Source organism: Fenollaria sporofastidiosus (genome assembly GCF_943169635.2).
In the GTDB taxonomy this organism is placed as follows: Bacteria; Bacillota; Clostridia; order Tissierellales; family Peptoniphilaceae; genus Fenollaria; species Fenollaria sporofastidiosus.
Window position 1 is genome coordinate 230685 of record NZ_OW968186.1, and the last position, 230686, is coordinate 461370.

Sequence of the window (230686 nt, forward strand, 5' to 3'; positions counted from 1 at the left end):
TGTACCTTCTTAGCTCAATCTCAACCCTGTCACCAACATTTATTAGTTTGTCAAATACAGTATCTGATAATAAATAAAAAATAATTGCAAATAAAACAGATAAAAATACCGATACATAGATACTGTAATTATGAAATGTTGGTACAAGGCTGATGGCTAATAAACTAACGCCATAACCTGCTGCTGCTCCTATAAGGAACATGACAGCCTTCATAATTTTCTTAAACATTGTTCCTCCTACTCTACTGCCTCGTAGATAATTTTGTCGATTTCCTCGTATGATTTGCCGGAAGAGAGTATCATCTCACTCATCAAAATGTTTTTTGTGTCGTGAAGTATCTTCTTCTCGCCTGTAGAGAGGTTCCTTTGCTCATCAAGGCTCTTTAGGTTACGATAAACTTTTGCAACTTCGAAGATGTCTCCTTCTTTCAAAATCGCAGTATTGTCCCTAACCCTCTTGTTCCAGTTCGAGCTCATCTCTGTCGGCTCTTGCTTTAATACTTCAAGCACATCTTTTAACTTATCTTTGTCAATGATAGATCTTATCCCTCTTTTTTCAGCATTCTTGACAGGTATCATCACCTTCATAGATCCTATAGGTATCTTAACAATAAAATACTTTTCTTTCTTTCCTAAAATGTCTTTCTCTTCTATGTCTACAATAATGCCTGCTCCATGCATTGGATAACAAACCATATCTCCTACTTCATACATACTTCTCGCCTCCCATATCTATCGATGATAATATCACTCTCATCGTATATTATATCACAAGGGAGGCAAAAAGTAAAGTTTTATAATATCATATTAAATTATATTTGTCAAGCCTTTTATAGATATTTTTCTTAAATTGCCAAAGGCAATTGCAAGGTTCTGGGGTACCCATCCAACACGAAGTGTTGAGATAGGGTCGGGTTCTTCAAATTCTTAGTGCATCTATTAAAGAAGAGCACTTGATAAGCTCTAGCTTGTCAAACTTTGCAGATAGCTTTGCCTCGCTGCTAATGACAGCCTTCTTGTAACCCATCCTCTCTGCTTCCTTAAGTCTTCTCTCAAGCTGCGGCACCTTCTTTAGCTCACCTGTCAAGGATATGTCAGCTATATATACTGTCTCTGAGCTTAAAACTTTGTTCACAAGCTGTGAGTATATCGCTGCAATCAGTGCAAGGTTCGATGCATCCTCTCTTAGCTTAAGTCCACCCATGGACTTGATAACGACGTTCTTGTCAAACATATCGACATTAAGTCTCTTCTCCATGATCGAAAGCAGTGTATTTAATTTCTCTCTCGACATGTTCTCGCTTATACGCGATGGATATGGTGTATATGACTTCGTAACTAGTGCCTCAACTTCAAGTATAACAGGTCTTGTGCCTTCCATGTTTACAGTGATGGCACTGCCTGGAAAATTGTTTTCCTTCCTTGAAGAAACAAAGTACTCACTCGGGTTATCTATAGATACAAGACCCTTCTCTTGCATGTTCATAAAGCCCATCTCGCCTGTTGCTCCGTAACGGTTCTTGCTTGCAACTATGGTTCTTAAACTATCGTTTTGATAAGTGTCCATAACTAGTACCGTATCAACAAGGTGCTCTAAGGTTCTCACGCCTCTTAGCTCATCATCTTTTGTCATCTGTCCAACTATAAAGACTATGCGCGGTCTTTGTATGTTCTTTGCAAGGTTTACTAGCTCATAGGCGCACTCAACTGTCTGAGTTGGTGATGCTGGTCTCGATGGCTTGTACTCATCAAGCTCCACTGTTTGTATCGAGTCAACAACTACCATGTCGGCGTCGACTCTAAGGACTTCTTCCTTGATATTGTCAAGCGATGTATCACTAATGATGTATAGCTCGTCCTCAATCTTGTCAAGTATCCTGTCCGCCCTTTGCTTAATCTGGCTCTCTGACTCTTCACCCGATGCGTATAGTACTTTGAGTCCCTTCTTGCACGCGTCGTTTGCTATTTGCAAAAGTAGTGTACTCTTACCTGCGCCCGGCTTTGCTGTAACTATGGTAACCGAGTCCTTAACTATGCCCTCGCCCATAACTCTGTTAAACTCTTCAAAGCTAGTTTTTAGCCTGTCTGAGTTTGACGAAGTGACAGTCTTTAGCTGCATAGCCAATGCCCGTGCACCTTTTTCCTTCTTTACTTGCTTTTTTGTATCTTCCAAGACTTCCTTAAGGCTGCCCCAAGCACCGCACTCGGGGCACTTGCCTAAATAGCCGCTGGATTCGTAGCCGCATTCGCTACACTTGTACAAGCTCTTCTTCTTTGCCATTTTTAAATTCCAATTCCTTACCATTGTAGTAGATAGTGATGCTCTTGTCCTTAGAAACGTTGTTTTTCAAAATTTCTTCAGACAATCTGTCCTCTATCATCTTCTTAAATGTTCTCTCTAAAGGTCTTGCACCATATTCAAGGTCAAAGCCCTTCTTTGCGATCTCGTCTTCAACTGACTTATCAATCTCAATATCTATGCCCATCTCGTGAAGCTTTGCCTTTAGGTCTTCCGCCATCAAGTGAACAATCCTCTCTATATCCTTTTCTTTTAACTGATTAAATACAACAATGTCGTCGACTCTGTTTAAAAACTCTGGTCTAAATGTCTTCTTTAGCTCTTCGTTTGCAATCTCAGAAATTTTCTTCTTCTCGCTCTTTTCTTCGCTCGATGCATCGCCGAAGCCGTAAGTGTTTTGCTTTTTGAATCTACTTGCGCCAACATTGCTTGTCATGATGATGACAGCGTTCTTGAAGTCAACAGTTCTGCCCTTGGAGTCAGTTAGTCTACCATCGTCTAGAAGCTGTAAAAGTGCGTTGAAAACATCTGGATGTGCCTTCTCTATCTCATCAAATAAAACTACTGAGAATGGCTTCTTTCTAATAGCTTCAGTTAGCTGTCCACCTTCTTCGTATCCAACGTAGCCTGGTGGCGAACCTATAAGCTTAGATACGCTGTACTTCTCCATATACTCACTCATGTCTATACGTATCATAGCACTTTCGTCGTTAAATAAGCTCTCTGCAAGTGCCTTGGCAAGGTAAGTCTTACCTACACCAGTTGGTCCAACGAAGATAAAGCTGCCTATAGGCTTGTTCTTGTCCTTTAAACCAACCCTCGCCCTCTTAATCGAGTGACTAAGTACGTCGATGGCCTCGTCTTGACCTATAACCTTAGATTTCAAACTCATATCAAGCTTAAGAAGCTTTTCCTTTTCCTCTTCGCTAAGCTTTTCAACAGGTATGCCAGTCCACTTCGATACAACTCTAGCTATGTCATCAAAGCCTATCTTCATGCTGTTGAGCTCGGACTTTTGCTTCCACTCAGTCCTATCTAGGTCCATCTTGTCCTTAAGCTCGCGCTCCTTGTCTCTGAGCTGAGCTGCTCTTTCGAAGTCTTGCGCCTGTATCGCCTGAATCTTTTCAGATGAAATCTCCTTAAGTTCGTCCTCTATCTCCTTAAGTGACAGTGGCCTTACATAGTTTTTCATCCTCACAAGCGATTGTGCCTCATCTATTAGGTCTATGGCCTTGTCAGGTAAGAACCTATCTGATATAAATCTTTTTGATAATGTAACAGCTGCCTCTATGGCTTCGCGTGATATCAAGACTCTGTGATGCGCTTCGTACTTATCCTTAAGTCCTTCTATAATCTTAATTGCGTCTTCCTCGCTAGGCTCTTCAACTAAGATAGTTTGTAGTCTTCTCTCAAGAGCTGCGTCCTTCTCAACATATTTTCTGTACTCATCAACAGTAGTTGCACCAATAATTTGTATCTCGCCTCTTGTAAGGTATGGCTTTAAGATGTTTGATGCGTCAAGCGAGCCTTCAGATGAACCCGCGCCTACTATAGTATGAATTTCATCTATGAATAAGATTACATCGTTTCTTTGTCTAAGCTCCTCGAGCAAGTTCTTAATTCTGCTTTCAAACTCGCCCCTGTACTTTGAGCCAGCTATAAGGCTAGTTAAGTCAAGGGAGAATATCTTTTTATCCCTGATGATCTCAGGAACATTGCCTGAAACTATCCTTTGTGCTAAACCTTCGGCGATGGCTGTCTTGCCGACTCCAGGCTCACCTATAAGCACAGGATTATTCTTAGTCCTTCTCATAAGTATTTGAATAAGCCTTTCAATCTCAGATGCTCTGCCGACAACAGGGTCTATCTTGTCCTTCTTCGCAAGCTCATTTAAGTCCAAAGTAAACCTTTGTAGAGCCTCTCCATCGTCCGCACCTTCGTCATCGTAGTCGTCACGCTCTTGGTAGCCGCCTTGGTTAAGCTCTCTTAAACTGTTTAGATATGCATTTAGAGCAGAAAGTATCCTCTCTTTATCTACGCCGAACCTCTCCAAGAGGATGGAAACCGGCGCTTCGTTCATCTTCACTATAGAATATAAGATGTGCTCAGTAGTTACAACAGGCGCGCCAGCTTGGTTCGCCATCTTGATCGACTCCTCGATCACATATTTTAAACTTGCAGAGTAATAAATTTCCTCCGACTTTTTAACATCAAGCACCGATAGTTTTTCAACCATCTCCCTAAGAGCTTCCATCTCAAGACCATTCTGGCTTAAAATTTCAGACGCCTTAGTAGTGTTTGCGCTTAAAATTCCGATTAGAACGTGAGAAGGGTCAACTTCGCTTTTGAACATCCTTCTGGCTTCTTCCTCGGCTATTTGAAATGAGAATCTTGCATTTCTAGTAAATCTTCCAAAAACTGCCATATTTATCTCCTTTCTTTATCTATAAATCATTACTTTCTTCATTATTTTCTTCTTCGTTAATATCCTCGTTAATGTCTTTGTCTACGAATTTCACCTTGCCCAGCTTCTCCTTAAGAATGCTCGCTCTCTTTTGGTCAATTTCCGACTTGTCGCTAAGAGAGTATGTGTACTCAATCGCTTCAGGGCTTATCATTAGGTAGATATTAGAGCCAAGAGATATATCAGCTGGCTCAAGTAGTCCCATGCTCCTTGCAAACATTAGGTTCGATAAGTAAATAAGAGCTTCCTCGTAAGTAATAAGGCTCGCAACCTTAATCATCTCCAAGGCCTTCATTATCCTGTCCTTCATCAAGATGAAGTTTTGATGAAGGTATCTACGCCTGTTTTCATTCTCATAAACAATGATATTTTGGTCAGTTAGCATGGAAAGCTTCTTAAAGGACTCAATGCTCGTAAACTTGTTGATGTTTGCGTCCAAGATGTAGATATCCTCTACCTTAATGCCTCCTAAAGACTTAAGAGGTGTAAGCCTAATCTTCGAAAAATCGCCAGTTTTTATCTCGTCCTTTTTGAACTCATCCCTTCTGTATAGGTGGATAATCTTGGCAATGCTGATGCCGTTACCTATATTGACAGGGTCACTTGTAAGGTAGCCGTAGTTTTCGTCGAATTGGAAGTCTATAGTCTTATCAAGTTCGCGTTCAATCTCTATGGCTATGTCGATGAGCTCGTCAGCACTTTCACTTCCAAGCACTCTAATCTCTATGTGATCGTTATTATTTATCACTATGGCGATGGACTTGTCCTCGTCAAGCAAAAGCTTAGTCCTCGTGATGTTCTCTCTTACCGACTCATCCATAAAACCCTTGGCTAAAAAGTATTCGAACTTATCCTTATCCATATTCGAAACTTCGTAGAGCATAAAGCTGTAGCTCGTGTTCTTTAAAGCTTCCAAAACCATGTTTAAAATCTCGTTAAGCTTAGACCACATCAGCATGTCAGGGTACTTGTAACCCTCGACGTTCCTCTTTAGAGAAACTATGGTCTCAAGTATATATTTATTGTAAATGTTCACTTCTCTGTCCATCTTCCACCTTCTCCTTCGTGGACTTTGCCTTGATTTCATCCCTAAGCTCAGCCGCTCTTTCATAATTTTCATCTCCAATGGCAGCCTCTAGCTCCTTTTTAAGCTCCAAAATCTCAGAGTGCATAGGATTAGCATCCATATACCTCTTTGGCACCAGACCCTCGTAAGTGTTCTCGCCCCTTAGAGAGTTTAGTATTGGCCTAATTTCGTAGGCAAAAGTCTTGTAGCACTCCTCACAACCAAGCTTTCTGGACTTGTTAAAGTCAGTAAACTTCATATGGCAGTTTGGACACTCCTTCTCCTCTATCTCCCCAGCTTCAAAAGAGCCGAAGAGCTGTTGCAAGCCCTCGAAAAGATTCCTTATATCACTTTCATTTATATTCAAATTCATATATTCACCATTGGCCCCTTGATTCATTTCGTTAAAATCCCTAAGTGCACACTCAGTGCATAGGTGCTTTTCAATAACTTCTCCGTCAAGAATTAGCTTTAGATTGATCATCGCTTCATTCTTGTGGCATTCATCGCATAACATTTTACTACCCCCTTTTTAGTAGAACAAGTAAGATGTTCTTAAGTATGTCGCTTCTAAGTGCGTTTCTTTTGTCTATATCAACAGTTAAGGCTCTGTCATCAATAGAAGCAAGTATTATCTCCTTCTCCTCTTTTGTAATGATCTCGTCATCACAAAGCTTTTTGATAATGTCATGTGCCTCTTTGATGGTAATCTTGTCTCCGATTGCATCCATGAGTATCTCTTTGTACTCGTCCTCGTCCTCTAAAAGATCGAGTTTCTCAATCTTGATATAGCCTCCCTCGCCCCTTCTCGATTGAATGTAGTAACCGAAGTGAGGCGCAAACCTCGTCGTTAAGACATAGTTGATTTGACTAGGCGAGCAATTGAACCTTATAGCGATGTCGTTTCGCTTGATAAGGATGCTGCCGCCCTCTTCATCAAGTAAATTGTTTAAAAAATATTGTATTTCATCACTTAACATATTCTCACCTTTGACCTTCTTTGACTATTATAACATAAGTACCCTTATGTTGCAATGGATAAACATTAAGTGTTAATTATTTGTATAAATTTATCAGAATTGAGTATAGGGCTTGTTCGAGTGAGGTAAAAGAAAAACACATGAGTATTAACCCATGTGTCTCTCTAAGAGAAAAAGAACCACACCCACCAACGAAGCTAAAGCATACACTAAATAAGAAAGACGTACCCTAATCAGTACGTCCTCCTTAAGAGAATAAGAACCTGACCCTTGCACAACGCTTCGCGTTGGCAGGGAACCCCAGAACCTTGCAATTGCCTTCGGCAATTTAAAATAGAAAAAATATTGCAAAGAAAAACACACAAGTAAAACTTGTGTGTTTCTCTAAGAGAATAAATATGAAAAAATATATTATTTGTGTATGCTTTTTTAGCTTCGGGTGGGTCCCGTGAACCTTGCCATCGCTTACAGCGATGTAAAACATGAAAAATATATTAAATATTATTTGTGTATATTCAATTTATTATAAAGTTTTTCTTCTTATTCATCATCGCCTCCGGCGATGTAAGAGAATAAGAACCCGACCCTATCTCAACGCTTCGCGTTGGATGGGTGCCCCGGAACCTTGCCATCGCTTTCAGCGATGTAAAATAGAAGAACCCCGTCCTTGCGGACGTGAACCTTGACACTCCGTTCTTGAAAAAATATATTATTTGTGTATATTCAATTTATTATAAAGTTTTTCTTCTTATTCGTACCACTGCCTCTGGCAGTGGAAGAGAATAAGAACCCCGTCCTTACGGACGTGAACCTTGCCATCGCTTGCAGCGATGTAAAATAGAAGAACCCCGTCCTTGCGGACGTGAACCTTGACACTCCGTTCTTGAAAAAATATAAGAACCTCACCCACTTACGAAGCAGAGCTTCGAGTGGGTCCCGAGAACCTTGCAATTGCCTTCGGCAGTATAAGAACCACACCCAATGACGACGCTAAAGCGTCTATTGGGTCCCGTGAACCTTGCAATTGCCTTCGGCAATTTAATTATTTGTGTATATTCTTGTTTATTATTTATTTTTTTCTGCGTTTGCTGCTTCTATTATCTTATTGGCTTGGTCTTGTGGCACTTCTTCGTATCTAATGAAGTCCATTTGGAAGGATCCTCTCGCTTGTGTCATCGCTCTTAGGTCGATTGCGTATCTAAACATTTCTGAATGTGGCACTTCTGCTGTGATTACTTGTGTGCCGTCATCTTGTGAATCTATACCTAAGATTCTGCCTCTACGCTTGTTCATGTCGCCCATAACGTCGCCTAGGTAGCTTTCTGGCACTTTAATTTCTGCCTTAACTATAGGCTCAAGAAGGATTGGTTTTGCTTCTTGCATACCTTTCTTAAATGCTAATTGTGCAGCGATCTTAAACGCCATTTCGTTTGAGTCAACGTCGTGGTATGAACCATCATATAGTGTCGCTTTCACATGTACTACTGGGTAGCCTGCTAATACACCGTGTTCAAGTGACTCTCTAAGTCCCTTTTCAACTGCTGGGAAGAAGTTCTTTGGTACTGCGCCGCCGAATACTTCTTCTTGGAAGACGAAGTCGTCGCCATCGTTTGGCTCAAATCTTACCCAAACGTCGCCGTATTGACCAGCACCACCTGATTGTTTCTTGTGCTTACCTTGAACTTCAGCCTTTTGCCTGATAGTTTCTCTGTAAGCAATCTTAGGGTCGTCAAGCTCAATCTCAACGCCGAATGTGTTTTTCAATTTATCTTTAATAACTGTTAATTGCATGTTACCTTGACCGCCGATTAAAAGCTCTTTAGTCTCATGATTTCTTAAAACTTCAAATGTTGGGTCTTCTGCAGTCATCTTGTTAAGTGAAACGCCTATCTTTTCGTCTTCGCCTTGTTTTACAGGTCTTACTGACATATATAGAGTTGGCTTTGGATACCTAATTCTCTCGAATATAACAGGATTAGCTTTGTCACATAGCGTATCGCCAGTACGAGCGTGTTCAAGTTTACTTGTAGCACCGATATCTCCTGCGGTGATGGTTTCAGTATCGATTTGAGTCTTACCTCTTAAGTAGAATAAGCCTCCAAGCTTTTCTTCTACTTCTTGACTTGCATTGTATAATTGTGTTGATTTTGTAAGCTTACCAGATATAACTTTGAATAGCGATAACTTTCCTACGAATGGGTCAACTATAGTCTTGAAAACAACTGCTGAGAATGGTTCATTTGCATCAACCTTTCTCACTTCTTCTTTATCTTTCCATGTGCCAGTGTATGCGCCTACTTCGTTTGGAGCAGGGAAATACCTTTGTATCTTATGAAGAAGTAGCTCCATGCCTATGCCTTTTTCAACGCTACCTACCATAAGTATAGTTAATTCGCCGTTTCTAACTGCTTGCTTTATACCTTCTTTAAATTCAGCATCAGTAAATTTTTCGCCTGCAAAGAATTTTTCCATAAGCTCTTCGGATGTTTCAGCAACTACTTCGTTTAACTCACCTCTAAGCTTTTCGATATAGCCATCCCACTCAGCTGGAACAGGAATTTCAGTTCTCTTTCTGTTTTCATAGCTATATGCCTTGTCTTGAATTAAGTCAACCATACCCTTAAAGCCTTCAGCTTCGCCTATAGGCATAACTAGTGGAACTATGTGGCCACCAAGTTTTGTTTTGATCTCTTCTAAAACTTCGTCAAACTTAACATTTTCCTTGTCCATCTTATTTAAGAAAATGAATCTTGGAGTGTGATATTTGTTTAAGTTCTTCCAAGCTTTTTCAGTTCCTACTTCTACGCCTGCTTGTGCGTCAATTACAAGTATAGAACCTTCTGACGCTCTCTTTGCACCATACATCTCGCCAATGAAGTCGAAGTAACCTGGTGTATCAAGGAAATTGTATTTAACATCATTATATTCTACAGGAATAACCTTAGTGTTAATAGAAACTTTTCTTTGTTTCTCTTCTATAGAGAAGTCTCCAACAGTGTTTCCGTCTTCAACCTTGCCCATCCTTGAGATGGCGCCTGTTGCGTATAAAAGTGACTCTACTAACATAGTTTTACCACTACTACTGTGTCCCAAAAGGGATACGTTTCTGATTTTGCTTGCATCGTAAGCTTTCATATTATTTCCTCCTCATGTATAATATAGTTGTTTTATCAATTTACTTTATAAAAGCGTCTTGCATAAAAAAATTTAGTGTGATGGAAAAGTCCCCTCACAAAAATATTATAACATATATAGATATTTTTTGCAATAATTTTATCACGATGATATGTTAGAAAATTCACAGCAAAAAAGAAGAGCCTAAAACTCTTCTTTCATCTCATTATATACTAAGCTGATAGCTTTGTAGAAAAAGTCCAAATCCTCTTCATCAAAGTCAAATTCTGAGCTGTGATGCGGCCCCTTAAGGTTTGTTCCAAGCATTAGGTGCAAAGCAGGAAGTCCCTTCTTCTTAAAAACTTTTAGGTAGCGAGTAACATCTTCGCTCGCTCCAAAACTAGGCATTCTGTGCGTCTTAATACCAGATTCGTTAAGCTTTTTAATAGCTGCGTCAACAAGTTTTGTGTTCTCTTCCTTGTAAGCATTCGCCCTTGCTATTATATCTATCTCATAAGTCTCGCCCTTGGCTTCGCAGATGCACTTTGCAGTCTTCTCCAAGGCTTCAAGCATCTCATACATCGCCTCATCACTATCACTTCTAAGGTCCATACCTAAGGTGATTTTATCCATGACAGCGTTTCTCTGACCACCACCATTGATAATACCAATGTTTATGAACTTTTTGTGATGCGCATCTATAGCAAGGTCCTTTGTCATATCTATGAAGGCAATAGCCATACTTAAGGCGCTTATACCTTCTTCAGGAGAGTTTGCTGCGTGTGCTGCCTTGCCATGAAAAGTAAGATCAAGCTTTGTTGTCGCTAAGAAATTGCTGGTACCTACGCCTATATAACCCTTCTGTTCGCCTAAGCCTATATGAAATGATAGAAAACCCTTCACATCCTCCATAATGAAGTCTGCCATGCGTATTGAGCCTCCAACACCTTCCTCAGCCGGTTGAAATAAAACGCGCACAGACTCGCCTGTTTCGCTAAAGTGCTCGCATAAGGCTAGTGCCAAGGCTATGTGTCCATCGTGGCCGCAAGCGTGCATATTGTCATTAGTCGAGGCAAAGCCAAACTTGTTTGGAAGATGGCATGCATCTTTTGTCTCCTCAATCTTGAGTCCATCTATATCTGCTCTAAATAAGAAATAAGGCGCCTTGCCAAACTCCGCCATCACACCAGTGAAGCCCTTCTCTATATCACTCATATCGCTCATAGCGCCATGTTCATATATGGCTCTGCCATAATATAGCTTGCAGTTTAAATTCTCTAGTATCTTTATTATCTCTTTAGTCGTTTTCACCTCATGAAAGCCAAGCTCGGGTATCTTGTGAAACTTCCTTCTATATGAAATTATATCCATCATTATCACCTACTAGCTTAAATCTTACAACAAGAAGCATCTTTTGTCAAGCTTGACAAAGACCCCCCGCTTGTAGTAATATATTCATATTGAGGTGTAGATATGAAAAAGAAATTTATTTTATTTATAGCAGCTGCTATGCTGCTTAGCTCATTATTTGTGAGCGCATGTAAGGAGAAAAAGGCATCTTTTACTAAGGATATGATAAAGGATTGGAACGTCTCTGAAGGCAAGGAGCCTAAGGCTGATGACATAGACAACGACTTTATCAACGCTTTAAAAGTTTTTATCAAAGAAAACATCGAAAACAAGAACTACGAAGCATTCTCAGAGATGGTTAGTGATGAATACTTAAGAGCTGTAGATGTACTAAGGAAGGACTACAGAAGTCACAATAAAGATTTGCATGAAGCACTTAAGGATGTAAAGCTTGAAGTCTCTGATGTTGAAGCAAAACAAGTTGACGAAGACGCGATAGAGTTTAGATACGCAATTAGCTTTAATGGCACATCAAAGCCTCAAAGCATATACATTTATAAGGACAAAGATGATGTCTTTAAGTTCGCTCCATCTATATACGAACCTGTTATAAAGGAGAGAGCAGACTTTGATAAGGACGCACTTAATATAAACTTCATCTCTGTTGGCAAGGTTACTGACGGCATGGAAGTCAGAGCAAAGATAATGAGCACTGAAAAGTGGGACAGAGAAGTTCTAGGCGCAACTCTATACACAGACAGAGGTAAGTACGAGGCTGCAAAGTTCAAGCTAAACATCAAAAGTGGCAAGACTGAGCACTCACTGTTCTACTTTAAGCATGCAAAAGGAAAGCTTGACCGCTTTGAACTTGTATACAAGGCAGACCACGGTGAGAATAAAACACTTACATTCGATTTGAAGTAATAAAAAATACATGCATAATAGAAAGGGTAGTAAGCAAAACTTACTACCCTTTCTTGTGCGATGAATCTATAAATATAAAACTAAAGTGCTTAGCACATGTGAAACTATACTTATATAAGTAAATCACTTAGAGCATAAAAAAAGAGAGCCTCACAGCTCTCTTTAAATTATATCTTAATTGTACTAATCGATATTATTCGATGATTTCAGATACAACTCCGGCACCTACTGTTCTACCGCCTTCTCTGATAGCGAACTTAAGTCCTTTTTCAATAGCGATAGGTGTGATAAGTTCGATGTTAAATCTAGCGTTATCACCAGGCATTACCATTTCTACTCCGTCTTCTAGAGTGATGTTACCTGTTACGTCAGTAGTTCTGAAGTAGAATTGTGGTCTATAACCATTGAAGAATGGAGTATGACGTCCACCTTCTTCTTTAGTTAAAACGTAAACTTCAGCTTTAAACTTAGTGTGTGGTTTGATTGTCTTAGGTGCAGCAAGTACTTGACCTCTTTCGATTTCGTCTCTTTGAACACCTCTTAGTAATAGACCAACGTTGTCTCCAGCTTCAGCAAGGTCTAGTAGTTTGTGGAACATTTCAACGCCTGTTACAACTACGTCTCTGATTTCAGTAGTTAAACCAACTAGTTCAACTGTATCTCCAACCTTAACTGTACCTCTTTCTACTCTACCTGTAGCAACTGTACCTCTACCAGTGATTGAGAAGATATCTTCTACTGGCATTAGGAATGGTTGATCTGTAGCTCTTTCTGGTTGAGGAATGTATTCGTCAACTTCTTCCATAAGTTTAACAATCTTATCTCCCCAAGTTCCGTCTGGATCTTCTAGAGCTTTAAGAGCTGAACCTACAACGATAGGAGTGTTGTCTCCGTCGAAGTCGTATTCGTTAAGAAGTTCTCTAACTTCCATTTCAACTAATTCGATAAGTTCTGGGTCGTCTACTTGGTCTTCCTTGTTTAGGAATACAACGATCTTTGGAACGCCAACTTGTCTAGCAAGTAGGATGTGCTCTCTTGTTTGAGGCATTGGACCGTCTGCAGCAGATACTACTAGGATAGCACCGTCCATTTGAGCAGCACCAGTGATCATGTTCTTTACATAGTCAGCGTGGCCTGGGCAGTCAACGTGAGCGTAGTGTCTCTTAGCTGTTTCATATTCAACGTGAGAAGTATTGATTGTTATACCTCTTGCTCTTTCTTCTGGAGCCTTGTCGATATTCGCATAATCAACGAATTCTCCTGTACCGTTTCTCTTGTTTAATACTAATGTTATAGCTGCTGTTAATGTTGTTTTACCGTGGTCAACGTGACCAATTGTACCAATGTTAACATGTGGTTTTGTTCTTTCAAATTTTTGTTTAGCCATTTTTTACCTCCTATAAAAATTATTTATTTCCAATGACTTTGTCTAATATGCTGCTTGGAACTGGATCGTAGTGATCGAATTGCATAGAGTAGTTAGCTCTACCTTGAGTGTTACTTCTAAGGCTTGTTGCATATCCAAACATTTCTGAAAGTGGAACGAAAGCTCTAACGTGTTGTGCACCGTTATCAAGTTCCATACCTTCAATTCTACCTCTTCTTGAGTTCAAGTCTCCGATTACATCTCCCATGTATTCTTCAGGAGTTGTAACTTCAACCTTCATCATAGGTTCAAGAAGTGTAGGTGATGCCTTCTTAAGTGCATCCTTTATAGCCATAGATCCGGCAATCTTAAATGCCATTTCTGATGAGTCGACTTCGTGGTATGAACCATCGTATAGAGTAACCTTTACGTCAAGTACTGGATATCCCGCAATTGTACCTGATTGTAGGGCTTCTTGTATACCTTGGTCAACTGGTCCAATGTATTCTTTTGGAATAGCTCCACCAACGATAGCGTTAACAAATTCGTAACCCTTACCTGCTGGTTGAGGTTCGATTTTGATTCTAGCGTGACCGTATTGTCCACGACCACCTGATTGCTTAACATATTTACCTTCACCTTCAGCAGAAGACTTGATAGATTCTTTGTAAGCAACTTGTGGATTACCAACGTTTGCTTCAACTTTGAACTCTCTTAAAAGTCTGTCTACGATGATTTCAAGGTGAAGTTCACCCATACCTGCGATGATAGTTTGACCTGTTTCTTCATCAGTATATGTCTTAAATGTTGGGTCTTCTTCAGCAAGCTTTAGTAAAGCTTGAGTCATCTTGTCTTGAGAAGCCTTTGTCTTTGGTTCTATCGCTACAGAGATAACTGGTTCTGGGAATTCCATGTTTTCTAGAACTATAGGCTTGTCTTCAGCACATAGTGTATCACCTGTACCTGTAAGCTTCAAACCTACTATAGCAACGATTGATCCTGCGTAAGCTTCTTCTATTTCTTCTCTCTTGTCAGCGTGCATTAATACGATACGTCCGATTCTTTCTCTCTTACCCTTAGTAGAGTTGAATACATAAGAACCGCTCTTTAGAACTCCAGAGTAGATTCTTGCGTAAGCAAGCTTACCTACGAATGGGTCTGTAACAATCTTGAATGCTAGTGCTGCTAGTGGAGCATCATCTGCTGATACTCTTTCAACTAATTCTCCGTCTCTATCTGTACCAGTAACTGGTGGTATATCGATAGGTGATGGTAGATAGTCTACTATAGCATCAAGAAGGAATTGAACGCCCTTGTTCTTGTATGCACTACCGCATAGAACAGGTGTTACTTGGTTAGCAACGCATTCTCTTCTTAATACTTGTTTAATCATATCGTTAGGAACTTCTTCACCGCCAAGGTATAGTTCCATAACTTCTTCGTCGAAATCAGCGATTTCTTCGATCATTTCTTCTCTATATTTTTTAGCTGTATCAAGTAAATCATCTGGAATATCTGATTCTTGAATGATAGTTCCTAGATCATCTTCATATAATTCAGCCTTCATTGCGATTAAGTCTATGATACCTTTAAATGTATCTTCTTTACCTATTGGCAATTGAACAGCTATAGGATGAGCGTTTAATCTTTCTCTCATCATCTTTAGTGTTCTGTCAAAGTTTGCACCTACAACGTCCATTTTATTTACAAATGCAAGTCTAGGTACACCGTATTTATCCGCTTGACGCCATACAGTCTCGCTTTGAGGTTCAACTCCCCCCTTAGCGTCATATAAAGCAACCGCACCGTCTAGAACTCTTAGGGAACGTTCAACTTCTACTGTGAAGTCAACGTGGCCCGGTGTATCTATTATATTGATTCTATGATTCTTCCAATAGCAAGTTGTTGCTGCTGAACCGATAGTGATACCTCTTTCTTGCTCTTGTACCATGAAGTCCATGGTAGCAGCGCCTTCATGAGTTTCACCTATCTTGTGAATCTTTCCTGTATAATAAAGAATTCTCTCTGTAGTGGTTGTTTTACCTGCGTCAATATGCGCCATAATACCGATGTTTCTGACATCTTTTAGTGCAATTTCTCTTGGCACAAGTTTTCCCCCTTATTATTAATATCTATAATGTGCAAATGCTTTATTTGCTTCAGCCATTCTATGAACTTCTTCTCTCTTCTTAACAGAAGCTCCTTGACCGTTGGCTGCGTCCATCAACTCTTTTGCTAATCTTTCAGTCATTGTCTTTTCTCCTCTTGCTCTGGAGTATTGTACAAGCCATCTTATTGCTAGAGTTTGTCTTCTTTCAGGTCTTACTTCCAATGGAACTTGGTAGTTGGCACCACCAATACGTCTTGCCTTAACTTCTAGTACTGGCATGATGTTATTCATAGCCTTGTAGAAGTGTTCAAGAGCGTCTTCACCTGTCTTTTCTGCAACTATATCAAATGCCCCGTAAACTATGCTTTGAGCTAAGCCTTTTTTGCCGTCAAGCATGATTGAGTTTATTAATTTTGTAACTACTACATCATTGTATCTTGCGTCAGGCATTACTTCACGTTTAGGCACGTGTCCTCTTCTTGGCACTTTTTCTTCCCTCCTTAACTATATTAGTAGATTCATTGGTACTCGGCAAATCTCTAAAAGCCGTCTAGCGCCAAAATGCTCTTCATCTATTTAATGCTTTGCATTTCAACGACTAAAATTTCTTTACTTCTTTTCTTCTTTAGGTTTCTTAGAACCGTATTTAGACCTACTTTGTTTTCTGTTTTCAACTCCGGCAGTATCAAGTGTACCTCTAATTATGTGGTAACGAACGCCGGGAAGGTCTTTTACTCTTCCACCTCTTATAAGAACAACACTGTGCTCTTGTAAGTTGTGACCAATTCCTGGAATGTAAGCTGAAACTTCATATCCGTTAACTAGTCTAACTTTAGCAACTTTTCTTAGGGCAGAGTTTGGCTTCTTAGGTGTAACTGTCTTTACAGCAACACATACTCCTCTTTTTTGTGGAGCATTTACTAAAGATTGTCTCTTCTTAAGTGAGTTATAAGTTGTATCTAAAGCTGGTGATTTAGATTTGTAAACTACTTTTGATCTTCCTTTTCTGATCAATTGATTAATCGTTGGCATCAAAGCACCTCCTTACATAAAAATTTATTTTAATAAAGCAGCGGCAGCTGCGTTTATTTCAATACCACAGAGCTTTCCTAACTCTTCTTTTGTGTTTATATAAACAACATCAACAGAGTTTTTACTTGCTTCCTTTTCGATAAGTGACTTAATGTCCTTATCTGCATCAAGAGCGATAAAAACCTGTTTGAATAGATCGGATTTTAGCCCTCTTATTACCTGTTTAAACCCAACAACACTGCTAGGCCCCAAGGTGTCGGTATCCATTAAGCATCCTCCTTTAGCTCTATTAATAGCGTGAACTTTCACACATAAAGAATTGTACCACGCATTACGGAAAAAGTCAAGATAATTTTAGTTAAATTTAAGTAAAATATCTTGACAGTCTCCGCTTATATTTAATTGTTAAATATACTATTTGTCCTTAGAAGACTTCTTTTCTTTCTCTTCGCTTAGTAGGTCTTTAATGATCTTATCTAGCTCTGCTCTATCTGAAACGTCGTTTCTTTCTTCACTAGTTTCTTCGTCTTCTTTAGTCTTCTTAGGTTCCTTTTCATCTTCATCAAAGTCTTTGAACAAGTCAGTGTCATCTATCTCTCTTCTCTTTCTCTTAAGTTCCTCTTCCATTTGCTTCTTTAAAACTGTTTCGTCTTCTTTAACTTTGATGTTTCTATATTTAAGCATACCTGTACCTGCTGGTATGATCTTACCTATGATAACGTTTTCCTTAAGTCCTACTAGCTCGTCCTTCTTACCTCTGATAGCTGCTTCTGTTAATACTCTTGTTGTCTCTTGGAATGAAGCTGCTGATAAGAATGAATCTGTTGCAAGTGATGACTTAGATATACCAAGTAGTATTCTTTTACCTTCTGCAGGAATCTTGCCTTCTTCTTTAAGCTTTTTGTTTTCGTGTATAAAGTCGTATATATTAACTAGTGCTCCTGGTAGGAAGGACGAATCGTTTTGTGCTTCTATCCTTACCTTCTTAAGCATTTGCTTACAGATGATTTCAATGTGCTTGTCATTGATATCGATACCTGTCATTCTATATACTCTTTGTACTTCTTTTATAATATAGTCTTCAACGCCTTCTACACCAAGAACCTTCATAATTTCTTGAGGTGATGCGTTACCTTCTGTGATTTCTTTACCTTTTTCGATGTAGTCGCCTTCGTGAACTTTAAGTCTTGCAGCATAGTTTACAGGGTGATCAACCGCGATGCCTTCTTTGTCGTCTGTTATAACAACAACTCTTTGTTGTGGATCGTCTTCATTGATTGAAACTATACCTGAAATTTGTGCAATTTGTGCTTGTCCTTTTGGCTTTCTTGCTTCGAAAAGTTCTTCAACTCTTGGAAGACCTTGTGTGATATCGTCTGCATTGGCAACCCCACCAGAGTGGAAGTTTCTCATTGTAAGCTGTGTACCTGGCTCGCCTATAGATTGAGCTGCAATGATACCTACTGACTCACCAATGTTAACGTTAGTTCCTGTTGCAAGGTTTCTTCCGTAGCATTTAGCGCAAACGCCATGCTTTGTTTGACAAGTAAGAACGCTTCTTACTTTAACTTCTTCTATGCCGATTTCTTGAATGAAATGAGCTGTCTTTTCGTCTATTAGTTCGTCTTTCTTAACTATAACAGAGCCATCTTTTGGATTAATTACATCTTCAAAAGCGTATCTGCCAATTAATCTTTCTTCTAGTTCTTCAAGAACTTCCTTGCCATCTCTAATAGTTCTAACTGTATGTCCTTCATCAGTATGGCAGTCGTCTTCTGTTACTATAACGTCTTGAGAAACGTCTACTAGTCTTCTAGTTAGGTAACCAGAGTCTGCTGTCTTTAAGGCGATGTCTGATAGACCCTTTCTGGAACCGTGTGATGATAGGAAGAACTCTAGTACTGATAGTCCCTCTCTAAAGTTTGACTTGATAGGGATTTCTACTGTCTTACCAGTTGATGATGCCATCAGACCACGCATACCGCCTAATTGACGAATTTGGTTCTTACTACCTCTGGCTCCTGAGTCCGCCATGATGAAGATATTGTTAAGTGGGTCTAGTGACTTCATTAAAGCTTCTGTAACTTCATCTGTGATGCCGTTCCAAATATTGATAACGCCTTCATATCTTTCTTCTTCAGTCATGAAACCTTCTCTGTATACTTTTTCATACTTTTCAACTTCTTTTTGCGCCTTTTCTATAAGCTCAGTCTTTTCCTTAGGAACAACAACGTCCGCCATAGAGATGGAAACTGCAGAAAGCGTTGAGTGTTTGTAACCAGTTGATTTTATGTGGTCTAAAAGCTTGCTTGTAACAATGTTACCGTGCTTTTGATAGCACTTGTCAAGTATAGTTCCAAGTGTCTTCTTTGAAACAACTCTATCGATTTCAAGTGAGTATGGATCAGTCTCTCTATCTACAAAGCCAAGGTCTTGAGGTATCTTCTTGTTAAGTATGAATCTACCAACAGTTGATTCTACAAGTTTACCTCTGTCTTCCTCGTCAAGTTTTACTCTAACTTTAACTTTTGCATGTAAGTCGATTAATCCAAGCTCATAAGCTTTTATCATTTCATCATAATCTTGGAAGATGTGGCCTGAGCCCTTGCTTCCTTCGATGTCAAGTGTCATATAGTAACAGCCTAGTACCATGTCTTGTGATGGTATTGAAATTGGTTTACCATCCTTTGGTGCTAAGATGTTGTTTATTGAAAGCATTAGTAGTCTTGCTTCAGCTTGTGCTTCTATGGATAGTGGCAAATGGACAGCCATTTGGTCACCGTCGAAGTCCGCGTTATATGCTGAACATACTAGTGGATGAAGCTTGATAGCCTTACCTTCTACTAAGACTGGTTCAAAAGCTTGGATACCAAGTCTGTGTAGAGTCGGTGCTCTGTTTAGTAGTACTGGATGATCCTTGATTACATATTCAAGTACGTCCCAGATATCTGATTTCGCTCTCTCAACCATCCTCTTAGCGCTCTTAATGTTGTGAGCCTTGCCTGTTTCAACAAGTCTTCTCATAACAAATGGCTTGAATAGTTCTAGCGCCATCATCTTAGGAAGACCGCATTGGTAGAACTTAAGCTTTGGTCCTACAACAATTACAGATCTACCTGAGTAGTCAACTCTCTTACCTAGTAAGTTTTGTCTAAATCTACCTTGCTTACCCTTTATCATGTCGGATAGAGACTTAAGTGGTCTGTTGCCAGGACCTGTTACTGCTCTTCCGCGTCTGCCGTTATCAATTAGCGCGTCAACAGCTTCTTGAAGCATTCTCTTTTCGTTTCTTGTAATGATTTCTGGTGCTGATAGTTCAAGAAGTCTTCTAAGTCTGTTGTTTCTGTTGATAACTCTTCTATATAAATCGTTTAAGTCGCTTGTCGCAAATCTACCGCCATCTAGTTGAACCATAGGTCTTAAGTCTGGTGGTATAACTGGAAGTGCTTCGATAACCATCCACTCAGGTCTGTTGCCTGATTGTCTGAATGATTCGATAGTTTCAAGCTTTCTTAAAACTTTTATCTTCTTTTGTGTGGATGCGCCTTCTAGTTCTTCGTTTAATTCTTGTGCTTCTTTATCTAGGTCTATCGCTTTCAAAAGCTCAAGTATAGCTTCTGCACCCATCCTTGCATCGAATGAGCCGTAGCCAAATTCTTTTACAGCTTCTGAATATTCTTGTTCATTTAAGATTTGTTTGTATCTTAGGCCAGTATTGCCTGGGTCCATAACTATATATGATGCAAAATATACAACGTGCTCTAGCTCTTTTGGTGAAACATCAAGTACTATGGCTATCCTTGAAGGTGTTCCTTTAAGGTACCATATATGTGTACATGGACTTGCAAGCTCGATGTGTCCCATCCTCTCGCGTCTTACCTTTGCTCTTGTAATCTCTACTCCGCACTTATCGCATATCATGCCTTTGTATCTAATCTTGTTGTATTTACCGCAGTGACAAGTCCAGTCTTTTACAGGTCCAAATATCTTTTCACAGAACAAGCCTTCTGCTTCTGGCTTTAATGTTCTGTAATTTATTGTTTCTGGTTTTTTAACTTCTCCCTTAGACCATGCTCTAATGTCTTGGCTTGATGCAAGGCCTATTTGAATACTGTTAAACTTATTTAATTCGAACAAATTACCTTCCTCCTTGTCTCTCTACAAAGAACTTTCGTCATCTAAGTCTAGGTCTTCATCAATCTCGTCGATGTCGCTACCTATGTCTAGATCGTCGTCCATGTCCAAATCTTCCTCTTCTATATCGTCTAAGTTTTCATCTATATCTTCGTCAATGTCATCATCAAAGTCTTCATCGCCTTCTACATCTTCGTTAGCATCTTCTTCGTCGTTTATGCCCTTAGATGATTCTTCATCAAAGAAGTTAACAAAGTCTTCGTCATCTTTGTAATCAGTGTCCATGCTCTTGAAGTCGCCGGCAATGATTTCTCTTTCGTTCATGAAATCATCTTCGTCATCAAGTTCCATCTCATTGTCATCTTGGTCAAGAACCTTAACGTCAAGAAGTAAACTTTGAAGTTCCTTTACTAATACCTTGAATGATTCAGGTATACCTGGTTCAGGAATGTTCTTTCCTTTAACGATTGCTTCGTATGTCTTAACACGGCCATTGATATCGTCGGACTTAACAGTTAAAATCTCTTGAAGTACGTGGCTTGCACCATAACCTTCAAGTGCCCAAACTTCCATCTCTCCGAATCTTTGTCCACCGAATTGTGCCTTACCACCAAGTGGTTGTTGTGTAACTAGTGAGTAAGGACCGATGCTTCTTGCGTGAATCTTTTCGTCTACTAAGTGGTGAAGCTTAAGCATATACATGTATCCAACTGTAACTGGATTGTCGAATAACTTACCTGTTCTACCGTCTCTTAAGTAAATCTTGCCGCTCTTAGGGTAGCCTGCCTTATCAAGTGCTTCAAGTATATCGTTTTCGTTTGCACCGTCAAATACTGGTGTTGAAACATACATACCAAGCTTCTTAGCTGCCATACCTAAGTGCACTTCTAGTACTTGTCCAAGATTCATACGAGAAGGTACACCCATTGGGTTTAGTAGGATTTGTAGTGGAGTACCATCTGGTAAGTATGGCATGTCTTCTTCAGGAAGTATCCTTGAAATAACGCCCTTGTTACCGTGACGACCGCACATCTTGTCCCCTACAGATATCTTTCTCTTTGTAGCAATGTAGACTCTGACCATCCTGTTTACGCCAGGTGATAGCTCGTCTGCATTCTCTCTTGTAAACTCTTTAACATCTACAACGATACCAGCCTCGCCATGAGGTACCTTAAGAGATGTATCTCTTACTTCTCTTGACTTTTCTCCGAATATAGCTCTTAATAGTCTCTCTTCAGCAGGTAGGTCCTTTTCTCCCTTAGGAGTTACCTTGCCAACTAAGATGTCGCCTGCCTTAACCTCAGCACCGATTCTTATGATGCCGTCCTTGTCAAGGTTCTTTAGTAGCTCTTCACTAGTGTTTGGTATGTCTCTAGTGATTTCTTCAGGTCCAAGCTTAGTATCTCTTGACTCTGATTCGTATTCTTCTATGTGTATAGATGTTAGTACATCTTCATAAACAAGTCTTTCGTTGATTAGTATCGCGTCTTCGTAGTTGTAGCCTTCCCAAGTCATAAACGCTACTAAGATGTTCTTGCCTAGTGACATTTCACCAAGGTTAGTGCTTGGTCCGTCTGCAATAACATCGCCCTTCTTAACCTTTTCGCCTGCCTTTACTATAGGTCTTTGGTTAATAGTAGTGCCTTGGTTAGAGCTTGTAAATTTGATTAATTTATATGAATCAATGTTCTTGTCTTTATTTTCAATAACGATGCTCTTTGCATCAACCTTCTTAACAACGCCGTCGTTCTTTGCAACAACACATACGCCAGAATCCTTAGCAGCCTTGTACTCAATACCAGTTGCAACGATAGGTGCCTCTGTCATAAGTAGTGGAACTGCTTGTCTTTGCATGTTTGAACCCATTAGTGCACGGTTCGCGTCGTCGTTTTCCAAGAATGGTATCATCGCTGTACCAACTGAAACTATCTGTCTAGGTGAAACGTCCATGTAATCAATTTCTTCTTTTTTGAACATGTCCATCAAAGTATCGTTTACAGCCTTACTTCTTGCAACTATGATGTCGTTTTTGAAGTAGCCTTTCTCGTCTATCGGCTCATTTGCTTGTGCTATGATGCACTCGTCTTCAACATCTGCGCTGATGTATTCAATCTCATCAGTAACTCTGCCTGTACCCTTTTCTACCTTTCTATAAGGAGCCTCAATGAAACCATATTCATTGATTCTTGCAAATGATGCTAAGGATGTGATAAGACCGATGTTTGGTCCTTCTGGTGTCTCAATTGGGCACATTCTAGCGTATTGCGAATTGTGAATGTCTCTTACTTCAAAGCCTGCTCTATCTCTTGAAAGACCGCCAGGTCCTAAAGCAGACATTCTTCTCTTGTGAGTAAGCTCGCTTAGTGGGTTAGTTTGGTCCATGAATTGTGAAAGCTGTGATGAACCGAAGAATTCCTTCAAAGATGCAACAACTGGTCTTATGTTGATAAGACTTTGTGGAGTTGCAGCTTCTGGATCTTGAGTAGTCATTCTTTCACGAATAACTCTCTCCATCCTTGAAAGACCGATTCTGAATTGGTTTTGTAAAAGTTCACCAACGCTTCTTACACGTCTGTTACCTAGGTGGTCGATGTTGTCAAATTGACCAACGCCACGCATCAAGTTGAATTGATAGTTAATAGCACTTATTATGTCGTCAATTTCAATTCTCTTTGGATATATTTCCTTTATATTTTCTATGATTAAATTTGTAAGTTCTTCGTCGTCCTTAGCTTCTTCCATAAGCTCGTGCATTAGTGGTGCATAGATCTTATCCTTAAGTCCAAGCTCTTCAAAGTTTACCTTAGTATCAAAAGCTTCAGGCTTAACAAAGTTGTTACCAACAACTCTGATTTCTTCACCGTTGTCAAGTACTATATCTATGGTATTGACAAAGTTGTCTTCAATCTTTTGCGCCATCTTTCTATCAAGAAGAGTTCCCTTTTCATAAATTATTTCACCTGTGATAGGGTTAACTGCGTCCATGGCAAGAGTGTGATGTTCTATCCTTCTTGCTATAGACAACTTCTTGTTGAACTTATATCTTCCGACTTTAGCTAGGTCGTATCTCTTAGGGTCGAAGAATAGATTATTAAGTAGTGATTTTGCACTGTCAACAGCCTCTGGCTCGCCTGGTCTAAGTCTCTTGTAGATCTCAATCAAAGCCTCGTCTTGAGTCTTTGCAGTATCCTTTTCAAGAGTAGTTAATAAGTCATTAGTCTCTCCAAATGTTTCAACTATGTCAAGATCAGAAACTATGCCTAAAGCTCTAAGAAGTGATGTAATGATAACTTTTCTGTTCTTATCAATCTTTACATACAATGCACCAGTAGCGTCTGTTTCAAATTCAAGCCAAGCACCACGGTTTGGTATGATAGTTGCGCTGTAATCAAGCTCACCGTTCTTATTGATTTCCTTCTTGTAGTAGCAGCCTGGCGAACGAACGACTTGTGAAACAACAACTCTCTCTCCACCATTGATTATGAAAGTACCCTTATCAGTCATGATAGGTATATCTCCCATAAATACTTCTTGCTCTTTAACCTCTCCAGTGTCTTTGTTTATAAGTCTTACCCTTGCTCTAAGAGGAGCACTGTAGTTTGTGTCCTTTATTCTGGACTCTTCTTCAGTATACTTTAGTTCCTTTCCTATAGTATAGTTTACAAACTCCAATACTAAGCTACCACCATTGTCATCAATAGGTGATATGTCATCAAAAGCTTCCTTTAAACCATCTTTTAAGAACCAGTCAAACGATGCAGTTTGTACCTCAATAAAATTTGGCATCTCGCAAGCTTCTTTTATTCTAGAATAACTCATTCTAGTTCTTTTTCCGTTTTCAACAGGATGTAGCATCCAAATATTCACCCCTTATAAAAATAACCTACTATATGTCGTACCCTAAATTAAGATTTTGAGAATAAAAACCCATTTTAAATCCTAATTATGCAATTTATAATTATATAATATGTCAAGTCTAATGTCAAGCATTTTTTTCGATTTTTAAAAATATTTTTTAATTCGCGCTGCGAAATATTTACTATTGACATATAGATATGCTATAATAAGCAAAAGGTGGTGAACTAATGAACACATTACAAATTTTAACAAGACTTCTTCTTGCAGCTCTATTGGGTTCATTAATTGGAGTAGAACGTGAGAAGAAACATAGAGCGGCAGGTCTTAGGACGCACATCATAGTCTCTGTTGCTTCTTGCCTTATCATGCTTATATCTATCGATGGCTACAAAGCTTTCTACGGAAATAATTCTTGGGATGCTACAAGATTTGCTGGTCAAGTCATAAGTGGCATAGGTTTTTTAGGCGCAGGCACTATACTTCAAAAGAAGGATGTTGTTAAGGGCCTAACTACTGCTGCAACACTATGGCTTTGCGCTGCTAATGGTCTTGCTGTTGGTATAGGCTACTACAAGGGTGCCATCTTCGCAACTATCATCTGTCTAATTACTCTTATCAGTCTAAAGGGTATGGATGAGTTCCTGAATAAAAGATACTTAGCTAGCTACTACATGAGCTTTGCTGGCAAGAACTTTCAAAAGAGTGACTTTGAAAAAATTTGCGAGGAAGAAGGCATAGAGATTTCTTCTCTAAACATTTTAGATGATGCGATAGATGAGATCTCCGAGATAGAGTGCACACTTTCAATCGCGGACAACTACAAGATTGACAGCCTTATAAGTAAACTTGAAGATAGATTAAAGTTAATAAAGTTTCACGAGACACACTAAGCACGGCAGCCCTAAAGGCTGCTTTTTTATTTGCCATAAAGTGCTTAGCGCCTTTAAATTTTTTGCTAAGTATGGTTTGCGAGCTATATAGTAGGAGGCTACTTATATAATTAGAGGCGAGCTATATAGTAGGAGGCTCCCTATATAGTAGCAGCTAAGCTATATAGTAGGAGCCTCCTTATATAGTGAGACGCTTACTATATATTAGCTCTTTACTTGCATAAAAAAAAGAACTATGGGCGCAGTGCTCATAGTTCTATCTTTTTATACTATCTTTTTTATTTGTATTCTTTTAAAAGTGCCTTAATCTCATCAACTTTTTCAAGTCTTTCCCAAGGAAGCTCTATATCATCACGGCCGAAGTGTCCGTAGTTACTAATCTTGTGGAAGATTGGTCTTCTTAAATCGTAGTAGTCGATGATGAAGGCTGGACGTAGGTCGAAGACTTTTTCAACAATCTCTAGTATCTTTGCCTCATCAAGCTTCGCTGTACCGAATGTATCAACGTTAACTGATATTGGCTTTGCAACACCTATCGCGTAGCTTACTTGTATTTCGCATCTATCGCATAGTCCTGCTGCAACTAGGTTCTTAGCAACGTGTCTTACTGCGTATGATGCAGATCTATCTACCTTTGTTGCGTCCTTACCTGAGAAGGCTCCTCCGCCGTGTCTGCAGTAGCCGCCATATGTGTCAACGATAATCTTTCTACCTGTAAGTCCTGTGTCGCCCTTTGGTCCACCTATAACGAAGCGGCCTGTTGGGTTCACGTAGATGATAGTCTCGTCGTCCATTAGCTTTGGATCAACAACTGGCTTTATAACATTCTCTATGATGTCCTTTTTAATCTTCTCAAGACTAACGCCTTCCTTGTGTTGTGTTGAAACAACTATAGTGTGAACTCTCTTTGGCTTACCATTGTCGTACTCAACAGTTACTTGTGTCTTGCCGTCTGGTCTTAGATAGCTTAGTGTACCGTCCTTACGAACTTCTGCTAGTCTTCTTGATAATTTATGTGCTAGGTAGATGGCAAGTGGCATATACTCCTTAGTTTCGTTGCATGCATAACCAAACATCATACCTTGGTCGCCTGCACCTATTAGGTCGTACTTATCCTTTGAATGCTCCTTAGTCTCAAGCGCCTTGTCAACGCCTAGAGCTATGTCCTTAGATTGCTCTTCGATTGATACAAGGACTGCACAGTTCTCTGCATCGAAGCCAAACTTTCCTCTTGTATAACCTATGTCAGCTATAACTCTTCTAACAACAGCTTGCATGTCAACATAGCAGTTTGTTGTTATCTGTCCTGATACTAAAACGTAGCCAGTTGATGCAGTAGTTTCGATTGCGCATCTTGCTTCTGGGTCTTTCTCTAGTATCGCATCTAGTAATGCATCTGATATTTGGTCGCAGACCTTGTCAGGATGACCTTCTGTAACAGACTCAGATGTAAATAGTTTTTTATACATAATCTTCCTCCTATAAAACAATAAAAAAACCTTCATAGCTGAAGGTTCGTTCTTCTCATCTTTCAGCTTTGCTGTAGGATTTGGCACCTTGCTCGCAGGTTGCCGGACTTCACAGGGCCTAGTCCCTCCGTCACTCTTTATGAGACTTATTAAGTTCACTTCATATTATATATAGTAATCAAATCTTTGTCAAGGACTTTTTAAATATTTTCTAATTCTTTCAATTCTTCGATTGCAAATCGTTCTGCAACCTTTTTTCTCACTACCATATATGTGAAGATGTAGACTATAGTTGTCAATAACCAGGACAATGGATACGAAATGTATAAAACCCATTGCTCATGATACTTTTGGAATATACTTAGTATCCAAAATACTCTGAAGCCGCATATGCAAACGATGGCTATGATCATAGGTGTTAGTGAGTAGCCCATAGCACGAATGACCCCTGAGTAGACGTCCATGATGCCGCAGATAAGGTAGGTTGTCGATATAACTCCCAGCCTTAGCATGGCAATCTTAACAACTTCTGGGTTCTGTGTATATAGTCCAAGAAGAAAATTTCCTGCAAGGAAGGAGCCAACACCTAAGACAAGTCCAACGGCTGACACCATGACTATGGTCTTCTTAAGTATCTCATCAACTCTGTCAAGCTTTCTGGCTCCCATATTTTGCGAAGCGAAGGCAAGAGCAGCTTGGTATATGGCATCCATCGCCATAAAGACGAAGCCTTCGATGTTACCTGCTGCAGTGTTCGCTGCAACTACAAGCTTACCAAAGGAGTTGATTGAGGACTGTATAAGCACGTTTGATATACTAAACATCGCTCCTGTAAAGCCTGATGGCAGACCTATCCTAAGCATATCTGCAAACTTTGTCCAGTTTATCTTTAATTTGTTTAGCTTTAGATTTAGGTAGCCGTCGCTCTTCATTAAACACAAAACTATAAGCATGGCTGAGAAAGCCTCGGATATGATAGTTGCAAGAGCAACACCATCTACCGTCATCTTTAATACTAAAACGAAGTATAGGTTCAGTGCTATGTTCATCACGCCTGAGATGGCTAAGTAGTATAGCGGCCTTTTAGTGTCACCTGCCGCTCTTAGTATGGATGCGCCGAAGTTGTATAGCATAAAGCCTGGCATACCCATGAAGTAGATGCGCATATATAATGTCGCAAGATCTATAACCTCATCTGGTGTCTGTATAAGTTCGAGCATAGGTCTTGCCGAGAAGTAGCCTACCAATATCATGATAAAGCCACCGAGTAACCCAGAGAGCATCGCCGTATGTAGTGTTTCTTGTCCATCGTCATAAGATCCTCTGCCTATAGCCTGACCCATCAATACGCTTGCTCCTATCGATATACCGATGAAGAGATTGATTATAAGGTTAATAAGTGGGCCAGTCGCTCCTACCGCAGCAAGTGCTTCGTCCCCTGCATAGCGTCCAACAACTATAACGTCAGCTGCGTTAAAGAAGAGCTGCAAAGTAGACGATAGCATAAGTGGTATAGCAAATTTTATTAACTTCGGAAGCAGTTTACCCTCCGTCATATTTATCTCATAAGACTTCAAAAACGTGACCTCTTTTCTTTATGTATATCATTAAATTTTACTACAAGCGAAATGATTTTTCAAGTATTTTTTAATTAATTCATCAAATCCTTTATTTTTTCTTTTAAATGTGTTATAGTATATGAATATAAATATGGAAGGTGATTTAATGAATAAAAAAGTATATGTATCAGGTCACAAGGTGCCCGACACGGACTCCATTGCGAGTGCGATATCATACGCCTACCTTGTCAATAGTCTTGACAAGTATGATGCAAGGCCTGTTAGACTAGGCGAGCTTAGTAAAGAGACAAAATTCGTTTTAAAATATTTTGGTGTAGAAGAGCCAAAGCTACTAACAACTATGAAGCTTAAGCTAAAGGATGTTGATCTTGATAAGGCTGTGCTTATAGATGAAGATGCCTCACTATATGAAGCGATTGGTCTTTTGCGTGAGAAAAACGCCTACGTGCTTGTAGTCGTTGGCAAGAAGAAAAAGATGAAGGGCATCATAGGCCTTAAAGACATCACAGAGGTATACACAGACATCTTTGACGATAGAGTGCTTAGTAAGGCCGATACTCCATTTAAAAATGTTGTAGACGTGCTTAAAGCTACTGTCATAAACGACGGATATAGAAAGCCACTTGGCCGCATGGCGATCTACGCTATGGACCCAAAGATGATTGAAAACAGAATCGAAGAAGACGATGTCGTGATACTTGGTGACAGAGAGGACGCACAAGAGGACGCAATCAAAAGAAACGTCTCTTGCCTAATAGTCGCTGGTGGCTTCGATGTAAGTGAGAAAATTTTGTGTCTTGCAAAGGAAAAAGGCATAAGCATCGTCTCTACTGAGTACGACTCCTTTATGGCATCAAGAGTTCTACCTCTAAGCGTGCCTGTTTCCTACGCGATGACAAAGGAAGGCATCAAGACCTTCCACATACAAGACTTCGTTTCAGATGTTAAGGCTGAGATGAACAAGAACAGATTCCGCTGCTTCCCTGTCCTTGATAATGAAGGCAATGTCATAAACACAGTTAGCCGCTACCACTTACTAAGCGACAAGAAAAAGAACATCATCTTAGTCGATCACAACGAAAGAACACAGTCAGTCGACGACATAGAAGAAGCAGAGATACTTGAAATCATTGACCACCATAGAGTCGCAAATGTTGAGACAAAACTTCCACTATACTTTAGGAACGAACCACTAGGCTCGACGGCTACCATCATTACAAAGATGTTTATTGAAAATGGCGTTGCCATCCCTAAGGACATAGCTGGGCTTTTGATCTCAGCCATCATCTCAGATACGCTTCTACTTAAGTCACCAACAAGCACTAAGACAGACGCGAAGATGATAGAGCTGCTTGCACCTATAGCCGGAGTAGACCCTGATCGCTACGCCATAGAGATGTTTACAGAAGCGGCAAGTATCAAGGATGTTGCAAGTGAAGACCTCTTAAAGATGGACGTGAAGACATTTAAGATTGCAAAGCAAAAGATACGCGTTGCTCAAGTCATGACCATGGATATGGATGAAGTGAAAAAGAGAAAGGACGACTTACTTACTCTAATGAGAGAGACCATAGACAAGAATCAAGAAGACAGCTTCGTACTGATGATAACTGACATACTTAAGGAGTACTCACTAGTTTTAGTGCAAGGCTCGTACAAAGAAAATATCGCACAAGCCTTCGATAAAGAGCTTGTGGATAATGAGTTTACAGTCGATGGACTGCTTTCAAGAAAGAAACAAATGATTCCTAGCATATCAAAAAAGATAGAGACTTTATAGTCCCTATCTTCTTTTTTTGCTCATAATAGATATTTTACTTATATATAGAAGCCGCCATTGACACGAAGGACTTCGCCTGTGATGAACTTTGCGTCATCCGATGCCAAGAAGACTGCCGCTTTCGCTGCGTCCTCTGCTGAGCCTATGGCCTCAAGAGGCGTTTCATCACGAAGCATATCTAGTTCAGCCTCTGAATACGCCTTCATCATATCCGTTGCTATGCAGCCTAAACTTATGGCGTTGACTCTCACACCCGATGGTGCCACCTCTTTTGCAACTGCCTTAGTAAAGGCTATGACAGCTCCTTTAGATGCGCTATATACAGTCTCCATCGCAGCACCTGTCTCGCCCCACATGCTAGTAACGTTAATGATACTGCCACTGCCCTCGTGAATCATGTGTTTAACGAAGGCCTTAGTCATGTTGAAGCAGCCCTTCATGTTAGTATCAAAAACCTTATCGTACTCCTCTTCGCTCGTATCTTGCACAAGCTTTGTTAGTGCTACCCCTGCATTATTCACAAGGACGTCCACCTTTTTATATCTTTTAAAAATTTCTTCTTTCATTTGGCAAACATCTTCATAATTAGAAACATCTGCACCATAGATAAAACCCTTTGAGTACTTATTCACCTCGTCTAATGTGATCGCCGCTTCATCTATATGCTCGTTAAAATTAATAAGAACGTCGTAGCCTTTCTTCGCAAATTCAATGGCCATGGCCCTGCCTATGCCACGCGAAGCACCACTTATAAGAGCTAACATATGACTACCTCCTTTATGAGATAATTATATCACAAACTTGCAATTTTGACCATCATATGCTAAACTTGTCTTGGTGATAAAATGAGAATGAGAAAGAAGTGGTGGGCGCTTCCTGAACTTAAAGAGAGCCCCATCTTTAGATATAGACCTATGGAGAATAAGGGCAAGTGGAACGAAGACTTTAACAATGCGGGTCCCATCTACCTAGAGCTTGGCTCAGGTATGGGTAGCTTCATAAACTACCTTAAGAATACATTCAAACGCAAGAACTTCGTCGGCATCGACATGGAGGAAGGCTGCCTTGTATATGCAAAGCGCATGCTCGAAGAAGAAGATGCTTCTAACGTAAGGCTAGTGCTTGCAGACATTAGAAACATAGACGAGTACTTTGCCGAGAGCGAGGTAGAAGAAATTTACATCAACTTCCCTAACCCATGGCCTAAGAACAGACAGCACAAAAGAAGGCTCACATACCCTGATCAGTTAAAGATGTATAAGAAGATACTTAAAAGTGGCGGCACTATAAGACTCAAGACCGACGATATGGGTCTATACGAAGCATCACTTAAGTACTTCGAGAGCGAAGGCTTCGAGATAATATTTAAGACAGATGACTTGAATGTAGATGAGTTCAAAGACGACTTCATCAGTGAGTACGAGACAAAGTGGCGCTCACAAGGCGTGAATATCAAGGCGATACTAGTAAGGAATGTAAAATGAAAAAGAAAATTTTAATATTTATGACCTTTATTATGGCTGTGGCTGTCCTTATGGCATGCAAGATGAAAGATGCTGCAAACGTTGATAAGGAAGCAAAGACCATAGACAAGGCGAAAGTGAATGAAGAGGCAAAACCTGTAGAAGTGAAAAAACTCTCAGAGAAGACAAAAGAGCAATTACTACTTGAAAAGATGAGTCTCGATGAAAAGATTGGTCAGCTCTTTATCGCGCGCTGCCCCGAAAAGGACGCCGCGACACTTGCAAAAAAATATAATTTAGGCGGCTATATCTTATTCGGAAGAGACTTTAAAGGCAAAACCAAAGACAGCGTAGTAAAAAATATACAAGAGTGCCAAAACGCTTCGAAAATCGCTATGTTTATAGCTGTTGACGAAGAAGGCGGCACAGTTAATCGCGTGAGCACGAACAAAAATTTTAGAAAGGCTCCATTTGCCTCACCGCAGTATCTATATAAGCATGGCGGTATGGGGAGGATCAAAAAAGATGCGAAAGAAAAGTCAGAGCTACTAAAAAGCGTTGGCATCAATCTAAATTTTGCGCCAGTCGCAGATATTAGTATGAATAAAAATGACTTTATATACAAGAGAAGCTTTGCCAAGAGCCCAGCTGAAACCGCAGACTATGTAAAGAGCGTTGTAGAGGTGATGAACGAAGCACGCGTAGGCAGCGTTTTGAAGCACTTCCCAGGCTATGGCAACAACAAAGATACGCACACAGAGCTTGTTCATGACAAGAGACCACTCGAAAAATTCGAAAAAGAAGACCTTGTGCCATTCAAGGCAGGCATAGAAGCCAAAGCTAGCATGGTGCTCGTCTCACACAACATAGTAGAAGCCATGGATAAGAGTGCGCCCGCATCCATATCCCCAGCTGTTCATAAGATACTAAGAGATCAGCTCGGCTTTAAAGGCGTCATCATCACAGATGACCTAGCAATGCAAGGCATTAAAAAATTCGTAGGCAAGAAGAACGCTGCAGTGCTTGCACTTAAAGCAGGCGCCGATATACTTTGCTCCACAGACTTTCTTAATGACATCAAAGCCATAAAAATGGCTGTGGCAAGTGGCGAGATCAAAGGAAAAGACATAGACGAACACGTTTTGCGCGTCTTAAAGGCAAAAATCGATCTAGAAATAATTAAATAAGCATACGAAAAGCGGACTAAGTTCATCTCAGTCCGCTTTTTATTGTCTTATGCTAAGTATTTTTTCACATCAGGACCAACAGCTACAAAAGAACCATCGTCCTTAAGAAGCATAGGTCTCTTCACAAGCATGCCATTAGAAGATAAAAGCTTGTATTTTTCGTCATCACTCATATCAGACAGCTTGTCCTTAAGGTTCATGTCCCTATAAACAAGACCCGAAGTGTTGAAGAAACGCTTAATGTCAAGACCCGACGCCTTGTGCCACGCCTTAAGCTCCTTCACAGTAGGAACATCCTTGTCAATCTCCCTGTAAGAGTACTTGATGCCCTTCTCATCAAGCATCTTCTCAATACCCTTGCAAGTAGTGCATTTTTTGTATCCAATAAGAATCATATTGCCCTCCCATTACATAAGTTTACTGCCAACATCATAAGCCTTCGCAAGCTTAGCACCAAGCAAATTGTAAGAATTTTCACATGCATTGTAGAAGATAAGCTTCATCTTCTCAGTGTCGATACTGCCATCCGCATTGATATACTCCTCACCTACAGAGATGTTCTTGATCTCACCGATAAGGTTCTCGCTTCTCTCATCATACTTAATAAGCTCGCACTCAATAGTCATAGGTAGATTAGTGATGACAGGCGCGTTCACAAACTCAGACTTAGTAGTTTCAAAAGAAGTCTTCGCTAGCTTGTCTTGCACCTTGTTGCCACTTACCATGCCGATATAGTCCGCATCAACCATGTGAGCCTCATCAGCAAACGACACAGTAAACGCCTTCTCACGCACAGCGTTGATTATAGTTCTCTTGCCCTTGCCAATATATAAAGAGACCTTAGTAAAGTCACCCAAAGTGCCATACGCCGCGTTCATAGCATTCGCAGAGCCGTCCTCATTGTATGTTCCTACAACCATGACAGGAAGTGGCACGAAAAACGATTTAACACCCATGTTTTTTCTCATATGAATCAACTCCTTATTTGATATATACCCAAAATGACTTATATAAAGTATTGAAGATTTATTAATATATCGCACCTTCTTTTATTTCTGGCAGATAAGGTGTGTTGCTTTCAATCGCTTCTTGTGCTAATTCTATAATCTCTTCAGCACTCAAGTCTCTAACAATGAATACAGGAAAGTTATCATTAAACTTTTCGCTATATTCTAATAAAACTTTGTCTAAATTATTTTCATCACTTACTACTTCAAATAATTCAGGAGGATATAAATAATCTTCCCCTTCTTCATCAATGATTCGATACCAGCCATTCTCAATACTAATTACATCATATATTTTGCCATTAATCATATAAACTGGATCACTTATACCTATAAACTTAATTTTCACAAATAAATCACACACCTTTAGCTTTATTCATCATTCCACGCGCTAATGAGGGGCACGACTCTCGCGATTATTCACATCATCCTTATCTTTTCTATACTCATCTATAACTTTCTTAAAATCCTCATCATCTAACTCTAATATGTTTGAATTAGGGTCTTCAAGAATTTTTGCCGCCTTCTCAATCTCCACTTCAGGGATATTTCTATCAATTTCCTTTCCTCTCGTGAAAGTATAATCTGTATAAGATATGGTCGCCTTTCTTATCCTTCTATCTTTCTCATCGATAGCATCTATATTGACAAACGCAAATCTTCCATCCTCTAATTCGCATAATATTCCACCAGCTTCAAAACTTCCTATTGTTTTTTTTATTTTCAATCATATCGTCCTTTCTATAAATTGCACTCGTAGGTAGCAAATCTCCCCTATAACATCTCTTCCCTATTTAATTGCCCTCATATTTCAATCCACGCACCCATGTAGGGTGCGACGCTAAAGCAGCTTTGTCTGATACTAACTTATCTATTTCAATCCACGCACCCATGTAGGGTGCGACTGACACAGAGTTAGATAGACCTCGTGTATGGTTTATTTCAATCCACGCACCCATGTAGGGTGCGACGCCATCGTCCTCAACATCATAGTAACCATCTTTGTATTTCAATCCACGCACCCATGAAGGGTGCGACCAAGAATAGCGTTTGCCATCTCCCTCTTTGCAGAATTTCAATCCACGCACCCATGTAGGGTGCGACCTAGGCTCAACATTAGGTGAAGAGTTTATAGCACTTATTTCAATCCACGCACCCATGTAGGGTGCGACGCTTATGGAAAAATTGTCAGAGAAGTTACTGATGAATTTCAATCCACGCACCCATGTAGGGTGCGACTTTTCTCATCATTTAGTGATATATATTCACAGTCTAAATTTCAATCCACGCACCCATGTAGGGTGCGACAGAAAAATTTAGGAGGTATTAAAAATGACAAGACAAATTTCAATCCACGCACCCATGTAGGGTGCGACACAAGCGGCTGAAGAAGAACTACAAGCTTTAAGAATTTCAATCCACGCACCCATGTAGGGTGCGACTCAGGACTCGCGCAACATCATTAACATCAAAGGGGCTATTTCAATCCACGCACCCATGAAGGGTGCGACGTGAAATCAACCAACAGGACGGTCACTCCAGAAAATTTCAATCCACGCACCCATGAAGGGTGCGACAAAATTTAATTGATCTCACTCCTTTTTTATGTAAAAATTTCAATCCACGCACCCATGAAGGGTGCGACATAATGGTGTCTTATATGCGTTAGCTGTAGATGGCTTTATTTCAATCCACGCACCCATGAAGGGTGCGACAGACACATCGGAGATATATTTAAAAACATATATATTTCAATCCACGCACCCATGTAGGGTGCGACTTAAAAGAGATTGACCTACTAAAAGCACTATGTAAAATTTCAATCCACGCACCCATGTAGGGTGCGACCGGCGCACCAGTCATGAGAGACGGCGACAAGTACAAATTTCAATCCACGCACCCATGTAGGGTGCGACTGGACTAAGGCTGTAAAAGGACAGAAAAAGTTTGCTATTTCAATCCACGCACCCATGTAGGGTGCGACTTTTTTAAAGATGACGAGCACAAGAAAGCGTTTGAATTTCAATCCACGCACCCATGTAGGGTGCGACAAAAGCCGCAGGATATAACTACAACCAAGTACAAGCAATTTCAATCCACGCACCCATGTAGGGTGCGACAGCCTAGCACTTTTGATGAGTCCAAACCTGCTTGTTATTTCAATCCACGCACCCATGTAGGGTGCGACGACTTCAATCACTTGATGGACGCGATGAGATATGCACTAATTTCAATCCACGCACCCATGTAGGGTGCGACAATAAAAGATTTGGCACGATAATACAAACGCTTAATTTCAATCCACGCACCCATGTAGGGTGCGACCAGTTGATATTGGTATTGTCAACAATGACGAGTTTATTTCAATCCACGCACCCATGTAGGGTGCGACATTATGATAGGGATAATGGATTCGTTCAAGGTGATTTCAATCCACGCACCCATGTAGGGTGCGACTAAGAGGGCTGGATATTTAAGAGTTAAAATATTAGGAATTTCAATCCACGCACCCATGTAGGGTGCGACGAATTAATAACATTGATGAGGGCTAAGAGACTTAATTTCAATCCACGCACCCATGTAGGGTGCGACCACAGGCTGATGTGGAAAAACAGTTTGCCAATGGAATTTCAATCCACGCACCCATGTAGGGTGCGACCACGCGTTAGTCGTGCTTTTTTAATGCAAAAATATAATTTCAATCCACGCACCCATGTAGGGTGCGACACACTGAACGACTAATATGCAGAATAGCCCAGTTAGATTTCAATCCACGCACCCATGTAGGGTGCGACGACACTGAACGACTAATATGCAGAATAGCCCAGTTAGATTTCAATCCACGCACCCATGTAGGGTGCGACAGCTGTAGTTGATATAGTTCCTGTTCCATCAGTATCATTTCAATCCACGCACCCATGTAGGGTGCGACCCTTTAGCCGATGGCGAAGAGCTTGACGATCATGGAATTTCAATCCACGCACCCATGTAGGGTGCGACAGTCTTAGAGATTAGAGTCACTATCGGCAATGCAACATTTCAATCCACGCACCCATGTAGGGTGCGACGGCGCAACTTAATCTAGATGCGGCGGAGTGTTTTATTTCAATCCACGCACCCATGTAGGGTGCGACAAGCAGAAGTGGTTGCTATTCCTCCAATATGATTTATTTCAATCCACGCACCCATGTAGGGTGCGACAGTAACTTATCCATTGGTCTTCGTTGTAGCTTGATTATTTCAATCCACGCACCCATGTAGGGTGCGACAGTTTATGATTGGCGCAAACTCTGACTCAACAGTATTTCAATCCACGCACCCATGTAGGGTGCGACAAAAGAGACTTCGCAGGCTTTGGGCTGTGGACTGATATTTCAATCCACGCACCCATGTAGGGTGCGACATTAAAGCTGCGTAAAACTTCTGATCTGGCATAAGTTTATTTCAATCCACGCACCCATGTAGGGTGCGACATCTCTTCAAGCCATGTTAGAGGACATATAACTACAATTTCAATCCACGCACCCATGTAGGGTGCGACACCGCAAGTGAAACAAAGTTGATGTATGCACCAGATTTCAATCCACGCACCCATGTAGGGTGCGACCTTTTGTATACATTAATTAAGGAGTGTTTTAAAAATATTTCAATCCACGCACCCATGTAGGGTGCGACCGACCTTACGGCGACGTAAACGCTTGGCTAGAAACAAATTTCAATCCACGCACCCATGTAGGGTGCGACTGTTACAACTGAAATAAGGGTAGGTAGGATTGATTATTTCAATCCACGCACCCATGTAGGGTGCGACGACCGACGGCTTTTTCTGCTTACTGCACACACTGGCAATTTCAATCCACGCACCCATGTAGGGTGCGACTTAAACGTGCTAGATCAAAAGGAAGTGTAAGATGATAATTTCAATCCACGCACCCATGTAGGGTGCGACTGTCTAATTTGCTCATTTTATCGGTAGTTTATCGTGATTTCAATCCACGCACCCATGAAGGGTGCGACGCTTCTCTATCTAGTGCCTTAAATTTATCTATAATTTCAATCCACGCACCCATGAAGGGTGCGACTCGTTATCGTAATTGTTAAGTTTGTCCGCCTGCTCTAATTTCAATCCACGCACCCATGAAGGGTGCGACAGCTTAACATATTAGTAAATGTTGACTTATTCGGAATTTCAATCCACGCACCCATGAAGGGTGCGACTATATCTAAGATTTGAAATAACATTTAATAGCGCCATTATTTCAATCCACGCACCCATGAAGGGTGCGACGCTCTACTTCTGTATGCTTGACGACGACTGCCTCCAATTTCAATCCACGCCCCATGAAGGGTGCGACTAATTGGATACTTGAGGGCTCTAAGCTCTACAAGGCTATTTCAATCCACGCACCCATGAAGGGTGCGACTGGGATGCGGCGCTTAGAGAGATAAAGATAAAATATTTCAATCCACGCACCCATGAAGGGTGCGACGATAATTCACTATTCCTACCTATAATCCAGGTTACAAAATTTCAATCCACGCACCCATGAAGGGTGCGACTTATATTATGACAAAACAAGAACAAATCAAAAACATATTTCAATCCACGCACCCATGTAGGGTGCGACATAAAGAGTCAATGCTAAGAGTGCTTATAAACGCAAATTTCAATCCACGCACCCATGTAGGGTGCGACCATCTCAAACTTTGGCTTGCTCGTCATCTTGTCAGATTTCAATCCACGCACCCATGAAGGGTGCGACGCGAGAAACGACATAATTTTTATCCCTCATTTCGTAATTTCAATCCACGCACCCATGAAGGGTGCGACGAAGGCTTTCGTTATGGTCAAGTAGCAAGTATTATTTCAATCCACGCACCCATGAAGGGTGCGACAATCCATCGTTTGGCGTTAGTGGGTCGTGGGGAAATATTTCAATCCACGCACCCATGAAGGGTGCGACCTCCTATAGGTCATACAGTAACAGTAGCAGGGGCAGCTATTTCAATCCACGCACCCATGAAGGGTGCGACATTGATGTAAAGGTTGTATCAATAGAGCATGGCAAATTTCAATCCACGCACCCATGAAGGGTGCGACTAATCTTTATCTTATTTTATAGGGCAAAGACAAAATTTCAATCCACGCACCCATGAAGGGTGCGACGAAAAGAGACTCCACACGAGAGTCTCTTATGCTATATTTCAATCCACGCACCCATGAAGGGTGCGACAAACAATATACTTTACTTTATGAAAAAATAACAAGTATTTCAATCCACGCACCCATGAAGGGTGCGACCAAATTGAAGGAGACGAGTCACCAACAGTTTACCGTATTTCAATCCACGCACCCATGAAGGGTGCGACCACTTTTTATTAGGTAAAATGTAGGAGGTAAAAAAATATTTCAATCCACGCACCCATGAAGGGTGCGACAACAGATGATAATTGGGTCAATGGAGATGTTAAAATTTCAATCCACGCACCCATGAAGGGTGCGACATTAAAAAAGGGGGTGGATATATGAATTACAAGCTTTTATTTCAATCCACGCACCCATGAAGGGTGCGACGTAAGGGTATTGATGAAAGACGGAAGGCTTCCGGAAATTTCAATCCACGCACCCATGAAGGGTGCGACTGCAAGAGAGAGACTGAGGACTACAAGCTTGAGATATTTCAATCCACGCACCCATGAAGGGTGCGACATCATAACATTACAGTTTACGTGGCCTGTTTGTTATTTCAATCCACGCACCCATGAAGGGTGCGACGAAGATGAAGGCGTGTTTTATCTTGTAGGAGATGAGGATTTCAATCCACGCACCCATGAAGGGTGCGACTAAACACCCCAACGCTTTAGAGATTTTAATTCGCTTGATTTCAATCCACGCACCCATGAAGGGTGCGACTTAAAACCTATGCTATTTACGCCTTGTTTTATTGATTTCAATCCACGCACCCATGAAGGGTGCGACTGGTAAACTGTTGGTGACTCGTCTCCTTCAATTTGATTTCAATCCACGCACCCATGAAGGGTGCGACACAAAGTTGGAGACGGCTTTAAAGCAGCAGGCGAAAAATTTCAATCCACGCACCCATGAAGGGTGCGACTTATTCTTAAATGAATTAGATCACATCATAAAAATTTCAATCCACGCACCCATGAAGGGTGCGACATTTAATTCTCACGATTATTCACGATTAAATCTAATATTTCAATCCACGCACCCATGAAGGGTGCGACTGTTAATAGGAGAAAGGGAGAGGGAAAAGAGAATGATTTCAATCCACGCACCCATGAAGGGTGCGACATCCTGACCAAGCAGAAATAACTACTGACACTAAAATTTCAATCCACGCACCCATGAAGGGTGCGACACTATAACCGCAGGCTTTAGAGCCTACGACAGTTGGATTTCAATCCACGCACCCATGAAGGGTGCGACCGTTACGGCAGGTAGCGGAATTGCTTTTATTGTAGATTTCAATCCACGCACCCATGAAGGGTGCGACACGAATTGAATTTAAGACGGACGAAGCAAGACAAGGATTTCAATCCACGCACCCATGAAGGGTGCGACAGCTAGATGTGCTAAAGATCTATGTTCTTGTTGCACATCTAGTGTTTATGCACACATAATTTTCATTATATACACATTTTTTGCTTAATTTTAAGCATTTTTTTCTGCGAATCCTCTTGAATTTTCATGTTCATATGAGGTTCGCACTAATTTATTATAAATGGAGGATATGCCTCAAGGTCTCCTCTAATCGTCCTTGCTAGAAGCATAGCTTGTACATATGGCAATAATCCAATCTCGATTTTTTCTTCTAGAAATGGGTGTGTAATCTCATCTTGCAAACGTTTATTCCATATGTCTAAATATTTTTTCTTTCCATTTTCTGTAAATTCATATGAACCATTATCTTTTGCAATAAAATCTCTCTCTTCAATTTGGAATTTATTTATTAAGCTTAGTACAAATCTATCTGCCATATATGCTCTCATCTCTTCTGATAGATCAAGTGCTAATGATTGCCTTCCAGGTCTATCTTTATGGTAAAAACCAACATATGGATCAAGGCCTACTGTTTCTAATGCGTTTTGTACTAACACTCTAAGCATTCCATATGAAAACGACAGCATTGCATTTACGGGATCTTTTGGTGGCCTTCTGTTTCTATCTGTAAACTTAAAGTACTCTTTGCTGTTTAATATAAGGTAATCAAAATTTTTAAAGTATTCCCGTGCTGCATCTCCTTCTATACCCAAGAGTTCTGTATAGTCTTTTGCATTAAATGCATTTATTTTGCTTTCCTTTAACTTGCTTATGGATTCCTCTACTTCTTCTTTATATATTGTATCTTTATAATCTCTAAGGTATCTATCTAGTACTTTTATTGAATTATACAGTTTTCCTACCACGAATGACTTTGCGTATGAAAGCGACCTCTCGTCATTTTCCGAAATTCTAAACTGTTCTTTTCTTAGTAATACATTTCCATTGATCTTTCCTGAGACTCTTGCACAAAAATATCCTCCTGGTGTTAAAAAACTAATACCGACGTTATTTTTCATACACATTTCTAACAGTTTAGGGCTTGCTCCGACGTAATTGAAGCAAACTATGTTTTCAAAGTTTTGTATTGGTGATTGGAAGACTTTGCCATTGGCTTCATCTTTAACTACTATATTGCTTCCATCTTTCGCTAAATAGATATTTTCATTTGTAATATATAATGTATTTAACAGCTTTCTCATTCTTCCATCACTATCCTATCGATATAATTTATAACGCTTTTTTTCTTTTTTGTAAGTTTTGGCATGCAGTAGTCAACTAAGGAACAATTTTTACAGTTGATGTTTTTACTTGCTCTAGGAATCTTGTTTTGAGTAAATATCTCATACATTTGTGATACTATATCTCTTACTTCTTGCCTTAATTCATCTGTAATTTCTATTTCTAACCTTTTATTTGGGCTTTTATAGTAAAGTGCTGACTTTTTTAGTTTAATATTATGCATTTCTTCTAAACACATTATTTCCGCAACTAGTTGATAGATATCTGCCTTTGTCTTTTTTGCTCTACCTTTTTTATATTCAACTACATAAGGTAGCCACAATCCATTGTAGTTTTCTATTTCTACTCCGTTCTCATTTTTCTCATATATAACCAGGTCACAGACACCAACTATCTTTAGTTCGTCTGACTTAACACGTAAGGATCTTTCATATATTCTGTCTTTTCTTTTTTCAAAAAAATATGGATCATCCACGTTTTCATGTATAAGTTTGCCAAGTGTTGTATCTTTATTTTCAAACCAAATTTGTTCTAGCTCTAGAAGAGCCCACTGCCTCTTGCAAAATGTGAAGTGCTGTATTCTACTTAAGCTTAAATAGTCTTCTTCATCCATATATCTAATTTATATACCTGTTAAATATTCTACTTTTAGGCCTTTTCCCTCATATTCTTTTAATTTTTCTTCATTTAGTCTAATATTGTAGGATTTATAATCTTGACTATCTATCTCTGGTTTGTCAAATTCAAGTAGTTCTTTTATTTTACCGCTTGATACATTTCCTATTTCACAATCGTGAACAAACCAGAATATATCTCTAACCATCATTGATCCATCTGGTCTAGCTGATGATGAATCATTTATAAAAAGTTCTTGTAAACATTCTTTTAGTACAGCTAAATCGTCATCTGTAAATTTGTTCTTCTTTGCAAAATTTACATTTACCGCTCCATTAACAACATATATAGCATGATTAACATAATGTTTTGAGCCCATTGTATCGGAGGATTTGCCGCCACCTTCTTTTTCCATGCTGTTAACGCTCTTTGTAATCTGCATAGTTGTAATATCTATAGGCTCAAGCGATTTAGCGATGGATATACTAACTGGTCCTCTTATGCCGACAGCTTTCTTGTCATATGTTATTACTTGTCCAAAGCTTCTAACATCAAGCCAAGTTCCACAGCATAAATTATATGCTTCTTCATCTGTTGCTTTTTTATCTACAACGCTGCTATATCTTTTTTCAAGTGATGTAAATCCGTCATCTGACTTTTCATTGCTCTTTACAAAGATGTTGTATCCTTTATCTTGCATTCTATTTCTAATCTTTCTTTTTATACAAACATCTGAAATTTCTCCATATCCATAAGAATCACTTCTTGGCATGTTGCCTGCAAGCGGATCTCCATTTGGATTTGCATTATTTACTTCAATTGTCATTATGAAGTCGACCTTTTTTTCAATTACCTTACTCATTATTTTTCCTCCTTATTTATATCATTATTTTTTAAACCAAAACGTTTTTCTGCATAATAGCCATATAAAAACCTACTACTTAAAGCTTTATTGTCTTCTTTTTCTGATATACCAAGTTCGCCTAATTTTATAAATATATCTTCTTTCTCTCTGTCTAGCAGTACTGCAAAGCCAGGATTTGTGGCCTTTAATTTGTTAATATATGTTTTAGTTTTATCATCTAAAACTCTTGATATTTGGGCAGGATGCTTTGTAAATGATGTCCAATACCTATCTGCATTAGTAAGTCTTATTGCTTCACTCTTTTTTGTTTTTTCTCCGTCACCATACTTAGCTGCGTCAAAAGTCAGTCTTTCTATCATTTCATATACAGCTAATAATCTACCATAAAGGTATGACCTATCTAAATTATCTCTGTCAAGCATATCTTCATTTTCCTCCTTTGATGAATCTCTTAAAACCGCAAGGGCTATTGACTGTAAAATATTCCATGTATTTTTATAGTTTAGCTTTTTTCTAATATTCATATCGATTGCTTTAACAATGTTCTTAGGCATCTCTTTGCCCTCTATGATTGAAATTATCATTTTTTGCAGCTGATCTTTTTTAAAGCTATCGTTATCATTAACTAGTTTCTTTTCTCTTTCTGTTCCATAAGCAGCATCTAGTATTGAAAATATACTAGGTGTCTTCTTTACCAAATTATTCTTAGCAAGTGTATAATAATAGTAAGTATTTGACCACGTTTCAAGGTTTTTATAAAGCTGTGATGTTTGAAGCTCTTTAAAGTATCTAATCGATGATCTTCCATCGTTAACTTTTTCTAAAATTAGCGCACTATATCTTGAATCTTTAGGTACTTTATCTACACCTGTGATAAAAGAATTAGCTACTTTCTCATTTTCGCTATAAACCGCTTTAAATGTGTCCATCGTAGCATCTTCAGCTTCAATCTTGTCGATATCGAACTCATCAGACTCGTCTACGCCTGCTATGTTTGGATTTGCAGATGTGATAAAAAGCTTCTTATCATTTCTAATGTCATCAGAAAACCAGTTAACTATATACTGCTGACCGCCGAGCCATTTAGACGAATTTTTATTGTCCATTAAATATTTTAACATTAAATGAGCTTTTTCCGATGTTTCATAGCCTATACTAATTACATCGCTACCTTCTTTAAATCTTCCGATATATGATTGTTTAACTGCAGAAATAAGTTTAGAATTACCTAAAATACCACGATGCTTGTCTACAATATAATCTTCTTTTCCTGTTATATTACATATTCCGTTCTTTGTTATAGAGTTTCTAACGTTATTAATATGAACTTGATGGAGTTTTTTGTATTTTGTTACTGAATAATCTTCAAGATTTTTAAAGTCTACTACTTCAAACTCTAAATATATCTTGTCTAATTCAAGTTTCTTTGTTGTTTCTTTATTTTTATCATTAATAAATGTATATTCTAGTATAGAGGCTTTATCGGTCAACTTTAAAACATCAACACCTAATGCATATCTTAAAGCTTCATATATAAAATTTTCTTTTTTAATATAATTGTAAATAATTCTTATAAAATCTTTAATTTCTGTGTCTTTTTCTTCGGCTATCCAATTTTCTAGCGCATCCATATAATCCTTGTGTCTTTCTTCATTGTAAGAAGCAATATATGAGCAATTATCTACAAGCATATGCGGCATAGAGTTGCTTGTTCTATTAACTGAGTCCAAGCTTACTGGAAAGATTATTTTCTCATCTTTAACCAAAAATGAACTCTTAACAAAATTAGAATCTCTATCAATGCTTATCTTCAATATATTTTCACCTGTAGATACTATAGAATTATGGTATAAAGGAAGTATTACTGAGTCATTACCATTGTAATTATCAACTAAACCTGCCTCGAGGGATTTATCATATGTTTTTACAAGCGAATTAATCAATGTCATTTAATCATCTCCCTTCTAATTTTGCATATTCTTCATCAACCGAAAGTTCTTGCTCTGGATATTTAAAATCATATGTTGAAAGTTCGTTTTTAACTTCACAGTCTTCTTGATCTTTAAAATTAATTACGCCGTCCTTCATTACCACACTTCCAAAGTAAGAATAAAGTTTTTCTCCTGGCTTATTTGGATACTTAAAACTGTTAAACATTAGGCCAAAGGATAAAGTTTGTCCTTCGTAATAACTTGGCTTTTTTTTGTACTCTTCTACTGTAATTGCGTTAACATATCCTTGACACTCGCTAGCTCCAATAAAGATTGAACGCCTTCCACCTCTTTCGATAGAGCGCTGCATAATTGCTTCATGCTTTTTCATGTTTCTATCCTTTTTCAAGTCATCTCTAAATAAGTTCCACTCAAAATGGTATTTAATTAAATACTCTGGATTGACTAAGTATGTTATGTTGCTTCTGTCTTGTTTGTAATTATCTTTCGGAACTCTAACTCCCATAGTATGTGTTCTTATTGGACTAATTACCTTGACTTCATCCACAACATTTTTAAGCACAGGTTTAAAGTAACACGCATCAAGTATACCTAAGACAGCTTGCTTTGTTATAACTGGATATGTTGCTTTTTCTCCACCGCCCTTTGTCTCTGGTGATGTTATTAAACCATAATCTCCTGTCAATCTAATGTAAAAATATTTAGATTTTTCGTTTGGACCATCCATAGTATTACCTCCTTCTTTCTATATTCACTTATTATTATATTATTCTTAATTTTGTTTGTCAAGTGTTTTTTTAATTTTAAGAATATATTTTAGTTTCTTTGTGGTATAATAAGTTTATCGTAGTATTGACTACGCGGATTGAAAAACTTACTATTACATTATAATAAAGGGCATTAGCTCTTTATTTTTTTCTTGATCTATGTTAAAGCCATTATCATTATAGTATTGCTTTTTAAGTAAAAGAATATCACCATCCATATACGAATCAACAAAGTCATTAAGCTTATTGTTTTCATATATATTTATAGTGTAGCTTTGCATCTCTTTTAAAAGTCTCTTTATTTTTGATATATTATAGATTATAGTATCTTCATTTTCTAAAAGCATTTTTAACTCATCATATTTTCCCTCATTTGATTTTCCTGTTATTGAATTTCTATAACAAACTATCATTGCCTTTGTATCATTTTTGATTAGGTTAATATTATCAGCAGCTGTTTTGAAACTTTGTCTTAAGATAGGAAAATCTTTTGTTTTTGTTCCAATATTATTAATGTTATCACTTAATAAGTCAAAAGCACTTGGCTTATCCTTTTCAAGCGGATATGCCATTAAGCTTTCATACTTTGTGTAATAACGCGCAAAAAATTCATCATTTAGTTTATCAATATCTATTTCTCCAGTCTTTTTATTTAGTATAATCTCAGTTATGTCTTTTTTATATTGTATCGATTCTAAATAATTTAGGTTTTCTTCAAAGCCCATGTTAACTAATTTAACTATACCTTCTTTTAATAACCCGTATCTGTTGCATCTTCCTATAGCTTGTATAAGAGAGTCAATGCCTGCATATGACCTTATAAGCCTCTTAAAATCAACGTTGACCCCAGCCTCAATAAGCTGTGTCGAAACAAGCTTTACAGCTACGCCTTCTGAAAGTTTTGCTTTTATTTCATTAAGTATATCCTTTCTATGTTCTGGGCAAAAATCTGTATTTAATAAATATATATTATTGTTATTTCCAAAATCTTCAAGTAGCATTTTGTATAAATTTCTAGCAGCTCTCTTCGTATTTAATATAATTAGGTTTGAATCCTCTGCATGTGATAATACTTCTGTCTTAATATCTACTAAACTGCTTTTCTTACCATCATTAAAATTATATACCTTTGTCCTTTTAAATACCTTGAGCTGATTTTGACTAAGTCTTACAAGATTAGCATTTTTTGCATAATTAAGCCTATATTTAATGTTGTCCTCGTCATACTTAGGCTGAGTTGCTGTTGACAAAACTATGTTAGTCTTCATTACTGAGGATATAAAATTCATTGCAAGATTAAATAAATATGTCATCTCTATAGGAAGCGACTGCACCTCGTCAAGTATGATTACAGAGTTTATTAACGAGGAGAATCTCCTTATGTTTGTTGACTTTCCTTTAAATAAAGTATTTATGAATTGTACTAAAGTTGTCAAAACTACTGGTGCATCAAAGCTTTCAAATAAATATTCTTTACACATATTTTCTTTACTCTCGTCAGCACTTTCATTCTTAGTGTTGTCAAATGATGATTTATTAACTATATTTGAGTGGTATTCAAGTATACTCTTGTCTTTTAACACGTCTTTGACTTCACTAGCATTTTGCTCTAAAACAGATAAGAACGCAGTTATATAAAAAAATCTTTTTTTATCTTTAAACTTCATTTGATTTGTAGCATATAGCATGCTCAAAAGCGTTTTCCCAGCTCCAGTTGCAAGATCAAGCTTGTATATTCCATTATTATCAGTGCGGCTCCTACTGTCTACAATAGATTTTAAGTCATTTTTCACTTTATCCAGATTATTTTTAGGTTCAGGAAAACTAGCATATTTCTCATCTAATCTTGCCTTATACACTTCAGCTTTTTCTTGTGCATTATACATAACTCTATCGTCAATGACTAAATCGTAAGCATTTATAGTATCAACAATGTCTGCATTTTTTAATATTGATAAAAAGAGCCTCATGTATAAAGATAAATAATAATAATTAGCTTTATCATCAATATATTTTATCTTATCTTTAGAATTTTTATATTCAAAATATCCTCTCTTAAATATTTCTAATAAATCTACATTTAATTTTTGTTCAATCTCTTCAATATATGGTAGTACTTCATTTTTGAAGCAAATTTCATCTTCATCAAATCTAAGTCTATCTTTTAATCTGTTAGATAAATTATTGTCAATGTCATAATAAGGAATGTCATAAATACCATGATGTGCGCTTATAACATAGGCCATGATATAGAAGTACTCCTGTATTATGTTTAGCTCAAACGAACTTTGCTTGGCGCACTTACTATATAATGACAATAAATACAACGCTCCTGCCGATGAATGATTTACCCTCTCATCAGTATTATTTATTATTTTATGTTGAAAAGCTTCACTAGCTTTTCCAATATCGTGAAGTATTCCTACAAGGTACAATGTATTTTCAAAATCTATCTCACTCGCTAAAGATTTAGCTTTATCAGCTGTATTTTTCAAATGAGTTATAAGCTCTTGCTTTTTAATTTTGCCTTCAGCATTGTCAATGTGTGCGTATTTCATAATTGCCTCCTAAAATATAAAAGTATCTTCCTCTGGATTGAAGCTTGTAGTCCTGCCTATCATTTCTACTTTAGGCTTCCAATTACTTCCAAGATGATAAAATCTTATGCTATCCTTCTCTAAATCTATCTCTTTTCTTATTTTATATTTAAGCTCTTCAAACTCGGCAGGTGTTACTATGCATTCAAAAACTGAATTTTGTACCCTTTGTCCGTAGTCCTTACATACATTAGCAACTCTTCTTAATCTCGTTCTTCCGTCACTATCCATAGTTTCAACATCATATGTCGCGAGTATCAACATAAAATCACCCCTATATACTAATTCGCATCTTTATATCCTTAATAATATTATACCACATTAAAAGAGTCGTTGTTTATAGAAACTATCTAAGCAGATATAATTCCTTTAAATTTACCCAATCATAACCACCGGCGTAGCCGGTGGTTTGCTCTGCCCCTGCAAGGGGCTTTTACCTGCTGTGCACCTTGTGCACGTTGAAAGTCTACCACTTGCACTACTTTCTCAACTGACGCTAAAGCGCCTCTTTACTTCTTTTTACTTATTTGTCTTTTCTCCAGTGAATGGATCTATATATTCTTTAAGACTTATTTGATCTTTTGTAAAATCTTCTTTAAGTTGATTGCGTATATACTCTTGTATCTTTTTAGCATTTTTTCCTGCTGTATCTACGTAGTAGCCTCTGCACCAGAAATTTCTGTTTCCATATTTATATTTCAAACTGGCATGTCTATCGAATATCATTAGACTACTTTTTCCTTTTAAATATCCCATAATTTCTGAAACACTATATTTTGGTGGTATTTTTACTAACATATGAATGTGGTCTGGACATAGTTCTGCCTCTATTATCTCTATTCCTTTTCTTGACAAAAGGTCTCTTAATATTTTTCCTATATCTTCTTTTATTCTTCCATAAATTATTTGTCTTCTATATTTTGGCGCAAATACAATATGGTATTTACAATCCCAAGTTGTATGTGATAAAATATTCTTATCCAATTGGATTAACTCCTTTCTGATATTTATTGTAGTTTGGTAGACTATTTTTATTATATCATGAAAGGAGTTTTAACTTGAAGCTAAAGCTACTGATTCCCCCAGCATAGCTGGGGGTTTTATTGTGGTCAACCCACAATAAAAAATGGGCTCTGCATCGCGCAAAGCCCATAGTCATTTTTCTAATAATTTATTTAAATTTATCTAATCTCTTGAATATCTTTTCTTTACCTAATAAGTAAAGTATCCTATCCATTTCTGGTCCGTGTACTGAGAAGGAAATCATCGCTCTGACTGGCATATAAAGGTTTTTGCCTTTGATGCCTGTCTTCTTTTGTATATTCTTCATGAATGTCTTGGCGTAATCAAGTGTGATTTCGTCTACTGATGAAAGCTCTTCTTCGATTGTGTTTGCAAGCACTTTTGCGTTCTCTGCGTTTTCGCCTTCTAAGAATTCTTTTGTTTCATCTGCAAGTGGAAGCTCTTCAAAGATGAATTTTGCCTTCTCTGGCAATTCTGTCATTAGTGAGATGGAGTCTTTAAGTGTATCGATTAAAACTTCCATATACTCTTTATGCTCTTTGGCAAAGTCTTCTGTGATTAGTCCTGCTTTAACTAATTCTTTGCTTGCTTCTTCTCTCAATACATTGATGTCTTGATTTCTTAAGAATTGTGCGTTTACCCAATCAAGCTTGTCTTTATCAAAGATGCCGCCTGTCTTGGAAACTCTTTCGAATGAGAACTCTTTGATTAGCTCATCCATAGTAAATATTTCTTTATTATCTTCTGGTGACCAGCCAACTAGTGCTAAGTAGTTATTTAAAGCTTCTGGCAAATAGCCTTTGTCTTTGAAGTCTTCTACTGATACGTCGCCTTGTCTCTTTGATAATTTCTTTCTGTCTTTGTTAAGTACTGTTGGTAAGTGAACGTACTCTGGCTTTTCCCAGCCAAGTGCCTCGTATAAAAATACGTGCTTTGGTGTAGATGGTAGCCACTCTTCCCCTCTAACGATGTGTGTGATGCCCATTAGGTGATCGTCGACTACGACTGCCATGTGATATGTTGGGAAGCCGTCTGATTTTAGTAATACTTGATCATCTATATCTTCTGTGTTTATGGTGATGTCGCCTCTAACTACGTCGTGGAATGTTATGTCTGTATCCTTTGGTAATTTTAGTCTAACTACGTATGGCTCGCCATTTGCAACCCTTTTCTTTGCTTCGTCAAGAGGAATATTTCTACAGAAGCCATCATACTTTGGTATAAGGCCCTTTATCTGTCTTTCTTCTCTGATTCTATCAAGTCTTTCCTTATCGCAGAAGCAGTAGTATGCCTTGCCCTCTTCGATTAGCTGATCAACATATTTCTTATATATATCAAGTCTTTCTGATTGTATATATGGACCGTAGTCACCTTTTTGAACTACTTTTCCATCTTCAATAAAAACGCCTTCGCTGTAGTGTATACCAGCCCAGTGAAGTGAGTTTATCAAGTTTTCTATAGCACCTTCGACATAACGTGTTCTGTCTGTGTCTTCGATTCTTAAGATGAAGTCGCCGCCCATCTTTTCAGCGAATAAGTAGTTATATAGCGCTGTTCTTAATGAGCCTATGTGCACAAAACCTGTTGGCGATGGTGCAAATCTTACTCTAACTTTTTTATCCACGATTATTCTTCCTTTCCTTTATATATGCAATGATCTTGTTAATAGCTTCGCTAGCATCTATCTCTTCATTTTCCATCTCACGACGAGTTGAGTACTCAACCTTGCCTTCGCTAGCAAGCTTACCTACTGTAATTCTAAGAGGTATACCGATCAGGTCTCTATCGTTAAATTTAACGCCGGCTCTTTCTGCTCTGTCATCAAGAAGCACTTCGACTTTCTCTGCCAATAGTTTTTCGTAAATCTCTTCAGCAAGTTTATTTTGCTCTTCATCTTTTACATTGACAATTGTAACGATGGCTTCGTATGGACATGATGATATCGGCCAAATGATACCCTTTTCATCGTTGTTTTGCTCAACTATGGCAGATACTGTTCTTGATATACCTACGCCGTAGCAGCCCATCCAGAAGTATTCGTCCTTGCCATTCTCATCTAAGAATGTTGCCTTCATTGATTTTGAGTACTTTTGACCAAGTTGGAAGATGTTTCCGACCTCGATGCCTCTCTTGAACTCAAGTTTACCGCCGCACTTAGGACAAACATCGCCCTCAGCTATCATTAGTAAATCGTCTACGAATTCAAATTTTTCATCGTCGCTAATATTGTAGTTCATATAGTGATAATCTTCTTCGTTCGCGCCTATGACAGCATTTTTGATATTCTTAACTCTTTCATCTGCGATAAGTCTGTCAGCCTTTAAGCCGATAGGACCAGTGTAGCCTGGGAAGGAGCCCATAGCCTTGATGTCTTCTTCGCCCATCATCTCTATCTCATGCTCTGCGCAGCCAAGATGCTTTATTAATTTTGTTAGGTTAAGCTCTCTTGATCCTGGTATGAAGACTACGATTTTTTCTCCTCTAACCACTAGGTCAACTGCCTTAAGGCATCTATCTTTTTCAACTTTTAAAAGTTTTGCTAGGTCGTCAATAGTTTTACAGCCCTTTGTCTCAACTTTTTCAAGCTCTTTTATATCTTCACTACTATTGTCATAATTATAAGCTACTTCTGCTTTTTCATCAGTTGCAGAGAAGTCGCAGCTGTCGCAATATGTGATCACGCCTTCACCAACATCAGAAAGTGCAGTGAACTCGTGTGACTCGTTACCACCGATGGCACCTGAGTCTCCTCTAACTATCCTGTAATCAAGTTCAAGTCTGTCGTAGATGTTTTCGTACGCTTCCCACATGTTTTTGTAACTAGCTATCATGTCCTCTTGAGTCTTGTCAAAGGAGTAAGCATCCTTCATCAAAAACTCTCTCGCTCTATTGATACCAAATCTCGGTCTCTTCTCGTCTCTATACTTAGTTTTGATTTGGTAGATATTTATTGGCAGCTTCTTATATGAGTTCACATCGCTTCTTATAAGGTCTGTGAAAAACTCCTCAGCTGTTGGTGCAAGACAGAACTCTCTGTCGTTTCTGTCCTTTAGCTTGAACATCTCTGGTCCGAAGGTATCCCATCTACCTGACTCTTCCCAAAGCTCTCTTGGCTGAACAGCACTCATGTTGATCTCTTGAGCGTCGTGTGAGTCCATCTCTTCTCTAACTATCTCTTCAATCTTTCTAATTACTCTGTAGCCAAGGTTCATGTATGAATAAATTCCTGAGGCGCTCTTCTTGATAAAGCCGCCTCTTAATAGTAGTTTATGTGATGCAATCTCTGCTTCGCTAGGATCCTCTCTCAATGTTTTAAAAAACATTTTACTCATTCTCATAGCTTTTTTCCTCCTCTTGGTACTCGTAGTTTTCTTTTTGCGCATTGAACATCTTGTAGTAAAGGCTGTCTGTCTTTTGCATTAGATTGTGATGCGTGTCAAAATCTTCTACAGTACCGTTATTTATTAACAAAATTCTATCGCAGAATATCGACGAACTCATTCTGTGTGAGATGTATATCGATGTCTTCTCCTTAACAAGGTAGTTGAAGTTCTCGTAAATCTCCGCCTCGCTCTTCGGATCAAGTGCCGATGTTGGTTCGTCAAGTATAACAAGCTCGCTGTCCTTGTATAAGCTTCTTGCAATTGCTAGCTTTTGGAACTGTCCTTGCGATAGTTTTTCTCCCGTTTCAGAGTAGCCCATGGAGACCTTAGTGTCCATACCGCTACTTAACGAATTTATTTTATCATATATGTCAATATCTTTCAATACTTTAGTAACTTTTTCTCTGTCGTAATCAGTCTTTGATGCAACCGTCTCTGCCACAGGGAAATTGTATATATTATAGTCTTGGAAAACAACGGAAATAAGCTTTTGGTACTCGTCCATCTTTATCTTAGATATGTCAAGGCCATTAAGCAGTATCTCACCCTTTGTTGGCTCATATAGCCTAGTCATTAACTTGATGATGGTAGTCTTACCAGCGCCATTGAGACCTACTATAGAAATCTTTTCGCCCTTGTTAATATTGAAGGATAAATTCTTTAGTACGTAGTCTTCAGAGCTTGGGTACTTGAACCAAACGTCTTTAAACTCAATCGTGTCAATGGACTTAGGCATTTCATATTCATATGCTTTTGCCTTTGCTTCTGGCAAATTCATAAATCTGTAGTAAGGCTCTGTCATGTTTCTCATCATAATCATGTCAACATAGTTTTGCGAAATGATTCTAACTCTTTGGTTGAAATTAACAAAGGCCGATGTGTATAGAGCGAAGGAACCAAGTGAGATTTGCGGTCCAAAAACATTCGATACAGCTCTTACTGATATATAGATGTAGCTTAAAGCTCTTGATACACCGTCTAAGATACCGCTGAAGAAAGCAGCAAGCGAGGAAGTTACATATACTACTCCCGCCTTCTCGCTAATTCTATTCATTAATTTATATATTGAACCATTAACCAAGTTATGCATGGAGAATAGTTTTACGTCCATCATCTCGCTATGTCCATAAATAATATTCATGTAAGCAGAAAACTCTCTATTAACATCTTCAATTGAACCCATAAAGCTTCCCATCTTCATATTGCACCAAGCACCTATAGCGAAGTTTAGGCTCGCTACCAGAAGAAGAACAAGGCCTAAAACCCAGGAGAAGCTAAAAGCGATTACCGCTAAAAATATTACTACAACGAAGGAAACAAAAACTTCCGCCAATATCTGTACGAAGTTTGATAGAGGCGAATTAGTACTCATGATAAAGTCCGCTTGATCCTTAAGATTCATGTAGTCTTTGTTCTCAAGCATAGAATAATCAAGCTTCATAGTCTTCTCGCATATATTGTAACGCACTTGTTGATATATACCTGAAATATCGACGTTGTTAATGTAGTTGTTGACGTAGCCAGGAATTTTGGCTAAGATAACGTTTGCAAGTACCATAAGCACCACGTAAGTCACTATCTCAAAACCTGCTCCGCTCATTATTGAGTCAATAACTAGTTTTGGTAAAAATACATTTATTAGTAAAAGTCCTGCTGATGATAAAGAGGCTAGTAAGATTAAAAATACTGTTTTCTTGGAGTATTCCCAAATTGATTTGATCATGAAGCCGTATATCTTCATATGTTCTTTAAAGTTTTTCATATTTAGGCCTCCTCTGTATAGTACTTACCTTGTATAGTGAACATTTCGTAATATTCACCCTTCTTTTTCATAAGCTCATCGTGAGTGCCCTCTTCGAAGATCTTTCCGCCCTTTAATAAGATAATTCTATCGCAGAACTTTGTCGAAGACAGTCTGTGCGAGATGTATATTGACGTTCTGTCCTCTCTTAAGTCATTTAGCCTGGAATAAATTTCGTGCTCAGCAAGCGCATCGAGGTTTGCTGTTGGCTCATCTAGTATAAGTATAGGTGAGTCCTTGTACACAGCTCTCGAGATGGCAAGCTTTTGCTCTTGTCCGCCCGATAGCTCAAGAGCGTCCTTAGCTATCTCATGAGACATATTTCTTTCGTAAGCGTTTTTCTCTTCTTCAATACGCTCCTTAAGTCCCACGTCCTCTATGGCTCTCTTGGCTCTTTCTAAATCATAAGTTTCACGCATAGAAATATTATTACCAAGTGTATATGGATAGATATTTACCTGTTGGAATATGCAGGCAAACATCTTATATAGCTCTTCTTCCTTGAACTCATTGATGTTTACGCCATTAAGAAGTATCTCGCCTTCGTCTGGTCTAAATAATCTTACTAATAAATTGATTATGGTTGACTTGCCCTCGCCATTGTTACCAACTAGAGCGATGGTTTCATTCTTAGCTATCTTAAAGCTTAAGTTATCAAGCACTTTCTTGTCTGTATTTGGATAAGCAAAGCTAACATTTCTAAACTCAATATCAACTGCGCCACTAAGTTTATCTCTAGTGCCATGGTCTGAATTTAGCTTATCTGTATCAATCAAATCGTAAAGATTCTCTACGTACAATGATTGGTTTACTACATAATATTCATAGTCTTCTATAGCTCTATCTGCTGTAAATACAAATTGCAGCATAAGTGTTAGATACATTAAAAAGCTACCAGTATCGACTGAACCGTTTTTAAAATTAAGTATAAGTGTATAAGCAAAAATGTCCTGTGCAATGATTAAAATAAGAACCGATAAAAGGCTCTTTCTAAAAGTTTTAGCTACAGCTCTTAGGTCATAGCTTTTTCTTTTATCAATAAGGCTCTTGTAAGTGTTAAGTATCATGTCTTTTAAATTAAATAGTCTTATCTCTTTACCAGATTTAAAATCGCCAGCTGTTCTAGTAAAGTATCTAATGCCGTCGCCTATCTTGCTAAGTTCTTCCATGTTGTCAGTAACTTCAGTATTTGCCTTTCTTTGTGCATAAGCGTAGCTAATTACATATAAAAGTAAGAGGGCTCCAGTTATTGGTGATAGTACTGTAATGATTGCACCTATAAATATCATTGAAAGTAGTATAGGTGCCGTTTGAGCAAAGTGTTGTAGCATTCCAACAACGCCTTGCATATCGCCAGCTGTTGCTTCAAAGGCCATGCCATATATCTTGAAGAGAGATCTATCACTTATGTATTTAAAGTCGGCAGCTGCCATCTTTTTATTTTGCTCATGCATTAGCTCAAATCTAGTTTTATTAGCAACTAGTCTTGCTTGTGATGCGCAGTAAAGGCTTACGCCCTCAACTAAGAACTCCAAGGCAAAAAAGCCAAGCGAGATTAGTAAAATCCTTCTAATCGCGTCTGTGCCAGGATTTTCTACGACTCCAACTATTAGCTTAGGCATTAGTGATAAAACTAGTGGAGCGAAGGCCCCTAAGAGACAGGCAAATAAGATGTATAAAATCATCTTCTTGTCTATTCTGATCGCGTCCCCAAGCAGGCGCTTCAGTGTTTTTGTGTACTTCATTTCTCTCCTCCTACGAGTTAAGCTCTTTATTGACGTTAACTAAGGCAAGTTCTGCCTCGTCAAGTGCGTCCTTAAGCTTTTTACTCTTCTTTAAGTGTTCCTTCGTATATAATTTATTTGAGCTCATAACTATGTTTGAGAAAGCGGCTAGAAGATTGTCAAAGCTCTTCTTAAGCTCTTCTTCGCCAGCGAGCTTGTTCTTATGAACTTCTATCCTTGCACTTTCACCAGTAGCTAGGTCAATAGTTTCGCCAAGCTTTGGTACGTAGACATCAAGGCCTTCGTCTCTAATTAACTTTTGCTTCAAAATTTCTTGTGCATCGCTCTCACCATGAACCAAGAATACTTTTTTAGGCTTAGTCTCAAAGGCATCTAGCCACTTTAGTAGCATATTTTGATCGGCATGTGCAGAAAAGCCTTGTAAGTCATAAACTTCTAGACCCGCATCCACCATTTGACCAAAGAGCTTAACTCTTCTTACGCCGCTAAGAATGATGCGGCCTAAAGAGCCTTCTGCTTGGTAACCAACTATGACAAGTGAGTTTCTCTTGTCCCACAAACAGTTCTTTAAGTGATGCCTTATTCTGCCTGCTGTCATCATGCCTGATGATGCGATGATGACCTTTGGTGCCTCGTCTGCATTAAGTGCCTTTGACTCCTCTGTCTCGCGGATGTACTTTAGGTGCTTAAACATAAGCGGATCATCGCCCGACTTAAGCAGCTTTTGTGTATCCTCATCCAAAATATCGTAGTTACGCATAAAAACTTCTGTCGCGTCGACCGCCATTGGCGAATCAAGAAAAACTCTGATATTATTATTTTTTCTCTTCTCGAACTCTTTGTTTAATAAGTATATAAGCTCTTGGCTTCTACCAACTGCAAAGCTTGGTATTAGAACGGTTCCGCCTCTAGCAACAGTTTTATCTATGATCTCAATCAGATTTTGGGTGCTGTCTGTAAGTTTTTCGTGATTGCGATTACCATAAGTTGACTCCATTATGACGTAGTCCGCGTCCTTGATGAATGTCGGATCCTTTAGTAGAGGCCTATCTGGCATACCAAGGTCACCAGAAAAAACAAGTTTCGTCTCTTTGCCATCTTCATTTATATAAATTTCTATAATGGCTGAGCCAAGTATATGACCTGCATCTCTGAAAACGATTTTGATGCCATCAAAAAGCTCTATCTCTTCACCATAAGCGTAGCCCCTAAGTAGTTTAAGGGTCTCATCAACGTCTACGTCTGTATAGAGAGGCTCAACTGGATCAAGGCCTTGACGAAGATTCTTCTTAGCCTCAGTCTCGGCGTCTTGCATACCAATCTTGGCTGAGTCGTAAAGCATAACTGGAGCTAGGTCCATAGTCGCCTTAGTCATGATGACTTCGCCGTCGTAGCCGTCCTTAACCATCTTAGGAAGCCTTCCTATGTGATCGATGTGTGCGTGAGTTATGAGCACTTTGTCAATGTCCCCTACATTGTAATCAAAGGGCCTCCTGTTCAGCTCTTCAAGGTCCTTACTGCCTTGAAACATGCCACAGTCTATGACAATCTTCTTGCCACAGGCTTCAAGTAAATAGTTGGAGCCAGTTACTTCTTGTGCTGCGCCTAAAAAACTTAGTTTCATATTAACTCTCCTTTTTCATAAATATCCTCTACTATTGCGTCTATGTCAATTTTTTCTTCTTCGCGTTTAACATCAGCTATTAGTGGTCTCGTTTGTGGATGGTCTGGCGAAAATACTGAACAGCAGTCGTCAAATGGTTCTATGGACTTATCATAAGTGCCTATCTTTTTCGCTATGTCAATGATGTCAAGCTTATCAAAGGCTATGAGCGGTCTAAAGATGACCATGTCTGTCGCGTCCTCTATCGCTTTAATGCCATACATTGTCTGAGATGCGACTTGGCCGATATTCTCCCCTGTGATGATGGCGTCGTAACCCTTGTCATGAGCGAGCTTCTTCGCAACGCGCATCATTATCCTTCTTGAAACGACTGTTGTGTACGAAACGTTCATATTTTGATTGATGGCTGTGTAAGCGTCAAGCATATTATATGAATATAGCTTGATGTCACCTGTATAGCTAGCGACTATATCTCTAAGGCCTTTAACCTTCTCAAGTGCTTGCAGCGAGGTAAATGGGTATGAGTGAAAATGTATTGCGTCGACCTTAACGCCGCGCTTCGCCATCATATATAGAGCGACTGGACTGTCTATACCGCCTGATAATAGGCAAAGCGCCTTGCCGTTAGTCGCCTTTGGCATGCCGCCTAGCGCCTTGTGCTTTTCTACTGAAACGTAGGCAAATTTCCTTATATCGACATAAACTTCGTGCTCAGGACTGTGGACATCAACCTTAAGTCCGTCCGTATTTATAAGTATAGCTGCACCTATGTCTCTTGCAAGCTCCATCGAATTAAGCGGGAACTTCTTGTCCGCTCTTGTTGACGATGCCTTGAAAGTGCCTTTTAAATTTTTTTCCTTCACTAAGTCAATAGCGAGGCTTCTGATCACTTCGATGTCCTTCTCGCATCTATAAGCCTTTCTGATCCAAACTATGCCGAAGACCTTCTTCAAGGCCTCAATCGCTTTTTCAGATTTTGCATCGTCCACTTCTATAATAATCTTGCCTATATCATTATAAAGGATGTCGTAGCCAATATCTTTTAAGTTCTTGTCAATGTTTGAAATAAGTTTTTGCTCGAAGTACCTTCTGTTGCCGCCCTTAAGGTGCATCTCGCCCTCACTGATTATCAAATACACTTTATCCATCATCATTTTTTAACACTCCTAATAAATTTAACCGCTTTTTTAATAAGCTCCGCAGCCTTCAAGACCTCTTCTTCAGTGTTCATCTCAGAAAATGACACTCTAACCGTCTCTTCAGCTTCTTTTTCACCATAGCCATAGCCTTCAAGTACTCTCATGTGCTTTTTTTGCTTCGATGAGCAAGCAGAAGACGTTGATATATAGACCTCATCTTGCTCCAAGATGTGCACCAAGACCTCTGCCTTGATATTATCAAAGGCTACAGACATAACGTACGGCGAATAGCCCTCGCCCTCTGAGTGAACCTTAACGCCGTCAAGCTCTTTTAAGCTAGCTATCATTTTAATCTTTAAATTTTGTACATAAGCAAAATTCGCTTCCAAGTTTTTGTCAAGCACCTTAACCGCTTCAGCTAGAGCAAGTACACCTGGAACATTCTCAGTTCCTGCTCTTAGAGAAAATTCTTGCTCGCCGCCATAGATAAGCGGCTTAACTAAATTCACATCGCGTGCATAAAGGCAGCCAATGCCCTTAGGTGCGTGAACCTTGTGCCCCGACATCGACAGAAAATCAATGTTTCCTTCGCTTAAATCAATACGAAGCTTGCCAAAGGCTTGCACCGCATCAGTCGCAAAAATTATATCGGGATAAAGCTTCTTTACTTCACAAGCAATGCTTTGCACATCGAAGATGCTGCCCACTTCGTTGTTGACATGCATTATGGAGACGAAGCCAAAACTATCATCAAGCTTAGTTAAAATGTCTTCTAAAGTAATTTGTCCGTCCTTTGGATGAAGCTTTACTACTTCAAAACCATTTGCAATTAAATTGTCAATAGGCTTGTTCATCGCTTGATGCTCGACCGCCGTTGTCAGAATTTTCTTCTTCTTTATATCCTTGATCGAATTAAGGATGATGTTGTTCGCTTCGCTAGCACAAGACGTAAAAATAATCTCTCCAGTCTTGACATTGAGAAAGTTCTTTATAGCCCTCCTCGCTTCTTCAAAGTCATTCCTTAATAAGAAGCCTGCCTTATGTATGCTCGAAGGATTAGCGTAAGTCACTTCAAACGCATGAAGCGCCGCCTCCATCGCCTCTTTATATACTTTTGTTGTTGCACAATTATCTAAATAAATCATAATCCTCACCACTTCTATTATATTATAAAGCTGTGTAAATAGCAATAAAAAACGCATATACATAAGAAAATAAAGTAAAAGAAGCATCTTCATAGATATATAAAAATTTGTTTGAATCTTCGATATATTTTAATAATTGTCTTGAAAATAATCAATACTTGTGATAGAATATCCTTATATATAGGAGGAAATTTTATGGACATAAGACAAATAGAAACTTTTGTAGAGGTCGTGAGACTAGAAAGTTTCTCGAAAGCTGCAGAAAAACTATTTATAACGCAACCGACTGTGTCTAATCACATAACAGCTCTTGAAAAGGAAGTAGGTAGCGACCTTATCGACAGAAGCGGTAGACTTTTTAGAGTTACACCATCGGGTAAGATACTATACGAGCATGCAGAGAAAATTCTTGATCAAATCAACAACGCGAAGTACGAGATTGATGCATATGACCAAGGACTACAAGGCAAGATTAGTATACTTTCAAGTTCCATCCCGAGAGAGTACATACTACCTGATCTAATCAAATCTTTCTTGGCAGAGCATCCAAAGATAAGTTTCTCTTTGCAAGGAAGTGACTCGAAGGAAGCTATCAAACGAATACTATCATACGAGAACGACTTTGCAATCGTTGGTAAGATGACTGGCAATCCAAAGCTTGACTTCGTAAAGCTTGTGAAGGATACGAGCGTACTTATAGTGCCTAACGATAAGTTTGAAAATCTTAAGAATGGTGACCAAGTTAGCTTTGAAGAGCTACTTGACGAAGACTTTATACTTAGGGAGTATGGTTCTGCCTCGCTTGAGACAATCATCAACGCTATATACCAAAGCTCGAAGGACGCAAGGAAGCTAAGGATAGTTGGCACTTGTGATGACAATGAAGCGATCAAGTCACTTGTAAGCAAGGGCGTTGGTCTTAGCTTTATGAACAAGATTGCAATTGAGCGCGACATTAATCAGAAGAGGTTCAAGTACCTTTACATCAAGGGTGTTGACTTCTCAAGAGATTTCTACTTCTTGTATCATAGAGAGAAGCCACTTAGTCCACTAGGCAGAAGGTTTAAGGACTTTGTATTAGAGTACGTTAAAAACATTTAATAGATAACTTAGGAGCTAGATACTTAGCTCCTTTTTTGTATGTAAATGTGTGCATAAAATTTCCAATGTATTGTACATCGAAAAGTGTTTTACTCGCTTGCGATGCTTAATGTAAACGGGCATAAGAAAAGCAGATGCGTGTGCATCTGCTTTATATCTTTATTCACTAATTTCGAAGAGAAAAGAAGAACCTCGTACTAAAGTCCGAGAACCTTTACGCTAGGATGGATAAGACGAAGTGGAGCTTTGAGGCAAGCGGAGTGTATAGGGCATACTCGAGCATTGCCGAAAAGTGAACAAGCCTAAGCCGCCATTTTAATTCGAAATTTTTTATTTTACTAAGTGACAAGCAACAAAATGTCCGTTCTCAACTTCCTTTAGTGTAGGATGTGGACCTGCGCAAACATTCTCGTCTCTCATTGGGCATCTGCCGTAGAATACGCATCTGTCTGGTGGGTCGATAGGGCTTGGTACGTCGCCTTTAAGTATAATTCTTTCTTGTTTGTAGTCATATTCAGGTACAGGTATTGCTGAAAGAAGTGCCTTTGTGTATGGGTGAAGTGTGTTTTCAAATATTTGCTTGTAGTCTGCAAGCTCTACCATACGTCCAAGGTACATTACTGCAACTCTGTCTGAAAGGTGACGAACAACTGAAAGGTCGTGTGATATAAATAAATATGTTAGTCCTTTTTCCTTTTGTATGTCTTGCAATAGGTTTAGTACTTGTGCTTGTATTGATACGTCAAGTGCTGATACTGGTTCGTCAAGTACTATGAACTCAGGTCTCATTACTAGGGCTCTTGCGATACCAATTCTTTGTCTTCTACCACCGTCTAGTTCGTGTGGGTAGGAGTTCATAAGTCTCTTTTCAAGACCTACTGTCTCCATCATTTCAAGAACAACTTTTTCTATCTCTTTCTTACTATCGTAAATCTTGTTTACATAAAGTGCGTCTGCAATCAAGTCGAAAGTGTTAAGTCTTGGGTTTAGTGATGAGTATGGGTCTTGGAAAACGATTTGCATTTCGCGTCTAAGTTGGTGCATTTCCTTCTTAGTGTGACGATTAATGATGTTTTCGCCGTTAAACCATATCTCTCCACTTGTTGGTTCGTGTAGTCTAATGATGGCACGACCAGCTGTTGACTTACCGCAACCTGACTCGCCTACAAGACCAAGAGTTTCGCCCTTCTTTATCTCAAAGTTAAGGTCTTCAACTGCGTGTAGGACGCCTTTTTTAGTCGGAAAGTACTTACATAAATGTTTTACTTCTATAAAATTTTCGCTCATGACTTTCCTCCTCTACTTATCTTCTGACTCATTCTCTGTATGAGCTTCGGCTTCTACACCCATGGCTGCGTCTTTATATAAGAAGCATTTAACATAGTGACCTGGGCTTACTTCGTATACTGGTGGATTTTCAGTTTTGCACATCTCCATGCACTTAGTGCATCTAGGGTGGAACTTACAGCCAGTCGGTAAGTTTGTTGGGTCTGGTGTCATACCAGGTATAACTTGAAGTCTTTCAACATCGCCAGTTAGAGTTGGTATTGATGAGAAAAGTCCTACAGTGTATGGGTGCTTCTTGTCAGTGTAGATGTCTTTTGTAGTACCGCTTTCAACAACTTCACCAGCGTAAACAACCGCTACCTTGTCAGCAATTTCAGCTATAACACCAAGGTCGTGAGTAATCATGATGATGGATGTATCAAACTTGCTCTTAAGTTCCTTCATAAGCTCCATAACTTGAGCTTGTATAGTAACGTCTAGAGCAGTAGTTGGTTCGTCCGCAATGATTATCTCAGGGTTACATGCTAGTGCCATGGCGATAACGATTCTTTGCTTCATACCACCAGAAAGTTGATGAGGATAGTCATTAACTCTCTCACGTCTAATTCCTACTAGGTCAAGCATTTCAAGAGTCTTTTCTCTTCTACCGTTCTTATCAAGTTTAGTATGTAGAGCAAGTACTTCTTCGATTTGCTTACCAATAGTCATAACAGGGTTCAAGCTTGTCATAGGATCTTGGAAGATCATAGAAATCTTTTCCCCTCTTATCTTTCTCATATCTTTTTCTTTAGTTTTTAATATATCCTTGCCTTCAAAGTCAATCTCACCTGAGCTAATAATTCCAGGTGGATCAGGAACAAGGTTTAGTATTGCAAGAGCAGTAGTTGTCTTGCCGGCACCTGTTTCACCAACAAGGCCAAGTGTCTCCTTCTTATTAAGAGACAAGTTCATGCCATTAACGGCTTTAACGACACCTGAATCTGTGTTGAACTCAACAGATAGGTCTCTGATGTTAAGTAAATTTCCTTTTTCCATAGTAACCTCCTACCTCTTAAGCTTAGGGTCAAGCGCATCTCTTAGACCATCGCCCATAACGTTAAGAGCAAAGATGGTAATAACGATTGCTAAACCTGGGAACAATGTGATGTGTGGGAAGTCCATGATGTATGAACGACCATCTGATAGCATAGCGCCCCACTCTGGTGTAGGTGGTTCAAGTCCTAGTCCTATGAAGGATAGACCTGCCGCGTTAATGATTGCGTATGCAACACCTAGAGTTGCTTGAACTATGATAGGTGCCATACAGTTTGGAATGATGTGCTTGAAGATGATTCTAAGGTCGCTTGAACCATTAGCCTTTGCAGCTTCAACAAACTCATTATCCTTTATAGTTAAAACAGAGCTTCTAACGATTCTGGCATATGCTGGAACCGAGGCTATACCAACGGCGATCATAAGGTTTGCAAGGCCTGTGCCTAGTGCGCTCATGATGGCGATAGCTAAAAGTATATCTGGTATAGCTTGAAGCACGTCTATAAATCTCATAACTAGTGTGTCGACTTTACCGCCGTAGTAACCAGTAACAGCGCCTAGTGTTACACCAAGTGCTAAGGCGATGGATACTGATATGAATCCAACCTTTAAACTGATTCTAGAACCGTAAACAACACGAGAGAATATATCACGGCCCAAGTGGTCTGTACCGAAAATGAATTGTGAGTTAGGTGTTTGGTATGTTGGACCAACCATGTCATTGAATGTATATGGTGCAACTACGTCTGCGAATATCGCAACCAAAACAAGTATGATAAGTATAAGTAGACCTACCATAGCAAGTTTGTTTCTCTTCATTCTCTTTAAAACTTCACTAAGACCTGTTTGTCTTTTTGATTTTTTAACTGATTGTTCTTTATTCATATTTTTTTCTGCCATATCATCACCTACATATATTGACTCTTAACTCTTGGATCTATGAATGTGTATAGTATGTCGACAATTAGATTTACAAGGGCAAATGTAACTGCAACGAACAATACGCATCCCATAACAAGAGGTATGTCTCTCATCTTGATTGAATCTACCATAAGTCTGCCTATGCCAGGAATACTAAATATAACTTCAGTCATTAGTGCTCCACCCATAAGTTGTCCAAATTGTGTACCGATAACTGTTGTGATAGGGATAAGAGCGTTTGCAAGAGCATGCTTTCTGATGATAACTTTTTGATCTTGACCTTTTGCCTTAGCAGTTCTGATGTAGTCTTGTCTAATTACTTCAAGCATGGAGCTTCTTGTTTGTCTTGTGATAACAGAAACTGATTGAGCTCCTAATGCTATCGCTGGTAGAACCCATTGATTAGGCATGTCAAAGCCTGATGCAGGTAGCCAGCCTAACTGAACACTAAATAGCATGATTAGTAGTAAACCTAACCAGAATACTGGCATTGATATACCTATTAGGGCGAATATCATTGTCAAGTTATCGAATATACTATATTGTTTTACAGCTGAGATGATACCTATAGGTATACCTAAGATAACAGCAAATGTTATAGCTAAAAACGCAAGTCTGATTGTTGCGCCTGCTCTGTTGCCAATTTCTTGCACAACAGGCATTCTTGTTCTGTAACTACGACCTAAGTCACCTTTAAGCACTAGGTTAGATATGTATCTACCAAATTGCGTAAAGAATGGATCATTTAGGCCAAGTTCTTCTCTAAGTTCTGTTACTTGCTCTTCTGTGGCTGATGGGCCTAAGATGTTACGAGCAGGGTCTCCAGGTGTTATGTATAATAACCAGAAAACGAAGAGACTTACAAGCAAGATAACAGGTATTAAATAGAGGATTCTCTTAATAATATATTTTATCATAATGCCTCCGATATAATTGAACTATGTGAGGGGGAAGATGTCCACCTCCCCCCTTCACCATTTTGTATTATTCTACTATTTTACAACTACTTTGTTTAATTTGTAGTAACCAAAGCTGTTCATTTCAAAACCTTCAACATTCTTAGATGTTGCTACAGTTAATTCTGACCAGTATTCAGGAATCCAAATTTGATTGTCAAGAATGTACTCTTGAGCTTTTCTGTAGATTTCGCCTCTCTTTGTTTCGTCAAGTTCTTGTCTAGCGTCATCTAACATCTTGTCCATTTCTGGGTCTTCTAACCAGCAGTAGTTACCGCCTTCACCCTTTGCACTTGAGTGGAAGCAAGGGAATAAGAATGCGTCTGGGTCTGGTGTATCAGAAGTCCAAGCGATTTCAAACATATCTTGTTTAGCATTCTTTAATACGTCGTTAAATGCAGACCATTCCATAACATTGATAGTTACGTTGATACCAACTTCTTTAAGTTGTTCTTTGATGATAGTTGCCATGTCAACACGTTGTTTTCTTTCGTTAGTAGAGATAGATGTATCAAAGCCGTTAGGATATCCTGCTTCAGCAAGAAGTGCCTTAGCCTTTTCAATGTCTCTAGTTCTAGCCTTAGTTTCTCCACCGATAGAGTATTTTAATGTTGGTGGCATTGAGTTAGATGCAGTTTTTCCTAGACCTAACCAAACCTTTGGAATTAAGTCGTCCATATCGATAGCGTATGCTATAGCTTGACGAACCTTTGGATTGTCGAAAGGTGCCTTTTGAGTGTTGAATCCTAGGTAAGTTGTACCATAGTCAGCTGATTTTAACATAACAAGATTTTCATCTTTTTCAACTTTTTCAACATCAAGTGGTTGTAGTTCATAAATGATATCTGCTCCACCAGTTTGAAGTTCAACTAGTCTGTTAGTTGGTTCAGGGATGATCTTGTATTCAACCTTAGCCATCTTAGCCTTTTCTCCATAGTAGTCTTCGTTTCTGCTTAGCTTGATAGCGTTAGCTTTAGACCACTCGTCAAGCTTAAATGGACCTGTACCGCAAACCTTATCAGTAGAAGTACCGTAGCTGTCTCCAGCTGCTTCAACTTCTTTTTGGCAAAGGATTGCTCCACCTGGATGCATTAATGATGAAATGATACCAGGATAAGGGAACTTAAGATTGAATCTTACAGTGTAATCGTCGTCAGCCTTGATAGAATCTTCATCGATAGTATTGAACAAGTGCTTAACGTTAGGTGCTTCACAAGCACGTTTTAATGAGAATACAACGTCTGATGCCTTCATTTCGTCACCATTGTGGAACTTAACGCCCTTTCTTAGGTGGAAAACGTATTCAGTATCAGATACCTTATCATAGCTTTCAGCTAGTAGAGGAACTTCTTCTGCTTTGTCGTTTAGTTCGAATAGACCTTCATAAATTTGAACTAAAACTTTAGAAGATGCGTTATCGTTAGTTCCCATTGGGTCTAGTGATATAGCATCTGAGTCGTTAGCGATTACAAGTGTGTCCTTGTCGCCCTTCTTTTCTCCAGTTGACTTGTTGCTGCCACCTTTACAAGCAGTAAGTACTGTCATAACAAGCGCTAGCGCTAAAACAAGTGAAATAAACTTCTTCATAAAAACCTCCTTGCATTTCTGCGTTTGCTTAAGACCTAAGTGGTCCTAGCTAAGATTAGAGCCTATAATATGTATCGTTTAGGTGTTAAGTCATACAAGAGAGTCGGCCTATAAACTCTATTGATGCCTAACTATGCTACACTCTACTTAATCGAGACTCCTTCTTATATTATAACACCACTTACATATAATTACAAGATTTTTTTGAGAACTCATACTTAAGTAATAGACTTCAACACTTGTAGGTGCAATCAGTCTAAAGTATATAAGTTCGTTTATATGTATCAGGCTACGTGTATATGGCACATGGTATAGATGATGCCACACCTATATATAGACCCTTTGCTATGTATATAGAGCCTTCTTATATATAGACTCGCTTACTATGTATATAGAGCAAAATAAAAGACAGCTAAGATAGTCTTAGCTGCCTTGATGGATTTAAAATGACTTTGCGAGGCGTCTTTGCTCACAAATTTATCAGATCAATCTTTATTTATTCGTAATGTTTTAGATCAATCCTAGTTTATTCACTAGTTTTGCAGAGCAAGCGTGATGATTGCGCGACGTGGACCGACGAGGCAAGCGGAATGTACAAATGTACCTGAGCATTGCCGAGGAAGGAACGAGCACAAGGGCTCGCTTGAATGCGAAACTAATTCAAGAATTTTATTGCTTGAGAGCGCGATTTGACGCCTAATTTTCTATATATGTTTCTCGCATGTGTTTTTGTGGTTGAGACTGTTATATAAAACCTTTCGGCTATCTCTTTATTGCTGAGTCCGTCTTTGATGCATAGTAGGATTTGCTTTTCGCGTGGGCTGAGTGTGTCGTATAAGTCTTTGTGGTCCAAAAAGTCCCCTAATTTTTGTTCCGTTTTGATGCTGAAGTTCTTTTCCTTTGACACGAGGACGTCTCCTTTTCTCATAGCAAGGAGGGCGTCGTGAAGTGCATCGCGTGTAAGCTCTTTATCCATGATGCCGTCTAAGTGGAAATCTTTTGGAGATATGATCATCTCTAGGCTTGGCTTGTTTGTCATAAGAAGTATTCTGTAGCGTCTGTTTTTAACGGCAATCTCTTGTAGATCTGTAATCCTTTTGCTCTCGTCTAGCTCATCATCGACGTAGATAACAAAGTCTACGCTTTTCTTTGTTAGATAGTCTTGCGCTAGGGATGCTTCTCTAAAGCTCTCTACGACGTGCATGTCACTAAAGAGTGAGAGTGAAGCTCTAAGACCTAGTGCATATATATGTGAGCCTCCAACTATTAATACTCTATATGATTTAAGCGCCATAAACGACCTTTCCTCTCTTAATTACTTTGTATGTGTGGTTTATACCGAAGTGATATACGAAATAATCAATGTTTTCGCAGTTGAAGATGGCGATGTCTGCCTTCTTACCTACTTCAAGCGAACCTATGGATTCCGATCTAAGTACGCTTGCTGCTGCGTTGATAGTTGCTGCATTGAATACTTCTTCTGGTGTCATTCTCATCTTGATTGAAGCGATTTGCATAGCTAGTTGTATGTTCTCTGATGGGCATGATCCAGGGTTGTAGTCTGTTGAGATACTTACTGGGCAGCCTTCCTCTATCATCTTTCTAGCTCTTGCGTACTTGCCTGTGTTTAGGTTGAAGGCTGTTGAAGGTAGGACGTTTGCTATAACCCCATTAGTCGCCATCGCCTTTATGCCTTCGTCTGAAGCTCCTATCAAGTGATCTGCTGAGACGCACTTTAGCTCGGCGCTTAATTCCGCCCCGCCAAAGCTAATAAGCTCGTCTGCGTGTATCTTAAGTTTAAAACCAGCATCTCTTGATGCCTTTAGAACTCTTCTTGACTCTTCGATAGTATAAACACCGTCTTCACAGAAGATGTCTGCAAACTCCGCAAGACCCTTGTTCATAACTGTAGGATTGTACTCGTTAATGACCTTATTTATAAAGGCTTCTCTGTCATTTTTGTACTCATCAGGCATAGCGTGGCATGGCATAAATGTCGATACTAAGTCGATAGGGTGGTCTTCGTTTAATTTCTTTGCAACTTCTAGCTGCTTTAGTTCTGTCTCGAAGTCTTCTATGCCGTAGCCTGACTTTGCTTCAACTGTTGTTACGCCGTAGCTAAGCATGATATCTAATGAGTGTTTTGCCTTTTCATATAACTCTTCAAAGCTTGCTTCTTTAGTATGCTTTTGTGTTGCGTGTATGCCGCCTCCTGCATTCATGATGTCCATGTATGTCTTGCCGTGCAGCTTCATGGCAAGCTCGTTTTCTCTCGAGCCGCCATGAACAAGGTGTGTGTGCGAGTCTACAAGGCCTGGTGTAACTAATTTACCAGTAGCATCGATGACAGTAGCCTTACTTTCATCGACTCCCATAGTCTTGTACTCGTCCATAGTACCAAGTGCTTTTATCTTGTCGTCTTCTGTTATTATATATGCGTTCTTGATTACTTCTACTTCGCCTTGTGCCTTGCCAGCTTTCACTGTGCCATGTGCCTTTGTTGCAAGAAGCGAAGATATATTTTTAATTATGACGCTTTGCTTCATATTCATCCACCTTTGCCATTTCTTTTTCTATAATCTTGTCGTCAACTAGATAAGGAATAGTAATGTGGTCAGTGTCCTTGTGATCTTTGTTGTATTGTATTGCTGTTTCGATTGAGTGGTCGTTTCTAGCCCAGCTTCTTCTTGCTACACCGCTCATAACGTCCCAAGGCATTGCTGCCTTTAAGATAGTGTCTACTCTGTCTGATCCGTCTAGAACCATACCGAAGCCGCCGTTGATGGACTTACCTATACCAACGCCGCCGCCGTTGTGTAGTGCAACCATGGACATACCTCTTGCGCAGTTACCTGCAAAGCATTGTGTAGCCATGTCTGCCATGATGTTTGATCCGTCTTTGATGTTTGATGTCTCTCTAAATGGTGAGTCAGTTCCTGATACGTCGTGGTGGTCACGGCCTAGCATGATAGGGCCAACTTCGCCTTTTCTTACCATGTCGTTGAACTTAAGAGCGATTTTTAGTCTACCAATTTCGTCTTGGTATAGAATTCTTGCTTGAGAACCAACAACTAGTTTGTTCTTTTCAGCGTCTCTTATCCAGATGTAGTTATCAAGGTCTTGTCCTCTTCTGTCCTTGTCAATGCATTCCATAGCTGCGTGGTCAGTCTTGATTAGGTCTTCTTCCTTATTTGATAAGCAAACCCATCTGAATGGTCCGTAGCCGTAGTCGAATAACATTGGTCCCATGATATCTTCAACATAGCTTGGGAAGATGAAGCCTTCAGACTCATCAACACCGTTCTTAGCTATCTCTTTAACGCCTGCATCGAAAACTGATTTCATGAAGGAGTTACCATAGTCAAAGAAGTATGTTCCTCTATCTACTAGTGTCTTAATTAATTCAAAGTGATGCTTTAATGTCTTGTCAACAAGTTTGCAGAAGCCTTCCTTGTCTTCAGCAAGCATCTTTGTTCTTTCTTCGAATGTTAAGCCTTGTGGGCAGTAACCTCCGTCGTATTGAGCGTGGCATGATGTTTGGTCAGAAAGAAGTTCTACGTGAATGTTTTTGTTTACGCAGTATTCAAGTAGGTCTACGATGTTACCATGATAAGCGATAGCTCTAGGTATCTTCTTTTCCTTTGCATCGTTTGCCCACTTAAATACTTGGTCAAGGTTGTCAGATGATTCATCGATCCAGCCTTGTTCAAGTCTTGTGTTGATTCTTGATATATCAACTTCGGCGATGATACCAACGCCATTTGCAATCTTAGCTGCCTTACCTTGAGCGCCACTCATTCCGCCTAAACCTGATGAAATGAAGATGTGGCCTCTTAAGTCGCCATCGTGTGGTACGCCTAATTTTAGACGTGCAGCGTTAAGAACTGTGTTGTATGTTCCGTGAACTATACCTTGTGGTCCAATATACATCCAGCCGCCTGCAGTCATTTGTCCGTAGTTAGCAACACCCATTGCAACTGCTTTGTGCCAATGCTTTTGATTGTCGAACTCACCTATCATTAAAGAGTTTGTAATTATAACTCTTGGTGATGTCTTGTGGCTTCTGAATAAGCCTAGTGGATGTCCTGATTCCATAACTAGTGTTTGTTCGTCAGTAAGATTTTCTAGGTACTTTTTAACTAGTCTGTATTGCATCCAGTTTTGCATAACTTGTCCTGTTTCGCCGTAAGTAACAAGCTCATATGGATATAGTGCTACGTCGAAGTCAAGGTTGTTATCTATCATTAGTTGTATTGCCTTACCTTCGATGCATTTACCCTTGTACTCGTCGATAGGTTTAGCCTTGATATTGCCTTCAGGTCTAAATCTGTAGCCGTAGATTCTACCTCTAGTCATAAGTTCTTCCATAAACTCAGGAGCAAGTTCAGCGTGAAGCTCTTCTGGAATGTATCTAAGAGCGTTTCTTAGTGCAAGCTCGATTTCGTGCTTTGAAAGAGTTAGATCTCTAACAGGTGCTCTTCTAACCTTTGGATCAATCTTGTGCATCGGTGGCAATACCGGATCAAGTTTGATTGTCATCGCATCTTTAATATCAAATTTCATAAGTGACCTCCTTACTTAATATCTATCTAAGTTCTCCTACAGCCTTTTCAACAGCGTTAAGAACCTTGTCATCAGCTAATAATTCTTCAGCTTTGTTGATTTCAAAGTACATAACCTTGTCTTTGTCGATGTAGTCAATTACTTTTCTTACTTCGTCATAAGCAGCCTTAGTTCCTCTGCCAAGACCCTTGTCTCCTCTTATGTCAATAGCTTGGCATGCAGCAAACATTTCCATAGCTATAACCTTTCTTGCGTTAAGGTAGATTTCCTTAGCCTTTCTTGCAGCTATAGTACCCATAGATACTAAGTCCTCTTGGTTAGCTGAAGATGGTATTGAGTCAACACTTGCTGGATGAGCAAGTACTTTGTTCTCGCTTACAAGAGCTGCTGCTGCGTATTGAACTATCATGTAGCCAGAGTTTACTCCGCCTTCCTTAACTAAGAAAGCAGGTAGTCCTTCTGATAAAGCAGGGTTAACAAGTCTTTCAAGTCTTCTTTCAGATACGTTAGCAAGCTCAGATATGCCTATACCTAAAAAGTCGAATGGTAGAGCCATAGGTTCGCCGTGGAAGTTACCAGCACTGATAACTGCTTCGTCATCTGGGAAGATGATTGGATTGTCAGTAACAGAATTGATTTCGATGTCAACTTTGTTCTTTACATAGTTAAATGTATCCTTTGGTGCGCAGTGAATTTGTGGAACGCATCTTAGTGAGTAAGCATCTTGAACCCTCTTTTCGCCTTGGCGAGTGATGTTCTTTGATCCATCAAGAATTGCTCTTACGTTGTATGCAGTGTCATACATACCTTGATGACGTCTAACGTCAGCGATTCTTTCATCGAATGCATCAATGATACCACCCATAGCTTCCATTGTAAGCGATGTAGCAACGTCAGCAAGCTTAGAAAGCTTCATAGCATCGTATAGAGTAAGTGTACCAACAGCAGTTAATACTTGAGTACCATTGATAAGTGCTAGACCTTCCTTACTAGTTAATTCAATAGTTTCGATGCCAGCCTTGTCCATAGCTTCCTTACCAGTCATCTTCTTGCCTTCATAGAAAGCTTCACCTAGACCAAGCATAGGTAGAACCATGTGAGCAAGTGGAGCTAAGTCACCTGATGCACCAAGTGAGCCCTTCTCAGGTATACATGGAGTAACACCCTTATTAAGCATAGCTACAAGAGTTTCGATAGTTTCAAGTCTTGCTCCAGAGTAGCCCTTAGATAAAGAGTTAGCTCTTAGTAGGATGATGGCTCTAACGATGTCTTCGTCAAATAAATCGCCAACACCACAAGAGTGTGACATGATTAAATTCTTTTGTAGATTCTTAGTCATATCCTTAGAGATATGTACTTCAGAGAACTTTCCAAAGCCAGTTGTGATTCCGTAGATAACTCTTTCTTCTTCAACAAACTTGTCAACAAGCTTTCTTGACGCAATGATTCTCTCCTTTGCGTCCTTTGAGATTTCAACCTCAGCATGACATCTTGCAACCTTGACAACGTCTTCGATTGTAAGATCTTTTCCATTAATAACGATCTTTCCCATAATATCCTCCTTTTATTATGTTAGTACTCTGATAAAGTAAAAAGGAACGCACACAGCGTTCCTTCTATCTATAAATATTAAAATTGTGAGCAAATAAATAATTGTGTATGTAAGTCATACCTCTCACCTCATCAATAAGTATTATACCATAGATAAAATTTATAGTCAAGGACAAAATATATCGATAAGGCATGGGTATATATAAAAGAGGTGATATACATGGAATACGTAAATCTATATACAAGGCAGCACGAGAACAGCTTGTACGAGCTTAAAAACAAAGGCGTCATACAGAACAAAAGACTCTATGTAAGCCTACATATGAGAGACATCTCAGACTACTTCTTAGAAAAGTACGACCACTTTGTGAAGATGGCAGCAAAGAGAGTAGCTAAGAATGATGATGTAGCCTACCCTATATGGTGCAGCGTCTCAAAGGCTAACTGCCTAAAGCCTATAGATAAGGAAGTCGTGTATGCAATCACAGTACCAAAAGACGAAGTCATCTACTTTGACGGCGCTAAGTGGGACCTTGTGCTTAACAATCAGTACGTGCCACTTGACAAAGAAGATGCAAAGCGCTTCGAGGACGTGCTTAAAAAGTGTGGTGCAGACAAGGTATACAACATCTTCGAGCGTAAATACAACGGGATATTTGACGACATAAGAGAAGAAATCGTATCTAGCTGGGAGAGGATATTCGATATCACAGACAGAAGCGAGTTTGTCGTGCAGGCAAACCTTTGGCAAATAAAGAAGGATTGGGTTAAGCATATAGTTTATCCAGGAGATGACTTCTTTGAAATAGTGAGTGATATGGAGGAGACGTGGGTTAAGTAATAAGCATTAAAAAAGGGAGCTTTCGCTCCCAATTTTTTGATTTAATTATGTGGTACTAGTACTATACTTGCAAATCCTTTCATTATAGGTGGATATACATCAAATCTAAATACCGTACCATTTTTGTATATAAATATAAACATAATATATTTTCCACTGTCAAATTCTGTAGCAACATAATTTACTTCGTAGTCCCTAGAGAAGATTTCTCCGCCAAATCTTTTAGCATCAGCGATTTTTCTTTCTGCTATTTCTTTTACCATTTCTTCGCTAGCATCATAATTCAATTCTCTTAAGATTTCACTAGCCTTCTTATAATCTTTGTCTGCAAGAGCATCATGAACCATAGTAAATTTTTCTTGTAGTTCTTCTTTAGACATTTTTCTAATATCTTTTTCATCATCTATAAAGCGAATAACTGGTCCAACTTGTGCACTACTCGAGAATTGAAACTTTCCTTCTTTTTCAGCGGGAACAGTTTTCATTATACTAACTCCACCACCTGGGTAAGTAAATTTAATTACATGAGTTCTAAATCCATCGACATCTTCAATGCTTTTTTCAATCTTTGCACCTTCAGTATATATTCTAGCGCCATATAGTGTAGACATGTTTACAATAGTTGCCATCGGATTGTCATCAGTTAGTGGTACTTGATCATAATATTTATACTTATTAACAACAGTGTTGTTTTGAGCTATCATACGGTCAAAAATAGCATTATCTTCTTTAGAGAATTTTTCTTCAGTTTTTTCTTCTTTCTTATCTTCTTTTACTTCTTTAAAGATATAGCACTTATCATCAATCTCAACAGTTATGCTTCCATCAGTTCCAATTTGGTACTCATATCCAGTTCCAAAGTTTGATTCATTGTCCTTCTTAGGCATTTCTTTTGCATCAACGCTTGTTAATATCTTGCCATCCATAGTTCCACATTTCATGTTCTTATTAATTTCTTCTGTGTCCTTATAAAGCTTAGACTTAATCATAACATAGCGAGGAGCCTTAGCTGCTTTTACTTCGCTAGATAATAAAACTGTTTTAGTCTTCTCATCATAGCCTACATCAAAGCCTACAAGCGCACCAAGATCTCTTAGTTGCATATAATTATTGCCTTTTATAAGAGCTGTCTTTATGTCTTTTGCTTCGCCGTTAACCATAATTTTCTTAACTTCTAACATAGCTTTTGCTTTAGCATCTTTGATAGCTGCAAGGTCACCAGCTTCTTTAGTATAAGGCTTATCTGTTTCAACTATGACTAAATTCTTTTCAGCATCATATCCAACGTTGAATTGTGACTTTTTAGCTGTCATGATGGCTGCAACGTCACGAAGTTTTACATAGTTATGCCCTTCAATGTTGTAAGCGCCAATGTCAACAGCTTGTCCGTCAAGCGTAATTTTTTGGCTAGTCTTTCTAGCATTGGCTGTCTTGCTTTCAGCAAACGCTGTTGGCAGTAGTGTTACTAGCATTAATATTGCAAGTAACAGTGAAATTTTCTTCTTCATAATATTCCTCCTTAAATAGATTTGTTAACTTTATTATACTACTTAAGAAATATAAAATCAAGCCAAAAGAAGGGAGCAAAAGCTCCCTTCTTTATCTGTATAAACTATTTATTTTCTTTTTCTACCTTAGTATCTTTTTCTTCTTTTACTTCTTTTGTGTCTTCTTTCTTATCTTCTTTCTTATCTTCTTTCACTTCTTCCTTCTTTTCCTCTTTCACTTCTTCCTTCTTATCTTCTTTTACTTCTTCCTTCTTATCTTCTTTCACTTCTTCCTTCTTTTCTTCTTTTGTTCTACATTGAATATCTAAACTTACATAAGTAGGTGAGTAATTGTATTGCATTTCAAGTTGATCTTTAGTTCCATAGTCAAATGTATATAATAAAATTGTATTTGCAAAGAATCTAATTGTTCTGCTTGTATAAGTGTACTTATCCTTCAATACATCAAAGCCCTTTGTCTTTTCTTCAATGTACTTCATCATCTTGTCCTTGTCGCCATCTAGTCCTAGGCTCTTGAAGTTTTCGTAGGCAGCATCATAATCCTTTTTAGCATAATTATAATGAAGAGTCCAAACTGGTGCAGTGTTTAGGCTAAAGTTCAAATCCTTATACTTATAGTGATCATCAGCATATCCTTCTTTATAATGATCCCCTTCGTAATTATTTATGCCCATCAGGTAGTTGACTCCACTGTCTGGTTTAAAAAAGTCTAAAGTTATTGTAGACTCAGGGCTGTTGAAAAATACCATATAACCCTTACCGTCAGCATAATTTTCAATTCTCTTTTCCGCCTTATAGTCCTTATTGTACTTTGTAATATTTACAAGTTTAACTAAGTTTTTCATTTGTGAAACATAGCCATTGCATTCTTCATCAGATAAGTTATTAAAAGTTAGTGCTCTTGTATACTTGTATTGATCTTCTGTGTTATCATCTGCCATAGCATTGTATAAGCCTTCAATGTTATTAAAAATTTTCTCATCATCTTCAGTGAATTCATTTGTTATAAAGCCATCATAGCTTGGATCGTCTCCATACTTAGACTCTAGTTCTATAGTGCTAGTCTTCTTGTCATAGTTAATGCTAAAGCCTACAAGCTTAGCTAAGTCTCTAAGTTTTAAGTAGTTGTTGCCATTGATAAAAGCAGTTTGAGCACTCTTTTCTTGATAAATTTCAGAACCTTCTGGGTTGTGGTTTATCAAAACATTTTTAACTGACATCTTAGCCTTTGCCTTTTCATCCTTTAGCTCTTCAAGGTCGCCTTTAATCTTCTTGTAATCTCTGCCCTTTAGAATGATAAAAGAATTATTTTCCTTGTCATAAGCAACGTCGAACTTCATTTCTGTGCCATTGAACATAGCAGCAAGGTCACGTAGCTTGATGTAGTTGGAGTTATTGATGTTGTAGAAGCCAACCTTAACTTCTTTGCCATCAAGAGTTAATTTTTGACTAGTCTTTCTAGCCTCTACTGTTTTGCTTTCAGCAAATGCTGTTGGTAGTAGTGTTACTAGCATTACTATTGCAAGTAACAGTGAAAGTTTTTTCTTCATAAAAAATCCTCCTTAAATGAATTTATTAACTTCATTATACTACTAAAGAGATAAAAAAGCAATCCACTTTATATAATTATCCTCTATACTTTCTCTCTATTTATTAAAAATATTTAATAATTACTTTACACACAAGCTTATCCACATCAGAGATCGCTATTTCACAATTATAAACATACTTATCCACTTTATCCACAGGTCATTTTCATAAAAATAGTGCTTGACAAAGCTATTTTCTTGTGATTTTTAATTTATCCACAGACTTATCCACAGGCGTGCCCTATAATATTGTCCCCAGCAATAAAAAAGCTCTGCTCGTAAACGAACAAAGCTTAAACTCATATTATTAATCGTCACCATCAACTAGGTCTGATGAAACGTCTGGAAGGCTCCACCTGTACTTCATTGACAAAAGCCTTAAGACTACTGTAGTCACAACTCCCATAAAGAAGGCAAAGTTTGCTCCATATGGCCTTAGAATGATGAAGGCTACAGCTCCAAGTAATGAGGCAACTGCGTATATGGTGTTTTTTGTGAATATAATCGGTATGGTGTCTGACAAAAGGTCTCTCATAACTCCTCCACCGCAACCTGTAATCACGCCGACGAAGATTAGTAGGAAGGGGTTGTTCATATAGCCGCGCGCTATGCCGACTGTTACGGCACTGGCTGTGAATATACCAAGGCCTATGGCGTCAAGCACTGAGGCTATTTGAGTGTATTTAATCATAAAGTCTCTGTTAACACCTTTTAGGCTTAGGATCTTTATCTTCTTCGATAAGAATATGATAAGGATCAAGGCTGTCACTATCGAAACGCTTGTGTATGTAGTGTCTCTAAATGCCATGGGCGGAGTGATGCCTAGTGTGATATCTCTTATGATGCCGCCTCCCACCGCTGTGATTATGGCTAGGACCACTATGCCGAAGATGTCCATGCCCTTTCTAATCGCAACAAGGGTTCCCGACGATGCGAAGGCAACTGTGCCGACTATTTCTGCTATATAGTAAAATTTCTCGTAATCCATAGTATCTCCTCTCTGGGATAATTATACCACAAAATTGATTTTTCTGTGATAATATTTGGACGCACACAAAAAAAAGTGCACATCAATCGATATGCACCTTCTATACTATTATATATTACGATCTCTTCTTAATCCATGTTATGATCTCGTCAAGTCTTCTTTGTCTATGCTTTGGCTTACCCGAACGGCTTAGCTCGTGGTTCTCGCCGTGGAAGATAACTATCTTCGAGTCGACTCCGAAGTACTTAAGCGCTGTAAACATTTGCACGCCTTGTTCAAGTGGGCATCTGTAGTCCTCGTCCGAGTGTATGAAAAGCGTTGGAGTCTTGACCTCGCTCGCATATTTTAATGGAGAGCGCTCCCATAAAGCTTCAGGCGATAGGAACGGATCTGCAAGGTTTTGATCAGTCGCAAAGTAGTAGCCGATGTCCGATACACCGAAGAAGCTTAGCCAGTTCGATATAGAGCGTTGCGACGCAGCCGACTTGAACCTGTTAGTATGACCGATGATCCAGTTAGTCATGAAGCCGCCGTAGCTGCCACCAGTGACGTGAAGGTTGTCCCTATCTATGTCCTCATACCTTTCCAAAGCCGCATCCGTGAACTTCATCAAATCGTCGAAGTCGATAGTGCCGTACTTGCCTCTGATATTCATAAAGTCGTTGCCTCTACCATCAGCACCTCTCGGGTTAGTGAATAAAACAAAGTAGCCTTGCTTTGCAAAGTATAGGTACTCGTGATATAAAAGCTCCCCAGTAACAGTCTTAGGTCCTCCGTGCACCTCAAGTATCGCAGGGTACTTCTTGCCCTTCTTGTATCCATCAGGCTTAATCACAAAGCCCTCAAAATCAATATCGTCATTCTTAAAAGTAATCTTCTCATATGGCTTAGCCTTCCAAGCCTTCACCAAAGCCTCGTTTATGGCTGTCACTTTCTTAAACTTGCCCTCTTCAAACTTGTAGACCTCTTGCAAGTTGTAGTCAAGCATGCCGATGGCGTAGATGCCACTCTCACAGGCGTCAAACTCGTCAACAGAGCCTACTACCTTAGAAAGCCTTTCCACTTTACCAGCCTTGTCAATAGCGAATAGATCTGCACTATTCGCAAGTGTAGCTATAAAGTAAAGCTTGTCCTTCACTGCCCTAAACGAGTAGCCGCCGCCATAACGAAGGTCGCTTCCAACAGATGAGCCAATGGACATATCAAAGTCCTCGTTAATGCACCTCATGCCTTCCTTAGACTTGTCGATTAGGTAGACCTTCATATTTTGGTTTATGCCGTGTGCCTCTTGGTCAGTCGCAAATATAAAGACATCCTCCCCTGCGTAACTTGGTCCGTAGTAAGTTAAGTCCTCATCGTACTCAAGCTTCACAGATTTATCGCTCTCAAAGCTATATACATAAAGCTGACTCTTTAAAGGCGCCTTGTCAGTGTATGACTCCGAAGTGTAGATAATCTCCGACTTGTTAGGAGCTATGTCGTAGCTCGATACATTAGTAAAGTCATCAGTAAGAATCTTAAGAGCGCCACTCTTTATATTGTAGATGGCAAGCGAAGTACGGATCTTGTTGATGTAGCCAGCGCCATTTAAGTAGAAAGGAATCTCGTCATATATAGTGTAGTCGTCCTCTTGTTTAATTTCAGCCGACTTCTTCTCGTAAGTCTCCTGATCCATGTCCTTAAAGTGCCTAATCTTCTCAGAGTTTGAGATCATAAGCACAAGATTGTCCTCATCCAAAACGCGCACACTGTTTATAGGGTACATAAGCCTAAACAGCTCCTGTCTCTCCCCACCCGTAAAGCTTAAGCGGTAAACAATAGACGCATACTTTCTTTTCTCATCTGACTTTGCAAAAATGATTCCACTATTGTCAATAGCATAAGTAGAAGAGACGTCATTAGTAGACAGTCTCTTCAAAGAATCATTCTCATCAAGCATGTAGAACGAGTTTTTGTACCCGTTCGAAGCCATATCCACGTCAGTTACAGTGAAGACCTTGCTGCGTCCGTCAGGCGAAATCTTAAGCGCAGATACAGGTTTGTTTAATTTAAAATCATCTATCTTAATATTCATTTTATTCCACTTCAATTAGGCCGTAGTTGCCATCCTTTCTCTTGTATACTACATTAATCGATTCATCCTTAGCATTTTGGAACACGAAGAAATTGTGTCTTAGTAGTTCCATTTGAAGGATAGCCTCATCAGAAGACATTGGCACAACCTTGAACCTCTTGTTCTTAACAAGCTTAGCCTCATCCACTTCTTCCATAGGTTTAATATTTTCAAACCTTATCGAGTCGTTCTTTTGGTATCTGTTTTGAAGCTTAGTTTTGTACTTTCTAACCTGTCTTTCCAAAACATCAACCGCCTTGTCGATAGATGTGTACATATCGTCAGTCTCTTCCTCCGCCCTAAGGATAGTTCTGTCTAAGAATATAGTTACCTCAACAGCCTTAGAATTTCTAAGAGCCGAGAAAACAACCTTCGCGTCCACATCCTTGCCAATAAACTTGTCAAGCTTTTGGAACTTCTTTTCAGCAACGTCCTTTAGACTTTGAGTTAGTTCAATGTTCTTTCCTACAAATTCGATTCTCATAAGCTTACCTCCTTAATAGATTTTCTAATATATATATACCCGAGATAGAAGAAAAATAAAACAGCTTTATAAATTTATTAAGAGAAAGCGTGAAATAATTTATGTTTGAGTTTATGGTATAGTTTTGATCATATATATGCAATAAAAAAGGACCGCATAAGCAGTCCCAATAAAAATTCTTAGTTAGCACTTTCAAGAAAGCAAAAATTTTCAAGTTTTGAAAGTGGGAATGGCTTTAAATTGAATTACTAAATATTTCTTTTGCCTTACTTAAACTATGGTATTTATTATTAAGTACATATCTACCCATTTCAAAAATTACACCTGAATAAAACATTAAATCATCACTAAATTTTAATTTGCTTAAATCAATAATTTTTTTGTCTATTTTTTTTATGTAGTTTTCACCATCAAATTCTACTAAATCATAAAGTTTTGAATAATTATGCCACTCTTTAATTATTGTGTGATCATGATTTTTAATTATAGCTAAAAATTGCGTGTGATTAGCTCCATTACAAACTAAAATATTCATAGGATACAAATAATGATTATTAATATTTCTACTATAATTGATACAATCAAATTTATTTTTTTCGTTTATGTTATCTAAATTTATTATCAAAGAACGCTTCTTCCATAAATTTAATAAAATTGGTAATTCACTTAGTTTTATTTTTATTGGATATTCTTCTACTAACTCAATTTCATCCGTATGATAATATTTTTTGTCATCTTCATTTATATAATCAGTTACAAATACTTTATGATTTTGAAAAACAGCGTCTTCTATTTCTTTGTAAATATTTTCTATATTTGAATTATACTCAAGTTTTTCTATACTCTCTACTGCTTGAAGTGCCTCTGAGAAATTCAAATAATTGACAATAAGAAAAGTTAAATAATTTGCTACTATTACTTCATTTATGTTAATTACATTTTTTATTTTTTCATCTTCAATTAATTTTATATAACTTAAAAATTTTTCCTTTTTTCTGCTCTTTTCATCTTCTTCATCAGTTGGAAGATTTTTGACGCTTTTGTTTTTTGCAAAACACATGTTTCACTCCTCCTTTACCTAATAACAAAGGCATGTGAGATATCTCCCGCATGCCTTGTCATTTTTGCAATTATTTAATTATAATTGTTTCTCTTATATTTGTTCAAATTTGCTGTGAAATTTTTTACTTAACTTCTACCCAGTCCTCTTGAACATTACCCTTCACTCTTCTCTTAAATGAGTGAGTGTTAGTAGCTTCAACCATGTCATAATATCCCCAGAAGCTTCCATCCAAGTCGATGAAGAACTTGATATTGCCCTTAGTAGGACAGTTCATCGCCGACATAGCGTCGTAGCTTCTTTCGAAAATCTTGTTAAGAATTACAACCGCTTCACATCTAGTGATAAATGCGTTTGGTCTGAAAGTTCCATCAGGATAACCCATGATTCTGCCAGCTTGATATTCGCTGCCTATAGCTCTTTCAGCCCAGTGACCCTTAACATCTGCGAATGGTGCAACACCATAAGGCTTGTTGTCAATAGTTGATATCATTTGAGTAAATTCTGCTCTAGTGATAGGTGCGTTTGGTCTAAATGATCCGTCAGGGTAACCCTTCATGATACCTCTTTCAACAGCCGCGTTGATGGCTTTGTTGTACCACGCACTTGGAGTGTCAGAGAATACTGGTTTCATAGCCGATGCGAAAGTATCTAGACCAAGAAGTCTTGTTACTAATGCAGCAGCTTCAGCTCTCTTGATATAACCGTTAGGTCTTACAGTTCCGTCAGGATAACCCTTCATATAAGCAGTGTGTTCATGAACCTCTCTAGTATCTACCACTTTTTCATCTTCATGTCCTGTTCTACGATCATCATCTCTACCACGTCTTCCGTCTCTATCGTGACCGCCTGGTCTATATCCTGGTCTATATCCTGGATAGTATGGATCATATCCATTATCATCTCTACCTACACTATGTCCTCTAACAGGTATAGAGTATTGAACAAAGCCGTAAGTCAAATCATTATCACTAATAATTAGACTTATTGGACCGTCAACATCATAACCTGGAGTTACATATACCTTTCCATCTGCAGCTACAAATACAGGTATAGATACGCCATCTTCATCTCTAGCTGTAACAGTAGTACCACTATCCTTATTGACAATGTTGATACCACTGTATTGCATATCATTTGTTGGCTCAACTACATTTGGTGTTCCTGTAACATAAGTTTTTGTACTTGGATTTGGATCTGTTTCGAATTTTGCATTTACATCTATGTTTTTATCTATAGCTGTAGCTGATGTTAATTCTGGATCCCATCCTTTGAATATATAGCCTACTTTTGCTGTAACTTTTGGTGCATCTGCTGCTAAGTCTGCTAATGTTTTGTTAGCTGCTTTTGGAACATAGAATGTGTTTTCTTTTGCTACTGTTCCTTTTGTTGCATCTGCTTTAAATGTTACTACCCAATTTCCTGAAGGATTTGGATTTGGTGTTACACCTGGATCTACTGGTCCTACTATTGGATTTGGATCTGTTTCGAATTTTGCATTTACATCTATGTTTTTATCTATAGCTGTAGCTGATGTTAATTCTGGATCCCATCCTTTGAATATATAGCCTACTTTTGCTGTAACTTTTGGTGCATCTGCTGCTAAGTCTGCTAATGTTTTGTTAGCTGCTTTTGGAACATAGAATGTGTTTTCTTTTGCTACTGTTCCTTTGTTGCATCTGCTTTAAATGTTACTACCCAATTTCCTGAAGGATTTGGATTTGGTGTTACACCTGATCTACTGGTCCTACTATTGGATTTGGATCTGTTTCGAATTTTGCATTTACATCTATGTTTTTATCTATAGCTGTAGCTGATGTTAATTCTGGATCCCATCCTTTGAATATATAGCCTACTTTTGCTGTAACTTTTGGTGCATCTGCTGCTAAGTCTGCTAATGTTTTGTTAGCTGCTTTTGGAACATAGAATGTGTTTTCTTTTGCTACTGTTCCTTTTGTTGCATCTGCTTTAAATGTTACTACCCAATTTCCTGAAGGATTTGGATTTGGTGTTACACCTGGATCTACTGGTCCTACTATTGGATTTGGATCTGTTTCGAATTTTGCATTTACATCTATGTTTTATCTATAGCTGTAGCTGATGTTAATTCTGGATCCCATCCTTTGAATATAGCCTACTTTTGCTGTAACTTTTGGTGCATCTGCTGCTAAGTCTGCTAATGTTTTGTTAGCTGCTTTTGGAACATAGAATGTGTTTTCTTTTGCTACTGTTCCTTTTGTTGCATCTGCTTTAAATGTTACTACCCAATTTCCTGAAGGATTTGGATTTGGTGTTACACCTGGATCTACTGGTCCTACTATTGGATTTGGATCTGTTTCGAATTTTGCATTTACATCTATGTTTTTATCTATAGCTGTAGCTGATGTTAATTCTGGATCCCATCCTTTGAATATATAGCCTACTTTTGCTGTAACTTTTGGTGCATCTGCTGCTAAGTCTGCTAATGTTTTGTTAGCTGCTTTTGGAACATAGAATGTGTTTTCTTTTGCTACTGTTCCTTTTGTTGCATCTGCTTTAAATGTTACTACCCAATTTCCTGAAGGATTTGGATTTGGTGTTACACCTGGATCTACTGGTCCTACTATTGGATTTGGATCTGTTTCGAATTTTGCATTTACATCTATGTTTTATCTATAGCTGTAGCTGATGTTAATTCTGGATCCCATCCTTTGAATATATAGCCTACTTTTGCTGTAACTTTTGGTGCATCTGCTGCTAAGTCTGCTAATGTTTTGTTAGCTGCTTTTGGAACATAGAATGTGTTTTCTTTTGCTACTGTTCCTTTTGTTGCATCTGCTTTAAATGTTACTACCCAATTTCCTGAAGGATTTGGATTTGGTGTTACACTGGATCTACTGGTCCTACTATTGGATTTGGATCTGTTTCGAATTTTGCATTTACATCTATGTTTTTATCTATAGCTGTAGCTGATGTTAATTCTGGATCCCATCCTTTGAATATAGCCTACTTTTGCTGTAACTTTTGGTGCATCTGCTGCTAAGTCTGCTAATGTTTTGTTAGCTGCTTTTGGAACATAGAATGTGTTTTCTTTTGCTACTGTTCCTTTTGTTGCATCTGCTTTAAATGTTACTACCCAATTTCCTGAAGGATTTGGATTTGGTGTTACACCTGATCTACTGGTCCTACTATTGGATTTGGATCTGTTTCGAATTTTGCATTTACATCTATGTTTTTATCTATAGCTGTAGCTGATGTTAATTCTGGATCCCATCCTTTGAATATATAGCCTACTTTTGCTGTAACTTTTGGTGCATCTGCTGCTAAGTCTGCTAATGTTTTGTTAGCTGCTTTTGGAACATAGAATGTGTTTTCTTTTGCTACTGTTCCTTTTGTTGCATCTGCTTTAAATGTTACTACCCAATTTCCTGAAGGATTTGGATTTGGTGTTACACCTGGATCTACTGGTCCTACTATTGGATTTGGATCTGTTTCGAATTTTGCATTTACATCTATGTTTTATCTATAGCTGTAGCTGATGTTAATTCTGGATCCCATCCTTTGAATATATAGCCTACTTTTGCTGTAACTTTTGGTGCATCTGCTGCTAAGTCTGCTAATGTTTTGTTAGCTGCTTTTGGAACATAGAATGTGTTTTCTTTTGCTACTGTTCCTTTTGTTGCATCTGCTTTAAATGTTACTACCCAATTTCCTGAAGGATTTGGATTTGGTGTTACACCTGGATCTACTGGTCCTACTATTGGATTTGGATCTGTTTCGAATTTTGCATTTACATCTATGTTTTTATCTATAGCTGTAGCTGATGTTAATTCTGGATCCCATCCTTTGAATATAGCCTACTTTTGCTGTAACTTTTGGTGCATCTGCTGCTAAGTCTGCTAATGTTTTGTTAGCTGCTTTTGGAACATAGAATGTGTTTTCTTTTGCTACTGTTCCTTTTGTTGCATCTGCTTTAAATGTTACTACCCAATTTCCTGAAGGATTTGGATTTGGTGTTACACCTGGATCTACTGGTCCTACTATTGGATTTGGATCTGTTTCGAATTTTGCATTTACATCTATGTTTTTATCTATAGCTGTAGCTGATGTTAATTCTGGATCCCATCCTTTGAATATATAGCCTACTTTTGCTGTAACTTTTGGTGCATCTGCTGCTAAGTCTGCTAATGTTTTGTTAGCTGCTTTTGGAACATAGAATGTGTTTTCTTTTGCTACTGTTCCTTTTGTTGCATCTGCTTTAAATGTTACTACCCAATTTCCTGAAGGATTTGGATTTGGTGTTACACCTGGATCTACTGGTCCTACTATTGGATTTGGATCTGTTTCGAATTTTGCATTTACATCTATGTTTTTATCTATAGCTGTAGCTGATGTTAATTCTGGATCCCATCCTTTGAATATATAGCCTACTTTTGCTGTAACTTTTGGTGCATCTGCTGCTAAGTCTGCTAATGTTTTGTTAGCTGCTTTTGGAACATAGAATGTGTTTTCTTTTGCTACTGTTCCTTTTGTTGCATCTGCTTTAAATGTTACTACCCAATTTCCTGAAGGATTTGGATTTGGTGTTACCTGGATCTACTGGTCCTACTATTGGATTTGGATCTGTTTCGAATTTTGCATTTACATCTATGTTTTATCTATAGCTGTAGCTGATGTTAATTCTGGATCCCATCCTTTGAATATATAGCCTACTTTTGTAACTTTTGGTGCATCTGCTGCTAAGTCTGCTAATGTTTTGTTAGCTGCTTTTGAAACATAGAATGTGTTTTCTTTTGCTACTGTTCCTTTTGTTGCATCTGCTTTAAATGTTACTACCCAATTTCCTGAAGGATTTGGATTTGGTGTTACACCTGGATCTACTGGTCCTACTATTGGATTTGGATCTGTTTCGAATTTTGCATTTACATCTATGTTTTTATCTATAGCTGTAGCTGATGTTAATTCTGGATCCCATCCTTTGAATATATAGCCTACTTTTGCTGTAACTTTTGGTGCATCTGCTGCTAAGTCTGCTAATGTTTTGTTAGCTGCTTTTGGAACATAGAATGTGTTTTCTTTTGCTACTGTTCCTTTTGTTGCATCTGCTTTAAATGTTACTACCCAATTTCCTGAAGGATTTGGATTTGGTGTTACACCTGGATCTACTGGTCCTACTATTGGATTTGGATCTGTTTCGAATTTTGCATTTACATCTATGTTTTTATCTATAGCTGTAGCTGATGTTAATTCTGGATCCCATCCTTTGAATATATAGCCTACTTTTGCTGTAACTTTTGGTGCATCTGCTGCTAAGTCTGCTAATGTTTTGTTAGCTGCTTTGGAACATAGAATGTGTTTTCTTTTGCTACTGTTCCTTTTGTTGCATCTGCTTTAAATGTTACTACCCAATTTCCTGAAGGATTTGGATTTGGTGTTACCTGGATCTACTGGTCCTACTATTGGATTTGGATCTGTTTCGAATTTTGCATTTACATCTATGTTTTTATCTATAGCTGTAGCTGATGTTAATTCTGGATCCCATCCTTTGAATATATAGCCTACTTTTGTGTAACTTTTGGTGCATCTGCTGCTAAGTCTGCTAATGTTTTGTTAGCTGCTTTTGGAACATAGAATGTGTTTTCTTTTGCTACTGTTCCTTTTGTTGCATCTGCTTTAAATGTTACTACCCAATTTCCTGAAGGATTTGGATTTGGTGTTACCTGGATCTACTGGTCCTACTATTGGATTTGGATCTGTTTTCGAATTTTGCATTTACATCTATGTTTTATCTATAGCTGTAGCTGATGTTAATTCTGGATCCCATCCTTTGAATATATAGCCTACTTTTGCTGTAACTTTTGGTGCATCTGCTGCTAAGTCTGCTAATGTTTTGTTAGCTGCTTTGGAACATAGAATGTGTTTTCTTTTGCTACTGTTCCTTTTGTTGCATCTGCTTTAAATGTTACTACCCAATTTCCTGAAGGATTTGGATTTGGTGTTTACACCTGGATCTACTGGTCCTACTATTGGATTTGGATCTGTTTCGAATTTTGCATTTACATCTATGTTTTATCTATAGCTGTAGCTGATGTTAATTCTGGATCCCATCCTTTGAATATATAGCCTACTTTTGCTGTAACTTTTGGTGCATCTGCTGCTAAGTCTGCTAATGTTTTGTTAGCTGCTTTTGGAACATAGAATGTGTTTTCTTTTGCTACTGTTCCTTTTGTTGCATCTGCTTTAAATGTTACTACCCAATTTCCTGAAGGATTTGGATTTGGTGTTACACTGGATCTACTGGTCCTACTATTGGATTTGGATCTGTTTCGAATTTTGCATTTACATCTATGTTTTTATCTATAGCTGTAGCTGATGTTAATTCTGGATCCCATCCTTTGAATATATAGCCTACTTTTGCTGTAACTTTTGGTGCATCTGCTGCTAAGTCTGCTAATGTTTTGTTAGCTGCTTTTGGAACATAGAATGTGTTTTCTTTTGCTACTGTTCCTTTTGTTGCATCTGCTTTAAATGTTACTACCCAATTTCCTGAAGGATTTGGATTTGGTGTTACACCTGGATCTACTGGTCCTACTATTGGATTTGGATCTGTTTCGAATTTTGCATTTACATCTATGTTTTATCTATAGCTGTAGCTGATGTTAATTCTGGATCCCATCCTTTGAATATATAGCCTACTTTTGCTGTAACTTTTGGTGCATCTGCTGCTAAGTCTGCTAATGTTTTGTTAGCTGCTTTTGAACATAGAATGTGTTTTCTTTTGCTACTGTTCCTTTTGTTGCATCTGCTTTAAATGTTACTACCCAATTTCCTGAAGGATTTGGATTTGGTGTTACACCTGGATCTACTGGTCCTACTATTGGATTTGGATCTGTTTCGAATTTTGCATTTACATCTATGTTTTTATCTATAGCTGTAGCTGATGTTAATTCTGGATCCCATCCTTTGAATATATAGCCTACTTTTGCTGTAACTTTTGGTGCATCTGCTGCTAAGTCTGCTAATGTTTTGTTAGCTGCTTTTGGAACATAGAATGTGTTTTTTTGCTACTGTTCCTTTTGTTGCATCTGCTTTAAATGTTACTACCCAATTTCCTGAAGGATTTGGATTTGGTGTTACCTGGATCTACTGGTCCTACTATTGGATTTGGATCTGTTTCGAATTTTGCATTTACATCTATGTTTTTATCTATAGCTGTAGCTGATGTTAATTCTGGATCCCATCCTTTGAATATATAGCCTACTTTTGCTGTAACTTTTGGTGCATCTGCTGCTAAGTCTGCTAATGTTTTGTTAGCTGCTTTTGGAACATAGAATGTGTTTTCTTTTGCTACTGTTCCTTTTGTTGCATCTGCTTTAAATGTTACTACCCAATTTCCTGAAGGATTTGGATTTGGTGTTACACCTGGATCTACTGGTCCTACTAGTTTTTGAACAGCTTTTGCTGTGAATATTGTGTCAGCTGTGATTTCTACTGTGCTTGGATCTGCTGTTGCTGTTTTTTCAGCATCTTTGTACCAGCCTGGTTTTTCATGGTTTGCAGCTTCTTTATTTGTTAAGTCTGGGAATGCATTAGCTGTAGTTAATTTACTATTTGGTGCTACAGCATAATATTTAGTATCTACTGTTCCTACTTGGATTGTGTCATCTTGTTTTACTGTTACTTTATACCAACCTTCTGGAACTGGATCATTTTCTCCAATATCTTGTCCATCTTTAACAAATTTAGCTACATATGGATTTACCGATTGAGCTATTCCAAGTGAAGGATCCCATTTTGTAAAGCCATAATTAGTATTTGGAGTAACTTTAATTTCTGGTGCTGTTGCTGTTGTTTGAGTTTTTGTTTTAAAGTGTTTGGATAGGTCTGTATTTGGTTTTACCTTTGCTACTACTGCTTTTCCAGTCTTTGTTCCAACAGTTACTGTTCCTAAAGCTGTTTCACCGTCTTTTTCTGCTTGGAATGTTGCAGTAATATAGTTTGATGGAATTTCTTTGCCATCACTACCTGTTTTTGGCTCAGTCTCATCTGGTAAAAATGGAATTATTTCATCAGAAGTATACCTACCTGTATATACTGCGTTAAATACATAATTATCAGTTTCTGCAGCTGTTCCTGTTAGTGTAGATGTTAATTGATTCCACTTTTCAAAAACTTTATTTAGTTTAGTATCGATTGCTTGTGGTTTATTAAGTCCAGCTATAGCATCTTTTACATCTTTATCATCATAGCTTGTGCCAATTTTTACATCGACAACTCTTTCTTTGTCCTTTTGATTGTTTTCATCAAAGGTACCTTTTACGCCATCTGTTGCTGCTTCATCTGCTTTAAAAGTTAGTCTCGCATAGCCCTCTGGTTTTGTTGGTAATGTAACTGTACCGTCACTATTAATTTTAGGTGTTGGAACTAATACTTTTGGTTGTGATTGAATAACTATGTCTCCACCTTTAGATGTAGTATAGTCTTTCTTTACAACTTTGAATTCATCTTCGCCAATTGTTAGTTTCCTATCAACTCCTTCATCATCAATAGTTATTTTTGGATCATTGCCAATGCTATTGATTTGTGATCTTGTGTTATCATATGATGTTAAATTTTGAATTATTGTATAAAAGTCTTTTCTAGTTTTGTTATTGCTAGTTGTGCCTAAATCAAAACTATAATCTTTGGCAAGATGTAGATTTGCTCTTGGTGATGTGCTTGGAAGACCTTTTGTTAATTCATTTCCATAAGGGTCTTGGTATTTAACACTCATCTTTGTTTCAGGAAGTTCAATTAAATCAAGGTTTATTGTAATTGCTTTATTTTCTTTTCCTGCTGATGGTGTTCCTTGACTATAGTCAGCTCTAATTGCATAATCTGTTCCATCTACATCTTCTGCTTTTGGAACCATTAAATAAAAGTCATCTAGGCCTTGATATCCAGAGCTAGGTATTTGAATGGTTATTTCCTTCGTTGTATCTGCTCTATCAAAATTTACTGTGTCCTTAACATTCTCATCTTGAAAATAAACGTCGATTGCTAATGGATAGTTAACTGCAGTATCGTCAAATGGCTTATCATTTGTTGTATCATAATCTAATCCATTTAAGCCAATTTTTTTAAGGTTAACAATAACCTTTTGATCCATTAGGGTTCCTGTTCCTCTTACTGGAGCATTAACTATTTCGTCTCCAAATTCTAATCCATCCGAATTAGAATTATTAAATAACTCTTCCTTAATTTCTCTTGGTCTTGTTCCAAGAATAATTTTCCCGTCGTTTGTTTCTCCCAGTTCAATCAATTCTCCTGACACAGGTGTGCTTGGAGCAGTGGGTTCAACCACTGCTAAAGCATCAATTCCTGTACCAAAAATCATTATAAAGGCTAGGATGAAAGATATAATTCTTTTATTCATACTTCCTCCGATCTTTGTAAATAAAACTATCTTCTAACTGTGAAAGTCATAGGATTTGTCTTAGCGACTACTACGCCACCTTCACTTCGTTCACCATAAATAGAAAACCTGTCTCCTTTTTTTATAGGTTCGTATAATTCTATTGTGAATAAACCGTCAAGATATAATATATGATTATGATATATTTCATTTGGGCCTGGATTACGTGTTACGTGTATTTCTGTTCCTGCTTGTGCAATTACCTTAATATACTTATCTCCTGCTCTTGGCATGATGAACTTAACTTCAATTTGTTTAGGTTCTTTGTATTCAACTTCATTTGTACTCTTATTTCCGAACTTATCTTCACCAGCTACTGTTATTTTTGATATATTGTCATCACGATAAAGTTCCCTTAGTATTTCTTGAACTTTTTCCATTGATGTGATGTTGTTGATTGTTCTAGCTGCAGATCCATCCTTGAATTCTATTGTTATATTGAATTTGCCCACTACAGGATACTTATCATCTTTCATGTCAACTGTTACATCTAACCATCTACGATAGTAATCATCTTGATAGTTAATCTTACTGATTGGTCCTTCGATAATTAGCTCAGCAAAAGCTGTAGATGTAGCTGGTGTAAATGTTCTTCCGTCTTTATCAGGCAATGTTGTCTTTATAAATACTTTACTCTTGTGACCTAATCCATTTTGTGCTGGATCAAATTGAGGGAAAGTGATTTTGGTGCCTGTTTGTTGATCTGCTGTTTTTGCGCATGTTATTGGTTTATTGTTTTTGTCAACAATTTCAGTTCCATCTTCTTTGACAAGTGTATAAATAGTTCCTGCTTCTGGTTCATAAAGTACACCGCCTGTTCCTGCTGGTATTTCTGAAGAAATAACTACTTGAGGATGTTCATGTTTTGGATCAGTCGCGTCATATTTATTTTTCTCTTGTACTACTTTTTGAACAGGTATATTTGTTGGAAGTTTTAATACAGTAATGCTTCCTTCTGGACCATAGGTATTATTAAGACCAGTTGCAACACCAAATTCAGCCTTTATTTGCTCATCGGCTTTAAAAGGTTTTTGTTTAAAGTTTTCCATACGTGTAATTTTAATTTTATCTTTACCATCAACTTTAGCAGGTTCTACAACTACTGAATAGCCTACTACTGTTGTTTCAGCTGGAATAAGTTTCCACTTACCTTCATCTCTATCATACAGATACTCACGCTTTTTATTTTCTCCTGGTAGTGTAAGAGATAATCCTGCATAAGTTCTTGTTGCGTCAATATCTTCTATATCTATATACGCTGCTTTGTCTCCATCATATACTTTATCGAATTGTGGTTTTGGTATTTCTCTTGGAACGTTATACATCTTTATTGAATAACCTTGTATATCAAGAGCTCCTTTTCCTGTATTCTTAATTGATTTTCTTATAGTAGCTGATGTGAAAGCATCGAAAGTATCAGGGTTTCCGTCATCTTCTTCAAAATATTGAATCTTAGCTTCACGTCTTTTACCAGCTGTATCCGGAGCTATAGGACCTTCATTAACTAATGGTTGCCCTGGTCCTGGTTGACGTGTATATATCACAATACCTAAGTCTGCCCAGTCATTTTTAAATTTGTAGTACTTATCTTCCTCTCCTACTTTTGTTTCAACTGCTGAATAAGAAAGTCTTTGACCAAGCTCGTCAAATCCTGGAACTACAAAGTTTGCTTTTGTATTGGTAGGTGTATCATATACCTCTTGTAAATCATATCCATTGTAAGTATCATACTCGTATTTGTTTCTATCTATAATGAAGTATTTTGCAGCTGCGTGTACTGTTGGGTCAGTGTAGTCTGTTACAGCTGTTCTATATATTAAACCAATTGAAACATTTCTCCTATCAGCATTGCTAATTGTATGAACTTTACCTTTAGTATCTGTGTATTCGTCAACATATTTAGCATCTTTAGTGTTTTCTTTTTCTATATATTTGTAGTCTTTATTTACTTGGATTCCAAAGAATGGTCTGTACTGAGCATATAAGTGAATGTAATCTTTCTTCATCCAATCATCATATTTTCCATCTAGTCTTAATTTGTAGCCATTAGGTAACATAAGTTGCGTAGTTTTATTTGTTGTTGTATCTGTATACTTAGCAAGTGTATCTAATTTAAAGCTTTTCGCATTAGCCTCAGCTTCACTTAATTTGTTCTTTCTGTCATCAGCTAGCTTTGAATTATCTTTTGCAAGTTCTGAGTAGTTATAACCTACTAGTAAGTCTGTGTCGTCTCTATCTGTAGACCAACCTATAAAGGTATGTCTTATATCTTTTTCTGTAGACCTTGGTAAAGTAAACTCTGTCTCATTAATAAATTTCTTCATATCATTATCAGTAACAGAGTTGTCGCCGTTCCAATATGGCGCCTTAGGTATATCTATATTAGCAATGCCATTTTTGAAATCTGATGCAAGAACTACTACCTCTTTAACTGTTTCGTTTGCTTCGTCTGCTTTGTTGTTTGAGTGTAGATAAATCTTAATTCCTTCGCCCCAAACGCCATAAACTATTTGATGAGAATCGATTGGTGAGTCTTCTGTAACCTTGTATGCTTTTGCTGTATCATTCCATTGATCAAGTTGTGTTAATTTGTCTGCTTTTGCAAATTCTTCTGGAGTAACTTGTTTAGTTGACCAACCTAAGAATTTATATGTTTTACCATCTTTTGTAAATGGCTTAGGATTTTCAGGCCATTTTCTTAACTCAAGGTCTTTTCCTTGTAATTTCTCTCCATCTGCATCTTTCAAATATGCTCCCTTTGCTTCACTAAATCCGTTAGCTGTATATCCGTCCTCATCAAGGAATTTTTCGTTATCTGGTACTATCTTAACTGTACTATCGATACTAGTTGCTTCAATGTTCCAGTTAAAGTCCTTGTTTGCATCGAATAAAACTCTAGTTCTAACTCTTGTTTCATACCAATTTGAAGGTATGGAAGATCCGTCTGAGTTGTTGACTAAAATTCTCATATCTTTCTTCAATGTTTGATCTGCAGCAGGTATTTTTGTTGTATTATCAGCTGTGTCTACCATATCGGCAATATTTACAGTGTATTCATATTTGTCGTAATCTTTACCGTCAACTGTAACTTTTGTAGTCTTTGGATCAGTTATAAATCCGTCTTTATCTCTAACGCTTTCTGCTGCGTTTGCTTTTCCAAGATATGTTTTATTATTATTAGGTAAGAATCTAAGTCTTACTGGTCCGCCATCGTATGAAGCGTAACCCACAAGTTGAGTTGTCTTTGTGTTGAACGCATTTTTACTAGTTGGTTTTGCATCAACAGTTTTGTAGAAGTCGTCTTGTCCTTGTGCGTAATCGTTTGTGTAAACTTGTTGATATGGAAGTAGTACGGACTTATTTATTGCAAGTGAGCTTAGTACATCAGAGTTATCAGTTATTACTAAACCATCGTATCTTTCGTTAGATTTTGTAAATGCATCATACTTTATAGAAGATTCACTTACTCCTCCGGTCCAAGAGTAAGCTTTTGCAATAACTTCTGTGCCTGGTTTAAGCATTGATTTGTATAATATATAATCTCCGCCAGTACGTAATATGGAAGCATTGATTGTTTTTAATTCATTGCCACCATTATGTTGCCATGCAATAGCTCTAGTAAATTTAGTTGTTGTAGGTGTGTTTTGTCCTTTTAGGGTATAAATTAATTCTACTTGTTTAGGTACTTGTCCTATATGAACCTTTATATCTCCATTGTATGCTTGATTATCAAAACTTAAATCTACTCCACCTTCGTTCCACCCTGTTGCATTGTTTAAGTAGAATAGACGAACATCTTCATTGTCAGCTGTATCTGGCATGTAAACTCTTAATTTTTGTCCAGCTTTAATTGTTATACCAGTTCTGTATGGAACCTTATAAATTCCTTTTGCAAGTAATTCCATACCATCAAAGCCGCCAAAATTAGATACATTCTTTAGTGCATTGTAGTATGGTTGGTACCTCTTTATAAAGTTGTCTCCATCGCCTACTTGAACCATGATTTGGCCACCCTGTGGTGCTCCGTTGGTATCAATGTTTAGGCTTCCTCCTGCTGGTATAACAACATCATGATCAAATGACTTTTCAAATATTGTCATACCTTTTGGATTTGATTCAACCCAGCCAGCTACAACCCCAAATCTAATTTGTTCTTGATCAGGCGTAGATGTAAATGTTTTGATGAACGCACTTTTATCTACCACAAAGTCAATGTTAGTAAAGTTGTCTGTACCTTCGTATATACAGCCATCCATTTGATCGATTGTTACTATATTGACCTTTGCCTTTTTAAAATTGTTTTGAGCTAAAACAAAGTAAGCGATTGTTTTATCAGGTGTATAGTTTATTTGGTTTAATTTTAATGCAGTTTTTATATATGGATAGCCTGGTTTACTTGTATTTTCTACCTTGTTAGCATTTTCAAGCGTAGTATATCCAACATTGCCAGCCACATCTGCTTTTAAATAAGGCACAAGACTTGCATCAAAGGCTATCATGTAACCAAAGGGTTTGCCATCGATTGTATTAGCTCCAGCCATAGTTGCATGTTCCCATTGGTACTGAGTCTTTAATACCGCTAAATCCTTATTTGTATTAGTTTTTCCATTTATAGTTTGAGGTTCATTGTCATACTCTGTCATGAAAGACCTTTGAGCAACTATAAGGGCTGATTGTGGTTTTGGTCCTCTCATAAAAGCTGTATCAACGTTACTCTTTGCTGCTACTACAGTTGCTTTCGTGTAACTAGAGTAGTCCATAGGTGATTTACCTGGGGCAAATGTGTAAATCTTATCAAGCTTTGGAGTGGCAAAACGCATTTGTATCAAGTAGTTATCATCTAAATCTGAATACTTGACGCCAGCGTTAAGAACTAAATCTATAGGCACGTTGTGCTTCGTGCCTCCTCTGTCTAAGCCAATAAGGTCACGGATTAACAAAGCTTTTTCGTTAGCACCTTGAGTATCATAAAATCCAAGTTTTTTACCGTTAGAATTTTCAATGAATGATTTATTAAAATCAATTTTTTTGTATAATTCTTTGTCAAACTTAAACAATAAGTTATGCCACCATGTTGAAGATAATGTTGCACTTTCATGGTATACAAGTCTTAATACTGTTCTACCTTCTGCGTTTACAAAGTATCCTTCATAACTTAAGCCGTAATTATCAATTACGTCTGCTGCTGATACTTTTGTTAATTGTTGAGTTGGGTTAAGACCGTAGTCTTGATTAAGCTTCCATATGTTGGAAGTTTTATCATATTTTTTTGCCCAATTCACTTTTTGAACTCTATTGCTAGGAAGATTACTTCCTTGGCTAGGGCTCGTTGGTCCTGCAAATACATTCACTGGCATCATAGTCACTATCATTAAAAATGCCATGACTAATGCGAGTGTTTTTCGCAAATAATTTTTCTTTTGCATTTCATTTCTCCTTTCATCTCTTGCATGTGCAAGTTATCTTAACCTTCTGTGCCGCGCTCTATCTACAACGCAAAAAAGAAGGGTCGTGCCACCGACTCGTCTAATAATATACATGATTGCTTTCTTTTTATTAAGTATGTGTAATATACCTAGCAAGTTTTTCCTAAGTTATGCATGCGTATTAGTAAAAAACTTTGCTAAGTTCAGTTTTGTTTCTTTAACTACGTTTTCTGGTGGCACAAAAAATCGTATTTACTTTGGTTTAATTGTAGCACATACTTGTCCAAGAGTCAACCGCTTTTTACATATTTTTACAATTTTTTATAATTTTTTAAAGCCTGCACCCCCCCCCCATCTCATTTTTTGCACTTCGATGTATAAACTCTTGAGTGTCTAATTAGTGTCTAATTGCGAGTGGCATATCTTGTCTTCTTATATATATGTGAACTCTCTTATATGTAGTAGGCTTCGTAGGTATAGCCCCAGTGTGACTATGTAGGCCGCTTACTACTATATAGGAAGCTTCTATATATATGGCAGGCGTGTGACTATATAGGACGCTTCTTTTATATATGTAGCCTACTCATATATAATTTTTGGGCATAAGTAAAGACCTCTCTACTCGAAAGGTCTTTAATCTCTTCTTATTATATTATATATTTATATGCTTTGTGACATGACCCAATTGATGATCTTGTATAGTGCTACTGCTAGTTCTTCTCTTGTGAACTCGCCTCTTGCTTCGTAGTTTTCGCTTGTCTTACCATTAATGATGCCAAGTTTTGCAAGTTTTGTAACTGCTTCTTTGGACCAAGCTGGGATGTCTTTGCCTTCGTACTTGAAGTCTTGAATTTCTGGCATATCTATGCCGCGTTCTTTAAGGAAACTATATAAAACGCTTGCAACTTCCACTCGTGTAAGCTTTTGCTCTGCTTTGAAGCTGCCGTCTGGGTAGCCTTTGAAGACGCCGTGTGTTACCGCCCAAGTGATTGCGTCTGCGTACCACTCGTCGCCCTTTAGGTCTTTAAGCTCGATCATGCCTACTGTTTTATCTGTTGAGATGTTCATTAGGACTTGTGCAAGCATGGCGCGTGACACTGTTAGCTTTGGAGCGAATTCTGCACTTGATACTCCGTTTAAAACTCCTCTTCTAAGCATCTCTGTGATTGCTTCGCCGCTTTGACCTTGTGGGATGTCTTGTTGTGTTACTAGCTTAAGTGCTGTAGCGTTTACTATGCCGTAGTCTTTTTTTGCTTTCATCTCTTTCTTTGCAACAGTTTTCTCTTCTAATTTTGCTTCTTTGTCTTCTTTTTCTTGTCTTTTTAATCTTTCTTGTCTTGTTCTTCTCTTTCTATCGTTTTCTCTTTCTTCTTCTTGTCTTCTTTGTTCTGCTTGTCTTCTATCTAACTCGTCATCTAGGTGGTCACGCTTAACTATAAGGTTTTGATTAATAGTAAGCTCTGTATAGTCTGTAAATACTAGTTTGACGTTGCCGTTTTTCACACCTGCTGTCTTTGTGTCTCTGCCACTGATATCTTCAACTTTAGCATTGTCTATATGTTTTTGGTAGCCTACTTTATCTACTACTGAGTCTTTTACTTTTACGCCGTCTCTCCAATTAACATCGGCATTTTTATTAACTGTGATGTCTTTTCCTTCGATCTTATCTTTGATTTCGTTAACTATGGCATTTCTAAATGGTATTCTTAACCAAAGAAAGGCTTCTTTGTCACCACAAGCTTTTTTACTAAGTCTTACTCCGCCATCTCTATCTTTTACATATTGTAGTTTTGTACCTCTGCCAATATTCATTGTTTTTTCTAAACTCTCTATGATTAAAGAGTTTATTTTAGCTTTTCTATCTTCATCATTATCTATGTTAGCAAGTTCGTCTTCTAAGTTTTTTCCTTCATCCTTACCTAGTGTGAACTTTATTCTATCTATCTTACCTTCTTTATATAAATCATTTATAAGCCCTGCTAGCTTTGTCAATTTTAAGTCGGAAAATGATTTTTCTTTGTTTATTATTGTAAATGACAATTGATAGTGACTTTTATGTTTCTGAGGGTCGCCGGTTTGATCTTGATAATCTTTTGGCTCTTCAACTTTATTAATTCTAAGTGTGTAGTCGTCATTTTTTTCGTCTAGGTCTTTCATCTTTTTATCCATGGCGTCTGTAAGCTCTTTAACTGCTTCTTCATGTGTTTTGCAACCTGCCACTTGTGGTTCTTGTACATCTTGCGCGCCCGCTAGAACTGCTCCAGCATTCTCTCTATCTGCAAGCTCTGTGTCTGCTTGCGCATCTAGTTCTTCTTCTTTGTCCGCTAGGACTGTCTCTGCATTTTTCGCATCTGTCATATCTGCTTCAACGCTCTCTGCGTGTATTGACTCGAACTGAGAAAGTGCAAACGCAAATATGAATGCCATAATTAAAATTCTTTTTAGTTTTTTCATCTGATACTCCTCTCTTGCCTATCTGGCTTTTAATATATTGCTAGAATAGTATAACAGTTTCGAAGCACGAAATTATTTACAAAATATTTACAAAAAAAAAAAAATACTATGTACCTCTCGATACATAGCACTAGTAAATTATAATATTTAAAAATATTTTGCAAAGCAAATTTATGCATGGGACTCGCAAACCTAATTTTGCAATTATTTTGTAGATAAAATCAATGAATTTTCTTTACGAAGAACTTTTATGAGCGAAATAGTACATAGGAGTACATTGGAGCGATTAAAAGTTCGTAGTGAAGAAAAGGCGCGATTTTTGCACAAAAGAATGCAAAATTATTACACTTGCCACAAAATCTCGTCTCCCTCCGCATTTAAGCACATTTGCAGATACTCAAGTCCAAACCTTACTGCTGCTTCCATCTTATAACCTTTAGCAAGGTAGGTGGCGATGGCGGTAGAGACTGTTGCGCCGAGTCCGAAGGCTTGTCTATCGACTCTGGTTCTATCTATGACTCTGTCTTGTCCATCAACAATGAGTACGTCCTTTGGGTCTCCTTCAAGTGCGCCGCCTGTAATCAAAACGTTTGTGCCGTATTCTCCGTAGAGTTTTTGCGCCGCCATGAGCATGTCATCTACGCTAGTGACTTCTAAGCCGCTTAGCACTGCTGCCTCTTTCATGTTCGGTGTGATGAGGCTCACTCTGTTAAAGATCTGCTCTTTGATGTAGGCAAGTGTTTCTGCGTCTGTATAGATGTGGCCAAACTTGGATGCGATGACTGGATCTAGGACTATGTGCACGCCTTCAAAGAACTTATCGATTGCGTCTCTTACTGCCTTTGCCTGATTAATGTTTGAGATGAGGCCGACTTTAACGCAGCCGATGTGGAAGTCTTCGCTCGCTGCCTTAATCTGATCGTAGACCATGGACGAGGAGAGTGCAAGTCTTGAGATGCACCTTTGTGTGTTCTGGCTCGTTACTGTTGTCGTTGCGACTGTGCAGTAGGTATTTAGTTTTATCGCTGTCTTGACGTCGGCTTCCACGCCTCTAAGTGCGCTTGAGTCTGAAGCTGATATGGACAAGATGACTGGCTTTTCTTTTAGCATAAGTACTCTCCTTTATTAAGACGATTTTATTATATGTGTGGCATTTTGTCAAGCTCCACATATTTTGCGATGTAGTAGTACTTTTCAAGTATTTCGTAGTCTTTTACTCTATATGAAATGTTTGCCAAATCTAGCTCTACTTCTACAATGTCCCCCACATTATAATTTTTATTCACCTTGTTTATGGTCTTAATGTCTTTGTACTTATCAAGGTTTTTATACTTTATGTGAAGTGTGTAAACGTCCATCAGTCTTTGATTTTGTGTCTTTTTTATCTTAAACTCATCTACATCGTCCCAGCTAATGCTGATGGGTTTATATTTGGAGAATTTGTCTACAAAGACGTTCTCTTTTAAAACCAGAGCCTCCTCTCTAAATATAAGTAGGATGACGTTTTTGAGTGCATTCAAAACCATAAACACGAAGAAAAAGAAGAAGAGGACTATAATCCATTGAAATACGCTGCCTTTTTCGACTAGGCTTCCTAGGATCGCAAAGCCGATGGTAAAGGCTGGAAAGACTACAAATACAAAGAGCAGCAGCCTTTTAAAATAATGCAGAACAGAAAAGTTTATACTAAGTTCTTCCATAATATCACCCAAGATATAATATCACCTGATTGTTAAGAAATCGTAAAAAGCTCTCTAAGTTTATCTCAAAGAGCTATCATCTTAATGTTCTTTATTAAGCATGTCGTTTTTGATGTTCCAAAGTTTTTTGCTTAGGTCGACGTAGTACTCGTGTGGGTTTTCAAGTCTTTTGACTTCGTCCCAAAGCTTATCTACTTCCTCTAGTGAGTACTTTTGAATCTCGTCTATGGACTTGGTATTATACACTAGTCTTCCTTTGTCAAAGATTTTCTTTAGTAGCGGCTTAGCTGTATAGTTTGTAAGTTTTTTCTTCTTCCATGTGTACAATGGGTGGAAGATCTCGATCTCTTTTGTGAAGTCGATGTCCTCGTCGTGTGTTGTAACAAGGTCTGCAATCGCCTTGCCTGTCTCGTTGTCGTAGAGTCTGTATAGCTTTTTAAAGCCTGGTGTTGTAATCTTCTCTACATCGCCACTGATTTTGATCTTGTAGACTTCTTCACCACCTTTGAATGTAGAGACTAGTTTATACACTCCGCCAAAGACTGGCTCGCTTCTGGATGTGATGAGTCTTTCTCCAACTCCAAAGCCATCGATCTTTGCGCCTTGACCAAGTAGGTCCTTGATTACGTACTCATCTAGTGAGTTTGATACCATAATCTTGACATTAGGGTAGCCAGCCTCGTCAAGCATGACTCTCGCCTTCTTCGATAGGTAGGCAAGGTCTCCTGAGTCTATCCTGATTCCGACTCCCTCATGACCCTTTGCGCTTAGTTCGTCAAAGACTTTGATCGCGTTTGGTATGCCTTCTTCTAGTGTGTTGTATGTGTCAACTAATAAGACGCAGGAGTCTGGGTAAACTTTTGCGTAGGCTCTGAAGGCTTCAAGCTCTGTATCAAACATCTGTACCCACGAGTGTGCCATGGTGCCTGTCGCAGGTACACCGAAGAATTTATCTGTAAGTGTGTTTGCTGTTGCCTTGGCTCCACCTATGTAGGCGGCTCTTGCACCAAGTATCGCAGCCTCACTACCTTGTGCGCGGCGCGAACCAAATTCTGAGATGGCTCTACCTTTTGCGACTCTCACTATCCTACTTGCCTTAGTAGCAATAAGTGATTGGTAGTTTATAGTAAGAAGTATCATTGTCTCCATGATCTGTGCTTCCTTTATAGGTCCCTTCACTATGATGATGGGCTCCTTAGGAAAGACTGGTGTGCCTTCTTCAACTGCCCACACGTCGCATGTGAACTTAAAGTTCTTTAGGAAGTTTAAGAAGTCTTCTGAGAATATCTTCTTGCTTTTAAAGTATTGGATGTCTTCATCTGTGAATTTAAGTTTTTGGATGTAGTCGATGACCTGTTCAAGTCCCGCTGCGATGGCAAAGCCGCCATTGTCCGGTACTTTTCTAAAGAACATATCAAAGACTGCCTCGGTATCTTCTACGCCATTTTGAATGTAGCCGTTTGCCATGGTGAACTCGTAGTAGTCCGCAAGCATCGACAAGTTAATGCTTTTATTTATATCTTCCATCTAATTATTCCTCCCAAAGCTCCTTCAATCTACCTTCGAGCTTGTACTTAACATGCTTTAGCTCGCCTGTGTTGCGTGATGACGTGATGAGCATAAGCTTTCTAAGTTTCTCTGAGAAGCTGTTTAGGTACTCTGAGCTCGCCTCGTATGATCCGTGGTAGACATACTTTAATAGCTCGCCACCAAGTGCAACGACGTCGGCACCTATAACGTAGGCTTTGAATGCATCCATCGCCGTTCTAATGCCGCCTGAGGCAATGAGTGTGAACTTGTACTTCTTCTTTAGCTCTCTTGCATATAGTATAGAGAGTGCTGTTGGTGTACCAAAGTCGAAGATGTCTGAGAAGTCTTCTCTAGCATTGGCCATGGACTCGATCCTGGCAAAGTTTGTGCCGCCTGCTCCTGAGATATCGATGTACTTGACACCGAGACTTAAAAGCGCCTCGATGTTCCTTTGATTCATGCCAACACCGCATTCTTTAACAATAACTGGCAGCTTAAAGTACTTAAGTGCTGCCTCGATGTTCTTCATATAATTAGTAAAGTCTCTGTCTCCTTCTTCGTTTACGAGCTCTTGAAAAGCGTTTAGATGTAGGCAGATGGCGTTAGCTCCTATAAGTTCAACAGCCTTTTTCATTACATCTAAATCGTTATTGGCTCCAACGTTTGCTATGAGGTAGCCGTCTTTGTTTACCTCGCGTGCAATGGTGAAGGTGTCGGGAAACTTTTTATCCACAACAGCTATCTTCTCGCTTCCAAGCATCATAGGTATATTGAAGTCTTTTGCGAGTCTGGCAAGAATCTCGTTTATCCTAAGTGCCTTTTCGGTGCCGCCAGTCATCGCATTTATGTAAAAAGGACGAGAAAAGTTTCTGTTGAAGAACTTCTTTTCAAGTCGTACCTCGTCTATGGAAAGCTCAGGAAGTGCGTTGTTGTCTATGAAGACATCTGAAAGAAGCGTAGTAGTCTTGCCATCTTCAACTCTAAGAAAGTTGGTGATGTGAAGCTCTTTTGCTTTCTCCTTGTAATCAATCTTTTTCATAGTTCCTCCTAGATTTCTATATAGTCTTGTATATTAAGTTTTTTGTCTATATTAAGTGTCCTTAAGCTCCTAAGGTAAGTGTCCTTGCCCTTTGTTGTGTAGATCTTAAAGTCGCCTTTACTAAGACCGCTCATGTCGAAGCTCTTTGCAAGTAGCTCTGCAGGCTTTATAAAGCTAAGCTCTGGCATAAGGTCTTTGAATACACTGTCAATGAACTCGTAGTGCGTGCATCCCAAGATAAGTGTTTTGTAGTCCCCACTATCAATACACTTCTTGTACTCAGTAAGCTCGTCTTCGATGATGTCCCTGTTATCATCAAAGTTTTCAATAAGAGCTGCAAGTGATGCGCTCGCCATCTCTAAAAGATCAGTGGCACCAATCTCCTTAAGTCTTTTGTCATACTCTTTAGAAGCGATGGTAAACTTTGTAGCAAGTATCGCCATCTTCCTAAGTCCTAAGTTCTTTACCTCGTCTATGGCAGGCGTAACTATGTTGTAGAGCTTGATCTTGTGTGTGTAGTTTGTATTAAGTATAGCACTACTCATAGTGTTGCAAGCGACAAGGCAGTCTGTAACGCCCTTTTCGTATAAGAAGTCTAAAATATTTTCCATGCAGGAAAGAATTTCATCACGGCTCATATTGCCATAAGGCACTCTTAGGTTGTCCCCAAAGTAATTTATTTCGATCTCTTTATTAAGTTTAAGGAGCTCACGAACAACTGATAAGCCCCCTATACCTGAATCAATAACTGCTAATTTCTTCATATCACATGTCCACACGATTGTCTATCGCCTTTCTGATGGTTTCTGCGTCGTAGTAGCTAAGGTCTGCGCCCATAGGAACGCCGGTACCTATCCTAGTTACCTTGACAGTCTTGTCAGGGATGTTCTCCTTGATGTAGTTTGCTGTCGCCGTGCCTGCAACGTCTGGATCAGTTGCAATGATGAGTTCCTTTACACTGCCGTCTAGCCTTTGGAATAGCTCAGGAATGTTTATCTCCTCAGGTCCTACGCCCTCAAGCATGTTGATGGTGCCGCCTAAGACGTGATAAAGGCCGTTGTAGCCGCCTTCTCTGTCAAGGCGCATAACGTTCTCTTCCTTTTCTACTACTAATATGGTAGAGTGGTCTCTCTCATCATCGGAGCAAATTTCGCATATGTCCGCCTCGCTATAGTTACAGCAGATTTTGCATCTATGAGTAGAGTTAAGGGTCTCTTCTATGTCCCTTGCAAGACTCATAGCCTTGTCTTTGTTATTCAAAAGGTAGTAGGCGAACTTTATAGACGACTTCGAACCAAATTGCGGAAACGACTCTAAGTTTTTTACTAGCTTATCTAGCTTATCCATTATAGTCCTGGAATACCTAGGCCGCCAGTTAGCTTACCCATCTCAGTGTTCATAAGGTCATCAGCCTTGGCGATGGCTTCGTTCACTGCAACCATGATTAAGTCTTCTAGCATTTCAACGTCGTCTTTGTCAACTACTTCTGGATCTATGGTGATCGCTGTGATCTCTTTTTTGCCTGTGATCTCGACCTTAACCATGCCCTTATCTACTTCTAGGGTAGTAGCCTCGATCTCCTCTTGCTTCTTTTGCATGTTTTCTTGCGCCTTTTTTAGCTGCTTCATCATGTTATTCATGTTGCCGCCCATTTGTGGGAATCCTTTTCTCATAATTACCTCCTACTTAATTATAAGCTTGCCGCCCAAGAACTCTTTTAGATCCTCTCTGAGTTTGAGAGTCTTCTTCTCTTGGTCGGAGCTTTCAACTTTTATATCAATAATATCACTAAAGTATTTGTTGAGTGTTTCAAGTATCATGTCCTTGTTCATCTTGATAAGCGAAACGTTTGTGTCAACTGCTACGTCTCTTGTCTTTTTTAGCACAAGGACGCCGGATAGAACTTTTACGTACTCAAAGTCTGTGAATATGGCCTTAAGTACGCGCATAGCCTCGTCTTTTAAGAAGGCTTCGTAGAGTGAGTTCATCTTTTCGTAGTCCTCTTCTACTTCTTCTGCTACTTCAGAGCTCTCATCTGGGGCTATGGCCTCATCCTCTTTCGCTTCGTCAAAATTTTCTTCTGTGTTTTGTTTTTCTTCTGTCTCTTGTTTTTCTGCTGTATTTTGTTTTTCTTCTATGTTTTGTTTTTCTTCTATGCTTTGTTTTTTATCTATATCTTGATTTTCTGCCGCCTTTTCTTCGCGTGCTATGTCTTGATTTTTTGCTATGTCTTGATTTTTTTCTTCTGGCTTAGCTTCTTCCTCTGGAGCTGCAAAGTAGAAACCTTCATCTTCGTAGTCAACCATGCCCATCTCTAAGCTAGCTAAGTCATCAAAAGAGTCGTCTTGATTAGCCCTATCTGTTTTTGCCGAAGTGGCTGCGCCATTGCAATTAACACCGGCTTCACTCGCAGGATGCGCTAAGTTAGTAACTGTGACGCTCCTATCAAAGTTCATCTTCATAACGTCGCTATCAAGGCTCATAACCTTAAGGCCTGCCATCTCGACGAAGATCCTCTTTTCCTTAACGAACTTCATCCTTTCAAGGTAGTCCATGTATATGTCGATGGCGTTTATGATGTCCATAAGCTTGATGTCGAAAGTGAAATTGTACTTAGAAAGTTTATTTACTTTGTCGTATAAAATCTCTCTAAGCGCTTTAATTATGCCGTCTACTATCATCGCTTCGTCCTTACCATCAATAAAGAGCTTGTCTAAGTTGGCATAATACTTTTCAAGATTGCGCGTGAACAAGGCCTCAGCTATGCCTATGGAGTAGGACTCATCAAGTAGTCCCAAGGCTTTAAGTACGCTCTCCTTCGTAAGTGTGTCTGAGTAGCTGATTGTGCTCTCAAGCATGGAAAGCGCGTCTCTCATCGAGCCTGCACCTGCTCTAGCAACTGCTTCTACGGCTTCGTCTTCGTATTTTTTGCCAATAATCTCTAGCACTCGCTTAAGGTTCTTCGCGATGAGCTCCTCGTCTATCCTCTTAAAGTCGAAGCGCTGAACACGGGAGATGATGGTTTTAGGTATCCTCTCGGGCTCTGTTGTCGCAAGTATGAAGATTAAGTGCTTCGGTGGCTCCTCAAGTATCTTCAAAAGTGCGTTGAAGGCGCCCTTTGATAGCATGTGCACCTCGTCTATGATGTAGACTTTGTACTTTAGCTTATTCGGTAGGTAGATGGCTTTATCGCGCAGCTCGCGTATATTGTCAACGGAGTTGTTTGATGCAGCGTCTAGCTCTATGATGTCGACTGCCTTGCCGCTCATTGCCTCAAGACAGTTCTCGCACTCGTTGCACGGCTCGGCATCATGCGTGTTAAGGCAGTTAATTGCTCTTGCAAAAACTTTCGCAAGCGATGTCTTACCTGTTCCACGCGTGCCGGTAAATAGGTAGGCGTGAGATAGTCTACTTAGCATTATTTGATTTTTAAGTATGGTTGTGATGTGGTCTTGACCGATGATTTCGTTAAAAGTCTTGGGTCTAAACCTACGATACAAAGCTTCGCTCATCCCTTGCCTCCTATAAATACAGTTATAAGTATTATATCACAAAAATAAAAAAAAATAAAGACGTGAGTAGTCTTTACGAAGTGGCTAAAGCATAAATATGCTGATAAGAAAAAGGCTCTCATATGAAAGCCCTATCTATTATTCAATAAACTTATCTATAGCTCTTTTGTATCTTTCGTAGTTGCCATATGCTGAAGCACCAATTAAAGTATCAACAACATTGCCCTCGCTATCTATGATGAAGCTAGTAGGTAGACCTGTGATTAGTGTGTCTAGGAAGGCTTTAGCTTCTTGTGTAGAAACATAGTTTTTAAACTTAGCGTTTGCTTTGCCAAGTATGTTTTTTGCATCACTTATAGTTAAGTCTCTAATGTTCTTATCTGTGCTAGATGATGAGTCCATAAGCGGCTTTATATCTCTAACTATGCCGATGAAGCCTACCTTATCCTTGTAGTCTTCGCCAAGCTTAGCAAGCTCTGGCATCTCGTTTCTGCATGGACCGCAGAAAGTTCCCCAAACATTAACAAAGGTATAGTCGTGCTCAGAGAGTATATCTGCAATCTTCGTCTTATTGCCATCGAAGTCTTCAAGGTCGAACTTAAGCTTGCACTCCTTCTTAAGCTTATCAGACTTTATAATAACTGTTCTACTTTCTTCGTCATAGTCAAGTTTAAAGCCCACTAAGTCTGAGAAACTTCTTAGCTCGATGTAGTTACTGCCAGAGATAAGAGCTGATCTAAGCTTTCTTTCCTTGCCATCTACAACTAGGTTCATATCTTGCATAGTAGCAGTAGCTTCTTTACTTGCTATAGGCTTTAAGTCACTTGCTAATTTTTTGTATGGTTTAGCTAGCTCAAGCTTAACAAGCCCTCTTTCTGAGTCGTAGCCAACATTGAACTGCGCCTTCTTGCCATTAAGTAAGGCTGCCATGTCACGAAGCTTTAGGTAATTTTTACCGCCAATGATGTAGGCAGCAGCGTTTATGCTCTTGCCGTTAAGTGTAAACTTTTGTGTGCTCATCACAGCCTTCTCTTTACTCGCCGCCATGGACATAGGCATAAGTGTTACTAGCATAAGTATTGCTAGTAGTAGTGAAATTTTCTTTTTCATTTTCTCCCTCCTGTATTATAAGTTTACTTAATTAAATTTTAGCATATATATAAAATATTTGCAACGAAAAAGGGCTCTCATGTGAAAGCCCTTAATAGTTATTTAATATATTTCTTCAATGCTCTTTCATATTTTTCATAGAAGCCATAAGCGCCAACGCCAACAAATGTTTCAAGTATATTGCCTTCGCTATCAAAGATGAAAACTGTTGGAAAGGCTTTGATCTTAAAATTAAAATACTTCTCAGCCGCTTGACTAGGACATAGATTGGAATATTTGGCATTAGCTTGGTTTAATAAGTCCTTTGCCGTAGTTATATTTTCTTCTCTAGTCTTCTTGTCATAATCACTTGATGTGCTAGTAAGAGGCTCAATGTTATGAATAACGCCAAGGAAGCCAGCTTTGCCATTATAATCGTTTGCAAGCTTTGTTAAGTCAGGCAGTTCTTTTTTGCATTGTGCGTACTCAGTCGACCAAACGTTGACTAAAGTGTATTCGTGCTCGGCTAATATGTCAGCTATATTATATTTTTTGCCGTCGAAGTCTTCTAAATCAAAATCAAGCTTGCAAGGCATTTTAACTTTTTCTGACTTAAGTATTACAGTTCTTGTCTTTGCGTCATAGCCAACGCTAAAACCAAGTAATTTAGCTAAGTCCCTTAGTTCGATGTAATTTGTTTCGATAATAAAGGCAGATTTAAGTTTTTTCTCTTTGCCATCGATAAGGACATCCATGTTTCTCATAGTCGCCCAAAGCTCTTTTTGAGATGAATAAGTCTTGATATCTGATAGGTCTTCATATGGCTTATTCGTTTCGATACTAACAAGATGCTTGTCGTTGTCGTAGTCAACGTAGAATTGCGCCTTTGTTCCTCTAAGTGCAGCGGCTGCATCACGAAGTTTTAAATAATTTTTCCCCTTTATAATATAAGCTCTAATCTCATGCGCCTCGCCGTTAACTGTAAACTTTTGAGTGCTCTCCATAGCCTTTTTTTCGCTCACAGCCATTGACATAGGCATAAGTGTCACTAGCATAAGAACTACTAATAATAACGAAATTTTCTTTTTCATTTTTTCCTCCTTGATTTACCCTGCTAACAAAGTATATTGCTTGTAAATATATTATACCACTGAAAATAAATTTTGGCAAGAAAAAAGGGCTCTCATATGAAAGCCGTTAATAGTCATTTAAATTGTATTCATAATTATACGGTCCAAACCTTTGGTGAATTTCAATCTTAAACACAGCTCCGTTCCACTCTGTTTCACAGGCATCACTGCCCAAGACATAACCTTGGTCGTTTGTGTAGAAATCGTCCTTAATCTTACGGATGAAAAATATGTTTTCTCTTTTATACATATCAAGTGTCGTACTAAATAAAAAGTTATATTCGCTTATAACGGCTGTGTTTTTACCATCGTCTGAAGTAAATTCGTAGTATTCATTGGAGCCAAAACCGATAAAAAGGCCTACACACGCTGTGAATAAAACTACTACCGCAATTATTAACGCAATTATCACTTTGACAAATAGTTTTTTATTTGTATTCAAAATGAACGATAGAGCATAAATTATCCACGCTGCAGCTAGCAAGGTAAGCCCAAAGCAAAGCCCCGGAAATGTTATGTGTATGAAGACTAAGTTTACTGAAAAAATTAGTCCAGTGAGCTTAGTTACGAGATAGATGAGTCCGGTGACTGCTAAGTATATCAGGCTTAGAAGTAGATTTCTTCGTATGACCTTGTCACCCAATCGCTCCTTGAAAATGTTTTTTATACTTTCCATCTTAGTTTAAAATCTCTACTTCATCTATACTCACATAAATCACTTTGAAAGCTCCCTAAATGCTTCATCGTATTCATTCATAATGTCTTCACTTATCTTTTCTGTATTATTTAGCTTTAAATTTAGTGGCAAAGCATTCTCTCTAATTGATTGCTTTACAAACAGGTTGATAGCTGTCGATACGTTTAGTCCAAGTTCATCAACTAAGTTTATAAATTTTTCCTTATCATTCTTATCCATCGATATTGTTAAATTACTTTTTGACATATTCTCACTTCCTCATGTATATTATACATCTATTACACATGTAAATCAAGTGTAAGTCTCAGTGCTTAGTCTAGAACTTCTACTTCATAAGCTGAATCGATGGTAATTAATGCGCTTGATGTCAGCTCTGTGTTGTGAGCTGTGCCGTCGAAGTAGACTGTGACTTTTTTGCCTTCAATATCTTTAGGATCAACCGGCTCTCTGTCCTTTTGAACGACTACAAAATCAAGTTTTACTAAGAATGGATTTGGATACTCGGTATTTTTACCAAAAACATATTTAAACTCTTCTGGAACGACTATATCTTTTATTCTAAGCATAGTAGCGTCCTTTGTAGTCTCGTCACAAACAACTTCCTCTACAGTTCCTGTAAAATTTGCAACATATTTTTTAGTTTCGCTCCAATTGTCTCCAGTCGAGAACAAAAGATATTTGTCATCGTAGTGAACAGTTAAAAAGCCCTCTCCAGCGTATTGGTACTCGCATTTATCAAAGTTTGACTCACCGTCGTTCTTTGGAAACTCATTAGTAGGAACGACTTTGTCGATCTTGCCGTCCATGGTGCCGCAAGTAACTAGATTATTTAAACAGCCAGTATCCTTGTATAATTTGCCGTCAAGCATAACAGCTGGGATTAGAGCTCCCTCATCAGTTCTATCTGGCTCGTCTATTTCATTTGCTTCATTTGTTTCATTTGTTTCGTTTGCTTCGCTTTTTTCCTTTGGCATCTCATTTGGCTTTTGACACGCAAAGGCACTTGTTAGCATTGCTAAAATCATTAATATAAGTAAAAACTTTTTCATATCATCACTTCCTTGTCTGTATTATATCACAATAAAGCATACCTTAAATGGATTTTCATTAATTGTTACTATTTTGTAAGAAATAAAAGGGCCCATAGCACTGCCATGGACCAAAAAACTATTCTTCTAAAATCAAAACGCCTGAGCAAAAACTTATTTTTTCGAAAATTGCTTTTGGAAAATCTTTCTTGATGCTCTCATAAACAAGGTAGTACTCGTCATCATCCCAATAATCTATTGACTCTTCTCTGCAAGCTTCTAATGATGCAAGATCCACAAAACTAACGTCGCCTATAAAAATTTTGCCTCCATCATTAAGAAGGCTAAGTAAAGTCATTAAAAAATCTTTTTTCTCAGCATCAATTATGTGATGAAGTGAATATGTTGCGAGTATCGCGTCGTATTTTTCATTTAAAATGCTCTTGTCTAAGGCTTTTGCGAAATCGCCTTCATATAATTTTGCCTTTGGCATCTTTTTTTGTGCTATCTCAAGCATATTCTTTGAAAAGTCTTGACCGTGTATCTCAAGACCGTCATCATAAAGCTTTTGCGTTAAAACCGCCGTACCAAAGCCTATGTCAAGAACTTTTTTTGCCTTCATAGTTCTTACTGCGTTATAGATGTATGCAAGAACATCTTTATATCCAGCGAATGGATATTCGTCCCCACTCTCAGAGATTTCAACAGTTTTGTCGTAATCCTGAGCCCATAAATCAAAACCAAATTTGTCTAGCATAAGTCCTCCTTATGTTTATTTTTTATAATTATATCATAATTTTAATCATAACTCGAAGAATTTCGGTGGGTTTCCACCTTTTTTCTTCGAGTCCATATAAGAGGCATAAAAAAAGTATGCACAACGTGGTACATACTTTAATAAATATCTTAGCCTTCTAATGCTGCGTCGATCTTTGCTTTGTCGTAGCCAAGGATCTTTTCATCACCTATAATTACAACTGGAACACCTGTGAAGCCCATCTTCATCATTTCCATCCTAGCTTCTTTGTCTTCTGCGATGTTCTTTTCTGTGTATTTTAATCCTTTGCTGTCTAGGTAATCCTTCACCATGTGGCAGAATGAACAAGTTGTGCTTGTATAAACTGTAATGTCTTTCATAATAATATCCCTCCTTAAATTCTTTCACCCCATATATACCCACGGCTAATTCATTCTAAACAAAAAAGGAGTGACGGCTAATTCATTCTAAACAAAAAAGGAGTGAATTAACACTCCTTCTGAATATTTATTAATCGATGATTTTTCTTAGGTAGTCTCTGTTTAGTATCCTTATGTCCATACCATCTACGCTGATGGCTTTGTCTTCTGAGAACTTTTTCAGCTCTTGGTTAAGGCTCGGTCTGTTGACGCGTAGTATGTCTGAGAGCATAATTTGTGAGGATGGCATCTTGAGGTAGTCGACCTCTTCAAGGTGCAGTATCCAGTAGGCAAGTCTTTGCGAAACTTTTGAGTACTGTGTCGCTCTTATGACTAGCTTGTTAAAACAAGTGTACTCTGCGACGAACTTAAGTATGTTCTTAGTTAGGACTATGTCTGTGTCCATGATCTTCTCAAAGTCTTGAAGCGGTAGGAAGTAGACTGTTGTCTTTCGTGTTGCATAGACGTCATAAGGCAGCTCGTGTGTGTTACCAAAGTATAGGTAGAATGGAAACGCATCCCCTGCAACGTAGTAGGATGAGACGATCTCTTTACCGTTTATGTTGTACTCGCACGCTTTTAAGCAGCCACTTTCTATGAACATGGCGTATTTTAAATCTGAGTCTTTGCTAAAGACTTTTTCTCCTGACTCAAAGGTCTTTACCAATATGTCTAAGCTTTCTATCTCGGCCTTCGATTTTTTGGATATGCCTTCAAATAGTTTAAAATTCAAAATTCTCATTTATAAGTACTCCTCTTAATATATTTTATCAAAAAAAAGCACAAAAGTAAACAAAAATATTTTCTTAGCTAATGTGCAAAATAAAAATACCAGACTCAGCCATAAGCCAAGTCTGGTACTAATACTATCTAAATATATTAAAATTTTATATCTTTAGAATATTCCAAGTCCTCTTACGAAGATTACTATCAATACGAATGGTAGTACGTATGAAACGTATTTCAATACCTTTGGTACCTTTAATGAGTTTGCTCCTGTGTTAACATCTTCTCTGAATACATCGAATTTCCACTTAAATAATGTGTATAGTATTAATGCTATCGCACCTAGTGGCATTAGGATGTTGCCTGATAAGAAGTCTGCGAAGTCAAACATATTTCTTCCTAGTATTGTTACGTCTTTTAGTATATTTTGTCCAAATATTGTTAGTAAACCTACTATAAAGATTGAAGCTAGTGCGTAAACAACGCCTTTCTTTCTGCTTATCTTTAATAACTCTGAGAATGATGAACTTACTGGCTCTAGGTAACCTAGTGCTGATGATAATGCTGCAAAGAACATTAGTAGGAAGAATAATACTCCGAAGAATCTTCCGAATGGTAAGTGCATAAATACGTTACTCATTGTTATGAATAAAAGGTTTGAACCTGAGTCTGCTGGTAGGTTAAGTGCGAATACTGCAGGGAATATAGCAAAGCCTGCTATAAGTGCTGCTAATGTATCGAAGCCTATAACCATAAGACCGTCTGTTGGTATATCAGAATCTTTGTTTAGGTATGAACCATAGACGAAAGCTCCTCCACTTGCTATACCTACTGAGAAGAAGCATTGTCCTAAGGCTGCAAGTATTGATTCTGAGTTAATCTTTGAGAAGTCTACGTTCATATACCACTTAACGCCTTCCATAGCGTTAGGTAATGTTACTGATCTAACTACAACTAGTACTAGCATTATAAATAGTGCTGGCATCATAAACTTACAAGCTTTTTCCAAGCCGTCGTTTAAGTTTTGTGCTGAGATTATACCTATAATTACTGTACATACTAGTGTGAATATTACGAGTGTTGCTGGGCTATCTATCATTTTTGCGAAAGTTTCAGCATATTGTTCTGTTGCAAAGCCTGCCATCTCGCCTGTTGCCATCTTTATAAGATAGTTTAGTATCCAACCCATTATTTGTATATAATAAGTTAGTATAAAGAATGCGCTTAGTACGCCTAGCCAACCAAAGCTTGTCCAAGGACTGCCTTTTTTAGTTAGCTTTCTCATACCTAGGATAGGGCTCGCTTGTGCTTTTCTTCCAAGTGCTACTTCCATGTAGAATAGAGGTATTCCGATGAACACGCATATTAGTAAGTAAACTAATACGAACGCTCCACCTCCATTTGTTCCTACTAAATAAGGGAACCTCCATACGTTTCCTAAGCCGATGGAAAATCCGGCTGCCGCCATGATATATCCAAATCTACTATTCCAAGTACCTCTACTTTTGTCGCTCATAACTACACCTCCACGCTATGCTTTAAATATAGTTGGTTTGTCTACCTTTGTTTGTAATGCTTTGATTGCTCTTTCTACTAATTCCTCTCTTAGGCCTTCTTCACGAGCACCTAATTCTGGATTTCCAACTGGATATGGAATTGCTACAGTTGGAACAATTCTGTTTGCACCTACTGATTGTGAAATTGTAGTTATAGTAGCCATGTGTACTATAGGGATACCATATCTTTCTATTTCTTTTACTATTGTTGCACCGCAACGTGTACAAGTACCTCACGTACTAGTCAATATTACGCCGTCAACATGTGCATCTTTTAATTCTTGTCCGATTTCTTTACCGAATCTTCTAGCGTTGGCAACTGATGTACCAGTACCTGTTGTTGTATAGAAGTATTTGTAAACTCCGCCAATAACGCCTTCTTTTTTAAGTCTTGTTAATTGATCTAGTGGAGCAACTCTGTCGGCCTTTGCGTTACAATATACTGGGTCGAAACCACCGTGGATTGTAATGAACTTGCCTTTTAGCTCGTCTAAATCGCTTACATCATACTTAGCCCACTTTTGAGCTGAAGCTGATTGAACTTTGTCTGGGTTGCCTAGAGGAACAACACCACCTGTTGTAACAAGTGCGATAACTGCCTTCTTCATATCAGCAATAGGGGAAGCTGGTTCTACTTCGTCAAATTCTGGCATTGGAAGTTCTGTTTCGAACTCTTCGCCTTTGAATCTCTTAAGAAGCATTTCAACTGCTCTTCTAGCACCAATCTTGTCAGAGAATTCAGTTAAACGTCTACCTTGTGGCATATAACCGTCTTCCTTTGGAGTAAGGCTCTTGCCTTCGATAATCTTATTAACTAAAGCTGCCATATCATGGATAGCTTCCTTCATCTTAGCAGCTGAGTCAGCTGTTTCAATGATGTAGCTGTTTAGTCTGCACATATCAACTGCAGGGTTTTCAATATACATACCAGTAACTACAGGTACGTTCTTGTCTTTTAGTAGGTTAATAACACCAGAGCAAGCCATACCATATCTACCAGCATTGAATGCAGGTCCTGCTACAACTACGTCAGGTTGAACCTTTTCAAAAACATCTAATATAAATTTGTCTGATACTTCTTTATTTTCATTGTAGTAGTTGTCACCGCAGATGATAGTACCAACAACGTGACCATCAACTAAAGCCTTATCAAAAGCTTGTGCGCAACCTACTGCTTTTTCTTCGAAATGTGGTTCGTAATCAGCTTTGTCTTCCCCACCTATTTGTCCGAAGAATTGATTTACATAGTATAATATTTTTTTCATAAATACCTCCTAGTAAAGCTTAACTGTTAGGTTATGGAAGCCTATCTCAGAAGTTGAACCGATAACTGCGTTAAGTTCGCATACTATAGTTCCTTTTTCTGCATCATAGCATCCGTCCCATCCACCTGCTAAGTTCTTAATAGCTTCAACGTTACCAATAATCTTATCTGCTTTTTCTAGGTGAACTAAGTGAGATACGTTACCTGTAGAAACTACAGCGCAAGCTTCCTTCTTAGCGTCAGCTAGTGGTTGAGAGTCTCCAGCCCAACCTGAGCACTCGTCAGTGATTAGAACTGATTTGATACCAGCCTTTTCAAGACCAGCAGAAATCATAACTAAGTCTGAGTCTGGGTTACCGTAACCTTCTTCAGAGATTACAACGCCGTCAGCTGCAAGCATCTTGCAAAGCTTAACAGTATAGTCGCAAGTTCTAAACTTACCATCAAGAGTAGTTAACTCTGGAACCATAATCTCTCCAATGAAGTTTATAGTCTTGCCGTGTTCTTTGTATAATTCCTTAATAACAGAGTTGTTTTGATGTTGGAAAGTAGTTATCTTGTCACATGCAGCAACACAGTTACCACTTACAACAGCTCCGTCAAGCTCTTCATTTGGATGAAGAAGAGTTGGAAGAATCTTCTTAACGTCAACGCCGTAGATATATACGTCGTGAAGTAAACCTTGAGCTATCATCATTTGAGCATAGACAACTCTTGGTAGATCTTTTAATCTTTCAGATTCAGTCTTGATGTCCTTAAGCTCAAATACTTCAGTATTGTCAGCTTCAACATGTTCAAGAGCGTTTCCTAAGTATTCTGCTGCCTTAAGACCTACAAGTCTTGCGCAAGTTTCGTGCTCATGTGGTTCGATATCCTTTCTAGCCTTGATGTCAACAACAACATTCAATGTTTTAGAGAATGGAGTGTAGTCAGCACCTTCGCCCCACATATCGATGATACCTTCTTGGAAACCAACAACATCACCAACAGTAACAACAGCAACATTCTTCATAATCTTAGTTGTTCCGTCACCAAGTTGTTCTAATTCACCAGTAACTCCTGGGAACTTGTTAGTTCTACCTACCCTAAATCTAGGTTCAATACAGTCCTTAACAGGAATGATTCTAGTCTTTTCGCCAGGTTTTGCTAAGTCAATACCAATTTCAGTTACAAAATCAACTTCCTCTAGGCACTTAATCATTTCTTCCTTGTTGATATAAAGAGTTTTGTTCTCAACCTTAGTAACATCAGAGAATTTAACATCTTCAATCAAGCAATTTTGATACTCTAATCTCATAATCTACCCCTTCCTTATTTTTCTAATCCTTCCTTAAGAAGAACTACATCTAAGAGTTTATAGTCATCACCGTTTTCGTAATCTGGCCTTCTTACGCCCATAGTGTTATTGTAAGTATCAATAGAATTCTCGATGACCTCAATCGATTTTTCACTGAAACCCTTCCTTAACGCTACGCTTCTAAACGGCGAGTAAAACATCCTGATTGATGCAGCAAGTGGATGAGTCACCAAAGAATACCCTAAATGTGTAAGATCTCTTACCTTGTGTAGCACATCCAAGTAATCTCCATCGACCTTTATAGTGTTTTCGTACTCGCTAAGCACTCGATCATTATTCGTAACAATTACGATATCCTTGTTCATAATCATCCTCCTTATACATAAATTAAACCATATAGAGCAAAAAAAGAAAAGTTAGAGCTCTAACAGTTTTTTTCAATTTTGTTAGTGCACTAACAGTTTTGGTATTAAATTTATTAATCCTTGCTATTGATAATATGCTGAAGTGTATATAGGGTTAATGTGAAAATAGAGATAAAAAGTGTTTTTCAAAAACAAAACTCAAAATTTAAAACTAAGAAACTAGGCATATAGTAGGAGCATCTCTATACATATGAAGCCACACATATAGTAGGAGCCACGCATATAGTTGGAGCCTTGCTATATAGTCAGAGGCTTCATATACAATTAGAGGCTCGCTATATAATTAGAGGCGTATAAAACATAAAAAAAAGAAGTGCCCTGTGGCACCCATAAAAAAAAGAGCAGACATAAATCTGCTCTTTCATATATTTCTATTACTTAGAAATTATTGTTCCAGTCTTTCCTTCGATACCTTCGCCTGCTTTTTCAAGTGATGTGATTAAACTTACTCTGCCTGGTTTCGACTCTGCAAACATGATTGCTGCTTCAACTTTTGGAAGCATTGATCCTTTTGCGAAGTGTCCTTCTTCTGAGTACTTTTTCATCTCATCTACTGTTACTTTGCTAAGCTCTTCTTGGTTTTCTTTACCGAAGTTTATGGCAACTTTTTCAACCGCTGTTAGTATGATTAGTTGATCTGCATCAACTATCTCAGCAAGTTTTTCTGAAGCGAAGTCTTTGTCGATAACTGCTGCTACGCCTTGGTAGCCTTCGCCATCTTTAATAACTGGGATTCCGCCGCCGCCAACTGTGATTACAACGTCTCCTGCTTCGATTAGGTGACTAACAACATCTTTTTCAACAACGTCGATTGGCTTTGGTGAAGCTACAACTCTTCTGTAACCTCTACCTGCGTCTTCTACGTATGTGTCGCCTGTTGCCGCACTAAGTTTTTCAGCTTCTTCTTTTGAGTAGAATAGACCGATAGGCTTAGTTGGGTTTTGGAATGCTTTGTCATCTTTATCTACTAGTACTTGTGTTATAACTGTTGCTACGTTCTTTTTGATACCTCTTTTGTTTAATTCTGCCTTGATGGCATTTTGTAAGTGGTATCCGATGTAGCCTTGGCTCATTGCACCGCATTCTGCAAATGGCATCTCGCCTTTGAATGCGTTGTTGATAAGGCCTACTTGAGGGCCATTACCGTGAGCGATGGTAACTTTGTTACCTTGTTCGATTAAGTCGACAATTGGTTTTGCTGTCTTCTTAACTAGTTCTTTTTGTTCTGCACAAGTTTTGCCTAGAGCGTTGCCGCCTAATGCAACTACTACCTTCATTCTATAGTTTTCCTATAGTTGCTACCATAACGGCTTTGATAGTGTGCATTCTGTTTTCAGCTTCGTCAAATACTCTTGAGTACTTGCTTCTGAATACTTCATCTGTAACTTCCATTTCTTTTAAGCCGTATTTTTCACCAATTTCTGCACCGATCTTAGTGTTAAGGTCGTGGAAACTTGGCAAGCAGTGTAAGAAGATAACGTGTTCATTGCCTGTAGCTTTGATCATCTTCATATCTACTTGATATGGTTTTAGAAGTTTGATTCTTTCTTCGAATTTGTCTTCTTCGCCCATTGATACCCAAACGTCTGTATAGATAACGTCTGCGCCTTTTACTGCTTTCTTAACGTCTTCTTCGAATTCGATAGTTGCGCCTGTTACTTTAGAAACTTCTTCCATTTCTTTAACAAGTTCTTTTGATGGCCATAATTCCTTTGGAGCAAGTGCTACAAAGTGCATACCCATCTTAGCAGCGCCTATCATTAGGGAGTTACCCATATTGTTTCTAGCGTCGCCTACGTAAACGAATTTAACTTCGTTGAATGGCTTTGGCACATATTCTTTAACTGTCATGAAGTCAGCTAAGATTTGTGTTGGATGGTAAAGGTCTGTTAAACCGTTCCAAACTGGTACTCCTGCATGTTTTGCAAGTGTATCAACTGTTTCTTGTTTGAAACCTCTAAATTCGATACCATCGTAGAATCTACCTAATACTTTTGCTGTATCTTCGATTGATTCTTTCTTGCCCATTTGTGAGTCTTGTGAACCTAAGAATGTAACTTGGCCACCTTCGTCCATACAAGCAACTTCGAATGAACATCTTGTTCTTGTACTAGTTTTTTCAAATAATAGTACGATGTTCTTTCTATCTAGTAAATCACCTTTAATACCTGCTCTCTTCTTAGCTTTTAAGTCGCTAGCAAGGTTTAATAGGTAGTGTATTTCATCTGGTGTAAAATCTTTTAGTGTGATGAAATTTCTGCCGTGTAAATTAACTGCCATGTTTTAATAACCTCCGTGTTTTTTAGTTTAGTTAATATAATTATTTAACGTCCTCTCTGTAAAGTGGCATAGACATACATCTTGGGCCCCCTCTACCTCTTGAAAGTTCATATGATGGCATTCTGTGTAATTTGATTCCTTCTTTTTCAAGTAGGTCATTTGTTACAACGTTTCTGTCATATACTACAACTTCGCCTGGAGCGATAGCTAATGTGTTTGAACCGTCGTTCCATTGTTCTCTTTGAGCGTCAATTCCTAATCCGCCGCCGCATCTGATTAGTTGAACTTTATCTAAGCCTAGATAGTGTGCTAGAACTTTGTCTAGTGAGTTCTTTTCTTCAGTTATAACGATCTTGTCGCCGTCTTTAACCATTGAATAAACTACTAGTGGTCCTTCAACTTCTGGATGGATAGTGAATTTATCTTTGTCAATCATTGTAAATACTGTGTCAAGGTGCATGAAAGCGTGTGATTGAGGGATGTTGATTGCAAGAACTGTCTTAAATTCGCCAGCGTTCAAAACGTTTTCAGCTAGTTTTTGAAGTGCTGCTGCTTCAGTTCTTTGAGAGATACCTACAGCTAATACATCTTTAGTAAGAATAAGTTGGTCTCCGCCTTCTGTGTGGAAAGTATCTGTTCTGTCATACCATCTAGGTACGTCTACTCCCTTGAACATTTCGTGATGGTCGTAGATATATTTACCAAATAATGTTTCTCTTCTTCTAACATTTGACCACATCTTGTTGATGGCAACACCGTGACCGATGTTTGCGAATGGGTCTCTTGTGAAGTAAGCGTTTGGCATTGGTACTGTTAAGAAATATCTGTCTGCGTCAGAGAAGTCAGCAAGTGTTTCTTTGCTTCTCTTAGTAAGCTCAGTCATTCTTGTACCAGCTATCATCTTCATAACCATATCCTTTTCAGACTTTTGTTGTAACAAAATGTCCTTCATGATATATCTTTCGTTTGGTGTGTGAAGATCAGCTTCGTCTAAGAATTCTTCGATTAAGCTTTCTTTAAGGTTTTTGTCCTTAATTACATCAGCAACTAGGTCTTCAAGATAATAAACTTCGCATCCACTTTCTTTTAAAATGTTTGCAAAGTAATCATGTTCTCTAAGTGCTTGATCTAGGTAAGGTACTTCGTCGAATAGTAGTTCTTGCATAGTATCTGGTGAAACGTTATTGATTTCTTCGCCAGGTCTGTGAAGGATTACTTTTCTAAGTTTACCAATTTCTGAATAAACTCTAACTCCTTTTTCCATAAAATCACTCCTTTATATTTTATTTGCAATTACATTTTAACATATGACAATTTAAAAAGCAAGTAATAAAATTACAATTTATTTTTAAATTGTACTAAATCGATATAGAAGTTTTATACTATAAGCAAGTTATTATTTATATATATATAATAGAAGGAAATCTTCTTTGAGATAGACATATATGAAAAATATTTTTTAATGCTTTTTCGTTGTTACTATTTTGTATAGAATATTTGCCTCATTAGCCTTGTAAATGATTTTTTTATATTGTATAATCATTTTGTAATTCGAAAGAAAAATTTTTATGGAGGTAAAAAAATGAAGAATTTAAAAAGAAATTTAATCTTACTACTTATGGCAAGCTTATTCTTATTTAGCTGCAACAAACCAAGTAGTAATGAGCATGTAGTAGATCAAAAGGAAATTGTTACTACTGAAGCTGATATGGACAAAGGTACTATAGGTATACCAACAAGTGGTGTTAGATACACTCTAAACCCTGAAGTTTGGGGCAAGCCTTTCGCTAACCCTCACGTTTTTAGTGAGCTTCTTGAAAAGAGAGACCACTCTAGTGACATCTACGGTGGTGTAAGAACAAGCTTCGCTACTATGGAAGACTTTGAAAACTACAGCAAGGTTATGACTGACAAGTCTTTAAGTGAAGAGCAAAAGAGAAAGTCTTTTGATAAGATCATCGAAGGCTACAAGAAGATGTGGGCTATCAATGTTATAGCTGATGAGAAGATGCCAAAGGACGACGAAGGCTTAAAAGCACTAACTGGCTTTGACAACAACGAAAAGCTTGCAAGTGTTGATGGATATAACTTTGTTTGGTCATATATGAACAAGGCTGAAGGCTATGGTGAAGAAGATCAAAAAGCTTACGACAAACTATATGCAGACCTTGACAATGTTAAGAACTCAATCAAGGTAGCTAAGCCAAGTAATCCAAACGCGGCTCAAGAAGCAAACAGCTCTACTAAGTTTGACTTCGACAGTGAAGACATAGAAGGCAATAAATTCGTTGCAAAGGACTTCCTAGCTAAGCACGACTATACTATAGTAAATGTTTGGGGAACTTTCTGCGGACCATGTAAAAGAGAGATGCCAGACCTTGCAAAAGTTTACGAAGAATACAAGGACAAAATAGGCTTTTTAGGTGTTGTAGCTGACATACCGGTTTCAAAGGACGATATGAGTAGTGCCTACAAGCAAAATCGTGACGAGCTACTTGCACTTGCAAACAGAATCGTTACTGACAAGGGCTGCACTTATCCAAACCTTGTTCCATCACAAGATATGAACGATAAGTTCCTTGTAAACATCACTGGCTACCCAACAACATTCGTACTTGATAAAGAAGGTAATATCGTTGGCTCACCTATCATCGGAGCTCAAGGATACGATCAATTCAAGGCACTTTGTGAAAAATATATTTCAAAATAAGATGAAAAAGAAAAGAGTAACACAGTACGTCTTTCTAGCCATGGCAATAGCTTTTCTATTCATAGGCTACAAAAGACTTGATTTTCTGACAGTTTTGAAGAAAGCTGCCAACATCTGTTTTGAATGCATAGGATTAGGTTAGAATTATGAAGATAGTTAAAAAATCAAAAAGATGGATCTCGCAAGTATTATTTTTCTTCGCGTCCAACCCCATCTTACCAAATTATTTAAAAGGAAAAATATATCAAGGCGATTTAAAACAATTTTGCGTGCCAACGCTTAACTGTTACTCTTGCCCTGCTGCGCTTGGAGCCTGCCCTATAGGCTCCTTGCAAGCATGCATAGGCTCGCCTGCACACGCGATAGCTTTCTACGTACTAGGCTTTTTGTTCCTATTTGGCATACTATTAGGTAGGTTCATCTGCGGCTTCTTGTGCCCATTCGGACTATTGCAAGACTTACTATACAAGATCAAGACAAAGAAGCTTGTGATAAAACCAAGTATCGCAAAGTACCTAAGCTACATAAAATACGTAGTGCTAGCAGTCTTTGTAGTGGGTATGCCACTACTACTAAAGGACGACTACGGTATGAGTAATCCATACTTCTGCAAGCTTATCTGCCCACAAGGCATACTAGAAGGAGGTCTTCCACTAATCGCTAAGAATGCAGACCTAAGAGCAATGCTAGGAACACTTTTCTTCTCAAAGCTTACTATCTTAATAGTAGTTGTACTGGTGAGCATATTCTCATACAGAGTATTCTGCCGTTTCATCTGCCCACTTGGAGCTATCTACGGCCTATTCAACAAGATAAGCTTCTACAACTTCTCCATCGACTCATCATGCATACACTGCAAGAAGTGCGAGAAAGTTTGTAAATTTGGCATCAAGACATACGAAAACCCTAACTCACCAGAGTGCATCAGATGTAACGACTGCGTAAGACATTGTCCAGTTAATGCCATCAAAGTGCATCACCTATTTAATCAAGGTGGATGCAGCACTTGCCCTAAGAAAGAAAATTTGACAAATTAGTCTTTGCTGTTATATAATCATAATATAAACAAGGAGGATATTATGAAGGATATAACGCGTGATATAGAGCTCTTTTTGAGAAGAGCAGACTTCGCAGTAAGAGTCGAGGGTAGAAAGGTTTTGTCGGACTTAGCAGTAACGCCACCACAGTTTACAGCCTTACAATTCATAGTTAAAGAAAAGAATAATCCCATAAGCATAGGTGATTTAAGCAGGTCCATGTGCCTTGCATTCTCAACTGTTACAGACCTTATCGATAGGATGGAAAAGCTTGGCTACGTTGAAAGACAAAAAGACGAAAAAGACAAAAGAGTCATACGCATAGTTCCGCTTGAAAAAGGCGAGGCTGTCCTAGACCAAGTTGTCGATCACAGAGTCGACTTCGTAGAGAGCGTAATCGAAGGCCACTACACAAAGGAAGAAAAGGAAACCTTGCGTGAAGAGCTTAAAAAGCTATCTGAGCTGCTTAAAGAAAGCAAAGAGAAAAAAGAGAATAAGTAGATATGTATACGTAGAGCTACACATTAATGTGTAGCTCTTTTTTTGCGCTAGGATTATGGTATAGGAACGGCCTTTATATATGCCAGACAAGATATATATAAGAAGGTTCCATATATATAAGAAGCTCATCATATATTAGTGTGTTTTTATACATAGCTAGGCCTATATACATAGCAAAATTTCTAAACAGCGCACAAAAAAAGATCCCGATACTACTCGGAATCCTATATAGCAATATTAAATTAGATTGAGCAAGGACTATAACCACAGTCTTGGCACTCTCTACAACCGCCTGAGTGATTCATCTTGCCGCCGCACATTGGACACACGTCAGGATTTTCTGCAAGTGCGTTCTTTGCAAGTGCATCGATTTCGCCTTGAAGCTCGTCTATCTTTTCTTTAGTAGACTTTTTATTGTTTGAGATCAATATGCCGGCTCTTTGGCAGCCATCTCTATAGACAGTTACGCCCTTAAGGCCTTTTTCCCATGCGAACATGTATAGCTCTTCGACTTGCTCTACTGTAAACTCGTTTGGAACGTTGCATGTTGATGATATTGATGCGTCGATAAACTCTTGCCAAGCGGATTGAACAAGTATTCTGTCCTTGTAATCAAGGTCTTTACTTGTAACTATAAAGTCAGGAAGGTCATCTTCGTCTACGATGCCGTGCGCATCCATGTATTCACGAACTATCTCAGTGTAGACTTTGTAGTAAGTGTCTTCGTTGTTTAAGCTTTCTGTCTTTCTTGTGTATGAGATTTGGAATATCGGTTCAACACCATTGGAGCAGCCAAGTAGTGTTGAGATTGAGCCTGTTGGCGCCATTGTTAATAGCTGTGAGTTTCTTACTCCATATTCCTTAATTAAGTCGATTACGTCTGGATCGGCGTTCTTTTGAAGGAACTTTGATGCTAATAACTCTTTTTCTCTATACATTGGGAATGGTCCGTCTTTCTTAGCAAGCATAGCTGACTCTCTAAGTGCTTCATTTATCATGACTCTACCAATCTTTTTGATTAGGTCGATGGATTCGTCTGAGCCGTATCTTATGCCCATCTTGATGAACATATCTGCAACACCCATAAGTCCCAAACCGATTTGTCTTAGATTTTTAGCTACTTCTCTTTGTTCCTTAAGTGGATGAAGCTCTGCGTTCTCGTCAAGAACTCCGTTTAAGAATCTTACGCCATGTTTAACGGCTACTTTGAAGTCTTCGAAGTCGAAGTAAGCATCTTCCTTGAAAGGATATTTAACGAAGTTTGAGATGTTGATTGAAGATAGGTTACAGCTACCAAAGGCTGGTAGTGGCTCTTCTGCGCATGGATTTACTCCTGCAAATTCAAAGTCATCGAACTCACTCATTAGATGCCAAGAGTCAATTCTATCTTTGAACAAGATGCCTGGCTCTGCGTCGTTCCAGTTATTGTAAGCTAGCTTTTCAAATAATTCTTTGGCTCTAACCTTTTTGTGTATCTCTTGACCGTTGGCTTCAACAGTGAAGTGTAGGTCGTATTCTGTATCGTTTTTAACAGCCTTCATAAACTCGTCATCAACATTGACAGAGATGTTTGCAAAGGTAACCTTGTCAAGGTCATTCTTAACATTGATGAATTCTTCGATATCTGGGTGAGATGAGTCCATGTTTAGCATAAGGGCTCCACGTCTTCCGCGCATACCTATAAGTCCAGTAACTAAGCTGAATAAGTCCATAAATGAAACGGATCCTGTTGTAGTAAGTGCTGCGTTATTAACTCTTGCTCCCTTTGGACGAAGCTTGGAGATGTTTACACCGCATCCGCCGCCATAACTATAAGTTCTAGCTAGGTACTTTGCAGTATCAAAGATAGATTCGATGCTGTCTTCAACCTTCGGCATTACATAGCAGTTCGATAATGTAATCTTTCTTCCAAGCTTGTCAAGGCCGCGTCCTGCAAGAATTCTTCCTGCCGGCATAAACTTCTTGTCCTTGATAGCCTTTTTAATGTATTCACTTCCGCCACTTACTCTTGTAAGGAAATCATTGAAAGTCTCGCTGTCGTAGCGATACTTCTTTTCATAGATGTCCCTTTGTAGAGCAGTCATGTCCCAGCCCTTTTCTCTAAGCTTAGTTCTCTCTTGTCTGTAGAGGATGTACTTCTTTGCAACCTCTGGTCTATACTTCATTAGAGCAAATTCAACTAAGTCTTGTATGTCCTCTATATCGACTTGTTCCTTAGCTTTAAGCTCTTCAAAAACTTCACTCGCAATCTTCGATGAGATCTCTTCATCTACACCTTTTTCAGTCTCCTTCATCGCCTTTTCGATGGCAATCTTGATCTTGTCTTGCTCAAATTCAACAACATTGCCATTGCGCTTTTCTACCTTTAACATAAGTCCTCCTATCTATATATTGTGTTTAAAATTTACTTACATACATATTATAGTATAAGCAAGATGATATTTCAAGACAATTATTATGACATTATCTTCATATAATATCATAGAGTAAATTGTTTTAATACTAAAAGGCTAAGCTAAAAAGCATCAGTTCCCAAAGTCAAATATTTTTAGAGTTTGGGAAATAGGAATGATGAAGTGCTCTTGATTACTTGATTATGCAATAAAAAAGAACCTAGTATTAACTAAGTTCTTTGTAGATAAGCTAATTGTTTTTCTCATCTAACAGCCATCTCGCTAAATCAAATACCTTAACCCCCTCCATAAGCGTCATTGGGTGCTTTGTATTTGAGATAATGAGTTTTGGATAAGCATCTCTTATTGAAAGAAGCGGTTCTAACTCTCTCTTCATAGTTTTTTCGCTATTAATATCGTCCGATACTTGTATATATATTTTCTCATTTGCCTTCATCACAACAAAGTCTACTTCCTTTTCATAAAGTTTTCCGACGTAAACTTCGTAACCCCTTCTATATAACTCAAGAGCAACCATGTTCTCGTATATCCTGCCATAGTCCATGTTTTTTGTTCCAAGTATAGCGGATCTAAAGCCATGGTCAACCAAATAATATTTTTCTATAGTCGCTAGATAGGACTTGCCTTGTATATCGTACCTGTTCATCTTGTAAAACAAGAATGACTCACACATGTATGAGACGTAATCAGCTATAGTCTTGTGATTAACAGGCTCTTTGTCGCTCTTCAAAGTGTCCGCAATCTTTCTTAAAGAAGTAAGGTTCGATATATTCGAAAGCATAAAATCACCTAGTTTTTTTAGTAGCACCTTGTCTCTGATATCATGCCTTTGAACAAGATCTCTCATGATGCTTGTCTCATAAACGCTCTTTAAATAGGCCTTTCTGTCCTCATCCTTAGTATAGACGTAGGAGCCTGCCATGCCTCCCATATCAATATATGAGCTAAATGCCTTGTCGATGTCATCATATTCAAAATATTCCACAAACTCTTTAAATGAGAATGGAAATACCTCTACGCCAATGAATCTACCTGTGAATAATGTAGCTAGGTCACTACTTAGTAAAAATGCATTTGATCCCGTTAAGTAGATGTCAAAGCGTTTTTGAGAATGAAGACTATTTATAGTTTTTTCAAAATGTTTGCATAGCTGTACTTCATCTATAAAGAGGTAGTTATTTTTTGCATCTTGATAATGACCTATGATGTAACGATTAAGCTCTTTATAGTCTAACAGTTCTTCATTTTCTAATAATTGAAGATCAATATAGATAATGTTTGCCTTTGTATCGTTTTCTTCAAGATACTTTATATAGTTTTTAAGAAGCTCAGACTTGCCAGAACGCCTCATACCTGTAATAATTTTTATATCGGGCGTATTTCTAAGACCTATGAGCCTGTCTAAGTACTTTTCTCTTTTAATGATTTTCATAATATCACCTACTAAGTACATCATAGCACTTCTACTTCCCAAAGTCAAATATTTTTAGAGTTTGGGAAATAGGATTGAGCTAAGCTAGTTAAATACTTGATTGTTTATGTAACAAAAAGTGTTTTCCTTCGCTTGCTAGTCTACGAAAACTGATAATTTCTAAGCTTGTTCACCTGCGTTCCCATATTCGTTCGCTGCGCTCAACTAGATGGGCCCGCGGGCGGTTCGCTGCGCCAAGAAATTAAACAGTTTTCTCCGAATGCTACGCTCGTGAAAATCACTTTTCTCACTATTAAGGTATTATAGATGGAACGAGTTCAAGGGATCGTTTTAGTGCGAAATTCAAAAAAAATAGCTTGTAACAGTCCGTTACAAGCTATAATACATATAATTAATTATTTATTAATATTGGTAGCACTATCGACAAGATCATTATAATACTAAGTGCTAGTGCGAATGTTCTTGCTAGTGATTTACTCTTTCTCCATTTGCGTTTTAATTTACTCATAGTCTCCTCTTTCTATATATCAAGTGTTATTTCTATATGCCACAGAGAATATTATACTATGTTTTTATAAAATGTCAAGGCTTTTTATAAATTTTTGTCTGTTTCGCACAAATTTTATAAGTAAACAAGCTTTATGAGCTTCATATAGTTATAGTCGACGATGACGTTGTAGTAGCCAGCTAGGTACTCATTTGTTGCATCGTCTCCTGTGTCTGCTAGTAAATTGCCGCCTACTATGTTGTTAAGTTTGGACTGTGTTGCGATAACGATGATGTTTTCCTTACCAACTTCTCTTATTACTCTCGAGGAAAATTGCTGATTGCCACGGCCGAATATATATCCTTGTCCTCCTATGATGGTTACGATAATCTTTCTCTTCGGATACTTCATAAGTGCTTCGTAGATCTCTTTTTCGCTTGCGTCTTTCTTGATGAGCTTCTTATTATATACAAGGTCGACTCCAAGTAGTGAGTTCTCAAGGCCAAGTAGATTCATCACGGGTCTGATGCTTGAGCCGCTACCAACTATATACAAGGTGTCATCTTGCATCTCGTCTACAACAAATTGGGCGATGGACTCAAGGTCTGCATTCTCTGATGCGCTCTGTGGACTCTTGCCTACTTGCATCATCCTTCCTTTATTAACCACATTAAGTGCGCCATATAGCTTCACGTTCAAAATTTCCTTCCTGAACGCTTCTTCGTCTATGTCCATAACTTCTGACTCGATTATCTCGTAGGACTCATCTAGTATGAAGGCTCTGATGACTTCTGAGGCGGACTTTGGTGAAACGCCAAAGACTGAGCTGTGCATCTTTGTGCCAGCAGGTATACCGATTACGGGCTTTGTAAGGCCCACTGCGTCGTAGACGTCACGCGCTGTGCCGTCTCCCCCTGCAAATACAATCAAGTCCACATCCTTCTTAAGTATCTCTTTCAAAGCATTTTTCGTATCTTCCGCCGTAGTATCAGCATCTGTCTCGTAAACGACTTCGTAGTTTAGACTTAAATTCTTCATCTCGTCCTCGCCGAGTCTGTGATTTGCTGTGTAGACCATAAACTTATCCTTTATATCAACTAAGTGACTAAAAGCTTCCTCGCATCTTAGGTGCGCCTTCTCGCTCGCGCCACGCTTTATCGCTTCTTCGTATATGGCCTCGCCGTCTGATCCCTTTAGTGCAACTGAGCCGCCGACTCCTGCCTTTGGATTAACAATTAAAGCTACTTTCTTCACTATATACCACCTTTCCGTTCTTTATCGTATACATAACTTTTCCTTTTAATTTTTCCCCTATGAATGGCGAATTTTGAGACTTTGATGAGCTATGTTCATATATAAATTCCTTGTTTATATCGAAAATTACTAAATCTGCCTTCGATCCTACCTTGATTATGCCCTCTTCAAGTCCATAAAGCCTTGCAGGGTTCACTGTTAGCATCTTAATAATCCTTAGTAGATCAATACCATGCTTATGGTGAAGTTCACTTATAGCAAGCGGAAGTGCTGTTTCAAGGCCTATGATGCCGCTCGGTGCGCTGAAGAAGTCCTTTGCCTTCTCTTCTTTCGCATGAGGCGCATGATCTGTTGCAATCATGTCTATGGTACCGTCCTTGATAGCGCGGATAATGGCCTCTCTGTCGGCAGCTGTCCTTAGTGGAGGGTTCATCTTCGCAAGTGTGCCGTGCTTTTCTACAGCATCCTCAGTTAGTGTGAAGTGGTGCGGAGTGACCTCGGCAAATATTTTATCTGTGTACTTTTTATACTGCCTAATAATTTCTAATGAATCAGCCGAAGATATGTGCTGGAAGTTTAATTTTGAGTCAGCTTTTACTGCAAGGTAGGCATCACGCGCAACCATGACCGCCTCGGCAATGCCTGGAGCTGTTTCATTCTTACCTGCCTTCTTAATGAAGAATGGATCTTCTTCGTGTAAGCTGATTGGTGCGTCGTACTTTTTCGCTTCGATAAGTGCGTCGTACAATAATTTCGCCTTCATTATGGGCTTTCCATCATCGGTAAAGCCGACCGCTCCCGCTTTGTGAAGCGAGTCCATATCAACAAGCTCCTCACCTAGCATGCCCTTTGTTACTGTTGCGTTTTGGTATATGGATATGCCTAAATTTTTTGATCTATTTAAAATATCTTCAAGTGTATCAGTATTATCGACAACGGGCTTTGTGTTCGCCATAAGCACGACTGCAGTGTAGCCGCCTCTCTTTGCAGCAGCTGCGCCCGTAATCAAATCTTCCTTGTATGTTTGACCGGGGTCTCTAAAGTGCACGTGGGTATCAATAAGTCCGTGCGATATATATAGACCCTCTCCATCTATCACGCACTCATCTTCTTTATCGATGTTCTCATCTATCTCTGCGACTATGCCGTCTTCGATAAGCATATCAACAGAGTGAATGCTGTCATTGACTGTATCAATAAAATTAATCTTCTTTATTAACATCACACACCTCCATAACGATTTTTATAATTATACCCAAAAGATGATGAATTTTGCAAGCCGTTATGTTATAATATAAAAAAGGAGGAATTACTATGTCAGAAAAAATTTCATGGCTAACAGTTTCTAACGAGGTTCTTGAAGACATCACTGAGTACAACGAAGAATACAAGGACTTTCTTTCAAAGGCAAAAACTGAAAGACTAGCTGTTAAGGAAATCATCCGCATGGCTGAAGCTGAAGGCTTTAAGGATGTAGAAGGACTTATAGAAAAAGGTAAAAAAATTAAGAAGGGCGACAAGCTATACTTCAACAACAAAGAAAAATCAGTTCTATTATTCGTTATTGGTTCGAAGAAATTAGAAGATGGTTTAAGAGTTGTTGGTGCGCACATTGACAGTCCAAGACTTGACCTTAAGCAAAACCCACTATACGAAGCAAGTGATCTTGCCTTTTTAAAGACTCACTACTACGGCGGTGTTAAGAAGTACCAATGGACAACTATACCTCTAGCACTTCACGGTGTTGTTTACACTAAGGACTTAAAGAAGGTTGAGATCTCCATAGGCGAAGACGATGAAGATCCAGTATTTACTATTACAGACCTACTTATCCACCTATCACGCGAGCAAATGCAAAAGAAGCTTGCTGAAGGCATACTAGGTGAACAACTAAACGTACTTATGGGAACTATACCACTAGAGTGCGAAGACGGTGATGACAAGTCTAATCGCGTTAAAGCCAACGTTATGAGAATCATCAAGGAAAAGTACGGCATCGAAGAAGAAGACTTCAAGGTTGCCGAAATCGAAGTAGTTCCAGCAGGTAAGGCTCGTGACCTTGGTATCGATAGATCCATGATCTTTGGATATGGTCAAGACGACAGAGTTTGTGCATTTGCAGCGCTAAAGGGTATACTTGAGATGAAAGGTAACAAGCACACAGCTCTTGCTATGTTTATGGATAAAGAAGAAGTTGGCTCTATAGGTAACACTGGTATGGCAAGCTATGTTTTGGAAAATGCACTACACGAGCTTGCAGCACTTGAAGGCGAATACTCAGCACTTACTGTTAGAAGATCACTAAAGAACTCATGGGTACTTTCTGCAGACGTAACAGCAGGCCTAGACCCTAACTTCGACTCAGTTTATGAAAAGAACAACGCAGCAGTTTTAGGCGGCGGTATCGCAATCGCTAAGTACACAGGCTCAGGCGGAAAAGGCGGCTGCAACGATGCAAACGCAGAATTCTTAAGAGATGTAAGAGATATATTTGACAAGGCAGGAGTTGCTTGGCAAACAGGCGAACTTGGTAGAGTTGATGCAGGTGGCGGCGGAACCATAGCCTACCTACTAAGCAAGTACGGCGCAGAAGTAGTTGACTGCGGAACAGCAGTTCTAAACATGCACGCACCTAACGAAATCACATCAAAGTTCGACACATACATGTCATACAGAGCATACAAAGCATTCTTTGAATAAAATAGATAAGGAGCACCTTAGGGTGCTCCTTATGCATAAGAGGTGTTATATGAAAGATTATAAGATAATAGATGGGAAATACTTGATAAGTGACTACTTAGATGGGCTTGGCATCACAAATTTGATGAGCCTTAAGCCCATTAACATAAAAGCAAACGAAGACTACTTTACTGATGAGCTTCCAAAACTTCTTGAAGATATCGGCCTTAATTATAGCTCAATAAACGTAACACGCCAAGTGCACTCAAATAACATTGCCCTTGTTCATGATAATGGCACAAATTTCTACGACGAGACAGATGGCCTTATAGGTAAAAGTGGCAATGTGCTCGTGATTAAGAGCGCAGACTGCCTACCCGTCATAGTGTATGACAAAGTGCATAAGCGCATCGCTGCCGTGCACTCAGGCTGGAAAGGCACAGCAAACTCCATAGTCAAAGAAGCGATTAGTAAGATGATAAAGCTCGGTTCAAACGCGAAAGAGATGCACATATATGTAGGGCCACATATACAGAAGTCCTCCTTCGAAGTGAAAAGCGATGTAAAAGACATATTTGAGAAAAACTTTTCTTATGACGGCATCATAGAAAAGAAAGATGAAGAGCATTACTTGATTGATCTAGGAAAAGTCCTTAGCTTAGATGCGATGAGCCTGGGCGTTAAAGAGAAAAACATATACATCTCTAAGCTAGATACAGTCACAGATGAGCGCTTCCACTCATATAGACGCGACAGAGAAAAGTATGGACTTATGTATACACTGGTATGTATATAAACTTTAAGAAGAATTTGATATTTTGTCGCGAATATGATACAATATTCGCGACAAAGGAGAAGATAAAATGAAGCAATGCTAGCTAAGTAAATTTAGCTGGCATTTTATTTATCTCGTCTCATTCAAATGTGTATATCAAGCCATCTTATAATTTTCATCCAAGTAAATGGCGCGATTTTATCCAAGTAAATGGCGCTTTTTCATCCATGTAAATGGCAAACAATCTATGGCCTTAATGATGTTATTGGCACGACATATACTCCGTCATTTCTTTTATATGCAAAAGGTGCTTGTGCACACAAAACCATCATAAATGAAGGTGCTTTCATGCTATTAGTATCGATAAGCTCAGACAAAGACTTAAGTGTCTCAGCCCCCTCTTCAATAAGTTTGTCTCCACCCAGTTTTATCTCAACAAGACCATAAGAACCATTTCTTAAATGAATGACAGCATCACACTCAAGTCCGCTCTTGTCTCTGTAGTGATAAACATTACCATCTAAAAGCTCTGAATATACCCTTAAATCACGAACAGCTAAGTTTTCAAACAAAAATCCCATAGTGTTTAAATCATTAATTAAATCTTTAGGGCCAATACCCAAAGCTGCTGTAGCAATGGATGGATCTATAAAATATCTTGTATCCGTCGAACGGATAGCCGTTTTTGAACGAATATTCGGGTTCCAAGCAGGAGCATCCTCAATCACAAATATCTTCTTTAGTGCATCAATATAAGAATAAAGTGTTGTCTGATCAAAAGTATCAGCCTGATTAGCCAGAATATCCGCCCTTATAGTCTCCAAAGGAGCCTGCGATCCCACATGCCTTGCGTATGACCTAAGTAGCCTTTTAGCCTTTTCTACATCTCTCTTTACAGAATCAACCCTGCTTATATCGTTTTGAACAATAGAGTCGTAATAATCAATTGCTTGAAATAAAGCAGTTTTCTCTCCTAGCCCTATCGCCCTAGGCCAACCACCTCTACATATCAAGAAAGCGATATCATCCAAACTTGTGTTGTTCGTAGAAGATATCTCTTTGCCATCAAAAAGATCTCTTAGAGAAACTGATCCATCTGAGTCCTTGGACTCATATAAACTCATAGTCCTCATATAAAGTCTCGATATCCTTCCAGTCCCTGTGTGCATAGACTCATCAAAGTGTGCTGGTACTGCAGAGCCACTTAATATAAACTGGCCAAACTCGTCTCTTTCATCAACCTCATAGCGAACTGCGTTCCATATCTTTGGTGCAAGCTGCCACTCATCAATAAGTCTAGGAGTCTCTCCTTCGAGCAGGGCAGCAGGATTAAGCTCAGCCATCTGTTGATACTGTTTAGTCATATCTGGTTTGTCTATAGCTATAAAGCTCTTTGCAATTTGTTTTGCAGTTGTAGTTTTGCCGCACCACTTTGGTCCTTCTAGTAGTATAGCTCCCTTTGACTCTAGTCTTTCACTGAGTAAGTAATCAGCAATTCTTTCTAAATAATCTCTCATACCAGCCTCACCTCTTAGACTCATAATAGCACATATATACACATTTGTCAATATTTATCCAAGTAATTGGCGCATTTTTATCCAAGTATTTGGCGCGATTTTATCCAAGTAAATGGCGCTTTTTCATCCAAGTATTTGGCATACAAAAAAGAGCAGCCTAAGCTGCTCTTAGTATATTCATCTCTTAGTTTGTTACGTTTTTTATCCATTTCTTTGATATTACTCTTGGTAGCCCTATGCAAGCCTTGGCTACTTCTTCGCAGCATGCCATCAAATACACAAAATGTAGAGGTAATTTAAATACTACTGAGCCTAAAAATGACATTGGCACTCCAATTAGCCAAACGCAGCTCATCTCTAAAAGCATTGAGTATCTTGTGTCTCCACCGCCTCTAAATATGCCGACTACAAGGGTCGAGTTATGTGTTTTAACAAAAAGTATTAGTCCCATAGCTATAAATAAGCTTGATGCGATTGCTTTTGACTCTGCTGTGATATTTGGAAACATCACAAAGAAAGCATCTCTAAATATTATCATCAAGCCGCCAAGTATAACGCCTGTTAGTGCTGATAACTGCAAAAGCCATGTGCCGTATTTGTATGCTTTTTCTTCATCTCCTGCGCCAATGTAGTTACCGACTATAACTGTGCATGCGCCTGCTAAGCCTCTAGCTAGAACGAAGAATATATTTTGTACTGTCATACCTATCTGCAAGGCTGTAACGCTTCTTGTACCAAGCTTTGCGTATGCAATTTGGTATACGATTTGGCCTAGTGACCAGAATGTTTCGTTTATAATAACTGGTCCGGCTGTCATTATATACATTTTTTTGAAATGGCTGTCGAATGTCACGAAGTCTTTTAATTTGCCTGTTAGTGGTCCTCTATGTTTTTTAAGTGCTATATATAAAACTGAAAACTCTAGTATACGTGCTAAGATGGTACCTAGCGCTCCCCCTGCTACGCCCATGGCTGGAAAGCCAAATTTACCGAAGATGAAGACGTAGTTGAAGAAGGCGTTTCCGAAGAAGGCAACTGTCGAAGCTACTAGTGGTGTCTTGGCATTGCCTATGCTTCTCATTGATACTGAGTAAATAAAGTTCACCGCTGTAAGTATGTATGAGAAAGATACTACTCTAAGGTAGGTTACTCCATATGGTATAACTTTTGGGTCTTGTGTAAAGACTCTCATAAGCTCTTCTGGTATCGCTAGTGCAAGTATCGTAAAGACTAGTGACACTACTACGGATAAGATAAGAGCCATACCGTGTGACTTTCTAACTCCTTGGTAGTCTTCTTTGCCGTAGAACTGAGCGATCATAGCTGAAGTTCCTGTCGCTATACCAAAGCAGATCAAGGTCATAAAGAAGAAGATCTGGTTGGCAAGTCCTACTGCTGATATTGCGTAGTCACCTAGTGATGATATCATGGTAGTGTCTAGTGTATTAAGTACGCTCGCAAGCAAATTTTGCAGCGCAACTGGCACCGCAAGACTATATACTAGTTTAAGAAAGTGCTTATCTTGAAACATAGCTTTTAAATTTTTCATCTAACTCATCCTTTCAATCGTCTAATTTTACCACTAAAATGAATATCTTGTCAAGTTCCTATCAAACAAAAAAGAAGCCTCGCTTAAGGCTCCTTTAAACTTACTGATTCAAATGACTACTTTTCTTCCATTACTAGTATTTCTTCGTCAGCTTCGTTCTTAGCATCTTCAAGTGCTGCTTCATAAGCTTTGTAAACTTTTTCTTCTAGGTCAGCTCTTGTTTCTGTGTTGATTGGGTGAGCTATATCCTTGTATGGTCCGTTAGGTACCTTTCTTGAAGGCATTGCTACGAACAAACCTTCCTTGCCTTCGATAACCTTGATGTCGTGAACAACAAAAGCGTTGTCGAATGTAACTGAAGCTGTAGCTTTAAGGTTCAATCCTTCCTTAGTAACAAGTCTTACTCTTACGTCTGTGATTGTCATTTTCCATCCTCCTCGTTTAGCTAAAATATTTGCTTGCTTTTTGTCATAATATATATTATGATAATCATATAAGCATAAACATACACTAGCTTATATATATATTATACTAAAGAGTTGAAGATAATACAAGTACTTTTTGAAATTTTGGGAGGAAAAATGGGCTTTTTTTTGAAAAAACACAATATTGACAATATATTTTTCATAGGCATAGGCGGTATTGGTATGAGTGGTCTTGCAGAATTACTTATAGCGGAGGGCTGCAAGGTCAAGGGTACTGATACTGGTGAGAGCCAAATCATAGAAAGACTTAAGAAGATGGGTGCCGTTGTATACAACAAGCACGAGGCAAAGAACGTTGAGTCATCTAAGGTCGTTGTCTACACTGACGCAATACGTCCTGACAACCCTGAACTAATTAGAGCAAAGGAGCTTGGTCTTGAGATCTACGATAGAGCTTCCTTCCTTGGCGAAGTGATGAAGCTATATCCAAACTCAGTTTGCGTATCAGGAACCCACGGCAAGACTACAACTACGTCGATGATTGCCTCGATCACAACACATACACAGATGGACCCTACCATACTCCTAGGTGGTGAGCTTGACGAGATAGGTGGCAACATCAGAATCGGTAAAGGAAACATCATCATCAGTGAGGCGTGCGAGTACAAGGCAAACATACTTAAGTACAATCCAACTATGGCGATGATACTAAACATTGACGAAGACCACCTTGACTTCTACAAGAACATCGAAGACATCATCGCAACTTTCAAAAAGTATGCAGACGACGTACCATCAACAGGCTACGTTCTATATAACAAAGACGACGAGCATGTCCTTGAGGCGATAAAGGATGTCAAGGCAAAGACTATCAGCTTCGCGGTTGATGCAGACGCAGACTACAAGGCGGAGAACATCACCTATGATGAGAATGGCTGTGCGAACTTCGACCTTGTTCACAACAACCAAAAGACTGAGATCAAGCTAAGCATTCTAGGTAAGCATAACGTGTATAATGCACTTGCTGCCATTGCCATGGCAAACACTTACGGCGCATCACTTGAAGATATCAAAAAGTACATCTTATTATATACAGGAGTTCACAGACGTATAGAGACAAAGGGCTACATAGGCTCTGTGCGCATCATAGACGACTACGCCCACCACCCTACTGAGATCATGGCGACACTTGAAGCTGTGAAGAAGATGTCTAAAGGTAGAATCATAACTATATTCCAACCTCACACATACACAAGAACGCAAAAGCTATTGCAAGGCTTTGCAGAAGCGTTTAAGAGAAGCGATATAACCATCATCACGGACATCTACGCTGCCAGAGAGAAGGACACTAAGCTTGTGCACTCGAAGGACTTAATCAAGTCTATGAAGGAGCACGGCTACGACGCTATGTACATCTCGAAGTTTGAAGACATCGAAAACTACTTACTTGACAACCTTAGAGATAACGACATCATACTTACAGTTGGTGCAGGTAACATATACAAGCTTGGCGAGGATCTACTAAAAATTAAAGAAGGAAAGTAATATATAAGACAAGGCTCTCAGAGATGAGAGCTTTTTTTCTTTCTCTTGCTATGTAAATGATTCTAGAGGCTACATAGCAAGGCTTCTACTACAGGCCTCGCTATCAAATATTGAATTTTTTATATCACAAACGCTCTTAGTATAAAATTATCTTATGCTATGAATAAGAATTTTTCATTATAGGATTCTTATATTTCATTTACACTTTACTCTGTTTATGTTACAATTGAACAGGTGACAAATTTTAAAGGAGGTATGTAAATGCTTAATACATATTTAGCATTCAAACTAGAGCCTATCATCAAGGCTATCAATAGTGTATTATGGTCAAAGTTTTTGATGTATGCACTACTAGCTCTAGGTATATTCTACACTATATACTTAGGCTTCCCGCAGATCACTAAGATTGGTCTAGCGTTCAAGTACGCTTTTGGAGGACTTTTTAAGAAGAAAGACAAAACAGAAGTTAAAGACGGCGAAATAAAGGTAAACTCATTCCAAGCACTTGCTACAGCGATCGCTGCACAAGTTGGTACAGGTAACATAGGCGGTGTTGCTACTGCTGTTGCATCTGGTGGACCAGGCGCGATATTCTGGATGTGGGTTTCAGGTATACTTGGTATGTCAACTATATTTGCAGAGGCAGTTCTTGCTCAGCTTTACAGAGAAGAAAGAGACGGAGAGCCTGTCGGTGGACCTTCATACTACATTTCTAAAGGTTTAAAGTCTAAACCACTTGCAATTATATTCTCTATTACAATAATTCTTGCACTTGGCTTTGTAGGTAACATGGTTCAATCAAACTCAATCTCACTAGCTTTGTCAAAGGCGATAAATGTTAATGCACTATACATCGGTATTGCTCTTGCGGTTCTTGTTGGCTTCGTTATTATTGGTGGTCTTAAGAGAATCACGACTATGGCTGAGCTTATAGTTCCATTCATGGCAGTAATCTACATCATCGGCAGCGGCTTTATACTATATGTATACAGACATCACTTGCATCTAGTATTTAGGATGGTCTTCACTGAAGCTTTCTCTACTCAAGCAGTTGTCGGCGGTATGGCTGGTACTGTTATGAAGGAAGCTATCAAAAACGGTGTTGCAAGAGGCCTTTTCTCAAACGAAGCTGGTATGGGTTCAACTCCACACGCTCACGCAACTGCAAATGTTAAGGACCCTTGCATACAAGGTTTCGTTGCGATGGCAGGAGTTGTTGTAGACACTATCATCATCTGCTCAATCACTGCACTTGTAGTTATCGCCACAGAAGCACACTTCTCAGGCGAGCAATCAGTTGCCATCACGCAATATGCATTCAAAGCAGCCTTTGGTGAGCCAGGATCTATCTTCCTTGCAATCTCACTTATGTTCTTCGCCTTCACAACTATAGTTGGTTGGTACATGTTTGGCGAGATGAACATCCGCTACCTATTCAAAGGTAAGACAGCAATCAATGTATATAGAGTGCTTGTACTTATATGCATAGTTGTTGGCTCGGTATTCGGCGCATCAATCATTTGGGACCTTGCAGATACATTCAACGGTTTCATGGTTATTCCGAACCTTATCGCCCTATTCTTACTTGCACCACAAGTTAAGAAGGCATACAAAGGATATGTAGCTAAGAAAAAAGCTGGCGAATTAGATTAATTTTGTATATTGAAAGGCTCTCACCATAAGGTGAGAGCTTTTTTACGTGCAAAGAGCTAATATATAATTATAAAACTATTTGTCAAAATTTGCTTTTAATAGAGCTTCGAGGCTATCGTAGCCTTTGCAGTCAAGCTCAGTCATGTTAGCAGTGTAGTCGCCTTTTGAATCGATGACAAGGACTTTATTTTCCTTATCAAGCTTGTATTTAAAAGCAAAGATGCTGCTTAAGTAGTCTATGTCAAAGTAAAGAGTCTCACCCATGACCTTCGCTTCTTCAGGCGCGTGCTTTTTATAAGAAAAACTATCAATGCCGTCGTCATCGCCATCAAAAGCGTAGCTGATATTGTAGCTTTCGTTGTAAGTCAAAGCAAACTCCATACTTCCAGGGTAGACACCGTAGAAAATTTCGTTGTCATTAACGAGTTTTGAGTAATCAGTAACTTCGTCTAAAGCCTTGTCGTCAGCATATTCGCCACTCTTCCAAGTGCGAGCCATGACCTTGTTAATGCCAGAGACGCTAAATAGCCTTGCGTTAATATTCTCTACGTAGCCGTAGTCTTCGCCGTCAACACTTACAGCGTAGTCAATACAGTCAAATACATCTACTTTTTCTTTACTTGTTTTTTCTTCCTCTTTTTCTTCGCCTATAGGCTCCTTGCCCTCTTTAGTCTCAGGCACCGCATCTTGATTTGCGTCCGCTTCCTTGATTCCCTTATCTATGGCCTCCTCCTTGTTATTTCCTCCGCACGAGACCATAAACATGGATAGAGCGAGTAAAATTAATAATATTTTTTTCATATAAACCTCCTAAACTAGTTTATTGAAAGCCTTCTTTTGAAGATCATCAAGCCTTTCCTTGTTGCCCTTCGCCATAGCACCAGTAAAAGGCACCTCATAAAGCACCTTTGCTCCTAGATGAACTAAAGTGATGTTCGCCTTGCTGCTTTTATAATCCACAGTAAAATTTTCAATCTCCTCCCAAGGCATCAAAACAAAATTTCCCTTCACAGTGTTTGAAATTTCCTTCTCATATATGCCCTTCTCATTAAAGTACAACACAAAAGATCTAGCACCGTCCATAATGTAATACAATCTACTCAAAAATAATTTTAATAAACCCCTTTTAAAATCATTACGTTTTAGGGCAAATAAATAATTTTTATCGTCATTAAAATCTTCCTTGACCTTATCTGCGATTTCACTCGCAGTATTCATTAAAAGACCCACTTCTATACCTCCTACTTAAAAATAAATACTTCCTTGATGTCTTTGCCTAAGACCTTGCAAATCTTGTAGGCAGTCTCAAGACTTGGACTGATAGTTCCCGCTTCATATGCCATAATGGACCTTCTCTTTAAGTCCACCGCCTTGGCAAGCCTGTGCTGCGAAAGGCCCTGCTCCTTTCTAAATTCAGCGATTCTGTTTTCGATTATAACGTCCAAACTATCACCCCCCTTATAATTATGGTTACATTTATAGTACTAAATATGTTACATTTATAGTACCATAGTCATAGATCTTTGTCAATAGTTTTTTATAAAAATAAAAAGTGACCTAGATAAACTAAGTCACTGTGCTTATGGTTTTGAATGTTCGATTTTTATTTTTTATTTAAAGCTAATTAATTCTTCTTCTTTTAATTCATAAACAACTGTAGATTGCAACTCTCCAAGCTGATTTGTCCACGAGTCATAATCTACACGAATTTTCTTAAAGCCAAGCTTTTCATAAACGTGTTGAGCTCTTTTATTATTTAGATTTGTCGTTAGGAATATGGTCTTCGCACCCATTTTGAAAAGCTCTTCTATAAACAAAGTAAGTATTACTCGTCCAAGCCCCTTCTCTTGATAAGTGCTATCACATATCTTTATACCTATCTCGCATCTAGCATCATCAGAAAACTCATAATTCATCTCGCCAATGGCCTTGCCTTTGTACTCAATCATCAAAACTCTGTGAAGATCAGTGTAATTTTTGATCTGCCCTTTGATTCTCTCTTCATTAGTGTTCACACCATTGGGGAAGCCTGCGTGAGCCATGACAGAGCCGTCATTCCACCAAGATGCGAGCTGAGCAGCGTCAGCCTCTACAGCGTTTCTAATTAAAATGTCTTTATAAATTATCTTCATAAGTAAGCTTACTCCTTGATTTATAGATTCTTCTTGTAATATATAAATAATACCACGAAAATGGCTAAAAGTAAAGAAAAAGTGACTTAGAACTAACTAAGTCACCTGTGATTATGGCTTTGAATGTCCGATTTTTGTTTTCAATGTCCGATTTTGATTTTCTATTTCAGAATATTTCCATTATGGAACTTTTTCTAAATATATCCTAAATAATTGTATCCAAACTGTCTTTATTCAATAAAAAATCAAATAAATTTATAGTTACTATACCATTGTCGTCTAAAAACGCTTTTACTCTGTCTTTAATTATAATTATCTTTTTGAATGAATCATCTATATTTAATAAAGATTTCTTCTCCTGCTCTGCTTTGTCTAACGATTGAAGTGAATACGCTGACTGAATGTAGTACCTCTTAGTACCAAGATTGGCAATAAAGTCGACCTCTCTTTGCTTCTTTATGTCCTTATCGTTTTTGTCCTTCTCTCTAGTCATGACCATGCCGACATCGACCATGTAGCCGCGATGCCTAAGCTCGTTATATATAATGTTCTCCATCAGATGCGTTGGCTCAATCTGCCTAAAGTTTAGCCTTGCATTTCTAAGCCCAAGGTCTTCAAAATAGATTTTATAAGGCGTTCCTATATATTTTCTGCCCTTCACATCATATCTATAAACTTTTTTTAAAATGAATGAGTCTTCAAAGTATTCAATAAACTTGTCAATGGTATTCGCGCTAATTTTTGATTTTAGTGATGATGAAAATGTAGCCTCTATCTTCGATGGATTTGTTAAACTTGACATACCTGATGCCAATACATTTAAAAGATCTGCTAATTCACTATCTAAGCGAATGTCGTACCTATTAACGATGTCTCTTAAATATACATTGTCTAGCTGAGTCTTTAAATAATTCATCTTGTCTTCGTCACTATTCATAGAGCAAAGTGCTGGCAAGCCGCCAAAAACTTGATACTCAGCGAAAGCATCTTCCTTGTCTAGGCTAGTCGTTTGCATATACTCCGAAAAGCTTAGCGGCATAACATGTATCTCGTCTCCACGGCCCGCAAACTCAGTTATTATGTCCTTCGATAAAAACTTTGAGTTGCTTCCAGTAACATACACATCAAAGTTATCTTGATGCAAAAAGCCATTCAAAACTTGCTCAAACGATGCGAGTAGCTGCACTTCATCTAAAAGTATATAGTACTTGTCCTTAGTTTTGCTCTTGTCCTTGATGTACTCTAAAAACTTCTTCGGATCAACAAGCCTCTCCCCACTCAAAATATCTAAGTCCATAAGATCTTCACCAATCTTAAGTAGGTCATCACCCGAATCAAAGGCGAATTTAATTATATGTTCTTCATCTATACCGCTTTCAATTAAATAATTGTAGAAGATGGTATTTAGTAAATATGACTTACCGCATCTTCTTATACCAGTAATAACCTTAATAAAGCCGTTATTCATTTTGCGAATTAATTTATCTAGATAAAAATCACGTTTAATTTCCATTCTTTCACCGCCATTCTATTTCAGAAAAATTCCATTATGGAACTTTTTCTAAATAGATTATATCATATTTTATGAAAATAAGCAATTTCTATTTCAGAATATTTCCATTATGGAACTTTTTCTAAATAGGATTTATTTACTTATTTAATTTTTCTTCAATGAAAGCCCTCAATTGTAAAGAAAAAGTGACCTAGCTTACTAAGTCACTTCTTATCCGTTATTTACTTTACTTTCTTGCGCAGTTTTGATGCGATGAAGAAGACAAACATTCCTAGTACTGCTGCGAGTATGATTGCTCCACCCGGTTTCACGTCGTAGTAGAAACTTGCTGTGATACCACTTAGCATATACACAAGGCCTAAGAGTATGGTAATTATCAGCGTCTTCTTGTATGAGCGTGCTAGTATCAGTGTTGTTGCAACTGGAAGTACTACTAGCGATGTCAGCATTAGTGCGCCTACTAATTTCACCGCCATAGCTATGGTGATGGCGCTTAGTAGTGTGAAAGCTGCGTTTACTAATTTTACTTTTACTCCCGATAGTCTCGCTGTGTTTGGATCTATGGCGATGGCAAGTAGTCCTGCATACTCTTTGATACTTGCAAATACTACAAAGACAAAGACTACAAGTGAATTAATCACGTCCTGCATAGATACTGAAGCGATACTACCAAATAGGTAGGAGTCAAATGAAGTTCCGCCTGGTGCGAAGTCCGAAAGTATCGAAGCTACGCCAAGGCCTATACTCATGATGATGGCTGTTGCCATGTCGCCATATTGAGGAAATTTATGACGAATGATCTCGATTAGAAAGGCTGCAACTATGCAGATCCCTAGCATACCGATTAGTGGGTCAAATCCTAGTATAAGTCCCATACCAACTCCTGCTAGTGCTGAGTGCGATAGTGCGTCACCTATCATCGAAGTTTTTCTGTTTACCATAACCACGCCGATGGCTGGTACCATGATTGAAAGGAAGAAGGCTACTACGAGTGCCTTTCTCATAAATGCGTACTCTAGCATGTCTTCGCCTCCTTGTTCATTTCTAATTTATAAAGACCAGTGTCCTTTATCTCGTAAGTTGCGTCTAGTTTTGCATACTTCATAAGCTCGTCAAGGTCGTGCGTAACTAAAACTATGCTTGTGCCTTTGTCGTCATTTAAAGTCTGTATTGTTTTTAAGAAGGAAATTCGACTTTCTTCGTCGACGCCAGCTGTTGGCTCATCAAGTATTAGAAGTTTTGGATTGTTAAGCATGGCTCTGGCTATCATAGTTCTTTGCTGAAGTCCTCCAGATAGCTCGTTAACCGGTTTGTTCTTGTACTCTATAAGTCCCAAGTACTCCAAAATCTCATCCACCTTTTGGTAGTGCTTCTTGCGTGGGAACTTAAAGAATCCAAAGTCCTCGTACAGATTCAAAACCACCATCTCTCTAACGGTGATAGGGAAGCTAACCTTGCTAACAACACTCATTTGTGGCACGTAGCCAATGTCCTTGTAGCTTTTGTAAGACGCTATATTTTTATCTAAGACTTCTACCGTGCCCTTTTGTGGTTTTAGTTCGCCCAGTAAGTTCTTGATGAAGGTTGATTTGCCGCTGCCGTTCGCTCCAACGATGGCGATGAATTCACCCATCTCAAGCTCCAAATTTATACCAGATAGAACTTTGTGATCAAGGTATGAAAAGTCCAAATTTTTTATACTAATTGCTTTCATTTTGTTTCTTCATCTCCTCATATAGATTCGTAAGGTTCATCTTCATCAAGTCGATGTAGCTCATCTCGTCAATAGTTTGACCAGGTATTATAAACTCCATACTTGCTAGTGGGCTTATATCCGAGCCAGCTATCTCCTCAGATATAACCTTGGCGATGGCTGTTGGCGCACCGTACTCGTAGAATATCGTCTTGATATGTCCTTTCTTTGCATAGTCTATGGCCCTGACCATGCTTCTAATGCTCGGTTCACTCATAGATGTTAGGCCTTGAAGTGGGTACTGCGTAAGCTTAAAGTCCCTCGCAATGTAGGCAAAGGCGTAGTGCATAACGATGAACTCCCTCTTATCAAGCTCTTGGAACTTGTCGCGAAACTCAGTTTGCATAAGAGTAAGAGTGTCAACAGCGTTAAACCTTCTCATATCTATCATCGCGGCCTTATTAGGAACGAGCTTCGTTATCTCACGCGCGATGGTATTTAGATAAGTCTTCGCATTGTTGATAGATAGCCACGAGTGCGGGTCGTAAGTTACCTTGTCAACCTTTTGCGAGCTGCCCCTTAAGAGCTCCTCACCCTTCATAGGATTGTCATGCATATCGACAAACTCGAAAGAAAGTATATCCTCAGGAAGCCTGTCAGTGTAGACTATCCACTTACCGACTTCAGGCAGTACATAGTTTAGCTCGCCAGACTCGTGACGCATCTTTATCCTATAAACCTTGCCGTCCTCAACATCAAGCTGCGTCTCTTGGCGAACGATGTCACCTTCCACGTTCATGATCTTGCGGCCCTCCTTGATGAGCTCATCCTCGCTCATAGTGCCGTCATCCCTCTTAAACGCTATACGCAAGAAGTCTTCGTGAGTGTGGCCAAAGAGCATATTGTTCCTTTTTTCCTTGTAATCAAATCTTGTCATCAGCTGAAAATCGCCGATGGCTGCAGCGCCCGTGTATGAGATTAGGTCAACATTGTCAGATAAAGTTAAAACCTTTAATTTTGGAAGATTCTCCTTAATCTTGTCAACCCACCTCTCCATATTCGCGCCGTTAACAATCAAAAGATCAGCCTTAGCTAGCCTTTTTATATCCTTAGCCGATGGTTCCCACTCGTGCACAGTAGCAGAAGTAGGCATAAAGCTCTTCACAACTACATCGTCTGCGGCAACCATCTTCGTAAGCTTGTATATAGGGAAAAAAGAGGTATAAACAACAGGTTTACCCCCAGTCATACCTCTTTCTTCTATAGCATTATCACATGAAAAAAATGTTATTGATACAAGGAGTAAACATAGGAATATTAATTTTCTCCTCATATTAACTAAATTACTCAGTTAATTCTTCAGCAATGTCTTGGCTGTCTACAGATGTTCTGATGTATGTTGGGAACCACTTGCTGTCTTGGTCCTTAATATCATCTAAGTTATCAGTATATCTTGTGTGATAGTGAGCTAAGTGCTCTTCGCCATGGATTTGCATTAAAGCCATGTACTTCTTAACATCTTTAGAATCAGTTTCAAATACGAACCAGTTAAGAGTCTTGTTTCCGTGAGGAACTTGGATAGTGTCAACTAATTTGTACTCAGCCTTAGCAATCTCCTTGCCTTCACCAATCTTGCCATCATAGAAAGTGATAGTGTTACCTTCAATGTGTAGACCCTTGTAGTCAGTTGCTCTTCTTTCTTCGATACCCTTGATGTAGTCATCAGCTGACATGTTTTCTTCCTTAGCCTTCTTTTCGATAGCTTCCTTTACAACAGGATCATCATAGAAAGCGTTGATAGAGTTCCAGTCACCAGCCCACATCTCTAAAGTAACTTCTTCAGAAGGAGCCTCAGTCTTTTCCTCAGACTTATCTTCAGCCTTTTCTTCAGTCTTGTCGTTAGTTTCAGCAGCTGCTTCAGTCTTAGGTTCTTCCTTAGCAGGCTCTTCGTTCTTCTTGCAAGCAAACATCATAGATGAAACTAGAGTAAGAGCTAGAGCTAGCGTTAAAAATCTTTTTGCGTTTTTCATTAAAAAAACCTCCTAATAAATTTCTTTTAGTGATTCGCACCCTTCTCTTAGAGGCGCCAACCATTAGCTATGTTAGCACAGCCTTATACATATGTCAATAGCCTCTAGAGCACTAAATGCATACCTTTGAAGCGATTTTGATATAAGAGAGCATTTATATTAACCCAAGTTAATATTTTCTAATTGAGTGATGCTCAGAAGGGTTAGCACCCACTAATACATCTACATACTTGCATATATAGAGCAAATTTCATCATTTATCACGAATAGACATATTGGAAAACTTTTGAAAATTTTGCTTAGTATAAAAAAGTTTATATTAGTACTTGCACAAAAAAGAAGAAGGCATCGCTACCTTCTTCTTAAGTGATTTATTTTGTTTTGCCAAAAAATCCATACAAAGCGATTGAATCATCGCTATTTTAATTTCGCTGGAAAAATGAAGAACCTCGTCTTTAGGCGAGAACCTTTGCACTACGATTGATTGCGCGAAGTGGACCGACGAAGCAAGCGGAATGTACTAAACGTACATGAGCATTGCTAAGGAAGGAACAAGCGCAAGGGCGAATTTTAGCGCGAAATTTTTATTATGACAAGTTCTGGTCGATTGAATATTCGTGGTACACGTGTTGACTCACGTGCCAAACCCCTACTCACTATCATCTCAGTACCATGGTCAAAGCTATATAAACCGCCAGCATATTTCGGGAAGAAGCCCTCGTCCGGCGCGAAAGTGCCATTTAAAATGCCGGGTATGCGCCACTGACCACCATGTGCATGGCCAGTAAGTATGAGGTCAAAGCCATAATCAAGGTAGATGTTCACAAAGGAAGGACGATGCGCAAGAAGTATGCTAAACTCATCAGCGTGCCTTGCATCACGAGTCTTATCAAGCTCCGCACGCATGCCGATGCCACGTCCAGTGTAGCGCGCCTGGTCAGGATCGTTCACGCCGCTAAGAGTGATCTCGTTAGAATTTTGACTCACGCGCACGCACTTGCCGCCGATGTCCTTAATGCCATGCTCATCAAGCCAAGCAAGCATCTCATCTGAACGCATGCTCCAGTACTCGTGGTTGCCAGTAACGTAGTAGCACGGGTAGTCCTTTGCAATGGCTGTAAGGAAGACTTTCGTGTTCTCATCAGGTATCTCGTCGTCAAAGATGTCACCGCCCAGTAGAACGATGTCAGGCTTTTCTCTGTTCACCGCATCAATCAACGTTTTTTGCCCTGCGCCGTACCTACATGAGTGAAGATCCGTGATGAGCGCTATACGCATGGGCTTATTTATTTTATCCGAAGTAATAGTGTAGTGAACAGTTTTTAGACGCACATCAAAAGCTAGTAGCGCAAGGACTATTAGCAAGACGAGGATGATGTACTTAATGTGTTTTTTCTGTATTTTCATTTATTGCTCCTTAAATCTACTTAAAAACGGAGAGTATCAGCCCTCCGTTATGATTATTATATTAAATCTTGCAAAGCTTGTCAAGATATATAGTTCATTAAAACAATGTCAAGAGATAGCCATCCACTGCTGCGACGACTATATACATAGGAATCGCTCTTAGAAATGCTTGGATGTGCTTTTTGGGACTTAGGTACAAGGCTTTCTCTGGGACTTTCGTTAGTCTTATACGACTTGCATTTCTCCACCAAAGTAGGTCTATGACTAATAGGTCGAAGACATTTAGCGCTTGGCCTAGTATGAGTAAGTTTATAAAGTTTTGCATAAAATCTTTTGTGTGCATAAAGAATCCGAAAATTATGAATAATACTAAAAACACCACAAGGTTTGCAAGCCATGTGCGCACCATATTAGCTTCGTGGAACTTACCCTTATACTCTTCTACTTCTCTTATGCGTCTTTGTACTTCGTCTGGGTAGGAGGCGTAGCTCCTTAGGTTCTTCTCATCTGTGCCTGTTCCGAGGTAGCATAGGGCGAAGAAAAGCGCACATAAAATGATTATCTCTATAATTAACATGGTATCACTCCTTTTACTTTATTATATCACATTAGCTATGGCTAATAAATATTTTTAATAATTTCAAAGACATTTGCAAAATAAAAGCACCTATGATTATAGATGCTTTGTGTAAATATTACTTCTTCTTTAGCTCTTCGATGTTTTTATTAAGCCTGTTAAGCTCTTTAATAATAATCCAGTTTTGATCAACTAGTCCTTGTATGCCACTAAATCTAGTTACCTTATATGTCTTATACATATCCTCTATCTCTTCTTCGTCAAAGTCTTCAAGCTTATATCGCTCGATAAACTTTTGCTTATCCTCTCTTTGCCTTTCTTCTTTTGCTCTTTTATCTGAAAATAGTCCCATAATATCACTCCTATTAATTATATTATACCACAAAACAATTTACATATAGAAAAGATAGGCCCATAACACCTATCTTTTTATTCTAATTTATTAGCTTCCACGACTCTGCCTTAGCTTTTGCATTGATCAGATCTGAGTAAAGTCCATCATTCTTAATCAGTTCTTCATGATTTCCACGTTCTACTATTTCTCCATCTTTTAAGACTAAAATCTGGTCAGCATTTCTAATTGTCTTTAGTCTATGGGCAATCATTATTACCGTCTTATTTTTTGTTAATGATTCTATTGCTTCTTTAAGTTTATCTTCATTTTCTGGATCTATATTTGCTGTTGCTTCATCAAAGATAATTATATCTGCATCTTTTAGCATGGCTCTTGCTATGGAGATTCTTTGTTTTTCTCCGCCTGATAGACTTGCTCCACCTTCTCCGATAATAGTGTTATATCCTTCTGGTAAAGCTTCTATAAATTCATGACATCTTGCTTTTTTTGCAGCCTCAACCACCTCATCGTGACTTGCATCTTGTTTTCCAAATTTTATATTGTTTTCAATTGTATCTTCAAATAGATATACATCTTGAAATACCATGGAAATAGAATTCATAAGATTTTCTATCTTATAATCCTTAATATTTTTTCCACCTATTAAAATTTCGCCAGATTTTACATCCCAAAATCTCGCAATAAGATTACAAAATGTTGTCTTACCAGATCCAGATGGTCCAACAATAGCAGTCATAGTATTTTCTTTTATCTCTGCTGATACATTTTTTAAAATTGGTCTATCATCATAGGAAAATGATACATTTTTAAAGACTATGTTGTGATTTTTTATTGGCTCTGTAATACTTCCTTCTTTCATATCTTCCATATCATTTACATAGGAATAAGAATCTATTGCATTCTCAACCATTCTTAGCATTGCCATAGCAGAGCCAGACGTTATAAGCCCATCAAATATTACAAAACTTGCTATAAGTATCATAATAGTATTGACTATTTGACTGTTTTCAACAAAATACAATTTTATTGATATAAATAACATCAAACAAATTGTTATAGCTATTATGATTTTAGCTAATAAACTATATGGCATTATAGTTTTTTCTAAATCAAAAGAATATTTACTTGCACCATCAAAGCTTTTGTCAAGTTTTTTATTGTTACTTCCCCTTAGATTGTATGATTTTATAATTTGCATTCCTTGCAATGTTGATAAGACTTCTTTGGTAAGTGATACCTGAATCTCATGAATCTTATCTGCATTTTTACTGGACTTTTTTTGCATAAGAGCAACAATCAATAAAAATACAATAGACCCAACTATTGCTGCAATACCAACCTTATAAGAAAACAAAAATAAGGATAAGATAAAAACAATAGCATTAAGCATACCACCGAAAACCATAATATACAAAGTTGGAACCCAAGTCTCTATATTATCTAAGTTAGTAGTTGCAATAGTTGTTAAATTTCCAAGGCTTAAACTTGAGAAAAATCCCATGGGAACTTTTTTTATTTTTTCACCTAATTCAATTCTCTTGTGTCCAGCCATAAAATATCCAGCATGTGTTTGTTTGAGCATAGAGAAATTTTTTGAAATAATTACTCCAGCTATACTAACTAATAAAAATAAACATGATATTCCTATTGTTTTGAAACTTATATCCTTGTTTACTATCCCAAAAATCGCATAATAAATGGCTGCAAATTGTAGAGCATTAAAAATAGAACCAAAAAAATTAGCAAATATTGATTTTTTTATATACACTTGTTCTTCATTAGAAAAATTCCATATTTTTTTAAAAACACTAAGCATCTTTTTCTCCTTTCAATGCAGTTATCCATAGATTATTATAATCTTTTGATTCCTTCAAAAGCTCTTCATGACTTCCTTTACATGCAAGTTCTCCATTTTTAATTACAAATATATTATCTACATCTGTTATTGTCTTTAAACGATGGGCAATTATAATTAGAGTTTTCCCTTTGACAAGCTCTGATATCGCATCTTGAATCAAGGCTTCATTTTCAGGATCGATATAAGAGGTAGCCTCATCTAAAATAACTATTGGAGCATTCTTTATCATGGCTCTTGCAATTGATATTCTTTGCCTTTCTCCTCCAGATAAATGTTTACCAGCTTCTCCTACTCTTGTATCATATCCATCGGACAACTTCATTATAAAATCATGGCAAGCTGATTTCTTACATACTTCAATTATTTCCTCATCACTAGCATTTTTATTTCCTATTCTGATGTTATCTTTAATTGACATATCAAAAAGAAAATTATCTTGTGCTACATAGGAAATAATACTAGATAACTTTTCAAGGGACATATCTTTAATATTTACATTTCCTATACTTATAGAACCACTAGCTACGTCCCAAAATCCTGAAATTAGTTTTGCAATAGTCGACTTTCCCGAACCCGATTCGCCTACTAAAGCATTTACACTTCCTTCTCCTATCTTTATATTTATATTGTTTAGGACTTGCTTATCTTTTTCATAAGAAAAATCTACGTTTTTAATCTCTATATTATAATTTTTTATATCTAGATTTGCGTTTTTATGAGATAATTCTCTCGCAGAAAGTATATTTTTAATCTCTTCGAAAATAGTTGACATTCTTCCAATATCATCTTCAAAAGTCATTACTCTCATGATGTTTTGAATAGTGCCAAAAGAAAGAATTATCAATGTTAAAAATACACCACCATTTAGTGAACCATTCATGAAGAAATATAAACCAAAAGGTATAATTGTCAAAATACCAACTGGGGCAATAGACATACTTATCGCATAGTCTCTTGTATTTTCTCCCATCCAATCGTAATAATAATTTGCTTTTTTATACACATTATCCCTGTATTTTTTATAAGATTTTTCGCCTTGATTAAATGTTTTAATAACTTCTATTCCATTTATATATTCAACCACGGAATTATTCATATCTTGGCCAATTTTAACTGCTTGTGGAAACTTTACCTTCATTCTTTTCATCGGCCCTGCCATAAAAAATCCACCAATAACTAATGGAATTAAAGATATTAAACTTAGTCTATAATCTAAAATTAACATGTAAACAAATAATATTATAGGTCCGACTAAATTAGCTGTCATCTCAGGTATCATATGAGCCAATGTTGTTTCAGTATTATCGACTTGATTTACAATTATGTCTTTTAACTTACCAGTAGATTCATTCAATATATCTCCTAATGGCATATTAAATAATTTTTCCATAAGGCTTTTTCTTATATCTCGTATTATTTGATAGGCTGTTTTATGGGAAATCATTGTAGACAAAAATACGAACACTTCTTTGATTATAAGACATGAAAGTATCAAGAAAATTTTATTTATATAGTAATAAAAATCTTGACTACCATCAATCAATGATATAATCACCTTACTTAGAATAATATATACAAAAAGATTTGAAATTACTCCAAGTATTGCAAATAACACAGAAATAAAATATGGTGTTTTATTTCTCTTAATGTATTTTTTTAATAGATCCATAAATTTAACTCCTTTCATCATCTTTTTTCATAACATTTGTAAAATAAGTCTCTATCATTTCAGTTAGATATTTCTTATTTTTTATAAAATTCTCACGCGCATTCAAAATTTCGCAAGCCATCAATCCGGAATTCATGATATTAATCATAAACTCAAATGTCTCATCAGACGGCAACTCTTTAAACAAACTATAAAATAATTCTTTAAATACTTGTATGGACTCTTTTTTTATTTTCACATATAGTTCTTTCAGATCATCATTTTCTTTTAACTCACATAAAAACATAACATAAAGCTTTACATAATCATTATCTGCAAGTATCTTGTCTATAATCATTCTTGAAAACAACTGTGGACTTAATATTAAACCTTCATCATAAATTGATTTTTGAATAATATCCTTTCTATTTAAATTACCATCCAACATAATATCAAATAAAATTTCATAGGTAGAACCATAATGATGATACAAACCACCTCTAGAAAGCCCAGTAGCTTCCATAATGTCGTTCATAACTGTATTTCTAAACCCTTTGTCCAAAAAGACTTTCATAGCTGCTTGTCTAATCTGCTTTTTTCTTTCATCAGCTTCCATTTTCATTTCATAATCACCTCCATACCGACACTACTGTCGGTATTATTGTATCAACATTGATAATTATTGTCAATAGCAGTTTTTAGAAAAACAAACAAAAGTCTAATCGTGACAAATTAATAATTTTTATATTGAAATGTATATATTTAATTAAAAAAATACCCTCTTTACCGAACAAATAGTAAAGAGAGTATTTATCATACTAAAAATTAAATTATTAATTTTATTTCTTTTTAATGCTCATACCGACACTCATGCCAAGCATCATGCCGACCGACAAGCCGATGGCGATATTGTCAGCATCCATTGCTATGGATACAGCAATTCCTAAGCACATACCTATAGCCATGCCCTCAGACATGTAGGTTTCTTCTGTTTTTTCGCCCTTGTCAGTGCCTTGCCTTTTCTTAGCTGTGTAAATCATGTAAACAACTACTACGCAGACTATGAGCAAGGGAAGAATAATTCTTAAAATTGCCATGTTTTCTCCTTTGTTTATATAAGTGCTTTAAATCAATCTGCATTGATTATATCAAGCATTTCTTCTCCGATTTCTTTGATTAAATCAACTACAAGCGCATTGCCCATAGTAAAATATCTGTGTGAATTTGATACTCCATCGAGTTTAGTCCAATCATCTGGAAATGTATTTATTCTCTCTGTTTCTACAGGTGAAAGCACTCTTAAACGATTGTTGCCCGGATCTCTAACTACATGACTCATCCTAGATACAGTAGACTCAGATGTAACTATAGTTCTTGCTGGTCTATCTATTGGATCTGGAAATTGCATGCTACCCATACCATATTTATATTCATATCCCTTAGGTGATTTTTTTATCTCACGGAACCCTTTTTTCTGTATCTTAAATCTTTCAATTTTGTCAGAGTCCAAATAAAATTTCTCATCTTCTATATTTTCTAATAGCAAATCTTTAAGAGCGGCCTCTTTTCTGCATTTTGGCACATAGTCTGCCATATAGACTTTGCCTTCAAACATAACTCCAGTTTTTTTAAATCCTTTTTTAACGAAAAAATCATTTGAAAATTCTGTTAAATTATTAAATGTGTTTAGGTCAATTTTTGTCAGATTAGATACAGACTCATTATTCATAGTACTTGATAGTGGAGCCATATCTTTTATAAATTCGATTATTGTATCGTCATCTTTTTTTACAATATTAGATACAGTTTCATAAAAATTACTTCCATTTCTATATGCAAATATAAAAGTTCTTCTTCTACGCTGAGGATATCCATAATCTGCAGCATTTATCATTTTCCAAGAAACTCCATATCCAAGATCTGATAATGTTCTTAGTATAATTCCAAAATCGCGTCCAGTCTTTTTTGTTTTTACTCCTGGTGAAGCTAAGAGCCTATCTACATTTTCAAATAATAAATATTTCGGCTCCTTGTGCTTTATTACCTTGCGAAGCTCCCACCAAAGCACGCCTTTTTTCCCGACAATACCTTTTGCGCCAGATGTTGCAACTGAGTAGTCTTGACAAGGGAAGCCTGCCACTAATAAGTCCATGTCTGGTATTTCGTCTTTATTTACTTTTGTAATATCTTCATTGCTTATTTGCGTTTTAGGAAAGTTCTTTATATATATATTATAAGCAAACTGATTTTTCCTAGATGGCTCGTATTGATTAGCCCAAACCACTTCATATTGCTCGCTTGCTCTTGATAATCCAAGGTGAAATCCTCCTACACCTGCAAATAGATCAACAACTTTTATTTTTGAATTACTCATGGTTTTTATTTATTCTTTGCCTTTCTTCATCAATAATTTTAATTGCTTCAAGTATTTCTTTTTCGCTATATTCTATCGATAAATTCTTGTCATCGATTGCTTCATACATCATTCTTTCTTTTTCTTTTAATCGTCTATATATTTTCTCATCTATATATCCAGGGCGATAACTCTCCAATGGCTCTGCTGCTGTTTGTAGATAGTAATATCTTGTATATTGATTTTGATCAAGACCTAAACGATGAATTCTATCTCTTGATTGCAACATAAATGTCAAATTGAAATTATATTCAAAATAAACTGCATCATGAACTGTTTGATGTAATGAGATTGACTCACCTAAAGTTTGTGGATTTGATACCAATACTTGGACATCTCCATCTCTAAACTCATCTATTAGTAAGCTTCTTTCAAGTTTATTAGTTCCACCATAGACTAAATTAACCTTAATCCCTTTATCTTTTAAAGCATCTCTAATTTTATACAGCGTATCAATAAATATTCCCCAAACTAAAACTTTTTTACCTTCACTAACAAGTTGTTGGACTAGATTAATCCCTTCAGTAAATTTTGGAGAAATCATATTGTCAACATCTATATCTAGATAAGAGTTATCTATACTAGCATTGCCATTCTCATTTAATAGAGAGTTAAACTCTGACTCTGAGATAGCGTATATATCACCATCATCGTCATATGACATTAGTTCCTTATAATCGATTGCCTTATTTACAAGAGATGGATTAGTTGAAGCTTGAATCAATCTAATTAATTGTGCCAAGCTTGAGTCTTCTTTTGAATATATATATTCAGCTAAAGCCAATTGTTCTGGGCTTGGATTCACTCTTATAATATTGTCATCTTCAGCTTTTGGAACATTTAAATCATTTTTATTAGTTCTCCAGAAGAATGGATATAGTTTTTTATTAATTTCTTCAATTTGTCTCATTTTTGGATTATATAGAAAAGTAGAATCCCATCCAAAATATGAATTATACTCATTACCATATAATATGTGAAGAAAATTATAAATATCTTGATAAGTATTAGGAATAGGTGTACCTGTTAATACATACTTAAACTTAGGCTTTTTAGATAGCTCTAAAGCTTTTTCTGCTCTTTTGCCATTAGGATTTTTTATTCTGTGAACTTCGTCAAATACAAGCATTGTGTTCATGTCAATGTTTTGCTCTAATTTTGTTAAATATTTAGGTAGAGACTCATAGTTAACTAATACTAAGTTACTAACTCCCCAATTAATTGATAAATCATAACTAAAATCTGCTGATGTTTGTGAGTCTATTGACCTAAGAAATTTTTTATTGCCAAAAACAGCTTCAAACTCTCTCTTCCAGCTATCAAATGCATTAAGAGGGGAAACAACAAGTATTCTATCTATCCTTTCATTAGCTGGAGCATCATCTCTATTTAAATAAGCAAAAACCCCCAAAAGCATAGCTGTTTTACCTGCCCCAGGAACAGAGAAGTTTGCTGCTCTAGCCATTTCATACATAAAATAAGCTGATCTTAAATGTAGTTCATAAAGCGGCCTAGTTACTTCTGATTGAACAATTTCAGAAAACTCTTGATAAGATATTTTCTTATCGTTAGGGAACTCATCTAATTCACCTTTATATACATCACCTAATATCTTGTATTTTTCTATTGAATATTTGTATTGTTGTAAGTACTCTGATACTGCTTTACTTACAATGACTTCTAAACCTTTTCTTTCAGCTCTTTCTTTAGTAACTGTAATAATCCTTTCTATATCTCTATAAGTTGTATCTTTACTTATAGTCGAATTATCTTCCTCGAAAAATATAGATATGTCGCTGCCTGGTTTTAATTTTCTATCACTTGCTGTTAACTGTATATCAGTTCTATCATCTCTAATTACAACTCCATCTATTAACTTAAAGATAATTGAATTTGGATGCTGATCATATTCTGTCTCATTGTCATTAAGTCTGTCTATATTAACTATTGTTGATTGTGATTGATATTTAGCAATTTCTTCATAAGCTATATCAGAAACTTCTACTACCGTTACTCCTTCTTCTTGATCGTTCCATAATCTTTCAAATCGTTCCTGATTAGACTTTATTCTAGACTGAACACTGTCACTAATATCCCAAGACGTATCAACGCTGATACTTTCATAATTTATGTTCATACCGCTTTTTGTTTCATTGACAGATCCATTGAAAAATACTTTTTCATTTCCAGATGAAATAATGCCAAATTTATCATGAAAAATTCCTCTATTAGTAAGAGCAATTTTTATCCTTGCTCTTCCCATGGCAATCATAAAAGCTAAGTTTCCAAGCTGCTCTTGAGTTTTTAGTGTAAGCCTTTCATTTCTTTCTGCTAGCTTTAATGGTTTTACCTCTTCTAGTAAATCATATCCCACTTTAATCCTGTCATAGTCTTCCTTACTTATTTCTTTTGAAATAATAAATTCTAAATTACCGCCATTTTTTGCTAGCTCTTCTAAGCTGTCTGAATACAAATCCAAACCAGACGTGCTAAAATAGCCAGAAACACGTTGATATAGCTCAGCTTCTCTAAGCAGTGGTCTGTAAAATCCCTCGACTAGATTACTAGTATACTCTGGTTTAATTTTTTTCTTTAATTCATTGGAAAATGCCATAATTATATATCCTTATTTAAGCGATATAAAATATCATTAATATCTTTAATATACTCTCTTGCTTGTATATGTTCATCTGCAGTTAGTTCTGCAAAATCTTCTGCATCAATCTCTGATAAAGAATCTCTAACATTTTCTAGCTCTACCAATGCTTTAGTTCTTTCATTTATAATTTTACCTTTATTTATAATTATATTTGTAGATCTTACTAGTGAGTCTACACTCTTTTGTGCTCCAATATCTTGACTAAGTACAGTTTTTAACTCGTTAGCAGATTTTAGTGGACTCTGTTCAAATGCATCCATAATAACATCAACTTTTTCATCAGCAGCATCTAAAAAGTGTTGCAATCTATCATGGTCTTGAAGCACATTCTGTTTTAAATCTCTCATAACACGGGTTGTATCTTTTTGATCTTCGCCAACCTTAGATGATATCATATATACCAAAGCAGCCTCTTTTATAGCTTCTTTATTCTTTGATTTTAATTTAGTGATAGTGTTTTCTATCTCTTCTATAGGTCCATCAAGCTTTAAATCTCTTGCTAAATAAAATTTATCAATAGGATTGCCTCCCGGAGATACAATTTCAATAAATTTTATGATTAATTCCGCTAATCTTATATCTCTATTAATACCTTTAGTGCTCTTAGCGCCAGATGCTTTTTTATACTCATCAATAGTCATTAGCTTTTCAACTTCTATAGTGTTGTAAACATCAAAGATACGATCAATCGGGTCATAATTAACTCTTTCCTCGCGACCCAACTGCAAATCTAACTCTAGCTCTTTAATGCTTTTTTCATCAGATTTTAAATTTGCATTCAGTGGTAATATTACAGCATTGAAATATTGTGCTATATTTTTATCTCTTTCAATCATTCTTAGAGCTGTTAACCTTCTATTACCATCAATAACCCTGCCATCTGGAAGAACTACACCTGGCTCTTGCTGAGATTTTTCTTCGATAGAAAGTTTAGTATCTTTCATTGCTTGCACATTTGATTCGTATATAAATTGCTCAAAAACCTTATTGTAATCTGATTTCCCAGGTTTTGGACTTAGCAAACCATTAGTTGAGCTATATTTTTTATACATAGTATTAATACGACCATTTTGATTATTATAATATAAGTATTCTAACGGTATCGCATAAACATCATATTTATCATCAACTTGATTACGTATTGATAATTTTTTCTTTTCACCAGTTTTCTTTAACTGATTTCCAGCTGCCATCTCTAGCAAGTTCATATACTAAACACCTATCCTTCCCTATAGATTCTAACACATTTTATTCCTAAAAAATTAAAAAATGGACTCATTTTATAAGTCCATTATACTATATTTATAAACAAAATTCCAATGTGATTTGTTAAGCTTATTACCTTGTATTAATATCATTCTTATTTTATCAAAACAACACCCCACCTACTCACTCTCTCGTCGAATAATACTCATCACAAAACTTATCCCACTTATCTACATATTCCTCATGATCAAGCAAGATCAAATCTTTTGCTGTGTATATATTTCTTTTTCTTGCTTCTTCAAAGAAGTAGTCGAAGCTATCGAAGTCTTGGCTAAAATAAGCGTAGACGTGCTTAAAGCCGAGGATATATGCAAGGTAGAGGCGTGTATGGCCGTCTAGGGATGTGTATGTGCCATCGTGCATAGCAACTGGTATAATCACGTCTTCTTCTCTCGTAACAAAGTTCTTTACTGCTTCTAATTTATCTCTATCGACGAAGAACTGTATTGGCTGGATTTTGTCTATATCAAGCTTAAATAGCTCTAGGTCTTTGAATTTCTTCACGATTTTGCCGCTCTCGTCGTAAAACTTTGTGATATGCTCTGCGTTGAAGCGAAACTCGTCTATGACCTCGTCGAAGTAGGCTTCATCTCCTATTATAATAGCCTCGCTCTGTGATATGATTTTGATCTCTATGGGTACATCGCCATTTACAATGTAGCAGCCGTGCTGATTAAGCGCTTCTTGACTGAAGCGATGGTCGTTGTAGGTATTGATTCTAGTTATGTTCATTAACTCACCACCTAAATTACTTGTTAAGTCTATTTTCTAAGTATATAATTTATTTTATCATTTTATCGGAACAATAGCAAGGCTGCCGGAATGATGTATCTCATTTTGCGGAACAATTGACATGAACATGGTAAAGTAGTATAATAATGCAAAGAAGATTCATATGTTTTATAGGAGGTGTTTTATGTATAAATCTAAACGAATTATTGCTCTTCTTCTTTCTTTGATGCTTATAGTTTTAACATCTGCTGCTTGTGCAAATAAGGATGAACACGCTTACACAAAGGCTGAGCTTAAAGGGATGAATGCGCATGATTTGTATGAATTATTAAAAAAGAATGGTTTAGAAGCTGGCGCTGACATTAAGGAAATTCTTTCTGATAAGAAATTGGAAGAGTACATCAAAGAGGATTTTGACTTGCTTATAGAGGGTGCTTGCTCAAGAAGTGATAAGGCGTACAAAAATCTGGCTGATGAAGTGGAAAAAGTTTACAAAAAATTGATTAAGGAGTAGTTTTACTTAAAAAGCGATACAAAAATGGCGATAGATTTTAATTTCTATCGCCTCTTCGTTTTATTCTAATTAAATAATCTAAGTATAAAAATCGTAATTCCTACAATCAATAGAGCTATTGCTGCCCATAAAAATCCGTCTATAATTTTTTGATATGGTCTTTTTGCTCTTTCTTCAATTTTTTGTATCTCGTCTAATCTTTTGCCTTCGGTGAAAGCTACAATCTCCTTGTATGTTTGAATATCATTATCTTTCTTGATTTTCTCAACTTTGATTGCAAAAAACATAGCACAAGCCACTAATACAAAATATGGAATAAAGCCATACAAGCCAATAAATTTAAGTAGTGGCATAAGAGAAATAAATGCTGCTAGCATAAGAATTCCCATCATTGTTGCATAGAAGTTCAATTTTTTAACTTCTTCTGAGTTAATTTCATTTTTCATTTGTTCTAGATCTCCTTTAATTAAATTATCAATTGATATTTCAAAAACTTCGCTTAGTAATACAATGCTATTTATATCAGGATAATTTTTATTGTTTTCCCAATTCGAAATAGTTTGTCTCGTAACATATACTCTTTCTGCAAGTTCTTCCTGAGATAAACCTTTTTCATTTCTGTAGTGTTTAATATGATTGCCAAGCTCCATAAAATCCATACCTCCTTTCATGATAATTATATTAGAGATCTTGTATTATTTCTATCAAAGCTTCTTTACATTTGTATATTTTTTCTGTGTCAAAAGCTTTTTACATTAGCTATATTGCTGATTTTGCTGTGTTTTCTATACTAAATTCAAATTCATCAAGACTCTACTTCTTGATATATTCTTCATACTCTTTTCACTCACCCAAATACTTTACATATATTTGACAAGGGTTGTTCTCGTCCCATAAATCCGGGAAGACTTCTAATTCTTTATATCCGAGCGCTTTGTAAAATTTATTCGTTATGTCGTAATCATCGTAATGGCCGGACTGAACGGTTTTTACCTGTGTGTAAGTGTAGCCTAAGCTCTTTGCTAAGTCTTCATAGGCCTTATTTAGCTCTCTTCCAGCTCCATGATGATGAAACTTTTTCTTCACGCCCATGACAAAGATCTCTGCACAGTCGTGGCTACTTGCGCCAAGAACGACAAAGCCTACTAGCTCGTCCTTATAAAAGCTTGCTAAGAACGGCTTTTCTTGTGACTCTTTAATGTAGTTTTCTGTGCTCTCGGGCAAGCCGAACCATTCTGGCAAATCATTAAGCACTTCTCTTGCGATATTTTCTTTTTCTTTTTTATCTATAATTTCTTTTACAATAAATTTCATGCTATAATTAATCCATTATCCTTTCATCTGTAATTATATGCTCTACGCCATTTTATAAGCTTGCCTATCTATAGAATATCACCACTTATGAATTTCTCCACTCATCTTAGATGCAAATAGAATATCGTAGATATAAAGCTGGATAGTCAGCATAATCAATATAGTAATAGTCCACAGAATTACTGTCTCATATAGGCTATATTTGCCTTTTGTCTGAAATTTTCCAAGCAATGAATCGGAAAATGATCTACTAAGTAATTCATATATTCCATAACCTAGTACTGCTCCAAAAGTATTCGTAATCAAGTCGTTTATATCTGTAGTCCCAAATCCAAACATTTGAATGATTTCTATAGACAATGAAAATAGAAATCCAAGCAAAAAAACTTTGGATAAGCTATTATATTGCTCATAGAGTAATGGCAGAAAAATTCCTAATGGAAGAAAAAAAATTACGTTTAAAATTGTATCTTTTGGTCCTCTAATCATATCTATAAAAGGTAGCATTGAAAATCTCGGTGAAAAATTTGCTTTTAAACAAACACCTGTTGCAGACAAGACTCCAACAAGATAAAAAGAAAATATAAAAGTCAAAATTATATGTCCTTTGCTTGGCGTATTGCCAAATGATTTTAATATTATAAAATATAATATTAGTAATGCCATAATAGGCAGATATCCACTTATTACGTGATTGAAAATAAATTCTAAATCCATAAAAATTCCTCCCTGTTTATTGTAAACACATTGTATCATGTTTACTTTAACTATATTTTCCTTATATTTCTTTTAATAATTTCAATGCCAAATACAATTTCCCAAGATCGTGGTTGGCGCTATTAAGTCCCTCTACCTCATAAGAGCTCTCATCTAAAACATCTCCTGCTTCAAGAAAATTATAAAGCTCAAAGCCATAAAAATCACAAGCTGCTTGTACGCCTGCAAGCTCCATCTCTACTGCTATGCAGCCTTCTGACTTTCTCTTTGCGACAAGAGCGCGCGTCTCACGAAGCATAACGTCTGTAGTCCAGACCTTTCCATTAATATAGGGAGCTTTTTCCTTGATAAAAAATTCTTCAAGCTCATCATGGTTTTTAATAGCAATGTAATCTGAAGGAGCGGCATAATAATAAGATGCTCCTTCACCCCTGTAAGCCTCTGTTGGTACAATGTACTTGCCAAGAGTCTTTTCCTTGTCAAGGCTGCCGCAAGATCCAAACATAATAAATTTATTCGCACCTGTAAGCCAGTTGACTTCAGCGCAGCTTGATGAAGCAAGTGCCGAGCCCATCATGCTAAGGTAGAAGGCAAATTCTTGACCTTCAAAATGGCTTTTATATATTGGCATTGAGCCATTCGCTGAGTCTACTCTAGCAATTTCTTGGCACTCAAAATTATCGAGTAAATATTCTACTATGCTTTTTGAAAATATTACCAAGCATTTATCTATTAAATTTTTCTTCTCGCCATAAAAATGTTCTAGACTTATAAGTGGCTCTGTGTCTATATCGTAACTGTCTATAATCATAATTTTTCCTCTTTCGTTTACACTATACCATTTGTGAGTAAATTAATAATTATATTAAATGGTGTTATTATAATATTTATTAAATTATTGATATCAAATCCTGTAATTATGAAAAGGATCAAAACAGGATATAAGGAGTAGAATAAATCTACAGCTTTCAATTGTTTTTTTAAAGCTATTTTCAATAAAGCTACAAGATTGATTACAATTAATATAAAGTGAGCTAAAAGCAGTAAGGCAAATATTAAATCTATAAGTCTACTTTGAGTATTTTTCAAAAGATGTATATCATAGATATAATTAAATCTTCCTTCAAATTTAATAAATAATGCTATGAAAGATATTATAAGTAAGTGTGAAATTAAAGTAATTATTCTAATCTTTTTATAGTTTTTCATTTTAATACCTCAAATTTTTAATTATTATTCATATTGTACAACTGAGCAAATCCAACCATTAAACCCTTTCATCTGTAATTATATGCTCTACGCATTTATGCTCCGAGCTAAGATATTTTTTCATAAATGTTGGGTACGCCTCGCACTTATCGAGCTCATCTATCGGCACCCAATGCATTGTCTCTTTAGCACCTGACTCTGTAGTGCTTTGGCTCGTAAAGTTTCTTTTGCCCATGGGCTTCATCATATAGTAGAATGTAAGCTCATGGAAGTCCACTCCTTTTAAGCCAGAGCTTCCGATGAAGAAGTTCTCATGTATTACAGCAAGGTGATCTACCTCGTAATTAAGGCCTGTCTCTTCAAATACTTCTCTCTTCACGGCTTCTTCTGATGTCTCGCCCATGTGAACCGCTCCGCCAACTGAGTAGTAATAGTCGTCCTCATCATTTCTTGCAAGTAGCACAGAGCCCTCTTCGACTATGATGGCTGCCGCTCTATATCTAAATGCTTTTTTATCGTTAATAATAGCGCAATTATTTTCCATAGTTTTCTCCTTTATATACTTTCTCATCTAAGATGCGTAACTTATGGTTCAAATGCAAACAAGTTTCCAAGCTGAATTGAAAATCCAAGTGATTTATACATTTGTATATCGCATTGTGCACAAGCAACAGTCATTGAACTTATAGCACTTGACCTATATGCAAATTGGACTAGCTGGCGTGCTATTCCTTTATGACGAAAGTCAGGACATATGAAAAAATCTTCAAATATTCCACTTGGCATATAGTCAAAAGTTGAAAAACCAACTGTTATTGAACAGCAGCCTACCAATGCATCGCCTTCCCATGCTCCGAAAAATAATATTTCCCCTTTGCTGATTGCATCTTTCAGACGTTTCTTGGATATATCATTCGGTATATCCTCTCCTATTTCTGCTTTATATTGCTTTTGAAGTTCCCACAAAAGATCAATTTGTGAAGCATCTATTTCCTTGTAATCCATTCATGACCTCCATATAAACTCCTATTTGTTTAATAATTAAAGGAGATTGTTTGTTTACTTACATCTACTTTTGCTTCTACCCCAAAAGGAATTATACATCTTGGAGTTGAGTGTCCAATATTTATATTATAGACAATAGGTAAGTCTTTATTAGTAATTTCTTCTAATAAAATAGATTTATACTCATCATAATAGACTTCATTTTGAGGTTTCCCTACTAGTATTCCCGACAATACATCAAACAAGCCGTAGTCTTTTAGAGCAAGTATCATTTTCCTATATAAATCTGGTTTTGTTTTTTCTTGGCTTGTTTCTATAAGTAAAATCTTATTCTCCCATGCCTCAAGACTTGGAAATAAATCATATTTACTACAAATTTCTACTGTATCTTCAAATAAAGAATTATCGAACATATCATATATTGATTCTATGCATCCGCCTAAAATTTTCCCACTAAATATAGGATTTCCTCTTAAAAGCTCAAACCCAATATTAATATGACTTTTCATTTCTACGCCAATAGCTTTCTCGCTAAAATCTTCCCTTTCCTCATACCAAACTTCACTAGGGTGTATCTCTTTTATTTTCCCTGTTTTTATAAGTTCTAAAAAGTATTTTTCTGTATAAGCTAACATGTTATCAGATAGTTCGCATACATCTGTCAAGAAAGCCTGACCATAAAATGTTTTTATGCCAAGTTTATTTAGCATAAAGTGATTTATTGTTGAGTCAGAAAAGCCTAAAAAAAGTTTTTGTTTGACAATATTTTTTAATCTATCGCCTTCGAACAAATAAGGTGCTAATCTATAAGTATCTTCTCCACCAATAGCACATAAAATCATATCAATAGTGTCATCTTCAAAAGCAAGTATCAAATCGTCTGCCCTAGCTTCTGGATGATTCTTTAAAAAATCTATGCCTTTCAGAGAATTGGGTAAAAACTCTACCTCTACACCTAGCTTATTTAATCTGTCTAATCCTATTTTTACTTCATGCTCAACAAAACTTTCCCCCAAAACACCACTAGATAAGCTAACAATTCCTATTTTCTTTATCATAATTTCCTCCTTATATTTTTTCAAGTCGCACAATTGATTCGATATGAAACGAGTAAACACTAAGTATGTCAAGTAGCTACGTTCGTATGTGGGAATATATCCATAAACCTTTTAACGATAGCTTAAGATTATCGTTAAAAGGTATTGCCTCGACAAACTGGGAGTTGTCAGCTTATAAGCTTACTCGCTAACTTGTACACTTGATTTATTTCTTTACTTTCTAACTCCCAGTTATAAAGTTCCTCTTTGATTAGCTCTGGAAATTTTTTACTAATATCTCTCAAAGCATTTCCTACTGACTTTCTAACATATTCACTCGTATCTTCTTTCAATGCAGCAATTCGTCTGATAGCTTCATTTGGATTATCTTTGAAATATGGTCTGCTCGTCCATATTCTTAATCCCTCTGTTACTGCTCTCCTTGTATTAGGATTATTATTTTTTAACCATTCATCAATTACTGGAAGTGCTTTTTCATATCCTATTTTCTTACAAAATTCATCAAATGCCTTTGCCAAGACTTCCTGAACTCTCCAATTATCGTCTTTGGAAACTTCATCTCGCATAAATGCTAAAATATCATCTTGTTCTGACAAGTATCCAAAAAGAAATACACCATACAATCTAACTTGATATACATTGGATTTATAGGCTAAAAACGCCATTTTTTTACTATGCTCATTATCATTAGATTTATAATCAGCAAAGGCTCTTTTTTCTTCCTCTTTGAAGCCATTTTCTATCAACGAAAATTCTTTTTCTAAACTCACGATATATTCTTTCATGCAGCTTCATCTCCTCCTAACTTCCAATTTCTTACTTTGCCACCTTTTCAAATCTTATTAATCAGCTTTCTTTTGAATACACTGCAGCCATCACTTTCTCCAATAAATTCAAAATCATTTTTCACCGCAATTCGTTTGGTCTTTTCTTGATTCGGGTCACACTCAATAATCAAGTTTTTCCCTATCTCTGAACTACGCTTTATAAAAGCTTTTGTTAATTCATTGGCATATCCTTTCCCCCAGTATCTCTTATTCATTATCCAACCAAGTTCGAAGGAGTCTTTGTCATACTCATGAAATATTACATATCCGATAAAGTTCTGATTAAAATCCTCTACCGCATAGATCAAAGGAGAATCAATCAGTGCAACACTATTTAGAAAATTCGCTGTTTTTTCCCATGAAAAAGGCGGTTCTATAAATTCCATGACATCTTCATCTGAAAGTAGATTATAGAGTTCCATTAGATCATTATTAGTAAATTTTCTTATCTTTAATCGCTCAGTAATCATGCAAACCCTTCTTTCTTTTTTCCGTTGTTTTCTTACATTAATATGAGACATCAATGCTACCGTCTTAACATGGCCTGAGGCAATAACATTGATATCATGTGTCATTTGTAAGTTATTCAATGTTTGCATCTTTGCAAACTTGAATTTGCTGTACTCTATAGCATAATTACTCCACACCCATAACCAAGAAGTTCTTTATGTCCTTTTGCAATCCTTTGTAGAACTGTTGGTTTGCAATGTAAATTATGCTTGCCGTAATCAAATAAATTCTCTTTAGCCTGTTCCGAATCGTTGCACGCACCAATGATAGAAAAGTGTTTTGCAAACTGCTTGATATTCGAATCCGTTGGAAGTATGTTTAGCATCGGAGGATAGAGTAACCAAGAATAACAAAGAAAAGCTTTATACTCTGTAGATGAAAAGCAATCCTTGAAAAACGCCTTTGCTTGGTCAAGAGATTTCTCGACTAAGCTATCGCTAATATTCGCACCTTTTTGAATATGGCAATTTATCACAGGCGCTCCATTGGGCAATGTCCGTTTCTGTTCTTGTGAAAACACCATATAAGGCTCTCCAATGGTTTCCTCGTCCAAATAAATCATATTGAATGTTTGGTATTGCAATACTCCAACTTTGAAAATGTGCACATTCATAATGTGGCGGAACCAAATAACATCATCTTTAGAAATGCCAATTTTGCCATGCTGTTTATAGTACAAGTTTGCCCGCAGTGAGACATCTCTAAAAGTATCCAAAACAATTTCATCTGTTACACCAATGGCTTTATACTCGGCATACTTTTGCGTCAATAAATATATAACTACCACCAAGCGAGTTAGTGGCATTCGTCTGCATAGCGGAAAATCAAAATCGTTGCTACTGTAGGCGGTTGCTGCGATTTCTTCAACTTGCCGTCTACTTTTAATCATTTTTTGCTTTACTGCATCCTCAATGTTAGGTTGAAATTCTAATTGAGGAAGTAATGTTTCTAATATCATCCTGTGTCCTCCATAATTAGTTCTGTAGGATTATTTACCGTGCGTCCTCCACACACCAAAATTATTATTCTTCATAATGAACCACCCTTTCATAGGTGTATTTATTACAGCGCCATAGGCGATGAATATCAAAAATTCAGGTTGATTATCAGTTCGTCAACTTCCGATTTGTAACTCCGCTAAAAACATAATAACACACGCAGTCTTCAATGCCCTATAAGAAATACGGACTTTCCTGAGCCTTTACCTAGTCTCAAAAACGCTCATAAATACACTACTCTTGATATTTATTCGTTTTCAGTCTCCACTTTTTTCATTAATGCTACCGTTTCAACTTGTTCATCATTGTCCAAACTTATATTCAAGTCATCATCTATAATTGGGAGCTTGAAAGTAATTGATTTTAGCCATTGTCCGTTAGGTTGTTTTTCTTCGTAAATTTGAATTTCAGAAATCAAAGCTGTAATTAACTGTCTACGCTCTACATCATTCATGACTTTATAGAGTTTATCAAAATAGATCAGAACCTTATATATGTTATCTCCTGTGAGTTTTTCAGCTTCAATGGTTTGTTTCTTTGCTTTCGCATCAATTAGTGATGATTCTAATTCATCTATTTTGTCATACATACGATATAGTCTATCGTCTAAATCCTGTTTCCTTCTCTTATAATGCTTATCTTCAACATCTAAATTATCTATTTCCTCAATTAGCTTAAACTTTGTAGAATGACTCTTCCTCAATTCCTTTTGGTAATTATCTATTTCTTTTTCTATTTCAGAGGTGTCCACCTTCATGTTGATTTTTTCTTGCATCATAGAAACAAATTTCGGATTACTTACAATCTTGACAATTACCTCTGCAACAGCATCATCTAACAATTCTTCTCTAATTTGCTTACTGAATGTACGCTTATGACCTCTTATCATCTGCCTATGTTTACAACCATAGTAATAAAAAGTCTTTATACTTTGTGCCATCTTTCTTTTTCTTGATACACTTGTTCCCAAACATTCCCACTCCACATATCGGGCATTTTACAATTCCAGAAAGCATGTGTGTGCGTGTATCTTTTCCTTTATTCACATGCTCATATTTCTTTGCTTGAGATTTTAGCATAACCTGAGCAGCTTGCCAAACTTCATCGGAAACTATAGCTTCATGTATCCCTTCAGATATTAGATATTCATCTTGTTCAACCTGCTTATATTCATTTCTTGTACCATGAACTTTTTCTAAAGTTCTTCTTCCAAATGCTATTTTTCCATTATATACAGGATTCTTTAATATCTTTCTTATAAGACCTGCATCAAACAAAGGATTCTTACCATTCTGTCTTGGAATTTTTCTAATTCCATGATTTTCTAAGTATTTAGATAGCCCATTGGCTCCTATCGTAGTATTTACATACTGGTCGAAAATCGTTCTTATGGCAACTGCCTCTTCCTCATTTATAAACAGCTTGCCATCTTCAAGTTTATATCCATACGGAGCAAAGCCACCATTCCATTTTCCTTCCCTTGCTTTTTGAATGCGACCTTACATTGTTTGAATACGTATGTTTTCTCTTTCTATTTCAGCCACAGCTGATAAAACAGAAATCATTAGTTTCCCAGCATCTTTAGATGAATCAATGCCATCTTCAACGCAGATAAGATTAACTCCATAATCCTGCATTATCTGAAGTGTAGAAAGAACATCAGCGGCATTTCTTGCAAATCTTGATAACTTAAACACAAGAACAAAAGACACTCCATCTTTTCCAGATTTTATATCTTCCATCATGCGAGTAAACTGTATTCTTCCCTCAATATAACTTTTCTATATCATATATAAACTTTGATTTTTGAATTTAAGTTTGGACTATCATTTCAAGTATATTATAACACTTTTATTAGTCCATCTCAATTTGTGTTTTTGCCATGTCAAGACTATTTTTCATCTCTTGATTTTTTACTGGCGTTGGATCGGGCAGATTATCTAAATCTAAAACACCAGCATATTTTGTAATCAGATTTGCAATTAAATCAGCCAGTCCATTCCAGTCACTATCCACAGACACCACTCCTTCCTTTACAAACTTTCTATAATCAAAATATGTTTTCTTCTATATTTTAAGTTTAACGACTTTGGTAGGTGCTTGGCAGCAACATAGGAATCTCACCTCCGCCTCTTATTCCAGACGAGCCGGCTTAAACTATTGAAGTATCATTATCACTACTTGTTTCATCGAACAGGTTGCCACATCTGTTTTTATGTATTCTTATTTATCGCTCGCTTTCTTGTTTCCTTGATTTCTCAGTATTCATAAAACCAAAATTTCTTTCAGCAGAAAGGTCATGGCGTAAGTCATAATCCTCCACAAGTAGATAAAGTCCTACCTTTGGTCTACTCAGTTGTCAAGGAACAATTATTTGAAAGAGACTTTTCTTTGTATTCTTTTCATTTGAAATAGGCAATCTTCACTATCATAAAAAAATACAGGAAGTCAAACTTCCCTTCACTTTACATAAGGACAGATTGACCCCCCTTGCTTACCAAATTTTTTAATTTATTTGATAAAATTTTTCGGTTTTCCATTAATTTTGTTTTTTATAATTTAAAAATCACGATATAAAAGCGACTAAGTTATTTTATTCTTAATCGCTTCAAAAATTATCTATATGTGCTTTACAAAGCTTTTTAATTCTTAAATGTCGGTTGCTTTTAATCGTTTACTTTTTTTACAATCTCCAGCTTGCAGCTCGTTCTCTTGCCTTGATAAATGCTGAATAAATTCCTTCTCTATTTATCAAATCGTTATGTTTGCCTTCTTGAACCAATTTACCGTCATCAATCACTAGTATCTGATCGGCTTTTTTCACAGTTGAAAGTCTATGAGCTATCGAAACTACAGTGTGTCCTTTGGACAATTCCTCAACCGCGGCCAAAATCTCATATTCATTTTCAGGATCAACGGAGCTGGTCGCTTCATCTAAAAGAATAATAGGTGCATTTTTAAGTAATGCTCTAGCAATAGAAATTCGTTGTTTTTCACCACCGGAAAGAGAACTGCCACCCTCACCTACCATGGTGTTATAGCCATCAGGAAGTTCCATAATAAAATTATGGCAACGAGCCTTTTTAGCAGCTTCCACTACTTCTTCATGACTTGCCTTAGGATTTGCAAAGCGAATATTATTCTCTATAGTATCTTGAAAAAGATAAACATTTTGGAAAACAAGTGAAAGATTTTTCAGTAAACTTTCTACTTTATAATCTCGTATATCCCTATTTCCTAATCTTATTTCACCACTGTCAACATCATAAAAACGAGAGATCAAATTGATTATTGTCGTTTTTCCGGATCCTGACGGTCCTACGATAGCTGTCTTTGACCCTTGTGGAATAGTAAATGAAAGGTCTTTTAAAACAGGCTTCCCTTTGTCGTAACTAAAGCTCACCTTATCAAAGACGATATCCTGATTTTCCATAACTTCCAAAGTCCCGTCACTTATTTCAGGAATATCTAAAACCTCATCCAAATATTGCATATTGGCAGGATTCTTAACCATGAGGATGGCTGCATTTTCAAGTTGTTTTAAACCGCCGAAAATCATAAAGCCAGCAGCTGAAACAGTAAGCGCTTGTGGTAATAAAACTTCCCCTTTCGTATAAAGATAACAAGAAAATAATGTAACAAGTAGACTCGAAAGATTAATAACAGTAGAAAAAATTCTTGCATAAATAACAAAGACGATTTCAAAATGTACTTGAGAGAGTCTAAGTTCTTCAGAAGCATTTTTCAATTTAGAATGTATTTCTTCAACAACACCTTCATCTGCAAACGGAAAACTGCGAAGCACAGGAATCCCGCTAATGCTATCGACTAACGCATCACCCACCTTTGTAATAGCTGCATGCTCACGTGCAACCTCTTTTTTTGCTTGATTAATCATAAGAGACATGCATAACCAAATAAGAATTAAACAAATTAAAGTTAAAAATCCAATTTTAGTATTTACACCGAACATCCCAACCAACAGAAAAAAGGATATTGAAATGCCTGAAACAGCAAAGTCGATACTCATTGCAGAGTAATTTTCAAGACTCTTCATAACATTGGTAAATGCCGCCATAATTCTTGATAGGCTTTGTTCTGCAAAATATCCCATAGGCGCCTTTTTAAGTTTTTCGCCAACTGCAAGTCTGTAGTCTTTGAAAATGCCAAAGAAAACACCGTCACTAAGACCACTTTTCGCCCAGCCTGTCAAAAAATTAAAAAGAAAGGAAGCAAAAAGCACTCCGAAAATTGTCCAAATATGCTCCCATGTAGTTTCATTCATCCAACCGAATGCAAGAAAGAGAGCGAAAAATCCAAACAGCATTGAAGCATTTTGCAGAAAAATAAGAAAAATTCCTGCCTTAAGACGATTTTTATACTGTCCAGCCAGTTTGAATGATAATCTTATAAACTCCATGTCTTATTCCTCCCCTAAATATTGTTTCCACAGGCTTGCATAAAGTGGCTCTTCCATCAGTTCTTCATGTTTACCCTTGGCTATAATTTGACCTTTATCGATTAGAATTATTTGGTGTGCCTGCTTGATTGTATTTAACCTATGAGCAACCATCACAAGATTTTTCCCCTTTACGAGATTCGATATTGCTTCTTGGATGAGAGCTTCGTTTTCCGGATCGGCATAAGCTGTTGCCTCATCCAAAATAATGGTTGATGCAGGTTTCAAAATTGCTCTTGCAAGAGTTATTCTCTGTCTTTCACCGCCCGACATTGCTCCTCCTGCTTCTCCTGCTTTTGTATCATACCCTTTAGGAAGTGCCATAATAAAGTCATGGCAATGAGCAGCTTTTGCTGCCGCAATAATTTCATCTTCGGATGCATTAGGCTTTCCAAGACGAATATTATCTCTAATACTTACATCGAAAAGAAAATTATCTTGTGAAACGTAAGAAATCTCTTCAGCAAGCTGTTTAAATGAAATATTCTTTGTATCAACATTACCAATGGAAATTTTACCCGATGACTGATCCCAAAAGCCTGCTAAAAGCTTTGCAATTGTAGATTTTCCGCCACCTGAAGGTCCGACAAGTGCAGTCACTTCTCCGGGGCTTGTTTCAAAAGAAATATTATGCAATACCTCAGTTCCGTCATGATAAGAAAAACTTACATTATCAAATTTTATTCCCTTTCCCCTATCTATAGTAACTTTATTTTCTGCATCAGGACGTTTTTGATCAGGCATATCAAGTAATTCTTGTATGGATACCCAAGTATTGGAAGCCATCTGAAAAAGTTCAAAGCTCATCATGATTGCAAAAGCTTGTGGAAGGATAGCAATTGGCAGAATAAGTGATAAAAGCAATGTTTCAATGCCTATTTGCCCGTTCCCATATAAATAGAAAGCTAAAGGTAAACTCACTATCTGTGGTGTCATCATTGCAGCCGTCATAAGTGCTTTGCCAAACCAACTTTGCTTCCACCATTTCATCGTTGAAAAATGATAGAATTTTACCGCATCTGCAAACTTTCCATACGAAACTTTGTCTTGTGCAAATGCTTTGATTACAGGAATTCCACGAACATACTCCGCACTTCTGTCAGCAACATTAGCATAACTTGATAGCCACACCGCCATTCTACTACGGTATTTATACATCATTGTAATCATCGCTAAAAAAACAATTGGTAGCGGCACAAATATTGATAATCCTATACGCCAATCTAAATAAAACAAAATAACTGTGCAGAGTATCGGATGCAAAAGCCTACTAGGTAGTTCAGGCATCAAATGGGCTACCCAGTCTTCCATATCTGCTACTCGATCCATGATTATTACCTTAATTTTACCTACAGGATTATCCACCAAGTACCCCATTGGAATTACCTTTAATTTTTCAAACAAAGTCTGTCTAAGTTTTGCAAGTATGGAAAAAGAGGTTTTATGTGAAATAGTTGTGCTAAATCCTGTAAATATAAAGTAAAGGAGCAGTGATCCTATTGCAAAAAAAGCATATTTCAATAGTGCATGAAAGCCGACCGGATTACTCCCGGCATTTTTTATAAGCCATCCTGCTGCATAAGCACTAAAAAAATAGGTAGAAAAACTAAAAAGCTCTCCAATGCAGGCAAAAATAACAGAAATTCGCATCCTACCCTTATACTCAGGTGCTACACTCATAAGTGCTTTATTTAAACCACCCATACTGATTTTAGGTTTTTTTTCGCTTTGCTCTACATCACTTTCGATTCGCTGCATAATCTCATCAGGAACATCCAAGTTTAAACTCTCTACCTCTTTTATTAAATTTTTATTTTGCTTGAGTTTCTTGCTGTCCGAAGCAGAGCAAATCAACTCATCATTTTTTTTCTTCATTAACTCATCTCCTTTTCAGTTAGCTTATACTAACTATTAGTTTAAAAAAAATTACCTTATTTTACCTTTTTCATAACTATCAATAAACAGCTTTATTATTTCTATAAAAAACTCTCTATTATTTATAAAGCTATCCCTTGCCCCATCTAAGATTTCACAACCTAGTATAACTGTATTCATAAAAAATATTAAAAAGTCATTTGTGAGATATTCGCACCCATCTTTCTTTGCAACTTTAACTCCTATATATGTAGCCTTTAAGGATTCTTCGACCAAAATTGGGAACAAATTCTTTAGGTCATCATTGTTTTTCGTAGCCTGAAGATATATGGCATATACGCTCATGAGTTCACTTTCATCAAGTACTTTATCGACAATCATATGTGCTACAGCGTTAGCATCTAGCTCTCCCGAATACTCTGCCAGAACTTCATTAATCTTGTCGACTCGATAAGCCATACCTTCTCGCATTAAATCATGTAATATCTCAACTTTATTTTTGTAATGGTAATACACACCTCCTCGAGAAAGCGAGGTTTCAACAATAATATCTTCCATTACCGTGTCAGCAAAACCCTTCCTTAAAAAAACCTTTTTAGCTGCATTTAATATTTCTTTTTTTCTGATTTGACTGGCTTTCTGTTTTTTCCCTTCCAAAATATATACCTCTCTTTGTAAACAAAACTGACAAAACTGTCAGTTTTATTGTAGCATAATTTTAAGTTAGTGTCAACTAATTTTTTCGGAATACACTTTATAGTGATTTGTAATATGAAATGCAACAAATAAATAAAATAATCCATGGCTAATCTGATAAAGTGTTACTACCCACAAAAACACAAAGTAGAAGCCATGGATTAAGTATGATGAAAATCCCACGGTCCATTCAGATCGTGGATGTCACTACCGTTGGCCGGGTTGGATTCAGCGTATGGATGAGGCGGGCCTTACTCGCTCTATGTCTAAAAAAGGCTGTACTGGCGACAATGCTGCTTGTGAAGGCTTTTTTGGAAGACTAAAAAAAAAGAGATGTTTTACAATAAGGATTCGCCAGGAGTCAACATATTTGAATTCATGCAGGAGCTTAATGATTATATTTCTTGGTATAATGAAGAGCGTATTAAAACGTCATTGGGAAATCTTAGTCCTGTAGAGTATAGGAGAAAACTTGGATTTGCTGCATAAAAACTGTCCAACTTTTTGTCCGCACCCCCGTACCTTTTTTAAATTTTATTCGTTTATTTCACCAGCAATATCTATATATTCTTTTAATTTTCGTTGTAATAAATTCTTGTCTATCAATTTTAGACAATTCATCTTCACCTATTTATATATCCAAATGGTGCTCTGTATTAAGTTTGGATAATAGAGTTACCGTCTCAACATGTGCTGTAATCGTTGCAAGGGCAGCACCTTCAATGGCGTATTCACCCATAACTGTCATTAAAATCGGATCAAGAATGATATTCAGTAAAGCTCCAAGTCCCATTATCATCATGGCTTTTTTCATTAGACCTTCGCCACGCATAACCATGTTTGCGGACTGTGTAAAATTTACAAAGAGGGAACCGATAAAGATTACTCTTAGGTATCTGATACCATAAGCTTTGATCTCGGTCAGGTGCAGGAAATAGTCGCTGTCCATCGTGAGAAAGCCACCGTCCCGCAGGGTTGCTACTACATGGCACACACTGGGCTTTGACACCTCCATGTGCCGAGCCACATCTACGGAGCGTACCATGCCGAGTTTCTTTTGAAGAACAAGAATGGTTTCCAGATAGTACTCCCCGGACGCATGAAGTTTCATTAAGACCTCCCTTATGCAGATAATTTCTGTTCGGCGTTCCACATGGCCGCATACTTTCCGCCTTTAGCCAGCAATTCATCGTGAGTACCGGCTTCAGCAATCTTTCCGCCAGATACCACAAGGATTTGATCTGCATTTTTGACGATGGAAAGGGTATGAGCAATCATTACCACAGTCTTTTTCTCTTTCAGCAGATTGGCGATGGCCTGCTTTACTGCCAGTTCGTTCTCGATGTCAAGGGACGCCGTTGCTTCATCCAAAAGCAGGATCGGGCTGTTTTTCAGGATAGCGCGGGCGATTGAAATTCGCTGACGCTCACCACCCGAGAGAAGGTTTCCGTTTTCGCCGGTCGGCGTATCGTATCCCTTTTCCATCTTGCGGATGAAGCCGTCACAATTAGCCTCCCGGCAGGCAGCCTCGATTTCCTCGTCCGTGGCATTGGGGCGGGCGTGCCGGATATTCTCACGAATGGTATCATCAAAGAGAAATACATCCTGATCTACCATCGAAATTTGTTCCAACACACGCTCAGCGGATATATGACTGATTGGCTTACCGCCGATACGGATTTCGCCGCCAGTCGGCTCATAGTATTTGGCGATCAGGTTCAAGATGGTGGATTTACCGGAACCGGAATCACCAACAATTGCAGTCAATTTCTGATTTGGAACTATAAAGGAAGTTTCCTTCAAAACTGCTTCGCCAGGAATATAGGAGAAGTCCACATTATCAAAAACAATCTCATAATTCTTAACTGTGAACGGTTCTGTACTGCCGTTTTCTTCTGGCTCATGGATTACTTTTAAAATATTGTTTTTTGAAATCACAAGATTTTTGTAGCTAAACAAATCTACTGAAATTGCCCCGATTAGCTTTGCCAGCAACATAGGGAGCATACATAAAAGCAGAAAATCAATCGTCTGAATTTCTCCTGCCATCCACGGAGAAATCCCAATAAACATAATAAAAGGAACCATAAGCCAGTTAATAATGTTAAAAGCAAAGTTTATGGGAATACCATGCGCTTCATATTCAAAGCTGACCTGACTGAACAATTGCATTGCTTCTGTGGTTGCCTTATTTTTTGTGCCAGCCACGCCGTATGCACGAAACGTCTGAATACCTTCTATATATTCCACAATGCTGCTTACTGTTTCAGATGAAACCTTATTTTTTCTGGTTCCATACTTTTTTACCGTTCGGAAAGAAAGCCACATTTCAGGAATCAGCATGGAAGTAGAAAGCAAAAGGATCCCTCCTGCGGGCAGATACAAATAACAGATAAATACAATAACCATAACGGCCAGGGCAATATTTTTGGTCAAGTTACTTACCTTGTGTGTCAATATTTGTTCATAACTATTTACATCGCATGTCATTGTATTTACATATTGCCCCACCTGCCCATGTGTGAAGCGAAAGAGAGGAATCCTCTTAAATTTATCTCCAAGGAAAAGGCGAAGATTTTTTGAAACGGCAGCCCCGCCGATCTGGTTCTGTGTATAACCTATACTGTAAATAAGCACTCGCAAAGCATAGACTACGCACAGAATTCCTGTGATTGTTAAGATGTCTGTTGTAGTTGTTTTCTTGCCGAGCAGAATCTGAATGACTAGGTAAATCGTCATATAACTGCATCCAGAAAGAAAACCTTCAATAACCGTGAATATCACGCCTATATTAAAGTGGATATTTTTATGCAATGGCCCTGTTTCTTTCATTATGCTTCATCTCCTTTCCCGCCATAGACGATTTTTCTTGAAGCATTGTAATCGCTCCATGCCTTTCTATAATAATTATTTCTGGAAAGGACTTCTTCATGGGTGCCTGCATCGGTTATCGTGTGATTTTCGACAATTGCCACTTTATCACACATTTTAACTGCACCCAAACGATGTGCGACAATCAAAACGGTTTTCCCTTTGCAAAGATTCTCAATTGCCCGATCTATTTCCAACTGATTTTCGGGATCGGCTGCACTTGTGGCTTCATCTAATATCAGAATAGGAGCATTTTTTAAAATAGCTCTTGCAATCGCTATCCTTTGTTTTTCTCCGCCAGAGAAACGGGAGCCAAAACTGCCTACTTTCGTATCATATCCATCTGGCAAAGACATGATGAAATCGTCAATCTGTGCCTCTTTTGCGGCTGCCCTCACTTCTTCCAGAGTGGCGTTACTGCCCATACGGATATTCTCCAAAACACTGTCGCGGGTCAAAAACGTCTTTTGAAATACAATGGATATGTTTTGAAGCAATTTTTCATAGTTTATGTTTTTTACATTTATACCGCCGATTAATACCTGACCTTCCTGCACATCGTAAAATCGGGAGATCAGCTCAATGACTGTGCTTTTACCAGCACCGGAAACACCAATCAGAGCTATTTTCTCTCCTTCAGCTACATACAAACTGCAATTCTCCAGAACATTCTTTTTCCCATCATATGAAAAGGAAATGTTTTTAACGGCAATATCACAATGTGTAGGAAAATCCCCATCGCTTTCATAAACAGGCAACTCCAGTATTTCCTTTGTCTTAGTAACTCCATTCAATGCCTGTGCAAAGGTTGTTCCTAACTGCTGAAGTGGAAGTAGCTCAGTTAAATATAGAGAACCAACATAAGCGAAAAGCAAAAACACACTGGAAGTGATAGAATTTCTTAAAAACAGCATTCCACCAATAGGAACCAAAAGAACCATTCCACATTCCAGAATAATAATAAAAATTGCAAAGGGAGGTCCCATTTTACGCGAGATCAAATTCCATACTCTGTTTTCCTCTTTAATGGCATCCGAGAATTTTTTGAACGATTTACTTCCCATATTATAGGCTTTAATTAACCGCATTCCGCGAATGTACTCAATCATAATCGAATTAAATGCAATAAGAGATTGGTTTGAATCATGCATGATACTTGACATACCCTTAAAAAGATGTATCATAACAATTCCTGCAATCGGAAGGGGAATCAAAGAAATTATCGCTAATGGAATGTTTACTGTCATTAAATAAATAAAAATGACTATCGGACCAGTGAGATAACTTACCAACTCTGGAATATTATGAGCAAGGCATAGTTCCAGTTTTTCAATATCCTCATTTAAAACAGTTTTGATTTCTCCCGTGCTATGATCATCCAGTACGCCTAACGGAACTTTTGCCAAATGTTCCACTATCATACAACGTACACGATATAATGCACCATAAGCTCCTTTATGAGAAAGAACGCCTGAACAAGCCAAAGTAATCATACGCAGGATAGTTGTTGCAGAAATCAGTACGATATTATTCACCAATAACCGTTGTGTTATATTTTCGGATAAAATCGCATCCATAAGGTTATAAATGCCAATATACGGCCCTATTACAAATAAGCCGCTTGCAAAAGCACAGGCGACGGACGCAAAAAGATACCGTTTACTTTTCCCCGACCATGACAAAAGAAGTCTTATTGGGTTTTCTTGTTTCTGCTCCATATCACTTTTTCTCCCCCTGTTCCATAAGTGCATAAATTCTTTCCTTGTTTTCTATACAAACGGGAATATCATCTGCCAAAACGTGACAATCAAAGCGAATCAGACGCGAGCATGTTTGGCAGACAAATTCATAATCGTGAGTGACAACAAATATGACTTTATTTTTTGCAAGGTCCTGAATCAATTTGCTAACTTGCTCCATGCTGTCATAATCAAGACCCGAAGTTGGTTCATCAAAAACCACCACTTCCTTACCGCATATCATACTAACGGCTACAGCAACCCGCTGCTTTTGTCCTCCGGAAAGTGTGTTCGGATGCCGTTTACGGACAGAAAGAAGGTCCAAATCATCTAATGCTCTTTTCACCAGCGCAGGATCAGTGTATCTGATTCCAAACGTACATTCAGCTTCTACACTATCTGCAAACAATTCGTAGTTAACATCCTGCATAACCATAAAAGATCGCTTCATGCGTTCCTTTTCATTTTGTGCATTGCCTTGCCACAAGAATTTCCCTGTGGATCCTTTATGCAACCCACATAAAGCACGAAGGAATGTCGTTTTCCCAGCTCCATTGCATCCGACAACGCCAATGATTTCACCTTTAGAAGCCTGCATTGAGATGTGACTGATAATCATCTGCTTTTTGTAAAATAGTGATACATCTTGTATTTCCAGTACAGGTTTTTGAATTGGAACATTGGCAACAACGGGATACACAGTTTCTAATGCCACAGCGCGCAGCCCCATATTCTTTCTTTCAACATCCGAGAGCTTTCTGAGTTCTGCTGACGTCCAAATTGCCTGGATTTCCCCTTCTGACAAATATACAATGCGATCTGCTATATCAAGAAGATAATAAAGGCGGTGTTCAGCAATTAAAATTGTTTTTCCCGCTTTTTTCAGAAGCTGCAAATATTTTTTTAAGTCCGCTATTGAGGCCATATCCAAGTTAGAAGACGGCTCATCCAACAAGTAAATATCCGGGTCCATTGCATACACAGACGCAAAGGCAACTTTTTGTTTTTCGCCCCCGGATAATTCAAATATATTTCGTCCCTGCAAATGACGGATATGTAAGACATCAAGAGTATTTCCAAGTCTACGATGCAATTCCTCCGGTGGGACAGCCGCGTTTTCTATTCCAAATGCGATTTCACTGTCCACATCTACATTAAAGAACTGGGTCCTCGGATTTTGAAATACAGATCCGATTTTTTCAGCAAGTTGATATGTAGGTGTTTCAAAAACCTTCAGGTCATCCACTTGTACATCGCCATTTAACTCGCCAGGGAAATAATTAGGGATAAGTCCATTAATCAATTTTGTAATTGTTGTCTTACCACACCCAGAACGACCGCAAAGCAAAACGCATTCTCCTGTTTCTACAAATAGGTCAATATGTTTTACTCCGATTTCGGAAGCGGTTGTCCCTGCATAGGCAAAGCCAACATTTTTGAATTGGATCATACCGCACCTCCAATCTCACCTGCGTTCAACGCCAAAAGAAACAAGAAACAAATGATTACCAAAATATCCTGTATTCTAAATTTGATTTGTATCAGACAGGTCCGTGAATGAGGATTTTCAATGCCTCTTGTTACAGATGCAATTGCAAGTTCATCAGCTGCCTTGGACGCAGTCATTAAAAGCGGGACATACAAACACTCAATTGTCATCCCAGGGTGATGAATAAAACCCTTAAAAGAAAGTGATACATCTCTTAAACGCATACCGTCTTTGATATAGTGCCAATCTTCTTGAATTGTCGGAATATATCGCAACATAACTGCCAACGGAATGTATATTCCTTTAGAAACATGTGCTTTATTCATTGCTGTCAGAAATTCATTTACACTCGTTGTGGACAGTATGATTCCAGCGAGCATTGCACAAGGATACACTTTGTAGAAAAGCCCCATCCATGCGACAAACATCGTATGTACAACACCCGTTTCAAGAGAGAGAACGTAAAGGGTCAGTAAATAAAATAAAGCAAAAAAGATCAGATGGCATAAAGAGCGTTTGGCTTTTCCGCATGTGCATCCAAAAAGTGTGATGAATAACACTAATAGCCATACATGCCGCAACGATGGAGCCATCGTTGCGGCAAATACAGTGATTGCAAGTAACAAGATTTTTGTACGTGGATCAAACGTACACAATCCACTATGAATTTTTGTGTACTGTATATTCACGCTGTGATACCCGCTTTTTCAAACTGTTTCTTTAATAGCTTGCTTCCAACAAAACCGCTGAGCAAAGCAATCACTATTGTTCCGATCAACATTGTTACAAGTACGATCCAACTGGTAGATGCAAGCATACTATCAAGATATTCCTGTGTCGTTCCTTTTTCCAGCATAGTATTTACCCATGTTTGCGGGTTAATAAAATATGCAATATATGTGCCAGTTCCACCCAAGCAAAAGAATACATACGAAAGAATATTCATTTTTTTGCTTTTATAATTTGCAGTGTGTGCGACAATTTCTGCAAGTACTCCACCAATTAAATAGCCGATTGTCATTCCAATGTGCATACCTGTTACAAAGCAAAAGATTGCCATAAGCGCACTTGCAATAAAAATGGGGCCTTTCTTTGGTACTTTCGCAACCATAAGCAAATACACTGGACCAGCAAGAAGAGCAGCACCGACAGGATAGTAGAAAGTGAGTGCTGGCATCATCGCAAACACACCACCGCTAAGGCTGATACAGATAAAGATAATTGCGGAAAAGACACCTGTTACGATAAGTTCTTTGACAGAAAGACCGGATTTCGTGTTAGACATTTTTTGTTCCTCCATTTTGATATATTCCACATTTGACTTTTTAAAATCAATGTGGTAAGCTTTGATTAGTTCCAGCTAACCGCTGTATAAAATTATACATGAACTGATTTGCTTTCGCAACACATTCAGCCCATTGTCGTCCGATGTGTCTGAAAGTATGTCTAATGTGTCTGAGGAGGATGATTATGTCCGATATTGCTGCTCAATTCAATACTATGTTGATAAAAAGTGGTTTTCAGAAAATGCCACCAAATGGAAAATTTAGCTCTATTGGAAACTTTTATTGTTTGCCTGAATCATTTGGAGAGGGAATTTATTGGATATACGGTGAAAAAAACCTATTTAATATCAAAATACATGATTTCTATTTTTACGAGGATGAATTTTTCGATCAGGAAAGCCTAAACTGGCCGGAGAGCCTAAGCATCACCTATTACGAATCTGTATCTGGTGAAGAAATCATGCCTTACCGGCGCCTTACCGCGGGATGTATAAAAACATTCTTTGGAGGCCAGCACCCATACAAGGCAATTTTTCATAAAAACATACCAATTCGGACGATTGGTATAGAGATTATGCCTGCTTACTATGAAAAGTATCTAAAAGAAGCATTTCCAGATGAATATATAAATCCAGATGAAGCATTTCGCGAGATTGATCAAGCAAATGATTTCCCTGAAATGGTTTCTCTGTTACGCAAAATCTGGAATTATAATGGAGATGGAATGGCCGCAAAACTATTCTTCCAAAGTAAAGTTTTCGAGGCAGTAGCTTTGATTGTCGAACATAACAAAAAGAGTCCAGAAAGAGGGAAAGTCCGTATTTCATCACAGGATATAAAATCTCTTGAAAATGTCGCTGCGTATATCAACGATCATTACAACAGAAAAATTCTTTTAGATAAACTAGCGCGCATTGCCTGCATGGGAACAACAAAGTTGAAAATTACATTTAAGCAGGTCTATTGCTGCACCATTACGGAATATATTCAACAGCGGCGTTTATCTCAGGGAGAAAATCTCCTTTGCTCCACCGATTTTTCAATTGAGCAAATTGCTCTGGCTGTTGGATATAGTAATGCTGGTCGTTTTTCAAGAGACTTCAAAAAAAGTACTGGTCTATATCCTTCTGAATATCGGAAGTGGGCACAGCAAAAAAAAATCAATAAAAACGATGTAACAAATCATTCTGTTTAGAGAAGTTCCTCTATAAACTATTGAAATATCATCTTCTTTCTCTTGTGCTTAGCAGAGCAGAAGGAAAATATTTCGACATATTCGAAAATCCCCTTGCTTTTTTCTACATAATAGCAATCATGTTTAGTTGGGCAAGAAGCGAGCGTCAGGGAATTTTTCTCTGGCGCTCATTTTATGGCACCGAATAGGAATGATAAAATCCCCCAGTTCAACTGGGGGGGGCAATAATGCCCTCTTTAGAGAGCCACCACCGGAGATAGGCCCTTATAGTGCCTATCTCCGGTGGTGGCTCTCCAAAATGTTTTTTAAAAGCTGAAGAAAACTTGCCTTGATTTAAGTATCCTGCTAAATCCGCTATTTCTCCGATAGACATACTTGACTTATGAATTAGTAACTCTGCTGCCGCTTCAAGACAAGTTTTTTTAATGAAACTGCCTATTGAATTTCCGGTTATATAAGCAAAACATCTTTTAAGACTTGATTCAGAAATTGCATATTTTTTTGCCAGTTCAGAAATAGAATATCTGTCAAAAGGATTTTCCATAAGAGCTTTGAAGCATTCTTGAGTTGCTTCGTACACAGGCTCAGAAAAGGATGGAAGTTTATGTGTGTCTTTACTTTCAACTAAACTCAGAAATAGTAATAGTTCTATTGTTTTAATTATTGAATATGGAAGCTGTATCCTCTCATCAACCCTATATAATTCACCAATAATATGATTGATTTCATGACGAGAGCGGATAATTAACGCCGCCCCATTTTTGCACACCTTATCCCGCATTTCAAACAAATCTATATTTCCATATGGAAAATATTTTGAAATGGACTTTTGTGCTATACTCATATCAATAAAAAGAGAAAGCCCTACATATTTTTTCATGGGATAATTTATAATACTATCTTTTTCCATTTTCTAATTTTAGTTCTGAAAGTTCCAAAAGGTGCAACCGTATTTACATGAATAAACTTATACACTTCCCAAGTCGCTGTTTTAGTCGCTTCATCAGCCCACTTTCTCATATGCGGTTCAAATAATTCTTCCTCACTCAACGAATCAATCATTGCATAAATAAAATTAATATTTTCATTTAATTTTGCTTTCAACTCTTGCAGAGATAAATGAGCGTAGGTATCCGTGAACCACTGATATAATTCACCAAGTTGATTCCATTTAAATTTATCCGATGGTGTTTTTACTTGAAGCCCCTTTCTTTCGGTTTATTCTAGTATAGAGAAACAGCTCTTTCCCCTACCCTACAATATCTGTACAAGTTTTATAGGTTTTATCTCGTAGAAACTTATAACTTGCAATGCTCGATAAACTGATATTTGTTGATTCAAATTTTCATACCTACTAATACTTTAAATTCCTCTAAAACTACTAAATCATCATCTTTTAATGATTCATCTATTTCTTTTAGTTCATTGTTAAAAAAATCTATATGCACTTTTTTCCAATATTCTAATGTTCTGTTTCCTTCACCTTCTTTATATGCATGTTCAGACGATACCTCTTTAAACTGAACAATTTCAACTCTAATAGTTTCTATAAGAACTTGATATTCACCTTTACTATTTGTAATGATACTTAAATTACCAACTTTTGGTAAATCCTCATTTTCCATTTCATAAAATTTATACAGTGAAGATGTGGCGGTTTTTATTCCATGAGATATTAAATATAACAGTTCCTCTTCAATACTCTCATCAAAACTCCAAATAGACTCATCACTAACATTTAATTGATTTTCTTTAATGTATTTTTCAATTTGCTCTCTCATATTCATTATTATCTTCCTTACAAATTCTAATTTACCTTATTCTTTTCCATCCATGCCGTTGACACAACCTGCCAAAATATCTAAAGTGTTAAGCAATTTTCTTAATTTCCGCAAGCGAAGCTAAGAGGAAATTATTGAAAATGCTTACCTACTTGGTGCTACAACCTTTTCATAATATTTATAGTGTTGCTGCAAGCAAGTATTTAGAAAACATTCCTGATAAATAATTTCAAAATTTCCAGACTCTTATTGTTGAATCTAAAAATCATACACCTATTAATTTTAAGCCTTTCAAAGTCTAGTTACTCATTTTCTCTTGTCATCAATACAACGCTTTCCAAGTGTCCACTTCTTGCGAACATATCAACTGCGGCTACTCTATCCACCTTATACACCTCACTCATCAAGGCGATGTCTCTCGCCAAACTTGCGTGGTTACAGCTGATGTATACAATCTTTTCTACACCGCTCTTATTTAGCATCTCTACCACTTTTTTGTCTAGGCCCTTTCTCGGCGGGTCGACTATGACTGCGTCGTAAGTTTTTTCTTTCAAGACTCTATTTATCGCGTCTTCGGCCTTGGCGTGTATGAATTTTGCGTTTTTTATGCCATTGACTCTAGCGTTTTCATCTGCGCTTTTAACTGAGGCTTCGACTACTTCGACTGCTGTTACTGATTTTGCTTCTTTGGCGGCGCATAGGCTTATGGTGCCTATGCCTGAGTATAGCTCAAGTACGTCCATGCGCGATGCATCCCCTAAATACTCAAGTGCTTTTTTATATAAAACGTCCATCATTTCTAAATTTACTTGCAAAAATGTTTGCAGATATATTTTAAAATCAAGTCCCAAAATATTTACGCTTAAAAAGTCATCGCCATATAGCTTAGTAAATTTTCTTCCGTACAAAACTTTGTCTGACTTATCGTTTATGTTTAGGTAGATGGATTTCACCTTACTCATGTCGATGCATGACTTTAATTTTTCTACATCAATCACAATTTCATCGTGCGATACGAAGGTGATCATCAGCTCATCTTTTTCGTTGTTTCTAAAGACTATGTCCTTGATATCGCCTTTCTTGGCCTTCCAATCGTATCCCTTATAATTTTCTTTTACGAAGCGTCTGATGCCCTGATAAACTTTTAGCGCTTCCTTATTCATGTAGAGCATCTCTTCTGAGTCGACTACTGTGTTTGTGCCTTCTTCAAAATAACCGATAGCTACTTCACCATTATATCCACGAGCGACTTTGACCTGTGTGTTGTCCCTATAATGTGTTAAAGTCTTCGCCATATATTCTTCTACGTCTGCGTCAACGCCTGCCATCTTCTTAAGGTTCATCTTAAGGCCATTAACTTTCCACTCGAATTCCTTCTCATATGAAAGGCCGGAGAGTATCGCCTCATCACTTGCTACCTCAACACGAAACTCCGATGGCGAGACTATATCCAAGACATCTGCCTCGATAAAGCTCTTCTTTTTCACTTCGTTTGTGATTGTGACTGTATCGCCAAGCACGGCTCCTTTAATAAAATAGACCAGTCCCTCGGACTTTGCAACGCCCCTTAGCTGACTGGTCATATCTTCAATGTAAAACTCTTTCATTAGATTGAACTTCTTAAATTGATTGTGTTGTCTATGATGGAAAGGTCTATGACTTTGCAGTCGTCGATGACGCGCTCGTTGTAATCGGGTGTCTTTTCAATGTTTAAAAACTTGTTGATGGTTCCGATCGCTTCTTCAATTATGATAAGTCCGTCTTGGTCAAGTCCTGTGCCTTTTTCCAAAATAATTGTCTTAAATGGTGTTTCGTTTGGCTTAACTGATCCTGATAATGGATGTGTTAAGAGTTTATATCCTTCATGAATTAGGTCTCTCGCCTTAAGTAAAACGCCTGTATAGTTGTCGACTTTGTCTATGTAGATCATGTCGAAGTCGTCTTTGTATTTGTCTCTAACGTAGTCGTTGTTTGTAACTATGGTTCTCTTCATTTTAATTCTCCTCATTTATTCGTAAATTTTCTGCCATTTCAGCAAGTTTTTTAAGTCTATGGTTCACGCCCGACTTGCCAAGCTCCGGGCTCATAAGCCTTCCAAGCTCTGCAAGCGACGCGTCTCTATTGTCCAGTCTAAGCAAGGCAAGCTCTCGTAAATCGCCTTGCAGATTCTCAAGTCCAAGTCTCTCGTCGATGTACTCGATATCTGCTACCTGCCTTGTCGATGCATCGACCGTCTTCTGTATATTCGCTGTTTCGCAATTGGTGCGTCTGTTGGCATTGTTCCTTACATCCTTAACTACTCTGATGTTCTCAAAGCTAAGTACTGCACGCATCGCGCCTATAACTGTGAGAAAGTCCGAGATCGCCTCGGCGCCCTTTAGGTAAGTGATGTAGTTCTCCTTGCGCCTTACGTACTTCGCTCCAAGGCCGTAGACGTTCATTAGCTCCTTGACCTCGTTTGCCTCAAACTCGCTTTCGAAGAGCATTTCGAGGTGGTAGCCGCGCTCTGGATTAGCGATGGATCCTACTGCTAAGAAGGCTGCTCTTAGGTAGCTACGCCTCATCTCATCGTTGTCTCTAACCATGGACGGCACCTTGTTCACATCTAGGAAGCCCTCCAGCCTCGTATCTTTAAACATCTGCATAACTATGTCGGTATCGCTTAGAACGATTGTGTAGATGTTCATCTTCTTAAGCTGAGTCATCTTCGAGATGTCGACATCTAGGTCGGTGTTGTATATCATTCTGATGATGGTGAAGATGCGCCTTGCAAGCGCCGCCTTCTGCACTCTGAATGAGACTGCGACCTTGCCTGATATGAAGCTGATGGATGAGACGTATCTTACGTAGGCCATGAGCTCAGCAAGGGAGCTATTGTCATTGAATATCGCAAGCTTTGCTGCCTCGTCCTTAGCTTTTTGTGAAAAACTCATTTCTACTCCTCATTCTTCTCTCTGTCGTACTCCTCGATGGCTTTTCTAATTATGCTTCTTTCTTGGCTGTACTTCATCAGCCTTATAGCCTCGTTCCTGTCGTAGAACTTTGCGGTCTTGAAGCCTTCCATGCTTTGTGGTATAGTGTGCGTGTCCTTTGTCGACATCAAGAAGAAGTGCACAGTCTTGTCTACCTTCACATTCTTCATCTTGTTAATGAAGGAGTACTCGATCTTGCCAAGGTATTTTTTGATCTCTCCAGTGATGCCGCTTTCTTCCTTGACCTCGCGTAGTGCCGCCTCCTCGATGCTCTCGCCGCGCTCTATCCTGCCCTTTGGCAGTACATAATCGCCGTTGTACTTCTTCAAAAGTAGTATTAAATTGTTATTAATTATTACGCCTCCTGAGCTAAGTACCTTCACATCTATCACCTGAACAATCTTAAAAATTTCTCTTCATCGGAGTTTGTACTTTCCTTGTTAAGAAGGTATTCCTTCTTGATAAGTATCTCTTCTAATTTTAGTCTGCCCTTCTTAGTAAGAGCCACGCTGTAGTCAGAGTCTTCCTTCTCTATATATCCCTTCTTGAGTAGCACTTCATACGAATTACTAAGCTTCTCTTCGACAAGTTTATCAGTCTCATCTACTCCCAAGTAGCTTGCGAGTCTGTCCTCTTTTATGTCGTAGAACTGGTAAACTAGGTAGATGTACTCATCTATGTCCTTAATGTCGAAGGTTTTGCCGCTTCTTTCCTCTTCTTCATATTTTTTCTTAATCCTAAATTTATTTCTGAACCTTTGATTCTTAGTCATCAAAAAGCCAACAAGTAAAAATGCAAGTAACGCTACGGCAACTAAGCCCTTAAGCACAAGCTCTGAAACACTCGGCTTGTCTATGCGTCTGATTTGCATCCTAGTAAGCTCGTCGTTACGGTAGTCCTCGTAGTCCATATCCTCATATGGCGCGTTCACAAACTCATTCTTTGGATACTTAACGCTCAAAGCCAAATCAATAGGTGCAGTGATTTTATCTAAACCCATAGGTCCATATTCAGACTCAAACTTAGTGCTAAAGCTTGAAAGTGAATCGTATAACCTTAGGTCCGGCTCATCATAGTAAACGCTGTCAAAATATATGTCAATGGAGTGAATGTGTGTATTAAATGCTCTATACAAACCAAAGACAAAACCATCTGCCCTTTTAAAGGCTTTCGGAAGACCCTTGATCTTGTACGAAACTTCTTTGTCGCCGCCTTTGAAGTCGAAGATGTACTTAGTTCCAGATAGAAAACTATCTCTAAGACTCTTGCCTTCTACATCATAGACCTCTGCGCCCTTTGGCACGTCGATAGCGAACTTAAAGCCTGTGTGCTCAGTCTCGATTTTGACGTCCACATACATCGCGTCCTCCATAAGATTCATCTTGTAAGTCATCTTGTTCTCGCTCTGTGCATGTGATGTGCTTGTTATGAGCAGCAATGCGCATACAAGAACTGTTAAGATATTAAACTTTTTCACTTGACTCGCCTCCTAATACTCTAAATATATTAATACCCATTTACTCCATAAAAGCTAACAGCTTCACATCCTTTTTTATATTTAATTTCTTAATGTCATCAGGCTTCATAGTGACTAGGCACATGGATGATGGACCTGCTGATCTATGATAGTCGAAGCCCTCACTTACGATGCGCGCATTTAATCCTGCATGCGCCTCAATCTCTTTTAGCTCATGCATAGAGCCCTTTGAGCCAACAGGAACTATGTCATGAATGTAAGTCTGCTCCTTTAAATATAAATAATCACTCATGCTCATAGCCTTGTCTCTATGCTTAATAAGCTCCTCACCAAGAAGTGCTTTGCCTATAGCGTAGAGTGCATCTCCCTTTTGTGCCTTGCGTATATCAAGGCCGCGTCCCAAGACTGTGACTCCTAAGCCTGTCATCTTAGTTACAAAGTTCTCCTCGCTTGAGCCAGTGAAACCATTCACCTCGTCAAGCCTCGCGTCCTTCATCGCCTTTTTGATGCCGCGAATGATTTTCTCGCCATAAGGCTCCATCTCGTTACATAGAGTGTCCACCAAGACCATTGGCGTGCTTCTTGCGCATAAAAGTTCGACTATGGGCACGAAGGCTGCGTAGTAGGAAACCATCTCTACATCTGCAAAGACCTCGTCACAAGGCTTCTCACCTATGCCAGAAGCGCTATCACATGCAAGCACCAGAGCTATATCATCTAAAATTATTAAATCTCTAAACTTTTTCATACGGCCTCCATTACATATTCTTAATAAATATGATATAATATATATTATATCATAAGTAGGGACACAAAGGAGGACAAAATGAATTTTGAAGATAAGTTAAAAAATTATGCTAAGGTTGTTATCGAAAGAGGCATAAACGTACAAAAGGGTATGCCGCTTGTAATCAATACATCGACTGAGGCGATGGACTTCGTTAGACTTTTGACTGAACTTGCCTACGAAAGAGGAGCAAGTGAAGTAATTGTAAGGATAAAAGACGACGAGTGCGAGAAGCTAAGTGCGATGATGATGAGTGAAGAGGCAATCAAGCACGCACCCGAGTGGAAGCTTGATATGATGCTTGACTACGCAGAGAGAAAGGCGGGCTTCTTATCAGTTGCGGCTCCTAATCCATCACTAATGAAGGATGTTGACCCTGAAAGAATAAAACTAATGCGCAGCGTGAACGCAAATCTTATGAAGCCATTCCAAAAGTACACTATGAACGACATAAACCCATGGTGCATAATCTGTATACCATCGAAGGCTTGGGCGGATAAAGTACTTCCTGACGTGCCTGAAGAAAAACGTATGGAAGAGCTATGGGAGCTAATATTTAAGATAGTTAGAGTGGACGGAGCTGACCCAGACAAGGCTTGGGACGAATTTGAAAACACTATACAAGAAAAGGCTAAGTACTTAAATGAGATGCAATTCGAAAAGCTTCACTACAGATCAAAATTAGGTACTGATTTGACTATAGAGATGCCAAAGAATCACCTATGGATAGGCGGCTCATCCATGAGCGAGACAGGGGTTCGCTTCACAGCCAACATCCCTACAGAAGAAATCTTCTCCGCGCCTAAGAGAGATGGGGTGAATGGTATAGTCTACGCGACAAAGCCACTCTCATTATCAGGAAAACTTGTTGAGAACTTCTCACTAAGATTTGAGCGTGGTAAATGCGTTGAAGTAAAGGCTGAGAAAAATCAAAAATTATTAGAAGATTTAATCGCGACAGATGAAAACGCATGCATGCTTGGCGAAGTAGCTCTTGTACAAAACGACTCACCTATTAGTAATAGCAAGAGACTCTTCTACTCAACATTATTTGACGAGAACGCATCTTGTCACCTTGCCTTTGGAGCTGCTTACCCAACTTGCATCCAAGGCGGCGCTGCCATGAGCGAAGAAGAACTTCTAAAAAATGGTATTAACGACAGCAAAATTCATGTCGATTTTATGATTGGTGATGAAACAACAGAGATAATTGGGTATAAAGATGATAAGGAATACAAAATATTTGAGGAAGGCAACTGGGCCTTCTAAGGAGGGGTATTATGAACGAAAATTTTGTATACGACGAATTTAATCCGAAGACAAAGGGCGGCAGAGCAAGCGGCATAACAGAGATTTTTCAAGCAACAAATGCCTACATCAAAGGTAACATCAAAGCAATACTTTGCTTTGCACTAGTTTACATCGTGCTTATAGGAGGCTTCCTAGCCTTAAACGTTGGATCCATAATGCAAATTTCATCAGACACATTAAATCTACAAATGAGAAATAATGATCAAGTTGAAATGAATATCAATGGAATTAATGATTTAACAAACGAGCTAGACGACGCAGAAAGCTTTGATGACGTTATGAACAGCGTAAAGAATTTTAGAGATAACGGCGGCCTAAATGATAGAGATCTAAATGCTTTCATGAATATCACAAGAACATCAGTACTTATGATACTAAGCTTCTTAATCATGGGCATAGCAATTCAATTAATCGCCATCGCCTTCGTTACACACGTTAACAAATGGATATTCAAGATGGAAAGAGGCGCAAAAGAAGTAACAGAGTCCTTATTCATAAAGCTTATCAAGTCCATCGCCATTATGATAATCTTTGGACTAATAAGTGGCGCAACAGCCATAATCTTTGGTATAATCGGCGCTATAATAGGCTCTTATGAAGCGATAGTTATACTAATGACACTAGTTTTAGCACTAGTAAACTTCTACATCGGCCTTGCAGGCTCCATAGCCTACTACCTTGTTACAACAAATAAGTACATCGGCATAGGTACATGCATCAGCGCAGCCTTTGGCATAGTCAATAGATTTATATTAAACTGGATAGGTAAAATGATTTTAATATATATAGCTACCTTTGTAGTTGGAGGCTTCGCAACATTGATTATAGCCTTTATCGCAACAGGACTAAGAGCTCCTTGGGTCTTCGCACTAGCAGCAGTGCCTTGGATATTCGCAACACTTTACTCAACAGTCTACTCACAAATGGCACTTTGCGACTACACAAGCCAATACGAGTTTAGAACAGGCCGCGTCGTAAGAGACTACGACTACTACGACATCTACGATGACGACGGCTACGACTACACAGACAGACCAAAACGCTACCAAAATGACGAAGCAAGAAGCGTGGATGACTTTTATAATAGCTTAGATAATTAATAGAATACGTAAATGGATTAAGCGCATCATATGGTGCGCTTTTTTTGTTGAGTGTATACAATAGCATAAAGATGAACTATATGATATAATGTAAATATGATATTTTAGGAGGAATGTTTAATGCAAAATCAAAATCAAAACACGCTAGCTGAGACTTTAAAGGCGGACATATTTAGAGGCACTAGAGGGGATTATAGAAAGTATTTAGACTTAAGAAAGAAAAATATCTTATTCTACGCTCTTCTTCTAGTCTCACCACTTTTATATCTCTTGCTGTCATTTATTTTTAAGAATAACTGGGTAATACCATTTTTACCGTTTGGCATAGGTGCAGGCTATGTATTTTTCGGAAGATTATTTGTAGATGGTAGGCACGGCATTCGCCAAATTACAGACTGGAACAACTTTAACAAGCTAAAAACACTAAGAGGCGAAGCAGCCATAGAGCTCGCAGACAAAGTTTTCCCTAAGCTAATTGTGGCACTGGACAAAGCTTATAAGAAGGGATATAATAAGTCATTCTTCGATGTTTATGTGATAAACACTAATCCACAAAGCCTCGCTGACACTATGGGCAACAGTTTCTGGGTTTCTCTAGCCATCGGAAAGAGGATGTTTACTCGTTCATATCAGGTACTTGCGCAAACAAACCTTAAAGTTATAAGGGCTTTTACCTATGTGGCACAAAAGAACCCAACACTGAGAGATTATTATGGATTTTAATAGATTAATAGCTTTATATGAAGCGCAGCTTAGGCTGCGCTTTTTTTATGGGAAAATGTCTATATATATGTTATAATAAATGTAATAATATTCAAAGGAGGATACTCATGGATAAAAAATTTTCTCTCATGGACTACATCGCTCTATTGCGTCTGAGCTGTAGACACTACTACTGGAACATAAGCTACGCGGGAAAGGGCTCTATCACTTTAAAGAGGCTAGGTCAACTATTTACAAGTATGGCTAATGGAGACTATGGAACAGCTTTCGTTCTATTTGTCGCTTACTCTTTAGTAGTTGACACTATAGGTGTGAATTTTTTCAAAATTTTGAGCTGGTTACCTGCTATACCAGCTTATATTGCAAAAGGCAGAATTGTAGCCATTTTAGGTGTAATTATAGTCAGACTAGCTGCAATGGCATTTGGATTTTTTGTACTACTTAATCCGAAGAGATTAAAGAGGTCTCTTAGATACAAGGAGTCTGCATTTTTCAAAAATACTGGCATAAGGCCTAAAGAAGTCGTTAAAGACAAGGGCCTGTGCGGCGAGTACCTTGCAACTTGTGTTGAAGAGGAAGCTTTTAAAGCGAATAATATCGAAGGACAGATATTTAACAGTGTCATCATACCTCAGCACGGCGGCAACTTCTCTGAAGCTGACGTTGTCTCTGTAAGCAGCATGGGTATCAATGTCATCGAGGTTAAGGCTCTTGGTGGCGAGATAGAAGGTGGTGAGACTTGGGAACTTTGGCAGCAAACTTTGGGCAAGGAAACTTATGAGTTCAGAAACCCTATCTTGCAAAACAACACTCACGTAAACTACCTACTTGCCTACCTTGAAGATAGCATGAAAGCTAGCGGCTACAAGCCCGGCGTGGCATTGTCGCACTCAACTATCAACTCAGTATTGTTCCTAGACAATAAAGTTAGCTTAGATATCAACAGCTTTAACGGGCTTAACCTTTTGTACCTTTACGGCACTACACATGGTTACGCCGACATTTACAAAGACTTCAAACGTAAGAACGTTATAAACTTGTATAAAAACGACATTGATTATATAGCTAAAGAGATCAAAAAACTTTCATCTCACAGTCCAAGTGAAATTGACGCCATGATGTCTAATAGACAAGCAGCCATAGACAGAGGCGAGTACAAGTACCCTTCAGTCTACCACATTGCCTACTGCGAGTTCGACATTGTAAGACGCGAAGGCGGCATCTGCTTAATCAAGGAACAAAACGGCTACCAATTCTACTTTGACCCGAAAGACAACTGGTTTAAGTATGTAAGCACAATGCGCATCACTAGAATCGAAGCAAGCTACCGCTCATACGATGAGGCAATGCGTGCATTTAACAATCCTAGCATAGCTAGCCAAAGGTACCTTGTCAAGTATTTATATTAATATTAATCATAAGAAGCGCAGTCTAGGCTGCGTTTTTTTTGTTGAGTGTTGTGGAGCTCACTGAAAATTAAGGGGAAAATTCCCCCTAATTTTCATTTTACATATCCATTGGACGTCGAAAAGTGTTTTCATCGCTTGCTCGTCTACGAAAACTGATAATTTCTAAGCTTACTCACCTGCGGTCTCATATCCGTTCGCTTCGCTCAACTAGATGAGCCCACGGTCGGTTCGTTTCGCAAAGAAATTAAAACAGTTTTCTCCGAATGCTGCGCTCGTGAAAATCACTTTTCTCACTATTTAACTATGTTATATTAAACATGTTCTATAAACAATTTGAATTAGAAGTGTTTGACAAGACCATAAACATGGCTTTACCATTCTCACAATATATGTTATAATGACTACAAGAAAAAATATATTTAAGGAGGAAGAGATGAGTAAATTTATAGCGGACAAAAGCTTTTTTGAATTATTCCCTGAGGCAAAGCTTGGTGTTATACTTGTGAAGAACATGGAAAACTCGGACGACAGCCCAAGAGAAGTTAGAAAGATGCTAGTTGAGGCGAACGAAGAGGCTGAGAAGTACCTTGTTGCTGGACAGCTTAGCGAGAACAAAGAGGTAGCTGTTTGGAGAGAGGCATACAAGAAATTTAAGACTAAAAAGGGTGCAAGATGCTCCATCGAGGCACTACTAAAGAGACTTTCTAAGGGTAACCTTGTGGGCTCTATCAACACTTTGGTTGACATATACAACGCTGCATCGCTTAGGTTTGCACTTCCATGTGGCGCTGAAGACTCTGATAAGTTCGTAGGCGACCTTAGACTAACTATCACAGAAGGTGGCGACGAGTTCCAAGCCATAGGAGAAGATCCATCCGAAACATACGAGGGTGAACTTTGCTACAAAGACGACAAAGGCGCTATCTGCAGATGTTTTAACTGGCGCGATGGCATCAGAACCATGATCACAGAGGATACTAAGAACGCCTTCATGATTATGGAGCTAGTTGACCCTGATAGATACGACGCACTTGAAGGAGCACTTGAGTTCTTAAAAGAAAACCTTACAAAGTACTTGAACGCAGAAGTGACTGTGCATATACTAGATAAGGACAATCCTTCAGTTGATTTATAAAAATTAATATTTGCATAAGAAGGGGCATATGGTCTAGACCATATGCCCTCTTTGTTTATCATTGTGAATTAACTAATCAGTGTAAACCTTAAAGCCCTTCGACAAAGGATTCTTCGAGTAGTCTATAGTAAAGCACTCGATGTTGTCTAAGTTCTTGTTCACACAAATTTTAAAACCTTGAGCATCCATAATGATGTCGTTTTCATTTGACTTATCCAAAGTCACGCCGTAAACGGCACCACATCAGGAGTAGTTCAAAACCCTTATGCGTAGAGCCTTGTCCTTATCATCCTTTACATTTAATTCATTTAAGCGTTCGATCGCTTTATCTTTTAAAATAATTTTCAATATCATCACCCACTCATATATACCCAATCTCATTAATAATACTTATACTTTAGACTATTTGCATAAATTTTATGAATATAGTCCTCGCCACATACTACTTAAGTATGATGTTTCAAAAAACTATTGACATAATCGATTTACCGTGATACAATATAACCAAGATAGATGGATCACATCTATTGAAAAGAAAATTAGCTCCATCCCTTGACTTAATATAGATACGAAGCTAAATATTTTAGCAAGGAATGAAAGGCTTAACTTTTACTATTTGAGAGCCATAGGTGGATCAAAGGTAAATAAAGTCTAATTAGATGAACCTTTGGTGGCAATAGCTGCTGAAGTGCTTGTTTAATCATATTCTCTTAATTCTTATATAAGAAGAATAAGATATTTATTAGTGGAGGTAATTTAGAAATAAAATTTAATATTTATGACGATGGTAGATGACATGTGTAAAAAAGTCACGACTATGAAAAGACATTCATTTATCTCTGTAAAAGGAGAATTATTTATCTTTTCAAGGTGAAAATTAAACAATGAAGGGCATATGGATGAATCTACAAAGTAAGATCGCTAAGAAAGGATGTATAAGATGTCCTTTTGAAGCACACGGACGAAAGGAAGTTGTTAGAGTGATTGAACCTAAATCAAATCGTCAAGGGATGGGAAGCTAATATTTTTTTAAATATTAGCTTTTTTTTGCGTTCAAATGCGCCCTTGAGCTCGTTCCCTCCTCGGCAATGCTCAGGTATAACTATACATTCCGCTTGCCTCGTCAGTCCACTTCGCTCAATCATCGCATTTGCTCCGCAAAATAGTTTGATCAGGTTCATTGACATTATAATTTATTAACTTTTTATACGTTCAAACGCCAATCTCAGCATAGCGCAAAGGTTCTCGTCCAAAAGGACGAGGTTCTTCTTTTTCCTAAGAAATTATAGTTAGTAAGAGGCTATCTTTTAAAATTTTAGCTTTTTTGCTTGACAAAATTTACAAAATTAATTACAATAAATATATACTAAATACATGGGAATGAAGTTCTCCCACGAAATGAAACCGCTATTAAGCTGATGACTTCTGTTTTTACAGGGGTATCAGCTTTTTTTGTTGATTTAGAAGATTATAATATAAAAACAAAACATAAATATAAATATAATTTTGCGGAGCAAATGCGATGATTGGACGATGTGGACTGACGAAGCAAACGCAACGTACTAAGGTGAGTATTGCACATCGAAAAGTGTATTCTCTCGCTTGCTCGTCTACGAAAACTGATAATTTCTAAGCTCGTTCACCTGCAAGCCCATATTCGTTCGCTTTGCTCAACTAGATGGTCTTGCGGGCGGCTCACTTCGCAAAGAAATTAAGACAGTTTTCTCCGAATGCTGCGCTCGTGAAGAACACTTTTCTCACTATTGTGATCTTATAGATGGAACGAGCTCAAGGGCGCATTTGAACGCAAAAAATTTCGCAGAGCGATGAAGAACCTTGTTCTAACGTACAAGAACCTTTACGCTATGCTGGATAAGGCGCAGCATAACGAGCGACAGACTGAGGTGTACGAATGAGTACTCCGCAGGGAGGAAGCGAAGCGCGCGAGCCTTAGGCGCAAATCGAATGCGAAAGAAAAAGGAGGAATTTATGATACAATCATTAGCACTCATCTTCCTACTCGGCCTCATCATGGCTGAAGTATCAAAACGTTTGAAATTGCCACGCATTGTTGGCATGCTATTTACAGGGGTGCTCTTAGGACCCTTCGTTCTAAACCTGCTCGACGACAAAATCCTCGGCATCTCGGCGGAGCTAAGGCAAATTGCCCTACTCATCATACTGATCAAGGCAGGTCTATCTCTTGACCTAAGTGACCTTAAAAAAGCAAGCAGACCCGCGCTTCTACTAAGTTTTCTGCCTGCAAGCTTTGAAATTCTGGGCTATGCAGTCTTTGCACCCATACTTTTAAAAATCCGGGCCATTGACGCTTTGCTAATGGGTGCGGTTCTAGGTGCAGTCTCTCCTGCTGTTGTTGTGCCGCGCATGTCCTCTCTTATGGATGAAGGCTACGGTACGAAGAAGGCCATACCTCAAATGATCATGGCTGGCGCATCCATGGACGACATCTACGTCATCGTTCTATTCACAAGCTTTTTAGGCATGGCAATGGGTAAGGGTGTCGATATGAGTAAGTTCGCCTCCATCCCCATTAGCATAGTTCTAGGCATAGCCTTGGGTGCGGTCTTTGGCATCATTGCAAGCTTTGTCTTCGAAAGGTCCTTTGCGAAAAAGCATCTGATTCGTAACAGCATGAAGGCTCTGATCATCATGGCGCTAAGCTTCCTACTCGTTGCGATTGAGGGCGCGCTTAAGGGAAGGCTCGCAATCTCTTCTCTGATTGCTGTCGTGACTATGGCGATGACTATCAAGATAAAAAGTGTCAGCAGTGTCTCGCAAAGGCTCTCAGCTAAGTTTGCGAAGTTTTGGATTGCGGCAGAGCTCATGCTCTTCGTCCTTGTAGGCGCTGAGGTCGACATACGCTACACGCTTGACGCTGGGCTCATGGCTGTCGTGATGATATTCGTAGCACTTGCCTTTAGAACGGTCGGCGTCATGATAGCGCTCCTAGGCACAGGGCTTAACAAGAAGGAAAAGCTGTTCACAGTCTTTAGCTACTTACCGAAGGCGACAGTGCAAGCGGCAATAGGCTCCGTGCCACTAGCTATGGGACTTGAAAGTGGAAAGATAATACTCTCCGTTGCTGCACTTGCGATACTGATCACTGCGCCACTGGGAGCGGCGTGTATGGATGTGACGTATAAAAAATTCCTTGAGAAATAATTTCACTCCTGTGTGAAGCACTAAGGTTCTCGTATCTTTAGTACGAGGTTCTTCAAATTTCGCCTAAGGCTCGCGCGCTTCGCTTCCTCCCTCAACGTACCCCTTAGTACGATGTCGGTCGGTCGCTTGTTATGCTGCGCCTTATGCATAAATTTTCATAGTGAAATTTGTGATTTTTTGTTCAATTGGCGCCTGAAACTCGTTCGCTTCTCGGCAATGCTCGAGTATGGACTATACACTCCGCTTGCCTCAAAGCTCCACTTCGTCTCATCCATCCAATTGCTCCAAAAAATCTAGTATTGTGGCAGTTCATTGACAAGATAAGAAATTTGTAAAAATTATATATTTTGCAAAAAACAAAGGATAGAGAAAATTAAAATCTCTATCCTTTGTTTTTTATCTGTGTTAATGTTTTATTTATTAATATGATTTGTTCTTTGTATTAACAATCATCCAATTTAATTGAAGAACTTAGGACTATACGTCCTAAAACCTTTGCGTTATGCTGGAAAAAGAAGAACCTCTCACTAAAGTGTGAGAACCTTGGTGCTTCGTACTAACGCGAAATTTTGTCTAATATGCCATTAAGATATGCAATAGTAATCCCATAGTTCGTCATCGCGACTCCCATCTCCCTCGCCTTTGCGACTCTACTCATCACGTGGGCTCTATTAAACATGCAAGCGCCGCAATGTATAATCATGTCGTAGCCTTCGATACCTTCGAAGTCGTCGGCTCTAGTAAAAGTAAATTTCAAGCCATCTCCGAAGCGCTTCTTCAGCATGGCTGGGATCTTGACTGTGCCTATGTCTTCATTAATGGGTGGGTGTGTGCAAGCCTCGGCTATAAGTATTTTTTCGTCGCCTTTGAAGCTATCAAATTTCTTCGCGGACTCTATGAAGTAGGCTATGTCGCCTTTCATTTTGGAGAACAATACTGAGAACGATGTCACTTTTGCTCTCTCATGAAAGACGTCGTAGACTCTCTTAAAGACTCTCGAGTCGCAGATTACAAGGTCAATCTCTGTAAATCTATCTCTCACTCCTTCAAGGTCTTCATCTCCCACGACTATGCTTGTCATACCCTTGTCGAGTGCCTCTCTAAGCGTTTCGACTTGTGCCTTGATGAGCCTTCCCTTTGGCGCTGCTGCGTCTTGCGGCATAACCATGATGATGGTCGCTTTGCCATCTACAAGGCCATCTAATAATGACTCTTCTTTTGTATCTAAAACTTTTTTAAGTGCTGAAAAAATTTCTTCGCGTGAGCTATCATCTCTATAAATGATAGCATCGCCATGCGCATGGGCGTCTCTATCTATCGCCATGATGACTTTGATGATCGGCTTCTTATGCTTTTGAAGCTCTTTAAGCACGCTCTCATCATCACCATTAAGAATGTATATGAAGGCGTCTGCCTTGTCAAACTCGGCGCGTGTCTTCTTTAATCTCTCGTCTGATAGGGCGGTCTCGTCGCCAAAGCCTGCTGTGTCTATGAAGACTACTGGGCCAAGGCCTGGCACCTCGATGGACTTACGAACTGCATCTGTCGTTGTGCCTTTCACTTCTGAGACTATGGCTGCCTTAGAACCCATGATGGAGTTGAAGAGTGTGGACTTACCTGCATTAACTGCGCCTACTATGACGACATGCTTTTGTAGTGAACGCGCCATCATAGTCTGAAGTCTCTCTCGCCTACTTCGATCTTCTTAAGGTTCTCTCTAACTATGTTCTTAACTTTTTCCTTGCCGATGTTTTCTATCTCTCTTTCGATAAGCGCTTCGCCCTTTTTTCTTGTCTCTGGCGATGCGTAATCCATTAAGTACTCCTTAAGTGTCATAAGTGCGTTTGGTTGACAGATGTTACCGATTTGTCCTGCCTTAACTAGACTCATGAACCTGTCGCCTGTTCTGCCTGCTCTGTAGCATGCTGTGCAGAATGATGGTATATGATTTGTGTCCATCAGCCATGAAACTACCTCGTCAAGTGTTCTTTGATCTGATGTGAAGAACTGCTCTGTATCTGCTGAGGACTCTTCTTCTTCGTGTGCGTAGCCGCCAACTGATGTCTTTGATCCGCCGCTTATTTGGCTAATGCCGAAGTCTATGATATTGGCTCTAGTCGCTACTGACTCTCTTGTCGATATGATCATACCTGTGTATGGCACTGAAACTCTGATGCAGGCAACAATCTTCTTAAATATATCGTCACTGATCGCATTCTCAAAGTTTTCTGGATCTATGTCATCTGCCGGTCTGATTCTTGGCACGCTTATGGTATGAGGTCCAACTCCAAAGCGCGCTTCAAGGTGTTCTGCGTGCATAAGTAGACCTATGAAGTCGTACTCGTAGTTGTTAAGTCCAAAGAGTACTCCGCATCCGACGTCGTCTATGCCGCCGAGTTGCGCTCTGTCCATGGCCTCTGTGTGATATGCGTAGTCATGTTTTGGTCCTGTTGGGTGCAGTGCCTCGTAGTTCTTTCTATGGTATGTCTCTTGGAATAGTATGTAGGTTCCTATGCCGACATCTTTTAATTTCTTGTAGTTTTCAACAGTTGTCGCAGCGATATTGACATTGACCCTTCTTATATCGCCTGCCTTGTGATGAACTGAGTAGATGGTCTTGATAGACTCTAGTATGTACTCGATTGGGTTATGAACTGGGTCTTCGCCTGTTTCAAGCGCAAGTCTTTTGTGACCCATGTCTTGAAGTGCGATAACTTCGTTTCTGATCTCCTCTTGTGTAAGCTTTCTTCTGCGTATAGTTTTGTTCTTTAAGTGATATGGACAGTAGACGCAGCCATTGACACAGTAGTTGGATAAGTAAAGTGGCGCAAAAAGAACTATTCTGTTGCCATAAAACTTACGCTTGATATCGTTTGCAAGCTTGTACACTTCTTCATTCAAATCTTCTTCTTCGGATGATAAAAGAAGGAAGGCTTCTCTGTGAGAAAGGCCCTTTACTTCCTTCGCCTTCTCTATCGCAGCCTTGATTAGCTCTCTGTTGTGCTTGTTTTTCCTTCCATACTCAAGCGAGGCGAGTATCTCCTCATGATTGATAAATTCATCCGCTTTTTCTGAATTAACATCATATTTAAACATTGTAATCTCCTCTCGAAAATTCTATCTCGTAGCCAAATTCTTTTAAATAATCATTTAGCGCGCGCACTCCTTCTATGGCTTCAAGGCCTGATGCCTTCTTGCCGTCATAAAGATTATAGCTCTCGCGTGCAAATTTTGGTGATACGTTGGGCATGATTACATTCGCCCCTGATAATATACCCAATTTTCTACCATTATCATCAATAGTATTTAAGGCAGTCGTCGATGGTATTAGTGCCTTGGGGTGCTCAAGCCTTAGAACTGCGAGTAATTTGCGTGTCATCTCGACCGTGCCGTGTGGATAAGATTCAAAGCGTGTGCCCTTCGATGGTATGAAAGGACCCATGCCTATCATCGCTGGATCGATGTCTCTGATTAATTTTACGTCCTTGATATAAGAGTCAACACTTGTATATGGCGCTCCGACCATGAAGCCGGTGCCGACTTGGTAGCCAAGCTCCTTTAAGTCGTAGATGGCCCTTAGTCTCCTCTCAAGGCTTTGCTCAGCTGGGTGCAGCTTTTTAAATATCTCAGCGTCCGCCGTCTCGTGTCTTAGTAAAAATCTGTCTGCCCCTGCGTCCTTGAACATCTTGTAGGCTTCTTTACTCCTCACACCTAAGGATAAGGTGATGGCTGCATCATAAGTCTCATGCAAATGGCTTATGATACGCGCAAAGGCCTCGTCAGTAAAGTGCATGTCCTCGCCGCCTTGCAAGACGAAGGTTCTAAAGCCTGCCTCATATGCAGACTCTACCGCTGAGTAGATCTCTTCCTCTTTTAAGCGAAACCTCTTAACACTCGTCTTCGTCCTGTTGATGCCGCAGTAGTAGCAGCCTTCTTTGCAATAGTTAGAAAACTCTATCAAGGCTCTTATGTAGATCTTGTTCGAAAAAGTAGCCTTGGCCGCCTCGCGTGCCCTACTGTATAGCTCTTCTAAAAAAACATTATCCTCAGTAAGAAGTATCTCTCTTAGCTCCATATCCGTAAATATCATTATACGCCCTCCAAATCAAAGTTTGGCGTGTAGTTCTTGCCGTCTTGCTTGTCTTGAACAAAGGCCTTCGATATGCCAAGGTTCACTGCATAGTCGACGAAGCTGTCGTACTCAAGATCGCTTACTGTCCTGTTAATCTTCTTATACTCCTTTGCCTTGAACATAGGTTGGTACTGATTCATTAGTGAGAATATCACGCTGTCGCCATACTTACCATATAGAAGGCGAAGCACTTTCTTTGCATCGAAGTATAGATTAGGAAGCAAAAGTAGACGTATGATGACGCCCTTCTTCATTAAGCCGTCTCGGACTACTACCTCAGGGACTTGCCTGTGCATCTCGTCTATGGCATCAAGCGCGTACTGTCTATAGTGCGGCGCGTGTGAGAACTCATTGGCGTAGCTGTCAGAGAAGTATTTGAAGTCGGCTAGGTAGACATCTATGAGCCCTTCGAGACTGGCTATGGCCTCTTTGAGCTCGTAGCTGTTTGTGTTGTAAACGAAGGGTAGGTCGAAGCCTTTCTCCTTCGCCATAACGATGGCGTCTTTGATAAGATGAGAAAAGTGCATAGGAGAGACTAGGTTTATGTTGTGAACGCCCCTTGCTTTAAGCTCGAAGAAGATCTCTACGAGCCTTTCTTTGCTTATGTACTTAAATGGAGCGTCTTTGTTTTGCGAGATCTCGTAGTTTTGGCAGAAGACACATGAGAGGTTGCATCCTGCGAAGAAGATGGTACCCGAACCACGTGTGCCTGATATAACAGGCTCTTCAAATATATGCACGCTCGCCTTTGAAACGGCAAGCTCGTTTTTCATTCTGCACACACCAAGTTTTTCGTCTCTATCTATGCCGCACTTACGCGGACACAAATTACATATATACATCATATCACCAAGTTTATTATATAACTAATAAAGGATTATTGTCAATAATATGTATTGACATAGCTCTTATTGAAAGATATAATATAATTAGAAAGTAAGAAATTCTAACTAAGGAGGTAAGGCTATGTTAGTTGAATTAAAAGCTAAGTCGCAAGTGACTATACCTAAGGAAATAGTGAGCTTGATGAATTTGAATCAAGGAGATAAGTTTGAAATTGTTGAGGAAGATGGTAGGATAGTTTTGATCCCACTAGAAGTCTACCCAAAGAATGTGATAGATGAACTAAAGGCCTCAGTTGAAGATATAAAGACATCGATAGACAAAGGCGAAAGGCCAGTCTTTGATTCGATAGATGCCTTGTTCGAAGAGCTTGAGAAGTAATGTATTAAAAAATGCTAGAGACATCTCTAGCATTCTTTTATTTCATCAAGCTCCTTATCAAGCTTCATTATTAAATTTTCTATACTTGTTCTAAAGCTCCTCACCTCGTCAAGCTTCTCTCTAATCTCTTTTGCAACTCTCACATCGGTAAAGATATTATCAAAGTATATGTCTGCAATATTATCTCCCAAAGTGTCGCTTATCTCTTCAGGTAGCCTCATGCCAATGTCGCCGAGCTCCTTATTAAGACTCTTTAGGTATATCGCGGCTTCCTTTATACTAAGGTTCGCTTCTTGTATATGCTTTCTCTTAATTACACTGAAGAAGGCTCCACCAAACATGTCCACCATGCTCATCTTTGACGCACCATCAAGAGACTTCACCGCCTCGTCAAGCCTTAGCAAGACCTCTACAGCAGCGGCCTTTGCTTCTTTAATTTCCATTAACTTATCCATAGCACACCTCTTATATGGTTTTATCTGATAATTTTTTAATATCTTCTATAATAATCTTGTTTCTTTCGACTGTTATGATGCCTTCGTCTTGGAACTGACTAAGCTTTCTGGATATGGTCTCGCGCGTAAGACCTGTGAAGGAACCCATCTCCTCGCGGTTGATCTTAAGGTCGACTGCGACCTTGCCGTCTGTGATTGAGCCTGAGATCTTGATAAGATTGATGAGAGCCTTGGCAAGCTTCATGTCCGCGTTTATCACTGAGAGCCTGTCGATAAGCTCCTCAGACTTTCTGATTCTAAAGTAGGCTTCCTCCAAAACTTTTAGGACGAAGTCTTTGTTCTTTAGCATGATGTTTTCGAAGTCATACTTACTTATGACAATGATCTTCGCATTTGTTGTTGCAGATGCGTTGTAAACATACTTGTCTTGATAGAGTATGTTAAAGCCGCCAACGAAGTCGTGTTTCTTGTAGATGTAGAGGATCTGCTCTCTGCCATCTGAAAGGTACATCGATATCTTCATAAAGCCTTCGTAGACTATAAACATCCTGTCTGCGCTGTCGCCTGATGAGAATATGGCGTCGCCGCGCTTGAATGTTTCGAGCTTAAGACCACGTCTGATCTCGCGAAGCTCCTCATCCGTAAAAGATGCAAAAAGCGGTATCTTCTTTAAATCAATGCTATCTGGTAATCTTTCTTCCATCTTATTCTTTGTTTACAAGCACAACAAGGCTTTCAGAGTCTTCCAAAGCCAGTGCGCTGATGGTATTGACCCCATCAAAGTTTAATACTTCCCCCGCCACAACTTTGTGCTTTTCGCTCTCAGCTATAGTAATCTCGAAGGCGCCCTTCATAACTGCAAAGACTATCTCCTTACCAGGATGATTGTGCTTATCGATTACTTCGCCCTTCTTCAATACCTTATGAACGAAATTAACACCGTTTATGCTCTTTAATAAGCCTTCCTCTTTTAAAATTTTTGCTAACATAGTATCACTCTCCTAATATAGTTCTGATTTTTTCTTTGTAAACTTCGACCCCCGGTTGACCATAAGGCTCCACATCATCCATGCAGGCGTTGTATACGCAAGAAGCCATGTAGAATATCGCAAGCTCTGATAAAGTTTCTTCGTCTATAGTACTAAGCCTAATTACAGAGCTTGGCACGCCTCCCATGTGATGCGCCTTAACAGTTGCCTTGAAGGCGATCTCGTTAATCCTCTCTAAGTTCTGTAGCCCTTCGTTAGATTCCCTGCAAGCCTTTGCAAATATATGCGTCTCTATGATGTTTCTTCTGCCCTCTTGCAAGAGCTGTCCCATAGAGTGCAGGTCCTGAGTATACTTAAGGTTCGAAACTATGAGTCCCTTCTCATCCTTAGCAAGCGACTCACACAGTAGCTGCTTTATCCACTCAGTAAATGAAGCAAGTCTTTCCTCGTAGATGCTTATAAACTCAAGTGCATAAGCTTTAGCTGCCTTATGTCTATAGTAGGCGTAGTCAAGTGCAAGATTAGCTTCACTTCTTTCGTAGTAAGCACATTTCGCCTTGCGTATGGATTTTATGGCTGAGTCTATGTCAAGACCTGCCACCGCCATTGGCAAAAGACCAACTGCAGTAAAGACACTGTAGCGTCCGCCAATATCCTCAGGTATATCAAAGAATTGTGTCTTGTTTTCAACTGCGAACTTATGTAATTCACTCGATTCAGAGCTAGTGACAACTACGCTATGCATAAGGTCAAAGCCCTTCTTCTTCATATCATCAAGTAAAATTTCGAAGACAAGCTTGGTCTCCATAGTCGTGCCAGACTTACTAATCACGTTTACTGCGTAGCGCTTTCCTTCAAGCTCATCAAAGAGCTTATTAATGCATGCGCTGTCAAGGTTGTTACCTACAAAGTATACAGGAAACTCACTTGATAAAGCGTCGATAAAGGCCTTAGCACCTATGAAGGAGCCGCCTATACCGGCAATGACTAAGGCATCGAAGTTCTCTTTGAGCCTTTCTGCGCATTCTTTAATTTTATGTATAAAGTCATCACTTAGGTAGTCAAGAGCTATCCAATCAGACGCATACTTAGTATGAAATTTTTCAAAAGCCGCCTTTTTTATATCATCCGCACTCGCATCGAAAACGATTGGCTCATTATATATATCAAGCTGCATAAACTCACCTCGCTTATAAGTACCTATATTATAACACGAAAGAGCATAAATTGCCACAAATTAATATCCCTTTGTGATATAATGTTAGTGGTGATGTATATGGAGCTAGATAATGTATTAGAAGATTTAAAAGACTTAGAGCTTGCTAAGAGAAGACTCGCCTTGATGAGAAAGAATAAAGAGAGACTCATTAGCATGGAAGAGTTTGAAAAAGAATTCAATATTGACTTTGATAAGATTGAAGCACTTGATGATGAAGAGCTTGAGTAGCTTTGTCAAGTACTTATAAGTTATCACGCATAAAATAGCTGGGCACATATTCGTGTCCAGCTATATTTATATCAATATTCTATTTACTTGTCAAACTTATTAAGATAGTTTACAGCGCATATAGCAAAGATTGCTGTTCCATACTTAAGTGCGTCTTCGTTGAAGATTACCTTTGGATTGTGGTGAGCAGCATCGCAGCCCTTTGTCTTCATGTTAAGCATTAAGTATGTTGTCTTAACTTTTTCTGCAACGCAAGCCATGTCTTCTGATGCCATGATCTTGCTGTCCTTAATCGCCTTAAGGTCCATGTTCTCCTTGATTGTATCTGCGAAGAACTCTGTAAGAGATGGGTCGGAGTATAGACTTGGCACGCCGCTGAAGTAGTCTACGTCGATCTTAGTTTGTGTAAGAACTTCTACAGCCTTAACTGCGTCTGCCATCCTAGCTTTAGTGTACTCTCTGACTTCTGGCTGATAAGTTCTTAGTGTTCCTTGCATTACGCACTCGTTCGGTATGATGTTTGAGTTGCTGCCTGCTGTGAATTGACCAAATGTTAGTGTTGCAACCTTGTTTGGATCTTTCTCTCTTGCGATAAGCTCCATAAAGTGTGTATATAAAAGCACTCCTGCGTATATAGGGTCGTGCGCTGTATGTGGATAAGCGCCGTGTGAGCCCTTGCCTACTATGGTAATCTTGAAGTTGTCGCATGATGTAGTCATGTATCCAAGATTGTAGCCGAAGGAGCCCGGTTCTTCGTCAAGTGAAGTGTGCATAGCAAGTGCAGCATCAACCTTTGGGTTCTCAAGTATGCCATGCTCGATCATAAAGCGTGAGCCCTTGAAGATCTCCTCAGCAGATTGGAACATAAGCTTAACCTTGCCCTTGAATTGATCCTTGTTGTCATTTAGTATCTTTGCAGCGCTCATAAGCATGGCTGCGTGAGTGTCGTGGCCGCAAGTGTGTGCACAGCCGTTAGTAGCCTTAAATGGCAAGTCGTTGTCTTCGCTCATTGGCAAAGCGTCCATGTCTGCTCTTAGTAGTAAACACTTTCCATCTTTACCCGAGTCGATGATTGCGGATATACCACTGTTACCATATCTAACTGGCTCAAGGCCTATCTCTTTAAGCTTTCCTTCAATGTAGTCGCAAGTCTTCTCTACTTCAAGACCTATCTCAGGGATTTGATGTAGATCCCTTCTCATCTTGATGGTTTCGTCTTGCATTTTTTCAGCTAATTCATAAAATTTATTCATAATCCCTCTCCTTATTGATTAATTTGTAAACCCTTTTTCTTTGCAAGCATCTTTACAAGCATAGGTGTGATTACAGAAGTAAGTACAACGCCTAAGGCTATCTGCGATGCGGCTGTACCTGCAATCGATGCAAGGTAGTCAGAGTTTTGCGAAAGTATTAGTGGCACAGATACAGTAAGACCTGCCATAGATGACATACCTAGCGCGCTTACGCCATTACCTTTAAGAACCTTAACTTCAAATAAATAGATAGGTAGAGCTATAAGCACGTAGAAGATCACTACTAAAACTAGGCCTTGTAAACCTGATTTGAATGACTCGATAAGGTTGATACCTGTACCGAAGCTCCATCCCATAAATGGAGTAAGCATAGTTGTCGAACCTTTGAATATACTTGCGAAGTCCTTGTCAAAGTTAGCAATCAAGATACCTAAGATTAAAGGTATTAGTGTAGAAATTATCGGCGAAAAGTCGATAGCTTGCGATTGCGCAACAGAGTATATTATGATAGGAAATACAGGTAAGCATAGAAGTCCAAGTAGACCAAAGGCGCTCTCATCAGTCTTTGTTGCATAGTCCTTAGTCAAAGCTATATATAGCGATGGGTTTAGAGATGCCAAAACGCATACAAAGCTTAGTAAGCTGATACCCCATACACCTGTTTCACCGAAAAATTTGAAAAATAAAAGTGAAAATGCCATACATAAAATGATTTTAACTAAAAGCATTAGTCCTTGCTTCTTCAAAACCTTGGCAAGTGATTTGAAGTCAAGAGATGTTGCCGAGCAAAATGTTATAAGTGCTACAATGTAGTTGATACCCTTCTTAGTAAATAAGGCTTCAGTAAGTCCTCCAATGTAAAAAAGATTAGGGCAAAATGTTGCAAACACAGCACTAATCAGCATTGGAATCAGAAGCAAGCCTCCTGGAATTTTCTTCATAAATTTGTACATAATTCATCCTCCCCTATGCTAATATTTTACCCCGAAACAACTTTTTGCAAACAAAAAAAACGTCCGGCCAATGAACGTTTTTTGGGTGGTGTAAATTATGTGTCTAAAAAATTATTCTTACAATTTATATATAATATAGTCCATAATACTAGATATGTCAATCGTTTTTAGGAAATTACTCGCCTATATAAGAACTTACAATATAAGGCCCTCTTAGTATAGATAAAATTTATATGTATGATTGAAAAATATACTTTGCACAGCGCGCAATAGATGATATACTAGTAAAAGTATAAGGAGTGATACGTTTGAACACAATTTTCGGAATTATAATTGTATTAATAGTCACATGCGTGAGCGAATTTTTGTCAAAGCACATACCCATAACGATGCCTGCAAGCATATACGGCATCATCATACTGTTTTTGCTCTTAGAGCTAAGAATCGTGAAGAAGGAGAAGGTCGAAGGCGTGTGCAAGGCGCTGATTAAGATTATGCCTCTAACATTCATCCCGAGCGCCGTCTCACTAATCGACAGCTTCCTAGACCTTAAGGCGATGCTAGTGCCAGTCATCGCAGCCATAGTTGTCTCGACAGTCTTCGTTATGGCAACGACAGGCAAGTTCTGCGAGAGCCTACTAAAGCTAAGGAGGGATAAGTAATGAAAGCCATAATTATGCTAATCTTAACAGTAGCACCCTACTTTTTCTTTGTATACATAAAAAAGAAACTTAAGTGGTCCTTCGTCAATCCCTTGCTCTTTGCAATCGCAGTCGACATGGCCATCTTGTTGAGCTTTAATATAGACACCAAAACTTATCAGTCAGGCGCAAAGTATGTGAGCGTGCTACTAACACCAGCAACCATAGCCCTAGCCTTTCCATTATACGAAGAGCTTAAGACCATAGAAAAGGACATAGTACCCATAGCCCTAAGCATAGTCTTCGGAGTCTTCTCGTCCCTACTGACAGTCTTTGTAATCTACAAGATCTTCCTACTTGAGAAGGTGCACTTCATAACACTTATGCCAAAGTCCATCACCACAGCGATAGGTATAGACGTCTCGAGGTCCATGGGCGGCATAGTCTCGATAACAGTCTTTACGATTATATTCACAGGCATATTCGGCGCCATGGTCAGTGATGCAGTCTTTAAACTTATGAAGATAAAGTCAGACATAGCAAAGGGAGTCGCACTCGGAAGCGCATCCCACGCGATAGGCACAGCCAAGGCAAATAATATGAATGAGCTGTGTGGAGCGGCAAGTTCGATGAGTTTGGTGATTAGTGGCATATTAAGTGTAATAATCCTTCCTTTCTTTGTATAATTTTTTGTTCAAGCGCGCCCTTGAATTCGTTCCATCTATAATATCTTAATAGTGAGAAAATTGTTATTCACGAGCGCAGCATTCGGAGAAAACTGTTTTAATTTCTTGGCGCAACGAGCCGGCCGTGGGCTCATCTAGCTGAGCGAAGCGAACGGATATGAGACCACAGGTGAGTAAGCTTAGAAATTATCAGTTTTCGTAGACCAGCAAGCGAAGGAAAGCCGTAAGTTTAATCAAATCGACGTTCACTTCGTTCCGTCTCTTTGTAAACTCTGGCATAAGGCATGCATAGCCAATCGAACATCGCTAACACTCGTTCTCTTGGTGCATGGACTTAACGCTTTTTGATGTGCAATGCTCGAGTACGTTTAGTACACTGCGCTTGCCTCGTCGATCCACATCGCCCAATCATCACGCTTGCTCATCATAGCGCAAAGGTTCTCGAATGCTTTAGCATGCGAGGTTCTTCAAAATTTGTTTCATCAGGTTCATTGGCAAGGGTAAAATTGCATCGCCTTATCCATCCGCTTTCTCTGCAAAATCAATCATACTGAGTTAATTTATTGCGCCAAAAAATTAAAATGTACAAAAAGGGACAGATTCGCTCTGTCCCTTCTAATATCTTATACAAGTATTTAGCTAGTTAAATTTTTTCACTGCGCATATATGAACTGTGCCTGGACCTGTATGAGCGCCTATGCATACCGCAAATGGATTTAGTTCTATAAGCTTATCGGGATACTTTTCTACAAGCGCATCCCTTACCTTAGTCGCAAGCTCAATGCAATCTGCGTGGCAAACCATGATCCTGTCATCATAAAGCTCGTGTCCGACCTCTTCCTCAAATATGTCTACTGTTTTTTCTATAGCTCTCTTAGTGCCTCTACCCTTGTCTTTTGTATAAATTACGCCGTCCGCATGCACATCAAGAATTACCTTCATATTGATTAAATTGCCGATAGTCGCCTTAAGCTTCGAGACTCTGCCGCCTCTTTGCAAGTACTCAAGCGAATCGACGAAGAAAACATATCTCGTGTTCTTCACAAAATTATCCGCATAAATCTTAAGCTCATCAAAGCTCATGCCCCCCTTCGCAAGCTTCGCAAGATTTATAGCCATCATACCTTGGCCCATGGATGCGCCGCGCGAGTCAACTAGTAAAAGCCTGTCATCACCTATGCCCAAAGAGTTCTTCGCAAGAACTGCGTTGTTAAAAGTTGACGACATACCAGTAGAAAGCGATACGTATATCGCCTTATCATATTTATTTAAAACTTCCTCAAATTTCACTTCGTATTCGTGCGGAGCGATTGCTCCAGTCTTGTAAACAGCGCCATTTCTCATATCATCGTAGATCTCTTTGCCGCTGATGTCGACGCCATCTAGGTAAGTTTTGTCATCTTTCATAATGGCGATTGGCATAATGTCTATAGAAAAGTCCTTAGCTAAGTCTTTACCTATATCTGAAGCCGAATCTGTTATAATCTTAATACTCATGATTTCCTCCTCATATATACTTATTATATAATAAATTTACTATTTTTTAAAGTCCAGAATTATTTTTTTCACTATGCTCATGGCAGAGCGGATCTCGTCCTCAGCCATAGCCCCGTAACCAAGTAGTAGTGCGTCCTTCGCAATAGGCTCTTCACTTAGGTAATAGTCTTTAAGTTTTGACGCTTTTACGCTTTTCTTTTTAAGCGCCTTGACAATGGCCTCATAATCGTCAATACCATCGACATAAACTTTTAGATGCATGCCGGCCATGGAGTCGATGGCGTGAACACCCGGGATGTCCTCGAGCTCATCAAGTAACACGAGGCGCTTCTTATTGTAAATGCCCTTCATTCTGTTGAGCTGCCTTTCAAAGTGACCGCCCTTCATAAAGTCTTTGACAAGTATCTGAACTATGTTTGACACGGTCGAGTTAATCTGCGGCTTGACCTCGTAGTACCTCTTAAGTAGCTCGTTCGGCAGAACCATGTAGCTCAGTCTTAATAAGGGGCTAATGGATTTTGAAAAATTCGCAATGTAGATGACTTTATCCATCTCGTCGAGGCTCTTTAAGGGTGAGAGTGCTCTCGATGAGTACCTAAACTCGCTGTCGTAGTCATCTTCTATGATGTAGCGGCCGCTTGCACCATAAGCCCAGTTCAAAAACTCGAAACGCCTCTTAATCGGCATGACGGTCGCCGTTGGAAATTGATTTGACGGGGTAAGTAGCGCAGCTGTAAGGTTTGCACGCTTAAAGCGCTCGAAGTTCATCCCGCTATGATCCAGGCTGATGGGCTCGTAGTCAATATTATTGAGCTTCAAAAGCGTTTTGAGCTCCTTGTAGCCTGGGTTTTCAAGGCCAAGGCGAAGCTTTTTATCCAAAATGATGAAGACTATAGTCAAAAGCTGCTCAAGACCCGAACTGATGATGATATTATCCTCGCTAGTCTTGATGCCGCGCGCCTTGAAGAGGTAATTCTTGATCTCGTGGCGCAGGCCATAAAGGCCTTGATAGTCCCTCTCATAAAATTCCTCGTCGTAAATTACCTCTTGCGTGAAAATCTTTTTAAATTTGTCTATTGGGTAACTTTCTTTATCCCCTTCGCTGATGGCAAAGGAGTATTTGTAGCTCTCCTTCTCTGGTCTAGCCGCGTTTATGGGCTCCGCCTTAAAATTATACAAGGAGCCGATCTCGCTAACGAAGTAGCCGCGCTTCTCGACGCTCTCTATGTAGCCTTCGCAGCTAAGGGCGTCGTATGCCGCTCTAACAGTATTCGTAGCGACAGACATCTCCTTAGCAAGAGTCCTCTTAGATGGCAGCCTCTCGCCTTTTTTGAAGCGTCCTTCAAGTATTGCATCCTTAAAATATTCATATATCTCTTCATAAATAGGCCTATCGCCTTTCAAATCTATTTGCATAGCTCCTCCTATCTGGTACCATCAAAATAATCATAATTGGTACTTTTAATTATACCATAATCCAAGTATAATAGCTATAAAAGAGGAGGAATATTATGAATAAAAAATTTTTAGACTTTACAAATACACTTAAGGGCGGCGTCATCATGGACGTTACTAATCCTGAGGAAGCGAAGATTGCCGAAAGTGCTGGAGCATGCGCTGTCATGGCGCTTGAGAGGGTACCTGCGGACATCAGACGCGAAGGCGGCGTTGCTAGAATGAGCGATCCACAAATGATTCTTGAGATAAAAAAAGCTGTTAAAATCCCTGTTATGGCGAAGTGCAGAATCGGTCACTTTGTTGAAGCAGGGGTTTTGGAAGCCTTAGGCATTGACTACGTCGATGAATCAGAAGTTTTGTCAAAGGCTGATAACGACAATCACATAGACAAATACCAATTCGACGTGCCATTTGTTTGCGGTGCAAGAGATCTTGGCGAAGCACTTAGAAGGATCGAAGAAGGTGCATCGATGATTAGAAGCAAGGGTGAAGCAGGTACAGGCGACGTTGTACAAGCTGTAAGCCACTTAAGACAAATACTTGGCGGTATCTCTCTACTTGTTTCAAAAAGAGAAGACGAGCTCTATACTTTTGCAAAAGAATATAGAGTTAGCTACGATATAGTAAAATACGTTCACGACAACAAAAGACTACCTGTACTAAACTTCTCAGCTGGCGGTGTCGCAACACCTCAAGACGCAGCACTAATGAGAAGACTTGGTGCTGAAGGTGTCTTCGTTGGAAGCGGTATATTTAAGAGCGAAGACCCAGAAAGAAGAGCTAAGGCAATAGTTAAGGCAGTGAAAAATTATGAAGATAACAAGATTATAGCTGAGGTGGCGACTGGACTGGGTAAGGCTATGTTTGGGATAAACGAGGATGAACTTCAAATAAAAATGGCTGATAGATAGGGATTTTTTGTTCAATTGGCGCCTGAAACTCGTTCGTTTGTCAGCAATGCTCGACTTATTTCGCATTAAGTTGAGCCCTTTTGCTAGTTTCGAATTTTTTGTCACTGCGACGTATTAATCATACGACTCGCTCCAAAAAATTCTGTACAACGCAAAATCATCTCAACTTCTCCGCGAACTAAGTGGTTGAGCGACTTGGTACAATCATCTTCGTCTCATCCAGCCTAGCGTAAAGGTTCCTGTCCGTCTATGGACGGGGTTCTTCATTGCTCCAAAAAATCTTGTATAGTGACGGTTCATTGACAAGGGTAAGAAGTTTGATCAGAATTATTTTATTTACCTTAGCTAAATAATAAGAAAATTGATTTTCGCGAGCGCAGCATTCGGAATAAATTGGATTAATTTCTTAATGAAGATGTCTGCCCGCGAATTCATCTAGCTGAGCGCAGCGAACGAATATGAATTCGCAAGACATCGAGTTTAGAAATTAACAATTTATGTAGACCAGCAAGCGAAAGAAAATAATTTTCGATGTGCAATGACTTACTTTGTTCAGTTTATTGCGCAAATAATACTTTTTAAAAATTATATATTTAGTCAAAAACAAAGGACAGAGAAAAATAAAATCTCTATCCTTTCTTAATTTATAAACTTATTTGTGATATGCCTCACCATTTATAATTTTGAAGCAGCGGAAAATTTGCTCCATCAAAACCACTCTCATCAGCTTATGATTCATGGTCATTCTGCCGAAGCTTAGCTTTAAATCTGCTTTATCTGAGACTTTCTTATTAAAGCCGTTTGAGCCTCCTATAATCAAGGTGATTTTGGAGTAGCCACTGACTGCTACCTCTTTAACTTTTTCTGCGAATTCTTCGCTTGTTAGCAGCTTTCCCGCTATCTCGAGTGTGATGATGTAGCTTGTCTCATCCACTCTTGCAAGTATCTCTTCTGACTCTTCATCTATAATCTTTTCTAGCTCGGCGTCTGAGAGTTTATCGGGTTTGTCTCTGTCTTTGAGCTCTATAATATTGAGTGTTGTGAAGCGTGAGAGTCTCTTCTTATACTCGTCTATGGCCTCGTTTAAATATTTTTCCTTGATCCTACCTAGGACTATCATATCGATTTTCAGCATTTAATCCACCTCGTATAGCAGTGTTCTTTTTAATCTATGTGTGACTCTTAGTCTAAAGTCTTCTGCTTTTCTGCCCGAGCTAAGTAGCTCTCTATAGACTGTGACGTAGGCTAGCTTTTCTGTGTTGTTCTCGTGTGAGAGATGCGCTAGGAAGACTAGCTCGTTTTTGTCTTTGAGTGAATCTTTAATCAGATCTGCTGCCTGCATGTTGGAGAGGTGTCCTTCGTTTGAACGCACTCTATTCTTTAGGTAGTAGCTGTATGGACCTCTCTCGAGCATCTCTGTGTCGTGATTGCTTTCGATGTAGTAGATGTCTGAGTCTTTTATGGCGTCTTTTATCTCATCATCGACAAGGCCTGTGTCTGTAAGTATGCTGACTTTTTTACTGCCTGTGTATATGGCGAGGCCAACTGGGTCGTAGGCGTCGTGATATATCTTAAATGGCTTTATGCCTATGTCTTTAATTTCGAAGTCTCCATCAAAAACATGAACCATGCTCTCTTTAACTGAGCCTATGCGCGGTAGTGATGCGAGGTAGGTCTTCTCGTTTGCGTATATCTTTAGGCCGTACTTTCTCGATAGTATGCCTGCGCCTTGCACGTGGTCTCTGTGCTCGTGTGTTAGTACGACTCCATCTATGTCCTTGATGTCGACACCAATCTCTTTTAGTGCATTCTCTGTTGTAACTCCGTTGAGTCCTGCATCGACTAGTAGCTTGGTATCTTTGTACTCGATGTAGCTTACGTTGCCGCAGCTGCCGGAGCTCAATGAGCAAAATTTTACTGTATCTTTCATATCTGTCCCTTCGTTAAAGTATCATCTTGTAGCCGTCTTTGAAGGTTATCCTCCAGTGCGGTACTGCTCTAAGCCTTGTGATCTTAAGCTCGCTTGCTTGGTCTAGTGTCACTTGGTCGATAAAGTAGCACATGTCTACTCTGTCTATGCTCTTGCCTTTGACTTCGGGCTTATCGATGATGGAAAGTATCTTGTCTTTCACCGCGTCAAGTGTAAAGTCTTCGTCCTCTGTGTTGATGTACTCTAGGCACATCGCGTCGACTCTTCTGACTCCTCTTTTGTCTATGGTGAAGTTGATAAAGGAGTTCTCTAGGTACTTACCCTCATACTTTATTGCAAAGTGCACTTGGTAGCTGTCCTCGTCCTTGTAGGCGCCATCAAAGGTAGTGCCGCGCACAAGTAGCTCCTTCTCTTTCATAAAGTCGTTTGCAAGTTTTACTGCCTTCTCTAGGTTCATATCCGGATACTTCTCTATCTCGGATGCGTCCATGTAGCTAAAAAGTGTTCCTTGCGATAGCGAGACGCTTTTCTCGTCCTTTATGAGTAGTTTAAGATCGTATCTGTCGTCAAGCTCTGCCTCGCCATTAAAAAAGTTCTTGTTTATCTTATCAAGGTCGAAGTCGTAGTACTTAAGTATGTAGCCTTTGTACTCGCCGCCTTCCTTGAGTTCTTTCTCGTCCACTTTGATGCCTTGTCCCTCTAGTATCTCTACCACATCTGCTTTGTCCATGGATAGATCCTTCGTGCTCTCCTTTGTCTTTTTCACATACATAGTAAGAAGCACCAAGTCTATGAGCATAAAGCATATTAGGAGTATGGATTTAGCTTTGTTCCAGTTCATAATCTCTCTCCTTTATCAGCTCAAATGTCTTCGCATCGAAGATGTAGTACGCCTTATTTGTGTCTATCCTAATCATAGGTACTAGTACGCTCTCTTCTCTTCTTACCAGGTAGACTATGCTTATCTTGTTTATGGCCTTGAGTGGGTTCTCATCAGGCGCAAGATGGAAAACGCTTGCCTTCTTTTCTATAAGATCAAGTATGTTCTTTGTATAGAAGGCCTCGGCGGAGTACTTGTTGAAGCTTGCCTTATTAACTGTAGCAAAGCGCACTTCGTCCATGAAGACATCTACTGATGCGTAGTAATCGGAGTCCTTCTCGTAGCAGACCTTCATACCATCTAGGTAGTAGTCGAAGCTGATTCTGTAGCCAAGTTTGTCCTCGCTTGTAATCTCTTCTATCTTGGATAGCTTAAGTGCGTGCTCTTCCATGATGTCGTTTTGCAAGAAGGCTATCGCGGTCTCTATCGACTTAAGAAGGTTTCTCTCCTTGTGCATCTTCTTAAGCGGGTCGAAGTACTCTATGGAGCCGTCGTACTTAAGCTTGACTACCTCTGAGCCGTAGCTGTATATCTTGGAGAAATCCTTCTCCTCAATCTCCTTTAGATACTTAAACTCCTTGTCAAAAAATCTTTGCGCAAAGCTCCTAGCATTGTCACGCTCGAGTATATCGAAGTCGTGTGCCTCTGTGTACTCGTCGAAGATGTAGCTTGCGAACTCATCTTGATACGGAATGTATAAGGGGCTCTTCTCGCCAAGTAGGGTCGATGCGTTGTAGTAGTAGGCAAGGTTTGGCTTAAGTTCAAGATTTGATACTATGGAGTTTGCAAGTGAAAGAGACGTGTTAAGACCTGTAAGCTTGTATATGGATGTGTCGGTCTTGAATATGGCTGTGCCGCTGTATAAAAGCACTGCGACCTCTTTTATGTTTTTATCGTTATCTATAAAGTTGTTCTTTTCAATGATGTTGAAGGTTCTGGCAATAAGCCTTAGCGGGAAATTATCGATAAAGGTGAAGACAACACATCTTGAGCTAGTGATCAAGCTTTCGTACTCATTTTGGCTGATAAGTGAGACCTTGTAGTCGTTCTTCGTAAAGACATCAGAAAAAAGCCCTTTGAAACTATGGAAGAGTCCTTGCTCCCCAGGGTTGTCTAAAACGGTTTTTTTGTCTTTTGCAAAGCTGACTATAGCAGTCTCAGCACTGATGTAGTCCTTTAGCTCTACCTTCTCTTTCTCCTTTGCCTCAATGGAGTCTTTCCTCTCACTTGAAAAGTCGAGCCATAGCTTCGAACTTAAGAATATGGCAAAAATAATCAAGAAAAAAAGAAGGGCTGTCTTGATTCTTTCTCTCAATCTAGCTCCTCCTATCTCAAATTTTTTATTAGATCGATGGTCTTCATAAAAGTTATACTCTCACTTAGCTTATCCGCGTCAGTTAAGTATATGTAGAAAACCTTTTGCATCTTGTCCTTGTCACTTACTACGATCTTGTTAAGACCCTTCATAAGAGTAAGCTTCTTGGAGAATATGCCTAGTGATCCAACACTTATACTTGTTTTTGATAGCTCTTCATATCCATCGTCTTTGATCTTTTCTTCCTCGAAGTGCTTAGTAAAGTCGTCAAGCTTAGGATACTTGTCCTTGTAGCTTTCGAATTCCTTGTAGCTTAAGTCCTTTAGCGAGTGCTTAATCTCGACCTCTGTGTTTCTCGGTGCACTGCCGTTGATAAGTAATACTTCGTCAATAGTCGAATATATATCATGATCGGGCGCTTTTACCCTAAATACATATGCATCTTTTGCAAAAGAAATTGATCCACTTGTGAATATGAAAAGGCATAAAATAAAGATTAAGACTCTTTTCATACCTTCCCTCCTTATCTATATCAATTATAACATAGAAAGGTTGGAAGTAATATTACAGTTGTATTAAATAAATGTTACACTTTTGTTTCTTTGTATTCGCTGATTAAAAATGTGAATGTCGAGCCGATACCAAACTTCGATGTGAAGACTATGTCTGCCTTGTATGCGTTCGCCATCTCCTTAGCGATGGATAGACCAAGACCTGTTCCACCCATCTTCCTCGAGCGTCCCTTCTCAACTCTGTAGAAGCGTTCGAAGATTCTCTTTTGATCCTTCTCAGGTATACCTATGCCGTTATCAATGACATCAAGGTGTGCCTTGCCAAGTACTGAATATAGTTTTACTTCTATAGTGCCACCTTCGTTGGTATACTTGATCGCGTTTGATATAAGGTTAGTGATGATCTGTTCAAGCGCGTCTAGATCGATTAAAGCCATGATAGGCTCAGAGGCGATTGTGTAGATAAGCTTTTGCTTCTTCTCGTCAGCTAGTATCTTAAGCTTATCTATGGCGTCCTTCACCTTCTCATTCATGCACACAGCCTTTACGTCCTCGCCCTTCTTGTAGTCGATATTCGATAGCAAGAGTAGGTCAAGAACTAATCTGTTCATCCTGTCTGCTTCCTTCTCGATAACGCCTAAGAACTTACTTTGCAACTCCTCAGGCACTCCGCCTTCAAGCAGCGTCTCTGAGTAGGACCTTATCGCCGTGATAGGTGTCTTTAGTTCGTGCGAAACATTGGCAACGAACTCCTTACGCATATTGTCAAGTCTGTGCTCCTTAGTTATATCTTGGAACATAATGATGATGCCGCCAAGACTATAGTCCTCGTTTTCGAATGGAGCGTAGGTCATCTTGTAGACACCGCCCTTAAGCTCTATCTCTTCCTCGCCTTCAAGAGTGTATGGATTGTCGAAGTTGATCGACGATAGACCCACCTTGTCGAGGTTGAAGTACCTTTGCGCGTCCCTCTTGATATCTATGTCAATAAGTTTTTGTGCAACAGAGTTCGCATGTATAAGCTCGCCTTGACTGTTTAGCGCGATGATGGCCTCAGTCATGTTTGTAAATATGGTTTCGAGCTTCTTTTGCTCCAAGTCCTTCTCGCTAATGGTCTTGTTCAGTTCTCCAGTTAGAGTGTTAAACATGGACGCAAGCTTACCTATCTCGTCATTGCTCCTTACCTCAACCCTTTGTGTAAAGTCGCCCTCTGCAAGTCTCTTTGCCTTCTGAGTTAAGCTACTGATAGGCGAAACTATGGACGCGGCAAGTAGATATGCGATAAGTATAGTCACAAAGATGGCTGCGATACTGATTACAGTAAGTAGCTGCCTTGCCTTCTTTACTGTCGCCTCGACCATCTTGGTAGAGCTGATTACGTAGACAACGCCCTTGACCTGACCTCTGTCTGTTACAACGGGGTAGCTTAGGTGGACGTCTAGGTCTATGCCATCGCCTATGGTGTTCTCTGCAAGGTTACCCTTTAGTGCCTCAAGTAGCATTGCTTGGTTTATCGAGTCCACGTCGTAGGCGTTCTTTCCGACTATGAACCTCGTCTTCTCATCATTACCTGCAATTACAGCAGGGTAGCTGTCGTTACTTATAACGTAGACTAGCTCATCGGCATTGAATCTGTTCTCATTAATAACGGTTTGTATGTGCTCTATGGTGTCCTCGTCGGACCAGTTCTCCTTCGTGAAGTATCTCGAGGTTGATGTCATCGTCTCAACCTGCTTTTTGATGTCGTCCTTTAGGCCCTTCATCAGTTCGTTCTCAAGTCCTGTAACTATGAACGCAGCAACGCTCACTAGCACGAAGAGTACTAGTGATGCGTAAATGATGACAAACCTGAACTTTATCGAATTAAACTTCATTTGAGATGTAGTAACCCATAGTTCTTCTTGTCTTGATGTACTTGTAGTCGTCGTCTACCTTTTCGTCGATCTTCTCACGCACACGTCTGATAGTTACGTCGACAGTTCTTACATCGCCAACATAGTCGTAGCCCCAAACATCTTTAAGCAGCTGTGCTCTCGAGAATACTTCGTTTGGATGCTGCATTAAATACTTTAAGACTTCGAACTCGCGTAGAGTTAATTCAACTGGCTTATCGTACTTGTATGCTTGTAATATGGTAAGGTCGAGCCTGATGTCACCAAGCTCAATGGATGTCACAGCAGGCTTTGACTTTGGTACGCGTCTAAGGTTCGCCTCGACTCTCGCTATAAGCTCACGAATGCCAAATGGCTTTGTGATGTAGTCGTCCGCACCTAGCTCAAGACCCCTTACCTTGTCAGACTCCTCTTCCTTCGCAGTCAGCATAAGGATCGGGAACTTGTACTTTTGCCTTAAGAGTTCAAGCGTCTTAAAACCGTCCATCTCAGGCATCATCACGTCTAAAAGCATAAGGTCGGGTTCCTTCTCACTAACAGAAAGCAGCGCTTCCTTGCCGTCGTGAACCGACTTTACTTCAAAACCTTCCTTTTGTAAATTAAACTCGATAATGTCAGTTATCGTTGTTTCGTCGTCAACTATTAGTATATAGCTCATAATCTACCTCACTATCTACTCCTTATATTCTTCATTAGTATCGTCAATATTTTCTGTCTTGCTAGCCTCGTCATCTTTTGTTTTTTCTTCTGTGTTAATAGGCTCGTCACTATTAGTATCTTCTTCTGTGTTAATAGGCTCATCGCTATTAGTATTTTCTTCTGTGCTAATAGGCTCCTCGCTATCAGAATTTTCTTCAGCTTCTTTAGCATCACTCTCGTTAAAGATCTTCATAAACTCTTCTCCACTGATGGTTTCCTTCTCGATAAGGAATTTTGAAATGCTATCAAGCTTAGTTCTGTTCTCACGAAGTATCTCCTTCGCCTTTTCGTAAGCGTCCGCAATGAGTTTTTTAACTATGCTATCAACCTTAGCAAAAGTCTCCTCACTCGCAGTAAGCTCGCCCCTTCCTCCAAGGTAGCGGCTGCCCTCGCTCATAAGGCTCATCATAGGGAAATCGTCGCTCATACCGTAGCGCATAACCATGTTCCTTGCGATGTTTGTGATCTGCTCTATGTCGTTACTTGCACCTGTAGTGATCTCGCCAAAGACTATCTCTTCAGCGGCTCTACCACCTGATGCTGTAACCATCATATTGAATAGCTCTTCCTTGTCCATAAGGAACTTCTCTTCTGTATCGGATTGCAGTGTGTAGCCAAGTGCGCCTGAAGTCCTCGGTATGATTGTGATCTTCTCAACTGGGGCGCTCTTCTTTTGCACCGCAGCAACTATCGCGTGACCAACTTCGTGGTAGCTGATCATCTCGCGCTCCTTCTTCGATATAATCATAGTCTTTCTTTGGTAGCCGACTATGACTACTTCTACAGACTCTTGGAGGTCTTCTTGTATTACATAATCTCTTTTGTTTCTAACCGCTCTAAGTGCCGCCTCGTTCACAATATTAGCAAGGTCGGCTCCTGATGCGCCAGCAGTAAGTAGACCTATCTTCTTAAAATCTACATCGTCGGCCATCTTAATGTTCTTAGAGTGCACCTTCAAAACGGCGATTCTGCCGTTAAGGTCCGGTAGCTCTACTGGTATACGCCTGTCAAATCGGCCTGGACGAAGTAGTGCAGGATCTAGTACTTCTGGTCTGTTTGTCGCTGCTAAGATTACTATACCCTTCTTAGAGTCGAAGCCGTCCATCTCAGTAAGTAGTTGGTTAAGTGCTTGCTCTCTCTCGTCATTTGAAGAGAAACTTGCTTCACGCGACTTACCTATGGCGTCGATCTCGTCTATGAATATGATGCAAGGCGCCTTCTCTTGTGCTTCCTTGAATAAGTCTCTGACCCTCTTGGCTGCAAGTCCTACGAACATCTCTACGAAGGACGAACCTGATATAGAGATGAAAGGCACATCAGCCTCGCCCGCAACTGCTTGTGCAAGTAGCGTCTTACCTGTTCCTGGAGGTCCTACAAGTAGCGCGCCTTTAGGAAGGTTCGCGCCTATCTTGGCGTACCTTTCAGGGTAGTGCAGGAAGTCGACTATCTCAAGGAGCATCTCCTTCGCTTCCTCTTGACCTGCGACATCTTCGAAGGTCTTCTTTTGCTTGCCTTTAACATATACCTTGGCACCCGATTTGCCGAAGCCGAACTTATCTAGTCCGCCTCCCATATCCTTGAAAAGTATCTTGGATAATATCAGAGCCATGATGATGAAGGTTACTATAGGTAATAAGAAGCCAAGTATGCTCATAAATATCGATGGCTTCTCGATGATTTCACTACCGAAGTGGACTCCCTTCGCCTCAAGCTTCTCAGTAAGACCTGCATAGTCCCACTCGCCAGTGATGAATACCCTTACAGGCTCCTCTTGCGGCCTAAGTGCATTTTCAAGCTTGTCCTTATTAGTCTCGTTTGTTTTATCCTTAGCTTTGTTTTTAGTTTCAAGTTTTTCAAACTTATACTTGCCGCTCTTCTCATCGTGCACGGCGATGTAATCCGGCTTAAGCTGAAAGACGATGTTGCCTCCCATCTTTTGCACCTTGTCAACAACGCCTACGTCAATCGCTTTAAGGAAGGCATCGTATGTAACCTTCTTAACAGGTGGTTTCGCCACCATGTCCCTTATAAAGAATGTGTTGATTAAGTATGCGATGATGAGTATGGCTATATAGTAAAAGATCAAGGACTTCTTCGGTCCCTTACCCTTGTTATTCTTTCTATTGTTATTCAATGTATTCACTCCTTTATAAGTATATACCCAATAAAGATATATACTTAGCTAGTTTAATTTTAACACAAAAAAGCAATTTTTACAATGAAAGACGCACAAAAAAAGAACTGCTCTCACACAGTTCTTTTTTTTATATATTACTTTGTATATGCTCTAAGCCATATTAATAATTTGCAAGCATGTAGCTACTACTATCAGGGTTGAAAGTAAATTGCACGTAGCCTCTCTTCACAAGGTCTGCCTTCGACTTGATAGACTTGTTGAAGACCTTGATGTACCTTACGCCGTCAAGTATCTTAAGTGATGCTTCGTTAGAGCCAGATACAACGTAGACGTTCTTACCCATCTCGGAGAGCTCTTTGAACTTTTGGTGCAATAGCCTTGCTTCTTTCTTGTCAGTAAAGCCACCCTTGCCGAAGATTGGACTAGTCGTAGTCACTACAACGTTGTTTTGCGTGATATTGGCAAGGCTCTCTTTGATGTAGTTCCACTGTTTAGCGTCCGACAGCCTTAGCGATCTCTTCTTTGTATTAAGGTTCAAGATGAAGGCATTTGTCGTTGCGCTTGTCGAGAATGTGTCCGCGTTCTTAAGAAGGTTTTTGTTTATGGCCTTCTTGAAAGCAGCGTCATAGTTTGACAAAACTACCGCAGAGTCAACTCTGTTAAGCTTATTTATGATGGCAGCCTTCGCACCTTGGAAGTTTTTATCTTGAGCTGCGTCGTAGCCACTAACTACAAGGTACTCTCCACCTACAGTCTTAGGTATAAAGCCCTTTTGCTCATCTTCCAAGACAGAGGAGTTATCGATTGCGTTTTCAAATACGTGCTCATATAGTAGGTCGATCGAGTCGATAATGACTTTAGACTTGACCATGGCAGAGTTGTTGGAGCTGCCCACGTATATATTAAGAAGCGAGTATGGATATGCCTCGTTGTCAGGAATTTCTGCCTCAAGATATCTGTAGTCCTTGAAGTTAATTTTTTCAGTAAAGCTGATTTGCTCAATAAAGTCTTCGCTGTCCTTGATAGTCGCCTTAAGCATAGCACCCTTGGCGTCGCCCTTAACCCATATACCAAGTCTCTTTGGCTTACCTTCTAAAACAAGAGGCTTTGCAAAGCTCATGTAAGCGGCTCTCGAGTCGTCAAGCTTCGAGAAGTCGTATCTTAGTTCAACCGCGGCCTTTCCACTCTTTGCGTCCTTTGATAAGGCAAGGCTAGCCTTAACCTTGTCAGCTGGATAGCTTGATGCCCTAAGATTGTTAAGGTTTTCAAGGTCCACAAGCGGCTTTGAGTTAAAGCCTATAGTCACAGGGATGTTCTTGTAAGTAGTCCCCAAGCCCATGGTAATATAGCCGAAGCCAGTATTAGATGAGGCAGTGAAGACATTTTTATTCATCGCACCAATCTTGCCCCAGATGGAGAAAGTGATGCTAGATGGTGCAATCTTTGCGCTGCGTCCAAGTCTATCAAGACCTATAATCTCACCTATAGTATACTTGTCGCCAGGTTTTGCGTTTATGCTCTCGATCGAGCTTCTTAGCTCAACAGGCTCTGACAAAACTTCCATAGTCTTAGTGGCAGCTATGCCTTGGTAGCTAACAGTCACTTCAGCTAGTCCTTCAGCTGTGCCGATCACAGAGTTATTTGTGCAAGTAGCATTCGTAGCAGATGCCATAATGCCATTAGCATCGACCTTTACAGGATTGTTCCTTGCATCGTACGCTTTAATGCTATAGTTAACTGGTATGCCAGGAAAGGCCTTATCCGAGTCAAGCTCAAGCTCGATCCTTTGAACAGCGCCTGCGGTATCCTTAGAAAATACACCAACTCCCGATACAACAGATCTTGGAGTGCCGCCCGAAGGCTTGTTTATAATCTTAGCTCCATCCATCGCCTTAGTATTCTTGACCATGGTAGTCGAACCGCCGCCATCAAGGTTAAGCGCGTTGTAGCAGCCAAAACTCTTGAAAAGCTCGCCGAATTCCTTTTGGCTAAGACCCGCATAGCCGTTTCTACCATCAGCTGTGATGATGACTATCTTGGAGTAGTCTTGTGAAACACCTATACCAGTTCTAGGATGTCTTCCTTTATTAACAATATTAGTTGCAGTCGCTACACCATCTTGTAAGATGATAGAGCCGCCGCCCATAGCAAATTTTAGTCCCTTGTGGTCTATACTCGAAGAAACTTGCAATTCAAGAGGAGTGCCAAGAGTAAGACCAGCAAGTGGAGAGTCATTTTGGCTAAGAACGTAGCCGTCAGCTGGTATGTCAAATGGCTCACCGTTAGTCCTTACATCCGCAACAACACCATTCACAACAAGAACCTCAGTCATATTACTAGACTTAGCACCGAAACTCTTAGTGTTCCAATCCCTAGTTAGAAGGCTCATGTACTTGTAGCCTTGGAAAGCCTTATTCACACCAGTTATGTGATACTTCTCCCCGCTTAGAGGGTTTATAACATCAACAGATTGAGTGATAAAACCAACATGCGCATCTCCAGCACTTCCTTGGTAGAAGACAGGCAAGTTGTTCGCACCCTCTTGAGTGGTACTTATAAGCTTGCCGTCATTGACAATAAGACCCAAAGTCGACGGAAGCGGTTGATAGTTAAAGTAGTCACCATTGACCCCAGCAACAGCACCGTGCACCGAGACCATGTCCTTGACATTAGTTCTGTGGATAAGACCGTCAGTGTTGAAGATCGCCTTGATCTCATTCATCTGATTAGACGTATCGATGGTCAAGACATTGAAGTTTTGCCAGCCCTCAGATGTGAACCTTTCGATGTGCGACCTTTGTACACCACTAGCCAAGTACTCGTCCTTTCTCTCTTCGTTAATTATATACGCAAAAGAACTTTGACTTAAGATTGATAAAGCAAGCGTAGCACTAAGTGCGATACTTGCAAAGCGTTTTAATTTCATTGTATCCTTCCTTTCATATCGTACCTCTATTATATACCAAAAGAGATGCACTTTGTTAAAAAAGACGAAATTGTAACCAAGTTGAAACAAACGCAGCATATATTAGGAAAAAATAAATAATGTAAAAATCGAAGATAATAGAAGAAAAACAACAATAATTAAAGATATATCACGCAAAAAAGATATAACGGCGCTTGCAAGAATTTATATCAAAAGGTATAATAGGTAGGTAATATTCGGCGGGGTGTAGCGCAGTTTGGTAGCGCACGTGGTTTGGGACCATGGGGCCGGGAGTTCGAACCTTCTCACCCCGACCAAAGAAATTAGAGAGAGCATTTAGCTCTCTCTTTTTTTCTTTCGCATTCGATTTGCGCCTAAGGCTCGCGCGCTCACTTACTCCTTGCGGAGTACCCTTAGTACACCTCAGTCGTTCGTTCGTTATGCTGCGCCTTATCCAGCATAGCGTAAAGGTTCTTGTGCGTTAGGACAAGGTTCTTCATCGCTCTGCGAAATACGCGGAGTATTAATTGCATCTAATTCTAAATACATAAATTGATTGTAAAAACAAACGCAATCCATCATAGCGCAAAGAACCTCGTTAGCATTGACGAGGTTCTTCTTTTCATCACAAAAACGTTTTCTTCCATTGTAAAAAAGTATTAATATTGTTTATGTTGTTAATATAATTGACACTATACTTATTTTGATCAAATTACATATTTTATATCTAATAAATATTTATACACCAGAAAATTATTGCGTTCAAACGCTTGTCAAAAAATCTAATTATAGCAATCCATCGTAGTGCAAAGAACCTCGTTAGCATTGACGAGGTTCTTCTTTTCATCGCAAAATTATTCAGTGATATCAAATTTGTTGATTTAATTGTTTTTCTTAGCTGGATCAAAATACTATCACCTATCTCATCTATATACATATACGCGGGATTTTGCAAAGCAATTTGATGCATAGGACGAAGTGGAACGAGCGACCGACCGACATCGTACTAAGGGGTACGTTGAGGGAGGAAGCGAGCGAACAAGTTCTATGCGCAAATTGAATGCGAAATCCTAAGTAAAAAGGTCCAGCGTTTGCTGGACCTTTGTTTACTTATGTAGTGCACCCGACTTCGAAAATCACCTATAAGCGTTACCACAACAGACAGCTCCCGAACGGCACCCTCGCGGCACACACAGATACATATTTATCGCTGCTTCCGCCAGGACCTGACGAGGTTCATATGATCTATGTTGCGCAAGAACCCTTCGTTCAACACCTCTTATTGTGGGCAGACCCTACAGGAGACGCCCTCTGGTCGGGAATTCATTCCATATATAGCGGATTTATGGTTACAGGATGCCGCTACCTTCCCAACTAGCACGTGGCGGAGAGAAGGGGATTCGAACCCCTGATACGCTTAATCACGTATACCCGCTTTCCAGGCGAGCGCCTTCAACCAACTCAACCATCTCTCCACGCTGATTGTTCACAAAGTTTCTTAACTTGACTTAACTATTATAGTATAAAGCGGCCAGCTTGTCAAGTTCTTTATAGGCAAAAAAAGATCCGTGAGTATAGCCCACGGACCTTGTATATCTTTCTTATATATTATTGATTAATGGCTCTTGTAAGTGTTACTTGTTTAGTAGCTGCGTCCCATACTATGCCTTTGCCATCTTCTAGGCCAAGGGCTCTTGCGATGTTTGCAACTGCTAGCATAGTTCTGCCATTAACGATTTCTGGCTTAACGTCGCTTGTAGTTTCTATGCCATTAACGATGATCTTGTTTGTGTCAACAGGGATCTCAACCTTGTATTGACTGTCTTGAACTATGGCTGTTCTTGTCTCTCCTACCCACTCAACGCTTAAGCCAAGAGCTTCTGCAACGAATCTTAGTGGAAGCATAGTTCTACCGTTTTTAATGTAGGCTGCTGCGTCCATCTCAGTTTTGTTTTCTCCTGCAAGACTCACCTTGTTAATAGCCTTGGAGCCTATAGTGATAACGGCTCTAAGTTCATTATCTGCAAGTGGCGCAAGCTCTACTTTTTCTACTGGCTTTTCTTCAGTCTTTTCTACTTGCTTATCTAAAGCTAAGTCCTTTACATAGTCTTCCGCTAAAAAAGTGTAGTGTATAGACTTATTTCCGAACATCTCTTTAAGACCAGCTTGAATACCATCATAGACAAAGTCTGCCCACTTTGATGGTTTATCTGATGTATCATATGAAAACATCTTACCCTTTGGAAAATCATAACCAGCCTTAGGGATAAGCTCTATTGAGAACCTATATTCCCCGCCTGCATTAAATACCTCACCATGATATGGTGGTTTAAGTACCTTTCCTTCACCTGTCCAACATTCAAATTTAACATCAACTTCTCCTTCAAGAACCTTCACATCGACAGGCTTAATCTCCTTACCTATGCCATAAACATCTTTAAAGTTAGTTTCTATAACTACCTTATCAATCTCCTTAGTCTTAGCCACAAGCGTATTGTCCTTCATTGGCACAAGACCCACTAATAATACCAAAGCCATGGCGATGGCTAAAATATTTCTTATCTTTTTCATACTACTTCCTCCTTAATGTAGCTTTATTGAAGTTAGACTTCTGTCATCATTATACTTCATTAGCACATTTATTGCAACAGAAAAAAAGATCCGTGAGTATAGCCCACGGACCTTGTATATCTTTCTTATATATTATTGATTAATGGCTCTTGTAAGTGTTACTTGTTTAGTAGCTGCGTCCCATACTATGCCTTTGCCATCTTCTAGGCCAAGGGCTCTTGCGATGTTTGCAACTGCTAGCATAGTTCTGCCATTAACGATTTCTGGCTTAACGTCGCTTGTAGTTTCTATGCCATTAACGATGATCTTGTTTGTGTCAACAGGGATCTCAACCTTGTATTGACTGTCTTGAACTATGGCTGTTCTTGTCTCTCCTACCCACTCAACGCTTAAGCCAA

At 38.5% G+C, this 230686-nt stretch carries 204 protein-coding genes, 2 tRNA genes, 1 other RNA gene, 4 pseudogenes, 2 CRISPR repeat arrays and 2 riboswitches (2 of these 215 only partly in view); of the genes and pseudogenes, 44 read left to right on the forward strand and 167 right to left on the reverse strand.

The genetic code is table 11. From position 1 onward, the window contains the following. From KO172_RS01190 to KO172_RS01230, 9 genes are all read right to left on the reverse strand, one after another. On the reverse strand, nt 1-229 hold the 5' end (the start) of the coding sequence (locus KO172_RS01190; protein WP_215491767.1) for a PIN/TRAM domain-containing protein. The gene continues 836 nt to the left of window position 1, outside the view; the window shows 229 of its 1065 coding nt (coding positions 1-229); it begins with the start codon at nt 227-229; its stop codon lies beyond the left edge, outside the window. 8 nt (nt 230-237) lie between these two features. Continuing rightward, a complete protein-coding gene (locus KO172_RS01195) occupies nt 238-714 on the reverse strand; it encodes a CarD family transcriptional regulator (protein ID WP_215491768.1) in 477 nt (158 codons plus the stop codon). Nucleotides 715-919: 205 nt separating this feature from the next. Beyond that, nucleotides 920-2281 (reverse strand): DNA repair protein RadA, encoded by a 1362-nt coding sequence (gene radA / locus KO172_RS01200; RefSeq protein WP_215491769.1) that lies wholly within the window; start codon nt 2279-2281, stop codon nt 920-922. Beyond that, nucleotides 2250-4724 carry an ATP-dependent Clp protease ATP-binding subunit gene (locus tag KO172_RS01205; protein ID WP_215491770.1) on the reverse strand — a complete coding sequence of 825 codons (2475 nt, stop codon included), beginning with the start codon at nt 4722-4724 and terminating at the stop codon, nt 2250-2252. The genes radA and KO172_RS01205 overlap by 32 nt, the downstream gene beginning before the upstream one ends. A gap of 19 nt (nt 4725-4743) precedes the next feature. After that, complete coding sequence (locus KO172_RS01210; protein ID WP_215491771.1) at nt 4744-5811, reverse strand: hypothetical protein; 1068 nt, start codon at nt 5809-5811, stop codon at nt 4744-4746. Further along, on the reverse strand, nt 5783-6346 hold the full coding sequence (locus KO172_RS01215; protein ID WP_215491772.1) for a UvrB/UvrC motif-containing protein: 564 nt from the start codon (nt 6344-6346) through the stop codon (nt 5783-5785). The genes KO172_RS01210 and KO172_RS01215 overlap by 29 nt, the downstream gene beginning before the upstream one ends. 4 nt (nt 6347-6350) lie before the next feature. After that, a complete protein-coding gene (locus KO172_RS01220) occupies nt 6351-6809 on the reverse strand; it encodes a CtsR family transcriptional regulator (protein WP_215491773.1) in 459 nt (152 codons plus the stop codon). 1065 nt (nt 6810-7874) lie between these two features. Further along, complete coding sequence (fusA, locus tag KO172_RS01225; RefSeq protein ID WP_215491774.1) at nt 7875-9944, reverse strand: elongation factor G; 2070 nt, start codon at nt 9942-9944, stop codon at nt 7875-7877. A gap of 183 nt (nt 9945-10127) precedes the next feature. Further along, nucleotides 10128-11297 carry an amidohydrolase gene (locus KO172_RS01230; protein WP_215491775.1) on the reverse strand — a complete coding sequence of 390 codons (1170 nt, stop codon included), beginning with the start codon at nt 11295-11297 and terminating at the stop codon, nt 10128-10130. Between the two features lie 99 nt (nt 11298-11396). Between KO172_RS01230 and KO172_RS01235 the strand changes: the two genes are divergently transcribed. Further along, on the forward strand, nt 11397-12197 hold the full coding sequence (locus KO172_RS01235; RefSeq protein ID WP_215491776.1) for a hypothetical protein: 801 nt from the start codon (nt 11397-11399) through the stop codon (nt 12195-12197). Between the two features lie 193 nt (nt 12198-12390). Here the strand turns inward: KO172_RS01235 and tuf are convergent, their stop codons facing one another. The 7 genes from tuf to rpoB form a co-directional block, all read right to left on the reverse strand. Continuing rightward, nucleotides 12391-13584: an elongation factor Tu gene (gene tuf / locus KO172_RS01240; protein WP_215491777.1), complete on the reverse strand. Its 1194-nt coding sequence runs from the start codon at nt 13582-13584 to the stop codon at nt 12391-12393. A 19-nt stretch (nt 13585-13603) separates the two neighbouring features. Beyond that, on the reverse strand, nt 13604-15670 hold the full coding sequence (gene fusA / locus KO172_RS01245) for an elongation factor G (protein WP_215491778.1): 2067 nt from the start codon (nt 15668-15670) through the stop codon (nt 13604-13606). An 18-nt stretch (nt 15671-15688) separates the two neighbouring features. Then, nucleotides 15689-16159, reverse strand: a complete 471-nt coding sequence (rpsG, locus tag KO172_RS01250) for a 30S ribosomal protein S7 (protein ID WP_215491779.1) — start codon at nt 16157-16159, stop codon at nt 15689-15691. A 123-nt stretch (nt 16160-16282) separates the two neighbouring features. Continuing rightward, nucleotides 16283-16705 carry a 30S ribosomal protein S12 gene (rpsL, locus tag KO172_RS01255; RefSeq protein ID WP_019214110.1) on the reverse strand — a complete coding sequence of 141 codons (423 nt, stop codon included), beginning with the start codon at nt 16703-16705 and terminating at the stop codon, nt 16283-16285. A 24-nt stretch (nt 16706-16729) separates the two neighbouring features. Further along, the gene (locus KO172_RS01260; protein WP_215491780.1) at nt 16730-16972 is read right to left on the reverse strand and encodes a ribosomal L7Ae/L30e/S12e/Gadd45 family protein; all 243 of its coding nucleotides are present in this window, start codon (nt 16970-16972) and stop codon (nt 16730-16732) included. Between the two features lie 147 nt (nt 16973-17119). Then, the gene (gene rpoC, locus KO172_RS01265) at nt 17120-20842 is read right to left on the reverse strand and encodes a DNA-directed RNA polymerase subunit beta' (protein WP_215491781.1); all 3723 of its coding nucleotides are present in this window, start codon (nt 20840-20842) and stop codon (nt 17120-17122) included. A 21-nt stretch (nt 20843-20863) separates the two neighbouring features. After that, nucleotides 20864-24694 (reverse strand): DNA-directed RNA polymerase subunit beta, encoded by a 3831-nt coding sequence (rpoB, locus tag KO172_RS01270; RefSeq protein ID WP_215491782.1) that lies wholly within the window; start codon nt 24692-24694, stop codon nt 20864-20866. Between the two features lie 230 nt (nt 24695-24924). Here rpoB and KO172_RS01275 point away from each other — a divergent pair, with 230 nt between their 5' ends. After that, on the forward strand, nt 24925-25587 hold the full coding sequence (locus KO172_RS01275; RefSeq protein WP_215491783.1) for an MgtC/SapB family protein: 663 nt from the start codon (nt 24925-24927) through the stop codon (nt 25585-25587). Nucleotides 25588-25865: 278 nt separating this feature from the next. Here the strand turns inward: KO172_RS01275 and metK are convergent, their stop codons facing one another. Both metK and KO172_RS01285 read right to left on the reverse strand, forming a co-directional pair. Then, nucleotides 25866-27056, reverse strand: a complete 1191-nt coding sequence (metK, locus tag KO172_RS01280; RefSeq protein ID WP_215491784.1) for a methionine adenosyltransferase — start codon at nt 27054-27056, stop codon at nt 25866-25868. Between the two features lie 52 nt (nt 27057-27108). Further along, nucleotides 27109-27202: riboswitch (SAM riboswitch) on the reverse strand. A gap of 54 nt (nt 27203-27256) precedes the next feature. After that, on the reverse strand, nt 27257-28612 hold the full coding sequence (locus tag KO172_RS01285; RefSeq protein WP_215491785.1) for an MATE family efflux transporter: 1356 nt from the start codon (nt 28610-28612) through the stop codon (nt 27257-27259). Between the two features lie 169 nt (nt 28613-28781). On the opposite strand from KO172_RS01285, the gene KO172_RS01290 reads away from it, so the two are divergent. Continuing rightward, on the forward strand, nt 28782-30416 hold the full coding sequence (locus KO172_RS01290) for a putative manganese-dependent inorganic diphosphatase (protein WP_215491786.1): 1635 nt from the start codon (nt 28782-28784) through the stop codon (nt 30414-30416). A 38-nt stretch (nt 30417-30454) separates the two neighbouring features. Here the strand turns inward: KO172_RS01290 and ymfI are convergent, their stop codons facing one another. Further along, nucleotides 30455-31180: an elongation factor P 5-aminopentanone reductase gene (gene ymfI / locus KO172_RS01295; RefSeq protein ID WP_215491787.1), complete on the reverse strand. Its 726-nt coding sequence runs from the start codon at nt 31178-31180 to the stop codon at nt 30455-30457. A gap of 87 nt (nt 31181-31267) precedes the next feature. Here ymfI and trmB point away from each other — a divergent pair, with 87 nt between their 5' ends. Together trmB and KO172_RS01305 are read left to right on the forward strand one after the other, a co-directional pair. Beyond that, complete coding sequence (trmB, locus tag KO172_RS01300; RefSeq protein WP_215491788.1) at nt 31268-31900, forward strand: tRNA (guanosine(46)-N7)-methyltransferase TrmB; 633 nt, start codon at nt 31268-31270, stop codon at nt 31898-31900. Next, on the forward strand, nt 31897-33066 hold the full coding sequence (locus KO172_RS01305; RefSeq protein WP_215491789.1) for a glycoside hydrolase family 3 N-terminal domain-containing protein: 1170 nt from the start codon (nt 31897-31899) through the stop codon (nt 33064-33066). Before trmB ends, KO172_RS01305 begins: the two co-directional genes overlap by 4 nt. 47 nt (nt 33067-33113) lie before the next feature. On the opposite strand, the gene KO172_RS01310 is transcribed toward KO172_RS01305, so the two are convergent. The 19 genes from KO172_RS01310 to KO172_RS01400 all read right to left on the reverse strand — a co-directional run bounded on the left by KO172_RS01310 (nt 33114) and on the right by KO172_RS01400 (nt 60536). Then, nucleotides 33114-33461, reverse strand: coding sequence for a Spx/MgsR family RNA polymerase-binding regulatory protein (locus KO172_RS01310; protein ID WP_215491790.1), 348 nt, complete (start codon nt 33459-33461; stop codon nt 33114-33116). Nucleotides 33462-33473: 12 nt separating this feature from the next. Next, complete coding sequence (locus tag KO172_RS01315) at nt 33474-34034, reverse strand: flavin reductase family protein (RefSeq protein WP_215491791.1); 561 nt, start codon at nt 34032-34034, stop codon at nt 33474-33476. Between the two features lie 61 nt (nt 34035-34095). Continuing rightward, entirely contained in the window at nt 34096-34422 is a 327-nt protein-coding gene (locus KO172_RS01320; RefSeq protein WP_215493536.1) for a hypothetical protein, read from the reverse strand. A 42-nt stretch (nt 34423-34464) separates the two neighbouring features. Next, entirely contained in the window at nt 34465-34800 is a 336-nt protein-coding gene (locus KO172_RS01325) for a hypothetical protein (RefSeq protein ID WP_215491792.1), read from the reverse strand. 81 nt (nt 34801-34881) lie between these two features. After that, nucleotides 34882-38362: a CRISPR direct-repeat array (repeat unit 32 nt; unit sequence ATTTCAATCCACGCACCCATGTAGGGTGCGAC). Between the two features lie 103 nt (nt 38363-38465). Further along, nucleotides 38466-40659: direct repeats of the CRISPR family, unit length 32 nt; unit sequence ATTTCAATCCACGCACCCATGTAGGGTGCGAC. A 146-nt stretch (nt 40660-40805) separates the two neighbouring features. Next, on the reverse strand, nt 40806-41840 hold the full coding sequence (gene cas1c, locus KO172_RS01330; RefSeq protein WP_215491793.1) for a type I-C CRISPR-associated endonuclease Cas1c: 1035 nt from the start codon (nt 41838-41840) through the stop codon (nt 40806-40808). Further along, the gene (gene cas4, locus KO172_RS01335; RefSeq protein ID WP_215491794.1) at nt 41837-42493 is read right to left on the reverse strand and encodes a CRISPR-associated protein Cas4; all 657 of its coding nucleotides are present in this window, start codon (nt 42491-42493) and stop codon (nt 41837-41839) included. The genes cas1c and cas4 overlap by 4 nt, the downstream gene beginning before the upstream one ends. A gap of 9 nt (nt 42494-42502) precedes the next feature. Further along, the gene (gene cas7c / locus KO172_RS01340; RefSeq protein ID WP_215491795.1) at nt 42503-43357 is read right to left on the reverse strand and encodes a type I-C CRISPR-associated protein Cas7/Csd2; all 855 of its coding nucleotides are present in this window, start codon (nt 43355-43357) and stop codon (nt 42503-42505) included. Next, on the reverse strand, nt 43357-45309 hold the full coding sequence (gene cas8c, locus KO172_RS01345; RefSeq protein ID WP_215491796.1) for a type I-C CRISPR-associated protein Cas8c/Csd1: 1953 nt from the start codon (nt 45307-45309) through the stop codon (nt 43357-43359). The genes cas7c and cas8c overlap by 1 nt, the downstream gene beginning before the upstream one ends. A 4-nt stretch (nt 45310-45313) precedes the next feature. Beyond that, nucleotides 45314-46039: a type I-C CRISPR-associated protein Cas5c gene (gene cas5c, locus KO172_RS01350; protein ID WP_215491797.1), complete on the reverse strand. Its 726-nt coding sequence runs from the start codon at nt 46037-46039 to the stop codon at nt 45314-45316. A gap of 153 nt (nt 46040-46192) precedes the next feature. Further along, nucleotides 46193-48637 carry a CRISPR-associated helicase Cas3' gene (gene cas3 / locus KO172_RS01355; protein WP_215491798.1) on the reverse strand — a complete coding sequence of 815 codons (2445 nt, stop codon included), beginning with the start codon at nt 48635-48637 and terminating at the stop codon, nt 46193-46195. 9 nt (nt 48638-48646) lie between these two features. After that, nucleotides 48647-48940, reverse strand: a complete 294-nt coding sequence (cas2, locus tag KO172_RS01360) for a CRISPR-associated endonuclease Cas2 (RefSeq protein WP_215491799.1) — start codon at nt 48938-48940, stop codon at nt 48647-48649. 255 nt (nt 48941-49195) lie between these two features. Beyond that, nucleotides 49196-49660: an IS200/IS605 family transposase gene (gene tnpA, locus KO172_RS01365; protein ID WP_215491800.1), complete on the reverse strand. Its 465-nt coding sequence runs from the start codon at nt 49658-49660 to the stop codon at nt 49196-49198. Nucleotides 49661-49847: 187 nt separating this feature from the next. Beyond that, a complete protein-coding gene (gene gltX / locus KO172_RS01370) occupies nt 49848-51323 on the reverse strand; it encodes a glutamate--tRNA ligase (RefSeq protein WP_215491801.1) in 1476 nt (491 codons plus the stop codon). Next, nucleotides 51316-53037, reverse strand: a complete 1722-nt coding sequence (locus tag KO172_RS01375; RefSeq protein ID WP_215491802.1) for a proline--tRNA ligase — start codon at nt 53035-53037, stop codon at nt 51316-51318. Before KO172_RS01375 ends, gltX begins: the two co-directional genes overlap by 8 nt. Next, nucleotides 53024-54844 carry an ABC transporter ATP-binding protein gene (locus KO172_RS01380; protein ID WP_215491803.1) on the reverse strand — a complete coding sequence of 607 codons (1821 nt, stop codon included), beginning with the start codon at nt 54842-54844 and terminating at the stop codon, nt 53024-53026. The genes KO172_RS01375 and KO172_RS01380 overlap by 14 nt, the downstream gene beginning before the upstream one ends. 2 nt (nt 54845-54846) lie before the next feature. Continuing rightward, nucleotides 54847-56628, reverse strand: coding sequence for an ABC transporter ATP-binding protein (locus KO172_RS01385; protein WP_215491804.1), 1782 nt, complete (start codon nt 56626-56628; stop codon nt 54847-54849). A 10-nt stretch (nt 56629-56638) separates the two neighbouring features. Beyond that, nucleotides 56639-58252 carry an MBL fold metallo-hydrolase RNA specificity domain-containing protein gene (locus tag KO172_RS01390; RefSeq protein ID WP_215491805.1) on the reverse strand — a complete coding sequence of 538 codons (1614 nt, stop codon included), beginning with the start codon at nt 58250-58252 and terminating at the stop codon, nt 56639-56641. Beyond that, entirely contained in the window at nt 58249-59406 is a 1158-nt protein-coding gene (gene thiI, locus KO172_RS01395; RefSeq protein WP_251320103.1) for a tRNA uracil 4-sulfurtransferase ThiI, read from the reverse strand. The genes KO172_RS01390 and thiI overlap by 4 nt, the downstream gene beginning before the upstream one ends. Then, nucleotides 59403-60536 carry a cysteine desulfurase family protein gene (locus KO172_RS01400; protein WP_215491806.1) on the reverse strand — a complete coding sequence of 378 codons (1134 nt, stop codon included), beginning with the start codon at nt 60534-60536 and terminating at the stop codon, nt 59403-59405. Before KO172_RS01400 ends, thiI begins: the two co-directional genes overlap by 4 nt. Nucleotides 60537-60731: 195 nt before the next feature. Between KO172_RS01400 and KO172_RS01405 the strand changes: the two genes are divergently transcribed. Continuing rightward, entirely contained in the window at nt 60732-61637 is a 906-nt protein-coding gene (locus KO172_RS01405) for a selenium metabolism-associated LysR family transcriptional regulator (protein WP_215491807.1), read from the forward strand. Between the two features lie 330 nt (nt 61638-61967). Here KO172_RS01405 and KO172_RS01410 read toward each other — a convergent pair whose 3' ends face one another. From KO172_RS01410 to hutH, 9 genes are all read right to left on the reverse strand, one after another. Continuing rightward, nucleotides 61968-62924, reverse strand: coding sequence for an ABC transporter ATP-binding protein (locus KO172_RS01410; protein ID WP_215491808.1), 957 nt, complete (start codon nt 62922-62924; stop codon nt 61968-61970). A gap of 12 nt (nt 62925-62936) precedes the next feature. Next, nucleotides 62937-63959: an ABC transporter ATP-binding protein gene (locus KO172_RS01415; protein WP_215491809.1), complete on the reverse strand. Its 1023-nt coding sequence runs from the start codon at nt 63957-63959 to the stop codon at nt 62937-62939. A gap of 9 nt (nt 63960-63968) precedes the next feature. After that, on the reverse strand, nt 63969-64856 hold the full coding sequence (locus tag KO172_RS01420) for an ABC transporter permease (RefSeq protein WP_019214144.1): 888 nt from the start codon (nt 64854-64856) through the stop codon (nt 63969-63971). A gap of 8 nt (nt 64857-64864) precedes the next feature. Further along, nucleotides 64865-65794, reverse strand: a complete 930-nt coding sequence (locus KO172_RS01425) for an ABC transporter permease (RefSeq protein WP_215491810.1) — start codon at nt 65792-65794, stop codon at nt 64865-64867. Between the two features lie 75 nt (nt 65795-65869). Further along, nucleotides 65870-67420 (reverse strand): ABC transporter substrate-binding protein, encoded by a 1551-nt coding sequence (locus KO172_RS01430; protein ID WP_215491811.1) that lies wholly within the window; start codon nt 67418-67420, stop codon nt 65870-65872. 655 nt (nt 67421-68075) lie between these two features. Next, nucleotides 68076-68714 carry a helix-turn-helix transcriptional regulator gene (locus tag KO172_RS01435; RefSeq protein WP_215491812.1) on the reverse strand — a complete coding sequence of 213 codons (639 nt, stop codon included), beginning with the start codon at nt 68712-68714 and terminating at the stop codon, nt 68076-68078. Further along, complete coding sequence (gene hutI, locus KO172_RS01440) at nt 68704-69966, reverse strand: imidazolonepropionase (RefSeq protein WP_215491813.1); 1263 nt, start codon at nt 69964-69966, stop codon at nt 68704-68706. The genes KO172_RS01435 and hutI overlap by 11 nt, the downstream gene beginning before the upstream one ends. Beyond that, a complete protein-coding gene (hutU, locus tag KO172_RS01445; protein WP_215491814.1) occupies nt 69944-71983 on the reverse strand; it encodes a urocanate hydratase in 2040 nt (679 codons plus the stop codon). Before hutU ends, hutI begins: the two co-directional genes overlap by 23 nt. Nucleotides 71984-72005: 22 nt before the next feature. After that, the gene (hutH, locus tag KO172_RS01450) at nt 72006-73535 is read right to left on the reverse strand and encodes a histidine ammonia-lyase (RefSeq protein ID WP_215491815.1); all 1530 of its coding nucleotides are present in this window, start codon (nt 73533-73535) and stop codon (nt 72006-72008) included. 219 nt (nt 73536-73754) lie between these two features. Here hutH and KO172_RS01455 point away from each other — a divergent pair, with 219 nt between their 5' ends. After that, nucleotides 73755-74375, forward strand: coding sequence for a DUF3841 domain-containing protein (locus tag KO172_RS01455; protein WP_215491816.1), 621 nt, complete (start codon nt 73755-73757; stop codon nt 74373-74375). A 41-nt stretch (nt 74376-74416) separates the two neighbouring features. Here the strand turns inward: KO172_RS01455 and KO172_RS01460 are convergent, their stop codons facing one another. The 7 genes from KO172_RS01460 to KO172_RS01490 form a co-directional block, all read right to left on the reverse strand. Further along, nucleotides 74417-75883 (reverse strand): stalk domain-containing protein, encoded by a 1467-nt coding sequence (locus tag KO172_RS01460; protein WP_215491817.1) that lies wholly within the window; start codon nt 75881-75883, stop codon nt 74417-74419. Between the two features lie 104 nt (nt 75884-75987). After that, entirely contained in the window at nt 75988-77433 is a 1446-nt protein-coding gene (locus KO172_RS01465) for a hypothetical protein (RefSeq protein ID WP_215491818.1), read from the reverse strand. A gap of 346 nt (nt 77434-77779) precedes the next feature. After that, the gene (locus tag KO172_RS01470) at nt 77780-78460 is read right to left on the reverse strand and encodes a trimeric intracellular cation channel family protein (protein WP_215491819.1); all 681 of its coding nucleotides are present in this window, start codon (nt 78458-78460) and stop codon (nt 77780-77782) included. Nucleotides 78461-78575: 115 nt separating this feature from the next. Continuing rightward, the gene (locus KO172_RS01475) at nt 78576-80534 is read right to left on the reverse strand and encodes an alpha/beta hydrolase family protein (protein ID WP_251320104.1); all 1959 of its coding nucleotides are present in this window, start codon (nt 80532-80534) and stop codon (nt 78576-78578) included. Nucleotide 80535: 1 nt separating this feature from the next. Continuing rightward, nucleotides 80536-81057: a ribosome hibernation-promoting factor, HPF/YfiA family gene (gene hpf, locus KO172_RS01480; RefSeq protein ID WP_215491820.1), complete on the reverse strand. Its 522-nt coding sequence runs from the start codon at nt 81055-81057 to the stop codon at nt 80536-80538. A 235-nt stretch (nt 81058-81292) separates the two neighbouring features. After that, nucleotides 81293-82117 (reverse strand): DUF6710 family protein, encoded by an 825-nt coding sequence (locus KO172_RS01485; protein WP_215491821.1) that lies wholly within the window; start codon nt 82115-82117, stop codon nt 81293-81295. A 124-nt stretch (nt 82118-82241) separates the two neighbouring features. Further along, on the reverse strand, nt 82242-83249 hold the full coding sequence (locus KO172_RS01490) for an S-layer homology domain-containing protein (protein ID WP_215491822.1): 1008 nt from the start codon (nt 83247-83249) through the stop codon (nt 82242-82244). A gap of 229 nt (nt 83250-83478) precedes the next feature. On the opposite strand from KO172_RS01490, the gene KO172_RS01495 reads away from it, so the two are divergent. From KO172_RS01495 to KO172_RS01560, 14 genes are all read left to right on the forward strand, one after another. Next, nucleotides 83479-83685, forward strand: coding sequence for a hypothetical protein (locus KO172_RS01495; RefSeq protein WP_215491823.1), 207 nt, complete (start codon nt 83479-83481; stop codon nt 83683-83685). 361 nt (nt 83686-84046) lie between these two features. Next, entirely contained in the window at nt 84047-84208 is a 162-nt protein-coding gene (locus KO172_RS01500) for a hypothetical protein (protein ID WP_215491824.1), read from the forward strand. Nucleotides 84209-84328: 120 nt separating this feature from the next. Further along, nucleotides 84329-84535 (forward strand): hypothetical protein, encoded by a 207-nt coding sequence (locus KO172_RS01505; protein ID WP_215491823.1) that lies wholly within the window; start codon nt 84329-84331, stop codon nt 84533-84535. Nucleotides 84536-84613: 78 nt separating this feature from the next. Beyond that, a complete protein-coding gene (locus KO172_RS01510) occupies nt 84614-84775 on the forward strand; it encodes a hypothetical protein (protein ID WP_215491824.1) in 162 nt (53 codons plus the stop codon). Between the two features lie 688 nt (nt 84776-85463). Continuing rightward, nucleotides 85464-85625 carry a hypothetical protein gene (locus tag KO172_RS01515; protein WP_215491824.1) on the forward strand — a complete coding sequence of 54 codons (162 nt, stop codon included), beginning with the start codon at nt 85464-85466 and terminating at the stop codon, nt 85623-85625. A 122-nt stretch (nt 85626-85747) separates the two neighbouring features. Next, nucleotides 85748-85990 (forward strand): hypothetical protein, encoded by a 243-nt coding sequence (locus KO172_RS01520; protein WP_215491825.1) that lies wholly within the window; start codon nt 85748-85750, stop codon nt 85988-85990. Nucleotides 85991-86030: 40 nt separating this feature from the next. After that, complete coding sequence (locus KO172_RS01525) at nt 86031-86237, forward strand: hypothetical protein (protein ID WP_215491823.1); 207 nt, start codon at nt 86031-86033, stop codon at nt 86235-86237. A gap of 78 nt (nt 86238-86315) precedes the next feature. After that, nucleotides 86316-86522, forward strand: a complete 207-nt coding sequence (locus KO172_RS01530) for a hypothetical protein (RefSeq protein WP_215491823.1) — start codon at nt 86316-86318, stop codon at nt 86520-86522. A 357-nt stretch (nt 86523-86879) separates the two neighbouring features. Beyond that, a complete protein-coding gene (locus KO172_RS08320) occupies nt 86880-87086 on the forward strand; it encodes a hypothetical protein (RefSeq protein ID WP_215491823.1) in 207 nt (68 codons plus the stop codon). A gap of 78 nt (nt 87087-87164) precedes the next feature. Then, on the forward strand, nt 87165-87371 hold the full coding sequence (locus KO172_RS01540; protein ID WP_215491823.1) for a hypothetical protein: 207 nt from the start codon (nt 87165-87167) through the stop codon (nt 87369-87371). Between the two features lie 147 nt (nt 87372-87518). Then, a complete protein-coding gene (locus KO172_RS01545) occupies nt 87519-87653 on the forward strand; it encodes a hypothetical protein (protein ID WP_309557709.1) in 135 nt (44 codons plus the stop codon). Between the two features lie 147 nt (nt 87654-87800). Next, on the forward strand, nt 87801-87935 hold the full coding sequence (locus KO172_RS01550) for a hypothetical protein (RefSeq protein WP_309557710.1): 135 nt from the start codon (nt 87801-87803) through the stop codon (nt 87933-87935). 646 nt (nt 87936-88581) lie between these two features. Then, nucleotides 88582-88743, forward strand: a complete 162-nt coding sequence (locus KO172_RS01555) for a hypothetical protein (RefSeq protein ID WP_215491824.1) — start codon at nt 88582-88584, stop codon at nt 88741-88743. Nucleotides 88744-88864: 121 nt separating this feature from the next. Beyond that, nucleotides 88865-89071, forward strand: a complete 207-nt coding sequence (locus tag KO172_RS01560) for a hypothetical protein (RefSeq protein WP_215491823.1) — start codon at nt 88865-88867, stop codon at nt 89069-89071. Between the two features lie 115 nt (nt 89072-89186). Here KO172_RS01560 and KO172_RS01565 read toward each other — a convergent pair whose 3' ends face one another. From KO172_RS01565 to arcA, 26 genes are all read right to left on the reverse strand, one after another. Then, nucleotides 89187-91511 carry a hypothetical protein gene (locus KO172_RS01565; protein ID WP_215491826.1) on the reverse strand — a complete coding sequence of 775 codons (2325 nt, stop codon included), beginning with the start codon at nt 91509-91511 and terminating at the stop codon, nt 89187-89189. Nucleotides 91512-91537: 26 nt separating this feature from the next. Next, nucleotides 91538-96976 (reverse strand): hypothetical protein, encoded by a 5439-nt coding sequence (locus KO172_RS01570; protein WP_215491827.1) that lies wholly within the window; start codon nt 96974-96976, stop codon nt 91538-91540. 660 nt (nt 96977-97636) lie between these two features. Beyond that, nucleotides 97637-99430, reverse strand: coding sequence for an S-layer homology domain-containing protein (locus KO172_RS01575; RefSeq protein ID WP_215491828.1), 1794 nt, complete (start codon nt 99428-99430; stop codon nt 97637-97639). Between the two features lie 342 nt (nt 99431-99772). Continuing rightward, nucleotides 99773-100540: a hydroxymethylpyrimidine/phosphomethylpyrimidine kinase gene (locus KO172_RS01580; protein ID WP_215491829.1), complete on the reverse strand. Its 768-nt coding sequence runs from the start codon at nt 100538-100540 to the stop codon at nt 99773-99775. 29 nt (nt 100541-100569) lie between these two features. Beyond that, nucleotides 100570-101130 (reverse strand): hypothetical protein, encoded by a 561-nt coding sequence (locus KO172_RS01585; RefSeq protein WP_215491830.1) that lies wholly within the window; start codon nt 101128-101130, stop codon nt 100570-100572. Between the two features lie 81 nt (nt 101131-101211). Next, nucleotides 101212-102657 (reverse strand): nicotinate phosphoribosyltransferase, encoded by a 1446-nt coding sequence (locus KO172_RS01590; RefSeq protein ID WP_215491831.1) that lies wholly within the window; start codon nt 102655-102657, stop codon nt 101212-101214. A 4-nt stretch (nt 102658-102661) separates the two neighbouring features. Then, nucleotides 102662-103699 carry a type 2 isopentenyl-diphosphate Delta-isomerase gene (gene fni, locus KO172_RS01595; protein WP_215491832.1) on the reverse strand — a complete coding sequence of 346 codons (1038 nt, stop codon included), beginning with the start codon at nt 103697-103699 and terminating at the stop codon, nt 102662-102664. An 8-nt stretch (nt 103700-103707) separates the two neighbouring features. After that, nucleotides 103708-104463 (reverse strand): glutamate racemase, encoded by a 756-nt coding sequence (gene murI, locus KO172_RS01600; protein WP_215491833.1) that lies wholly within the window; start codon nt 104461-104463, stop codon nt 103708-103710. A 1-nt stretch (nt 104464) separates the two neighbouring features. After that, complete coding sequence (recR, locus tag KO172_RS01605; protein WP_215491834.1) at nt 104465-105046, reverse strand: recombination mediator RecR; 582 nt, start codon at nt 105044-105046, stop codon at nt 104465-104467. Next, nucleotides 105046-105375: a YbaB/EbfC family nucleoid-associated protein gene (locus tag KO172_RS01610; protein WP_445080631.1), complete on the reverse strand. Its 330-nt coding sequence runs from the start codon at nt 105373-105375 to the stop codon at nt 105046-105048. The genes recR and KO172_RS01610 overlap by 1 nt, the downstream gene beginning before the upstream one ends. 6 nt (nt 105376-105381) lie before the next feature. Further along, nucleotides 105382-107211 carry a DNA polymerase III subunit gamma/tau gene (gene dnaX, locus KO172_RS01615; protein ID WP_215491836.1) on the reverse strand — a complete coding sequence of 610 codons (1830 nt, stop codon included), beginning with the start codon at nt 107209-107211 and terminating at the stop codon, nt 105382-105384. A 138-nt stretch (nt 107212-107349) separates the two neighbouring features. Further along, complete coding sequence (locus KO172_RS01620) at nt 107350-108321, reverse strand: redoxin family protein (protein WP_215491837.1); 972 nt, start codon at nt 108319-108321, stop codon at nt 107350-107352. A gap of 98 nt (nt 108322-108419) precedes the next feature. Further along, nucleotides 108420-109391: a stalk domain-containing protein gene (locus KO172_RS01625; protein ID WP_215491838.1), complete on the reverse strand. Its 972-nt coding sequence runs from the start codon at nt 109389-109391 to the stop codon at nt 108420-108422. 106 nt (nt 109392-109497) lie between these two features. Further along, nucleotides 109498-109842: a hypothetical protein gene (locus KO172_RS01630; RefSeq protein ID WP_215491839.1), complete on the reverse strand. Its 345-nt coding sequence runs from the start codon at nt 109840-109842 to the stop codon at nt 109498-109500. A 303-nt stretch (nt 109843-110145) separates the two neighbouring features. Then, on the reverse strand, nt 110146-110373 hold the full coding sequence (locus KO172_RS01635; RefSeq protein WP_215491840.1) for a type II toxin-antitoxin system RelB/DinJ family antitoxin: 228 nt from the start codon (nt 110371-110373) through the stop codon (nt 110146-110148). Nucleotides 110374-110438: 65 nt separating this feature from the next. Continuing rightward, entirely contained in the window at nt 110439-111176 is a 738-nt protein-coding gene (locus KO172_RS01640; protein ID WP_215491841.1) for a hypothetical protein, read from the reverse strand. Between the two features lie 118 nt (nt 111177-111294). Next, nucleotides 111295-111912 (reverse strand): class I SAM-dependent DNA methyltransferase, encoded by a 618-nt coding sequence (locus KO172_RS01645; protein WP_215491842.1) that lies wholly within the window; start codon nt 111910-111912, stop codon nt 111295-111297. Between the two features lie 149 nt (nt 111913-112061). Beyond that, nucleotides 112062-112292 carry a glutaredoxin family protein gene (locus tag KO172_RS01650; RefSeq protein WP_215491843.1) on the reverse strand — a complete coding sequence of 77 codons (231 nt, stop codon included), beginning with the start codon at nt 112290-112292 and terminating at the stop codon, nt 112062-112064. 130 nt (nt 112293-112422) lie between these two features. After that, complete coding sequence (locus KO172_RS01655) at nt 112423-113073, reverse strand: Crp/Fnr family transcriptional regulator (protein WP_215491844.1); 651 nt, start codon at nt 113071-113073, stop codon at nt 112423-112425. Between the two features lie 153 nt (nt 113074-113226). Then, nucleotides 113227-114573: a sodium-dependent transporter gene (locus KO172_RS01660; RefSeq protein ID WP_215491845.1), complete on the reverse strand. Its 1347-nt coding sequence runs from the start codon at nt 114571-114573 to the stop codon at nt 113227-113229. Nucleotides 114574-114588: 15 nt separating this feature from the next. Next, nucleotides 114589-115878: a glycine/betaine/sarcosine/D-proline family reductase selenoprotein B gene (locus tag KO172_RS01665; RefSeq protein WP_215491846.1), complete on the reverse strand. Its 1290-nt coding sequence runs from the start codon at nt 115876-115878 to the stop codon at nt 114589-114591. Nucleotides 115879-115887: 9 nt separating this feature from the next. Then, a complete protein-coding gene (locus tag KO172_RS01670; RefSeq protein ID WP_215491847.1) occupies nt 115888-117174 on the reverse strand; it encodes a glycine/sarcosine/betaine reductase component B subunit in 1287 nt (428 codons plus the stop codon). Between the two features lie 14 nt (nt 117175-117188). Then, nucleotides 117189-117539: a GrdX family protein gene (locus KO172_RS01675; RefSeq protein WP_215491848.1), complete on the reverse strand. Its 351-nt coding sequence runs from the start codon at nt 117537-117539 to the stop codon at nt 117189-117191. 434 nt (nt 117540-117973) lie between these two features. Then, on the reverse strand, nt 117974-118876 hold the full coding sequence (gene arcC / locus KO172_RS01680) for a carbamate kinase (RefSeq protein ID WP_215491849.1): 903 nt from the start codon (nt 118874-118876) through the stop codon (nt 117974-117976). A gap of 1 nt (nt 118877) precedes the next feature. After that, the gene (gene argF, locus KO172_RS01685) at nt 118878-119879 is read right to left on the reverse strand and encodes an ornithine carbamoyltransferase (RefSeq protein WP_215491850.1); all 1002 of its coding nucleotides are present in this window, start codon (nt 119877-119879) and stop codon (nt 118878-118880) included. 40 nt (nt 119880-119919) lie between these two features. Further along, the gene (gene arcA / locus KO172_RS01690; RefSeq protein WP_215491851.1) at nt 119920-121143 is read right to left on the reverse strand and encodes an arginine deiminase; all 1224 of its coding nucleotides are present in this window, start codon (nt 121141-121143) and stop codon (nt 119920-119922) included. Between the two features lie 318 nt (nt 121144-121461). On the opposite strand from arcA, the gene KO172_RS01695 reads away from it, so the two are divergent. From KO172_RS01695 to KO172_RS01710, 4 genes are read left to right on the forward strand one after another with little or no spacing between them, the layout of a single operon-like run. Then, nucleotides 121462-122589 (forward strand): TlpA family protein disulfide reductase, encoded by a 1128-nt coding sequence (locus KO172_RS01695; protein WP_215491852.1) that lies wholly within the window; start codon nt 121462-121464, stop codon nt 122587-122589. 1 nt (nt 122590) lies between these two features. Further along, nucleotides 122591-122731 (forward strand): CD1871A family CXXC motif-containing protein, encoded by a 141-nt coding sequence (locus tag KO172_RS01700; protein ID WP_215491853.1) that lies wholly within the window; start codon nt 122591-122593, stop codon nt 122729-122731. A gap of 4 nt (nt 122732-122735) precedes the next feature. Next, nucleotides 122736-123626, forward strand: a complete 891-nt coding sequence (locus KO172_RS01705; RefSeq protein ID WP_215491854.1) for a 4Fe-4S binding protein — start codon at nt 122736-122738, stop codon at nt 123624-123626. A gap of 42 nt (nt 123627-123668) precedes the next feature. Further along, a complete protein-coding gene (locus tag KO172_RS01710; RefSeq protein WP_215491855.1) occupies nt 123669-124127 on the forward strand; it encodes a MarR family winged helix-turn-helix transcriptional regulator in 459 nt (152 codons plus the stop codon). Between the two features lie 242 nt (nt 124128-124369). Here the strand turns inward: KO172_RS01710 and KO172_RS01715 are convergent, their stop codons facing one another. The 4 genes from KO172_RS01715 to KO172_RS01730 form a co-directional block, all read right to left on the reverse strand. After that, complete coding sequence (locus tag KO172_RS01715; RefSeq protein ID WP_215491856.1) at nt 124370-126499, reverse strand: adenosylcobalamin-dependent ribonucleoside-diphosphate reductase; 2130 nt, start codon at nt 126497-126499, stop codon at nt 124370-124372. A 271-nt stretch (nt 126500-126770) separates the two neighbouring features. After that, nucleotides 126771-127973 carry an ATP-binding protein gene (locus tag KO172_RS01720; protein ID WP_215491857.1) on the reverse strand — a complete coding sequence of 401 codons (1203 nt, stop codon included), beginning with the start codon at nt 127971-127973 and terminating at the stop codon, nt 126771-126773. Between the two features lie 622 nt (nt 127974-128595). Continuing rightward, on the reverse strand, nt 128596-129714 hold the full coding sequence (locus KO172_RS01725; protein WP_215491858.1) for an ATP-NAD kinase family protein: 1119 nt from the start codon (nt 129712-129714) through the stop codon (nt 128596-128598). Further along, a complete protein-coding gene (locus tag KO172_RS01730; protein ID WP_374047635.1) occupies nt 129689-130939 on the reverse strand; it encodes a dihydroorotase in 1251 nt (416 codons plus the stop codon). The genes KO172_RS01725 and KO172_RS01730 overlap by 26 nt, the downstream gene beginning before the upstream one ends. Nucleotides 130940-131028: 89 nt before the next feature. Between KO172_RS01730 and KO172_RS01735 the strand changes: the two genes are divergently transcribed. Both KO172_RS01735 and pgeF read left to right on the forward strand, forming a co-directional pair. Beyond that, nucleotides 131029-132414 (forward strand): aminopeptidase, encoded by a 1386-nt coding sequence (locus KO172_RS01735; RefSeq protein ID WP_215491860.1) that lies wholly within the window; start codon nt 131029-131031, stop codon nt 132412-132414. Between the two features lie 49 nt (nt 132415-132463). Next, nucleotides 132464-133189, forward strand: coding sequence for a peptidoglycan editing factor PgeF (gene pgeF / locus KO172_RS01740; protein ID WP_215491861.1), 726 nt, complete (start codon nt 132464-132466; stop codon nt 133187-133189). A gap of 224 nt (nt 133190-133413) precedes the next feature. Here the strand turns inward: pgeF and KO172_RS01745 are convergent, their stop codons facing one another. From KO172_RS01745 to spoVG, 3 genes are all read right to left on the reverse strand, one after another. After that, on the reverse strand, nt 133414-134685 hold the full coding sequence (locus tag KO172_RS01745; RefSeq protein ID WP_215491862.1) for an ATP-binding protein: 1272 nt from the start codon (nt 134683-134685) through the stop codon (nt 133414-133416). A 184-nt stretch (nt 134686-134869) separates the two neighbouring features. Next, nucleotides 134870-136234, reverse strand: coding sequence for an MATE family efflux transporter (locus KO172_RS01750; protein ID WP_215491863.1), 1365 nt, complete (start codon nt 136232-136234; stop codon nt 134870-134872). Nucleotides 136235-136350: 116 nt separating this feature from the next. Next, on the reverse strand, nt 136351-136659 hold the full coding sequence (spoVG, locus tag KO172_RS01755) for a septation regulator SpoVG (protein WP_215491864.1): 309 nt from the start codon (nt 136657-136659) through the stop codon (nt 136351-136353). 156 nt (nt 136660-136815) lie between these two features. Between spoVG and murC the strand changes: the two genes are divergently transcribed. Together murC and KO172_RS01765 are read left to right on the forward strand one after the other, a co-directional pair. Then, nucleotides 136816-138204, forward strand: a complete 1389-nt coding sequence (gene murC, locus KO172_RS01760; RefSeq protein ID WP_215491865.1) for a UDP-N-acetylmuramate--L-alanine ligase — start codon at nt 136816-136818, stop codon at nt 138202-138204. A gap of 261 nt (nt 138205-138465) precedes the next feature. Beyond that, on the forward strand, nt 138466-139857 hold the full coding sequence (locus KO172_RS01765) for an alanine/glycine:cation symporter family protein (RefSeq protein ID WP_215491866.1): 1392 nt from the start codon (nt 138466-138468) through the stop codon (nt 139855-139857). A gap of 75 nt (nt 139858-139932) precedes the next feature. Here KO172_RS01765 and KO172_RS01770 read toward each other — a convergent pair whose 3' ends face one another. The 20 genes from KO172_RS01770 to KO172_RS01865 form a co-directional block, all read right to left on the reverse strand. Next, the gene (locus KO172_RS01770) at nt 139933-140658 is read right to left on the reverse strand and encodes a hypothetical protein (RefSeq protein ID WP_215491867.1); all 726 of its coding nucleotides are present in this window, start codon (nt 140656-140658) and stop codon (nt 139933-139935) included. Nucleotides 140659-140667: 9 nt separating this feature from the next. Next, nucleotides 140668-141087 (reverse strand): histidine kinase, encoded by a 420-nt coding sequence (locus KO172_RS01775; RefSeq protein WP_215491868.1) that lies wholly within the window; start codon nt 141085-141087, stop codon nt 140668-140670. Between the two features lie 11 nt (nt 141088-141098). Continuing rightward, entirely contained in the window at nt 141099-141302 is a 204-nt protein-coding gene (locus KO172_RS01780; RefSeq protein WP_019214835.1) for a helix-turn-helix transcriptional regulator, read from the reverse strand. A gap of 165 nt (nt 141303-141467) precedes the next feature. Continuing rightward, entirely contained in the window at nt 141468-141989 is a 522-nt protein-coding gene (locus KO172_RS01785; RefSeq protein WP_215491869.1) for a GNAT family N-acetyltransferase, read from the reverse strand. 205 nt (nt 141990-142194) lie between these two features. Next, nucleotides 142195-143502 carry an ATP-binding protein gene (locus KO172_RS01790; protein ID WP_215491870.1) on the reverse strand — a complete coding sequence of 436 codons (1308 nt, stop codon included), beginning with the start codon at nt 143500-143502 and terminating at the stop codon, nt 142195-142197. A gap of 221 nt (nt 143503-143723) precedes the next feature. Then, nucleotides 143724-144524 (reverse strand): metal ABC transporter permease, encoded by an 801-nt coding sequence (locus tag KO172_RS01795; protein ID WP_215491871.1) that lies wholly within the window; start codon nt 144522-144524, stop codon nt 143724-143726. Continuing rightward, nucleotides 144518-145216 carry a metal ABC transporter ATP-binding protein gene (locus KO172_RS01800; protein WP_215491872.1) on the reverse strand — a complete coding sequence of 233 codons (699 nt, stop codon included), beginning with the start codon at nt 145214-145216 and terminating at the stop codon, nt 144518-144520. Before KO172_RS01800 ends, KO172_RS01795 begins: the two co-directional genes overlap by 7 nt. Next, entirely contained in the window at nt 145203-146444 is a 1242-nt protein-coding gene (locus KO172_RS01805) for a metal ABC transporter solute-binding protein, Zn/Mn family (RefSeq protein ID WP_215491873.1), read from the reverse strand. Before KO172_RS01805 ends, KO172_RS01800 begins: the two co-directional genes overlap by 14 nt. A gap of 94 nt (nt 146445-146538) precedes the next feature. Then, on the reverse strand, nt 146539-147225 hold the full coding sequence (locus tag KO172_RS01810; protein WP_215491874.1) for a ZinT/AdcA family metal-binding protein: 687 nt from the start codon (nt 147223-147225) through the stop codon (nt 146539-146541). Between the two features lie 570 nt (nt 147226-147795). After that, nucleotides 147796-148632, reverse strand: a complete 837-nt coding sequence (locus tag KO172_RS01815) for a metallophosphoesterase (RefSeq protein ID WP_215491875.1) — start codon at nt 148630-148632, stop codon at nt 147796-147798. 97 nt (nt 148633-148729) lie between these two features. Beyond that, on the reverse strand, nt 148730-149209 hold the full coding sequence (locus KO172_RS01820) for an ABC transporter permease (protein ID WP_215491876.1): 480 nt from the start codon (nt 149207-149209) through the stop codon (nt 148730-148732). A 118-nt stretch (nt 149210-149327) separates the two neighbouring features. Next, nucleotides 149328-149561: a hypothetical protein gene (locus tag KO172_RS01825; protein ID WP_215491877.1), complete on the reverse strand. Its 234-nt coding sequence runs from the start codon at nt 149559-149561 to the stop codon at nt 149328-149330. An 82-nt stretch (nt 149562-149643) separates the two neighbouring features. Then, nucleotides 149644-151380, reverse strand: coding sequence for an ABC transporter ATP-binding protein (locus KO172_RS01830; protein ID WP_215491878.1), 1737 nt, complete (start codon nt 151378-151380; stop codon nt 149644-149646). Then, a complete protein-coding gene (locus KO172_RS01835) occupies nt 151373-153091 on the reverse strand; it encodes an ABC transporter ATP-binding protein (protein WP_215491879.1) in 1719 nt (572 codons plus the stop codon). Before KO172_RS01835 ends, KO172_RS01830 begins: the two co-directional genes overlap by 8 nt. A gap of 4 nt (nt 153092-153095) precedes the next feature. Next, on the reverse strand, nt 153096-153692 hold the full coding sequence (locus tag KO172_RS01840; RefSeq protein WP_215491880.1) for a TetR/AcrR family transcriptional regulator: 597 nt from the start codon (nt 153690-153692) through the stop codon (nt 153096-153098). 217 nt (nt 153693-153909) lie between these two features. After that, nucleotides 153910-154167, reverse strand: coding sequence for a glycine zipper domain-containing protein (locus KO172_RS01845; protein ID WP_215491881.1), 258 nt, complete (start codon nt 154165-154167; stop codon nt 153910-153912). Between the two features lie 32 nt (nt 154168-154199). Beyond that, nucleotides 154200-155444, reverse strand: a complete 1245-nt coding sequence (gene dcm, locus KO172_RS01850; protein WP_215491882.1) for a DNA (cytosine-5-)-methyltransferase — start codon at nt 155442-155444, stop codon at nt 154200-154202. Next, nucleotides 155437-158097: an SNF2-related protein gene (locus KO172_RS01855; RefSeq protein ID WP_215491883.1), complete on the reverse strand. Its 2661-nt coding sequence runs from the start codon at nt 158095-158097 to the stop codon at nt 155437-155439. The genes dcm and KO172_RS01855 overlap by 8 nt, the downstream gene beginning before the upstream one ends. Before the next feature lie 2 nt (nt 158098-158099). Further along, nucleotides 158100-159350 (reverse strand): ParB/RepB/Spo0J family partition protein, encoded by a 1251-nt coding sequence (locus KO172_RS01860; protein WP_215491884.1) that lies wholly within the window; start codon nt 159348-159350, stop codon nt 158100-158102. A 181-nt stretch (nt 159351-159531) separates the two neighbouring features. Beyond that, nucleotides 159532-160140, reverse strand: a complete 609-nt coding sequence (locus KO172_RS01865) for a ParB N-terminal domain-containing protein (protein WP_215491885.1) — start codon at nt 160138-160140, stop codon at nt 159532-159534. A 184-nt stretch (nt 160141-160324) separates the two neighbouring features. Between KO172_RS01865 and KO172_RS01870 the strand changes: the two genes are divergently transcribed. Beyond that, nucleotides 160325-160654 (forward strand): hypothetical protein, encoded by a 330-nt coding sequence (locus tag KO172_RS01870; protein ID WP_215491886.1) that lies wholly within the window; start codon nt 160325-160327, stop codon nt 160652-160654. A gap of 65 nt (nt 160655-160719) precedes the next feature. On the opposite strand, the gene KO172_RS01875 is transcribed toward KO172_RS01870, so the two are convergent. From KO172_RS01875 to KO172_RS01950, 18 genes are all read right to left on the reverse strand, one after another. Beyond that, nucleotides 160720-161313 carry a helix-turn-helix domain-containing protein gene (locus KO172_RS01875; protein WP_309557715.1) on the reverse strand — a complete coding sequence of 198 codons (594 nt, stop codon included), beginning with the start codon at nt 161311-161313 and terminating at the stop codon, nt 160720-160722. Between the two features lie 184 nt (nt 161314-161497). After that, a complete protein-coding gene (locus KO172_RS01880) occupies nt 161498-161968 on the reverse strand; it encodes a GNAT family N-acetyltransferase (protein WP_215491887.1) in 471 nt (156 codons plus the stop codon). A gap of 78 nt (nt 161969-162046) precedes the next feature. After that, nucleotides 162047-162685 carry a VanZ family protein gene (locus KO172_RS01885; protein WP_215491888.1) on the reverse strand — a complete coding sequence of 213 codons (639 nt, stop codon included), beginning with the start codon at nt 162683-162685 and terminating at the stop codon, nt 162047-162049. A 61-nt stretch (nt 162686-162746) separates the two neighbouring features. Continuing rightward, complete coding sequence (locus KO172_RS01890) at nt 162747-163496, reverse strand: nucleoside phosphorylase (protein ID WP_215491889.1); 750 nt, start codon at nt 163494-163496, stop codon at nt 162747-162749. 17 nt (nt 163497-163513) lie between these two features. Beyond that, the gene (locus KO172_RS01895; RefSeq protein WP_215491890.1) at nt 163514-163894 is read right to left on the reverse strand and encodes a hypothetical protein; all 381 of its coding nucleotides are present in this window, start codon (nt 163892-163894) and stop codon (nt 163514-163516) included. A gap of 58 nt (nt 163895-163952) precedes the next feature. Further along, the gene (locus tag KO172_RS01900) at nt 163953-164438 is read right to left on the reverse strand and encodes an NUDIX hydrolase (protein WP_215491891.1); all 486 of its coding nucleotides are present in this window, start codon (nt 164436-164438) and stop codon (nt 163953-163955) included. A 41-nt stretch (nt 164439-164479) separates the two neighbouring features. Continuing rightward, a complete protein-coding gene (locus KO172_RS01905; RefSeq protein ID WP_215491892.1) occupies nt 164480-164899 on the reverse strand; it encodes a GNAT family N-acetyltransferase in 420 nt (139 codons plus the stop codon). A 29-nt stretch (nt 164900-164928) separates the two neighbouring features. Further along, a complete protein-coding gene (locus KO172_RS01910) occupies nt 164929-165957 on the reverse strand; it encodes a S66 family peptidase (RefSeq protein ID WP_215491893.1) in 1029 nt (342 codons plus the stop codon). 167 nt (nt 165958-166124) lie between these two features. Then, the gene (locus KO172_RS01915) at nt 166125-166742 is read right to left on the reverse strand and encodes a DNA alkylation repair protein (RefSeq protein ID WP_215491894.1); all 618 of its coding nucleotides are present in this window, start codon (nt 166740-166742) and stop codon (nt 166125-166127) included. A gap of 47 nt (nt 166743-166789) precedes the next feature. Next, nucleotides 166790-167374, reverse strand: coding sequence for a GNAT family N-acetyltransferase (locus KO172_RS01920; RefSeq protein WP_251320105.1), 585 nt, complete (start codon nt 167372-167374; stop codon nt 166790-166792). A 35-nt stretch (nt 167375-167409) separates the two neighbouring features. Then, nucleotides 167410-168252, reverse strand: coding sequence for an acyltransferase domain-containing protein (locus KO172_RS01925; RefSeq protein ID WP_215491895.1), 843 nt, complete (start codon nt 168250-168252; stop codon nt 167410-167412). A gap of 287 nt (nt 168253-168539) precedes the next feature. Further along, nucleotides 168540-169262: a resolvase gene (locus tag KO172_RS08115; protein WP_374047636.1), complete on the reverse strand. Its 723-nt coding sequence runs from the start codon at nt 169260-169262 to the stop codon at nt 168540-168542. Beyond that, nucleotides 169192-169785, reverse strand: coding sequence for a recombinase family protein (locus tag KO172_RS08120; RefSeq protein ID WP_374047645.1), 594 nt, complete (start codon nt 169783-169785; stop codon nt 169192-169194). The genes KO172_RS08115 and KO172_RS08120 overlap by 71 nt, the downstream gene beginning before the upstream one ends. A 6-nt stretch (nt 169786-169791) precedes the next feature. Beyond that, a complete protein-coding gene (locus tag KO172_RS08125; protein WP_346428863.1) occupies nt 169792-170037 on the reverse strand; it encodes a recombinase family protein in 246 nt (81 codons plus the stop codon). 109 nt (nt 170038-170146) lie between these two features. Then, a complete protein-coding gene (locus KO172_RS01935) occupies nt 170147-170308 on the reverse strand; it encodes a hypothetical protein (RefSeq protein ID WP_215491896.1) in 162 nt (53 codons plus the stop codon). 667 nt (nt 170309-170975) lie between these two features. Further along, entirely contained in the window at nt 170976-172712 is a 1737-nt protein-coding gene (locus KO172_RS01940; RefSeq protein ID WP_215491897.1) for an ABC transporter ATP-binding protein, read from the reverse strand. Between the two features lie 3 nt (nt 172713-172715). Then, the gene (locus KO172_RS01945) at nt 172716-174626 is read right to left on the reverse strand and encodes an ABC transporter ATP-binding protein (RefSeq protein ID WP_215491898.1); all 1911 of its coding nucleotides are present in this window, start codon (nt 174624-174626) and stop codon (nt 172716-172718) included. A gap of 51 nt (nt 174627-174677) precedes the next feature. Beyond that, nucleotides 174678-175283, reverse strand: a complete 606-nt coding sequence (locus KO172_RS01950) for a TetR/AcrR family transcriptional regulator (RefSeq protein WP_215491899.1) — start codon at nt 175281-175283, stop codon at nt 174678-174680. A gap of 208 nt (nt 175284-175491) precedes the next feature. Here KO172_RS01950 and KO172_RS01955 point away from each other — a divergent pair. After that, nucleotides 175492-175811: pseudogene (locus KO172_RS01955) on the forward strand (transposase); the annotation flags it as partial. A gap of 196 nt (nt 175812-176007) precedes the next feature. On the opposite strand, the pseudogene KO172_RS01960 reads toward KO172_RS01955, so the two are convergent. The 7 genes and pseudogenes from KO172_RS01960 to KO172_RS01990 all read right to left on the reverse strand — a co-directional run. Further along, nucleotides 176008-176241: pseudogene (locus KO172_RS01960) on the reverse strand (MATE family efflux transporter); the annotation flags it as partial. Further along, a pseudogene (locus KO172_RS01965) lies at nt 176236-176433 on the reverse strand (metal-dependent transcriptional regulator); the annotation flags it as partial. The pseudogenes KO172_RS01960 and KO172_RS01965, both read right to left, overlap by 6 nt. 11 nt (nt 176434-176444) lie before the next feature. Continuing rightward, the gene (locus tag KO172_RS01970) at nt 176445-178154 is read right to left on the reverse strand and encodes an ABC transporter ATP-binding protein (protein ID WP_012993135.1); all 1710 of its coding nucleotides are present in this window, start codon (nt 178152-178154) and stop codon (nt 176445-176447) included. Beyond that, nucleotides 178154-179911 (reverse strand): ABC transporter ATP-binding protein, encoded by a 1758-nt coding sequence (locus KO172_RS01975; protein ID WP_215491901.1) that lies wholly within the window; start codon nt 179909-179911, stop codon nt 178154-178156. Before KO172_RS01975 ends, KO172_RS01970 begins: the two co-directional genes overlap by 1 nt. A gap of 1 nt (nt 179912) precedes the next feature. Further along, nucleotides 179913-181382, reverse strand: a complete 1470-nt coding sequence (locus KO172_RS01980; RefSeq protein ID WP_008901340.1) for an ABC transporter ATP-binding protein — start codon at nt 181380-181382, stop codon at nt 179913-179915. Next, nucleotides 181379-182110: an energy-coupling factor transporter transmembrane component T gene (locus tag KO172_RS01985; RefSeq protein WP_008901339.1), complete on the reverse strand. Its 732-nt coding sequence runs from the start codon at nt 182108-182110 to the stop codon at nt 181379-181381. Before KO172_RS01985 ends, KO172_RS01980 begins: the two co-directional genes overlap by 4 nt. Next, nucleotides 182107-182706, reverse strand: a complete 600-nt coding sequence (locus tag KO172_RS01990; RefSeq protein ID WP_023055085.1) for an MptD family putative ECF transporter S component — start codon at nt 182704-182706, stop codon at nt 182107-182109. Before KO172_RS01990 ends, KO172_RS01985 begins: the two co-directional genes overlap by 4 nt. Nucleotides 182707-182891: 185 nt before the next feature. Here KO172_RS01990 and KO172_RS01995 point away from each other — a divergent pair, with 185 nt between their 5' ends. Then, a complete protein-coding gene (locus tag KO172_RS01995) occupies nt 182892-183902 on the forward strand; it encodes a helix-turn-helix domain-containing protein (RefSeq protein WP_019214791.1) in 1011 nt (336 codons plus the stop codon). Between the two features lie 208 nt (nt 183903-184110). On the opposite strand, the gene KO172_RS02000 is transcribed toward KO172_RS01995, so the two are convergent. The 9 genes and pseudogenes from KO172_RS02000 to KO172_RS02040 form a co-directional block, all read right to left on the reverse strand. After that, nucleotides 184111-184812, reverse strand: coding sequence for a helix-turn-helix transcriptional regulator (locus KO172_RS02000; RefSeq protein WP_374047637.1), 702 nt, complete (start codon nt 184810-184812; stop codon nt 184111-184113). Beyond that, nucleotides 184791-185117, reverse strand: a pseudogene (locus tag KO172_RS02005) (ClbS/DfsB family four-helix bundle protein); the annotation flags it as partial. The gene KO172_RS02000 and the pseudogene KO172_RS02005, both read right to left, overlap by 22 nt. Before the next feature lie 122 nt (nt 185118-185239). Further along, the gene (locus KO172_RS02010; RefSeq protein ID WP_215491902.1) at nt 185240-185689 is read right to left on the reverse strand and encodes an ASCH domain-containing protein; all 450 of its coding nucleotides are present in this window, start codon (nt 185687-185689) and stop codon (nt 185240-185242) included. 296 nt (nt 185690-185985) lie between these two features. Continuing rightward, nucleotides 185986-187290: a 23S rRNA (uracil(1939)-C(5))-methyltransferase RlmD gene (rlmD, locus tag KO172_RS02015; RefSeq protein ID WP_215491903.1), complete on the reverse strand. Its 1305-nt coding sequence runs from the start codon at nt 187288-187290 to the stop codon at nt 185986-185988. Next, nucleotides 187290-187676, reverse strand: a complete 387-nt coding sequence (locus KO172_RS02020; protein ID WP_215491904.1) for a GrdX family protein — start codon at nt 187674-187676, stop codon at nt 187290-187292. The genes rlmD and KO172_RS02020 overlap by 1 nt, the downstream gene beginning before the upstream one ends. A gap of 1 nt (nt 187677) precedes the next feature. After that, nucleotides 187678-188616: a DNA-binding protein WhiA gene (gene whiA / locus KO172_RS02025; RefSeq protein WP_215491905.1), complete on the reverse strand. Its 939-nt coding sequence runs from the start codon at nt 188614-188616 to the stop codon at nt 187678-187680. 2 nt (nt 188617-188618) lie between these two features. After that, entirely contained in the window at nt 188619-189038 is a 420-nt protein-coding gene (locus KO172_RS02030; RefSeq protein WP_215491906.1) for an NUDIX hydrolase, read from the reverse strand. A gap of 5 nt (nt 189039-189043) precedes the next feature. Continuing rightward, the gene (locus KO172_RS02035; protein WP_215491907.1) at nt 189044-190132 is read right to left on the reverse strand and encodes a hypothetical protein; all 1089 of its coding nucleotides are present in this window, start codon (nt 190130-190132) and stop codon (nt 189044-189046) included. A gap of 40 nt (nt 190133-190172) precedes the next feature. Beyond that, complete coding sequence (locus tag KO172_RS02040) at nt 190173-190880, reverse strand: hypothetical protein (RefSeq protein ID WP_215491908.1); 708 nt, start codon at nt 190878-190880, stop codon at nt 190173-190175. A 78-nt stretch (nt 190881-190958) separates the two neighbouring features. Between KO172_RS02040 and KO172_RS02045 the strand changes: the two genes are divergently transcribed. From KO172_RS02045 to KO172_RS02065, 5 genes are all read left to right on the forward strand, one after another. Further along, nucleotides 190959-192188, forward strand: coding sequence for an aminopeptidase (locus KO172_RS02045; RefSeq protein ID WP_215491909.1), 1230 nt, complete (start codon nt 190959-190961; stop codon nt 192186-192188). 11 nt (nt 192189-192199) lie between these two features. Beyond that, nucleotides 192200-193330, forward strand: a complete 1131-nt coding sequence (locus KO172_RS02050) for a hypothetical protein (RefSeq protein WP_215491910.1) — start codon at nt 192200-192202, stop codon at nt 193328-193330. Nucleotides 193331-193450: 120 nt separating this feature from the next. Continuing rightward, nucleotides 193451-194053 (forward strand): hypothetical protein, encoded by a 603-nt coding sequence (locus KO172_RS02055; protein WP_215491911.1) that lies wholly within the window; start codon nt 193451-193453, stop codon nt 194051-194053. A 107-nt stretch (nt 194054-194160) separates the two neighbouring features. After that, the gene (locus KO172_RS02060) at nt 194161-195462 is read left to right on the forward strand and encodes a nuclease-related domain-containing protein (protein WP_215491912.1); all 1302 of its coding nucleotides are present in this window, start codon (nt 194161-194163) and stop codon (nt 195460-195462) included. 433 nt (nt 195463-195895) lie between these two features. After that, a complete protein-coding gene (locus KO172_RS02065; protein ID WP_215491913.1) occupies nt 195896-196597 on the forward strand; it encodes a B3/B4 domain-containing protein in 702 nt (233 codons plus the stop codon). 72 nt (nt 196598-196669) lie between these two features. Here KO172_RS02065 and KO172_RS02070 read toward each other — a convergent pair whose 3' ends face one another. Beyond that, nucleotides 196670-196816, reverse strand: coding sequence for an iron-sulfur cluster assembly accessory protein (locus tag KO172_RS02070; protein WP_215491914.1), 147 nt, complete (start codon nt 196814-196816; stop codon nt 196670-196672). Between the two features lie 1148 nt (nt 196817-197964). Further along, nucleotides 197965-198032, forward strand: a riboswitch (Fluoride riboswitch). 554 nt (nt 198033-198586) lie between these two features. Between KO172_RS02070 and KO172_RS02075 the strand changes: the two genes are divergently transcribed. Beyond that, complete coding sequence (locus KO172_RS02075; RefSeq protein ID WP_215491915.1) at nt 198587-199780, forward strand: cation:proton antiporter; 1194 nt, start codon at nt 198587-198589, stop codon at nt 199778-199780. Between the two features lie 556 nt (nt 199781-200336). On the opposite strand, the gene hydF is transcribed toward KO172_RS02075, so the two are convergent. Genes hydF through KO172_RS02095 form a run of 4 tightly spaced genes read right to left on the reverse strand, consistent with a single transcriptional unit; the run spans nt 200337 to nt 204739 of the window. Then, nucleotides 200337-201452: a [FeFe] hydrogenase H-cluster maturation GTPase HydF gene (gene hydF, locus KO172_RS02080; RefSeq protein ID WP_215491916.1), complete on the reverse strand. Its 1116-nt coding sequence runs from the start codon at nt 201450-201452 to the stop codon at nt 200337-200339. Further along, nucleotides 201449-202876 (reverse strand): [FeFe] hydrogenase H-cluster radical SAM maturase HydG, encoded by a 1428-nt coding sequence (gene hydG / locus KO172_RS02085; protein WP_215491917.1) that lies wholly within the window; start codon nt 202874-202876, stop codon nt 201449-201451. The genes hydF and hydG overlap by 4 nt, the downstream gene beginning before the upstream one ends. Continuing rightward, entirely contained in the window at nt 202869-203870 is a 1002-nt protein-coding gene (hydE, locus tag KO172_RS02090) for a [FeFe] hydrogenase H-cluster radical SAM maturase HydE (RefSeq protein ID WP_215491918.1), read from the reverse strand. The genes hydG and hydE overlap by 8 nt, the downstream gene beginning before the upstream one ends. After that, nucleotides 203870-204739, reverse strand: a complete 870-nt coding sequence (locus KO172_RS02095; protein WP_309557727.1) for a radical SAM protein — start codon at nt 204737-204739, stop codon at nt 203870-203872. The genes hydE and KO172_RS02095 overlap by 1 nt, the downstream gene beginning before the upstream one ends. A 139-nt stretch (nt 204740-204878) precedes the next feature. Between KO172_RS02095 and KO172_RS02100 the strand changes: the two genes are divergently transcribed. After that, entirely contained in the window at nt 204879-205136 is a 258-nt protein-coding gene (locus KO172_RS02100; protein ID WP_215491920.1) for an AbrB/MazE/SpoVT family DNA-binding domain-containing protein, read from the forward strand. Between the two features lie 26 nt (nt 205137-205162). Here KO172_RS02100 and KO172_RS02105 read toward each other — a convergent pair whose 3' ends face one another. Genes KO172_RS02105 through KO172_RS02120 form a run of 4 tightly spaced genes read right to left on the reverse strand, consistent with a single transcriptional unit; the run spans nt 205163 to nt 207757 of the window. Continuing rightward, a complete protein-coding gene (locus tag KO172_RS02105) occupies nt 205163-205591 on the reverse strand; it encodes a hypothetical protein (protein WP_215491921.1) in 429 nt (142 codons plus the stop codon). A 10-nt stretch (nt 205592-205601) separates the two neighbouring features. Then, entirely contained in the window at nt 205602-206294 is a 693-nt protein-coding gene (locus tag KO172_RS02110) for a Crp/Fnr family transcriptional regulator (RefSeq protein WP_215491922.1), read from the reverse strand. A 1-nt stretch (nt 206295) separates the two neighbouring features. Further along, nucleotides 206296-206580 (reverse strand): cupin domain-containing protein, encoded by a 285-nt coding sequence (locus KO172_RS02115; protein WP_215491923.1) that lies wholly within the window; start codon nt 206578-206580, stop codon nt 206296-206298. A 4-nt stretch (nt 206581-206584) separates the two neighbouring features. Further along, nucleotides 206585-207757 (reverse strand): phosphoglucose isomerase-related protein, encoded by a 1173-nt coding sequence (locus tag KO172_RS02120; RefSeq protein WP_215491924.1) that lies wholly within the window; start codon nt 207755-207757, stop codon nt 206585-206587. A 99-nt stretch (nt 207758-207856) separates the two neighbouring features. Here KO172_RS02120 and KO172_RS02125 point away from each other — a divergent pair, with 99 nt between their 5' ends. Continuing rightward, nucleotides 207857-208027 carry a hypothetical protein gene (locus tag KO172_RS02125; protein ID WP_215491925.1) on the forward strand — a complete coding sequence of 57 codons (171 nt, stop codon included), beginning with the start codon at nt 207857-207859 and terminating at the stop codon, nt 208025-208027. Nucleotides 208028-208110: 83 nt separating this feature from the next. Here the strand turns inward: KO172_RS02125 and KO172_RS02130 are convergent, their stop codons facing one another. Continuing rightward, on the reverse strand, nt 208111-209280 hold the full coding sequence (locus KO172_RS02130) for a M20 metallopeptidase family protein (RefSeq protein WP_215491926.1): 1170 nt from the start codon (nt 209278-209280) through the stop codon (nt 208111-208113). 11 nt (nt 209281-209291) lie between these two features. Further along, complete coding sequence (locus KO172_RS02135; protein ID WP_215491927.1) at nt 209292-210233, reverse strand: 2-keto-3-deoxygluconate permease; 942 nt, start codon at nt 210231-210233, stop codon at nt 209292-209294. 308 nt (nt 210234-210541) lie between these two features. Between KO172_RS02135 and KO172_RS02140 the strand changes: the two genes are divergently transcribed. Next, a complete protein-coding gene (locus KO172_RS02140; protein ID WP_215491928.1) occupies nt 210542-210895 on the forward strand; it encodes a CidA/LrgA family protein in 354 nt (117 codons plus the stop codon). Then, a complete protein-coding gene (locus KO172_RS02145) occupies nt 210895-211560 on the forward strand; it encodes an LrgB family protein (protein WP_215491929.1) in 666 nt (221 codons plus the stop codon). Before KO172_RS02140 ends, KO172_RS02145 begins: the two co-directional genes overlap by 1 nt. Nucleotides 211561-212199: 639 nt before the next feature. On the opposite strand, the gene KO172_RS02150 is transcribed toward KO172_RS02145, so the two are convergent. Together KO172_RS02150 and pdxR are read right to left on the reverse strand one after the other, a co-directional pair. Beyond that, complete coding sequence (locus tag KO172_RS02150) at nt 212200-213057, reverse strand: DegV family protein (RefSeq protein WP_215491930.1); 858 nt, start codon at nt 213055-213057, stop codon at nt 212200-212202. Nucleotides 213058-213096: 39 nt separating this feature from the next. Next, nucleotides 213097-214473 (reverse strand): MocR-like pyridoxine biosynthesis transcription factor PdxR, encoded by a 1377-nt coding sequence (pdxR, locus tag KO172_RS02155; RefSeq protein WP_215491931.1) that lies wholly within the window; start codon nt 214471-214473, stop codon nt 213097-213099. Nucleotides 214474-214568: 95 nt separating this feature from the next. On the opposite strand from pdxR, the gene pdxS reads away from it, so the two are divergent. After that, the gene (gene pdxS / locus KO172_RS02160) at nt 214569-215426 is read left to right on the forward strand and encodes a pyridoxal 5'-phosphate synthase lyase subunit PdxS (protein ID WP_215491932.1); all 858 of its coding nucleotides are present in this window, start codon (nt 214569-214571) and stop codon (nt 215424-215426) included. A 652-nt stretch (nt 215427-216078) separates the two neighbouring features. Here the strand turns inward: pdxS and rlmH are convergent. The 9 genes from rlmH to KO172_RS02205 form a co-directional block, all read right to left on the reverse strand. After that, nucleotides 216079-216561 carry a 23S rRNA (pseudouridine(1915)-N(3))-methyltransferase RlmH gene (rlmH, locus tag KO172_RS02165; protein ID WP_374047638.1) on the reverse strand — a complete coding sequence of 161 codons (483 nt, stop codon included), beginning with the start codon at nt 216559-216561 and terminating at the stop codon, nt 216079-216081. Continuing rightward, a complete protein-coding gene (locus tag KO172_RS02170; RefSeq protein WP_215491933.1) occupies nt 216562-217356 on the reverse strand; it encodes an MBL fold metallo-hydrolase in 795 nt (264 codons plus the stop codon). It abuts the gene before it with no gap. 13 nt (nt 217357-217369) lie between these two features. Further along, nucleotides 217370-218197 carry a two-component system regulatory protein YycI gene (yycI, locus tag KO172_RS02175; protein ID WP_215491934.1) on the reverse strand — a complete coding sequence of 276 codons (828 nt, stop codon included), beginning with the start codon at nt 218195-218197 and terminating at the stop codon, nt 217370-217372. Continuing rightward, on the reverse strand, nt 218178-219551 hold the full coding sequence (locus KO172_RS02180) for a hypothetical protein (protein ID WP_215491935.1): 1374 nt from the start codon (nt 219549-219551) through the stop codon (nt 218178-218180). Before KO172_RS02180 ends, yycI begins: the two co-directional genes overlap by 20 nt. Before the next feature lie 11 nt (nt 219552-219562). Beyond that, complete coding sequence (locus KO172_RS02185; RefSeq protein WP_215491936.1) at nt 219563-220063, reverse strand: hypothetical protein; 501 nt, start codon at nt 220061-220063, stop codon at nt 219563-219565. Nucleotides 220064-220137: 74 nt separating this feature from the next. After that, the gene (locus tag KO172_RS02190) at nt 220138-221937 is read right to left on the reverse strand and encodes a HAMP domain-containing sensor histidine kinase (protein WP_215491937.1); all 1800 of its coding nucleotides are present in this window, start codon (nt 221935-221937) and stop codon (nt 220138-220140) included. After that, the gene (locus tag KO172_RS02195) at nt 221927-222613 is read right to left on the reverse strand and encodes a response regulator (protein ID WP_479680626.1); all 687 of its coding nucleotides are present in this window, start codon (nt 222611-222613) and stop codon (nt 221927-221929) included. The genes KO172_RS02190 and KO172_RS02195 overlap by 11 nt, the downstream gene beginning before the upstream one ends. Nucleotides 222614-222628: 15 nt before the next feature. Then, nucleotides 222629-224788, reverse strand: coding sequence for an ATP-dependent zinc metalloprotease FtsH (gene ftsH, locus KO172_RS02200; RefSeq protein WP_215491938.1), 2160 nt, complete (start codon nt 224786-224788; stop codon nt 222629-222631). 163 nt (nt 224789-224951) lie between these two features. Further along, nucleotides 224952-227717 carry a phosphodiester glycosidase family protein gene (locus tag KO172_RS02205; RefSeq protein ID WP_215491939.1) on the reverse strand — a complete coding sequence of 922 codons (2766 nt, stop codon included), beginning with the start codon at nt 227715-227717 and terminating at the stop codon, nt 224952-224954. Between the two features lie 240 nt (nt 227718-227957). Here KO172_RS02205 and KO172_RS02210 point away from each other — a divergent pair. Further along, a tRNA-Pro gene (locus KO172_RS02210) sits at nt 227958-228034 on the forward strand. 798 nt (nt 228035-228832) lie between these two features. Here the strand turns inward: KO172_RS02210 and ffs are convergent. From ffs to KO172_RS02230, 4 genes are all read right to left on the reverse strand, one after another. Further along, nucleotides 228833-229100: signal recognition particle sRNA large type (ffs, locus tag KO172_RS02215), an RNA gene on the reverse strand. Further along, a tRNA-Ser gene (locus tag KO172_RS02220) sits at nt 229100-229192 on the reverse strand. The genes ffs and KO172_RS02220 overlap by 1 nt, the downstream gene beginning before the upstream one ends. A gap of 133 nt (nt 229193-229325) precedes the next feature. Further along, nucleotides 229326-230288 (reverse strand): copper amine oxidase N-terminal domain-containing protein, encoded by a 963-nt coding sequence (locus KO172_RS02225; RefSeq protein ID WP_215491940.1) that lies wholly within the window; start codon nt 230286-230288, stop codon nt 229326-229328. A gap of 132 nt (nt 230289-230420) precedes the next feature. Further along, nucleotides 230421-230686, reverse strand: the end of a protein-coding gene (locus KO172_RS02230; RefSeq protein ID WP_215491940.1) for a copper amine oxidase N-terminal domain-containing protein. It continues 697 nt past the right edge of the window; only the last 266 of its 963 coding nucleotides appear in the window; its start codon lies beyond the right edge, outside the window; its stop codon occupies nt 230421-230423.

What these genes read in the sequence shown, in the direction of transcription:
- KO172_RS01195 (WP_215491768.1), bottom strand. Translation starts at nt 714, where the DNA reads ATGTATGAAGTAGGAGATATGGTTTGTTATCCAATGCATGGAGCAGGC.
- radA (WP_215491769.1), bottom strand. Translation starts at nt 2,281, where the DNA reads ATGGCAAAGAAGAAGAGCTTGTACAAGTGTAGCGAATGCGGCTACGAA.
- KO172_RS01205 (WP_215491770.1), bottom strand. Translation starts at nt 4,724, where the DNA reads ATGGCAGTTTTTGGAAGATTTACTAGAAATGCAAGATTCTCATTTCAA.
- KO172_RS01210 (WP_215491771.1), bottom strand. Translation starts at nt 5,811, where the DNA reads ATGGACAGAGAAGTGAACATTTACAATAAATATATACTTGAGACCATA.
- KO172_RS01215 (WP_215491772.1), bottom strand. Translation starts at nt 6,346, where the DNA reads ATGTTATGCGATGAATGCCACAAGAATGAAGCGATGATCAATCTAAAG.
- KO172_RS01220 (WP_215491773.1), bottom strand. Translation starts at nt 6,809, where the DNA reads ATGTTAAGTGATGAAATACAATATTTTTTAAACAATTTACTTGATGAA.
- fusA (WP_215491774.1), bottom strand. Translation starts at nt 9,944, where the DNA reads ATGAAAGCTTACGATGCAAGCAAAATCAGAAACGTATCCCTTTTGGGA.
- KO172_RS01230 (WP_215491775.1), bottom strand. Translation starts at nt 11,297, where the DNA reads ATGATGGATATAATTTCATATAGAAGGAAGTTTCACAAGATACCCGAG.
- KO172_RS01235 (WP_215491776.1), top strand. Translation starts at nt 11,397, where the DNA reads ATGAAAAAGAAATTTATTTTATTTATAGCAGCTGCTATGCTGCTTAGC.
- tuf (WP_215491777.1), bottom strand. Translation starts at nt 13,584, where the DNA reads ATGGCTAAACAAAAATTTGAAAGAACAAAACCACATGTTAACATTGGT.
- rpsL (WP_019214110.1), bottom strand. Translation starts at nt 16,705, where the DNA reads ATGCCAACGATTAATCAATTGATCAGAAAAGGAAGATCAAAAGTAGTT.
- KO172_RS01260 (WP_215491780.1), bottom strand. Translation starts at nt 16,972, where the DNA reads ATGGATACCGACACCTTGGGGCCTAGCAGTGTTGTTGGGTTTAAACAG.
- rpoB (WP_215491782.1), bottom strand. Translation starts at nt 24,694, where the DNA reads ATGCTACATCCTGTTGAAAACGGAAAAAGAACTAGAATGAGTTATTCT.
- KO172_RS01275 (WP_215491783.1), top strand. Translation starts at nt 24,925, where the DNA reads ATGAACACATTACAAATTTTAACAAGACTTCTTCTTGCAGCTCTATTG.
- metK (WP_215491784.1), bottom strand. Translation starts at nt 27,056, where the DNA reads ATGTATAAAAAACTATTTACATCTGAGTCTGTTACAGAAGGTCATCCT.
- KO172_RS01285 (WP_215491785.1), bottom strand. Translation starts at nt 28,612, where the DNA reads ATGACGGAGGGTAAACTGCTTCCGAAGTTAATAAAATTTGCTATACCA.
- KO172_RS01290 (WP_215491786.1), top strand. Translation starts at nt 28,782, where the DNA reads ATGAATAAAAAAGTATATGTATCAGGTCACAAGGTGCCCGACACGGAC.
- ymfI (WP_215491787.1), bottom strand. Translation starts at nt 31,180, where the DNA reads ATGTTAGCTCTTATAAGTGGTGCTTCGCGTGGCATAGGCAGGGCCATG.
- trmB (WP_215491788.1), top strand. Translation starts at nt 31,268, where the DNA reads ATGAGAAAGAAGTGGTGGGCGCTTCCTGAACTTAAAGAGAGCCCCATC.
- KO172_RS01305 (WP_215491789.1), top strand. Translation starts at nt 31,897, where the DNA reads ATGAAAAAGAAAATTTTAATATTTATGACCTTTATTATGGCTGTGGCT.
- KO172_RS01310 (WP_215491790.1), bottom strand. Translation starts at nt 33,461, where the DNA reads ATGATTCTTATTGGATACAAAAAATGCACTACTTGCAAGGGTATTGAG.
- KO172_RS01315 (WP_215491791.1), bottom strand. Translation starts at nt 34,034, where the DNA reads ATGAGAAAAAACATGGGTGTTAAATCGTTTTTCGTGCCACTTCCTGTC.
- cas1c (WP_215491793.1), bottom strand. Translation starts at nt 41,840, where the DNA reads ATGAGAAAGCTGTTAAATACATTATATATTACAAATGAAAATATCTAT.
- cas4 (WP_215491794.1), bottom strand. Translation starts at nt 42,493, where the DNA reads ATGGATGAAGAAGACTATTTAAGCTTAAGTAGAATACAGCACTTCACA.
- cas7c (WP_215491795.1), bottom strand. Translation starts at nt 43,357, where the DNA reads ATGAGTAAGGTAATTGAAAAAAAGGTCGACTTCATAATGACAATTGAA.
- cas8c (WP_215491796.1), bottom strand. Translation starts at nt 45,309, where the DNA reads ATGACATTGATTAATTCGCTTGTAAAAACATATGATAAATCCCTCGAG.
- cas5c (WP_215491797.1), bottom strand. Translation starts at nt 46,039, where the DNA reads ATGGATGGTCCAAACGAAAAATCTAAATATTTTTACATTAGATTGACA.
- cas3 (WP_215491798.1), bottom strand. Translation starts at nt 48,637, where the DNA reads ATGAAATACGCACACATTGACAATGCTGAAGGCAAAATTAAAAAGCAA.
- cas2 (WP_215491799.1), bottom strand. Translation starts at nt 48,940, where the DNA reads ATGTTGATACTCGCGACATATGATGTTGAAACTATGGATAGTGACGGA.
- KO172_RS01375 (WP_215491802.1), bottom strand. Translation starts at nt 53,037, where the DNA reads ATGAGAATGAGTAAAATGTTTTTTAAAACATTGAGAGAGGATCCTAGC.
- KO172_RS01380 (WP_215491803.1), bottom strand. Translation starts at nt 54,844, where the DNA reads ATGAAAAACTTTAAAGAACATATGAAGATATACGGCTTCATGATCAAA.
- KO172_RS01385 (WP_215491804.1), bottom strand. Translation starts at nt 56,628, where the DNA reads ATGAAGTACACAAAAACACTGAAGCGCCTGCTTGGGGACGCGATCAGA.
- KO172_RS01390 (WP_215491805.1), bottom strand. Translation starts at nt 58,252, where the DNA reads ATGAAACTAAGTTTTTTAGGCGCAGCACAAGAAGTAACTGGCTCCAAC.
- thiI (WP_251320103.1), bottom strand. Translation starts at nt 59,406, where the DNA reads ATGATGATGGATAAAGTGTATTTGATAATCAGTGAGGGCGAGATGCAC.
- KO172_RS01400 (WP_215491806.1), bottom strand. Translation starts at nt 60,536, where the DNA reads ATGATTTATTTAGATAATTGTGCAACAACAAAAGTATATAAAGAGGCG.
- KO172_RS01405 (WP_215491807.1), top strand. Translation starts at nt 60,732, where the DNA reads ATGGACATAAGACAAATAGAAACTTTTGTAGAGGTCGTGAGACTAGAA.
- KO172_RS01410 (WP_215491808.1), bottom strand. Translation starts at nt 62,924, where the DNA reads ATGAGCGAAAATTTTATAGAAGTAAAACATTTATGTAAGTACTTTCCG.
- KO172_RS01415 (WP_215491809.1), bottom strand. Translation starts at nt 63,959, where the DNA reads ATGGAAAAAGGAAATTTACTTAACATCAGAGACCTATCTGTTGAGTTC.
- KO172_RS01420 (WP_019214144.1), bottom strand. Translation starts at nt 64,856, where the DNA reads ATGGCAGAAAAAAATATGAATAAAGAACAATCAGTTAAAAAATCAAAA.
- KO172_RS01425 (WP_215491810.1), bottom strand. Translation starts at nt 65,794, where the DNA reads ATGATAAAATATATTATTAAGAGAATCCTCTATTTAATACCTGTTATC.
- KO172_RS01430 (WP_215491811.1), bottom strand. Translation starts at nt 67,420, where the DNA reads ATGAAGAAGTTTATTTCACTTGTTTTAGCGCTAGCGCTTGTTATGACA.
- KO172_RS01435 (WP_215491812.1), bottom strand. Translation starts at nt 68,714, where the DNA reads ATGGCGCTTAAATCATATAGAGTATTAATAGTTGGAGGCTCACATATA.
- hutI (WP_215491813.1), bottom strand. Translation starts at nt 69,966, where the DNA reads ATGAAGCAAAGCGTCATAATTAAAAATATATCTTCGCTTCTTGCAACA.
- hutU (WP_215491814.1), bottom strand. Translation starts at nt 71,983, where the DNA reads ATGAAATTTGATATTAAAGATGCGATGACAATCAAACTTGATCCGGTA.
- hutH (WP_215491815.1), bottom strand. Translation starts at nt 73,535, where the DNA reads ATGGGAAAGATCGTTATTAATGGAAAAGATCTTACAATCGAAGACGTT.
- KO172_RS01455 (WP_215491816.1), top strand. Translation starts at nt 73,755, where the DNA reads ATGGAATACGTAAATCTATATACAAGGCAGCACGAGAACAGCTTGTAC.
- KO172_RS01460 (WP_215491817.1), bottom strand. Translation starts at nt 75,883, where the DNA reads ATGAAGAAGAAAATTTCACTGTTACTTGCAATATTAATGCTAGTAACA.
- KO172_RS01465 (WP_215491818.1), bottom strand. Translation starts at nt 77,433, where the DNA reads ATGAAGAAAAAACTTTCACTGTTACTTGCAATAGTAATGCTAGTAACA.
- KO172_RS01470 (WP_215491819.1), bottom strand. Translation starts at nt 78,460, where the DNA reads ATGGATTACGAGAAATTTTACTATATAGCAGAAATAGTCGGCACAGTT.
- KO172_RS01475 (WP_251320104.1), bottom strand. Translation starts at nt 80,534, where the DNA reads ATGAATATTAAGATAGATGATTTTAAATTAAACAAACCTGTATCTGCG.
- hpf (WP_215491820.1), bottom strand. Translation starts at nt 81,057, where the DNA reads ATGAGAATCGAATTTGTAGGAAAGAACATTGAACTAACTCAAAGTCTA.
- KO172_RS01485 (WP_215491821.1), bottom strand. Translation starts at nt 82,117, where the DNA reads ATGTGTTTTGCAAAAAACAAAAGCGTCAAAAATCTTCCAACTGATGAA.
- KO172_RS01490 (WP_215491822.1), bottom strand. Translation starts at nt 83,249, where the DNA reads ATGCAATACAGTGGTATCAACATTGTCAATAAGGATAGTGGTACTACT.
- KO172_RS01565 (WP_215491826.1), bottom strand. Translation starts at nt 91,511, where the DNA reads ATGAATAAAAGAATTATATCTTTCATCCTAGCCTTTATAATGATTTTT.
- KO172_RS01570 (WP_215491827.1), bottom strand. Translation starts at nt 96,976, where the DNA reads ATGCAAAAGAAAAATTATTTGCGAAAAACACTCGCATTAGTCATGGCA.
- KO172_RS01575 (WP_215491828.1), bottom strand. Translation starts at nt 99,430, where the DNA reads ATGAAAAAACTAAAAAGAATTTTAATTATGGCATTCATATTTGCGTTT.
- KO172_RS01580 (WP_215491829.1), bottom strand. Translation starts at nt 100,540, where the DNA reads ATGCTAAAAGAAAAGCCAGTCATCTTGTCCATATCAGCTTCAGACTCA.
- KO172_RS01585 (WP_215491830.1), bottom strand. Translation starts at nt 101,130, where the DNA reads ATGGAAGAACTTAGTATAAACTTTTCTGTTCTGCATTATTTTAAAAGG.
- KO172_RS01590 (WP_215491831.1), bottom strand. Translation starts at nt 102,657, where the DNA reads ATGGAAGATATAAATAAAAGCATTAACTTGTCGATGCTTGCGGACTAC.
- fni (WP_215491832.1), bottom strand. Translation starts at nt 103,699, where the DNA reads ATGAAAAAGATTGATTACAAGGAGAAAGCAAAAGAGCTTCACATCACC.
- murI (WP_215491833.1), bottom strand. Translation starts at nt 104,463, where the DNA reads ATGAAGAAATTAGCAGTTATTGATTCAGGTATAGGGGGCTTATCAGTT.
- recR (WP_215491834.1), bottom strand. Translation starts at nt 105,046, where the DNA reads ATGGATAAGCTAGATAAGCTAGTAAAAAACTTAGAGTCGTTTCCGCAA.
- dnaX (WP_215491836.1), bottom strand. Translation starts at nt 107,211, where the DNA reads ATGAGCGAAGCTTTGTATCGTAGGTTTAGACCCAAGACTTTTAACGAA.
- KO172_RS01620 (WP_215491837.1), bottom strand. Translation starts at nt 108,321, where the DNA reads ATGAAAAAGAAAATTTCACTACTACTAGCAATACTTATGCTAGTAACA.
- KO172_RS01625 (WP_215491838.1), bottom strand. Translation starts at nt 109,391, where the DNA reads ATGAAAAAGAAAATTTCGTTATTATTAGTAGTTCTTATGCTAGTGACA.
- KO172_RS01635 (WP_215491840.1), bottom strand. Translation starts at nt 110,373, where the DNA reads ATGTCAAAAAGTAATTTAACAATATCGATGGATAAGAATGATAAGGAA.
- KO172_RS01640 (WP_215491841.1), bottom strand. Translation starts at nt 111,176, where the DNA reads ATGAAAAAGTTTTTACTTATATTAATGATTTTAGCAATGCTAACAAGT.
- KO172_RS01645 (WP_215491842.1), bottom strand. Translation starts at nt 111,912, where the DNA reads ATGCTAGACAAATTTGGTTTTGATTTATGGGCTCAGGATTACGACAAA.
- KO172_RS01650 (WP_215491843.1), bottom strand. Translation starts at nt 112,292, where the DNA reads ATGAAAGACATTACAGTTTATACAAGCACAACTTGTTCATTCTGCCAC.
- KO172_RS01655 (WP_215491844.1), bottom strand. Translation starts at nt 113,073, where the DNA reads ATGAGAATTTTGAATTTTAAACTATTTGAAGGCATATCCAAAAAATCG.
- KO172_RS01660 (WP_215491845.1), bottom strand. Translation starts at nt 114,573, where the DNA reads ATGAGCGACAAAAGTAGAGGTACTTGGAATAGTAGATTTGGATATATC.
- KO172_RS01670 (WP_215491847.1), bottom strand. Translation starts at nt 117,174, where the DNA reads ATGAGATTAGAGTATCAAAATTGCTTGATTGAAGATGTTAAATTCTCT.
- KO172_RS01675 (WP_215491848.1), bottom strand. Translation starts at nt 117,539, where the DNA reads ATGAACAAGGATATCGTAATTGTTACGAATAATGATCGAGTGCTTAGC.
- arcC (WP_215491849.1), bottom strand. Translation starts at nt 118,876, where the DNA reads ATGAAGGTAGTAGTTGCATTAGGCGGCAACGCTCTAGGCAAAACTTGT.
- argF (WP_215491850.1), bottom strand. Translation starts at nt 119,879, where the DNA reads ATGGCAGTTAATTTACACGGCAGAAATTTCATCACACTAAAAGATTTT.
- arcA (WP_215491851.1), bottom strand. Translation starts at nt 121,143, where the DNA reads ATGGAAAAAGGAGTTAGAGTTTATTCAGAAATTGGTAAACTTAGAAAA.
- KO172_RS01695 (WP_215491852.1), top strand. Translation starts at nt 121,462, where the DNA reads ATGAAGAATTTAAAAAGAAATTTAATCTTACTACTTATGGCAAGCTTA.
- KO172_RS01700 (WP_215491853.1), top strand. Translation starts at nt 122,591, where the DNA reads ATGAAAAAGAAAAGAGTAACACAGTACGTCTTTCTAGCCATGGCAATA.
- KO172_RS01705 (WP_215491854.1), top strand. Translation starts at nt 122,736, where the DNA reads ATGAAGATAGTTAAAAAATCAAAAAGATGGATCTCGCAAGTATTATTT.
- KO172_RS01710 (WP_215491855.1), top strand. Translation starts at nt 123,669, where the DNA reads ATGAAGGATATAACGCGTGATATAGAGCTCTTTTTGAGAAGAGCAGAC.
- KO172_RS01715 (WP_215491856.1), bottom strand. Translation starts at nt 126,499, where the DNA reads ATGTTAAAGGTAGAAAAGCGCAATGGCAATGTTGTTGAATTTGAGCAA.
- KO172_RS01720 (WP_215491857.1), bottom strand. Translation starts at nt 127,973, where the DNA reads ATGAAAATCATTAAAAGAGAAAAGTACTTAGACAGGCTCATAGGTCTT.
- KO172_RS01735 (WP_215491860.1), top strand. Translation starts at nt 131,029, where the DNA reads ATGTCAGAAAAAATTTCATGGCTAACAGTTTCTAACGAGGTTCTTGAA.
- pgeF (WP_215491861.1), top strand. Translation starts at nt 132,464, where the DNA reads ATGAAAGATTATAAGATAATAGATGGGAAATACTTGATAAGTGACTAC.
- KO172_RS01745 (WP_215491862.1), bottom strand. Translation starts at nt 134,685, where the DNA reads ATGAGAGATTATTTAGAAAGAATTGCTGATTACTTACTCAGTGAAAGA.
- KO172_RS01750 (WP_215491863.1), bottom strand. Translation starts at nt 136,234, where the DNA reads ATGAAAAATTTAAAAGCTATGTTTCAAGATAAGCACTTTCTTAAACTA.
- spoVG (WP_215491864.1), bottom strand. Translation starts at nt 136,659, where the DNA reads ATGACAATCACAGACGTAAGAGTAAGACTTGTTACTAAGGAAGGATTG.
- murC (WP_215491865.1), top strand. Translation starts at nt 136,816, where the DNA reads ATGGGCTTTTTTTTGAAAAAACACAATATTGACAATATATTTTTCATA.
- KO172_RS01765 (WP_215491866.1), top strand. Translation starts at nt 138,466, where the DNA reads ATGCTTAATACATATTTAGCATTCAAACTAGAGCCTATCATCAAGGCT.
- KO172_RS01770 (WP_215491867.1), bottom strand. Translation starts at nt 140,658, where the DNA reads ATGAAAAAAATATTATTAATTTTACTCGCTCTATCCATGTTTATGGTC.
- KO172_RS01785 (WP_215491869.1), bottom strand. Translation starts at nt 141,989, where the DNA reads ATGAAGATAATTTATAAAGACATTTTAATTAGAAACGCTGTAGAGGCT.
- KO172_RS01790 (WP_215491870.1), bottom strand. Translation starts at nt 143,502, where the DNA reads ATGGAAATTAAACGTGATTTTTATCTAGATAAATTAATTCGCAAAATG.
- KO172_RS01795 (WP_215491871.1), bottom strand. Translation starts at nt 144,524, where the DNA reads ATGCTAGAGTACGCATTTATGAGAAAGGCACTCGTAGTAGCCTTCTTC.
- KO172_RS01800 (WP_215491872.1), bottom strand. Translation starts at nt 145,216, where the DNA reads ATGAAAGCAATTAGTATAAAAAATTTGGACTTTTCATACCTTGATCAC.
- KO172_RS01805 (WP_215491873.1), bottom strand. Translation starts at nt 146,444, where the DNA reads ATGACTGGGGGTAAACCTGTTGTTTATACCTCTTTTTTCCCTATATAC.
- KO172_RS01810 (WP_215491874.1), bottom strand. Translation starts at nt 147,225, where the DNA reads ATGAAAAACGCAAAAAGATTTTTAACGCTAGCTCTAGCTCTTACTCTA.
- KO172_RS01815 (WP_215491875.1), bottom strand. Translation starts at nt 148,632, where the DNA reads ATGAAAATACAGAAAAAACACATTAAGTACATCATCCTCGTCTTGCTA.
- KO172_RS01820 (WP_215491876.1), bottom strand. Translation starts at nt 149,209, where the DNA reads ATGTTAATTATAGAGATAATCATTTTATGTGCGCTTTTCTTCGCCCTA.
- KO172_RS01825 (WP_215491877.1), bottom strand. Translation starts at nt 149,561, where the DNA reads ATGGGACTATTTTCAGATAAAAGAGCAAAAGAAGAAAGGCAAAGAGAG.
- KO172_RS01830 (WP_215491878.1), bottom strand. Translation starts at nt 151,380, where the DNA reads ATGCTTAGTGTTTTTAAAAAAATATGGAATTTTTCTAATGAAGAACAA.
- KO172_RS01835 (WP_215491879.1), bottom strand. Translation starts at nt 153,091, where the DNA reads ATGGATCTATTAAAAAAATACATTAAGAGAAATAAAACACCATATTTT.
- KO172_RS01840 (WP_215491880.1), bottom strand. Translation starts at nt 153,692, where the DNA reads ATGAAAATGGAAGCTGATGAAAGAAAAAAGCAGATTAGACAAGCAGCT.
- KO172_RS01845 (WP_215491881.1), bottom strand. Translation starts at nt 154,167, where the DNA reads ATGGCAATTTTAAGAATTATTCTTCCCTTGCTCATAGTCTGCGTAGTA.
- dcm (WP_215491882.1), bottom strand. Translation starts at nt 155,444, where the DNA reads ATGAGTAATTCAAAAATAAAAGTTGTTGATCTATTTGCAGGTGTAGGA.
- KO172_RS01855 (WP_215491883.1), bottom strand. Translation starts at nt 158,097, where the DNA reads ATGGCATTTTCCAATGAATTAAAGAAAAAAATTAAACCAGAGTATACT.
- KO172_RS01860 (WP_215491884.1), bottom strand. Translation starts at nt 159,350, where the DNA reads ATGAACTTGCTAGAGATGGCAGCTGGAAATCAGTTAAAGAAAACTGGT.
- KO172_RS01865 (WP_215491885.1), bottom strand. Translation starts at nt 160,140, where the DNA reads ATGAACATAACTAGAATCAATACCTACAACGACCATCGCTTCAGTCAA.
- KO172_RS01870 (WP_215491886.1), top strand. Translation starts at nt 160,325, where the DNA reads ATGTATAAATCTAAACGAATTATTGCTCTTCTTCTTTCTTTGATGCTT.
- KO172_RS01875 (WP_309557715.1), bottom strand. Translation starts at nt 161,313, where the DNA reads ATGGATTTTATGGAGCTTGGCAATCATATTAAACACTACAGAAATGAA.
- KO172_RS01880 (WP_215491887.1), bottom strand. Translation starts at nt 161,968, where the DNA reads ATGAAATTTATTGTAAAAGAAATTATAGATAAAAAAGAAAAAGAAAAT.
- KO172_RS01885 (WP_215491888.1), bottom strand. Translation starts at nt 162,685, where the DNA reads ATGGATTTAGAATTTATTTTCAATCACGTAATAAGTGGATATCTGCCT.
- KO172_RS01890 (WP_215491889.1), bottom strand. Translation starts at nt 163,496, where the DNA reads ATGATTATAGACAGTTACGATATAGACACAGAGCCACTTATAAGTCTA.
- KO172_RS01895 (WP_215491890.1), bottom strand. Translation starts at nt 163,894, where the DNA reads ATGAAAAACTATAAAAAGATTAGAATAATTACTTTAATTTCACACTTA.
- KO172_RS01900 (WP_215491891.1), bottom strand. Translation starts at nt 164,438, where the DNA reads ATGGAAAATAATTGCGCTATTATTAACGATAAAAAAGCATTTAGATAT.
- KO172_RS01905 (WP_215491892.1), bottom strand. Translation starts at nt 164,899, where the DNA reads ATGGATTACAAGGAAATAGATGCTTCACAAATTGATCTTTTGTGGGAA.
- KO172_RS01910 (WP_215491893.1), bottom strand. Translation starts at nt 165,957, where the DNA reads ATGATAAAGAAAATAGGAATTGTTAGCTTATCTAGTGGTGTTTTGGGG.
- KO172_RS01915 (WP_215491894.1), bottom strand. Translation starts at nt 166,742, where the DNA reads ATGAAAGAATATATCGTGAGTTTAGAAAAAGAATTTTCGTTGATAGAA.
- KO172_RS01925 (WP_215491895.1), bottom strand. Translation starts at nt 168,252, where the DNA reads ATGATATTAGAAACATTACTTCCTCAATTAGAATTTCAACCTAACATT.
- KO172_RS08125 (WP_346428863.1), bottom strand. Translation starts at nt 170,037, where the DNA reads ATGATGGAAGATATAAAATCTGGAAAAGATGGAGTGTCTTTTGTTCTT.
- KO172_RS01940 (WP_215491897.1), bottom strand. Translation starts at nt 172,712, where the DNA reads ATGGAGTTTATAAGATTATCATTCAAACTGGCTGGACAGTATAAAAAT.
- KO172_RS01945 (WP_215491898.1), bottom strand. Translation starts at nt 174,626, where the DNA reads ATGAAGAAAAAAAATGATGAGTTGATTTGCTCTGCTTCGGACAGCAAG.
- KO172_RS01970 (WP_012993135.1), bottom strand. Translation starts at nt 178,154, where the DNA reads ATGAAAGAAACAGGGCCATTGCATAAAAATATCCACTTTAATATAGGC.
- KO172_RS01975 (WP_215491901.1), bottom strand. Translation starts at nt 179,911, where the DNA reads ATGGAGCAGAAACAAGAAAACCCAATAAGACTTCTTTTGTCATGGTCG.
- KO172_RS01980 (WP_008901340.1), bottom strand. Translation starts at nt 181,382, where the DNA reads ATGATCCAATTCAAAAATGTTGGCTTTGCCTATGCAGGGACAACCGCT.
- KO172_RS01990 (WP_023055085.1), bottom strand. Translation starts at nt 182,706, where the DNA reads ATGTCTAACACGAAATCCGGTCTTTCTGTCAAAGAACTTATCGTAACA.
- KO172_RS01995 (WP_019214791.1), top strand. Translation starts at nt 182,892, where the DNA reads ATGTCCGATATTGCTGCTCAATTCAATACTATGTTGATAAAAAGTGGT.
- KO172_RS02000 (WP_374047637.1), bottom strand. Translation starts at nt 184,812, where the DNA reads ATGGAAAAAGATAGTATTATAAATTATCCCATGAAAAAATATGTAGGG.
- KO172_RS02010 (WP_215491902.1), bottom strand. Translation starts at nt 185,689, where the DNA reads ATGAATATGAGAGAGCAAATTGAAAAATACATTAAAGAAAATCAATTA.
- rlmD (WP_215491903.1), bottom strand. Translation starts at nt 187,290, where the DNA reads ATGAAAGAGTTTTACATTGAAGATATGACCAGTCAGCTAAGGGGCGTT.
- KO172_RS02020 (WP_215491904.1), bottom strand. Translation starts at nt 187,676, where the DNA reads ATGAAGAGAACCATAGTTACAAACAACGACTACGTTAGAGACAAATAC.
- whiA (WP_215491905.1), bottom strand. Translation starts at nt 188,616, where the DNA reads ATGAGTTTTTCACAAAAAGCTAAGGACGAGGCAGCAAAGCTTGCGATA.
- KO172_RS02040 (WP_215491908.1), bottom strand. Translation starts at nt 190,880, where the DNA reads ATGAAAAAGTTTAGAGATTTAATAATTTTAGATGATATAGCTCTGGTG.
- KO172_RS02045 (WP_215491909.1), top strand. Translation starts at nt 190,959, where the DNA reads ATGAATTTTGAAGATAAGTTAAAAAATTATGCTAAGGTTGTTATCGAA.
- KO172_RS02050 (WP_215491910.1), top strand. Translation starts at nt 192,200, where the DNA reads ATGAACGAAAATTTTGTATACGACGAATTTAATCCGAAGACAAAGGGC.
- KO172_RS02055 (WP_215491911.1), top strand. Translation starts at nt 193,451, where the DNA reads ATGCAAAATCAAAATCAAAACACGCTAGCTGAGACTTTAAAGGCGGAC.
- KO172_RS02060 (WP_215491912.1), top strand. Translation starts at nt 194,161, where the DNA reads ATGGATAAAAAATTTTCTCTCATGGACTACATCGCTCTATTGCGTCTG.
- KO172_RS02065 (WP_215491913.1), top strand. Translation starts at nt 195,896, where the DNA reads ATGAGTAAATTTATAGCGGACAAAAGCTTTTTTGAATTATTCCCTGAG.
- KO172_RS02075 (WP_215491915.1), top strand. Translation starts at nt 198,587, where the DNA reads ATGATACAATCATTAGCACTCATCTTCCTACTCGGCCTCATCATGGCT.
- hydF (WP_215491916.1), bottom strand. Translation starts at nt 201,452, where the DNA reads ATGATGGCGCGTTCACTACAAAAGCATGTCGTCATAGTAGGCGCAGTT.
- hydG (WP_215491917.1), bottom strand. Translation starts at nt 202,876, where the DNA reads ATGTTTAAATATGATGTTAATTCAGAAAAAGCGGATGAATTTATCAAT.
- hydE (WP_215491918.1), bottom strand. Translation starts at nt 203,870, where the DNA reads ATGATATTTACGGATATGGAGCTAAGAGAGATACTTCTTACTGAGGAT.
- KO172_RS02100 (WP_215491920.1), top strand. Translation starts at nt 204,879, where the DNA reads ATGTTAGTTGAATTAAAAGCTAAGTCGCAAGTGACTATACCTAAGGAA.
- KO172_RS02105 (WP_215491921.1), bottom strand. Translation starts at nt 205,591, where the DNA reads ATGGATAAGTTAATGGAAATTAAAGAAGCAAAGGCCGCTGCTGTAGAG.
- KO172_RS02110 (WP_215491922.1), bottom strand. Translation starts at nt 206,294, where the DNA reads ATGGAAGAAAGATTACCAGATAGCATTGATTTAAAGAAGATACCGCTT.
- KO172_RS02115 (WP_215491923.1), bottom strand. Translation starts at nt 206,580, where the DNA reads ATGTTAGCAAAAATTTTAAAAGAGGAAGGCTTATTAAAGAGCATAAAC.
- KO172_RS02120 (WP_215491924.1), bottom strand. Translation starts at nt 207,757, where the DNA reads ATGCAGCTTGATATATATAATGAGCCAATCGTTTTCGATGCGAGTGCG.
- KO172_RS02125 (WP_215491925.1), top strand. Translation starts at nt 207,857, where the DNA reads ATGGAGCTAGATAATGTATTAGAAGATTTAAAAGACTTAGAGCTTGCT.
- KO172_RS02130 (WP_215491926.1), bottom strand. Translation starts at nt 209,280, where the DNA reads ATGAATAAATTTTATGAATTAGCTGAAAAAATGCAAGACGAAACCATC.
- KO172_RS02135 (WP_215491927.1), bottom strand. Translation starts at nt 210,233, where the DNA reads ATGTACAAATTTATGAAGAAAATTCCAGGAGGCTTGCTTCTGATTCCA.
- KO172_RS02145 (WP_215491929.1), top strand. Translation starts at nt 210,895, where the DNA reads ATGAAAGCCATAATTATGCTAATCTTAACAGTAGCACCCTACTTTTTC.
- KO172_RS02150 (WP_215491930.1), bottom strand. Translation starts at nt 213,057, where the DNA reads ATGAGTATTAAGATTATAACAGATTCGGCTTCAGATATAGGTAAAGAC.
- pdxR (WP_215491931.1), bottom strand. Translation starts at nt 214,473, where the DNA reads ATGCAAATAGATTTGAAAGGCGATAGGCCTATTTATGAAGAGATATAT.
- pdxS (WP_215491932.1), top strand. Translation starts at nt 214,569, where the DNA reads ATGAATAAAAAATTTTTAGACTTTACAAATACACTTAAGGGCGGCGTC.
- rlmH (WP_374047638.1), bottom strand. Translation starts at nt 216,561, where the DNA reads ATGCTGAAAATCGATATGATAGTCCTAGGTAGGATCAAGGAAAAATAT.
- KO172_RS02170 (WP_215491933.1), bottom strand. Translation starts at nt 217,356, where the DNA reads ATGAAAGATACAGTAAAATTTTGCTCATTGAGCTCCGGCAGCTGCGGC.
- yycI (WP_215491934.1), bottom strand. Translation starts at nt 218,197, where the DNA reads ATGAACTGGAACAAAGCTAAATCCATACTCCTAATATGCTTTATGCTC.
- KO172_RS02185 (WP_215491936.1), bottom strand. Translation starts at nt 220,063, where the DNA reads ATGAAAAGAGTCTTAATCTTTATTTTATGCCTTTTCATATTCACAAGT.
- KO172_RS02190 (WP_215491937.1), bottom strand. Translation starts at nt 221,937, where the DNA reads ATGAAGTTTAATTCGATAAAGTTCAGGTTTGTCATCATTTACGCATCA.
- KO172_RS02195 (WP_479680626.1), bottom strand. Translation starts at nt 222,613, where the DNA reads ATGAGCTATATACTAATAGTTGACGACGAAACAACGATAACTGACATT.
- KO172_RS02205 (WP_215491939.1), bottom strand. Translation starts at nt 227,717, where the DNA reads ATGAAATTAAAACGCTTTGCAAGTATCGCACTTAGTGCTACGCTTGCT.
- KO172_RS02225 (WP_215491940.1), bottom strand. Translation starts at nt 230,288, where the DNA reads ATGAAAAAGATAAGAAATATTTTAGCCATCGCCATGGCTTTGGTATTA.